Annotated in this window: 204 protein-coding genes (2 of these 204 only partly in view); 127 read left to right on the top strand and 77 right to left on the bottom strand. The window is 36.6% G+C overall.

Features of this window, described 5'->3' with window-relative positions; genetic code table 11:
• Both ACQ76T_RS15625 and ACQ76T_RS15620 read left to right on the top strand, forming a co-directional pair.
• On the top strand, window positions 1–393 hold the 3' portion of the coding sequence (locus tag ACQ76T_RS15625) for a serine O-acetyltransferase (protein WP_431344222.1). The gene continues 162 nt to the left of window position 1, outside the view; the window shows 393 of its 555 coding nt (coding positions 163–555); its start codon lies beyond the left edge, outside the window; its stop codon occupies window positions 391–393.
• A gap of 520 nt (window positions 394–913) precedes the next feature.
• Window positions 914–2,407, top strand: coding sequence for a sulfatase-like hydrolase/transferase (locus ACQ76T_RS15620; RefSeq protein WP_431344221.1), 1,494 nt, complete (start codon window positions 914–916; stop codon window positions 2,405–2,407).
• A gap of 19 nt (window positions 2,408–2,426) precedes the next feature.
• On the opposite strand, the gene ACQ76T_RS15615 is transcribed toward ACQ76T_RS15620, so the two are convergent.
• Window positions 2,427–3,035: a DUF2306 domain-containing protein gene (locus tag ACQ76T_RS15615; protein WP_431344220.1), complete on the bottom strand. Its 609-nt coding sequence runs from the start codon at window positions 3,033–3,035 to the stop codon at window positions 2,427–2,429.
• A 105-nt stretch (window positions 3,036–3,140) separates the two neighbouring features.
• The gene (locus ACQ76T_RS15610) at window positions 3,141–4,274 is read right to left on the bottom strand and encodes a helix-turn-helix domain-containing protein (protein WP_431344219.1); all 1,134 of its coding nucleotides are present in this window, start codon (window positions 4,272–4,274) and stop codon (window positions 3,141–3,143) included.
• Between the two features lie 374 nt (window positions 4,275–4,648).
• Between ACQ76T_RS15610 and ACQ76T_RS15605 the strand changes: the two genes are divergently transcribed.
• From ACQ76T_RS15605 to ACQ76T_RS15590, 4 genes are all read left to right on the top strand, one after another.
• The gene (locus ACQ76T_RS15605; RefSeq protein ID WP_431344218.1) at window positions 4,649–5,317 is read left to right on the top strand and encodes a carbonic anhydrase; all 669 of its coding nucleotides are present in this window, start codon (window positions 4,649–4,651) and stop codon (window positions 5,315–5,317) included.
• A gap of 22 nt (window positions 5,318–5,339) precedes the next feature.
• The gene (locus tag ACQ76T_RS15600) at window positions 5,340–5,639 is read left to right on the top strand and encodes a hypothetical protein (RefSeq protein ID WP_431344217.1); all 300 of its coding nucleotides are present in this window, start codon (window positions 5,340–5,342) and stop codon (window positions 5,637–5,639) included.
• A gap of 148 nt (window positions 5,640–5,787) precedes the next feature.
• Window positions 5,788–7,380, top strand: a complete 1,593-nt coding sequence (locus ACQ76T_RS15595) for a SulP family inorganic anion transporter (RefSeq protein ID WP_431344216.1) — start codon at window positions 5,788–5,790, stop codon at window positions 7,378–7,380.
• 60 nt (window positions 7,381–7,440) lie between these two features.
• Window positions 7,441–8,076 carry a carbonic anhydrase family protein gene (locus ACQ76T_RS15590; protein ID WP_431344215.1) on the top strand — a complete coding sequence of 212 codons (636 nt, stop codon included), beginning with the start codon at window positions 7,441–7,443 and terminating at the stop codon, window positions 8,074–8,076.
• A 94-nt stretch (window positions 8,077–8,170) separates the two neighbouring features.
• On the opposite strand, the gene pth is transcribed toward ACQ76T_RS15590, so the two are convergent.
• From pth to mfd, 7 genes are all read right to left on the bottom strand, one after another.
• The gene (pth, locus tag ACQ76T_RS15585) at window positions 8,171–8,734 is read right to left on the bottom strand and encodes an aminoacyl-tRNA hydrolase (protein WP_431344214.1); all 564 of its coding nucleotides are present in this window, start codon (window positions 8,732–8,734) and stop codon (window positions 8,171–8,173) included.
• Between the two features lie 84 nt (window positions 8,735–8,818).
• Window positions 8,819–9,760 (bottom strand): hypothetical protein, encoded by a 942-nt coding sequence (locus tag ACQ76T_RS15580; protein WP_431344213.1) that lies wholly within the window; start codon window positions 9,758–9,760, stop codon window positions 8,819–8,821.
• Between the two features lie 105 nt (window positions 9,761–9,865).
• Window positions 9,866–10,738, bottom strand: coding sequence for a hypothetical protein (locus ACQ76T_RS15575; RefSeq protein WP_431344212.1), 873 nt, complete (start codon window positions 10,736–10,738; stop codon window positions 9,866–9,868).
• Between the two features lie 150 nt (window positions 10,739–10,888).
• Complete coding sequence (locus ACQ76T_RS15570; RefSeq protein ID WP_431344211.1) at window positions 10,889–11,650, bottom strand: hypothetical protein; 762 nt, start codon at window positions 11,648–11,650, stop codon at window positions 10,889–10,891.
• 7 nt (window positions 11,651–11,657) lie between these two features.
• Window positions 11,658–12,494 carry a hypothetical protein gene (locus ACQ76T_RS15565; RefSeq protein WP_431344210.1) on the bottom strand — a complete coding sequence of 279 codons (837 nt, stop codon included), beginning with the start codon at window positions 12,492–12,494 and terminating at the stop codon, window positions 11,658–11,660.
• Between the two features lie 7 nt (window positions 12,495–12,501).
• Window positions 12,502–13,320, bottom strand: coding sequence for a hypothetical protein (locus tag ACQ76T_RS15560; RefSeq protein ID WP_431344209.1), 819 nt, complete (start codon window positions 13,318–13,320; stop codon window positions 12,502–12,504).
• Between the two features lie 373 nt (window positions 13,321–13,693).
• The gene (mfd, locus tag ACQ76T_RS15555; protein WP_431344208.1) at window positions 13,694–17,059 is read right to left on the bottom strand and encodes a transcription-repair coupling factor; all 3,366 of its coding nucleotides are present in this window, start codon (window positions 17,057–17,059) and stop codon (window positions 13,694–13,696) included.
• Between the two features lie 250 nt (window positions 17,060–17,309).
• Between mfd and ACQ76T_RS15550 the strand changes: the two genes are divergently transcribed.
• The 27 genes from ACQ76T_RS15550 (at window position 17,310) to ACQ76T_RS15420 (ending at window position 50,052) form a co-directional block, all read left to right on the top strand.
• The gene (locus ACQ76T_RS15550) at window positions 17,310–17,705 is read left to right on the top strand and encodes a hypothetical protein (RefSeq protein WP_431344207.1); all 396 of its coding nucleotides are present in this window, start codon (window positions 17,310–17,312) and stop codon (window positions 17,703–17,705) included.
• Between the two features lie 182 nt (window positions 17,706–17,887).
• Window positions 17,888–18,190 (top strand): hypothetical protein, encoded by a 303-nt coding sequence (locus ACQ76T_RS15545; RefSeq protein WP_431344206.1) that lies wholly within the window; start codon window positions 17,888–17,890, stop codon window positions 18,188–18,190.
• 134 nt (window positions 18,191–18,324) lie between these two features.
• The gene (locus ACQ76T_RS15540) at window positions 18,325–19,824 is read left to right on the top strand and encodes a GH3 auxin-responsive promoter family protein (protein WP_431344205.1); all 1,500 of its coding nucleotides are present in this window, start codon (window positions 18,325–18,327) and stop codon (window positions 19,822–19,824) included.
• Between the two features lie 69 nt (window positions 19,825–19,893).
• Window positions 19,894–20,256, top strand: a complete 363-nt coding sequence (locus ACQ76T_RS15535; RefSeq protein ID WP_431344204.1) for a hypothetical protein — start codon at window positions 19,894–19,896, stop codon at window positions 20,254–20,256.
• A 92-nt stretch (window positions 20,257–20,348) separates the two neighbouring features.
• The gene (locus ACQ76T_RS15530) at window positions 20,349–21,584 is read left to right on the top strand and encodes an MFS transporter (RefSeq protein ID WP_431344203.1); all 1,236 of its coding nucleotides are present in this window, start codon (window positions 20,349–20,351) and stop codon (window positions 21,582–21,584) included.
• Between the two features lie 397 nt (window positions 21,585–21,981).
• A complete protein-coding gene (locus ACQ76T_RS15525) occupies window positions 21,982–22,590 on the top strand; it encodes a hypothetical protein (protein WP_431344202.1) in 609 nt (202 codons plus the stop codon).
• A gap of 31 nt (window positions 22,591–22,621) precedes the next feature.
• Window positions 22,622–24,727, top strand: coding sequence for a T9SS type B sorting domain-containing protein (locus ACQ76T_RS15520; protein ID WP_431344201.1), 2,106 nt, complete (start codon window positions 22,622–22,624; stop codon window positions 24,725–24,727).
• 107 nt (window positions 24,728–24,834) lie between these two features.
• Complete coding sequence (locus ACQ76T_RS15515; RefSeq protein ID WP_431344200.1) at window positions 24,835–26,970, top strand: T9SS type B sorting domain-containing protein; 2,136 nt, start codon at window positions 24,835–24,837, stop codon at window positions 26,968–26,970.
• Between the two features lie 152 nt (window positions 26,971–27,122).
• On the top strand, window positions 27,123–28,712 hold the full coding sequence (dnaB, locus tag ACQ76T_RS15510) for a replicative DNA helicase (protein WP_431344199.1): 1,590 nt from the start codon (window positions 27,123–27,125) through the stop codon (window positions 28,710–28,712).
• A 38-nt stretch (window positions 28,713–28,750) separates the two neighbouring features.
• Window positions 28,751–29,227, top strand: a complete 477-nt coding sequence (rnhA, locus tag ACQ76T_RS15505; RefSeq protein ID WP_431344198.1) for a ribonuclease HI — start codon at window positions 28,751–28,753, stop codon at window positions 29,225–29,227.
• Window positions 29,228–29,393: 166 nt separating this feature from the next.
• Window positions 29,394–31,652: a lectin-like domain-containing protein gene (locus tag ACQ76T_RS15500; protein ID WP_431344197.1), complete on the top strand. Its 2,259-nt coding sequence runs from the start codon at window positions 29,394–29,396 to the stop codon at window positions 31,650–31,652.
• Between the two features lie 201 nt (window positions 31,653–31,853).
• The gene (locus ACQ76T_RS15495; RefSeq protein WP_431344196.1) at window positions 31,854–34,112 is read left to right on the top strand and encodes a T9SS type B sorting domain-containing protein; all 2,259 of its coding nucleotides are present in this window, start codon (window positions 31,854–31,856) and stop codon (window positions 34,110–34,112) included.
• 120 nt (window positions 34,113–34,232) lie between these two features.
• Window positions 34,233–34,859, top strand: a complete 627-nt coding sequence (locus ACQ76T_RS15490; protein ID WP_431344195.1) for an NAD(P)H-dependent oxidoreductase — start codon at window positions 34,233–34,235, stop codon at window positions 34,857–34,859.
• Between the two features lie 32 nt (window positions 34,860–34,891).
• Window positions 34,892–36,463: an L-aspartate oxidase gene (gene nadB, locus ACQ76T_RS15485; RefSeq protein WP_431344194.1), complete on the top strand. Its 1,572-nt coding sequence runs from the start codon at window positions 34,892–34,894 to the stop codon at window positions 36,461–36,463.
• Window positions 36,464–36,477: 14 nt separating this feature from the next.
• On the top strand, window positions 36,478–37,110 hold the full coding sequence (locus ACQ76T_RS15480) for a hypothetical protein (RefSeq protein ID WP_431344193.1): 633 nt from the start codon (window positions 36,478–36,480) through the stop codon (window positions 37,108–37,110).
• A 12-nt stretch (window positions 37,111–37,122) separates the two neighbouring features.
• Window positions 37,123–37,983: a carboxylating nicotinate-nucleotide diphosphorylase gene (gene nadC, locus ACQ76T_RS15475; RefSeq protein ID WP_431344192.1), complete on the top strand. Its 861-nt coding sequence runs from the start codon at window positions 37,123–37,125 to the stop codon at window positions 37,981–37,983.
• A gap of 208 nt (window positions 37,984–38,191) precedes the next feature.
• The gene (locus ACQ76T_RS15470) at window positions 38,192–40,789 is read left to right on the top strand and encodes a TonB-dependent receptor (RefSeq protein WP_431344191.1); all 2,598 of its coding nucleotides are present in this window, start codon (window positions 38,192–38,194) and stop codon (window positions 40,787–40,789) included.
• An 82-nt stretch (window positions 40,790–40,871) separates the two neighbouring features.
• Entirely contained in the window at window positions 40,872–41,624 is a 753-nt protein-coding gene (locus ACQ76T_RS15465; RefSeq protein WP_431344190.1) for a nucleotidyltransferase domain-containing protein, read from the top strand.
• Window positions 41,625–41,667: 43 nt separating this feature from the next.
• A complete protein-coding gene (locus tag ACQ76T_RS15460) occupies window positions 41,668–41,907 on the top strand; it encodes a hypothetical protein (RefSeq protein ID WP_431344189.1) in 240 nt (79 codons plus the stop codon).
• A gap of 50 nt (window positions 41,908–41,957) precedes the next feature.
• A complete protein-coding gene (locus ACQ76T_RS15455; RefSeq protein WP_431344188.1) occupies window positions 41,958–42,194 on the top strand; it encodes a hypothetical protein in 237 nt (78 codons plus the stop codon).
• Window positions 42,195–42,295: 101 nt separating this feature from the next.
• Window positions 42,296–43,429, top strand: a complete 1,134-nt coding sequence (locus ACQ76T_RS15450; protein WP_431344187.1) for a lanthionine synthetase LanC family protein — start codon at window positions 42,296–42,298, stop codon at window positions 43,427–43,429.
• 11 nt (window positions 43,430–43,440) lie between these two features.
• Entirely contained in the window at window positions 43,441–45,699 is a 2,259-nt protein-coding gene (locus ACQ76T_RS15445) for a lantibiotic dehydratase family protein (protein WP_431344186.1), read from the top strand.
• Window positions 45,689–46,576 carry a thiopeptide-type bacteriocin biosynthesis protein gene (locus ACQ76T_RS15440; protein WP_431344185.1) on the top strand — a complete coding sequence of 296 codons (888 nt, stop codon included), beginning with the start codon at window positions 45,689–45,691 and terminating at the stop codon, window positions 46,574–46,576. The genes ACQ76T_RS15445 and ACQ76T_RS15440 overlap by 11 nt, the downstream gene beginning before the upstream one ends.
• On the top strand, window positions 46,545–47,459 hold the full coding sequence (locus tag ACQ76T_RS15435) for a lanthionine synthetase LanC family protein (RefSeq protein WP_431344184.1): 915 nt from the start codon (window positions 46,545–46,547) through the stop codon (window positions 47,457–47,459). The genes ACQ76T_RS15440 and ACQ76T_RS15435 overlap by 32 nt, the downstream gene beginning before the upstream one ends.
• Before the next feature lie 45 nt (window positions 47,460–47,504).
• The gene (locus ACQ76T_RS15430; protein WP_431344183.1) at window positions 47,505–47,936 is read left to right on the top strand and encodes a hypothetical protein; all 432 of its coding nucleotides are present in this window, start codon (window positions 47,505–47,507) and stop codon (window positions 47,934–47,936) included.
• Between the two features lie 67 nt (window positions 47,937–48,003).
• A complete protein-coding gene (locus tag ACQ76T_RS15425) occupies window positions 48,004–48,996 on the top strand; it encodes an aspartate-semialdehyde dehydrogenase (protein ID WP_431344182.1) in 993 nt (330 codons plus the stop codon).
• A 57-nt stretch (window positions 48,997–49,053) separates the two neighbouring features.
• Window positions 49,054–50,052 (top strand): cation diffusion facilitator family transporter, encoded by a 999-nt coding sequence (locus ACQ76T_RS15420; RefSeq protein WP_431344391.1) that lies wholly within the window; start codon window positions 49,054–49,056, stop codon window positions 50,050–50,052.
• A gap of 62 nt (window positions 50,053–50,114) precedes the next feature.
• Here ACQ76T_RS15420 and ACQ76T_RS15415 read toward each other — a convergent pair whose 3' ends face one another.
• Together ACQ76T_RS15415 and xrtF are read right to left on the bottom strand one after the other, a co-directional pair.
• Window positions 50,115–50,546, bottom strand: a complete 432-nt coding sequence (locus ACQ76T_RS15415) for an exosortase F system-associated membrane protein (protein WP_431344181.1) — start codon at window positions 50,544–50,546, stop codon at window positions 50,115–50,117.
• Window positions 50,533–51,063, bottom strand: a complete 531-nt coding sequence (gene xrtF, locus ACQ76T_RS15410; protein ID WP_431344180.1) for an exosortase family protein XrtF — start codon at window positions 51,061–51,063, stop codon at window positions 50,533–50,535. The genes ACQ76T_RS15415 and xrtF overlap by 14 nt, the downstream gene beginning before the upstream one ends.
• Before the next feature lie 175 nt (window positions 51,064–51,238).
• Here xrtF and ACQ76T_RS15405 point away from each other — a divergent pair, with 175 nt between their 5' ends.
• The 6 genes from ACQ76T_RS15405 to ACQ76T_RS15380 all read left to right on the top strand — a co-directional run bounded on the left by ACQ76T_RS15405 (window position 51,239) and on the right by ACQ76T_RS15380 (window position 55,618).
• Entirely contained in the window at window positions 51,239–52,264 is a 1,026-nt protein-coding gene (locus tag ACQ76T_RS15405) for an aminoglycoside phosphotransferase family protein (protein ID WP_431344179.1), read from the top strand.
• Between the two features lie 42 nt (window positions 52,265–52,306).
• Complete coding sequence (locus tag ACQ76T_RS15400; RefSeq protein WP_431344178.1) at window positions 52,307–52,723, top strand: RapZ C-terminal domain-containing protein; 417 nt, start codon at window positions 52,307–52,309, stop codon at window positions 52,721–52,723.
• Between the two features lie 66 nt (window positions 52,724–52,789).
• Window positions 52,790–53,503, top strand: a complete 714-nt coding sequence (locus tag ACQ76T_RS15395) for a nucleotidyltransferase family protein (protein WP_431344177.1) — start codon at window positions 52,790–52,792, stop codon at window positions 53,501–53,503.
• A gap of 8 nt (window positions 53,504–53,511) precedes the next feature.
• Entirely contained in the window at window positions 53,512–54,264 is a 753-nt protein-coding gene (locus tag ACQ76T_RS15390) for a TIGR00730 family Rossman fold protein (RefSeq protein ID WP_431344176.1), read from the top strand.
• A 58-nt stretch (window positions 54,265–54,322) separates the two neighbouring features.
• Window positions 54,323–54,793 carry a DUF6702 family protein gene (locus tag ACQ76T_RS15385; protein WP_431344175.1) on the top strand — a complete coding sequence of 157 codons (471 nt, stop codon included), beginning with the start codon at window positions 54,323–54,325 and terminating at the stop codon, window positions 54,791–54,793.
• Between the two features lie 273 nt (window positions 54,794–55,066).
• Complete coding sequence (locus tag ACQ76T_RS15380) at window positions 55,067–55,618, top strand: inclusion body family protein (RefSeq protein ID WP_431344174.1); 552 nt, start codon at window positions 55,067–55,069, stop codon at window positions 55,616–55,618.
• A 43-nt stretch (window positions 55,619–55,661) separates the two neighbouring features.
• Here the strand turns inward: ACQ76T_RS15380 and ACQ76T_RS15375 are convergent, their stop codons facing one another.
• The 3 genes from ACQ76T_RS15375 to ACQ76T_RS15365 all read right to left on the bottom strand — a co-directional run bounded on the left by ACQ76T_RS15375 (window position 55,662) and on the right by ACQ76T_RS15365 (window position 60,654).
• Entirely contained in the window at window positions 55,662–56,156 is a 495-nt protein-coding gene (locus ACQ76T_RS15375; RefSeq protein ID WP_431344173.1) for a DUF7336 domain-containing protein, read from the bottom strand.
• A 179-nt stretch (window positions 56,157–56,335) separates the two neighbouring features.
• Window positions 56,336–57,748, bottom strand: coding sequence for a DUF5689 domain-containing protein (locus ACQ76T_RS15370; protein WP_431344172.1), 1,413 nt, complete (start codon window positions 57,746–57,748; stop codon window positions 56,336–56,338).
• Between the two features lie 26 nt (window positions 57,749–57,774).
• Window positions 57,775–60,654, bottom strand: coding sequence for a carboxypeptidase regulatory-like domain-containing protein (locus ACQ76T_RS15365; protein WP_431344171.1), 2,880 nt, complete (start codon window positions 60,652–60,654; stop codon window positions 57,775–57,777).
• Window positions 60,655–60,907: 253 nt separating this feature from the next.
• On the opposite strand from ACQ76T_RS15365, the gene ACQ76T_RS15360 reads away from it, so the two are divergent.
• From ACQ76T_RS15360 to ACQ76T_RS15335, 6 genes are all read left to right on the top strand, one after another.
• On the top strand, window positions 60,908–62,098 hold the full coding sequence (locus ACQ76T_RS15360) for an endonuclease (protein WP_431344170.1): 1,191 nt from the start codon (window positions 60,908–60,910) through the stop codon (window positions 62,096–62,098).
• A 138-nt stretch (window positions 62,099–62,236) separates the two neighbouring features.
• Window positions 62,237–63,001, top strand: coding sequence for a LytR/AlgR family response regulator transcription factor (locus ACQ76T_RS15355; protein WP_431344169.1), 765 nt, complete (start codon window positions 62,237–62,239; stop codon window positions 62,999–63,001).
• The gene (locus ACQ76T_RS15350) at window positions 62,998–63,990 is read left to right on the top strand and encodes a sensor histidine kinase (RefSeq protein WP_431344168.1); all 993 of its coding nucleotides are present in this window, start codon (window positions 62,998–63,000) and stop codon (window positions 63,988–63,990) included. Before ACQ76T_RS15355 ends, ACQ76T_RS15350 begins: the two co-directional genes overlap by 4 nt.
• Before the next feature lie 124 nt (window positions 63,991–64,114).
• Complete coding sequence (locus ACQ76T_RS15345) at window positions 64,115–65,011, top strand: DUF6268 family outer membrane beta-barrel protein (RefSeq protein WP_431344167.1); 897 nt, start codon at window positions 64,115–64,117, stop codon at window positions 65,009–65,011.
• A 9-nt stretch (window positions 65,012–65,020) separates the two neighbouring features.
• Window positions 65,021–65,323 (top strand): hypothetical protein, encoded by a 303-nt coding sequence (locus ACQ76T_RS15340; protein WP_431344166.1) that lies wholly within the window; start codon window positions 65,021–65,023, stop codon window positions 65,321–65,323.
• A 150-nt stretch (window positions 65,324–65,473) separates the two neighbouring features.
• Window positions 65,474–65,893, top strand: coding sequence for a DUF6146 family protein (locus ACQ76T_RS15335; RefSeq protein ID WP_431344165.1), 420 nt, complete (start codon window positions 65,474–65,476; stop codon window positions 65,891–65,893).
• Window positions 65,894–66,033: 140 nt separating this feature from the next.
• Here ACQ76T_RS15335 and ACQ76T_RS15330 read toward each other — a convergent pair whose 3' ends face one another.
• Both ACQ76T_RS15330 and rho read right to left on the bottom strand, forming a co-directional pair.
• Complete coding sequence (locus ACQ76T_RS15330; protein WP_149387627.1) at window positions 66,034–66,630, bottom strand: superoxide dismutase; 597 nt, start codon at window positions 66,628–66,630, stop codon at window positions 66,034–66,036.
• Between the two features lie 217 nt (window positions 66,631–66,847).
• Window positions 66,848–68,650: a transcription termination factor Rho gene (gene rho / locus ACQ76T_RS15325; protein WP_431344164.1), complete on the bottom strand. Its 1,803-nt coding sequence runs from the start codon at window positions 68,648–68,650 to the stop codon at window positions 66,848–66,850.
• A 144-nt stretch (window positions 68,651–68,794) separates the two neighbouring features.
• On the opposite strand from rho, the gene ACQ76T_RS15320 reads away from it, so the two are divergent.
• From ACQ76T_RS15320 to ACQ76T_RS15300, 5 genes are all read left to right on the top strand, one after another.
• Window positions 68,795–69,184, top strand: a complete 390-nt coding sequence (locus tag ACQ76T_RS15320) for a DUF4293 domain-containing protein (protein ID WP_431344163.1) — start codon at window positions 68,795–68,797, stop codon at window positions 69,182–69,184.
• Window positions 69,185–69,249: 65 nt separating this feature from the next.
• Window positions 69,250–69,669, top strand: coding sequence for a hypothetical protein (locus ACQ76T_RS15315; protein WP_431344162.1), 420 nt, complete (start codon window positions 69,250–69,252; stop codon window positions 69,667–69,669).
• Between the two features lie 5 nt (window positions 69,670–69,674).
• Window positions 69,675–70,595 carry a M28 family peptidase gene (locus tag ACQ76T_RS15310; RefSeq protein ID WP_431344161.1) on the top strand — a complete coding sequence of 307 codons (921 nt, stop codon included), beginning with the start codon at window positions 69,675–69,677 and terminating at the stop codon, window positions 70,593–70,595.
• A 224-nt stretch (window positions 70,596–70,819) separates the two neighbouring features.
• Window positions 70,820–72,658: an ABC transporter ATP-binding protein gene (locus tag ACQ76T_RS15305; RefSeq protein ID WP_431344160.1), complete on the top strand. Its 1,839-nt coding sequence runs from the start codon at window positions 70,820–70,822 to the stop codon at window positions 72,656–72,658.
• A gap of 23 nt (window positions 72,659–72,681) precedes the next feature.
• A complete protein-coding gene (locus tag ACQ76T_RS15300; RefSeq protein ID WP_431344159.1) occupies window positions 72,682–73,029 on the top strand; it encodes a DUF1801 domain-containing protein in 348 nt (115 codons plus the stop codon).
• Window positions 73,030–73,088: 59 nt separating this feature from the next.
• Here ACQ76T_RS15300 and ACQ76T_RS15295 read toward each other — a convergent pair whose 3' ends face one another.
• From ACQ76T_RS15295 to rsfS, 5 genes are all read right to left on the bottom strand, one after another.
• Window positions 73,089–73,745, bottom strand: coding sequence for a phosphatidylserine decarboxylase family protein (locus tag ACQ76T_RS15295; protein ID WP_431344158.1), 657 nt, complete (start codon window positions 73,743–73,745; stop codon window positions 73,089–73,091).
• A 4-nt stretch (window positions 73,746–73,749) separates the two neighbouring features.
• A complete protein-coding gene (locus tag ACQ76T_RS15290; RefSeq protein WP_431344157.1) occupies window positions 73,750–74,622 on the bottom strand; it encodes a phosphatidate cytidylyltransferase in 873 nt (290 codons plus the stop codon).
• A 24-nt stretch (window positions 74,623–74,646) separates the two neighbouring features.
• A complete protein-coding gene (locus ACQ76T_RS15285) occupies window positions 74,647–75,228 on the bottom strand; it encodes an LUD domain-containing protein (RefSeq protein WP_422694406.1) in 582 nt (193 codons plus the stop codon).
• Between the two features lie 135 nt (window positions 75,229–75,363).
• Window positions 75,364–77,385, bottom strand: coding sequence for an ATP-dependent zinc metalloprotease FtsH (gene ftsH, locus ACQ76T_RS15280; protein WP_431344156.1), 2,022 nt, complete (start codon window positions 77,383–77,385; stop codon window positions 75,364–75,366).
• 20 nt (window positions 77,386–77,405) lie between these two features.
• Entirely contained in the window at window positions 77,406–77,771 is a 366-nt protein-coding gene (gene rsfS / locus ACQ76T_RS15275) for a ribosome silencing factor (protein WP_422694404.1), read from the bottom strand.
• An 87-nt stretch (window positions 77,772–77,858) separates the two neighbouring features.
• Between rsfS and ACQ76T_RS15270 the strand changes: the two genes are divergently transcribed.
• Complete coding sequence (locus ACQ76T_RS15270) at window positions 77,859–78,575, top strand: biotin--[acetyl-CoA-carboxylase] ligase (protein ID WP_431344155.1); 717 nt, start codon at window positions 77,859–77,861, stop codon at window positions 78,573–78,575.
• Here ACQ76T_RS15270 and ACQ76T_RS15265 read toward each other — a convergent pair.
• The 4 genes from ACQ76T_RS15265 to ACQ76T_RS15250 form a co-directional block, all read right to left on the bottom strand.
• Window positions 78,569–79,681, bottom strand: coding sequence for an LptF/LptG family permease (locus tag ACQ76T_RS15265; RefSeq protein WP_431344154.1), 1,113 nt, complete (start codon window positions 79,679–79,681; stop codon window positions 78,569–78,571). The two genes, ACQ76T_RS15270 and ACQ76T_RS15265, sit on opposite strands and share 7 nt — an antisense overlap.
• Before the next feature lie 7 nt (window positions 79,682–79,688).
• A complete protein-coding gene (tgt, locus tag ACQ76T_RS15260; RefSeq protein ID WP_431344153.1) occupies window positions 79,689–80,819 on the bottom strand; it encodes a tRNA guanosine(34) transglycosylase Tgt in 1,131 nt (376 codons plus the stop codon).
• A gap of 64 nt (window positions 80,820–80,883) precedes the next feature.
• Window positions 80,884–81,252, bottom strand: a complete 369-nt coding sequence (locus ACQ76T_RS15255) for a DUF4296 domain-containing protein (RefSeq protein ID WP_431344152.1) — start codon at window positions 81,250–81,252, stop codon at window positions 80,884–80,886.
• Window positions 81,249–81,965: a polyprenol monophosphomannose synthase gene (locus tag ACQ76T_RS15250; RefSeq protein WP_422694399.1), complete on the bottom strand. Its 717-nt coding sequence runs from the start codon at window positions 81,963–81,965 to the stop codon at window positions 81,249–81,251. The genes ACQ76T_RS15255 and ACQ76T_RS15250 overlap by 4 nt, the downstream gene beginning before the upstream one ends.
• Before the next feature lie 242 nt (window positions 81,966–82,207).
• Between ACQ76T_RS15250 and ACQ76T_RS15245 the strand changes: the two genes are divergently transcribed.
• The 6 genes from ACQ76T_RS15245 (at window position 82,208) to ACQ76T_RS15220 (ending at window position 86,726) form a co-directional block, all read left to right on the top strand.
• Window positions 82,208–82,876 carry a DUF4271 domain-containing protein gene (locus ACQ76T_RS15245; protein WP_431344151.1) on the top strand — a complete coding sequence of 223 codons (669 nt, stop codon included), beginning with the start codon at window positions 82,208–82,210 and terminating at the stop codon, window positions 82,874–82,876.
• A 12-nt stretch (window positions 82,877–82,888) separates the two neighbouring features.
• A complete protein-coding gene (locus ACQ76T_RS15240) occupies window positions 82,889–83,629 on the top strand; it encodes a uroporphyrinogen-III synthase (protein WP_431344390.1) in 741 nt (246 codons plus the stop codon).
• A 312-nt stretch (window positions 83,630–83,941) separates the two neighbouring features.
• Complete coding sequence (locus ACQ76T_RS15235) at window positions 83,942–85,987, top strand: S9 family peptidase (RefSeq protein ID WP_431344150.1); 2,046 nt, start codon at window positions 83,942–83,944, stop codon at window positions 85,985–85,987.
• A gap of 7 nt (window positions 85,988–85,994) precedes the next feature.
• Window positions 85,995–86,204: a four helix bundle protein gene (locus ACQ76T_RS15230; RefSeq protein WP_431344149.1), complete on the top strand. Its 210-nt coding sequence runs from the start codon at window positions 85,995–85,997 to the stop codon at window positions 86,202–86,204.
• 31 nt (window positions 86,205–86,235) lie between these two features.
• The gene (locus ACQ76T_RS15225) at window positions 86,236–86,346 is read left to right on the top strand and encodes a hypothetical protein (RefSeq protein ID WP_431344148.1); all 111 of its coding nucleotides are present in this window, start codon (window positions 86,236–86,238) and stop codon (window positions 86,344–86,346) included.
• Between the two features lie 41 nt (window positions 86,347–86,387).
• Window positions 86,388–86,726 (top strand): hypothetical protein, encoded by a 339-nt coding sequence (locus tag ACQ76T_RS15220; RefSeq protein WP_431344147.1) that lies wholly within the window; start codon window positions 86,388–86,390, stop codon window positions 86,724–86,726.
• A 56-nt stretch (window positions 86,727–86,782) separates the two neighbouring features.
• Here ACQ76T_RS15220 and ACQ76T_RS15215 read toward each other — a convergent pair whose 3' ends face one another.
• The gene (locus ACQ76T_RS15215) at window positions 86,783–87,280 is read right to left on the bottom strand and encodes an SRPBCC family protein (protein ID WP_431344146.1); all 498 of its coding nucleotides are present in this window, start codon (window positions 87,278–87,280) and stop codon (window positions 86,783–86,785) included.
• A 201-nt stretch (window positions 87,281–87,481) separates the two neighbouring features.
• On the opposite strand from ACQ76T_RS15215, the gene ACQ76T_RS15210 reads away from it, so the two are divergent.
• The 5 genes from ACQ76T_RS15210 (at window position 87,482) to ACQ76T_RS15190 (ending at window position 93,710) form a co-directional block, all read left to right on the top strand.
• A complete protein-coding gene (locus tag ACQ76T_RS15210) occupies window positions 87,482–89,026 on the top strand; it encodes a sensor histidine kinase (protein ID WP_431344145.1) in 1,545 nt (514 codons plus the stop codon).
• A gap of 118 nt (window positions 89,027–89,144) precedes the next feature.
• Entirely contained in the window at window positions 89,145–89,831 is a 687-nt protein-coding gene (locus ACQ76T_RS15205) for a response regulator transcription factor (protein ID WP_002982671.1), read from the top strand.
• 72 nt (window positions 89,832–89,903) lie between these two features.
• On the top strand, window positions 89,904–90,554 hold the full coding sequence (locus tag ACQ76T_RS15200; RefSeq protein ID WP_431344144.1) for a hypothetical protein: 651 nt from the start codon (window positions 89,904–89,906) through the stop codon (window positions 90,552–90,554).
• 19 nt (window positions 90,555–90,573) lie between these two features.
• Window positions 90,574–90,936, top strand: a complete 363-nt coding sequence (locus ACQ76T_RS15195; protein ID WP_431344143.1) for a hypothetical protein — start codon at window positions 90,574–90,576, stop codon at window positions 90,934–90,936.
• Between the two features lie 68 nt (window positions 90,937–91,004).
• A complete protein-coding gene (locus ACQ76T_RS15190) occupies window positions 91,005–93,710 on the top strand; it encodes a TonB-dependent receptor domain-containing protein (protein ID WP_431344142.1) in 2,706 nt (901 codons plus the stop codon).
• Between the two features lie 262 nt (window positions 93,711–93,972).
• Here the strand turns inward: ACQ76T_RS15190 and ACQ76T_RS15185 are convergent, their stop codons facing one another.
• From ACQ76T_RS15185 to ACQ76T_RS15130, 12 genes are all read right to left on the bottom strand, one after another.
• Window positions 93,973–94,470 carry a phosphoheptose isomerase gene (locus tag ACQ76T_RS15185; RefSeq protein WP_431344141.1) on the bottom strand — a complete coding sequence of 166 codons (498 nt, stop codon included), beginning with the start codon at window positions 94,468–94,470 and terminating at the stop codon, window positions 93,973–93,975.
• Between the two features lie 30 nt (window positions 94,471–94,500).
• Window positions 94,501–96,783 (bottom strand): GH92 family glycosyl hydrolase, encoded by a 2,283-nt coding sequence (locus ACQ76T_RS15180; protein WP_431344140.1) that lies wholly within the window; start codon window positions 96,781–96,783, stop codon window positions 94,501–94,503.
• A gap of 16 nt (window positions 96,784–96,799) precedes the next feature.
• On the bottom strand, window positions 96,800–97,666 hold the full coding sequence (locus tag ACQ76T_RS15175; RefSeq protein WP_431344139.1) for an ROK family protein: 867 nt from the start codon (window positions 97,664–97,666) through the stop codon (window positions 96,800–96,802).
• Between the two features lie 124 nt (window positions 97,667–97,790).
• Window positions 97,791–100,199, bottom strand: a complete 2,409-nt coding sequence (locus ACQ76T_RS15170) for an endo-beta-N-acetylglucosaminidase H (protein WP_431344138.1) — start codon at window positions 100,197–100,199, stop codon at window positions 97,791–97,793.
• 58 nt (window positions 100,200–100,257) lie between these two features.
• A complete protein-coding gene (locus ACQ76T_RS15165; RefSeq protein WP_431344137.1) occupies window positions 100,258–102,411 on the bottom strand; it encodes an endo-beta-N-acetylglucosaminidase H in 2,154 nt (717 codons plus the stop codon).
• Between the two features lie 113 nt (window positions 102,412–102,524).
• Window positions 102,525–103,952, bottom strand: coding sequence for a glycoside hydrolase family 125 protein (locus ACQ76T_RS15160; protein WP_431344136.1), 1,428 nt, complete (start codon window positions 103,950–103,952; stop codon window positions 102,525–102,527).
• Between the two features lie 32 nt (window positions 103,953–103,984).
• Window positions 103,985–106,216 (bottom strand): GH92 family glycosyl hydrolase, encoded by a 2,232-nt coding sequence (locus ACQ76T_RS15155; RefSeq protein ID WP_431344135.1) that lies wholly within the window; start codon window positions 106,214–106,216, stop codon window positions 103,985–103,987.
• Window positions 106,217–106,333: 117 nt separating this feature from the next.
• Window positions 106,334–107,305 carry a glycoside hydrolase family 130 protein gene (locus ACQ76T_RS15150; RefSeq protein ID WP_431344134.1) on the bottom strand — a complete coding sequence of 324 codons (972 nt, stop codon included), beginning with the start codon at window positions 107,303–107,305 and terminating at the stop codon, window positions 106,334–106,336.
• 30 nt (window positions 107,306–107,335) lie between these two features.
• On the bottom strand, window positions 107,336–108,634 hold the full coding sequence (locus ACQ76T_RS15145; protein WP_431344133.1) for an MFS transporter: 1,299 nt from the start codon (window positions 108,632–108,634) through the stop codon (window positions 107,336–107,338).
• 148 nt (window positions 108,635–108,782) lie between these two features.
• Window positions 108,783–110,408, bottom strand: coding sequence for a SusD/RagB family nutrient-binding outer membrane lipoprotein (locus ACQ76T_RS15140; protein ID WP_431344132.1), 1,626 nt, complete (start codon window positions 110,406–110,408; stop codon window positions 108,783–108,785).
• Window positions 110,409–110,425: 17 nt separating this feature from the next.
• Window positions 110,426–113,386 (bottom strand): SusC/RagA family TonB-linked outer membrane protein, encoded by a 2,961-nt coding sequence (locus ACQ76T_RS15135; protein WP_431344131.1) that lies wholly within the window; start codon window positions 113,384–113,386, stop codon window positions 110,426–110,428.
• 377 nt (window positions 113,387–113,763) lie between these two features.
• Complete coding sequence (locus ACQ76T_RS15130) at window positions 113,764–114,642, bottom strand: AraC family transcriptional regulator (RefSeq protein ID WP_422694381.1); 879 nt, start codon at window positions 114,640–114,642, stop codon at window positions 113,764–113,766.
• Window positions 114,643–114,828: 186 nt separating this feature from the next.
• On the opposite strand from ACQ76T_RS15130, the gene ACQ76T_RS15125 reads away from it, so the two are divergent.
• The 7 genes from ACQ76T_RS15125 to ACQ76T_RS15095 all read left to right on the top strand — a co-directional run bounded on the left by ACQ76T_RS15125 (window position 114,829) and on the right by ACQ76T_RS15095 (window position 121,883).
• A complete protein-coding gene (locus tag ACQ76T_RS15125; protein ID WP_431344130.1) occupies window positions 114,829–115,695 on the top strand; it encodes a helix-turn-helix domain-containing protein in 867 nt (288 codons plus the stop codon).
• A gap of 89 nt (window positions 115,696–115,784) precedes the next feature.
• Window positions 115,785–116,204: an OsmC family protein gene (locus ACQ76T_RS15120; RefSeq protein WP_077413428.1), complete on the top strand. Its 420-nt coding sequence runs from the start codon at window positions 115,785–115,787 to the stop codon at window positions 116,202–116,204.
• 116 nt (window positions 116,205–116,320) lie between these two features.
• Window positions 116,321–116,926, top strand: a complete 606-nt coding sequence (locus ACQ76T_RS15115; RefSeq protein WP_431344129.1) for a TetR/AcrR family transcriptional regulator — start codon at window positions 116,321–116,323, stop codon at window positions 116,924–116,926.
• 10 nt (window positions 116,927–116,936) lie between these two features.
• The gene (locus ACQ76T_RS15110) at window positions 116,937–118,205 is read left to right on the top strand and encodes an acetyl-CoA C-acetyltransferase (protein WP_431344128.1); all 1,269 of its coding nucleotides are present in this window, start codon (window positions 116,937–116,939) and stop codon (window positions 118,203–118,205) included.
• 11 nt (window positions 118,206–118,216) lie between these two features.
• Entirely contained in the window at window positions 118,217–118,642 is a 426-nt protein-coding gene (locus ACQ76T_RS15105; RefSeq protein WP_255813463.1) for a PaaI family thioesterase, read from the top strand.
• Window positions 118,643–118,644: 2 nt separating this feature from the next.
• Window positions 118,645–119,886: a beta-ketoacyl-ACP synthase II gene (gene fabF, locus ACQ76T_RS15100; RefSeq protein WP_431344127.1), complete on the top strand. Its 1,242-nt coding sequence runs from the start codon at window positions 118,645–118,647 to the stop codon at window positions 119,884–119,886.
• Window positions 119,887–120,347: 461 nt separating this feature from the next.
• Entirely contained in the window at window positions 120,348–121,883 is a 1,536-nt protein-coding gene (locus tag ACQ76T_RS15095; RefSeq protein ID WP_431344126.1) for a hypothetical protein, read from the top strand.
• 249 nt (window positions 121,884–122,132) lie between these two features.
• Here the strand turns inward: ACQ76T_RS15095 and ACQ76T_RS15090 are convergent, their stop codons facing one another.
• From ACQ76T_RS15090 to ACQ76T_RS15080, 3 genes are read right to left on the bottom strand one after another with little or no spacing between them, the layout of a single operon-like run.
• Window positions 122,133–122,612: a hypothetical protein gene (locus tag ACQ76T_RS15090; RefSeq protein WP_431344125.1), complete on the bottom strand. Its 480-nt coding sequence runs from the start codon at window positions 122,610–122,612 to the stop codon at window positions 122,133–122,135.
• 21 nt (window positions 122,613–122,633) lie between these two features.
• On the bottom strand, window positions 122,634–123,053 hold the full coding sequence (locus tag ACQ76T_RS15085) for a Dabb family protein (protein ID WP_431344124.1): 420 nt from the start codon (window positions 123,051–123,053) through the stop codon (window positions 122,634–122,636).
• Between the two features lie 11 nt (window positions 123,054–123,064).
• Window positions 123,065–124,393 (bottom strand): hypothetical protein, encoded by a 1,329-nt coding sequence (locus ACQ76T_RS15080; protein ID WP_431344123.1) that lies wholly within the window; start codon window positions 124,391–124,393, stop codon window positions 123,065–123,067.
• Between the two features lie 242 nt (window positions 124,394–124,635).
• Here ACQ76T_RS15080 and ACQ76T_RS15075 point away from each other — a divergent pair, with 242 nt between their 5' ends.
• Together ACQ76T_RS15075 and ACQ76T_RS15070 are read left to right on the top strand one after the other, a co-directional pair.
• Window positions 124,636–125,322, top strand: coding sequence for a response regulator transcription factor (locus tag ACQ76T_RS15075; protein WP_431344122.1), 687 nt, complete (start codon window positions 124,636–124,638; stop codon window positions 125,320–125,322).
• Window positions 125,319–126,704 (top strand): HAMP domain-containing sensor histidine kinase, encoded by a 1,386-nt coding sequence (locus ACQ76T_RS15070; protein ID WP_431344121.1) that lies wholly within the window; start codon window positions 125,319–125,321, stop codon window positions 126,702–126,704. Before ACQ76T_RS15075 ends, ACQ76T_RS15070 begins: the two co-directional genes overlap by 4 nt.
• A gap of 17 nt (window positions 126,705–126,721) precedes the next feature.
• Here ACQ76T_RS15070 and ACQ76T_RS15065 read toward each other — a convergent pair whose 3' ends face one another.
• Window positions 126,722–127,483 (bottom strand): murein L,D-transpeptidase catalytic domain family protein, encoded by a 762-nt coding sequence (locus ACQ76T_RS15065; protein WP_431344120.1) that lies wholly within the window; start codon window positions 127,481–127,483, stop codon window positions 126,722–126,724.
• 127 nt (window positions 127,484–127,610) lie between these two features.
• Window positions 127,611–128,138 carry a peptide-methionine (R)-S-oxide reductase MsrB gene (msrB, locus tag ACQ76T_RS15060; protein ID WP_431344119.1) on the bottom strand — a complete coding sequence of 176 codons (528 nt, stop codon included), beginning with the start codon at window positions 128,136–128,138 and terminating at the stop codon, window positions 127,611–127,613.
• 114 nt (window positions 128,139–128,252) lie between these two features.
• On the opposite strand from msrB, the gene ACQ76T_RS15055 reads away from it, so the two are divergent.
• The 5 genes from ACQ76T_RS15055 (at window position 128,253) to ACQ76T_RS15035 (ending at window position 131,664) form a co-directional block, all read left to right on the top strand.
• Window positions 128,253–129,497: a DUF445 domain-containing protein gene (locus ACQ76T_RS15055; protein WP_431344118.1), complete on the top strand. Its 1,245-nt coding sequence runs from the start codon at window positions 128,253–128,255 to the stop codon at window positions 129,495–129,497.
• Window positions 129,498–129,515: 18 nt separating this feature from the next.
• Entirely contained in the window at window positions 129,516–130,406 is an 891-nt protein-coding gene (locus tag ACQ76T_RS15050; protein ID WP_431344117.1) for a hypothetical protein, read from the top strand.
• Window positions 130,407–130,491: 85 nt separating this feature from the next.
• Window positions 130,492–130,857 carry an ArsR/SmtB family transcription factor gene (locus ACQ76T_RS15045; RefSeq protein ID WP_431344116.1) on the top strand — a complete coding sequence of 122 codons (366 nt, stop codon included), beginning with the start codon at window positions 130,492–130,494 and terminating at the stop codon, window positions 130,855–130,857.
• Window positions 130,854–131,453 carry a mercuric transport protein MerTP gene (gene merTP, locus ACQ76T_RS15040; protein ID WP_431344115.1) on the top strand — a complete coding sequence of 200 codons (600 nt, stop codon included), beginning with the start codon at window positions 130,854–130,856 and terminating at the stop codon, window positions 131,451–131,453. Before ACQ76T_RS15045 ends, merTP begins: the two co-directional genes overlap by 4 nt.
• Window position 131,454: 1 nt before the next feature.
• Window positions 131,455–131,664, top strand: coding sequence for a GDCCVxC domain-containing (seleno)protein (locus ACQ76T_RS15035; RefSeq protein ID WP_431344114.1), 210 nt, complete (start codon window positions 131,455–131,457; stop codon window positions 131,662–131,664).
• 176 nt (window positions 131,665–131,840) lie between these two features.
• Here the strand turns inward: ACQ76T_RS15035 and ACQ76T_RS15030 are convergent, their stop codons facing one another.
• Together ACQ76T_RS15030 and ACQ76T_RS15025 are read right to left on the bottom strand one after the other, a co-directional pair.
• Window positions 131,841–132,878 carry a quinone-dependent dihydroorotate dehydrogenase gene (locus ACQ76T_RS15030; protein ID WP_431344113.1) on the bottom strand — a complete coding sequence of 346 codons (1,038 nt, stop codon included), beginning with the start codon at window positions 132,876–132,878 and terminating at the stop codon, window positions 131,841–131,843.
• A gap of 418 nt (window positions 132,879–133,296) precedes the next feature.
• Window positions 133,297–133,992, bottom strand: a complete 696-nt coding sequence (locus tag ACQ76T_RS15025; protein ID WP_431344112.1) for a pseudouridine synthase — start codon at window positions 133,990–133,992, stop codon at window positions 133,297–133,299.
• A 150-nt stretch (window positions 133,993–134,142) separates the two neighbouring features.
• On the opposite strand from ACQ76T_RS15025, the gene ACQ76T_RS15020 reads away from it, so the two are divergent.
• The 4 genes from ACQ76T_RS15020 to ACQ76T_RS15005 all read left to right on the top strand — a co-directional run bounded on the left by ACQ76T_RS15020 (window position 134,143) and on the right by ACQ76T_RS15005 (window position 138,885).
• A complete protein-coding gene (locus ACQ76T_RS15020; RefSeq protein WP_431344111.1) occupies window positions 134,143–134,655 on the top strand; it encodes a hypothetical protein in 513 nt (170 codons plus the stop codon).
• A gap of 100 nt (window positions 134,656–134,755) precedes the next feature.
• Window positions 134,756–136,297 carry a glycine--tRNA ligase gene (locus ACQ76T_RS15015; RefSeq protein WP_431344110.1) on the top strand — a complete coding sequence of 514 codons (1,542 nt, stop codon included), beginning with the start codon at window positions 134,756–134,758 and terminating at the stop codon, window positions 136,295–136,297.
• Window positions 136,298–136,405: 108 nt separating this feature from the next.
• Window positions 136,406–137,245, top strand: coding sequence for a hypothetical protein (locus ACQ76T_RS15010; RefSeq protein ID WP_431344109.1), 840 nt, complete (start codon window positions 136,406–136,408; stop codon window positions 137,243–137,245).
• Between the two features lie 107 nt (window positions 137,246–137,352).
• On the top strand, window positions 137,353–138,885 hold the full coding sequence (locus ACQ76T_RS15005; protein WP_431344108.1) for a hypothetical protein: 1,533 nt from the start codon (window positions 137,353–137,355) through the stop codon (window positions 138,883–138,885).
• A gap of 79 nt (window positions 138,886–138,964) precedes the next feature.
• Here ACQ76T_RS15005 and ACQ76T_RS15000 read toward each other — a convergent pair whose 3' ends face one another.
• The gene (locus tag ACQ76T_RS15000; protein WP_431344107.1) at window positions 138,965–140,293 is read right to left on the bottom strand and encodes a M48 family metalloprotease; all 1,329 of its coding nucleotides are present in this window, start codon (window positions 140,291–140,293) and stop codon (window positions 138,965–138,967) included.
• A 100-nt stretch (window positions 140,294–140,393) separates the two neighbouring features.
• Here ACQ76T_RS15000 and ACQ76T_RS14995 point away from each other — a divergent pair, with 100 nt between their 5' ends.
• Together ACQ76T_RS14995 and ACQ76T_RS14990 are read left to right on the top strand one after the other, a co-directional pair.
• Entirely contained in the window at window positions 140,394–141,527 is a 1,134-nt protein-coding gene (locus ACQ76T_RS14995; RefSeq protein WP_431344106.1) for a serine hydrolase domain-containing protein, read from the top strand.
• 7 nt (window positions 141,528–141,534) lie between these two features.
• A complete protein-coding gene (locus ACQ76T_RS14990; RefSeq protein ID WP_431344105.1) occupies window positions 141,535–142,146 on the top strand; it encodes a YdeI/OmpD-associated family protein in 612 nt (203 codons plus the stop codon).
• Between the two features lie 32 nt (window positions 142,147–142,178).
• On the opposite strand, the gene ACQ76T_RS14985 is transcribed toward ACQ76T_RS14990, so the two are convergent.
• Genes ACQ76T_RS14985 through dinB form a run of 3 tightly spaced genes read right to left on the bottom strand, consistent with a single transcriptional unit; the run spans window position 142,179 to window position 147,040 of the window.
• The gene (locus ACQ76T_RS14985; RefSeq protein ID WP_431344104.1) at window positions 142,179–142,790 is read right to left on the bottom strand and encodes an alpha-ketoglutarate-dependent dioxygenase AlkB family protein; all 612 of its coding nucleotides are present in this window, start codon (window positions 142,788–142,790) and stop codon (window positions 142,179–142,181) included.
• Between the two features lie 30 nt (window positions 142,791–142,820).
• Window positions 142,821–145,874, bottom strand: coding sequence for a DNA polymerase III subunit alpha (locus ACQ76T_RS14980; RefSeq protein ID WP_431344103.1), 3,054 nt, complete (start codon window positions 145,872–145,874; stop codon window positions 142,821–142,823).
• A 17-nt stretch (window positions 145,875–145,891) separates the two neighbouring features.
• Entirely contained in the window at window positions 145,892–147,040 is a 1,149-nt protein-coding gene (gene dinB, locus ACQ76T_RS14975) for a DNA polymerase IV (RefSeq protein WP_431344102.1), read from the bottom strand.
• 61 nt (window positions 147,041–147,101) lie between these two features.
• Here dinB and ACQ76T_RS14970 point away from each other — a divergent pair, with 61 nt between their 5' ends.
• Complete coding sequence (locus ACQ76T_RS14970; protein ID WP_431344101.1) at window positions 147,102–147,881, top strand: XRE family transcriptional regulator; 780 nt, start codon at window positions 147,102–147,104, stop codon at window positions 147,879–147,881.
• A 57-nt stretch (window positions 147,882–147,938) separates the two neighbouring features.
• On the opposite strand, the gene ACQ76T_RS14965 is transcribed toward ACQ76T_RS14970, so the two are convergent.
• The 5 genes from ACQ76T_RS14965 to ACQ76T_RS14945 form a co-directional block, all read right to left on the bottom strand.
• A complete protein-coding gene (locus ACQ76T_RS14965; RefSeq protein WP_431344100.1) occupies window positions 147,939–148,313 on the bottom strand; it encodes a hypothetical protein in 375 nt (124 codons plus the stop codon).
• 261 nt (window positions 148,314–148,574) lie between these two features.
• Window positions 148,575–149,207 carry a hypothetical protein gene (locus ACQ76T_RS14960; protein WP_431344099.1) on the bottom strand — a complete coding sequence of 211 codons (633 nt, stop codon included), beginning with the start codon at window positions 149,205–149,207 and terminating at the stop codon, window positions 148,575–148,577.
• 185 nt (window positions 149,208–149,392) lie between these two features.
• Entirely contained in the window at window positions 149,393–149,662 is a 270-nt protein-coding gene (locus tag ACQ76T_RS14955) for a hypothetical protein (RefSeq protein ID WP_431344098.1), read from the bottom strand.
• Window positions 149,663–149,730: 68 nt separating this feature from the next.
• The gene (locus tag ACQ76T_RS14950; protein ID WP_431344097.1) at window positions 149,731–150,102 is read right to left on the bottom strand and encodes a hypothetical protein; all 372 of its coding nucleotides are present in this window, start codon (window positions 150,100–150,102) and stop codon (window positions 149,731–149,733) included.
• A gap of 141 nt (window positions 150,103–150,243) precedes the next feature.
• The gene (locus tag ACQ76T_RS14945) at window positions 150,244–151,827 is read right to left on the bottom strand and encodes a Na+/H+ antiporter (RefSeq protein ID WP_431344096.1); all 1,584 of its coding nucleotides are present in this window, start codon (window positions 151,825–151,827) and stop codon (window positions 150,244–150,246) included.
• A 180-nt stretch (window positions 151,828–152,007) separates the two neighbouring features.
• Here ACQ76T_RS14945 and ACQ76T_RS14940 point away from each other — a divergent pair, with 180 nt between their 5' ends.
• From ACQ76T_RS14940 to ACQ76T_RS14870, 15 genes are all read left to right on the top strand, one after another.
• Entirely contained in the window at window positions 152,008–152,508 is a 501-nt protein-coding gene (locus tag ACQ76T_RS14940) for a M15 family metallopeptidase (protein WP_431344095.1), read from the top strand.
• Between the two features lie 401 nt (window positions 152,509–152,909).
• Complete coding sequence (locus tag ACQ76T_RS14935; protein ID WP_431344094.1) at window positions 152,910–153,947, top strand: patatin-like phospholipase family protein; 1,038 nt, start codon at window positions 152,910–152,912, stop codon at window positions 153,945–153,947.
• Between the two features lie 156 nt (window positions 153,948–154,103).
• Complete coding sequence (locus ACQ76T_RS14930; RefSeq protein WP_431344093.1) at window positions 154,104–154,349, top strand: hypothetical protein; 246 nt, start codon at window positions 154,104–154,106, stop codon at window positions 154,347–154,349.
• 303 nt (window positions 154,350–154,652) lie between these two features.
• Window positions 154,653–158,741, top strand: coding sequence for a hypothetical protein (locus ACQ76T_RS14925; RefSeq protein ID WP_431344092.1), 4,089 nt, complete (start codon window positions 154,653–154,655; stop codon window positions 158,739–158,741).
• 21 nt (window positions 158,742–158,762) lie between these two features.
• Entirely contained in the window at window positions 158,763–159,125 is a 363-nt protein-coding gene (locus tag ACQ76T_RS14920) for a hypothetical protein (RefSeq protein ID WP_431344091.1), read from the top strand.
• On the top strand, window positions 159,118–160,473 hold the full coding sequence (locus tag ACQ76T_RS14915) for a hypothetical protein (protein ID WP_431344090.1): 1,356 nt from the start codon (window positions 159,118–159,120) through the stop codon (window positions 160,471–160,473). The genes ACQ76T_RS14920 and ACQ76T_RS14915 overlap by 8 nt, the downstream gene beginning before the upstream one ends.
• Window positions 160,474–160,475: 2 nt before the next feature.
• Window positions 160,476–161,630, top strand: coding sequence for a toxin glutamine deamidase domain-containing protein (locus ACQ76T_RS14910; RefSeq protein ID WP_431344089.1), 1,155 nt, complete (start codon window positions 160,476–160,478; stop codon window positions 161,628–161,630).
• 6 nt (window positions 161,631–161,636) lie between these two features.
• The gene (locus ACQ76T_RS14905) at window positions 161,637–161,990 is read left to right on the top strand and encodes a hypothetical protein (RefSeq protein ID WP_431344088.1); all 354 of its coding nucleotides are present in this window, start codon (window positions 161,637–161,639) and stop codon (window positions 161,988–161,990) included.
• A 118-nt stretch (window positions 161,991–162,108) separates the two neighbouring features.
• Window positions 162,109–162,447 (top strand): hypothetical protein, encoded by a 339-nt coding sequence (locus tag ACQ76T_RS14900; protein WP_431344087.1) that lies wholly within the window; start codon window positions 162,109–162,111, stop codon window positions 162,445–162,447.
• Between the two features lie 15 nt (window positions 162,448–162,462).
• Window positions 162,463–162,816 carry a hypothetical protein gene (locus ACQ76T_RS14895; RefSeq protein ID WP_431344086.1) on the top strand — a complete coding sequence of 118 codons (354 nt, stop codon included), beginning with the start codon at window positions 162,463–162,465 and terminating at the stop codon, window positions 162,814–162,816.
• Window positions 162,817–162,903: 87 nt separating this feature from the next.
• Window positions 162,904–163,242 (top strand): YrhB domain-containing protein, encoded by a 339-nt coding sequence (locus tag ACQ76T_RS14890; RefSeq protein WP_431344085.1) that lies wholly within the window; start codon window positions 162,904–162,906, stop codon window positions 163,240–163,242.
• Between the two features lie 159 nt (window positions 163,243–163,401).
• On the top strand, window positions 163,402–163,710 hold the full coding sequence (locus ACQ76T_RS14885; protein ID WP_431344084.1) for a hypothetical protein: 309 nt from the start codon (window positions 163,402–163,404) through the stop codon (window positions 163,708–163,710).
• Between the two features lie 55 nt (window positions 163,711–163,765).
• Window positions 163,766–164,686, top strand: coding sequence for a helix-turn-helix transcriptional regulator (locus tag ACQ76T_RS14880; RefSeq protein WP_422694344.1), 921 nt, complete (start codon window positions 163,766–163,768; stop codon window positions 164,684–164,686).
• Window positions 164,687–164,739: 53 nt separating this feature from the next.
• Entirely contained in the window at window positions 164,740–165,357 is a 618-nt protein-coding gene (locus tag ACQ76T_RS14875; protein ID WP_431344083.1) for an energy transducer TonB, read from the top strand.
• An 86-nt stretch (window positions 165,358–165,443) separates the two neighbouring features.
• A complete protein-coding gene (locus tag ACQ76T_RS14870) occupies window positions 165,444–165,875 on the top strand; it encodes a nucleoside deaminase (RefSeq protein WP_431344082.1) in 432 nt (143 codons plus the stop codon).
• A gap of 2 nt (window positions 165,876–165,877) precedes the next feature.
• Here ACQ76T_RS14870 and ACQ76T_RS14865 read toward each other — a convergent pair whose 3' ends face one another.
• Window positions 165,878–167,020, bottom strand: coding sequence for a hypothetical protein (locus tag ACQ76T_RS14865; RefSeq protein ID WP_431344081.1), 1,143 nt, complete (start codon window positions 167,018–167,020; stop codon window positions 165,878–165,880).
• Window positions 167,013–167,576: a hypothetical protein gene (locus ACQ76T_RS14860; protein WP_431344080.1), complete on the bottom strand. Its 564-nt coding sequence runs from the start codon at window positions 167,574–167,576 to the stop codon at window positions 167,013–167,015. The genes ACQ76T_RS14865 and ACQ76T_RS14860 overlap by 8 nt, the downstream gene beginning before the upstream one ends.
• Before the next feature lie 144 nt (window positions 167,577–167,720).
• Here ACQ76T_RS14860 and ACQ76T_RS14855 point away from each other — a divergent pair, with 144 nt between their 5' ends.
• Window positions 167,721–167,900: a hypothetical protein gene (locus ACQ76T_RS14855; RefSeq protein ID WP_431344079.1), complete on the top strand. Its 180-nt coding sequence runs from the start codon at window positions 167,721–167,723 to the stop codon at window positions 167,898–167,900.
• A 124-nt stretch (window positions 167,901–168,024) separates the two neighbouring features.
• Here ACQ76T_RS14855 and ACQ76T_RS14850 read toward each other — a convergent pair whose 3' ends face one another.
• Window positions 168,025–168,558 carry a GNAT family N-acetyltransferase gene (locus ACQ76T_RS14850; RefSeq protein ID WP_431344078.1) on the bottom strand — a complete coding sequence of 178 codons (534 nt, stop codon included), beginning with the start codon at window positions 168,556–168,558 and terminating at the stop codon, window positions 168,025–168,027.
• Window positions 168,559–168,630: 72 nt separating this feature from the next.
• A complete protein-coding gene (locus tag ACQ76T_RS14845) occupies window positions 168,631–169,389 on the bottom strand; it encodes a type III pantothenate kinase (protein ID WP_431344077.1) in 759 nt (252 codons plus the stop codon).
• A 198-nt stretch (window positions 169,390–169,587) separates the two neighbouring features.
• On the opposite strand from ACQ76T_RS14845, the gene ACQ76T_RS14840 reads away from it, so the two are divergent.
• The 3 genes from ACQ76T_RS14840 (at window position 169,588) to ACQ76T_RS14830 (ending at window position 173,232) form a co-directional block, all read left to right on the top strand.
• Window positions 169,588–170,190, top strand: a complete 603-nt coding sequence (locus tag ACQ76T_RS14840) for a hypothetical protein (protein WP_431344076.1) — start codon at window positions 169,588–169,590, stop codon at window positions 170,188–170,190.
• 601 nt (window positions 170,191–170,791) lie between these two features.
• The gene (locus ACQ76T_RS14835) at window positions 170,792–172,798 is read left to right on the top strand and encodes a hypothetical protein (RefSeq protein ID WP_431344075.1); all 2,007 of its coding nucleotides are present in this window, start codon (window positions 170,792–170,794) and stop codon (window positions 172,796–172,798) included.
• Window positions 172,799–172,815: 17 nt separating this feature from the next.
• Window positions 172,816–173,232 carry a hypothetical protein gene (locus ACQ76T_RS14830; RefSeq protein WP_431344074.1) on the top strand — a complete coding sequence of 139 codons (417 nt, stop codon included), beginning with the start codon at window positions 172,816–172,818 and terminating at the stop codon, window positions 173,230–173,232.
• A gap of 89 nt (window positions 173,233–173,321) precedes the next feature.
• On the opposite strand, the gene ACQ76T_RS14825 is transcribed toward ACQ76T_RS14830, so the two are convergent.
• The 3 genes from ACQ76T_RS14825 to ACQ76T_RS14815 all read right to left on the bottom strand — a co-directional run bounded on the left by ACQ76T_RS14825 (window position 173,322) and on the right by ACQ76T_RS14815 (window position 177,802).
• The gene (locus ACQ76T_RS14825) at window positions 173,322–175,160 is read right to left on the bottom strand and encodes a M1 family metallopeptidase (RefSeq protein WP_431344073.1); all 1,839 of its coding nucleotides are present in this window, start codon (window positions 175,158–175,160) and stop codon (window positions 173,322–173,324) included.
• A gap of 304 nt (window positions 175,161–175,464) precedes the next feature.
• Complete coding sequence (locus ACQ76T_RS14820; protein ID WP_431344072.1) at window positions 175,465–175,935, bottom strand: DUF1572 domain-containing protein; 471 nt, start codon at window positions 175,933–175,935, stop codon at window positions 175,465–175,467.
• Between the two features lie 175 nt (window positions 175,936–176,110).
• The gene (locus tag ACQ76T_RS14815; protein WP_431344071.1) at window positions 176,111–177,802 is read right to left on the bottom strand and encodes a DUF6909 family protein; all 1,692 of its coding nucleotides are present in this window, start codon (window positions 177,800–177,802) and stop codon (window positions 176,111–176,113) included.
• Between the two features lie 225 nt (window positions 177,803–178,027).
• Between ACQ76T_RS14815 and ACQ76T_RS14810 the strand changes: the two genes are divergently transcribed.
• The 8 genes from ACQ76T_RS14810 to ACQ76T_RS14775 all read left to right on the top strand — a co-directional run bounded on the left by ACQ76T_RS14810 (window position 178,028) and on the right by ACQ76T_RS14775 (window position 189,973).
• On the top strand, window positions 178,028–178,510 hold the full coding sequence (locus ACQ76T_RS14810) for a hypothetical protein (protein WP_431344070.1): 483 nt from the start codon (window positions 178,028–178,030) through the stop codon (window positions 178,508–178,510).
• A 138-nt stretch (window positions 178,511–178,648) separates the two neighbouring features.
• Window positions 178,649–180,844, top strand: a complete 2,196-nt coding sequence (locus ACQ76T_RS14805) for a glutamine synthetase III (protein ID WP_431344069.1) — start codon at window positions 178,649–178,651, stop codon at window positions 180,842–180,844.
• A gap of 166 nt (window positions 180,845–181,010) precedes the next feature.
• Window positions 181,011–181,703 (top strand): response regulator transcription factor, encoded by a 693-nt coding sequence (locus ACQ76T_RS14800; RefSeq protein ID WP_431344068.1) that lies wholly within the window; start codon window positions 181,011–181,013, stop codon window positions 181,701–181,703.
• Window positions 181,700–183,052, top strand: coding sequence for a sensor histidine kinase (locus ACQ76T_RS14795; RefSeq protein WP_431344067.1), 1,353 nt, complete (start codon window positions 181,700–181,702; stop codon window positions 183,050–183,052). Before ACQ76T_RS14800 ends, ACQ76T_RS14795 begins: the two co-directional genes overlap by 4 nt.
• Window positions 183,053–183,131: 79 nt before the next feature.
• The gene (locus ACQ76T_RS14790; RefSeq protein ID WP_431344066.1) at window positions 183,132–184,523 is read left to right on the top strand and encodes a TolC family protein; all 1,392 of its coding nucleotides are present in this window, start codon (window positions 183,132–183,134) and stop codon (window positions 184,521–184,523) included.
• 32 nt (window positions 184,524–184,555) lie between these two features.
• Window positions 184,556–187,825 carry an efflux RND transporter permease subunit gene (locus ACQ76T_RS14785; RefSeq protein ID WP_431344065.1) on the top strand — a complete coding sequence of 1,090 codons (3,270 nt, stop codon included), beginning with the start codon at window positions 184,556–184,558 and terminating at the stop codon, window positions 187,823–187,825.
• Between the two features lie 24 nt (window positions 187,826–187,849).
• A complete protein-coding gene (locus ACQ76T_RS14780) occupies window positions 187,850–188,956 on the top strand; it encodes an efflux RND transporter periplasmic adaptor subunit (RefSeq protein ID WP_431344064.1) in 1,107 nt (368 codons plus the stop codon).
• A gap of 306 nt (window positions 188,957–189,262) precedes the next feature.
• Window positions 189,263–189,973 (top strand): C40 family peptidase, encoded by a 711-nt coding sequence (locus ACQ76T_RS14775; protein WP_431344063.1) that lies wholly within the window; start codon window positions 189,263–189,265, stop codon window positions 189,971–189,973.
• 187 nt (window positions 189,974–190,160) lie between these two features.
• Here the strand turns inward: ACQ76T_RS14775 and ACQ76T_RS14770 are convergent, their stop codons facing one another.
• The 8 genes from ACQ76T_RS14770 to ACQ76T_RS14735 form a co-directional block, all read right to left on the bottom strand.
• Window positions 190,161–190,736, bottom strand: a complete 576-nt coding sequence (locus ACQ76T_RS14770; protein ID WP_431344062.1) for a pentapeptide repeat-containing protein — start codon at window positions 190,734–190,736, stop codon at window positions 190,161–190,163.
• Between the two features lie 24 nt (window positions 190,737–190,760).
• Window positions 190,761–192,323 (bottom strand): hypothetical protein, encoded by a 1,563-nt coding sequence (locus tag ACQ76T_RS14765; RefSeq protein ID WP_431344061.1) that lies wholly within the window; start codon window positions 192,321–192,323, stop codon window positions 190,761–190,763.
• 238 nt (window positions 192,324–192,561) lie between these two features.
• Window positions 192,562–193,896 carry a hypothetical protein gene (locus ACQ76T_RS14760; RefSeq protein ID WP_431344060.1) on the bottom strand — a complete coding sequence of 445 codons (1,335 nt, stop codon included), beginning with the start codon at window positions 193,894–193,896 and terminating at the stop codon, window positions 192,562–192,564.
• 449 nt (window positions 193,897–194,345) lie between these two features.
• On the bottom strand, window positions 194,346–195,575 hold the full coding sequence (gene rodA / locus ACQ76T_RS14755) for a rod shape-determining protein RodA (protein ID WP_431344059.1): 1,230 nt from the start codon (window positions 195,573–195,575) through the stop codon (window positions 194,346–194,348).
• Window positions 195,572–197,617, bottom strand: a complete 2,046-nt coding sequence (locus tag ACQ76T_RS14750) for a penicillin-binding transpeptidase domain-containing protein (RefSeq protein WP_431344058.1) — start codon at window positions 197,615–197,617, stop codon at window positions 195,572–195,574. The genes rodA and ACQ76T_RS14750 overlap by 4 nt, the downstream gene beginning before the upstream one ends.
• A complete protein-coding gene (locus ACQ76T_RS14745) occupies window positions 197,614–198,120 on the bottom strand; it encodes a rod shape-determining protein MreD (protein WP_431344057.1) in 507 nt (168 codons plus the stop codon). The genes ACQ76T_RS14750 and ACQ76T_RS14745 overlap by 4 nt, the downstream gene beginning before the upstream one ends.
• Window positions 198,113–198,967, bottom strand: a complete 855-nt coding sequence (gene mreC / locus ACQ76T_RS14740) for a rod shape-determining protein MreC (RefSeq protein WP_431344056.1) — start codon at window positions 198,965–198,967, stop codon at window positions 198,113–198,115. The genes ACQ76T_RS14745 and mreC overlap by 8 nt, the downstream gene beginning before the upstream one ends.
• Before the next feature lie 28 nt (window positions 198,968–198,995).
• Window positions 198,996–200,021 (bottom strand): rod shape-determining protein, encoded by a 1,026-nt coding sequence (locus ACQ76T_RS14735; protein WP_002982450.1) that lies wholly within the window; start codon window positions 200,019–200,021, stop codon window positions 198,996–198,998.
• Between the two features lie 504 nt (window positions 200,022–200,525).
• Here ACQ76T_RS14735 and hemA point away from each other — a divergent pair.
• From hemA to ACQ76T_RS14710, 5 genes are all read left to right on the top strand, one after another.
• The gene (gene hemA, locus ACQ76T_RS14730; RefSeq protein WP_431344055.1) at window positions 200,526–201,800 is read left to right on the top strand and encodes a glutamyl-tRNA reductase; all 1,275 of its coding nucleotides are present in this window, start codon (window positions 200,526–200,528) and stop codon (window positions 201,798–201,800) included.
• Complete coding sequence (gene hemC, locus ACQ76T_RS14725) at window positions 201,787–202,695, top strand: hydroxymethylbilane synthase (protein WP_431344054.1); 909 nt, start codon at window positions 201,787–201,789, stop codon at window positions 202,693–202,695. The genes hemA and hemC overlap by 14 nt, the downstream gene beginning before the upstream one ends.
• A 78-nt stretch (window positions 202,696–202,773) precedes the next feature.
• Window positions 202,774–203,457, top strand: a complete 684-nt coding sequence (locus ACQ76T_RS14720) for a uroporphyrinogen-III synthase (protein ID WP_431344053.1) — start codon at window positions 202,774–202,776, stop codon at window positions 203,455–203,457.
• 45 nt (window positions 203,458–203,502) lie between these two features.
• Complete coding sequence (hemE, locus tag ACQ76T_RS14715; RefSeq protein WP_431344052.1) at window positions 203,503–204,534, top strand: uroporphyrinogen decarboxylase; 1,032 nt, start codon at window positions 203,503–203,505, stop codon at window positions 204,532–204,534.
• Between the two features lie 122 nt (window positions 204,535–204,656).
• Entirely contained in the window at window positions 204,657–204,782 is a 126-nt protein-coding gene (locus ACQ76T_RS14710; protein ID WP_431344051.1) for a GNAT family acetyltransferase, read from the top strand.
• A gap of 56 nt (window positions 204,783–204,838) precedes the next feature.
• Here the strand turns inward: ACQ76T_RS14710 and ACQ76T_RS14705 are convergent, their stop codons facing one another.
• From ACQ76T_RS14705 to ACQ76T_RS14685, 5 genes are all read right to left on the bottom strand, one after another.
• Entirely contained in the window at window positions 204,839–206,059 is a 1,221-nt protein-coding gene (locus ACQ76T_RS14705; protein ID WP_431344050.1) for an aminotransferase class V-fold PLP-dependent enzyme, read from the bottom strand.
• 264 nt (window positions 206,060–206,323) lie between these two features.
• Window positions 206,324–206,968: a 50S ribosomal protein L25/general stress protein Ctc gene (locus tag ACQ76T_RS14700; RefSeq protein WP_431344049.1), complete on the bottom strand. Its 645-nt coding sequence runs from the start codon at window positions 206,966–206,968 to the stop codon at window positions 206,324–206,326.
• Between the two features lie 56 nt (window positions 206,969–207,024).
• On the bottom strand, window positions 207,025–207,963 hold the full coding sequence (locus ACQ76T_RS14695) for a ribose-phosphate pyrophosphokinase (RefSeq protein ID WP_431344048.1): 939 nt from the start codon (window positions 207,961–207,963) through the stop codon (window positions 207,025–207,027).
• Between the two features lie 85 nt (window positions 207,964–208,048).
• Window positions 208,049–209,611 carry a G-D-S-L family lipolytic protein gene (locus tag ACQ76T_RS14690; protein ID WP_431344047.1) on the bottom strand — a complete coding sequence of 521 codons (1,563 nt, stop codon included), beginning with the start codon at window positions 209,609–209,611 and terminating at the stop codon, window positions 208,049–208,051.
• A gap of 10 nt (window positions 209,612–209,621) precedes the next feature.
• Window positions 209,622–210,857, bottom strand: a complete 1,236-nt coding sequence (locus ACQ76T_RS14685; RefSeq protein ID WP_431344046.1) for an OmpP1/FadL family transporter — start codon at window positions 210,855–210,857, stop codon at window positions 209,622–209,624.
• Window positions 210,858–211,321: 464 nt separating this feature from the next.
• On the opposite strand from ACQ76T_RS14685, the gene ACQ76T_RS14680 reads away from it, so the two are divergent.
• The 6 genes from ACQ76T_RS14680 (at window position 211,322) to ACQ76T_RS14655 (ending at window position 219,559) form a co-directional block, all read left to right on the top strand.
• Window positions 211,322–212,713 carry a PSP1 domain-containing protein gene (locus tag ACQ76T_RS14680; protein WP_431344045.1) on the top strand — a complete coding sequence of 464 codons (1,392 nt, stop codon included), beginning with the start codon at window positions 211,322–211,324 and terminating at the stop codon, window positions 212,711–212,713.
• Window positions 212,706–213,203 (top strand): gliding motility lipoprotein GldH, encoded by a 498-nt coding sequence (locus tag ACQ76T_RS14675; protein ID WP_431344044.1) that lies wholly within the window; start codon window positions 212,706–212,708, stop codon window positions 213,201–213,203. Before ACQ76T_RS14680 ends, ACQ76T_RS14675 begins: the two co-directional genes overlap by 8 nt.
• Window positions 213,172–215,550, top strand: a complete 2,379-nt coding sequence (locus ACQ76T_RS14670; protein ID WP_431344043.1) for a transglycosylase domain-containing protein — start codon at window positions 213,172–213,174, stop codon at window positions 215,548–215,550. The genes ACQ76T_RS14675 and ACQ76T_RS14670 overlap by 32 nt, the downstream gene beginning before the upstream one ends.
• 75 nt (window positions 215,551–215,625) lie before the next feature.
• Window positions 215,626–217,167: a protein adenylyltransferase SelO gene (locus ACQ76T_RS14665; protein ID WP_431344042.1), complete on the top strand. Its 1,542-nt coding sequence runs from the start codon at window positions 215,626–215,628 to the stop codon at window positions 217,165–217,167.
• Between the two features lie 82 nt (window positions 217,168–217,249).
• On the top strand, window positions 217,250–218,206 hold the full coding sequence (locus tag ACQ76T_RS14660) for a choice-of-anchor J domain-containing protein (protein ID WP_431344041.1): 957 nt from the start codon (window positions 217,250–217,252) through the stop codon (window positions 218,204–218,206).
• Window positions 218,207–218,281: 75 nt separating this feature from the next.
• Complete coding sequence (locus tag ACQ76T_RS14655; RefSeq protein WP_431344040.1) at window positions 218,282–219,559, top strand: DUF6080 domain-containing protein; 1,278 nt, start codon at window positions 218,282–218,284, stop codon at window positions 219,557–219,559.
• Between the two features lie 53 nt (window positions 219,560–219,612).
• Here the strand turns inward: ACQ76T_RS14655 and ACQ76T_RS14650 are convergent, their stop codons facing one another.
• A complete protein-coding gene (locus tag ACQ76T_RS14650; protein WP_431344039.1) occupies window positions 219,613–220,170 on the bottom strand; it encodes an SPOR domain-containing protein in 558 nt (185 codons plus the stop codon).
• Between the two features lie 184 nt (window positions 220,171–220,354).
• Here ACQ76T_RS14650 and ACQ76T_RS14645 point away from each other — a divergent pair, with 184 nt between their 5' ends.
• The 6 genes from ACQ76T_RS14645 to ACQ76T_RS14620 are packed head-to-tail and all read left to right on the top strand — an operon-like array spanning window position 220,355 to window position 228,761.
• Window positions 220,355–221,713: a c-type cytochrome gene (locus ACQ76T_RS14645; protein WP_431344038.1), complete on the top strand. Its 1,359-nt coding sequence runs from the start codon at window positions 220,355–220,357 to the stop codon at window positions 221,711–221,713.
• Between the two features lie 23 nt (window positions 221,714–221,736).
• Window positions 221,737–224,802, top strand: coding sequence for a TAT-variant-translocated molybdopterin oxidoreductase (locus ACQ76T_RS14640; protein WP_431344037.1), 3,066 nt, complete (start codon window positions 221,737–221,739; stop codon window positions 224,800–224,802).
• Window positions 224,803–224,827: 25 nt separating this feature from the next.
• Window positions 224,828–226,225 (top strand): NrfD/PsrC family molybdoenzyme membrane anchor subunit, encoded by a 1,398-nt coding sequence (nrfD, locus tag ACQ76T_RS14635; protein ID WP_047380200.1) that lies wholly within the window; start codon window positions 224,828–224,830, stop codon window positions 226,223–226,225.
• A complete protein-coding gene (locus ACQ76T_RS14630; protein WP_047376185.1) occupies window positions 226,212–226,733 on the top strand; it encodes a DUF3341 domain-containing protein in 522 nt (173 codons plus the stop codon). Before nrfD ends, ACQ76T_RS14630 begins: the two co-directional genes overlap by 14 nt.
• A 1-nt stretch (window position 226,734) precedes the next feature.
• Window positions 226,735–227,421, top strand: coding sequence for a c-type cytochrome (locus tag ACQ76T_RS14625; RefSeq protein ID WP_431344036.1), 687 nt, complete (start codon window positions 226,735–226,737; stop codon window positions 227,419–227,421).
• 8 nt (window positions 227,422–227,429) lie between these two features.
• The gene (locus ACQ76T_RS14620) at window positions 227,430–228,761 is read left to right on the top strand and encodes a quinol:cytochrome C oxidoreductase (protein WP_103247875.1); all 1,332 of its coding nucleotides are present in this window, start codon (window positions 227,430–227,432) and stop codon (window positions 228,759–228,761) included.
• A gap of 140 nt (window positions 228,762–228,901) precedes the next feature.
• Here ACQ76T_RS14620 and ACQ76T_RS14615 read toward each other — a convergent pair whose 3' ends face one another.
• The gene (locus ACQ76T_RS14615; RefSeq protein ID WP_431344035.1) at window positions 228,902–229,978 is read right to left on the bottom strand and encodes a hypothetical protein; all 1,077 of its coding nucleotides are present in this window, start codon (window positions 229,976–229,978) and stop codon (window positions 228,902–228,904) included.
• 94 nt (window positions 229,979–230,072) lie between these two features.
• Window positions 230,073–230,686, bottom strand: the 3' portion of a protein-coding gene (locus tag ACQ76T_RS14610; RefSeq protein ID WP_431344034.1) for a GT-D fold domain-containing glycosyltransferase. 214 nt of this gene lie beyond the right edge of the window; only the last 614 of its 828 coding nucleotides appear in the window; its start codon lies beyond the right edge, outside the window; its stop codon occupies window positions 230,073–230,075.

Below are 230,686 nucleotides of genomic sequence, written 5' to 3'. Positions count from 1 at the left end.
TGGAGAATTATTTTAAGACATTATCAGATTAAATATGGTTTCCAAATTTATCCGGAAACACAAATTGGCGAAGGTTTTTACCTGGGACACTGGGGCAGCTTGGTGATTAATCCCAAAACCATCATTGGGAAGAACTGTAATATAGCACAAGGTGTTACTATTGGACAGCAAAACAGGGGTAAGAATGAAGGCTCCCCTATTATAGGTGATGAAGTCTGGATTGGCACCAATGCTGTTATTGTAGGAGCGATAACGATAGGGAATAATGTTTTAATTGTTCCCAACTCCTATGTCAACTTTGATGTTCCCTCACATTCCGTTGTCATAGGCAATCCTGCTAAAATTATCCCTACAAGTAACGCTACAGAGGATTATATTAACCGTAAAGTATAATCAATTCAACAGATACACTAAAATCGTCTTGTTTTTACCTGCAATTTATTGTACATTTGTCAAAGAAAACATGTCTTAATTATGAAATCACGAATATGCAATTCGATTTATCAGGAATTTCACTTCCCGGTATCGTTTTCATCAACCTAAACATGTTGCTTGTTCTGAAAAGAAATCACTAATAGTAAAAAACACACCCCAAAAACTATTATTAATTAAAAAATAATTTTGATGAAAAATATTCTTATTCCCAATTCAGTATATTAACCTGTATTTCAAGCCTTTCGAATCATTTTCTGAAGTATTAAAAATTCGGAGAAAATCTATGATTCGTAATGAAGCCAATATCCTTCAAAAGTTTTCTTAAGTCGGCACACAACTTGTGGCCACAAAGTGTGAATGTTAAATCATACCTTTCTGGTTCGCTGCCAGTTTGATTTTCCTAAGACACTTATATTGGATTTCTTTTCGAGTGGATCACCCTAATAATTTATCTTAACAGCCTTTGACAATCTTAACCATGCTCAAAAAAATAATTCCCATACTCACTATTATCATTTATCTCATCGCTTTTTTGCTTTCCTTTCCCTATATCTATGATAATTTTTTCGGGGCAGATAAACTGGACAGTATCAGGAATATTTTTGAATATGGAATCATGTTCTGTTCATTTCTTGTTTTTAATGCTCTACTGTTTAAAAATAAATATACAGCTCCTATTGCCGTTGTATTATGCTTTCTCTTAAGTATTAATGTTCTTATATCAATGTCCTGTTTCTTTATTTATCATTCAGGTTTTAATGTAGGAATGGCTATCAGTATACTAGAATCCAACATCCATGAGGCCATGAGTATGTCTTATATGTTTATTCTTCCGGGTGTTTTATTTTTCATTTTTTCAGCAATGTTGCTGTACACAGTCATTTATCTGAAAAAAAATGTCGTCACCTTTACTTTTAAATTTGGAGCCATTGCTCTGATATGGCTGATTCTTCCGTTTGCTTTTTTCCTTAAACATCGATATGTAAGCAATAAAGGAGGTGGTAAGATGATTAAAAGTGTTTATTATCATTACTCGGATTTCAATACAGCATTGAAAATTCAGGAAGATATCAACATGATCAAAAAAAATGTTCCGGTCTTCAACATCAAAAAAGTACAGCCAGGGATAGAAAACGTGATCTTGATCATCGGAGAATCTGAAAGAAAGCAGAATATGTCACTGTATGGTTACAGTAAGAAAACAACACCTTATACAGATCAGGAAGCAGGAAATATGATGGTTTATGATCATGCAGTTTCTCCCGCAGGAATCACGAATCTAAGTGTTCCTTTAATTCTTTCCACCATACATCCTGATGAGTTTAGGTACCGTTATGATAAGCTATCTTATAACATCATCAATCTCGCTAACCAAATAGGATACAACTCTTTCTGGATAAGCACTCAGGCAAGTGCAAAAGGAATTACTGCCATTGCTTCCATGTCTAGAAACAAAAAATGGGTCAATGGTTATGATGAAGTAATAACCCCTGAACTCAGAAAAGCTATTCAGACCAAAGAAAATAAATTTATTGTTTTACACATCATGGGAAGCCATCCTAACCCATGTAACCGACTGCCTGAAAATTGGAATTCCGAAGGTCTTGACTGCTATGACAGTTCTATAAAATATACCGATCATGTGATGAAAGATATTTTCAACACCCTGAAAAACACCAATTCTGTGGTGATCTACGCTTCCGATCATGGTCTTAAAATACAGGAAGACAAATTGCTTCATGTAGATTCAAAAGAGTCTACACAGGTTCCTTTTTTTGTATGGTTTGGTAATAAAGTTCCTTCCGAATACCGAATTACAGGGCATGAATCTAAACTTACCCAGACTACCTATATCTATCCACTCATCATGAAGTATATGGGACTGGAAACTCCTCAACACTATAAAAATGAAGAAAACAAATATCTCAATTTAAATATGAGAAGCATAGAATACGATAAGCTCCCCGAATAATTCTCTGAGGTAAAATTCTTTATGTTGTGGCAGCTTTTCTTTGGTTAATACAATAAGCTGCCAGCAGATTAGGAACCCAACATAACCAGGCCACAGCAGTATAAGAACCAGAAGGATCTTTTGTTAGACTTTGCAACAAAGGATACCATAATCTCAAGGTGACGGCTGCAAAAGTGCAGGCATAACTGTAGGTCATAAGCTGTTGGTGTTTGAGTATTTGTCCCTTTTGTATCTGTATAACTCCCAAAAACGTTGTGAAGAGCCAGATTATTCCTAAACAAATAAATCCTGCGGCAGAAATCATTCCCCCATTAGCATAAAATCCCATATAAATTGCTGAAACAGAACTTATCGTTACAGATCCTACGTAAATTTTGCCAATGAGTTGATGCAATTTCATATGCTTTTCCCGAAATGAATTCCCAAATTGCCGCCATCCTATAAAAAGAGAAATTCCCCCGAAAATGATATGCGCAAAAAATGCTGTTTTCCAGGTTATATCATATAATAATACGGGTGATTTTGAACTCAGGAATGTATATTTAAGTTCAACAAAAGCATACATAATAGGATAAATTCCAATGAGTAATGCCAATACGCTCATAAGCACAAAGAATATTTTTTTCATAGTCATACCTAAAATTTTGTGCAAAAATGGGCAATACTGAAGCTCCAATTGTTCCAAAATGAAAGTTGAAACCTATTTTATTAAACCTCTAAAAAAGCATTTATCTCACTCGATATGAACACTTTGATTTTTCATAAACTCACTTGGAGAGCAATTCACGTATTTTTTAAAATTCCGGTTAAATGATGTCTTGGAATTGAACCCACTTTCAAAAGCTAAGGAAAGAATGGTAAATTTCTGGTTTTCCTGAAGAATCACAATTCTTTTGAATTCTTCAATGCGCTGCCGATTGATATAGTCATAAAAATTCTTATTCTCTATGGAATTAATAACCTGTGATAATATATTGGGATGAACTTCTAAAAGTTTTGCCACGTAATTCAGATTCAGATCCGGGTCTTTATACAGTTTTTCATCTTCCATTTTAGAGATAAGCTTTTCATAAATACTGTGTATCACATCATCACCTGGCGAGTTTTTCTGATATTTTATAGTTTCCTCATCACGATCAGTTCTTTTTGAATCGGGAACCTCAGCAGTCACCGGCAAGTCCAGAATACCTACACGGCTTATCCCAAAATAAGCAGCCACGACAATAAACAGAACAACCAGAGAGAAAATAAGAACATCATTTCTTATGATAACGGCAATCCAGATCAAAGCAATTCCGATAATCAGATAGTAAGACCAATTGATATTAATCTTTTCCGTATTGGAATACTGATCGGAAATTTTCTTTTTATAATTTTTAATAGCCAGAAGACTTAGCCCCACATAGAAAATTCCGGAAAAAATCATAAGAAATTTGATCATCTGGCTCAACATTTCATATCCCTTACCTTTGTTTTGATAGACCATCACCCTCTCATGAGGTGACATGAGTAAAAATTGAAGCAGCATTATATAGATGATGAAAACAGGAACACAGTTGAGCAGCCAGATCTTTTTACCGGGACTTCGGCCAGTGATACACAAAATATACAAATACAACATTGGCCCATGCATAAAAGGAAAAGGAATTTCAAAACCTATGAGGTAAGAAAATTTCATATAGCCTTCAGAAAGGAATAATACAAAAAAGGTGAGGTGAGCGCCTATAATCAAAAACCAGACGGCCAAAACAAAATCGGCAGTTCTTTTTTTCACCTTTCCCAATATCAGAAAAGATGAAAAGAAGGCGATAAAAATTCCAGCCCAATAAAACAAAGGTGATAAAGCTTTAAGATCTAAATCTGCCATTCAAATAATAAAGTTATAATATGAAACTTAAGTTATTTATTTTCATTCGGTAATCAGTCACTTATTTTACCATTATCTGAAAGAATTTTGAATTTACAAATATTTTAATTCACAAATGATGATTTTTGGTTTATAGTTAGTAATTTTATATTAGCTTTTAAACGTTGGGATTATCCAAAGTATTCCTACCAGTGTAAAGCAAAGTATACCGTTATATACATATGATTTTAAGCATATTTTAATATTAAACTTTGTTAAAACTGATTAAATATTGGGCAAAAAGTATATTTTTGCATCATTATTGATTTAGTCTATTGATTTTGAAAATAATTTAAACGAAATAAATAATTATAAACTTTTAAAAATTTAAAATTATGTCACAATCGTACGAAGTTATTTTCGAGAATAACAGAAAATGGGTAGAATCAAAAGTAGCAGAAGATCCCGATTTTTTCCAGAAATTAGCCGAAACTCAGAATCCTGATTATCTGTACATCGGATGCTCAGACAGCAGAGCTACAGCTGAAGAATTAATGGGTGCAAAACCGGGAGAAGTATTTGTTCACAGAAACATTGCCAATGTCGTTAATACTTTAGATATGAGCTCCACAGCAGTGATACAATATGCTGTAGAACATCTGAAAGTAAAACACATTATTGTTTGCGGACATTACAACTGCGGCGGTGTAAAAGCAGCGATGACCCCTCAGGATTTAGGATTACTGAATCCTTGGTTGAGAAACATTCGTGATGTTTACAGATTGCATCAGGCTGAGCTTGATTCTATTCAGGACGAAAACAAGCGTTATGACAGACTTGTGGAACTTAATGTTCAGGAGCAGTGTATCAACGTTATCAAAATGGCCTGTGTACAGGAAAGATATATTCTAGAAGAATATCCTATTGTACATGGCTGGGTATTTGACCTTAGAACAGGAAAGATTATTGATCTGGAGATCGATTTTGAGAAAATCTTAAAAGACATCCAAAAGATCTACAACCTTACCAGCTCTGATTGGGTTATGAGCACAAAGACAAAATAGTTTGTCTAAAAAAGAATGTAAAATGAAATTCTGGAGTATTATTATATTAACATTTTTTCTGAATTTTACGGCGCTGCCAAGCATTGCTGCGGTGGCTGGCTGGGATATTCTGAGAACGAATATAATAGTGAATGAAGAAGAACCACATTCTCACTCGTCCTCACTTATTGTTTACGAAAAGACACTTCCGAAACCTCTAGACGTTTTCGATTATCTGAAGTTTTCTGAACCTGACGTTCAGAGAATGTCTTTTGTACTGATTGATGATTCTTTTCATCTTTCACCCCTACTTTCTATATTTTCTCCACCCCCCGAAGCTTAATTTTTAATAATTAGATTTTTTGATGCCTATTCCATATCATTTTTTGATATAGGATACACACGTACTTTAAAAATTAAAAATTTTTCAAACTCTCATAATTGACTTATTTAAAGAGAAATAAGCCAATTATACCTCACAGCTTCACATCATGAAAAAGACATCATTAATAGGAGGAATCAAGGAGAATTTCCCTTCGGGACTCGTTGTATTCTTAGTGGCACTTCCACTATGTTTAGGAATTGCTTTAGCATCAGGTGCACCCCCATTATCCGGAATTATTTCCGGGATTGTAGGCGGACTTGTTGTAGGATTTATCAGTAACTCAAATATTTCAGTTTCAGGACCTGCGGCAGGTTTAACAGCCATTATCCTTACCGCCATTACGGATCTTGGAGCATTTGAATTATTCCTTTGTGCAGGGATTATTGCAGGACTTATTCAACTTGTTTTAGGATTTGTAAGAGCAGGAAGTATTTCCAATTACTTTCCCAACAACGTTATTGAAGGAATGCTTGCCGCAATAGGAATCATCATTATTTTAAAACAAATTCCTCACGCTTTAGGATTCGATAAGGATTATGAAGGTCACGAGTCTATTTTTGATAACGGCTTAAACTTCGGATACTTCACAGAACTATTTGGAGCCATTCATATGGGAGCTATTATTATTACGTTGATTTCGGTAGCCATTCTTCTTGCTTGGGACAGAATTCATGTACTGAAAAGGATGAAAATGCTTCCAGGAGCTTTAGTGGCTGTTATTGTAAGTATCATTTTAAATCAGATATTTATTATGACAGGAAGTTCTTTGGCTATTCAAACCCAGCATTTGGTTTCTTTACCAGTTCCAAAGTCTTTGGATGATTTCAAAAATCTTGTAACGACACCGGATTTTAACGGTTTTACGAATCCAAAAGTATGGATTGTAGGCGCTACCATTGCTATTGTTGCATCTATTGAAACATTATTGTGTATTGAAGCTTCGGACAGACTGGACAGGCAGAGAAGAATTACTGATACCAACCTGGAGCTTAAGGCACAAGGAATAGGAAATCTTATCAGTTCATTTATCGGAGGGCTTCCTATGACGTCTGTTGTGGTAAGAAGTTCTGCCAATGCCAATGCAGGAGCGACATCCAAAATTTCTTCTATTATTCACGGAGTCTTTTTACTGATCTGTGTACTTTCCATTCCTGTTATTCTGAATATGATTCCCCTTGCTACTTTGGCAGCAGTGTTGATTCTTGTAGGATATAAACTGGCCAAGCCTGCTACGTTTAAGCACTTCTGGCATTTAGGAAAATTCCAGTTTATCCCGTTTGCGGCAACGGTAGCAGCAATTGTAGCAACAGATTTATTAAAAGGTGTGGGAATTGGCCTTGCCATCTCTGTATTCTATATCCTTCAGGGAAATATGAAAAGAGCCTATTATTTGAGCAGAGAAAAGCTGGATGATGCAGATGGAATTAAAATAAAATTAGCCGAGGAAGTTTCATTTTTAAATAAAGCTGCCATCAAAAAAACACTTAAAAATATCAAGCCTAGCTCCGTAGTAATTATTGATGCTACCAACACTTCATACATCGCAACAGATGTATTGGAAATGATTCAGGATTTTGCCAACATACGGGCCAAAGAACAGGACATCAATGTGGAACTTTTAGGCTTTAAAACGTCATACAGAGATTATGAAAGAAGTCAGGATTCTCATATTCTGGTTACGCACAAAAGAGCGATGTAATCTCATTTATCATCAATTATTTTTTTTAACTTTAAATTCGAAAACAATTAAACAAATTATATGAAAGCACATACATACGAAACTCAATCGACGATCACTCCTGAGAAAGCCTTAACCTTTTTAAAAGAAGGAAACCAAAGATTTGTTAACAACCTTAAAGCCAACAGAGACCTTTTGGAGCAGGTAAACGCTACCCGTGAAGGACAATGGCCGTTTGCAGTTGTTTTAAGCTGTATAGACAGCCGTACTTCTGCAGAGCTTATTTTTGATCAGGGATTGGGGGATGTTTTCAGTATCAGAATTGCCGGTAATTTTGTTAATCAGGATATTCTTGGATCTATGGAATTTGGCTGTAACGTGGCAGGTTCTAAACTGATTGTAGTTTTAGGACACACCAAGTGCGGAGCTTTGAAAGGAGGTCTGGACGCAGCGCAAATTGAAGGAATGGGAATGGATAACTTAAACCACCTGATCAATCATTTCGACCCAATCATCAACCAGGTGATTGAAGACAACGAAGAACGTTCATCTAAAAACAGTTCTCTTCTGGAAAGACTTAATCAGCAAAATGTAAAAAATGCGATTGAGGATATCCGTAAGCAAAGTTCAACACTTAGAAACCTTGAAAGCGAAGGTAAAATTAAGATCGTTGGAGCCAATTATGATGTTGAAACAGGAGCTGTAAGCTGGTTATAAACAACAAGTACAAGACCACATACATTTAACACTTACTATCAATTATAATTTTTTGAAGAAGGCCATCAACATTTGACGGCCTTCTTTTTATTTTCTATTTCCCGTTAAATGCAGACATTGTATTATTCAATCCAGCAAATACGAAAGAAAGACTCGCTTTTGAGAATGTTTCAATTCTTTCTGTAAGCTTCTCTGTTTCTTCTTCATTCCAGGTTCCCAGTACATAGTCTACCTGACGCCCCGCTGTAAAGTCTGCAGAAATACCAAAACGCAGTCTTGCATAGTTTTGAGTCTGCAATACTTCATTAATATTTTTCAGCCCGTTATGTCCGGCATCAGAACCTTTCCCTTTCATTCTCAAAGTTCCGAAAGGAAGCGCAAGATCATCCGTTACAATCAGTACATTTTCCAAAGGTATATTTTCTTTCTGCATCCAATATTTCACCGCGTTGCCGGAAAGATTCATATAGGTATCCGGCTTAAGAACGAAGACTTTTCTGCCTTTGTATTTTCCTTCTGCCAGCCAGCCAAAGTTGGAGGTATTGAATGATACTTCAAGTGTTTCAGCTATTTTTTCGGCGACTTTAAAGCCTATATTATGTCGTGTATTTTCATATTCTGAGCCTTTGTTACCAAGCCCAACGATTAAATATTTCATCAGAAATTTTTTGCAAAATTAAGAGATATAAAATAAAAAACTCAACCTTATGAAGGTTGAGTTTAAATATTGTTCAAAAAAGGTCTATTGTGGCTTATAGATATAATTAACGCCATACCCTTTTGTCATGTAAGTCTGAGGATCATAAGAGTAATTTGTACTCTTCACAATCGGGCTTGGAATAGGCGGCGTAAGATCTGTCACCGACCATCTCTTAGGATTGTTTGGAGATAAAATAAGACTTTCTTTATCATTGATCACTGTAGATAATAATCTTGAAATTTTATATACATGTGGCAATAATGTGAATGGACTCACCTGGTCATCATATGCATAATATTCATAGCTGTATTTACCTGTAACCGGTCCATATGAAGTACCGCTGGTACCATTCATTTTCCCGTAGTATCTGATTACTTTAGATACATTGTCTCCCAGGTAGCTATATCCTGTTTTTGAGTAGTCTGTAAATACAAAATTGGTTCCGGCAGTATCTGGTCCGTTTCTCATAACGATAGAATCCAATTTTCCTGTGGAAGTGCTGTAAACTATTCTGTAAGAAGATTTCTCTTTTCTCAATAACGTTTGAGGATTTGGCGTTGTTGCCGGCGGAACAATTGGAGGTCTCCTGAAAATAGAACGGTTTTCAGAAATAGTCTGCAGCTTGTTGTTGTTTGCGTAAGTAAACAATTGAGTATAAGAAACACTGTCTTTATCCAGTTTTCCGTTACCATCAAGATCAAGGAAACCATTAAAATTAATCTGGCTGATCTTATCGCCACTGTACATGATATCTGTAACAGAAGCACTGTCTTGAAGTACTTTAGTCACAAGAAGACCACTGTAGTGATATTCTGCCAGGGTATCTTTATTTGTAACTTCTCTATATAAAGCTCTTGGGCCGCTTAATCCTTCTGTAGTATTCAGGTCTAGTAGAGGATTTCCATCCTCATCCAATAAACTTTTACAAGAATGTATTGTGGATAAACCTGCTATTAATATAATAAAATAGAAAATTCGCTTCATTTCCTGGTAATTGATTATTTTTTTGACAAATATAATTTTTTTTTGCTTAAAAAATTATATGATTATTGATATTCTGGTTATTATTATTAATGGTAAACTGCTTTCTTATAAATTTTTATAGAAATAAGTTACATTCTGGTTTTTCTCTAGAGTCGGGTAGCCCTGATTATCGTAAGAATAGCTTTGTGACGTATTCGTTGCAGAAGTAGGCGTCTGTATATATATTGATGTAGGGTTACTTGGTGACATTTTATAGAAATTGGCAGGATTCATCAAACCTTGCGTAAGGAAATACAGGGAAGGAAGTGTAGAGAACGGGCTCTTTCTTCCGTCATAATTCTGGAAATTATATTTTGTAACTTTTGCCGTAGTCATATCCGGAGCTCCGTTGTTATCCAGTATTCCTTTAGAGCAGGTAACCTGAAAAATTTCATTCCCCGTGTAGGTAAACACATACTCTATAAACTGATTATAAGCACTGATACCACCTGCTTTTCTTTTTTCAAGAATTTTAGTAAGCTTATCTGTAGTAGCATCGTAAGTGAAAGCATAGTCGCTTATGTGAGATACTGCAGCAGTAGCTCCCGTTGCTGTACAGCTGGCATTGTAAATTTTCTTTCCTGTTCCATCAGGAACGATATTAAACTCATAAGCAAGACTGGCTGTTGCAGAACTTACGAATTTTATTTTAGTGATATTTTTTTGTGTATACGTTACATTTCCTGTGTAATATGCTGTAACGCCAGTAGCACTCTCATCTCTGAAGATACCTTGTTGCAAAGTTCCTGTACCTGCAGTGGTAACATACTCTTCACTGGAAACATTATTGATATTGACCTTCGTAAGAATTCTTTGTGGCGGGATACCCGGATCAGGATCAGGGATAGATTCTGTAGGATCAGATGTAGTATTACATGCTGCCAGCAATCCTAGAAAAGCAATACCGGCAAACATTTTAAGAAAATAGTTTTTTACCATAGAGAGTTTTTTAGATTGTCCAAATATAATTCAATTTTCGATAATACACTCTACTTTATTCAAACAAATTCACAAGGAATAGAGTTAATAAACAAAAAAATCTAAAAACATAACGTTTTTAGATTTCTATTTATTGTATTATGATGAAAATTAATATGGTTGCAGTACAGATACACTCAAAACAGACTGTGACATATCGCTGTTAAGAAAAGTTGTATTCACTGCTCTTCCTATTCCCAATGTAGTTCCTGTGATAGCCCTTTTTGAACAAGCTACTTTAACGCTATACTTGGTATTCGTGTTGACATTCAGGTTGGAAAGCGTTGCATTCAGGTTAAAAATCTTATATGTTCCGCTATCTCCAAGCAAAACATCGGTTCTTACAGCTCGCAACTGATTATCTATAAATATCCCACACGCAAAGCTGGCAGAACTTGTTCCGGTTTTCTGAACCGTGGTTTGAAAAGAAAAAGTGGCTTTATTATTCGCACTGGTTACAATAAACGAATAATCAATTTCCGGAAGTGCAACCCATTTAGGCTCGTTGGAAACTTGAGTAGATATAGATTCTCCATCTGTATAAGCACTTGTTGATCCGTTATTACCGGTAAAACTAATCCCTGTTTTGTCTGACATTGTATTGACTGAGAACAATGACATACTCCCTTGTCCATCAGCAATTTTAATAGTTTTCCAATCGTTCGCTCCCAGATCTGTATTATTATGTAAAATAGATCCTGCTGATCCTGCTGACCCTGTCAAAAGATCGGTCCCTCCGGTTCTTAATTCTTTTCGAACATTTAAGTCTCCGTTTACATCCAATGTATTGGTTGGAGTTGGAGTATTAATACCCACCTGTGCGTTTACAGTAATCGCTAAGAGAATAGTCGTTACAATTCCTATTTTTTTCATAATCTGCTTAGTTTATTACTGAGTTAAACGTTTGTGGAACTTCGTATACATCTACTTTAAGAGATGATTGTGCAATAAAATTGTTGATATTGGTTGCTCCGGAAGCATTGGTTCCTATCGCAAGAGAAATATTTGAAGCATCATATGAGCCCAATCTTGTACAGGCAACGCTTACACTGTGATCTCCTTTAGAAAGGTTTTCTACAATTCCAATCTGAGTATGGGTGATGAAAGGATAAGAAGCATTGTTGGCTTTAATGTTTCTTTGTCTCAAATTCACGAGTTTATTATCCACAAAAATACCACATGCATAATCTATTGAACTATCCTGAGGGTTAGTACCGCTACCCACTGCAGCAAAACTGGCATGTACTACGGTTTCAAAAAGGAAATATGCCTTACTTTCAGTACTGAAAACACTAATCGTTTGCGAAAGCCCGTCAATTTTTTTAAATTTTGTAAGCGTACTATAATCTTTTCCTTTAGTAAATGTAGCTCCTCTGGAACCATAGGCTACTGAAGAATCATCACTATTGGCAAATGTTGTTCCTACTTTATCAGAAAAAGAGTTGTTATAGATCAGGTAAAATTTATTAGCTTCATATTCCGGAATACGGAGAGATCTCCAAACCGGAGGAAGTCCCTCTCCTCTGGAAACCAGTAATTGATCATTATTTCCTTGCGAAACAGAATTATCAGTAGCATCGAAAATAGCGATTTTATTTCTGAAATTAACATCTCCATTCACATCCAGCTTTGCTTGTGGAGCTTCAGTTTTGATTCCTACTTGAGCCGACAATAAGAGTCCTGTTGCAAGAAACAAAGTTGATAGTATTTTTTTCATCGTTTGATTAATTTTTATAAGTCACAAATTCAATAACGTCTACCTTCATGTCAGATTCCAGAGTAAATGCACTGGAAGCACCATTAGAACCATCTACATTACGTCCTATTGCGAATTGTGCGTTGGTATTGGAAGCATCAATTTTTCTGCAGGCAATCTCCACTTTTTGAGGGCCTACCGGAACATTCTGCTCTGTATAATTAAGGGTGAAAATATAATCCAAAAGACCTAGTTTCCCAGAGTTATTATTAGAAGCAATTCTATCAGGACGTACTGCTACCAGCAAACCGTTTCTGAAAACCCCACACGTAAATCTTACACTTTCCGGTGTGGCTGTTGTAGGAGCTTTTATTTCAACTCCCGTCTGAAACTGATAAGTAAGTCTGTTTTTTCCGTTTTTGATAGTGAAATTGGTTTCAAGATTAGTAATCTTTACCCATTTACCTTTTGAAACATCTGTGATATTGTCTCCAACACTGTTTTTGTAAACAATGTCTGTTGACGTGGCATCAGGAAGATTGGTGATACCAACTTGATCTGAAGACAAATATGAATTAATTAATTTATACTGTCCCTCTTCTATAAAGGAAACATTCAAAGTTTTCCAGACAGGTGGCAGTCCTTCTCCTTGAGAAACCAAAACCTGACCGTTCAATCCGGCGCTTCCAACTTGAGTTGAAGTTCCGCCCACTCTAAGCTCTTTTCGTAAGGTAGTTTTACCATTTACGTCGAGACTAGACTTTGGTTTGGGAGTCCCGATTCCCACCTGAGCGTTAAGATTGAAAGACAAAAGTCCAATAACGCTGCAATATATAGTTTTTTTCATAATGAGGACTGCAAAGGTACAAATTGAAGTCCACAAAATTCCAGTTATACATTCATAATACTATAGAAATAAACGCATTAGAGGATAGAATTAATCACACACAAAAGTAGAATTATTTCGACATAACTCTACTTTTTTAGTCTAAAAAAAATCACACAACGTCCCAAACCCTTACTGTGTCGTATATTACGGATTAATTTTACTCAATAAAAAGTGAATTTGACCCCTTTTAAAAGGCATTAATTCCCATAAAAATGAATATTACAACCAAAAAACATGATAATAATCATAAAAAATCGTATAAAAATCTGCATTTTTATACGATTTTTTAATAATTCTGTGATAATTTTATTGCTACCTAAAATATGGAGTACTAATGTTCAATAATGGCTTTTAGAAGTACGTTCACCTCATCCACATTTTTCACCCTTTCTTTTCTCATCATGAGCTGGTTACCTTCTTTTCCGGACTTTTCTTTAAGTTGAGCTTCTGCAGGATTTCTGGTAAGATAATTAATGATATGTCTGAATCTGTCTGTCTGATAGAATTTGTCCTGAGGATTGCCTGGGAAATACCCTAAAAATACACCATTCTTCATTACAATCTTTTCGAAACCAATATCTGCCGCAAGCCATTTCAGGGAAACACTCTTTAAAAGATTCACGGCTTCTTTTGGTAAAGCTCCAAAACGGTCGATCAGTTCAAGCTCAAACTGATGAAGGTTTGCTTCATTATTTATTTCTGCAATTTTTTGGTACAGCAATAGTCTTTCTTCTGTATTGGAAATATATGAATCTGGCAACATCAGTTCTAAGTCTGTATCAATATTTACATCTTTCACAGATTTAAAAAGCTTCTGTCTGTCTTCTTCATTTTCGAACAGATTTTCAAACTCAACGTCATCTTTTAATTCTTCAAGCGCTTCCTGCATCAATTTCTGATAGGTTTCAAATCCCATCTCATTAATAAATCCGCTTTGCTCTGCTCCCAACAAATCACCTGCTCCACGAATCTCCAAATCTTTCATTGCAATCTGGAATCCGCTTCCCAGATCGGAAAACTGTTCAATCGCTTCCAGACGTTTTCTTGCATCGGAAGTCATCATGTCGTAAGGCGGCGTAATCAGGTAACAAAAAGCCTTTCTATTGCTTCGCCCTACCCTTCCACGCATCTGGTGAAGATCTGCCATTCCGAATCTTTGAGCATCGTTAATAAAAATTGTATTCGCATTAGGAACATCCACACCACTTTCTACAATGGTAGTGGAAACCAGAACGTCATACTTACCATCCATAAAGTCCAGAACATTTTTCTCCAGCTGCTTCCCTTCCATCTGACCGTGCCCCGTAATTACTCTTGCATCCGGAACAAGTCTCTGAATAAGCCCTGCAATATCTTTAAGATTTTCTATTCTATTATTAATAAAGTATACCTGCCCGTCTCTTTGAAGTTCGTAAGAGACAGCATCACGAAGTATTTCTTCGTTAAATCCTATAAGTTGAGTATCTACCGGCTGTCTGTTGGGTGGCGGAGTTTTAATGACAGATAAATCTCTAGCCGCCATCAAGGAGAACTGTAATGTTCTTGGAATAGGGGTAGCCGTTAATGTGAGCGTATCAACATTATTTTTTAGAGTCTTCAATTTATCTTTTACAGAAACTCCAAATTTGTGTTCTTCATCAATAATCAACAAACCAAGATCTTTAAACTTAACAGAACTGCTTACCAACTGATGGGTTCCTATTATAATATCTACTTTTCCGTTCTTCAGGTCTTCTAAAGTTTCGGATTTCTGTTTGGCTGTTCTGAAGCGATTAACATAGGAAACGTTCACAGGGAAATCTTTAAGTCTTTCTTTAAAACTTCTGTAATGCTGAAACGCCAGAATAGTTGTCGGTACCAATACCGCAACCTGCTTCCCGTCTGTTGCCGCTTTAAAAGCAGCACGAATAGCTACTTCCGTCTTACCAAAACCTACATCTCCGCAAACTAACCTATCCATCACCGTATCGGCTTCCATATCTTTTTTCACATCAAAAGTCGCCTTTTCCTGGTCTGGAGTATCTTCATAAATAAAGCTTGCTTCAAGCTCGTTCTGCAAATAAGAATCCGGTGTAAAAGCAAACCCTTTTGCCGTTTTTCTCTGCGCATACAATTTAATAAGGTCGAAAGCTATTTGTTTTACCTTGGCCTTTGTTTTCTGTTTTAATGATTTCCAGGTTGGAGATCCCAGCTTACTCAAAACAATCTCTCTGCCATCCGGCCCGTTATATTTCGAGATCTTATGAAGTGAATGGATGCTCACATACAATAGATCTCCATTTTTATAGGTAAGCTTAAAACATTCCTGAATTTTACCGTCATTGTTTACCTTCACAAGTCCCATAAATTTTCCGATCCCATGGTCTATGTGGGCAATGTAATCCCCTATTTTCAAGGACATCAGATCTTTCAGGGTAAGCTGCTCGGATTTTGCGAATGTATTTTTTGCTTTATATCTTTGATAACGATCGAAAATCTGGTGATCAGTGTACATCAGCAATTTGTGGCCATTGTCTACAAATCCTTCATGAAGTTCAGATTTAAAACTTTTAAAAGGAAGCTCATGTTCCAGTTCTTCAAAGATGGATTCCAGCCTTTCTTTTTGTTTCTCTGTTGAAAAAGAAATCCAGGTTTCAAATCCGTCTTTTTGTTTTTCTTCAATATCTTCAATCAGCAGCTCAAAATTTTTATGGAAGGAAGGCTGCGGAAGCTGTTCAATTTTTATTTCGGTAATTTCTTTCAATCCTTCGATTACCACTCCGCCAAAGTCAACCGTTTTGAATTTCTTATAATCAAACAGAAATTCCTGATCGGAGATAAAAAGTTCCTGAGGTCTTTTATGAGCAATATCTTTACTTAAAGTATCATATTTTTCCAACGACTTCTCATAAAATGTTCTGATCTTCTGCATTCCTACCATTCCATTCCTGGAAACTACGTAGCTTTCTTTCGGTAATAACTGTAATAGTGAAACCCTTGTTCCCGTCACCGAAAAATTCATATTGGAAACCAACTGAAATTCTTTTACCTTTTCTACAGAAAGCTGTGTTTCTATGTCGAAGGTTTTAATACTCTCCACTTCATTACCAAAGAAAGTAATTCTGTAAGGTTTTTCATAGGAATAAGAAAATACATCTACAATTCCTCCTCTCACAGAGAATTCTCCTGGCTCTGAAACAAAATCTGCCTGCTGAAAATGATAATGAGTAAGCAATTCATCCACAAAGTCAAAGTCAAGCTGGTCTCCCACTTTTATATGGTGAGAAATTGCTTTGAAATCTTCTTTCTTCAATACTTTTTCGGATAAAGCGCCTGCATAGGCTACAATAACTTTGGGAGAACGTCCGGAGTTGATCTTATTCAATACTTCTGTTCGCAATACCAGATTAGCATTCTGCGTTTTTTCAATCTGGTAAGGCTCCATATGAGTCGCGGGAAAATAGAGCACCTTTTCTTTTCCAAGCAGATCTTCCATTTCGGTATTGGCATATAAAGCATCTTCCTTATCATCTACTAAATAAAGAATATTCTTCTTCTGAACCAAAAAAAGTTCAGCCACAAAAATAGAAACCGCCGATCCGGCACTACCTTTTACAGCAATATGCTGATTGTTTTCTAACTGTGTGAAAATTTCTTTTCCAAATTCTTTCTGCAACAGATCTGGAAGAAACTTTTCCTTGATGGATTTTAACTGCATAAATAGTGATGGTATAAACGACGAAATCGATTTCGGGAGTTTTCCGAAACCGTTCATGCTTTACAAAGGTACGGATATTTTTTTCTTAGACTAAAAAAGCAAAGCACGTTAATCTTTAGAATGAAGTACTTAGTATAATATTTCTTAATATTTTCCTAATTTATCTAATTACCTGTTAAAAAAAATCAATTATCTCCTGGCGGCATAATGTTTGGCAATTCAAAAACACCAAACATCAAAATATAATATTATGAAAAAGACAATGAAAATCTCAGCAGTTCTGATATTCCTGTTTATTACGGCCATTTTTGCTTCGTCGTGCAGCAGAGATGATGATCCCACTAATAACGATTTCTTTGCAGGAACCTACAAAGGAAGTATCTCTTATAAAGATGGAGGATCCACTACCATAAGCACCGATAACGGAAGTGTATTCGTGACTAAGATTGCAAGTGGCACCAAATATAATTTCGGTTTTTCAAATGGAATTCCCGATTTAAACGGAGTCGAATTTGAACAGAAAGGAGATCACACCCTTGTTATGGTTGGCTCCAACGGTACTTCTTATATAAGAATTGATAATAACGAATTGAAAATTCTATATATAAAGGACGGCAAAATCTGGACCGCCAACTGTACACGCTAAACATTCTAATTCGTATCATAAAGAAGCCTGTTTCGATTTTCTGAGACAGGCTTTTTCATTGCTTTCCAGGAGCTTTAATTTTTTTTTAATCTGTAATAAACTTTCGTAAAGTTTACATTCACTTATTTTCTAGCCTGCTTTTTGCATATCTTTATTCAACAAAAACAAACAATATAATCCCTATGAAAAAATTATTATCTGCAATGTCATTAGTCTTAGGATTAGGCCTTGCCACTGCTCAGCAGACTGCTCCCGCTACCACTTCTACAGCACACCCAACAGCAAAAACAGTAAAAGCAACTAAGCCGACAGAAGTAAAAGCAGCAAAACCAGCCGCTACTAAAGCAGCGAAACCAGCTGAAGTAAAACCAGCCCAACCTGCTGCCAAAATGAAAAAAGACGGCACTCCGGATAAAAGATACAAAGACAATAAGCATCTGAAAAAAGATGGTACTCCGGACAAAAGGTATAAAGAAAACAAATAAGCACAACATTAACATATAGTTGTTATTTTCATAATCAAATTTCGATAAGCCGATGAACTTGTTTCATCGGTTTTTTTATGTGAAGCTTTGTAAAAAATGGCTCCAGATTCTATACTTATTTATAAATTTGAGCCATGTTAAACTTCTTCAAGAAAAATGCGGCACTTATTTGGGCAAAGAAACATGTCCAAAAAGCAGAGGAATTCAAAAAAAATGCAGAGAAAAACCAGGAAGACCTGTTATTGTCCCTTGTTGGAACAGCCCAGAAAACACTTTTTGGGCGGGAGCATGATTTTGAAAACATCCATTCTGTAAAAGAATTTCAAGAGAGAGTTCCTATTGCTGATTATGAAGATCTTAAACCTTATATTGAAAGAGTAAAAAAAGGACAGGCCAATATTCTCTGGACAGAAACTCCCGAATATTTTGCAAAAACTTCAGGAACAACCTCCGGTTCTAAATACATTCCTATTTCTAAGGAAGGAATGCCGTTTCAAATTGCAGGTGCCCAGAGTGCCCTGTTTCATTATATCAGCAAGAAAGGAAATGCTGATTTTGTAAACGGAAAAATGATCTTTCTCCAGGGAAGCCCCGAACTGAAAGAAGTTTTTGGGATAAAAACAGGAAGATTATCTGGCATTGTAGCCCATCATATACCAAATTATCTTCAAAAAAACCGCCTTCCAAGCTGGGAAACCAACATTATGGAAGACTGGGAAGCTAAAGTAGATAAAATCATTGAGGAAACGGAAAAGGAAAACATGACCCTTATTTCCGGAATTCCACCATGGCTTATCATGTATTTTGAAAAACTGACGGAAAAACACGGTAAAAAGATCAAACAGCTTTTCCCCAATCTTCAGCTCATTGTAACAGGAGGTGTCAATTATGAACCTTACCGGGACAAAATGGAAGATTTGTTGGGAGGCACCGTAGATATTATACAAACGTTTCCAGCTTCTGAAGGCTTTTTTGCCTTTCAGGACGATTACACCAAAGAAGGGCTTCTACTGTTGACCAATCATGGTATTTTCTACGAATTCATTGCCTTGGAAGAGTATGGAAAACCTGATGCGAAAAGGCTAACTTTAAAAGACATTGAACTCAACAAGGACTATGCGCTTATCCTGACCACCAATTCAGGTTTATGGGCTTATTCTATTGGTGATGTTGTGAGATTCATCAATAAAAATCCTTACAGGGTTCTCGTAAGTGGAAGAACGAAACATTTCACTTCTGCTTTTGGAGAGCATGTAATTGCTTTTGAGGTGGAAGAAGCTATGAAAGCCACTCTTGAAAAATATCCGGCACAGATTACAGAGTTCCATCTTGCTCCGCAGGTAAATCCGGGTGAAGGACTTCCTTATCATGAGTGGCTGATTGAGTTTGAAAAAGAACCGGAAAGTCTGGAACTTTTCACGAACGAACTGGATGATCAGCTTAGAGCCAGAAATACGTATTATGATGATCTTATCTCTGGGAACATTCTTCAAAAACTCCATATTACAGGATTGAAAAAGAATGCCTTCCAAGAATATGCAAAATCTCAGGGGAAATTGGGAGGTCAAAACAAGACTCCAAGATTGGCAAATGACAGAAATGTTGCCGATCTCTTAGAAATTTACAAACTTTAATCATATTTTTTCAATTCCAAAAACGTATATTCGAAAAAAATTATAAATTTGAAAAACTAAACGAAAATAATGAAAGCATCTGTACTGTTGAAATCGTCTTTATTAACATCTTTATTTGTCATTACATCTTGTGCTACTACAAAATACAGCGAGGATATTTCAAAAAATAACTATTCTAACCTGGAAGCAGGAAAAGTATATAAGGTTACCATGAGAGATGGTTCTCCGAAACAGAAAATACTTTTCAGAAACATTGTTGGAGATAATCTTGTAGGTACAGCAGGCAAAAAAGACAGTACAGAAGTAATTATCCCTAAATCGAAAGTAGCTGCAGTAAAAGACAGAAGAAAAGCAAGAATTGCTACAGGAGCTACCATTATTGGAGCAGCAGGTGTAGCGGCTATTGTTTTGAGTTCTACAAGAGCGGACTAAAATAGATTTTATCTTTCGGAACATATTTAATATATCTTTTAAAAATCAACATATGAATAGCCTTAAATAAATTTTTAGGGCTATTTTTGCTCATGATTTCCTTTACCCCGTTACAGACATTACAAAATGTTGAGTTTAGAAATCTTCTCACCGGGAGATTTTTTATTGTTTTAGCTTTCAGAATGCTGGCCACACTACTAGGATGGTGGGTATATCAACTAACAAAAGATCCTTTTTCAATAGGTCTTATAGGCCTTTCGGAGGTTATACCTGCTGTAAGTTGTGCCTTGTACGCAGGCCATGTTATTGACATGAATGAAAAAAAGAGGTTACTTCTTATTTGTAACTATGCTTATATATTCCTTATCGGACTTCTTCTTATTCCGGCTTTCCTGAATGTAGAAATACACTTTACAGGACATGAGATCACCTACTTTATTTATGGAGTGATATTTTTCACAGGAATTGCAAGAGCCTTTATCGGGCCTATCGTCCCTTCTATGATTCCTAGAATTGTAAAGAAAGAGAATCTTCCGAATGCGGTCACTCTCAACCAGGCAACTTTTCTGATATCTTCAGTGTGCGGACATGCTATTGGTGGTCTTCTTATAGGTTTCTTCAGTGTAAAATGGACCCTTGTTGTGATTCTTTGCCTGATATTTGTCGCTTCTTTATTTTTCTGGCAACTGAACAAACAGCATTCTGAATACAAAAAAGAAACGGTGAATGTTGTGGATAGTATGCGTGAAGGAATTTCCTATATTTTTAAAACCAAAGAAATTCTAGGAGCTTTATGCCTGGATATGTTTGCTGTACTTTTTGGAGGTGCGGTAGCGATGATTCCTGTCTTTGCAACAGACATTTTAAAATCCGGAGCTGAAGGTTTTGGTTTACTGAATGCAGCGTCTGATATAGGCTCCATGTGTATTATCACTATTCTTTCTATTGTTCCCCTTAGAAAAAATCAGGGCAAAGTACTTCTTGTCGTTGTTACAGGATTTGGACTTTGTATCATTGGGTTTGGATTATCCAAGCTATACTGGCTCTCTTTCATGTTCCTTGTAATGAGTGGAATGCTGGATGGTATTTCTGTGGTGATCAGAGGAACTATTGTACAGTTGAAAACGCCGGACCATATCAGAGGACGGGTATTGAGCGTAAATTCAATCTTCATCATGTCCAGCAATGAAATGGGACAGTTTGAAAGTGGACTTATGGCTAAAGCGCTGGGTGTAGTACGCTCTGTAATATTTGGAGGCTGTATGACGGTTTTGGTTGCTTTAACGGTAGCCGCTACTAACCCGAAACTAAGAAAAATGCAATATTAGCAGCTAAAATAATTCTTATAAGTCTGTTATTGACTTAAAAAAAGACCTCTTAATTGTATTAAGAGGTCTTTTTTTTATTGAATAAATCATCTATTCTTCTTTCTAAAAAAGGAAGCCCGAAAACATTTCTGTTTACAAAACTACTTATAAGTCAATGTCTTCAATTTTACATTTTATTTTCATTCTGAGCAAAAACAGCCTTTTTTTTCAATTTACTTCAAAATCCGCATCAAAAATCATATTATAAGTTGCAATTTGAAAATTTAACAGATACAAACTTCTGGTTGACAAGTTCATAAATTTAAGCAATAATGTCTTTATTTTATTAAATATATCACAAAACCTTCAATTTAACTTTAATAATTTTTTATATTTGCTTTATAAAAAATCCCCTTCTATGAATAAACTTTTATTAATTCTAAGCTTTTGCATAGTAAGCTGTTGGACCAACGCCCAGAGCTTTACTGACAAAGCTCTTACACAGGCTGTTTCACAGCTCAACAGTTCAAAAACGGTGAACGATTACGATGATCTTTTCACTAAATTTTCAAAGGCCAAAACTTCTGAAAAACTACAAGCGGATTATTATGCCGCAGTGAGCCTCTATCTTAAAAATGAATTACTCCTAAAGAGTGGTTCATCACAAAACACTGGCGACGATAATGCTATGGCTAGAAAAATAGCCATCGGAGTATGGACAGCAAAAAGAGATAATGCCGAATTCAATATACTAATAGGATTACTTTACTTTCAGAAAATGCAGATTGACCAGTCTCAAAATGCTGATAAGGATTTAAATACTATTTCTGAGATGATTACTAAAGCTGGAAACAGCTCATCAAGTAATCCGAGACTGGCTATACTTAAAGCTAAAATGAAAGAAAAAGCAGGTGATAAAGCAGGCGCCGACGTATTGTTTCAGCAGGCAATCTCCGAATTTGGAAACCAAAACTCTTCAGATGGTACACCATCATGGGGTAAGCAGTTACTGCAATCGAATAAATAATCTGAAGATTTAAAAAATTAAAATGCTAAAAATGAAAAAATATATACTCGTTTTTCTATTTTTCGTAGCTCAAATGCTATCTGCACAGCAAGACTGTGCTACAGCTATACCTATATGCAGTGATGCCGACATTTCTTACACTCCTAACGGATGGGGAAGTGTTAAAGAAGGGACGGTAGGCTGTCTGGGACCTGGAGGAGAAAGTAATTCCATCTGGCTTACGTTCAGTATAGAAACTGCCGGAACTTTAACGTTTGTGATTACTCCTACAGGACCTAACGCTACAAATATTGATTATGACTTTGCTTTGTATGGTCCTAACCATAATTGCTCCAATCTGACTGCATCTCCTTTAAGATGCTCATATGCTGGTATCGTCAATTTCGGAGCTGTTAACCCTACAGGATTAAATATGACAGCAACGATCACTTCAGAACCAGCAGGTTTTGGAGCTACAGGCTTTGTAAAATATATTGATGTACTTCCAGGGCAGGTATATCACTTATTGTTAAACAACTTCTCCACGGATATTGCTCCATTTACATTAACTTTTGGAGGAACGGCTAAACTCCTTACTCCATTCGATCATAATTCTACACATACTTATCAGCCTAATCCATTTGTACAGCCTGGACCTACTTTAAATGGAGAAATTCCTGTTTGTGGAAAAATTGTAAATTATGATTTCTCTACTTTTTCTTCACAAATCTTAAATGCGAATCCAAATTTCATCGTAAAATATTATGCTTCGGCAACGGATGCACTAGATGATATCAACCCTATTACTGCGCCTACAAATATCAATGTAGCCACTACATATACCTATGCGATCAGCTACATTGATCCGACCAGCCCAACAAGCTTCCTGAACCAGTGTAGGGAGTATGGACAGATCAAATTCCTTGATAAATCGTTTACTCTTACCCCAGCTTCGCTTACTTCATGTAGTAACAATGGATCAGCAACAGCTTTATATGATTTATCAACAGCCACCATTGGAGCACTTCCAACTCATATCCTGAAGTATTATCCAACCATGTATGACCTTACTCACGGAACCAATGAAATTACAAATCCTTACATGTATGTTTCGGCAGAAGGATCTGTTTTTGTAAAGGCAACTAATGAATTTGGATGTACAGCTACAGCAGAAATCACACTGAAGTTTTATCCAGTGGTTACGGCTACAGATGCCTCTATAAGATCATGCTTTATAGAATCTAATCCTTCCACTGCTTTATTCAACCTTGGAAATGCTTCTGTAACAAGCCCAACTGCCACTACTACCAAAAGATACTTCCCTTCTTTAACAGATGCTATTGATGCAACGAATGAAATTTTAAATTTCAATGCATACATTGCTCCCAATGGATTTGTATATGTAAGAGTATCTGATACACGCGGATGTTATACGATTGCAAAAATTACATTAACTGTAATTGCTCCTGTAACTTCAAGCGTACTGAAAGACAAAATAATCTGTATGGAAGATACTACTACTTTGGATGCAGGACCAGGCTTCAAAAGCTACGAATGGAGCACCGGAGCAACAACTCAATCTATTTCCAATGTAGGCGTAGGAACCTATTGGGTAAAACTTAAGACAGGAGATTGTGTTGCTACTCAAGCAGTAACTGTATACCCTTCTGAGCAACCCGTGGTAAATGGTATTGATGTTTCCAATACGACTCTTACGGTAAGTGTTATTGGAGGAACGCCGGACTATCAGTATTCTATGGATAAAATATTATGGCAAAATTCCAATACATTTACTAATATTGCAAGAGGTACTTATACAGTATACGTAAAGGATGCTTATGATTGTGACCCTATCGAAGTAACAGTAGTGGTTCCTAATCTTGTAAATCTTATCACACCAAACGGTGATGGTGTAAATGATGTAGTAGATTATTCTGCATTAGCTGGTAAAGAAAACCTTGTTTTAAGTATCTTTGACAGATATGGAACAAAGATCCATCAGGGTGACAAAACAAATGGATACAAATGGGACGGTACTATCGTAGGTAAAAAAATACCTACAGGCACTTACTGGTATTCAGTATCATGGAATGAAAACAACAAAAAGAACACTCCATTTAAATTCTCAGGATGGATTGTTGTAAAGAATAGAGAATAACCTATTGATACTCATAAAAAGCCGCCTCGGTGGCTTTTTATGTAACATCAAATAATGATAAAAATTTATTTTTCTTCAAAATTTGTTTCACAAAAATCGTTTAAACAATGAAAAAAATACTACTTCTTTTTATTTTATTGATAACACAAGTGGTCTATTCGCAGTCAGATTGTATCTCAGCAATTCCCATCTGTGGTAACTCTGACATTTCTTATACCCCTTCAGGCCCAGGAAATATCATAGAAATCCTTAACCAAAATGGAGGATGCTTGAGCACCAATGAGAGATATACCGTTTGGTACACTTTTACGGTATCCACACCAGGTACACTTGCATTTACCATAAAACCTAATAACCAGGGAGACGATTATGATTTCGCAGTCTACGGCCCAACAACAGACGGATGTAATTCTTTACAGAACGCAGCCCATGTCTTCGTACAGCCAATAAGATGTAACTATAGCGGTACTGCTGGAGATACAGGTCTTGACCTTACTCTGGCTCCACCTGCAGTATTTCCTCCCAACACAGCTAATATGAATAATGGTAAATGGAGTCCTTACATGAACGTGTTAGCAGGTCAAACGTACTACTTGGTTATTGACAACTACAGTAGATCCGTAAATGGTTTCTCTATGGAGTGGACAGGTACTGCGAGTTTAAGTTCTGCATTCAACAACCCTGTGCTTGCTCCTAATCCATTTATACCTCCAGGAATTCAGTCTACTGATACCAATGAGCCTAGTAAAGTAATGGTTTGTGCTCTTCCTACTCAGTTTGATTTCAGCACTTTGAGTGCTGCAATTGTCAATGGAAACAGCCCCGACTTCAGCGTAAGCTACCACAAAACAGTAAACGACGCTCTTACAGGTGAAAACGCACTTACTACAACTCTCGTAGATGGTACGACAATTTATTTCTACAGGGTTGTATACCGAGACCCCACCAATCCGAATAATCCTATTAACGGATGTTTCATTACCGGTAAGTTTAAATTTGTCAACGCAAGTATTACAGCTAATTCCGCTACTTTATATTCCTGTAATAATAACGGAGCCGGAACGGCACAATATGACTTGACTTCCGCAAATGTTTTCGGAGGTACAGGAGCAACAATTAAATATTATGCTTCAGCTGCAGATATGAACGCAGGCATTAATGAAATTGTTAACCCTACAAACTATGTTTCACCAGAAACAACGATATATGTAAAAGTAATTTCTGCTTTTGGATGTACTGCAACACCAACAATCAAGCTTTTATTCAACCCTGTTGTTGTTATCAAAGACGCGACACTTGAAAACTGTTATATTGAAGATGATGTTACCCGTTCAACTTTTGACCTTTCAAAAGCAACAATCGGATTGCCGGTACCATTACCGACAGGTATGGTTGTACAATATTACAAAACAGTAGCAGATGCATTAGCTCAGACTAATCCAATTGCTACACCATTAAATTATCTTTCAGAAACCACTACAGTATATGTGAGAGTAAACAATGACAAACAATGTTATGCGATCTCTAAAATTGTATTGAAGGTATTACCTCCTGTACAATCTGCAGTACTAAAAGATAAAATAATTTGCCCAGAGGGTAAAACAACATTAGATGCAGGTCCTGGATTTGTCAGCTACGAATGGAGCACTGGAGAAACAACACAATCTATCAACAACGTGAGCGTTGGTGTATACTGGGTAAAACTTCAGACAGGAAAATGTTTCACTCTTCAGGAAGTACGTGTAAAACCTACAGTACAACCTGTTGTGTCAGGAATTGAAATTACGAACAATAATATCGCTGTTACAGTTACAGGTGGAGTTCCTCCATACAAATATTCAATTGACGGTATCACTTGGCAAGATTCTAATACCTTCACAGGACTTCCAAGAGGAGAAAATGTAGTATATGTAAAAGATACTTACAACTGTACACCGGTTCAGGTTTCAATTACGGTTCCTAACCTTATCAACGCGATTACTCCAAACGGAGACAACATCAATGATGTGATCGACTATTCTGCATTGGCTTACAAGAAAAACCTTGTCTTCATTGTGTATGACAGATACGGTAACAAGCTTCACGAAGCAAATCAAATGAGAAACTTCACATGGGACGGAACGGCATTCGGTAAGAAAATTCCAACAGGAACTTACTGGTACACCATTTCATGGAACGAAAACAATAAAAACAATACCGAAACAAAATACTCAGGATGGGTATTGGTAAAAAATAAAAACTAAGTTTTAACTTACTATTTTAAAAATCACCTCAGACCGGGGTGATTTTTTTATCAACATATACAACCTTCTGTTGAAAGCATTTTTCGAAAGACTGCTAATAATTTGTTGAATACTATTTTTTTATTATTTTTTAAATAAACTATCTTTGCACCATGGCTCAAAAAGAAACATTATCATCCCTAACACACGGAAACTTTGCAAAAGAACTGTCTATTGCGGATGGAAAAATGCCTCCCAATGCAGTAGATTTTGAAAGACTTGTAATCGGAACTTTTTTGATTGATAAGAAAGGTCTTGACCATTCCATTGACCTATTGACCTCTGAAGTATTTTATGATCCCAGACATCAGGTCATATTTTCCAGCATCTTAAAACTTTATGAAGGGAACCATCCGGTCGACTTAATGACCATTATTCAGGACCTGAAAAAAGAAGACAAACTGAGTCAGGCAGGTGGAGACCATTACATTATTGACCTTACCATGGGGGTAAGCTCATCTGCCCATATTGAATATCACGTACGTGTTATCCTTGAAAAATATATATTAAGAAGCCTTATCAACGTTTCTGCCAACGTTATTGACTCTTCCTATAAAGAGTCAACTGATGTTTTTGAACTGTTGGACAAAGCTGAACAATCTTTCTTTGAAATCACCAACGGGACCATCAAGAAGGGGTTTGATACAGCTAATTCATTAGTAAAACAGGCTATTGACACCATTAAATCATTAAAAGATAAACAGGGACTTTCGGGAGTTCCTTCGGGATTCCGGGATATAGACAAAGAAACTGGTGGATGGCAGAATTCTGACCTTATCATTATTGCGGCCCGTCCGGCAATGGGTAAAACAGCATTCCTTCTTTCGATGGCGAGAAATATTGCAGTAGGACATAAAATTCCTATGGCGCTATTCTCTCTCGAGATGGCTTCTGTACAGCTTATCACCAGAATGATTGCTTCGGAAACAAAAATTTCTTCCGAAAAACTGAGAAAAGGAACTTTGGATGACGAAGAATGGCAAAGACTATTCTCCAACGTATCTGAACTGGAAAATGCTCCATTATATATAGATGAAACTCCTTCCCTTTCCATCTTTGACTTCCGTGCAAAATGCCGAAGACTGGTAATGCAACACGGGGTAAGACTTATCATGGTTGATTATCTTCAGCTGATGACAGCAGGAAGCAGCAGCGGAAAAGGGGTTGGAAACCGTGAACAGGAAATCTCCATGATATCCCGTTCACTGAAGGCTATCGCCAAAGAACTTAACGTTCCGGTGATTGCACTTTCCCAGCTTTCGAGAAGTGTGGAGGCCCGCCCTGGAAAAAGACCTCAACTTTCAGACCTAAGGGAATCCGGAGCAATTGAGCAGGATGCGGATATCGTATCTTTCATCTTCAGACCAGAATATTATAAAATTACCGTTTGGGATAATGATGATGAAGGCCAGGAAACTTCTACTGAAAATCAGGCCGAGCTGATCATCGCAAAACATAGAAACGGTGCTACAGCCGATGTACGATTATCTTTCCTAAAACATTTCGCAAAATTCGGAGATATTGAAGCGGCCTTTGATGGCGGTGCAGGAGGAGGATATCCTTCCAACTTCGGAGAACCAAGCGGATTTGATAAAATAAAGACAACCATTCAACCTGGAGCAGCGTTTGATCTCCCGGACAGTTCAAAACTTTCCGGCTCATCTATGAATGACTTTGACGATGACGACGATTTTCCTTTCTAAATCATAGAATATAACCTCATCTAATTTTACAAACAGGTTTGAGAATCGAAATTTATACTGACGGAGCTTGCAGCGGAAACCCCGGAAAAGGAGGATATGGAATTCTCATGCGTGTACCGGAAAAGAATTATCAGAAAACATTTTCCAAAGGTTTCCGAAAAACAACCAACAACAGAATGGAACTTCTGGCCGTCATTACGGCATTGGAAAAACTAAAATCAACAGAAAACGATATTCATATCTATACAGACAGTAAGTACGTATCTGATGCTATCAATCAAAACTGGATTTCAGGATGGATCAAAAGAGGATGGAAAAACGTAAAGAACCCCGATCTCTGGAAAAGATTCATAGAACTATACAACAAACACACTCCCAAAATGCACTGGATAAAAGGGCACGCGGGGCATTTTGAAAACGAGCTATGCGACAAACTAGCGGTGGCAGCCGCAGGTTCTTCTGATCTTGACATTGATACTTATTTCGAAGGATTGGATGAAAACACCCTTTTTTAATTTAATTTAAATAAAGACAACCTTTCCTACATAAGTTTCATGATTCCATCATAAGAAATGACGTTTATTAAAAAATAATTAAATTTTTTGACAAATTTAACAGTACTCATATATTTTTTACTCGGGATTTAATATCTTTACCTATATAAATCTAAGTCCCAGTTAAATGAATAAAAAACTACTGTTTTATTTTTCCGTTCTTTTATTGTGTATCGCGGGAAAGTCTTTTGCCCAGACATATCAGCTTGCGGGCAACCCTGTTAATACCACGGGATGGACAATGGTCTCTCCTACTCAGGTAAACACCGATTTTATACAGCTTACACCGGATACCAACAACCAATCCGGTTCGATAAGGCTGAATGACCCTATTAATTTAAAATATTGCGACAAATGGCGGGTAGAATTCGACTTCAGAATGGATTCTAACCAAACGTCCAATGGTGATGGAATTGCTTTCTGGTATCTTGCCAACCCACCTGTTGCCAGCGTGCTGGGTTCAGGTCTTGGAGTTTCTCAGAATGCCGTGGGTTTTATTGTAGGATTTGATACTTACAACAATACCACTACTGCCACGATGAGCAAGGTTCATGTTGCTTATGGACAGGTACAGAACACGACAGATACCAACAATGTTGAATTCTTCAATGTTCCGGGAAGTTCTTTTCACTCACCGGATCTGAACACGACTCAACCTTTTCAGGGAGCAACTTTTAAGCACGTAGAAGTAACTGCTCAGGTAGATCCCGCGGTTCCCACCAACTGGATTGTGAAAATAACAATTGATGGCAATGTAATTTGCAATCAGTCTTTTGCTCCATCGGGCACTGCTGCTGCAATGACTGTAGGATATTTCGGTTTTTCTGCATCTACAGGAGGTGCAAGATCAAGACACTCTATAAAAAATGTAAAAATCTATACTGATAAAGTTCCGATCATTAAGGACACAGCAACCCAGTCTTTCTGTCCTAATCCGACAACAGGATACGGAAGTGTGAATTTAACTACTTTCAATTCTCAGTTTGTAAGCAATCCTTCAAACTACACTTTCACGTATTATCCTCTGGGAAGTTCTACCCCTATTAGCAGCCCTACAAATTATCAGTTCAATGCCAACACAACGGTAACTGTCGTCATCAAGGATAATGCAGGAATTCTTTGCGATAATCCTGACGCCAAGATTCAGCTTGTACTGGCTCCTTTTGTAGCACAGGACAAAACATTGATTCAGTGTAATAATAATAAAATAGGAACGGCAGTATTCAATTTGAATTCAGCGGATGTAACAACTGTTCCGGGGGTTGTAAAAAAATACTACAAAACCCTTTCAGATCTGAATACAGATACGAATGAAATCCTAAATCCCAACACTTATTTATCTGCGCCTGGAACAGTGTATGTAAAAGTGACAACTCCTCAGGGGTGTACCGGAACGGCTAAAATTACGCTTACCTTTTACACCGACACTTCAGTAAAAGAAGACACACTCAGATCATGTTTTATTGAAGATAATATTACGAATGCCATCTTCAATTTAACAACTGCGGATGTGACTAATTTAACAACCGGTGTCAGCAAAAAATATTATAAAACTGTAATAGACGCTGTGGATGGAACCAATGAAATCATGAATCCTTTACAGTACATGTCTACCACTACAGCTGTGTATGCAAAAGTAACAGATGCCAATGGATGTTTCGCTGTGGCTAAGATCAACCTTATTGTACTTCCTCCTGTTAAATCTTCTGTTCTGAAAGATAAAATCATTTGTATAGGTGAAAAAACAGATCTGGATGCCGGCCCTGGTTTTGACGGTTATGAATGGAGCACCGGAGCCACTACCTCATCTATTAAAGACATTGTTGTAGGAGCTTATTGGGTAAAACTTAAAACAGGAAACTGTATTACTTTGCAGCCCGTGAATGTAAAAGCATCTCCAAATCCTGTGATCTCCAGCATTGATATTGATAATAATACGATTACTGTAAATGTTGCAGGAGGAACTCCGCCTTACCAATATTCTTTAGATGGATACCACTGGCAGACATCCAATATCTTCACAGGTCTTCCAAGAGGAGAAGCCAGAATTTATGTAAAAGATTTCTACAATTGTACGCCTGTAGAAGTTCAGGTTACTGTTCCTAATCTCATCAATGCCATCACTCCAAACGGGGATAACGTTAATGATTTTATAGACTATTCGGCTCTGGCTTACAAGAAAAACCTTCTTTTCACAGTCTATGACCGATATGGAAACAAGCTTTACGAAGCTGGTAAAATGAGAAACTACACATGGGATGGTACCGCTTCTGGCAAGAAAGTAATCACTGGCACTTACTGGTACACCATTTCATGGAATGAAGACAATAAGAACAATACTGAAACCAGGTATTCAGGCTGGGTACTTGTAAAAAACAGAAATTAAAACTTACATCAGAACTACCTCTTATATGAAGTAGTTCTGATTTTGAAAATACCCCATTTTATCTTACAAAATCTATGAAAAACATTCTGCTCAAAATGTGAAGTCGCAGAAAAATGATTTACAATCATTTAACAACTAATAAAAAATATATAATATACCTTAAAATCCTACTTACACTAACATTACCATAATCCAACCACTATGAAAAAAAATATACTCTTTTTATTGCTGGCAACACTGCTATGCTTACCAGGAAGTTTATTTTCTCAAACTTATCAGCTCGCCGGAAACCCGGTAAACATAACGGGCTGGGATCTTGTGTCTGATGCTGTCGTTAACGGAGACTTCATACAGCTAACAACCGACCAGACCAGTAAATACGGAGCCATAAAATTATCCACTCCCATCACACTAAGCTATTGTGATAAATGGAAGGTGGAATTCGACTTTAGAATAGACGGAAACGGAACCACTCAATTTGGAAGAGGAGATGGTTTCACATTCTGGTATCTGGCTAACCCTCCAACAGGTTTTGTATCCGGAGGAGGATTGGGAATTCCCGCCAATGCATCCGGACTGATGGTAGGTTTTGACATTTTCAACAATACAACCGAAGGTCAGATGAGTAAGGTTCATATTTTGTATGGAACTAACAATACTGCGGGTAACAATATTGAATTCAACAACACTCCCAACAGTACATTTCACTCTCCCGACCTTAACCCTACACAACCATTTGTAGGAAGTAATTACAGACACGTAGAAGTAAACGGTGAAACCGATCTCAGTAATCCTACCAACTGGATCATCAAAGTAAAAATAGACGGTATCCTTATTGTTGACCAATCTTTCGCCCCTTCAGGAGGTGCAGTAGGTATGTCTCAGGGATATTTTGGTTTTTCTGCAGCAACAGGAGGAGCAAGTGCAAGACACTCCATCAAAAATGCAAAGGTATTTGTGGATAAAGTTCCCATCCTAAGCAATACTCTTACTCCATTTGTATGTACTAATCCTACTACGGGAACCGGCGTTGTAGATTTAACTTCTTATAATTCTCAGTTTGTCAATAACCCTTCAAATTATATTTTCACCTATTATGTATTAGGAAGCTCTACACCTATTGCCAACCCGGCAAGTTTTCAATACTCAGGAAATACAACCATCAAGGTGATTGTGAAAGACCCGACTTCCACATTATGTGATAACGGAGATGGTATTATTCAACTGAATCCAACTCCATTCGCTGCAACAGATGCAACACTGACAGGGTGTAATAACAACAATGCAGGAACTGCCACCTTCAATCTCGATACGGCAGCAGTAACAACCCTCACAGGTGTTACCAAAGAATTTTATTCTAGTTTATATGACATGAATAATGGGATCAACCCAATCACCAATCCTTATACATATGCATCTCCAGCCGCTACAATATATGTAAAAGTAACCACAGCACAGGGATGTGTAAGCACAGCTAAAATCACTCTTAAACTATATCCTGTTGTTACAGTAAACGAAACCGAATTAAGATCCTGCTTTATTGAAAACACTCCGGCGTTTGCTTCTTTCAACCTTATTGGAGCAGTCGTTTCTCAGGGTGGACTTACCAAAAAATATTTCCCTTCTTTAACGGATGCCATCAATGAGACGAATGAAATTTCGACTCCGGCAGCTTATATTGCCCCTAGTGGAGTTGCTTACATCAAAGTATTCAGTTCTGATGGATGTTACTCCATTGCAAAAGTTACATTAACCGTCATTGCGCCAGTTTTATCAACGGTTTTAAAGGACAAAACCATTTGTATGGAGAGCAAAACAACGTTAGACGCAGGACCAGGATTCAAAAGTTATGAATGGAGCACCGGAGCTACCACACAATCTATCTCTAATGTAGGAGTAGGAACTTACTGGGTAAAACTTAAAACAGGGGATTGCGTCGCGACGCAGGTAGTAACAATATATCCGTCAGAAAATCCGGTTGTTACAAGTATTGATATATCAGGAAATACCGTTACTGTGTATGCCAACGGAGGAACAGTACCTTATAAATATTCGATGGATAATATCAACTGGCAGGATTCCAACGTATTTACCAATATTCCAAGAGGTGAAGCGAAGGTATATGTGAAAGACGCATATAACTGTACACCTGTTGAGATCAACATTACCGTCCCTAATCTAATCAACATCATTACACCGAATGATGACGGAATCAATGATTTTGTAGATTATTCTGCACTTTCGGGTAAACAGAATCTGGAAATAGGAATCTTTGATAGATATGGTTATAAAATTTTCCAGGCAGATAAAACTAATGGTTACAAATGGGCAGGGACAACCCAGGGAAGCAAAAAAGTGCCTACCGGAAACTACTGGTATTCTGTTTCATGGAAAGAAAACAACAAAAACAGTACGCCAATCAATTTCTCTGGTTGGATTGTTGTAAAAAACAGAAATTAAATTTATTTCATACTCCTAAAAAAATCACTCCGGCAGCCGGGGTGATTTTTTGTATTTAAACGAAGGAGATATTTCATTTTAAAGAGCCTTTTATTCATATTCAATGCTTAAATTTGTGCTATGAATTATTTGGAAGCTTTAAGCAGAAGATATTCTGTAAAGAAATTTAATAATCAAATTATTCCTCAGGAAACTCTTCATAATATTCTTGAGTCAGGAAAACTGTCTGCCAGCTCATTGGGACTTCAACCGTATAAAATTATTATTGTTGAAAGTGAAGACATGAAGCAAAAGCTGATTCCGGCATTTTACAACCCATCTCAGATTTCCACATGCTCCCACCTTGTTGTCATCATTTCGAAAAAAATAATTGAGGAGAATTATATCCGCGGATATTTTAATCACATTTCTGAAGTAAGGGAAACACCTATTGAGAAATTAGACCCTTTCAAAAATAGTATTAATCAGCATATTACTCAAAAAACACAGGATGAAATTTTCAATTGGGCAGAAAAACAGTCTTATATCGTATTAGCCAATCTGATGTATGCCGCTGCTATTGAAAATATAGACTCTTGCCCTATGGAAGGCTTCCGTCAGGATCTTATCGAGGAGATTTTAGAGATTGACCCCGAAAAAGAAAAAGTAACCGTTACCCTCGCTTTAGGTTACCGTTCAGAAGAAGACCCCTTCCAACACATGAAAAAAGTAAGAAAACCAAACGAAAAATTGTTTAAATTTATTTAATCTTTTTAAACGATTGTACCTAAAGCAAGCATATGATAAAAGCGGATGTATTAGTTATTGGTTCCGGCATTTCCGGACTTTCCTATGCCATTAAAGTTTCTGAACAGCTCCCTGATGCCAAAATCATCATCGTAACCAAATCTGATGAGGATGAAAGCAACACCAAATATGCCCAGGGTGGACTTGCTGTAGTAACAGACTTCCAAAATGATAACTTCCAAAAACATATTGACGACACCATGCGTGCCGGAGATGGCGAAAACAAACGCGATGTAGTGGAAATGGTGGTAAAAGAAGCTCCTGCGAGGTTCAACGAAATTGTTGAATGGGGTGCCCAGTTCGATATGAAAAACGGAAAGTTTGCCTTAGGAAGAGAAGGTGGCCATACGGAAAACAGAATCGTCCATCATAAAGATATCACCGGATTCGAAATCGAAAGAGCCTTATTGCAGACAGCTAACAACAGTCCAAATATTGAGATTCTGGATCATCATTATGTAATTGATATCATCACCCAACACCACGTTCCCGGCAAAGAGCTTAATGAAGGAGACATTCACTGCTACGGTGCTTATATTCTGGATGAAAAATCCAAGACAATCAAAAAAATCACTTCTAAAATAACACTGGCAGCCACAGGAGGTGCCGGGCATGTTTATAAAAATACGACCAACCCAACTATTGCCACAGGAGACGGAATTGCTTTTGTAGCCCGTGCCAAAGGAAAGGTTTCCAATATGCAGTATTATCAGTTTCACCCAACAGCTTTGTATAGCAAAATGGATGGAATGTTATTTTTAATTTCAGAAGCGGTACGTGGAGACGGAGCGAAATTAAGAACAAAAAGAGGCGAAAAATTCATGCATAAGTATGATGAGCGCGAAGAATTGGCATCAAGAGATATTGTAGCAAGAGCGATCGACGCCGAAATGAAAATTACCGGTGATGAATTTGTAGGTTTAGATTGTAAGGAAATGAATCATGAAAAATTCCTGGAGCACTTCCCGAATATCTATAAAAAATGTAAAGACGAAGGAATAGATCCTTTTACCCAATTGATCCCTGTTGTTCCAGCATGCCATTACTTAATGGGAGGAATTGAAGTAGACAGAGACGGACAATCTTCTATTAAAAATCTTTTTGCTGTTGGCGAATGTACCAATTCAGGACTTCACGGAGCCAACAGACTTGCTTCAAACTCTTTGCTTGAAGGACTTGTCTTCGGCCACAATGCTGCGATGAAAGCAGTAGAACTTCTGAACGAAAATAATTTCAACTTTGATGACCTGAAAGCCGTTCCGGAATGGAATGAAGAAGGAATGAAAATTATGGACGAAATGGTCATTGTCAGCTACCTGAGAAAACAGCTTCAGGAAATGATGAGCGACCTTGTAGGAATTGTAAGAAGCGACAGACGTCTGAATATGGCTTTACAGAAACACCAGGAAATTGCAGCGGCCGTGGATGAAATCTACCACTACTCTATTCTTTCACCACAGCTTTCAGAATTAAGAAATTTAACAACTGTTGCCCACCTCATCATTACCCAGTCTATGGAAATGACAGAGAACAAAGGAGCATTTTACAATAAAGACCTTGTTTAATTTTAACAGATTCAATGAAAACCCTGAATGTAAATATTCTTAAAATAGTTGATATTTTATTCTATTCAAGAATAATACTTTCGTTGATTTGTGGGTTTACATTATTAAAGTTTTTCACAAAACAGGAAAGAGCGGATAGTTTTTCAGATATAGCTATTTTGCTAGGCGCCATAATTTTGGCCGCTCTTTTCGGATTATACGGAATAACATTATTAAAAAAGATAATTGTTCCCAGATCTAAATATCCTTTAGTTTTAAATCTTCTATGCAACATGAAAGGATTAGGAAAACAGGAGTATTATGGGAGCTTACAATTTGACTTAGATAATATAATTAAGGATAATAAGTTACGCTTAACTCTTTATTATGTCAATAATTCTCAGTATCCGATTTTAACCTTCAATAAAGAAAAAATTATTTATTACACTCAGGAATATCATTGGGATAGCCTTACATGGAGTTACAAAATTGTACCGGACGGGCGAAACGAAAAACAAGTATTAGAGTTTCAGGGAATTAATCAAAACAATATAAAAATAAAAGACAATATAGATTTTGAAAAAATAGACGCTAAGGAAAATGAAGTCCTTTTACTATTTATAATTCATGACATATTGTTCGGAAAGAGATCTTCCTTTTATTATTAAAATCAAAAAAATATGAAAAGACCAGCATACGTTACAGAGAAAGCATTAAAGACATTTATAAAAAATGCTCTTGAAGAAGATATTCAGGATGGCGACCACTCTACCCTTTCTACCATTCCGCAGGATCTTGAGCAAAGCGCCAAACTTCTGGTAAAGCAAGACTGTATTCTTGCAGGAGTTGAACTCGCAGAAATCATCTTCAAAACTTTTGATAAAAATCTTAACGTTGAAGTTTTCATTAAAGACGGAACCCCTTGTAAGTTCGGAGATGTTGTCCTTATCGTAACAGGAAGTGCAAGATCTATCCTTTCTACAGAGAGATTTGTTCTTAACTGTATGCAAAGAATGAGTGGAATTGCCACTCTTACCCATGAATGGGATTCAAGATTGGTAGGTACAAAAACTAAACTTTTAGATACACGGAAAACCACTCCAAATTTCAGAATGTGTGAAAAATGGGCTGTTGCCATTGGAGGAGGAACCAATCACAGATATGGTCTTTATGACATGATCATGCTGAAAGATAATCATATTGATTACAACGGAAGTATTACCAATGCTGTAGCAATGGCAAAAGATTACGTTAAGAAGAACAAAAAAAAGCTAAAAATAGAGGTTGAAACCAGAAATCTTGAAGAAGTACAGGAAGCCATCAATGCCAAAGTAGACAGAATCATGCTGGATAATATGGATGTGGAAACAATGGCACAGGCTGTAAAGATGATTAATAATTCTTGCGAATGTGAAGCTTCTGGTGGAATTACCCGTGATATGCTAAAAGAAATTGCCTCAACAGGAGTCACATATATCTCTGTAGGAGCCCTTACACACTCGGCTGAGAATATTGATTTGAGTCTCAAAGCAGTGAAATAGCGTTGAATTTTTAACAAAAACAGCCCCGCTTTGTTAAAAATTCATCAACATGACTTTTTTCATGTAAAAATTGATTTTTTATTTACATTACTGAAAATCAACGAATTAACATTATTAAGATTGAGTAAAAATTAACATTGAGTTAATAATAGTTAAATTTTATTTTGCGAATTTTGCAGAAAATTAAATCTAATTATTACTAACGATTATGAAATTAATCAACAAATCGATTCTAACTGCGGTAATTACATTATCAACGGCTAGCGTCTATTACGCTCAAGAAGTTCAAGATTCAGCAAAGACTAAATCTAAAGACATTGAGGAGGTAATCTTAAGAGGTGTTACAGATATCGCGAAAGATAGAAAAACACCTGTTGCAGTATCTACTATTAAAGCTGCACAGATTTTAGAAAGACAGGGAAACCAAGAACTTGTCGAAATACTGAACACAACACCTTCCGTGTATGCTACAAAAGGTGGTGGTGGTTTCGGAGATTCTCAAATTGTAATGCGTGGATTTGAGTCTAGAAACATTGCAGTAATGGTAAACGGTATGCCTGTAAACGATATGGAAGGAGGCTCTGTTTATTTCTCAAACTGGACTGGGTTATCTGATGTAACAAGTACATTACAGGTACAAAGAGGTTTAGGTTCTTCTAAATTAGCAATTGCTTCTGTTGGGGGTACAATGAACTTCATCACCAAGTCGGCAGACATGAAAAAAGGAGGGATTATTAGATTAGGAGTTGGTAACAATGACTATTTGAAAACATCCTTTGCTTATAATACTGGAAAATCTAAAGATGGTGTTTCTGCCTCATTCTTAATGAGCAGACAAGCTGGAGGTACTTATATTGAAAATACTGATTACGAATCTTATGCATATTTCTTTGCATTAGGTTATGAGATCAACAAAAAGCATAACTTACAGTTCACAATCACTTCTGCACCTCAGTGGCATGATCAAAGAACTTTTGCTCCAACAATCCAAAACTATATCAACTACAATCCTGATCATGACGGAAATCCTTACAGAAGATATAACTCAGATTACGGATATTATACTGATGCAAACGGAAATAAAGTTGCTTTAGCTAACAGATCAAACTATTATTCTAAGCCGGTAATGATGTTAAACTGGGATTGGACAATGAACGAAAAGTCTAAGCTAAGTACAGTTTTATACATGTCTAACGGTAGAGGTGGTGGAACAGGTGACTTAGGTAAAGTAGGAGGAAAAGGAATGACTGATTTCTATGATGCTGCAGGTCACTACAATTATGATGCTATTTTTGCAGCTAATGCCGCTGTTAACTTAAATACAGCAGGAGCAGGAAGCACTTTAGTTCGTAGATCTAATATTAATTCTCACAACTGGTATGGTATCTTAGCTAACTTCCAGCACAAACTTAATGATAACTGGAATTTCTCAATCGGTACTGATGACAGATACTATTATGGTTACCACTATCAAGTTCTTACTGATCTATATGGAGCAGCAGGATACAAAGACGCTGCTAACAAAAATATAGCTACCCCAAGAATTGTAAATACCCTTTATGATTACAAAAAATTAGCTTGGAATCCTTTCGGAGGAAAATTAGCACCAGCTCAAGACCAAATAGGATACAGCAATGATGGAGAAGTTCTTTGGTACAGTGGATTTGCTCAGGTAGAGTATACTAAAAATAACTTATCTGCATTCTTACAAGGTTCCGTATCTAACCAAGGTTTCCAAAGAATTGACAACTATGTGGTAGACGGAAGTACAATTAAAGGTCAGACTGTAAACACGAAGACAGGATTTAAAAACATTTTCGGATATAATATTAAAGGGGGAGCTAACTATAACATTAACGAGCAACATAACGTTTTTGCAAACTTAGGTTACTATAGCAAGCAGCCGTTCCTTAACTCAGTTTACCCAAGTAACCAACAGTTTGTTAATCCTTATCTAACTAACGAAAAGATTGCTTCTGCTGAAGTTGGTTATGGATTCAGATCTGCAAAATTCACTGCAAATGTTAACGTATATAGAACACAGTGGAAAGACAGATGGTTGAGAAAAACAGGTCAGACATTTACATTGGCTGATAATACAACTACTACAGGTTATTCTGAAATCAATGGTATCACTGAAATTCACCAGGGAGTAGAATTTGATGGTGTATACAAACCAAACCGTTTCCTAGAAGTTCAAGGGATGTTCTCTTGGGGAGATTACTATTACAAAGGAAATGCTAGTGTAGCTTCATTTGATGACAATAACAACCCGGTTACTTTAGCTAATGCTTCAGGAAATACACTATACTTAGATAAAGTAAAAGTAGGAGGATCAGGTAGCAACAGTATTCCTCAGATGACCGCATCATTAGGTCTTACTGTAAAACCGGTAAAAGATCTTAATATCTTTGGAACATGGAGATATGTAGGAAAAGTTTACTCTACGATTGATGCAGGAACGTTCACTAATGTTTCAGCTCAGGAAAGAGGAGTATTACAGTTACCGGATTTCAACTTGTTTGATGTAGGTTTCTCTTACAAAATCAGATTAAAGAACGAAGCTCAGTACTTCACTATTGGAGCTAACGTTTATAACTTATTTGATAAAGTTTATATTTCTGATTCTGCAACAAGTCTATTTGGTGATGATAAACCAAAATATTTAGCTGACGGAAAAACGCTTAATACTAAAAATCAGACTTACGAGCAACTAGGAATGATGTACAATGGTATCGCAACAGGTAACCGTGCTTATTTCGGTTTCGGAACTACATGGGCTGCAACCTTATCATTCAACTTCTAATAATATAAAAACTTTAGATTTTATAATAAAAAAATCCCGGCTTTGAGCCGGGATTTTTTTATTTTTATGAAAAGCAAAGTTCATGGAAAAAGCACTGAGTCAATTTTTAGACCAATGGAAAAATAAAAAACATGTAATAGGTATTTTATTAACCGGAAGTTATGCTGTAGGCCTTCAAACAGAAAATTCAGATATAGATATCCGAATTATATTTGATTCATCAAAAACAAAAACATTAAAGGGATTAGAAACTATTGACAATTATAAATTTTCTTATTTGGGCAGGAGCTTAGAATCTATCAAGAAAAAGTTCAATGACGAGTTTCTCAATAGACAAAAGTTTGAAGCATATATTTTTAATATTGGGACCATATTATATGATAGGAAAAATGTGATTAGAGAATTAAAAGAACTAGCCAACGTTTATGTTTCTACTCCCCTCTTAAAAAAAATAAATATAAAAAGCGAGACAAAAGCCGGTTTATATGGCTTATATAATCATAAAAACCACTTGCTTTCTCTGGACGAAGAATCTCCTTTTTTTCACTATCATTACTATGTGTTTTTAAAAAAAATACTCTTCTATTATTCATCATACCTGGGCTACGAGACATTTTTAGATACAAAAACGGAAAAGGTTTTATGTGATTCTTTATATAGAGAACACTATCATTGGGAAAATTTTCCCGATAAAGACTTTACAAAACAATGGATTTCAAGCATTAGCCCCAAAAACATTAATAAAAATTCAGCAATAAACATTTATCACTACATAGAGAACAAAATAGAAAAAATCAATGATGAAAAATTTAGTATAGAATGGAATGAGGTCTAATTTTCATTATTTTAGACTTACTTAAACCTGAAATACTCAATTTATGGAAAAGAAAAAATTAGCATTGAAAAAAACAAAAATTTCAAAGCTTAATATCACCATTCTTAACAAAGGCATGAAAGCAAACATCAAAGGAGGTGACGTGGTTCAACCTAACACACACCCTTCACCTGTATATGGAGGTGATGGTGGTTCTGCTCACGGAGCATGGTATCATGAAAGTTATGATGCACAAACCAACTCTATCCATGGCCCTACATGCTACTATGATTGTGGATCTTAAAGATTCACCACCTTATTATCTTTATCAACAACTTTCTAAAAAAATTAACCATGAAGAAAAAGTTAACACTAAAAAAGACTAAAATTTCAAAGCTTAACGCAGGTATTTTAAGCAGAAACTTACAGGGAAACATCAAAGGAGGTGATGTTCTTCAACCTAATACACATCCTACTTCTGTAATAGGTACAGAAAATGCTTCAGGCCAGGGATACTGGCAGCATGCAAGTTATGATGCACAAGGTAACCCAATTCATAATGAAGAATGTTACTATGTATGCGTTTCGTAAAAAAATAATACTATAAAAAACCGCCATAGTAAATTAATTTTTACTATGGTTTTTTATTAATATCGATTACTATGTTATCACCTGATTTTCAAAAAGATATTTTGGAGAAGCTAGAGAATATTTATATACACCTTAAAAATAATTATCAGGAATATAGCCGCGTAGGCACTTTAAATGGACTTAGCGGCATCGCTTTATTTCAATCGTATTACGAAAGAAAATATAACATTCAGCAAGATCAAAGTTTAGAAACAATCGATTATTGTATAAAAAAAATCAACGAAGAAAATCTTCCTTCTTCTTACTGTAATGGTATTGCCGGATTTGCATGGCTCCTTCAACATTTAGAAGAAAACCAATTTGTTTCTGAAGGTGAGTTTTCTGAAACATTATCCATACTTGACACCTATCTGGAAGGCGAATTATCAAAATATATTCTTGAGAATAACTATGATTTCCTTCATGGAGCGCTAGGTTACATTTTTTATTTTCTAAAAAGATCAAAAAAAGCAGACTGTTATAAAAACCAAATTTCTATTTTATTTTCAAATCTTCCTGAAATCTACAGTACCATCACCCACCATCATCTGAGTAAAATTTCCATGCACGAAATGGTGGAAGGAAAGCAGAAAAACAGACTTCATTTTGGGCTCGCTCACGGAATAGCAAGCATTATTGCTATACTTTGCCTTTGCCATGACAAAGGTTATTTTCGGGAACAATCAAAAGAATGGATCGAAAAATTTATCTTTTTATTATCACAACATGAAATGCAACCTGAGTCTGAATCTAAATTTCCTCTATGGATGGATCTGGAAACAGGTGAAAAATCATTCAGTAGTCTTAGCTGGTGCTCTGGAGACATTGGAATTGCCATGGCATTTATGAAGGCATCCCGTATATCAGAAGATAGTGCAATCTCACATACATTATCAGCTTTATTGAAAAAATCTGCTCAAAGGAAAGAACATAAGAACGCAATGATCAAAAACTATGGTATCTGCCATGGGTATTTTGGTGCATCAAGAATTTTTTCAAGAGTCTATAATGATACGCTGTCGGAAGAATACAGAGAGACCTCTATTTTTTGGTTAAATAAAGGTATCAATGCTCTCACTTTTGCAAAAGATTCCCCTATGAGTATTCTCAATGGGTTATCAGGTGCAGGGTTAGTATTGATGGATTTTCACCACAATGAACTAAACAGCTGGGATGAGTGCCTATTAATTTCATAAAACCAATTCACATGAGTAAATTTCCTTATAAAATTTTAAATCAATATGTTTTGAGAACTCCCTCAAAACCCATTAATATGATAACAGATCTTTTAAAAGAAAAAAGTATCTCTGATGAGTCACTTAAAATTCTTTCTAAAGATGCTCTTTTTAAGGAAGCACTATTTTTAGCTTCTCCATTATTACACGGCATGTTGGTGAGCTGGCTTGAGGGTACACTCAACAAAGAAAAAGAAGAAAAATTCAAAAGATCTCTTCTGAAATACATAAGCAGAATGTCATCACGCTGTACTCCTTTTGGCTTGTTTGCAGGTTATTCACTAGGACAACTCTGTGAAAAAAATGAGGTAGAAATATCCAAAGAAGATCAATATCAAAGGTATACCAGACTTGACATGCAGTACCTTTTATCTCTTTCGCAATCGATATCCTATGACAAAAAAATGAGAAATCATTTAACGTACCATTGGAATACAAGTATTTATAAAGCAGGAGAACAGTATCGGTATGTTGAATATACTTATCCAGGTGGACTAAGAAGAGTTCATCATATTGAAGCCGTTGAAATCACTCCTCATTTAGAATATCTTTTCAATACTATTCCTCAGGATTCTACAATTCAAAATATAGCAGATGCTTTAATTCAGTATGATCCGGAAATTACCACGAAGGAGGCTAAAAACTTCATACATGAGCTTATAGACAATCAACTTCTTATAAGCAATATAAGCGGTTCTTCTATTGGAAGTGATTATTTCAGTTCTATTAATAAAACTTTTTCAACAATCAAAAACAATCCATACTCCCATATATTTAACGATATTACCCGCGATATTGCTCAGCTGGACGGGTCTATCCCGAATGACACAGGCTTTTATTATACTATTCACGATAAGGTCAACCAACTGGGAGTGCAGTCCGACCTTAAGTTCTTATTTCAAACCGATCTTTCCGTAACAACTAAAAGTAATACTCTTGACAAGAAAATTATAAAAGATCTTCAGGAAGGACTTACTATACTCAATAAGATTTCATCTGCAACAGAAAAAAACAATAATTCCTTGCTAGATAAATTTATTATAAAGTTTAAAAAAAGATATGAAGACCGTGAAATTCCTTTAAGTATTGCCATGGATAACGAAATTGGAATAGGCTATGCGTCTAATCACAATATTATTCCAGGTAATCATTTTCTTGAAAAAATTCATATTCCTTTTCCACAGAAAAAGAAAGAAGAAATAAAGTGGGATGCAATAAGCAACCTTTTCCAAAATAAGATAATGGAAGCTTATAGAAATCATTCAAAAGTTATTTGCTTAACCTCCATGGACATTCCCAACTCAAATAACGATTTATGGAGTGATTTTGCTGACACCTTTTCGTTAATGGTAGAAATTATTCATACTGACAATCAACAAAAAATTCTTTTTCACGGGTTCAGCGGTGCCAGTGGTGCCAATTTACTGGGAAGATTCTGCTCATCCGATCTTCTTCTCAAAGAACATACTGAAACGATCGTGGATATAGAAAAAGAAATTAACCAAAATTCTATCATAGCCGAAATATCTCATATTCCAGAAGCCAGAATAGGAAATGTTATCTCCAGACCGAGTTTTACGGAATATGAAATACCTTATCTATCAAGATCTGAAAAAAGTGAAAATTTTCAAATCAACACACGAGATCTGATGATTTCTATAAGAAATAATAAAGTTGTACTACGTTCAAAAAAATTAAATAAGTATATCATACCTAGACTCAATACAGCCCATAATTTTAGTAGCAATTCTTTACCGGTATATCATTTTTTATGCGATCTACAAAATCAGGGCAATAAATATGGGCTTGGACTACATCTTGGACAGATGGAAAAAAAATACAAGTATATACCCCGAATAGAATACAAAAATTTAATTTTAAAATCAGCAGTCTGGAATTTTAATATCCTGGATCTACCTGCTTTATCACAAAAAAAATTATCAGATAAAGAACTCCTTGAAATGATAAAGAGTTCGAAAAAAGAATGGCATCTCCCACAATATATATTACTAACAGAGCATGATAATGATTTGTTAATCAACTTAGAGAATATCAACAGTATTAGAATGATGATTGATGCCATAGGAACAAAAGAAAATTTCACCTTAAAGGAATTTTTATATACAGATAAACATCAACTGGTAAAAAGGGATCATCATTCTTTTACCAACCAATTTGTTTTTACCTTTTACAATAATCAAAAATTATCGACAATAAGAGATGCAAAATAAAATACAACGTATTTTTACACCAGGAGATCAATGGCTTTATTACAATATATATTGTGGATATAGTGCATCGGATGATATTTTAATTCATTATCTCAATCCGTTAACTCAATCTTTTCTTTCAAAAAACCTAATTGATCAGTGGTTTTTCATAAGATATAATGACCCGTCCTACCACATCAGATATAGAGTACGGGTAAAAGACGTAGCTCATATAGGAGAAATTATGTATTCCATCAATAATTCTCTTAAGGAAATGCTGAAAGATGAATACATTTCAAAACTTCAAATTGATTCTTACATAAGAGAAATTGAAAGATATGGGCCCAATACGATGGAATATGCAGAAGCCATTTTTTTCCATGACAGTAATAGTATTGTGACAATCTTAGCATCGCTGGATGAAAACAGGCCTAATGTCCGAAGTTTATGGGGTCTAAAATTAGTTGACTTTTATCTTTCCTCTTTTCATTTCTCCATTTCTGAAAAGGTCCTTTTTTCGGAAAAACTTCGTAATCACTTTTATAGTGAATTCGGAGTGGATAAAAACACAAAAAAAAATCTAGACAGATTATATACCGAATATCAAACAAGCATCCATTCATTTCTTGCAAAGAACAGTAAAAAAATCAATAAGACTGAAATTGTAAAAAATGCCTCCAAAATTGTAAGCTTAAAAAACAAAAATCTTCTTACAGTAGATTTTACCAGTCTTATATCAAGTTTAATTCATATGTCCCTCAACAGACTTTTTGTAGGAGATAACAGACTTCATGAACTGGTCACATATGATTTCATCTGGAGATATTATAAAAAAGAGCTTTATTTCACCCATCATAAAACCACCTATGAAACAGAATCAGGAGGAATACTATCTTAATATTGTAAAGCTATTAAAAATACAGTCTTTTTCTTATCCCTCTCTGGGCTTAAATGGAAGATGCGCTGCTGCCATTTTCTTATTTGAACTATCTGGAAAAGAAAATAATACAGAAATTTATGACCAGGCAATTGATTTCATAGAAAGAGAATTAAATGAAATTGATAAAATTGAGAATTTAAGTTTATACAATGGACTTTGTGGGATCGCATGGACTATACAATATTTAGCAAATGAAGATTTTATTGACCTCAATGTCGATTCCTATCTTTCACAATATTTAGAGAAACATTTCATTCAATTTAAGGACAATAACTACAATATTAGCACAGTATATCAATTTCAGACTTATACAGATTTGCTTTTCTATTTCTCCAGCAGATATATCAGTGTTAAAAAAGAACGTCAAAAGATTAAATATGCTCAGCTGATCAGTCAGATTCTTATTATACTGAACCAGCAATCGTATACAGATCAAACATTTGAAAGACAAAATAGTTTTCCTTTTCAAAATATATTCTTCCTCTTGCGAGCGCTTATCTATCTTCTTGATATAGATTTTCAATCACCTTTAATCAAGCCATTATTACAAAAAATCAAGGAAAAGATTGAAAAGAAAAAAGATTTTGAAAGTGGAGATTCATATCAAATGTATATTCTACGAAAAGTGACTATTTACACCTCTAAATCCCAATCTTTTACCGATAGAAAGCCTGTAATAAAGGATTATACACAGAATAACCATATTACCACGAAGGACAACAGTATTGGAATATGGAATAATAGTATTGTTCATGATGCTATCAGAAAGATACTCACAACGAAACCGGAAAAAGATTTAGGATTAAACTATATATTGGAATGTCAGTATAATTCATACTGAGCCAGCCGGGATTTTTGTTATCTTTGTGTACAAAAAATAGAAAGTATGGATTTTTACAACATTTTGCTTAATGCCCACAAAGGATTTGGGTATCTTGAGCTTCTTCTGGTTGCTTTATTTATCATTGCTCTTTTGGCCACCATGTTCGGTTTCAGTGGAAAAGTGAACAAATTCTTAAAGAAAACAACCCTTTTCACAATGATTTTCTTCCACGTTCAGTTTTTATTGGGGATTATCATGCTGATTACAACTTTCAGCAGAGGATTGAATATGGGAGAAGTAATGAAAAATGCAGCATTAAGATTCCAATATGTTGAACATCCATTCTCTATGCTTATTGCAGCAGTTTTGATGACTATCGTCAACAGAAAAGTAAAATCTAATGATACTATTTCTTTAGGAGTAGTTATTATGGGACTTATTGCAGTAGGATTATTTGCATTCGCGTTCCCTTGGACAAGAGTCTTCGGGGCTTAAAAAATAAAGAAAAATTATATGCGTTATAATTTATAAATAGTTTAATCTTAAATTTTTAATTAAATCAATGAAAGTAGCTGTAGTAGGTTCAACAGGAATGGTTGGACAAGTTATGCTGAAAGTTTTGGAAGAAAGGAACTTCCCTGTAACAGAATTAATCCCGGTAGCATCCGAAAAATCTGTAGGCAAGAAGGTGAAGTATAAACAGAAGGAATTTACCATCGTAAGCATGAAGGACGCTATAGCTGCCAAACCGGATATTGCCATCTTCTCTGCAGGTGGTTCTACTTCTCTTGAATTTGCCCCTCTATTTGCAGAAGCAGGAATCACAGTAATTGATAATTCTTCCGCATGGAGAATGGACCCTGATAAAAAATTGGTAGTTCCTGAAATCAATGCTGATGTTTTGACTAAAGAAGATAAAATCATTGCAAATCCGAATTGTTCTACCATTCAATTGGTAATGGTTCTAGGACCTTTGAACAAAAAATATGATTTAAAAAGAGTAATTGTTTCTACCTACCAGTCTGTAACAGGAACTGGAAAAGCTGCAGTAGACCAGTTAAATGGTGAAATCAATGGTGATGATTCTACTGCAAAAGTATATCCTTATCAGATCTTCAAAAATGCATTGCCACACTGTGATGTATTTGCTGATGATGATTACACCAAAGAAGAGATCAAACTGATGAAGGAGCCTAAGAAAATTCTTGGAGACGATACCTTCAACTTAACAGCAACAGCTGTAAGAGTTCCGGTTCAGGGAGGTCACTCTGAAAGTGTAAACATTGAATTTGAAAACGAATATGAACTGGATGAAGTAAGAAAAATCTTATCTGAAACTCCTGGTGTAATTGTAATGGATGATGTAAAAAACAACCACTACCCTATGCCTCTTTATTCCGAAGGAAAAGACGAAGTTTTCGTTGGAAGAATCAGACGAGATTTGTCACAGCCCAAAACGCTCAACCTCTGGATCGTTGCAGACAACCTGAGGAAAGGAGCAGCAACAAACGCTGTACAAATCGCAGAATACCTTGTAGCAAACAACTTAGTATAAACTAACAAAATAAAAAAGAGTCTCAAAATTGAGATTCTTTTTTTTATCAAACTCATGATGAACACCCAGAAAAACACCCACAAAGACAAAATAGGATTCCAGAAGCTTATTGCAGCCTTTGGAGTGATTCTTTTTATAGGAAAGATTATCGCCTGGAAACTCACCAATTCCGACGCTGTATTCTCTGATGCCATGGAAAGCATCGTGAATGTGATCAGTGCATTTATGGGATTGTATTCACTACATCTGGCAGCTAAGCCCAAAGACGAAGACCATCCTTACGGCCACGGAAAGGTAGAATTTGTAACTTCTGGAATCGAAGGAGCCCTTATTGCCATTGCAGGGATTATGATCATTTATGAAGGGATTAACAGCCTTATCGTAGGAAAAACTTTGAGTAAGATAGATCTTGGCATCTGGATCATTGCTGCTACGGCAGTCATCAATTATCTTCTTGGATATATTTCAATAAAAAAAGGAGAAAAAGAGAACTCTCTGGTCCTTATTTCTTCAGGAAAGCACCTGCAGTCGGATACCATTACAACCCTTGGGGTTGTAGGAAGCTTAGTGGTTGTTTACTTCACAAAAATCTATTGGCTGGATTCTGTAGTGGCTTTGATCTTTGGACTTTATATTATTTTCGTAGGGTACAAAATAGTTCGTAAATCTCTAAGCGGAATTATGGATGAACAGGACCCCGAAATACTAAATCAGGTTATCAGAATTCTGGAAAACAACAGAAAAAAAGAATGGATAGATGTCCACAACATGAAAATCCAGCAATTCGGAGCCTCTCTACATATTGATGCCCACATCACTCTTCCCTGGTATTATGACCTTCGTGATGCTCACAGTGAGATGGAGAAAGTGATTATTCTTCTCGCTAAAAACATAAAACGTCCCATAGAGTTTAATTTCCATATGGATGACTGTAAACCTATCTCATGTTCTGTCTGTCAGATTGAAAAATGCCCCGTAAGAGAGAAAAGCTTCATTAAACGGGTAGAATGGACACCGGAAAATGTAACAAGTGTTGATAAACATACCGCAGAGTAATCTGTACTATTTGTAAAATCATTTATAATAGTTTTTACCTTTACTTGTTAGATTTATTTCTCTTACTTTTCCATCATCTGTTTTCTGTAATAAAACATCGGAACAAGAAGTAGGATAATCAAAGGCTGTATCACGAATCTCCTCATGTAGAATGAAAAAAGATACCCGATTTCAAACCTGTCATACACACAGTATAAATAAATTGGCAGCGAAATCAAAAATACAATTCCGATCATTACCGCTCCCTGGAAAGTCCATGCCTTGTTTTTAAACAAACCGTAAATAATAAGACAGGAAAAGAAAAGATTTAAAATAAATCTGAACACATGGCTTACAATCAATTTTTCCCAATCAAAAGAAGGGAATTCCATATTTTTGGTAGCTTCATGGAAATATCCCAGAAAAGGATCATAAAAAATCGTGTTTTCAAGAACCCGGACGCTTATCAGTCCACAGATTCCAATGATGACAAGAAGCCAGTTAAGAATTTTCATGTTTTAAAGCAAAAAATTTAATCCAGATCAGCCAAAGCACGATTACACTTCCATAAATAATGGCGGGAAAAATAAAATCATGGAACATTTTACCATATTCCTTATGATCTACCATAACAATATTCAATCCTGTAATTCTCAGCAAATTCATCATATATAATGCAATGAGCCCAGCTGCTACAAAAAGAAACGTCTTAGCTCCTTTGTAAAAAGCAAAGATAAAAGATACAAATAAAATCATTACAGAGACTGCATTACATCCCTCAACCATCCTTGTCGCATACTGAGATTTCACATAAAACCAAACCTGCTCGTTCTCTATATCATTATAAAGGCTGGTAGGATATCCTATTGAATTTTGTAGAGCACTTACTCTATTCGCAATCATGGTCGAAAAAGAATCCAGTCCGGAAAACTTACTGCCATTCAGATAAAACTGGTAAGCAAAAAGCAGCACCAGATAAATGATGATAAAACGAAGCAGAATTCCCAAAACCGGCTTAAAATCCTTAAACATAATACAAATATAAAAAATAGCACGAGAATAAACTGATTTTGAGACAAGAAAGCTACATTTTAAATCACACAGAAGAGAAGTTAAACTTACAAAAACTGTCAAAATAACTCTTTAAATAATTATAAAACACCTCATATTTCCAACTCACCTTAAATTACTATATTTGTTTTCTATTATGACTTCTGAAAACGCAAAACGATTTTTCGAAAACCAATTGGGGAAAAAATCGACCGAATTCATCACACTGGCTCAAAGCGGTTCTGCGCGGGTTAACTTCCTCGCCTCCACTGATTCTGAAAAATACATTATCACTTACAATGAAAATATCCCGGAAAATGAAAGTTTTCTTTATTATTCCGAAGTATTTTCTGTGCTCAATTTAAACACGCCACACATTCTTGCCGTTTCGGATGACAGTAAAATGTATGTACAGGAATTTTTGGGAGCACAAACTCTTTCTGAAGTGATTGCAAAGGAAAATATCTCATCCCATGTAAAACAATTGGTACAGCAAACTTTAGAAAAACTGTTCCAGCTTCAAATACAGACCCAGGGGAAAATAGATTACTCTAAAACATTTGAGTACGAAAGCTATGACGAACTTCCTGTAACTCATGATCTCTATTACTTTAAAAACTTTGTAGCAGATGTTCTGGAACTGGAATATAATAAATCCACATTACTGAAAGAATTCAAACAGATTGTCAAACTTATTGAAAATCTCGAACCTAAAGGAATTATGATTCGTGATTTTCAGGCAAGAAACATTATGGTGAATGAAGAAAATAACGTTTCGTTCATCGATTATCAGTCTGCCATGAAAGGACCTTTGATGTATGATGTGATTTCCTTCCTGTATCAGGCAAAAGCCAATTTCCGGGAGGATTTTAAAAATGAAATGCTTGAATTTTATATCAGTCAATTTGAAAATCCTGAAGTAAAAGATCAATTAAAAAATAGCATACAGCCGATTCAGATGATGAGATTTCTACAGGTATTGGGTGCTTATGGCTTCAGAGGATTAATCCAAAGAAAGCAGCACTTCATCACCAGTCTCGATAAAGGGATCCAAAATATCACAGAATTTGCAGTTTCCTGGGACGGAATGAAAAACTATCCGGAACTGAATAAGGTCATTCAACAATTGACGTCTGAAAAAACGCAATTAAGGATTGAACAAATACTTAACCCAAATCATTAAACTTAAAACACTTTAATGATTCAAAAATAAAAAAGAAGAAAAATGCTACACATAGACATACACAGTTTTTCCTATAAGAAAGGAGGAATTCCAAAGGATAATTCAGGAAACGGCGGAGGTTTCGCTTTCGATTGCAGAGGAATTTTAAATCCCGGAAGAATTGAAGAATATAAAAGCCAGACAGGAAATGACATTGGAGTTCAGGAATACCTTGAAACCAAAACGGAAATGCCAAAATTCCTGGAGCTTATAAAATCTCTTGTTTCGATCAATATTGAAGATTATCTGGAAAGAGGTTTTGAGCATCTGCAAATCAATTTCGGATGTACAGGCGGTCAGCACAGATCGGTTTACTCTGCTATAAAAATAGCTGAATTTATTAAAGAACAATATCCTGAAGGAACAGAAGTAAGCCTTCACCACGATGAACAACCACAACTTAACATGAGTAACCTATAATGAGCAGTCAGTAATTTTCTGATCATTTATATTATTCATTACCTATTATTCGTTACTTATACTATTATGAAAGCTCTAATTTTCGCCGCAGGGAAAGGAACCAGGCTTAAGCCATTTACAGATCACCATCCAAAAGCACTGGCAAAGGTAAATGATGTTCCACTTTTGGAAAGAAATATTAACTATTTAAAAAGTTTCGGAATAAAAGACTTTGTGATAAACATCCATCATTTTGGAGATCAGATTGTTAATTTTTTAAACAAAAATGATAATTTCGGATGCAGAATTGAAATCTCTGATGAGAGCAATGAACTCCTTGAAACAGGGGGCGGCTTGATTTTTGCAAGAAAGTATCTGGATCATGGAGAAGACTTTCTAATCATGAATGCTGATATTTTAACAGATATGAATATCAATGCATTAGTAGAATACCACAAAAAGATAAAAGATTTTGCTACTTTAGCGGTTTCGGACAGAGAAAGCTCGAGAAAACTTCTTTTCAATGATGAAATGGTTTTGAGGGGATGGCTGAATGTGCAGACGGGAGAACAACGTCTTGCTGAGTTCAACAAAGGTTTTAAAGCACTTGCTTTCAGTGGAATTCACTGCATCAACCCTCTGATCTTTAAGAAAATAAAAAGAACCGGCAAATTTTCTGTTATGGAAGAATATCTGGATCTGATGCAAACCGAACATATACACGGTTTTGTTCACAACAGTATTCTTGTAGATGTAGGCAGACCTTCATCTGTAATAGAGGCCGAAAAATATTTTAAATAAATTTTGCAATGGAACTTGATGGGACTAGGGATGAAAGTTTAGTAAATCCAGAACTTGACATTAACGAAACAAAACTGCACAACAGTTTCAGACAGAAAACATGGGATGAAACCATCACCAAAGACAGCTGGATGGTATTTAAAGTCATGGCTGAATTTGTAGACGGCTACGAAAAGCTGGCTAAGATTGGCCCATGTGTATCCATATTTGGTTCTGCCCGTCTGAAGCCTGAGAATAAATACTATCAAATGGCAGTGGAAATTGCCGAAAAAATAACAAAACTAGGCTTCGGAATTATTACCGGCGGTGGCCCGGGAATTATGGAAGCTGGAAATAAAGGCGCTTTCAATGCAAAAGGAAAATCTATCGGTTTGAATATTGATCTTCCTTTTGAGCAACATTTTAATCCTTACATCAACAAATCCTACTCTATGAACTTCGATTACTTCTTCGTAAGAAAAGTAATGTTCGTAAAATATTCTCAAGGCTTCGTTGTAATGCCGGGAGGTTTTGGTACGTTGGATGAATTAACAGAAGCAATGACTCTTATTCAGACTAATAAAATCGGTAAATTTCCGATCGTCTTGGTAGGAACTGAATTCTGGGGTGGATTACTGGATTGGTTTAAAGCAACGCTTTTAAAAGACGGGATGATTGCTGAAGATGATCTTGACCTATATCGTGTGGTAGATACTGCTGACGAGGCAGTAGCACATATTAAAGCTTTTTATGATAAATATTCTGTGAATGTGAATTTTTAATTGGCATATTATTTGTGACTTATAACTAGCAAGAATGATTGTAAATCTATTAATTAAGATGAAAAAACTTTTATATATATCAGGAATTTTAACATTTTTTGTGTTAATGAGTTTTATGTATGCAGACTTTTTCTCTTCAATGACCAAAGTGGACTATATTGATGGAAGCAAGACATTGAAGTTTACCACAAAAATGAATACAAGCCATATCTCTGATGCTATTAAAATCAATCCGAACACAGCAGGATTTGAAGCAGAGGTAAAAAAATATGTAAACAATAATTTTGATGTATTTGTCAATGGAGCTCCCAAAACGATAACCTTTACGGGAAGTCAGGTCAGTGGAGAAACTGTATGGGTGTATTTTGAAACCGGAGGCGTTTCGGATATAAACACCTTAAAGATTAAAAATACGATCCTTTTAAGTTCCTTTCCTAAACAGATCAACTTAGTAAGTATAGCTTACAAGGGAAGTCAGAAAATGATGAACTTCCAAAGAGGAAAAGAAGTGAACGAGGTTTCTTTTTAAAGAAAATTAAACAAAACCATTATAAATGGGTGCCCTAAGGAATACAATTCTTTAGGGTATTTTTTTGGACTGATAAAAAATCACATCAGGGAGATTAATTAAGTACAAATACCTAATCTTAAATTTCAGCATTTACACTCTAATATTTTCATTTTCAACAATGTACATTTGTATTGTAATTACAACCCAACAGGTGAAGCCGGATCACTTTAATCACGGGGCGGAATCTGAAAAGCCCAATGAGTAAGAAAACACCAAACAAAACTAAATATCATGGAAGATATAGAACTTAAATCGTCCAGCCAGGCAATAGATGTCCTGATTGTAATTGACACGGATTATGTACGAGAACATTATAAAAGTCCCAGTACAGATCCCAATAAGCCTGTAGGAATAGACCACAACAGCCAGCATATGATTGTTTCAAATGCTAATGCTATATCAGGACAAGGTTCTGCTGATCTCAACTTCAGTGCAAGAGCTGGAGATACAGTTTCTTTCAGAGGAACTTCAATCTATCAGAATTCGGATGACGCAGTTATTATTTATAATATTAAGTACTGGTCGGGAGATCAGGTTTTTAATAATTTCGTATACAATTCTGTCAGAAGAAAGCAAGCTGTTGTACCGGATGTAAATTCTTTAAACGGCCTTCCTGCAACCACTGCAGATATCAGCTTTGCCAGTATCGATTCAAAAGTAAGATCTACTGGAAAAGAGAACTTCTATGTACAGTTTGGACTTTATATTTTAGATCCTAAAGACAGTAACAAACAGATCCTTTACGGGTACTTTTACTGGGATCCAACAATTACGGTTAAGTAAAAGAAAATAATGAGACCACTGCCTTGGCGGTGGTTTTTTTATGTCAAAATCCTGACCATAAAAGGACTTTCAGGTCTAGTTCACTTATATTAAAATCATTTGGATAATCTCTGAATCCGGGTTTCTTTTTAAGCTGATCAATAGCTATTTCAGCTTTATCCAAAGATGAAAATACACCGATATATCTCTCATCGTCCAAAAAAGTATGAATAGTATAGGAATGACTAAGACTAAAAACCGTATTAATGCCTAGTTCTTTAATGGAAATACAATGATCATCAATGATATCTCCCTTTTCAATATAATCCCGCCCTATTTCTCCAATCACATTCTGAAAACCATCCTTCCAATGTATCTTATCCAGGATATAATAATCCGTAACAAAACAATCAGGATAATCTCTGAATCCAGATAAAAGAACCGCTTTCTGTTTTATTTCTTCCAAATCCTCAAGACTATTGAAAAATCCAAGAAACTTAGTATCAGTATGTGTTTCATCGGTGTAAGTATGATTCAAGGCGTAAATAAAATATTCCATTCTTTCTTTTATAAAGTTTTTCAAATTAATAGTTTCTCCAAGGGTATTTCATCCTTAAAAATATATAAAATTCAAGTGCTGAGACCCAAAATGATTAAACAAAAATAAGCCGGCTCTTATGAACCGGCTTATTTTATTGATAATGAAATAGTATTCTATTTCAAATTTATAGCAAAGGATTACTCAATCTTGATGTTATCAATCTGAATATCATAATTTCCATTTGACCCTGTTTTTAAAGCAAACATAGTTTTTCCAGCGGTTACGTTAAGATCAGCAAGACCTGTAAGCGTAAGTTCTACTAATCTCCACTGCCCGTTTGTATTAATAGATCCTGTATAAGAGTTCGCACTTTCTACCCCTAAAGTAGCCCCTGTAGAGAATGTTCCTAAGTTGAATGTATAGAAAGTACCATTAGTTTTATATACGTTGAAAGAAAGCGATTTTCCTGTCGCTACACCTTTAATGTACATTGTAATTCTCTTTGGAACAGCAGGTATTCCGGTAGCAGCGACTGATGTAAATACGTAATCATTATTGGCAGGTGTACCTTTAATCTGAAGGGAACTTGTACCATTATACCCTAAACCAATACCTTGAGATGCATAAGGCATAAGCCCAAAGCTATTTAATGTGGATAGGAAAGATGCCCAGTTTTCAAAGTCTGATCCTGCAAAAAGATTAACAGCACTTGCAGATGGGGCTTCTGGCTCACCTGGATTGAATCTGTCATTCGGGAAGTTCAGGTCATAAAGATCTCTGATATAAGCCTGTTCTGTATATGTAGTAGATGTTGGGTTACTTGGGCTTGTATAACGGCTCAATAGAAGAACGATATCACCACTTTTCGCATACTTAGGAGAAATCGGAGATTTTGCAAACGTTGCAAAGTTACTGAAACGAAGATCTAATCTTGCCGCTTTTTTATCAACAATATAACGGTCTCCTGTTGCAGTATCGTCAGAGAAGTTTTTCGTTAATTCCGGATCTTCAAACTGAACGTTTTTGATTTTTACCAACTGGTTAATGTGAGCTCCGTTTTTAAGAGCGTCAGCAACAGAGTTAAACTCAAGTGGCTTGATTGTGGCAACTACAGGTCTCTGACCATCGCAAACTCTTGCCATATAATTTGAAACTTTATTCGGATTGATTCTTCCTACTGAATAGTTAGGATCATAAGAACCTACTTTGATATTTCCGTTAGACGCCTGAACGATTAAACCTTTCAGATTAATTCTAACCAAAGCACCTGTAGGGAAATCAAGATACTGGTTTCCACCGTCGATATCAATCTCAATACCTTGTGTAGGGTTTTCAGGCTTATCTTGAAGGAACATCATTTTGTAGATATTTCCAGACTCATCACTTGAATTAACATAAGCTTCTACGATATAATCTTCTGCAATGATATCTGCAGCTGTAGGTTTTGGCTTTGCAATGGTTGCTAATTCTGATAATTTGTGATTCGCTGCTGCAAATTTGTTTGTACACTGAATTTCCGGCACATCATAATCATCGGATTTTACACATGACGAAATCGTCAGCATGGAAATGGCGCTAAAAATGGCCGCTTTAAAATATATATTTTTCATTGTTTTCAATTTTTAAGTTTAATTTTTTAGAATCTGAATTGAAGGTTCACAAAATAAGATCTTCCTTGATTATACCAATATTTAGGAGCAAATACCATGTTTCCGCTGTCATAATCACTAGTATAATCATTATAGTTAACGTTTCTTGTCTGCTCAAATCCTCCAGTAATATAGTTTCTATTGTTTAGAAGGTTATTTACAGATGCAGATACCAATACATAATATTTACCGATCATCCAGGATTTACCTGCATTTACGTTAAAGAAAAACGCTGAAGGTAGTTTGGTAGGAGTAAGAACTCTTGCTAATTCTTCCTCGCTTACGTTATCATAAGGAACTCCCGGTGTATTAGGGTTGGTGTAGAATCTTGCAGTTCTGGTTACTGGAGACGGATCTAAGTAAGAATGTCCAAAGTAGTTCCATGTTGCTCCTACCCACCAGTATTTAGGGCTGCTATATCTAAGACCTAAAGTATAAGCCTCTTGAGGCGTTCCTCCCTGTCTGTAGTTTTTAAGAGTAGCCTGACCCATATTTGTGTAAGATCTTGATACGATATTTCCGTTTCCATCAAGTTCTCTGAATGTTCCAACGGCATCAGATGCGAAATAAACTGTAGGGTTATTCGTATAAGTATATTGTCCTAAACTTACCAATCCACTAGCCGTTAATGTAGGTGTAAGTTTTACCTGAGCACCCAATTCAACTCCCATATTTCTCTTGTTGGCACCTGCAAGAACCTGCGTGATGAAAGCACCATCCTGTACCGGAGCCTGATCTCCTGTTTCAGTAAGGTTCGTTAACTTCACCCCTTGTGCAAAATATCTCTGTACGCTGGTTTCATTCTGAGTATTAACAAGGTATCCTGTTAATCTCACTTTAACAATTGGCGTGGAAATTACATAGCTTAAATCATTCGCATCAATTACAACATTCTTGATACCAGGAGTGGAAACACCACTTACTCTTGTATTGAAATAAATATCGTTTAAGAATGGCGACTGTGAGAAGTAAGCTCCGTTGTAAACAAAGAAGTTTCTACCGTTAAGTCTGTAAGTAACCTGACCTTTAACACCCACGTTCCAGAAGTTTTTATCCTCTCCTTTTCCGTAAGAAGACTCATACAGATAATGTTGGAATAAACCTTCTCTGCTGTTATTGCTATATCCGAATAATCCGGAAATGAAAACATCAAATTTACCCGTTGAGAATTTGAATGCAGGGTTTACTTTTACTTCCTGTCTTCTGAAAATATAGTCATACCCTATTTTGTCTCCTTTTCTCTTGGCTACATCTGCATCGCTTTCTCTGGTATTATATTTACCCCAAGTGCTTCCTGCAGTTGTATTATTGGCAAATGGATCCATGTTCAGGGCAAAATCAGCACCTAAAAGGTCATTTACTTCTCTATATTGTTCAGATCTGTAGTTCTGGTAAGACACGTTTAAAATGAAACGGGAAGTATCATTAAAGTTATACGTGTAGTGAGTGGATACATTGAATACTTTGTCATCCTTCACATCATCAACTAAATAATAAGCAGCTCTTCTACCACCGAATTCCGGTCTGTAAAGGTTATCACTTCTGTTGGCGTTATAAAGATTATCCCAGTTGATCTGTGTATGAGACTGATCGTCATTAGTCCACCAGTCTCTGGTAAGTCCAATGTTTGCAGCCTGTTCAGGAGCTGGGTTTTTGTAGTTTAACCAATAGCTTGGTAAATTACGATAATAAGTTGGAGATGGGTTATTGGCTCTATACCAATCTAATCTTGAACTGTATTCTTTTCCGAACTGGTAAGAAACGGTAGTCCATAATTGAGAATTTTTATTGATTTTCCAAAAATCCTGTAACTGAAGGATTGGCTGGAATCCTCTTCTTACTCTTTCATTTCTTTTTTCTCCACCTTGCCATCCCCAGTACGAGTTGTAATGAATTCCTCTGAAATCATAAACCTCCTGAGTGCTTGGGCTTGAAGAACTTCTTGCATATTTAGATCCAATAGCATTGAAAGTCATCGTATGACTGTCGCTGAATTTTTTCTCAACACCAATATATCCACTGTATGCATCATAGAAAGTACCGTCCTGAATCCCTTCTTGTGCCCATCTTCTTGCGATCATCCCTGTGAACGCCCATCCGTTCTTATTCATTCCGGAAGAGTATCTGTAAGATAATCTGTTTCTGTAGTTTCTGTTCGTCAACGAGTAAGTCAACTGACTTCCTTTTCTGTACTCGCTGGCTTTTGTATTCTTATAAAATACTCCGGTAGCACCACCGAAAGCATACTCGGAAGGAGCATGATTAGCAGAAATTTCCGGGTAACGGGTAATTTCATTTAATCCTCCCCATGTACTGAAGTCAACGTCTCCGTTGTCTGCACCCGCCATGGAGATACCGTTTATCATATTCTCTCCGGTTCTGCTGTCAATTCCTCTTGGACGGAACCAGTATTGTCCTAAATCAAAACTGGCAATTCTGTTAAATACATCCTGAGAAGACTGAAGCAATCCTACGGTTGCAGTCTGCTGTCCGCCACCGCTGTCACTCTCTGCAGAGTCATCTACGATCGCTAAACCCTGATCTGCACTAGTTAATGCAGAATAAAGAGTAATTACTCCAAGATCTTTCTTTTTCTCATTATTAGTTACGTCAAATTCTAAAATTTTAGTTTCAAAATTTGATTTTGTAACCATAATCTGATAATGTCCGGGCATCAAATCAGCAAACTGAAAGTAACCGATTTTGTCCGCCTTTACATCATTTCCTACTCCTTTTAAATCCACGCTTGCCTGTTCAACAGGTTTACCATCTGCATCCTTAAGATACGCAAACACTGTTGTCTGCGCAAAATAATAAGACGCAGGCAGCAAAGTGAATAAAGAGATTAATGATAGTTTTTTAATCATGAGTATATTTATTTTTTTAAATACTTTTCTTGTTAATTCTCAACAGTTTAAAAGTTGGGGGCACAAATTTAGTCAAATTTTGCAATTCAGCACTTTTTTAACATTATTTTTTCTTAACATTGCAAACTTTTAAGAATCATTATATAAGAGAGTGATGGATTACCGCATTTAAATTTACAATTATTTAAAATGCAGTGAATTAAAAAAAAGTAAATTTGCAAATTAAATAGTATTAATAATAACTCTAAAGAGGATGAAGAGATTTTCGTGTCTGTTTGCTATTATCATTTCGATGATGGCATTCTCACAACAACAAGGAAAACTGAGAAAAGTTGCCACCGTAGGTTTTTTAAACGTAGAAAACCTTTGGGACACCATTCGCTCAGCAGATTATATTGACGGAACTAAAGATATAAAGAATCCGGCTTTCCACAGAAGTATTCCCATGGATTCCATTAAATTTCTGGATGCAGAAAAGTATGACGGACCATGGAGCGATGGAGCCCTGATCGGTAAAAAAGCAGTAAGAGAACAAAGTGGATCTGATGAGTTTACCCCAAAGAGCGCAAAAAACTACGGAACAAAGATTTACAAAGCAAAATTAGCAAATGAAGCAAAAGTAATTTCCGAGATGGGAGCTCAATACACCAAAACAGCACCTGCTATTGTAGGTTTGATTGAGGTGGAGAACAGACAGGTTATTCAGGATCTTATCAATGAGCCTGCTTTAAAAAAATATGATTACGGAATTATCCACTACAATTCTTATGACTACAGAGGAATTGATGTTGCTTTGATCTATCAAAAAAGAAGATTTACCCCAACTAACTCTTTAAAGAAAGAACTGAAGATTTTCGGTGATAACGGAAGAAGAGAATACACCAGAGACATTCTTGTAGTAACAGGATTTTTGGATAACGAAAAGGTTGCATTTTTCATGAACCACTGGCCTTCAAGAAGAGGAGGTGAAGCGATCTCTTTACCTAAAAGAAATGCCGCAGCTCAATTATTGAAACAGCAGATGGATAGCGTAAGAGCCGCAGATCCTACAACTAAACTTTTTGCAATGGGGGACTTCAATGATGATCCTATCAGCCCAAGTTTAAAAAATCACCTGAAAGCTCAGGCTAATCCTAAAGATTTAAGTGAAGAGACTCCTTATCTGAATCTCATGTATCCTCTATACAAAAAAGGAGTAGCTTCTTTAGCTTACCAGGATGCACCCAACCTTTTTGACCAGATTATCGTTTCTAAAAACTTAGTTTCTGATCAGGCAACAAAAGAATACTCAGTATATAAAGCCGAAATTTTTGCTCCGGCTTATTTGGTAAATAAAGAAGGAAATTACAAAGGTTATCCTTTCAGGTCCTGGAATGGCGACCAATTTACGGGCGGATATAGTGATCACTTCCCCGCGTTTGTAGTTCTGCAGAAAGAACCTTAAAAAATATAAAAGCTGCCTCATTTGAAGCAGCTTTTTTTATGAAGCAACCAAAGATATCATCAAAACCTACTGGTTTTATAAATTTGTTTACTTTTACCCGAGTAAAATCCAATAGCTGGATTCATTACTTATCAGCTTATGTACAGATATATCATTATTGAAGATGAACGATTGGTATCGGAAGAACTTAAAAGAATGCTTTCCGCCATCAGACCCCAATATATTCACACAGCAACTCTGACACGGGTAAAAGAAGCTGCTTCTTATATCAAAAGTACGAATACCGCTGATCTTATTTTTCTGGACATTCAACTTTCAGACGGAATTTCCTTTGATGTTTTTGAACAGGTGCAAACGGATATACCCATCATTTTCACAACTGCTTATGATGAATTTGCTTTAAAAGCATTTGAGCTCAACAGTATAGATTACCTTCTCAAACCCATAGAAACAGAAGATCTTGAAAAAGCTTTACAAAAATTTGAGAAGCACAACAAAAAACAAGAACCAGAAATCTTCAGTAAAATCAGAGAGGTATATCAGCCCAATTTTGTAAAAAAAAGATTTCTAATCCAGCAGGGAGCTCTTTACGACTATATTGAAAGCAGTGATATTGCTTTTTTCTACAGCGAAGATAAACTGGCATTTCTCCATACCTTTTCAGGCAAGAGATACATTATTAATTATACCATAGAACAAATTGAAAACTTCTGCGACAGGCAAATGTTCTTTAAGGTTTCCAGAAGTTGTGTGGCCAATATACAATCCATCAGCAAAATCGTAAAATACGACAACAGCAGGCTGAAAGTCAGCTGTACCCCAGAGCATCCCCATGAAATAATAGTAAGTCGTAAAAGAGTCCCTGATTTTCTTAAATGGATTGACGGAATTACCATTTCATGAAAAAACAGACCCAATACAGTATTGCCTTTACAGGCCTTATCATTGCTTTATCCATCATTTTTCAGTATATTATATTGAAAATTCAGCTGGGTGACGATGGACACATTACCTCTTTATCTGCTGCCACAAGTACTTTAGCCTGTATTTTTTTTGGCTTTTTCGATGTATGGATTGTTAGAAATATCATTAAAAAATATTCTTCATACCTTTTTTTAAAAGTGATGGTAATTTCCCTAGCCATTACTTCTTTAACCGTTCTTTGCGTAAGTATTTCTGCGCATTTTTTAATCCTGGATACTGAAGATTTTAAGAGCCGCCTTTTTGATATTACAGTTCCTGCGTGGCTTCTGAACTGCATTCTTGTATTTCTTATTGCAGCGTATTATTATGCGGAACAAAAAATCAGACTGGAACTTCAGCTAATGGCAAGAGAAAAAGAAAAAGCTCAATATCAATATGAAATTTTGAAGTCCCAGCTGAATCCTCATTTCTTATTCAACAGTCTTAATGCATTATCTTATCTGGTATATGAAGATCCTACCCAGTCTAATCTTTTCATTAAGAAACTGGCAGGTCTTTACCGGTACGTATTACACGCCCACACAAAAGAGCTGATCACCCTGAAAGAAGAACTTAAATTTGTAGAATCTTATTTCTTTCTGGAAAAGATACGTTTTGACAGTATTTTTTTAACAATCTCCGGCAGTGATCACTTCGGCCAACGGAAAATAATCCCTCTTTCTCTTCAAATTTTAGTAGAAAATGCAATCAAACACAATGTAAGTGACAGCGATGCCCCTTTAAAAATCACGATCACTATAGATCAGCAGGGAATATCCGTTTATAATCCTATCAACAGCCGCACTCAGGTGAAAAAGAATGGCATAGGCCTGGAAAACCTGGAAAAGCAGCATTCAGCTTATGATAAACATCTTTCAGTGAATCATCTGCCCGATTCCTTTTCTGTTCATATTCCTTTTATAGAATAAACGTTCCTTTATTTCATCCTCTGAATTTTTATTTTCATCCTAAAAAAAATAAACCCTATCCGGATTTACTTTCACCCCGTTTTTGAATTCTTTTATTTTGAATAAAATTTACGGTTTCAAAAACATGAAAAAAGTATTACTAATAGCTGTATTCAGCTGCTTATTGGCATCTGTTTCTGCACAAATTCAGATCAGAACAGAATATCTTTCCAGCTCATCATTGCAGAATAAAGAAGATGAAAAGTTCGGGAAGGGAGATATGCTGAAAATATCAGGAAGATATACCCTTCCTCTTTCCATAATCCCTACAGAAAGAGCACAACCAAGAATATGGAATGCTACAATAAGCGGATCTTACGGAAGTTTTAGAAATGAATTGGAACAGGCAGATTTGGATCAGAGTCAGATTATCAATGCTAATTTCACAGTCAATCATATTCGTCCTATATCAGAAAAATGGTCATTCATCGGCAGTTTGGGAGCGGGTATTTACTCTTCTCCCAAAGCCATAACGGCGGAAAGCATCCTTTTCAATGGAGCTGCAATTTTTATGTACAGAATTAAAGATAATCTCAGTATTGGAGCCGGAGCCGGCCTTACCAACAGCTTTGGGGTTCCATTACTGATTCCGATGGCACTCGTCAACTGGAAGGTATCAGGCGATTATGAGGTTTCTGCAAATATTGCCTCGGGAATTGATATTTCTGCGGCTGCAAAGCTTTCGGAACACTGGAAGTTAAGAATAACGGGAATAGAAATAGATGGAATATCTTCCGTCGTCAAAATTGATGATACTTCAAAGATCTATGGACTGTCTAATATACGGTCTTACATTTCTCCGGAATACAAAAGAGGCAATACATCTTTATTCATCGGATTGGGTGGGAACTGGATGAGATCTGTAACTCTTGCAGACCGTTCTTTCAAAGGATTTACAGAAAGTCTTTTTAAGAATAAGAACAAATTCAATTTCGGTTCTTCTTTCTATATTACAGTAGGATTCAGGTACAGTATGTTTTAATAAATGCTTATGAAAAAATTACTCAATATATTATTATTCTACTACTTTTCCGGAACTGTGCTGGCCTGTGCCGGCAGAACAGGAACAGAGTACACTTATGAAAATATCAAAAGAATTGTCCCGGGTATGAGTTTTAAAAAAGTAATTACCCTGATGGGAAAGGAATATGAAGTACTAGACAGGAAAGTAGAAAAGCTGGAAATTGGTTACAGAACGGCAGACCGTGCAGTCTACAGAATATCTTTTAAAGAAAATATAGTCATCAAAATCCATAAAGAAAATCCGGAGATTATTATCGACCTAAAAAAATAACTATTACCCCCTCTTATCAAGTGCCTGTCTTATACAGGCATTTTTCATTTCCAATTGTAGAGCATTCCGTTTCAAATAGGCGTATATTTGTTTCATCCTACACCACTGAATATAAAACTTTTATATTGTATTTCTTTAATAAAAATTCATATGAAAAATATAATCTTAGCTCTGTTATTTGCACTTATTCCTTTGGATTACTTTTCACAGACAAAGCCTGAGACCTCCAAAGAAAAATCCGAAATGAAACCTTCTAAAAACGAAGACGGAGAATGGGACCTTACGGTAATTGATACCCAGTTCGATTACTTTCTAAGTGCTATTGCCAAACCTATCAGCCAATACTCTGAATCTTATCTGAAAACAAAGAATACATTTTTGGTGAATGAGTGGAACAGTTATTACAATTCCGGGAAATACAGAAATATCATAGAATCCGGAATAGACTATGACCCAAAAGAAAACTATGGGATCAAATTTGAATACAAGCTGTATCAGGTTTTTGCCTATGTAAACTGGAAATATGGCTTAAAAATGAATGCCCTTTCCGGTAGTGATGCAGTAAGATAAATTAACAAAAACACTTTTAAAGTACTATTCAAACCCTACATTTGTAAAGAATAAAAAAACCTTAAGCAAATAGTATTGAGGTAAATATGAAAAAAGGTTCAGAAATTTCTGAACCTTTTTTATTTTATAATAGCTGAAAATTATTTGTTGAATAATTCTTCTACTTTATCCCAGTTTACTACATCAAAGAATGCAGAAACATAGTCAGGTCTTCTATTTTGGTAGTTTAAGTAGTATGCATGCTCCCAAACGTCTAATCCTAAAACCGGAGTTCCTTTAACGTCTGCTACAGGCATTAATGGGTTGTCCTGGTTTGGTGTAGAAGATACAGATACAGAACCGTCAGCATTTTTTACCAACCAAGCCCATCCTGAACCAAATCTTGTTTTTGCAGCATCAGAGAAGTCAGTTTTGAACTTTTCAAGACCACCATAGTTTTCGATTGCCGCTTTTACATTTCCTACAGGTTCTTTGCTTCCTCCAGGAGTTAAAATTTCCCAGAATAAAGAGTGGTTGAAGTGACCTCCACCGTTGTTTCTTACTGCTGGTTTATCAGTTCCTGTCTGGCAGATCTCTTCAATCGTTTTTCCTGCTAGTTCAGTTCCTTCAATTGCTTTATTTAAATTGTCAATGTATGCCTGGTGATGCTTTGTATGGTGGATTTCCATAGTTTTTGCATCAATAGTTGGCTCTAATGCATCATATGCATATCCTAGTTTTGGTAATTCAAATGACATAATCTTTATTTTTAATGTTATAATCCAAAATTAGCCAATATTTAAGGGAATATCAAAGATTGGGTATTACTTTAATAAATCTTTAACATTGATATATTGATTTAGAATGAATTAAATTTTTAAATATTTATTTTTATCCTCTATTTTCCTTGTCAAAAAAATAAAAAGCACGAATCATATAATACGATGCGTGCTTTTTATTTAACAATAATTAAATTTATTTATTCATAGACATCAGGAATTCTTCATTGTTAAGAGTTCCTTTGATGTTTTTATTAACAAATTCCATGGCTTCTACCGGATTCATTTCAGAAAGATATTTTCTAAAGATCCACATTCTCTGAGAAGTCACTTCATCAAGAAGAAGATCATCTCTACGAGTGCTGGAAGAAACAAGATCAATAGCAGGATAAATTCTTCTGTTAGCAATTTTTCTGTCCAGCTGAAGTTCCATGTTACCTGTACCTTTGAATTCTTCAAAGATTACTTCATCCATTTTAGACCCTGTATCGATAAGTGCTGTTGCAATGATCGTTAAAGAACCTCCTCCTTCAATCTTTCTTGCTGCCCCAAAAAATCTTTTGGGTTTGTGAAGTGCATTAGCATCTACTCCACCGGAAAGAACCTTACCGGATGCAGGAGTAACAGTGTTATATGCTCTTGCTAATCTTGTAATAGAGTCCAGCAAAATAACTACATCATGACCGCATTCTACCATTCTCTGTGCTTTTGCTAGAACAAGATTGGCTACTTTCACGTGTTTTTCTGCTGCTTCGTCAAATGTAGAGGCAATAACTTCTGCATTTACGCTTCTTTCCATATCAGTTACCTCTTCCGGACGTTCATCAATAAGAAGAACCATCATATACACTTCCGGGTGGTTGGCTGCAATAGAATTGGCAATATCTTTAAGCAACATTGTTTTACCTGTTTTAGGCTGTGCAACAATCATTGCTCTTTGTCCTTTACCAATTGGCGCGAACAGGTCTACGATTCTTGTAGAAATAGTAGAATTGTTTCCTGCCAGATTGAATTTTTCTTCCGGGAAAAGTGGGGTAAGATATTCAAAAGCAACACGGTCTTTAATGAATGCTAAATCACGTCCGTTAACTTCCGTAGGTCTCAGCAGTGAAAAATATTTTTCACCTTCCTTTGGAAGTCTTACAATCCCTTTAACAGTATCTCCGGTTTTCAAACCAAAATTTCTGATCTGTGCCGTAGAAACGTACACATCATCAGGAGAAGAGATATAGCTGAAATCTGAAGAACGTAAAAATCCGTAGTTATCTGGTAAGATTTCCAAAACACCTTCAATACTTACCATTCCATCGAAATGGAATTCTTTTTTATGGTCTTGCGGTTCCTCTGCCTTTTCAGAATGTCTGTTCTGATTTTGGTTTTGGTTTTGATGCTGATGTTGATTTTTATGTTGGGTTCCACTGTTCTGTGGATGGTTGTGTCCTTTTTGAGGTCTGTTAGCCTGTTGCTGTTGAGGAGGGGTGTTAGGCTTTTCTTCGGCCTGAGCTGGCTCTTGAGATTCTGTGTTTTTTGGAGCTTCTATTTTCTCCTGGGTAGCTTCTGCATTCCCTGTATTGGTAGGAACCCTTTTCCTTTTCTTTTTAGCTGGAGTGGCTGCTTGGCCTTCTTCTGCAGCGACAACTTCTTCAGTTTTGGGTTCTTCAGGTTTTACTTCTTCAGGAACCGGTATCTTTTCTTCTACTTTTTCTTCTGCCGGAGCTTTTGCAATGGCTTTTGGCTTGGCTGGTGCTTTTTTTGGAGCAGCCTTTCTTGCCGGGGCTTTAACAGGTTTTTCTGCTGGAGCCTCTTCAGTATTTACACTGGTGGTTTCTGTGGCGTTGAAATAATCTTTTGAGACTTTAGGGTTAGAAGCCTGAAAGTCAAGAATAGCAAAGATCTTGTCATTTTCATTGCTGTTTCTTGCAACTTTAACGCCCAAATCTTTTAAGATTTTAGTCAGTTCCGTTACGGATTTTGACCTTAACGTTTCTATGTTAAACATATTTAATGTAAAAATGTAATTAATTGTGAGTAAGAAAAGTAAGTCCGGTGACTTTGGTTTTCAAGTACATTGTATAATGCAAATCTACACTTATTTTTGAATTGTGCAAAATTTATGTTATTTTTGCCAAGAATTTAATATTCAATGCTACAGAGAATACAAACTATATGGACCTTGTTAGCAGTTTTAGCTGCTGTTTTTCTTTTTATAACAGGACAGGATGTTGCCGTTTTCGGCAGTATTCCAGTAATTAATATTGGATCTATAGTGCTTGTTGTTATTGGAGCATTAAGTATCTTCAGTTTCAAAAACAGAAAAAGACAAATTTTGCTGAATACTATCAGCATCATTATAAACGCTTTGTTGATTGGTGTATTGGCGTACTGGTTACTAAACTTATCCGGAGGAATTAATTTTCCTGAGAAGGGTATTGAGCCGGTTTTCCCATTGGTTGCGGTAATATGTCTGCTTATTGCAAATATATACATCCGTAAAGATGAGAGGCTCGTGAAATCTGTAGACAGACTTCGATAGCCTTACAACGATTTTTTGAGTGAGAACAGTTCCCCAGGGAGCTGTTTTTTTTTATTTTTACAGAAATGAAAAGTACCGCCAATAAAATAAGTATTATTGCAGCCTTCTTACTGGCAGGTTTCTTTATTGCCTACCAACTTCAACACCAAGAAGATCAGGAAGCTGAAAAAAAACCAAGTTTCTACCTTTCCGACATTGATGAGAATATTGATAATGATTTAAAAACAGGCTATTTATTTAGCATCAATACGATAACCTACAAACCTGGCACTTATCATTATGAACTCCATACCAATGCCAATGATGAAAGAATACTCTTTCTTTCCGGAAATAATCTATTTGACAGCAATAATACTATTGATTTCAGCTGGCGCCAAACCATCCCTCCCTACAGAATTATTAAAAAGCCTAAAGCAGATACCCTGTATATCATCAAAGAAGGAAGAACAATTGCTTTTCCCAAATATCTTGTAAACAACAAATAAAAAATATGAAAAAACTAACTTATCTTACGCTATCACTTTTCTCTGTATTGTCTTTCGCACAGGAAGTCTCAAAAACAAGAATTCAAACAGTACTTTCTACTCTTGCTTCTGATGAAATGAAAGGCCGTGAGATCGGCACCGCTGAAAATGATAATGCGGCCAACTATATTGCAAAGCTTTTCAAGGAAAACGATCTGGAATACTGTACAGGAAATTCTTATCTGATTCCTTTCGATTATAAAGGGAAAACAGTATACAATGTTTGTGGAATCAAAAAAGGAAAAACAAATCAATATCTTGGCTTCTCTGGACATTTTGATCATATCGGAACCAGTAATAAAAGTGGCGACAATATATACAACGGTGCAGATGATGATGCCAGCGGAATTACCACTTTAGTAGGTATTGCTGATTATTTTAAAAAGAAAAAGCCTGAATTCTCAATGGTCTTTATGGCATTCAATGGAGAAGAAAAAGGAATGCTGGGCTCAAAAGCAATTTCCGTAGATAAAAATCTGGATCACATTTATAATAACATGACGGCTCTTTTCAATTTCGAAATGGTTGCTACCGAGTCTCAATGGGGAAAAAATGCTATGTATATGACCGGAGACGAATTTTCTGACCTTGATGAGCTTTTCAACACTCATGCTGCAAACGGATTAAAAATACATGCAGACCCATATGCTCAACAACAGTTATTTTACCGTTCAGATAATGTGAGCTTTGTAAAAAAGAAAATCATAGCCCACTCATTCTCTACTGTGGATATGACGAAAGCCACTCATTATCACCATGAAAATGATGATGTCAACATCGTAGATTTTGATAATATGACCCAGATCATCAATAACTTCGGAAAAACTTTGGACCAGCTTAATCCTAAGAATTTTGCACCGAAGTACAATGACCAGGTAAGATTTTAATACATTATTCATCATAAAAAACCGCTACTCCAGCGGTTTTTTTAGAATCGTGCTTATCCAGATTCCGCTTTTCGGTTCTTCTTAATTTATGGCAAAAGAAAATTCATGAGTTATGAATTGTAACAAAAAGACATTTTTTGAAACTTATCCTTTAAAGTAAAATAGGATTAAGAACGTCTTATCTTTTAATTTTACGTAATTTTGCTATCCAATTTTTTCATTGAATGAACCAATATATTAAAATACTAAAGTTCGCAAGACCGCACCAAAAATACATCTACGGAAGTTTGTTTTTCAACCTTATGTACTCTGTATTTCAGATTGCTTCCTTAGGGACTATTCTACCGGTTTTAGGGATGCTTTTCGGAACCATTGAGGCCAAAAAATACAGCCATCCTCCAGTTTATTCGGGAGAGATTTTAGACTTTTTCTCATATGCAAAAGAATATGCCAATTATTATGTTCAGACTTTAGTCACTGAGCATGGAGCACTTAACGTTCTGGCGTGGCTTTGCGTGGTAACAGCTTTTATGTTTTTACTGAGAAACCTTTTCAGATATTTAGGTTCATTTTTGTTGATCAATTACCGTGTAGGTGTTACTAAAGACCTTCGTGGAGCTATGTACAGAAAGATTCTTGCTTTACCTGTTTCCTTTTTTACGGAAAGCAAAAAGGGAGATCTGATGTCCCGTATGTCCAATGACGTAGGCGAAGTTGAAGGAAATATTTTAGGAAGCTTAGTTGAATTGATCAATGCTCCTTTTATGTTGATCAGCACATTGGTAACGCTTTTCTTTTTAAGTACAGAAATGACACTTTTCTCACTTCTAGTATTACCTATAATGGGAACGATGATTGCTTTAATAGGAAAAAGTCTGAAAAAGGATTCTCACGAAGCGCAGCATGAAATGGGAAATATTTTCTCTATTGTAGATGAAACATTGAAGTCTACCAAAGTGATCAAAATTTTCAGTGCAGAAAAAATAATGGACAACCGTTTTATGCTGTCTATGCAGAAATGGATCAACAGTTCTATAAGCTTAGGCAGAAAAAAGGAATTAGCCTCTCCTATGAGCGAATTTTTAGGTTCGGTTACGTTCTTAATTATTGCCTGGTACGGAGGAAAACAAATTATTGTAGAACAAAGTATTTCACCAGCGGATTTCCTTGTTTTCCTGGGTATTTTCTTCCAGATTTTACCGCCTGTGAAAAGTTTATCTCAGTCTATCTCGAATGTTCAGAAGGGAGAAGCTTCTCTTGAAAGAGTTTTAGCGATTCTTGATGCGGATGTGAAAATAGACGAAATCCCAAATCCTGTTTCTATCTCAACATTAAATAGTTCAATCGAATTTAATAATATTGGTTTCTACTACGATAAAGACCATACGATTCTTAAAAACTTCTCTCTTTCTATTCCTAAAGGGAAAACCGTAGCTCTTGTTGGGCAAAGTGGAAGTGGAAAAACAACCATTGCCAACCTTCTCGCAAGATTCTACGATGTTTCTGAAGGAGAAATTCTGATTGACGGAACAGATATCAAACATTTAAAGTTAGAGGAATATCGTAAGCTATTGGGAATGGTAACCCAGGAATCTGTACTTTTCAATGATACCGTTTACAATAATATTCTGATGGGTAAACCTGATGCTACGAGAGAAGAAGTAATTGCTGCCGCCAAAATTGCCAATGCAGATGCATTTATCACAAGACTTCCTGAAGGATATGATTCAAATATCGGAGATGATGGAGGGAAGCTTTCCGGAGGTCAGAAACAAAGGGTATCTATTGCAAGAGCAGTACTGAAAAACCCACCGATTATGATCCTGGATGAAGCAACTTCCGCATTGGATACAGAATCTGAAAGATTTGTACAGGATGCCTTAGAAAAAATGATGGAAAACAGAACGTCTCTTGTTATTGCCCACCGTCTTTCTACCATCCAGAAAGCAGACTGGATTGTAGTCATGGAAAAAGGTGACATCGTTGAACAGGGAACTCACCATGATCTTATTGCCAAAAAAGGAATGTATAATAAGCTCGTTGAGCTACAGAATTTCGACTAAAAACAATTTTAATCATTTTTATAATGAACCCCATACAAGAGTATTTCTACAGAATTAAAGAACCTGAAAGAAGTACTCTTCTTTTTTTGCGTGAAAAAATCCTCGCATCTGATACGGAAAACATTACAGAAACGTTCAGCTTTGGACTTCCGTTTATCAAGTATAAAAAGAAAATGCTGTGTTATTTCTACTACAGCAAAAAGTATAAAAAGCACTACATCAGTTTTTACCACGGAGACCGTCTGGATCATCCGGAATTGATACAGGATGGCAGAAAGAAGTTTAAAATCCTCCTGATTGATGTGGAACAGGATTTACCATTAGAATTGATCCTACAGCTTACAGAAGAGGTTAAAAAATATATTAAATAAAGATCTTTAAACAAAAAAAGAGAGCCACATGGACTCTCTTTTTTTATATACAATACATTTTAATTTTCCTTCAATTTAGCAATCACATCAAGACCACCTTTTGTAATATCACCAATCTTACAGATGATTTCGGTATCTAAAGGAAGAAATACGTCCATTCTCGACCCGAATTTAATAAATCCGAACTCATGCCCGGCTTTTGCTTTATCTCCTTCATTACAGTAGAAAACAATCCTTCTTGCCACATATCCGGCAATCTGCCTGAATACCACTTTATGGTTGGTTAAAGTCTGTACCGCTACCGTTGTTCTTTCATTTTCCGTAGAAGACTTTTCATGCCATGCTACCAGATATTTTCCAGGGTGATACTTTTTGTAAATCACTTCTCCTGAAACCGGATATCTACAAATGTGCACATTCAGCGGAGACATGAAGATGGAAACCTGAATAGCTTTTCCTTTGATGAATTCATCCTCCTCTACTTCTTTTATCATTACTACTTTCCCGTCTACCGGAGCAATAACGTTTTCTTTGTGATCAAGGATCGTACGGTTTGGCACTCTGAAAAACCAGAATACAAGACAGTAAATAACCAACAAAGGCATAATGATCAGCAGTGACCATATTTCAAGGAAATAGATTGCCAACACTCCCACTACCAAAAAAAGTAGGGTTGCTACGGTAATCGTTCCTTTTGATTCTCTATGTAATTTCATGAGACTAAATAAATTTTTCTAAAATAAAGTACAAATATACGACAGGAACGCAGATAATAAAACTATCAAGCCTGTCTAAAACTCCTCCGTGCCCCGGAATGATGTTTCCACTGTCTTTCACGCCGAAATTTCTTTTCAGCTGGCTTTCCACCAAATCTCCCAATGGAGCAAAAGCAGCTACCAGAAATCCTACAACCATCCAGTTTCCTCTTAGTTCAGGTTGGTAATGCTCTATAAAGTAAGAAAGGACAAGAGTTAAAACAACGCCTCCAATATATCCTTCCCATGTTTTTTTAGGAGAAATCTTAGGAGCCATTTTATGTTTTCCGAAGAACTTTCCTACCAGATAAGCAAAAGTATCACTACTCCAAATCAAGATAAACAGAAAAAGAACTTCCAGAGAGAAGGTATCATTATAGCTTGAGAACTTAGGCAGTCCCAATGCAAAACTGAACGGCAGAGCCACGTAAATGACCGTAAAGATCAGTTTCCCGCTGTCGAAGTATAATTCGTTAGGATATTTAAATAAAGTGACTACAGCGATTCCTATGAGGGCAAGAGCCAGAATTTCACTCAATCTGAAATCAAAAAAGAAGTCATGACTAAAGTATCTTTTGGAAAACATATAAAATATAAAAATGACTAATGGATACACGACCCATTTTTCGTATCCTTTTCCGAATTTCATGATCTTAACACACTCCCATGTGCCCACGATAAGTAAGAGACTTATCAGCGCATGATAAAGATATTGCTGTTTGATAAGGCCCGGGGCAATATTGTTGATCAGCTGTGCTCCCAGCGGAGTTGAACAAAGAATGATGACAGCTACATAAACTATCCCTGAAATGGTTCTTTGAATGAGATTTTTGTCCAAAATTTAAAGTTTAGAAGTGGGTGCTTAATCTTCAAGCAGCAGTAAAAACAGTTTCACGTTGGAATTGGCAGAACTGTCCATTTTAGATTGGCTTCCACTGATGGAAGTAAGGTTCTTGATATTTCCGTTTCTTTTTATTTTTCCCATGGCATCATTCAGATTGTTCACAATCTGTGAAACGTTGGCAATGATAATAATTTTATCAGGGAGTCTTGAAGAATGGTAATGGAGAATATTGTTATGTGAAAGCATGATTCGGCCATCATAGGCGATCAGGTATTCACAGGTGATGAATGCGGCATCATTGGACGGCTGCAGTTCTGAGGTATAGGTAGATTTCACAACATTTAAAAAGTTCTGAAGTTCCTTATCCCAACAGAAAAGATTACCGATACCTTCTATTTTGATAATTTGATTTAAAGTTTGTAGAGCTTCCGCTTCATCTGCACAATAATTAAAAAATCCCCCCGAATGCGTAAATAATTGGGCAAACTTATAGTCGAGATCCGCATTTTTCAGCGAATCCCCAAGCTTCTCCAGGCTCTGTTTCTCGTCTTCCTCAGGCTGGTTGGTAAGTTTGCTTACAATCCTCTTGAATAAATTCAACTTAATCTATTTTTAGTCAACTTTATACAAAAATAGAAAATAAATTACAATAGAGTTCAAAATATCTCCTTAAATATGAAAAAACCTGACAATTTTGAGGTTGTCAGGTTTTATAAATTCTATTTTTTAAGAGTATTAAAGCTGTGTCGGGCTTTCTGGAGCCTGTATTTCTCTTTCCTCTTCTTTCTCTTTGATCTGAGGGGTTTCCAATGCAATCTGCTGATCTTTTTCAGGGATTGTATTGGTAACAGGTTTCTCTGTCAATTCAGGATCCCATGCTCTTTTTCCGAAAATCTCTTCCAAATCTTCGCGGAAGATTACCTCTTTTTCTAAAAGTTTATTAGCTAAAGCATCAAGCTTATCTTTATTCTCAGTAAGAATTCTGATCGCTCTGTCGTATTGCTCGCTTACAAATCTCTTAATTTCATCATCAATGACCTCTGCTGTTTTCTCAGAATAAGGTTTTGAGAATGAATAATCCGACTGGCCTGAACTGTCATAGTAAGAAACGTGTCCTACCTTTTCGCTCAATCCATAAATCGTAACCATTGAATTCGCTTGCTTGTAAGCTCTTTCCAGGTCATTCTGTGCTCCTGTTGAGTAATCACCCAAAGCAACCTGTTCTGCTGCTCTTCCTCCTAAAAGTGAACACATTTCATCAAGCAACTGTTCAGTGGTTGTGATCTGTCTTTCTTCCGGAAGATACCAAGCTGCTCCTAAAGAGCGTCCTCTTGGTACAATGGTTACTTTCAATAATGGAGAAGCATGCTCTGTAAGCCATGAAACGGTAGCGTGACCAGCTTCGTGGAAGGCGATTCTTCTCTTTTCAGAAGGTTTGATGGCTTTATTTTTCTTTTCAAGGCCACCGATAATTCTGTCTACAGCATCAAGGAAGTCTTGCTTCACTACAAATTCGTGGCTGTTTCTTGCTGCAATAAGTGCTGCTTCGTTACATAAGTTAGCGATATCTGCACCACTGAAACCTGGGGTTTGTTTTGCTAAGAAGTCTCTGTCTACACTGTCATCAAGCTTGATTTTCTTTAAGTGAACATCAAGAATCTGTCTTCTTTCGTGTAATTCCGGAAGATCTACATAGATAGAACGGTCAAAACGTCCTGCTCTCATTAACGCTTTATCAAGGATATCTGCTCTGTTGGTAGCAGCCATTACGATCACGTTTGTATCTGTTCCGAAACCATCCATTTCAGTAAGAAGCTGGTTCAGAGTATTTTCTCTTTCGTCGTTTCCGCCTGAGAAATTATTTTTTCCTCTTGCACGTCCGATGGCGTCAATCTCGTCTATAAAGATAATGGCCGGAGATTTAGCTTTTGCCTGAGCAAAAAGGTCTCTTACTCTGGAAGCTCCTACCCCAACAAACATTTCTACGAAATCCGAACCTGAAAGTGAGAAGAACGGTACTTTAGCTTCGCCAGCAACCGCTTTTGCCAATAAGGTTTTACCGGTTCCCGGAGGACCTACTAAAAGTACTCCTTTAGGGATTTTACCTCCCAGTTTGGTATACTTTTCTGAATTTTTCAGGAAATCAACTACTTCCTGTACTTCTTCTTTAGCACCTTCTAATCCTGCAACATCTTTAAATGTTACCTGAATTCTTTCTTTTTCATCGAAAAGCTTCGCTTTAGATTTTCCGATAGAGAAGATTTGTCCGCCAGGACCTCCGCCACCACCCATCTTTCTGAAAAGAAGGAAATAGAACAGTCCCAGAATGGCAATCCAGATCAACGCAGATACTAAAATATCTGTGAACGGACTCTTGCCTGTTCCGTAATCTTTTGTTGTTTTAATAGCCGGATTGGAAGCTTTTGTCTGATCAAATTTTTGAAGGAAAAGCTGAAGATCTCCATATTTTACAGTAAAATCTGCTTTAGGAGCCATATCCAAGGCTGAAAGAGGGTTGTTTTCTTTGGAAGTTTTAGCAACAGTAGCCGCTTTTGCTTCTTTGGTAAGGAAAACATCTGCTTTCTCTATGTCTTTGTATATAATTATATTCTGGACTTTCCCCGCCTGCATTTCTCTAAAGAAACCATCTTCATCAATAGATTTTGCTGCTTCACCTCCAAGGAAATTGGAAGCGAAAAATAGCAAAAGAGCTACGATTACAATAGGAAAGAACCAGTTGAATCCTTTATTATTCATTTATACTTTTTAAAATTTTATTATTCATTTTCAATTCTGGTGATGACAGCGTCACCCCAAAGCTCTTCTATATCGTAGTACTCACGTACATCTTTTTGGAATATATGAACCACCACGGAAACGTAATCTACCAATACCCACATTGCGTTTTCGGTACCTTCTACGTGCCAAGGTCTGTCTTTCAAATCGTTTCTCACTTTCTTCTCTACACTTCCTGCTAATGCAGCTACCTGTGTATTGGAGTTTCCACTGCATATTACGAACGTTTCCGCTACGGAATTTTCGATGTTGGAAAGATCAAAGATCATGATATCTTCTCCTTTTACATCTTGAAGTGCTTCAACGATTTTATCTGTTAGTGCTTGTTTTTCTGCTGTTTTATTCATTAAAAAAATACTATAATCTGCAAATTTATTGTTTTTTCTTTACTTTAACCTTACTTTTACTCCCTTAATGTCTTAAAGTTTTCTTAAATGAGCCAACTCTTCTACTTGAAAGAATGTTCTTCTACTAATGACGAAATATCAAAGTTTTTACTTTACGAAAATTCAAATTTTATTGGATTGCATACTTTTAATCAAACTAAAGGGCGTGGTCAGTATGGAAATGTATGGACTCAGACTGCCGAAAAAAATCTGGCGTATACGCTGGCAGTGAATACTCAAAACATTCTGTGCTCTGACTTTATATTCAATTATTATACCGCAATTATTGTCAGGGATTTCCTTGCCATATTGGCTGATTCTGAGGTAAAAATTAAATGGCCGAATGATATCATCCTTAAAGGTAAAAAAATAGTGGGAATATTAATAGAAAAGAAAAAAATTAATCTCAATAATTATTTCATAATAGGCACCGGAATCAACATTCTTCAGGAAAAATTTGATGAAATATCCAATGCAGGATCACTCCTGACCCAAACAGGTCGAGTTTTTGATCTGGAAGACTTCGCGTTTAACTTTCATACGTATATGTCCGAAAAATTGAAAAACATCCCTTCCGATAAGGAAATTCTGGCCATGTTCAATCAAAACCTTTTCCGCAAAGATGAGATTTCAGTTTTTGAAATTGGAAAAGAGCGACAAAATGGCATCATTCGAAATGCAGACGAAAAAGGACAAGTCTGGATAGAACTGGAAAACGACGGATTGCGCTCTTTTTATCACAAGGAAATAAAGCTCCTTTACTGATTGGCTCTTTTGATATAAAGATAAAGGGTAAGCGGTAAAAACACAAGGTTTGGAAGCCACATTGCCAGAGCCGGAGACAAACTTTTATTTTCGGACACAACTTTTAATGCTTCAAAAGAAAACACGAAAATGAAGGCCAGAGAGATTCCTATCGCAAGGTTGATCCCAAGTCCTCCCCTTTTCTTTTGGGAAGATAATGAAAGTGCCAAGAATGTCAGAATGATAATAGAAACAGGCATTGAAGTTCTCTGATGAAGCTCGTTAAGATAAGAATTCAAATTACTGTTTCCTCTTGCTTTTTCTCTCTCAATAAATTTTAAAAGTTCCGGTGTAGTTTTATTCTGTCCCAGAAGCTCATTAGGGAAAAGTTCTTCCGGCGAGTGACCGTAGTTTTTTCTAAGTTCCATTCCGTTATTAATCTTCTCGGAATTGTCTTTATTGATTGTTTTTTCGAAAAAGTTATTTAAAACGAACTGTTTTTTTTCTTTATCCCAATATACATCACCTGCTTTAAGCTCGTATACCATTCTTCTGTCTTTATCAAACTTCTGATAAACAAAGCTGGAACCTCTTTTTTCTCTTTTATTCCAGGAATCCACAAAAATGTATTCCGTCTTACTAAGCTGCGAAGAGGCAGGAGCTGTTCCTAAAATCTTTTCTTTATTGGCTGCATTATAGGTATAAGCTTCGAGTTCGTTCTTCTTGATATTAGCCCATGGAAGCACCATATGATAGACCAAAAGGGACATTACTGCTATTAAAATAGAAGTATACAAATAAGGTTTTGAAAATCTGTGAAAGCTTGCTCCACTACTGATGATGGCTACAATTTCGGTATTGTTTGCCATTCGGGATGTAAAATAAATCACCGAGATAAAGACCAGAATAGAAAGGAAAGTCACCACAAGGTTGACAATCCAGAAAGGATAAAAATGAATCAGGAAATACACCAAGTCAAGCTTTGGGTCAATAGCCTTTGCATTTTCTATCCTTGGAATTTTCTGCTGAACATCAATAACGAGCACGACTATAGACAAGAGTACAAGCATGAAACTGAAAGTTCCAAGGTACTTTTTAATGATATATTTGTCTACAATTTTAAGCATAATTTTCTTACAGTCTTTGTCTAAGAACCGGTACTACAGAATTCTTCCACTCATAGAAATCTCCTGCAAGGATGTGCTCTCTTGCTACTTTTACCAAATCAAGATAAAAGGCAAGGTTATGGATTGAAGCAATCTGTTTTGCCAGATATTCTTTAGATACAAACAGGTGACGAAGATACGCTTTTGAATATTCACGATCTACGAAACTGGTTCCAAATTCATCCAAAGGCGAAAAGTCGCGCTTCCATTTTTCATTTTTAAGGTTCATTACCCCCTGCCATGTGAAAAGCATTGCGTTTCTTGCATTTCGGGTAGGCATTACACAATCCATCATATCAATTCCCAGACCGATAGATTCCAGGATATTCCATGGAGTACCAACCCCCATCAGGTATCTTGGTTTTTCTTTTGGCAGAATATCTGTTACTTCATCTGTAATTCTGTACATTTCTTCTTCCGGTTCTCCTACCGAAAGTCCTCCGATAGCATTTCCTTCAGCACCTGCTTCAGAGATCACTTCTGCAGAAATTTTTCTTAAATCTGAATAGGTTGATCCCTGAACAATAGGGAAAAGCCTTTGTTTATGACCGTATAATTCTGGGTTTTCGTTTGTCCAGTCGATACATCTTTTTAGCCAACGGTGAGTAAGTTCCATTGATGACTTTGCCTGGTTATAATCACACGGATATGGGGTACATTCGTCGAAAGCCATAAAAATATCGGCACCGATCTGTCTTTGAATTTCCATTGATCTCTCCGGGGAGAACATGTGATAGCTTCCGTCGATGTGAGATTTGAATCTTGCTCCTTCCTCGGTCATTTTTCTGTTGCTAGCCAAAGAAAAAACCTGAAAGCCTCCTGAATCTGTAAGAATAGGAAGGTCCCAGTTCATGAATTTGTGCAACCCACCTGCATCCTGCATTGTTTCCATTCCGGGACGAAGGTAAAGATGATAGGTATTTCCCAGAATAATCTGAGCTTTAATGTCTTCTTTTAATTCTCTCTGATGAACTGTTTTTACGCTTGCTACAGTTCCTACAGGCATAAAGATGGGCGTTTGAATTTTCCCGTGATCTGTAGTTAACTCCCCTGCTCTTGCTTTTCCTTCAGAGGTTTTTTCTATATTAAAAAATTTCATTTGTCAACATTTTTTAAGTCACCGTTTCACTGGTGATTTGTGTAAAATAAAGTCTACAGCCCGTTTACCTAACTACTGGAGCCATATTTCCGTTCTGTTTCAGTTTTTCTTTTACATATTTATCCGCTTTGGGATCTTTCTTTAACAATATTTCCTCGGCATCATTGGCTATGCCATCCATTTTTTCTTTAATCACATAATATTTAAAACTTTCAACAAAGTCATCCGGTTTTACATTATGGGATTTAAGGACGAATCTTGTACCCGCTTCCAAATTTTTATTCGGATACATAAAAATCGCCTGATCATTGATGGCCAAATCGGCTATGATGGCAGCCATTTTATCTTCATCTACAAGATTTTTAGGCTTATCTATAAAATCACTGCATGAAAACAGCCCCAGCAAAACGAAAATGAAGATCAGTTTTTTCATAATCTATTGATGATGGATTTCCATTTTAAATTTAAAACACCAAATACCGCTTCATGAATGATGCCACCATTCATTTTGCTTTCTCCTAAAATTCTGTTGGTAAAGATGATGGGAACTTCTACAATTTTGAAATTCTTTTTATACGCTCTGAATTTCATTTCAATCTGAAATCCGTAGCCTTTCAGTCTTACATTATCCAGACCAATTTCTTCCAGCACTTTTCGTGAAAAACAGACAAATCCTGCTGTAGTGTCATGAATAGGCAGTCCTAAAACAGATCTTACATATTTGGAAGCAAAATAGGATAAGAGAACTCTTCCCATTGGCCAGTTGACAACATTCACTCCCTTTGAATAGCGAGATCCAATAGCCATGTCGGCATTCAGGCAGGCTTCGTAGAGCTTGGGAAGATCATTAGGATTGTGGGAGAAATCGGCATCCATTTCAAAAATATAATCATAATTGTTTTCGATGGCCCATTTGAAACCATGAATGTATGCTTTTCCCAGCCCGTCCTTTGTATGTCTTACCGACAGATGCAGGTAATGAGGGTGTCTTCTCTGTAAATCTTTTACCAATTCTGCAGTTCCGTCCGGAGAAGAATCATCCACTACTAATACATGAAAGTCATCCTCCAATGCAAAAACCGCGGAAATAATATTTTCAATATTTTCCTTTTCGTTATACGTTGGGATAATGACGAGTTTTTTCATTTCAGTTTGCAAAGATAGTTTATTTAACCTTTTTATTTTATACAAAATAATCTATAATTTTGCAAAAAATATTTCTCACGGATTAAGCGAATGAAACAGAAACTTTTATTCCACGAATCTGAATCGTAAGCGAAATTAACGGGAGCATATATTTAAAGCAATAATTTTCATAGATGAGGCGTTAAGAAAATGTATGCCAAGCTGTGAATTTTGGAATTAAATAAAAATTAAAAAAATAAATTTTGCCGTCATCACAAAACTTCATCAATCATGTAAGAATACCTGAGAATAATGACTGGGTAATCTTTATACTCGTAGGCTGTATATTTTTATATGTTTTTATGATGAACATTATAGAAAGGGATGCCAGTCTTAAGGATTTTCTGCTTCAGAAATATTTTGATGCGAGCAACAATCTTCCGAGCTGGATTATAACATCCTGCGTGATAACCCTTACGCTCTCGGTGTTAATTTCACAGTATATTCCTATTGTTCCTAAATATATTGCCGACCTGCAGGTTTTGGGATATCAGCTGAATAAGTTTGGTTATACTTTTATTACAGTACTGCTTTTTTATATGACAAGGTCTACTTTAGGCTTTTTATTTTATCAAAGTATAGGGGACGGAAAAAGATGGACCATTTTTTATTTTACCTCTACCAAATTTTATTTTATTCTTTCTTTTTTGATGATAATTCTGTGTGTAGCCCATTATTATTTTCCAATCGATAAGAATAGAATGTTTCTATATTATTTCCTGTTCTTTGCTTTTGTGTTTATTTTCAAAGTTTTTTTCTATTTATTTCACAAGAACAAGATTCTTCCTGAGAAATGGTATTATAAATTTTTGTATATTTGCACCCTCCAAATCGCACCATTGTTATTGCTTTGGAAGTTGTTATTTTATTAATAAATGTCAATGATGAGAATAAAGTCTATATTGGTTTCTCAACCAGCGCCTAGTGAATCTTCTCCATATTTGGATATAGCGAAGAAGGAAAAAATAAAGATTGATTTCCGCCCATTTATCCACGTCGAGGGGGTTGACAACAAAGAACTCAGAACACAAAAAATAGATCTGACACAGTATACCGGTATTATATTTACCAGTAAGAATGCGATCGACCATTACTTCAGACTTGCAGAAGAGCTGCGTTTTGCGGTTCCTGATACAATGAGATACATCTGCCAGTCGGAAGCAATTGCCAATTATCTTCAAAAACACATTGTGTACAGAAAAAGAAAGATCAGCTTTGGAGAGAAAAACTTTGCAGACCTGCTTCCTCTTTTCAAAAAATTCCCTTCTGAAAAGTATCTGTTGCCATCTTCAGATGTATTAAGCCCGGATATTGTAAAAACCCTTGATACTTCTAATGTAGAGTGGACAAGAGCGATCATGTACCGCACAGTATGCAGTGATCTTACAGATATCAATGTAAAAGATTATGATATGCTAATCTTCTTTAGCCCACAAGGAATCAAATCTTTACAACAGAACTTCCCGGACTTCAAGCAGGATGAAACAAAGATCGGTGTTTTTGGAAATACCACTTTAGCAGCCGCAGAAGAAGCTGGATTAAAAGTAGATCTAATGGCCCCAACAAAGGAAACTCCTTCTATGACAATGGCCCTTGAAAAATATATTAAGGCTCTTCACAAGTAATCCTTACTACCAACATTTGAAAACCACCTCTCCAATAAAGAAGGTGGTTTTTTTATGTATAAAAATTGATAGAATCGAGCTTGAATTCATCGATCAAAGATATACAGATTAAACTCATTATAACTCGATTCCCCTCCAATTCCATCATGAGTAAAAACAGTAAAACAGTAAAAAATAATTCTTTCATTCAATATTACGTACAAAGGCTACCAAAAATTTAACAGCCTTTCTTATATTTGAACAAGAATTAACAATGAATACAACGACACTGTAGAATATCAATATACAGTACGTAAAAAATTAAAATATAGGATGAAAGCTCCACAGGCAAAAAAAATAGAAAAAATATTAGAAACTCACGGTGACAGAAGAATTGACAACTACTTTTGGCTCAACGAAAGAGAAAATCCCGAAGTCATCAAGTATCTTGAAGAAGAAAATGCTTATGAGGAATTCATCATGAAAGACACTGAAGCTCTTCAGGAAGACCTTTTTGAAGAGATGAAAGCCCGTTACAAAAAAGATGACGAATCTCTTCCTTATATATTCAACGAATACTGGTACATCGTACGATATGAAGAAGGTAAAGAATATCCTATCTTCTGCAGAAAATACAAAAGCCTGGATAACGAGGAAGAAATTGTTCTTGATGTAAATATTTTAGCTGAAGGTGAAAACTTTTTTGAAGTAGGAAGTGTTGCCGTAAGCCCTAGTAACGAATTGGCTTCTTTTTCTTCCGATAACATAGGAAGAAGAATCTACACGTTGAACTTTAAAAATTTAAAGACTGGAGAAATTCTTTCAGACAGCATTCCCAATACAACAGGAAAAGCAGTTTGGGCCAATGACAACCAACACGTATTCTATATCAGAAAAGATAAAAGTCTGCGTGCTTTTCAGGTATACAGGCACCAGCTAGGGACAGATTCTTCTGAAGATGTTCTGATCTTTCATGAAGAAGACGAAACCTTCGATGTGAATGTTTTTAAAACAAAATCTCTACAGTATATTTTCATTGCCAGCTCCAGTACTATTTCTGATGAACACCGTTTCATCCCATCCGACAATGTATTTGCAGACTGGACCATTATACAGCCAAGAATTGATGATCTTGAATATTCAGTAGAACATTATAAAGATGAATTCTATATTATCACCAATGCCGATGACGCCACAAACTTTAAAATCGTAAAAACAAAGATCAGCAATTGCGGAATGGAAAACTGGACAGACGTTATTCCTCACCGTTCTGAAGTTTTGTTGGAAGGTTTTGAAATTTTCAAAGATTATCTGGTACTTGAAGAAAGAGAAAGAGGATTGCTTCAAATTAAAATTATTGATGAAAAAACTCAGGAGTCTCACTATCTGCCGTTTTCAGATCCTACGTATACCAGCTATATTGGAATCAACCTTGAATTTGACACCGAAGTGTTGCGCTACGGCTATACTTCTTTAACACAGCCAAGTTCGACTTACGAATATAATATGAAAGAAAAAACGACCCAACTTCTGAAACAACAGGAAGTACTGGGCGGAAAATTCTTTGCTGAAAATTATATTTCTGAAAGAATATGGGCAGATTCCAGAGATGGAGAAACTAAAATTCCAATTTCTCTGGTTTATCATAAAGACACCAAAAAATCAGCAGATACTCCCCTTCTCTTATATGGATATGGAAGCTATGGCCATACCGTAGATGCCAGTTTCTCTAACGTAAGATTATCAATTCTGGACAGAGGATTCATCTATGCTATTGCTCACATCCGCGGAGGAGAATACCTGGGTAGAGAATGGTATGAAGAGGGAAAAATGCTGTTTAAGAAAAATACCTTCTTCGACTTTATTGATGCCGGAAAATACTTGATAAAAGAAAACTATACTTCATCTGCTCATATGTACGCCATGGGAGGCAGTGCAGGAGGTCTTCTTGTAGGGGCAGTAGTGAACTATGAACCTCAGTTATTCAATGGAATTGTTGCACAGGTACCTTTCGTAGACGTTGTTACCACCATGCTGGATGATACTATTCCTTTAACTACCGGAGAATATGATGAATGGGGAAATCCTAATGATGAAGAATATTATCATTATATGAAAGACTATTCTCCTTATGATAATGTAGAAGCTAAAGAGTATCCACATATGCTGATCACTACAGGGTTCCACGACTCTCAGGTGCAGTATTGGGAACCTGCAAAATGGACAGCCAGACTAAGAGAGTTGAAAACAGACAACAATATTTTGGTATTCAAAACAGATATGAGCTCCGGGCATGGAGGGGCCAGCGGAAGATTTGAATCCTTAAAAGAAGATGCATTGGAATATGCCTTCCTGTTAAAGATCAACGGTAATTCATAAATGATAAATGATGGATAGCCCGGATTATAATACAATTTTTGCTTTTAAAACAAAGCAGCTAGCCATCATGATCATTAAAGAATTTTCTAAAATTCCACATAATGAAGCCTTTTCTGTGATCAGAAAACAAATATTCCGGTCTTCTACTTCTATGGCTGCTAATTATAGAGCTATATGCAGAGCAAGATCAAAAGCTGAACGGTTTTCTAAAGATTGAAGAAACTGATGAAACGTTGTTTTGGCTTGAAATGTTAGAGGAACTGGAATATGTTCAAAAAGAAATTATTGCAGATATAAAAACAAAAACTGAAGAAATACTGAAAGTAACTTCTTCCTATAGAAAAATGCTAAAGAACTAACTTTATCATTGATCAACTATCATTTATCATTTAAATATATTATGAACGAGTCCGAATATTGGAAAAAAATAGAACAGTTTTTTGAAGACAACTTCCAGACGGAAAAAAATCCACCTGTTGAAACCTTATTATTTCTCATAGGGCTGCGGGAACTGGGAAGTGGTCAACAGAAATACACAAAAGACGATAAAGTGAATCTTATTCACATTGCTGTTTGCAGGCTGATGGAGCCTTTTGGATATTATAAATTCTCTCACTATGAAGACGGATGGCCTCAGTTTGAAAAGCTGGAAGACCTTCCGGAATTAAAGCCTAATGAACAGGCTTTGCTCATGAAGAAGGCTATTATTCAATACTTTCAGGAAGAAGAATTACTATAAAAACAAAGCTTGGATATTTTCCAAGCTTTTTATATTTCAATCCTACAGGTCTGATTTTACTTTTTATACACCTTCAAAACATCTTCCAGCTGAGTAAGCCCTATGGTAAAACCACCTTCAAAACCCATATCAAACATTTTCTTCATAATTTCCTGGGACTGATAATGAATATTAACCGTTACTTTTGTTCCTTCTTCCACTCCCGTAAAGCCAATCAGCCATTTTGATTGCGGTGCATCTTCGTCGATATTTCCGTTCTCATCGCAGAAGGCACTCATCCAGTCGATACTTCTATGCTGAATGATTTCACCATATTTCGAACGGGAGTAGGCTTTTTCACCATTTGGGCCTACCATAGCATACAGCCAGACTCCATTTTCTTTAAAATCCTGGTTTATGGTTTCGCATCGCCACGGTTTGGGCCCCCACCATTGGTCCAGTAGTTCGGATCGGGTAAAACTATCCCATACTTTTGAAACATCGGCATCATAAATTTTCATGACATACGTACTCTTCGAGTCAAAATCTTTGTTGAAAATGATATTAGATTCCATAAGTAATTATTTTCAATAAAGTTACCTTTTTTATTTATAGAAAGGACTTTTCGTATGACAAGTAAAATATAATTCATAAATAATTGTTAAAAAACACTCTTTTAAGAGAAAAAAAACAATTTTTTGGCTCGTTTTTTGTTTATGTAGTCTTAAAACAATTAATTTTAACATTCATCTTTCCAAAACATATACAATTAAATAATGAATAACAAATTCATCCCAATAATTTCAGTGTTTATGACGATCTCACTGATTGTCTTTGTGACGCTCCAATTTTATTGGTTGAAAGGCTATTACGGTGTACTGGAACAGGATTTTTCAAATAAAGTATATGCTGTTTTGGAAAGTACTTCAAAAAGTATTGAAGAAATTGAAGCCGACAAATATCTGAATAAAGACATTAAAGACTTCAGAAAGAATATTATTGCCAATAGTAAGCAACCTTCTTTAACCACGATTCAGCAGGTAGAAGATTCCGGAACTCAAAGACAGATCATCTATTCTAAAAATATTATTTCAAATACACAGCTTCCTATCTCTAAAAAAGGAGACTCTGTAAAGCTGACAACGCTTTATACGGATGAAGCAGCCTATAAAATAAAAAGAGACACCACCAATCGTGAACTGCTGACTACGGATCTCAATCAGGATATTGAAACAGGAGATTATTCTATGAAGGAATTTGTAAAAGTATATGGCAAAAACCTTCCTATCACCAAAAGAGTTGATCCTAAAGCTCTTGACTCTGTGATTACCAAAGAATTGAAAATAAGAGGAATCACGGCAACATTTGGTTACGGAGTTTTAGATAATAACAGTAAGCTGACCAGCATTGCTAATAAAGCCTATAAAGAGAAAAAAGACAGCAATACCTATAGTTATCCTCTTTTTACAGATAAAAAAAATACGCTTTACAGCCTTGCTTTAGTCTTCCCGAAAAAAGAATATGCACTGGCAATGAACAACTGGCCAATGCTTTTAGGTACCTTCCTTTCTCTTCTTACCATACTGGGAATTTACATTATCTCCATCAATTATATGATGAGGCAGAAAAAACTTGCTGAAGTAAAAACCGACTTCATCAACAATATGTCTCATGAATTCAAAACACCTTTAGCGACAATTTCTGTAGCAACAGATTCTTTGGCTAATGATAAGATTGCAACCAACCCGGATAAAGTAAAATATTATTCAGAACTGATTAAACAGGAGAATCTGAGGATGAAAAAGCAGGTGGAAAATGTTCTCAACATGTCTAAGCTTGAACGAAATGAAGTAGAACTTTTCTTAAAAGAGACCAATGTAAGAGAGCTCATTAAAAGAACAACAGAATCTTTCAATCTGATTGTGGAACAGAGAAAAGGATCTCTTACCCAGCAGTTCAATGCGACTCATTATAACTTTAAAATAGATGAGTTCCATATCTCGAATATGCTGGTAAACCTTCTGGACAATGCTAATAAATATTCACCGGAAGCACCTGAAATTCATGTAGAAACAAGAAATGAAGGTTCTTTGTACGTCATTGAAATTTCAGATAAAGGAATGGGAATGGAAACTCAGAATAAAACCAAGATTTTCGAAAAATTCTTCAGAGAAGAAACCGGAAATATACATAACGTAAAAGGACAAGGGCTGGGACTTTCTTACGTTAAAAAAATTGTGGAACTCCACAAAGGAGAGATTATTGTAGACTCTCACAAAGGAAAAGGAAGCAAGTTTACAATCAAACTGCCAATGGCATAATTAATAATGGAATATCTATTCCTAAGGACAATATCATAAAGGGGAAACCAAATATCAAAATATAGAAGATAGAGTGAAAACGTTCATTCTTAACAGTAATCATTAATTAGTAAAAGTTATGAGCAACAGAATATTATTAGTAGAGGACGATCAGAGTTTTGGGGCGGTGCTTAAAGATTATTTGACAATCAATAATTTTGAAGTAACTCTTGCCACTGATGGAGAGCAGGGACTTAAAGAATTTACAGAAAATGAATTCGACATCTGCATTTTTGATGTAATGATGCCTAAAAAAGATGGGTTTTCATTAGCTGAAGACGTAAAAAAGATTGATAAAAATACACCTATCATTTTCCTTACGGCAAGAAACATGAGAGAAGATATTTTGAAAGGATACCAACTGGGAGCGGATGACTATATCACAAAACCTTTTGATACCGAACTTCTTTTATATAAAATAAAAGCTATTCTTCAGAGAAGTTCTACACTGGAAAATGAAGAGCAGGAGCAGTTCAAGATTAGCAATATCTTCTTTGATTCTATGCTTAGACAGCTGAAAGTAGGTGACAAAGAATACAAGCTTTCTCCTAAAGAAAACGAATTGCTTAAACTTCTTTGCATCCACAGAAACGACTTCATGCCAAGAGATCTTGCTTTAAGAAAAATCTGGAAAAAAGAAAATTACTTCACCGCAAGAAGTATGGACGTATATATTGCCAAGCTTCGTAAATTGTTGAAAGACGACGAAGGATTGGAAATTATCAACGTTCACGGGGAAGGATTTAGACTTTTAGTAAAAAATTAGTCTGAAAATCAAATTATAAATATAAAATTAGCAAAACAATTGAAAATGTTTTGCTAATTTTGTTTCATACCCATGGATATGAAGAATACATTTATTGGTTTGATCACCGTATCACTATTAGCAACATCTTGTAAAAAAGATGAAAGAGCAACTTATTTAAAAGAAGAAGCAGGCGTTACCCAGCCCAATGTAGCTTTAAACAGCACTTCTAAAACAGCATTAATGGAGCAGGCTGGAATTCAGTCTAATCCCAACCCTACTCCTATGGCTACCGCGCCAGGCATGAATCCTCCTCACGGACAGCCCGGTCACCGATGCGATATTCCTGTAGGACAACCTCTAAACAGCCAGCCAGCCAATAATACGGCTCCTGCCCCTCAGAGCATTAATGTGGGAGGAGGAACCAATACCATTCAGATTGATCCTAATTCAGTATCACCTGGTAAAATTGCAATCGACAACAATGGCAAACAGGTAAAAACAGCTCCGGGGATGAATCCTCCTCACGGGCAACCGGGACACCGATGTGATATTCCTGTAGGACAACCGCTCAACAGCAAACCAGCACCGGCACCACAACCCGCTCAAAATGCAGTTCAGGTAACCCCACCTCCGGCTCCAGCATCACAAAACATTGCAATGGGTGAAAAACCCAAAGCAAATCCGGCACATGGAGAGCCTTGGCATAACTGCTCGGTAAAAGTTGGTGATCCATTGCCATAAATTTCTTATTTTTGCAGATATGAAGCTGTTTCACATACTTGCAATAGTGTTTTGCTTAGGAGTCTTTCTGATTCCTAAGGATAACTTCTATGCGCAGGCTATGCAGGAAACATGTTGTAAAGCAGAATCTTCCAAGAAGAGTGACTGTTGTAAAAACCACTCTTCTCAAAAAAACAAAACCCAGGACAAGACCAAATCATGCAAAGATGATTGCTGCTCGTCATGTGTTGCCTGCTACACATTCATAGAAACTCCTTTTTCAAAAAATCTCCATTTGGAACTGTCTTATTACAAAGCGAATAAGAATCCTCAGTTTCATTATTCAGATCCTTATCTTTCAGACCGTTTAAAGGAAATCTGGCAACCGCCCAAGATAGGTTAATTAAATATTATGTGTTCATTACACTCTGTAATGGACTGTTTTTTAATTAATTTAAACTTTTAAGCAAAATGAAATTATATATTTCCAGGTTATTACTTGGTACCCTATTCTTATTTACACAATTCGTATCGGCTCAAACTCTTTCAAAAAATCAGTTCAAAGTAAAAGGGAACTGTGAAATGTGCAAAACCAGAATTGAGAGCGCAGCCAAAAAAGCAGGTGCAAAAACAGCCGTTTATTCTATAGATCTTCAAACATTGACGATAGAAACTGATAAAGTATCTCCAGACGATGTTTTGAAAAAAGTGGCTGAAGCAGGTCACGATAACGAAAAATTCAAAACTTCCGATGCAACTTATGAAGGACTTCCGGGATGTTGCCATTACGACAGAGATCAACAGCCTTCTCAGGCAGATGCACATCATGAACATCATATAAGCGCTAATACTTCTGTTAAAAAAGACAATGAATTTTATGTAAGAGGTAACTGCGCTTCATGCAAAGCCAGAATTGAAAGCACAGCCAAAAAAGCAGGAGCAGATCTTGCAGAATGGGATGCAGAAAAGCAAACCGTTACTCTAAACTTTGATCCATCCAAAACCTCATCAGATAAGATTCTAAAGGCGATTGCTGATGCAGGTCATGATAATGAAAAGTACAAAGCTTCAGATGCGGTTTACAATGGTTTGCCAAGCTGTTGTTTGTATGACAGAGATTTTACTTTTGGAGAACCTAATCCAAAGGTACATTATGAAGAAGGGGCAAAGCATGATGACCATACAAACCACGAGGCGGCAGCGGCAAAAGAAGATCATTCTCAACACGAAAAAAGCATTGATGGTGTTGTGGTAACAGGTTCTAAGGCCGCTACAGCGTTAAGCAAGAAAGAAACAGGACTTGTCTTTAATATTGATAAAAAAGAACTGTTAAAAGCTGCTTGCTGTAATCTGTCTGAAAGTTTTGAGACCAATGCCACTGTAGATGTGTCCTTCAGCAATGCTGTTACTGGGACAAAGCAGCTTAAAATGCTGGGTCTGGATCAGAAATATACCAGTTTAACGAAAGAACAATTGCCTGAAATCAGAGGATTGGCTTCTGCCTACGGATTAAATTTTATTCCGGGAAGATGGATTGAGAGTATTCAGCTTACAAAAGGAGGAAGTACTGTGACAAACGGTTATGAAAGTATCACAGGACAAATCAATACTGAGTTATTGAAAAACGCAAAAACTCCAGAAACGTCTTTGAATCTTTTTTCAGATTTTAATGGAAGAGCAGAAATAAATATTACCAATGTTTCTCCTATCAACGATAAATGGTCGCAGACTTTTCTTCTTCACGGAAACGGAACTTTCGGAAATACGGATATGAACAAAGACGGTTTCTTAGACAGACCGAAAGGGAGCCAAATCAATGCTGCTTATTTGCTTAATTATAATGACCTTGAAAAATCAGGGTTCGGTTCTCACTTTGGAATCAATTTTATCCGTGATGAAAGAACTGCAGGGCAGATTGGATTTGATAAAAAACTTCCTCAGGATAAGCAGCCTCTTTACGGTGTTGGAATTGATATTTCAAGATTTCAGGTATGGAATAAGACAGGATATGTTTTTAAAGGAAAACCTTACCAAAGTATCGGTTGGATGAACCAATATGTGTATCATCAGCAGGACAGCTTTTTTGGGCTTAGAAATTATAACGGACAGCAGCAAACGTATTATTCCAATTTGATCTTCGAAAGCATCATCGGGAATACCAACAACAAGTACAAGGCTGGTGCGAGCTTCTTATATGACGGTTATAAAGAAACCTATTTAACGGACGATATGAGAAGAAACGAAATTGTACCTGGAATTTTCGCTGAATATACTTTAACAGGTTTAAAATATACTTTAGTAGCAGGAACCAGAGTGGATTTTCATAATCTGGCAGGAACTCAGTTTACACCGAGGCTTAATTTCAAGTATGATTTCACGCCTCAGACCATCTTAAGACTTTCTGCGGGAAGAGGTTTCAGAACAGCGAATGTGTTTGCAGAAAGCCAGCAGTATTTTGCTTCCAACAGAGCGATCAATATTTTACCTAATGGAGGAAATATTTATGGTTTAAGACCGGAAATTGCATGGAACTACGGAGCGAGTTTACAACAGGAGTTCAAATTATTCGGAAGAAAATCCAGCGTTATTGCCGACTTCTTCAGAACAGATTTCCAGGATCAGGTATTGGTAGATTTAGATAAGTCTCCACATCAGATCACATTCTATAATCTGGACGGAAAATCCTTCGCGAATTCATTCCAGACCCAATGGGATTTCATGCCTGTTAAAAACCTTGAAGTAAGACTGGCCTACAAATATTACGATGTACAGGCGGATTATATCGGTGGAAGAAGAGAGGTTCCTTTCATGGCAAAACACAGAGGATTTGTGAATCTGGCTTATTCAACCAATAAGAGTGACAAAGGAGCATTCTGGAGCTTTGATACTACTTTGAACTGGGTAGGCAAGCAGAGGCTTCCAGATACTTCAAGCAACCCTGCAGAATTTCAGCTTCCGACCTATTCTGAGTCTTACGCGGTGCTTAATGCTCAAATCTCAAGAAATTTCAATAAAAAGATCAGAGCGTATGTTGGAGGTGAAAACCTGACTTCGTACTATCAGAAAAACGCGATCGTAGATTTTAAGAATCCTTTCGGAAATTATTTTGATGGCGGAATGGTATATGCCCCTATTATGAAGGCTAATTTCTATGTGGGACTGGATGTAACCTTTTAAAAGCGGGAAGCTGAAGGAATGAATCTGGAAGCACCCACAACCAAGTAAAGTTTTTATCTTCTTGAAGATAAAATCTGAATACACAAAACCTTATAGGTCTCGGAGACCTATAAGGTTTATTTTTGGGCATCAGCCTGTAAGTTCAGCATGAGTTATAGAAGAAAACGATGAATTTTTAACAACCTCCATTAAGTCCCATCTTCCAGACTCAGGCTTCATTACCCAATAAGAAATCCGCTTCAAATGAAGCGGATTTTGTTATTTATCTTCCAAAGTCATCCTGTACTCTTACGATATCATCTTCGTCTGAAGGGTTGGATGCATCTGTATGTTGCCAAATCTCAGCTACAATTCCCCAGCCTGTAAGACCAATTAATCTGTGTCTTTCTCCCTGCTGAAGTTTCACCTGATCTTTAGGGCCATACTCTCCTAATTCACCTTCTTCATCTGTATTGCTTCTTTTGATTCCTACTGTACCTTCCACAACTTGCCAAATCTCAGCTCTTCTGTGGTGATACTGCCAGCTTAATCTTGCTTCCGGAGCAACGATAAGAATTTTGGGGCTTAGTTTCCCTCCTATTCTCAAATTATCTACATCAATACCATCGAAATATTGGTTGGCAAAATCCTGTGCCTGGTTTTCATCTATTACAAAAAAACCTCCCCATGGTCTTGTATCATCTTTTGCTGCGATGTTAAAACCTTGTGTCTGCAGCATTTTCTCTACTCTCTCGAATATTTCTTTTTTTTCTGTACTCATACAGCTTGATATTTATTTTTAATTAAAAAATTATTTGCTTGATTCTTCTTTTGACATTGAATAGGGAAAATCTTTTTCCTGTGTCCCTCTTTCTTTGTTGGGTTTATTATCCATTTTAAAATCTAAAACAGCTCCGTTCATCAATTCTTTATGGCTCAACCAATTTTTGGAATAAGGCTGTTGATTTACATTTAATGATTTTACATATAAATTATCAGCTGTGTTTTCAGGTGCTTTTATTTCAATTTTCTTACCATTTTCGAGATGAATGGTAGCTTCTTTAAACAATGGCGCTCCTAAAACATACTGATCTGTTGCCGGCGTCACCGGATAAAACCCAAGAGCTGAGAAAATATACCATGCAGAAGTCTGTCCGTTATCTTCATCACCACAATATCCATCAGGAGTAGCATGATACAATTTGTTCATGACCTGTCTTGCCCAGTATTGCGTTTTGTAAGGTGCTCCTGCATAGTTGTACAGGTAAATCATGTGTTGGATAGGCTGGTTTCCGTGAGCATACTGTCCCATATTCATGATCTGCATTTCTCTGATCTCGTGGATCACTCCTCCGTAATAGCTGTCATCAAATACCGGAGGTAAAGAGAATACCTCATCCAATTTGGCTTCAAATTTCTTTTTTCCACCCATCAGTTCTGCAAGACCGTCAATATCCTGAAAAACCGACCATGTGTAATGCCAGCTGTTTCCTTCAGTGAAAGCATCTCCCCATTTGAAAGGATTGAAAGGTTTCTGGAAATTACCGTCTTTATTTTTACCACGCATTAACCCCGTTTCTTTATCAAACAGATTTTTATAATTGTAGGCTCTCTTTTTATAGATATCAATCTCTGAAGCTGGCTTTCCTAATGCTTTTCCTAATTGGTAAATTGAGAAATCATCATAAGCATATTCTAATGTCCTTGCTGCATTTTCATTGATCTTTACATCGTAAGGAACGTAGCCTAATGTATTGTAATATTCTACTCCTGCACGGCCTACCGCTTCTATAGGACCAGCATTGTTTGCGCCATGTTTTACTGCCTGCCAAAGCGCTTCCGTATCATATCCGCGAAGCCCTTTTATATAAGCATCCGCTACTACTGATGCGGAATTGTTTCCAATCATAATATTAGAATATCCCGGGCTGCTCCATTCTGGTAAGAATCCTCCTTCTTTATAAGCATTGGCCAAACCTTCCTGCATTTCGACATTGATACTTGGATAAACAAGATTCAGGAAAGGATACAAAGCGCGGAACGTATCCCAAAAACCTGTTCCCGCAAACATTCTTCCGTCAACAATTTTTCCGTTGTAAGGGCTCCAGTGTTTTATTTTGTTCTGAGCATCTACTTCATATAATTTTTGTGGGAAGAACAACGTTCTGTATAAAGAAGAATAAAAGGTTCTCATCTGTTGATCTGTTCCTCCTTTTACTTCTATTTTTCCTAAAGTTTTATTCCAGATATTTTTAGCATCAGTTTTTACCTGTTCAAAGTTTTTGGTTCCGATTTCTCTCTTAAGATTTAGTTCCGCCTGTTCAAAGCTGATGAAAGAAGAGGCTACTTTGGCGTAAACCGTTTCTTTATTTTTAAGTTTAAATCCTACGACAGCCCCTGTATGATCACTGGTAATTTCTAACTGATCGTTTACCAATTTATCATCTTTCCAGGTTTTTGTCAGTTCAAAATCTTTATCAAACTGAATGACAAAGTAGTTTTTAAAGTTCTCATATTTCCCGGTAGAATATCTTGTTGTATAGCCCAGAATTTTTCTTTCTTTTGGTAAAATCTTAATGTAAGAACCTTTGTTCAAGGCATCAATAACTACGTACGCACTGTCTGTTTTTGGAAAATCGAATTTGAAAAAAGAGGCTCTTTCTGTTGGAGTAAATTCTGTAGTGACGTTGATGTCTGCCAGATATACGCTATAGAAATAAGGGGTCGTCACCTCAGCTTTATGACTGAACCAGCTTGCCCTGTCTTCTTCTTTAAATTTCAATTTTCCCACTCCCGGCATGATGGAAAATGCACCATAGTCATTCATCCACGGAGAAGGCTGGTGCGTTTGTTTAAATCCTTTTATTTTATCGGCATCGTAGGTATATGCCCATCCGTCTCCCATTTTTCCGGTTTGAGGAGTCCAGATATTCATTCCCCATGGAAGTCCGACTGCCGGGTAGGTATTTCCGTTGGACAATGAGGGTTTGGATTGCGTCCCCATCAAAGGATTCACATAATCTACGGGAGATACATTCTGACCAAAGGCCCAGGCCTGTAATAAAAGTAAGCAGGTAGAAAATATAAACTTCATTGTATCGTTTCGTTTGTTAATTTATATAAGCTTTTTTTAGTGCATAGCTGGCCGCTCCCAGAATGGCGGCATCTTCAAATATGGCAGAAATTTTAACCTGCAAGTTAATATTATTCTTTGTTAAATTCTGAATAAATCTCGACTCAAAATAAGGATAAGCTTTTGCAATATTTCCTCCTATCACCAGTGCTTCGGGGGTATAATGATCAACATATTTCACAATAAATTCAGAGAAATAATCTGCATATTCGTCGAATATCTGTTTCTGAATAGCTTCCGGTTTATCCAGTAAATCTTTGGTTCCTGAAATGTCTTCTCCTGTAAGCTCTTTATAACGGTTCACAAACCATCGGGTTGCCAAATAATCTTCAGCGATAGAGTTTTTAAAAGGAGAATCCCATAAATCTTCATCAGTAGCCAGTTCTCCGTTGAAGAACGTGGTTCCCAATCCTGTTCCCAGCGTCACCCCAAAAACCTTTTTAAAATCCTGTGCGCACCCACCAAACACTTCTCCTTCCATAAAGGCAGCAGCATCATTTACAAAGTGGATCTGATCCTGAGAAACAGCCAATCTTTTTGCTAATTCTTCTTTAATGTTTATTTCATAAATATCAATAAATTTTCCCTGCTGCATCAGCGATATTCCGTTTTCGTAATCAAACGGCCCCGGCATTGCAATTCCTATTAAAAGATCTTCTTTTACAAGATCATGGGCAACTTTTTCTATGGCTGAAACCCATGCAGCGAAAATAACCTCTCTGTTATCAAAAGAATTTACATGCTCCCTTACATACGTTGAAGAAATGATCTCACGTTTCTCAGGATCTACCTGCGCCAGTGTGATATGAGAACCTCCAATATCGATTCCTACTATATTCTGCATTATTTTATATTTTAAATTCAAGCTATTCTGTGTGACTGAAAAAACAGACCAACAGGAACTGATAGCCTGCCTGTCTGTTTTGTATCTCAGTCTTTATTATTTTCAGATCAATTGTATCTGAGTTTTATTTCACAATGATTTTACCGGATGATACCACCTTATTGCCAGAAGCTGTGATTCTGTAAATATAAGTACCACTGATTAAATCCTGTGTATTCATCACATTATTATTTTGATTAATATCCTGTTTCTTCAATAGTTTTCCTGAAACATCGAAAATCGCCACCTCCGCTGTAGAGCTACCAGTAATCGTAAAGTGAATATCACTTCCTCTTTTTACAGGGTTTGGATAAGCGGCATTGCTTTCTTTAGAAGTTTCAATGTCTTTTACAGATAAAGAAGCTGTACAAGGAACATCTGTTTTCCAGTTGGCATCCGTCATACTTACCAGCGTTGCGAAGTGAGTGTTTGCAGTAGCATCTAAAGCACCATTTCCACTTCCTTCATCCATTTTCCAGTTGGCTTCAAGACCTGTGGAGTTAGCAGGAACATTACAGCTGTTGCTTAGGATTTCCTGTGGCGTTAACGCTTTTTTCCATACTCTGAATTCATCCAGGAAACCGTTGATTGTACGGGAATTGTCGTAGTTTCTTCCCAGATAAAGGATCCCATTGGCTGTAAAGTTACCTGTAACCGGAGCACTGGCATCAAGGGTACCATTCACGTACAGTTTCATGGCAGCTCCATCATAAGTTGCTGCAATATGATACCATGTATTGGTATTAAATGTGGCATTGGTATTAAGTTTCACCTGTGAAGATCCAAAACTCAGAATAAACTGAAGTTTATTATTCGCCAGATTTCCGTCTCCAAATCTAAGCATGGCAGAATTATTATCTCCTACTTCGATACCCATCACTGATGAAATGTAAGGGAATCCTGTTTTAAAAGCATTTACTTTCACCCAACCTTCAAAGGTCATCGCATTTCCACTCAGATTAAATTGCCCTGCATTAAGATAATTGGTGCTTCCGTTAAAAGAAAGTGATCTTGGGCCAGGACTGGCCACCGGTGCAAAACCACTGTTGAATGTTCCTTCTCCGGAATAGGTACTTGTAGTACCTCCATTACAGGCTGCCTGTACTTTCCATACATAATTGGTATTGGGAGTCAGGTTTTGTAATGCGTATGTATTCGTGGTGATGTTCTGAATTTCAGACCATACTGTAGCTGCCGTCGTTTTGTACTGCAATGTATATGAAGATGCAGCACCGGCATCCCATGATACCTGGGCTGTACTACCAAGATAACTTCCGGAAGTGAGTCCTGAAGGCGTGGCACATCCGTTTCCGGAGTTGAATCTTGGAGCAAAAATATATGTACTTGTTAATGTCGGTGAGCAATTGGATTGTATTCTCCAGTCATAATCTGTATTCAGGGTTAGGTTATTCACCATAATATTGTTTCCTGAATAATTGTTGGCTACGTTGGTCCAGACTGTTGAATTGGCAGGTTTATAATCGATATTATAAGATTGAGAAGCATTAGAAGTCCAGTTCAGTGTAGCGGAAGTTCCTGTTACGTTTGAAACATCAAGACCTAAAGGCGGATCACAGGTTTGCCCCTGAGACCAGGAATAAAGCTGCCCGCTTAAAGTCGTATTTTCGTTGTAGAGAATATTGGAACCTGTACTCAGATAGTTGGCTACGTTGGTTCCTCCTAAATCATACCACATAAATACTCCATAGCCGTCATTTTTTGAACTCGTTGCTAGATTGGCCAATGTTGCAGCAGATGTAGAGCTGGAATTCGAATTTTGAATCCATGTTGCAGCCGCTGAAATTTTGGTTTTATCCAATGGGGGAACAACAGGTGCATTGTAAGTACTGTACATAGCGTTCCAGGTATAGTTGATATAATTTCCTGCCAGATCTCCGTTGTAAGTCTGTCTGGTGGTAGCTGGTCCATAGTAATAGAATGTGATCAGTTTATCCGGCATCGCCGCTTTCAATTCCTGTAAAAGCATTACGAAAGAGCTGTTATTAGGCTGTCCTGTTCCATTATTTCCATATCCTGCGTATTCATCATCAAGATCTACACCATCCAAACCGTAGGTGTAGACGGTGTTTGCAACCTGTAAAGCAAAATCTTTAGCCGCTTCACGATTGGGAAAATTCGAAATTCCCGCTCCCTGGTGATTTCCCAAAAGATCCAGCAATACTTTAATCCCTTTCTGCTGTAAAGGTTTTACATAGGTATTGACATCATTCAGTACTTTGGTAACGTTATTGTTATTCGAAATATATGCTCTGCTTTTCGAAACATCGTAATTAATATTAGCTGCGAAAATAATCGCCACATCAAAAAGCTGTCTGTTGGTATTTTGTAAAGTGTAAGAACCTGCATTCAGCGGATTGTTGTTGTTTACTTCCACATAACATATTCCTAAAGGATTAAGCTGTTGTGCTTTGAGCAATGGAGCTGTCTGAAGCATCAGAGCCATCAAAGGAATAAAAAAGGATTTTTTTCTCATAGTATATCAATTTTATAGTTGGAAAAGCCATTGGGACAGAGCTCAATGACTTGTTTCATTATTTTACCATTAGTTTTTCTGTCTGTTTCAAGCTTCCATCCTGAGATTCGAACTGAAGAATATAGTTTCCACCAGAAAATCGGGTCAGCTCATAGGAGTTATTGCCAGCATTGAGTAATCTTGTGTCTATTATTCTTCCATTAAGATCATAAACCTTCAATTTTCCTTTGCTGTATTCGTCTGGGACGGATATCGTAAGGATGGATGATGTATTTGCCGGATTAGGATATAGTTGTATTGAGGTTTTACTGTTTATCAGTCCACCATCAAGCGCCTTTTGATTTCCTGTATTTCTTGCCAGTTTTGAAGTTCCGGTTGCACAAGGCAGATCTGTTCCCCAGTTGGAAGCATCAACACCCGTTAATGTTAGGCTAACTCCATTTCCTGAGCTGTCCTGAACTGTAGAACCACTTCCTTCATTAAACTTCCAGTATGCTGCCAATGAAGAGGCCGGAACTGATACATTACACATATTCTGACTGATCTCTGTCTGAGTTAATGCCCGTTTCCAAACTCTCATTTCATCTATTTTTCCATTGAAATTTCTAGATGTACTGTACAAATATCCTACATTGAATGCTCCATTTGAGGTAACGCTTCCGGTTTGTGCTTTAGTGGTGTCCAGTGTTCCGTTGATATAAATTTTCATATTGGCTCCATCATAAGTTGCCGCAACATGATACCATGTATTCGCATTCAAAGCTGTTGCAGAAGCCAGTTTTTGCTGCACATTATTGATACTTACCACAAACTGAAGCTTATTATTGGCAAGACTGGCATCTCCCAATCGTAAGAATGCAGAATTGCTGTCACTTACCTCGGTTCCCATGATAGAAGAAATGTATGGAGAAGCCGATTTGAATGATGAAGGTTTGATCCAGCCTTCAAAAGATAACGCAGAACCACTCAGATTAAGATTTCCGGCTGCTCCCGATTCAGTGCTACCATCCAGAGATAAAGCGTAAGATCCTGTAGGTGTTGTTCCTGAGCTGCTTTTAAATCTTGGAGCGAACATATAGGTGCTTTTCACACTGCAGTTGGTTCTGATTCTCCAGTCGTATTCAGTATTGGCTGCTAATCCGGAAATCGTTACAGAAGTAGATCCGGTTGCAGATACCGCATTCGTCCAGGTAGTTGAAGAAGCTGGCTTATAATCAATATCATAAGTATTGGTTCCTACTGCAGACCAGTTCAGTTTTGCACTGGCTCCTGTCACATTACTGGTGTACAGCCCAATTGGAGCATCACAATTTGTACCTTGCGTCCACGATTGTAAAGTTCCGCTCAGTACTGTTGGCTGTCCATATAGCGTTTGAGTTCCTGCTGAAAGTTGTGCTGTCTCATTGGTTCCGTGAAGATCATACCACATAAATACTCCGTATCCGCCATTTTTTGTCTGCGTTGCCAAACTGGTGGTTGTAGAATTGGAAGTATTTCCCATCCATACTGCTGCCGGAGAAATTTGTGCTTTGGTAAGCGGAGGTACATTGGGAACAGAGAATGTACCGTACATCGCATTCCAGCTATAGTTCACATAATCTCCTACCCTGATTCCGTTCCAGGAAAGTCTTGAAGATGCGGGACCATAATAATAGAAAGATATTATTTTATCCGGCAAAAGAGCTTTCAGTTCCTGTACAAGCATTACAAATGAGCTGTCATTAGGCTGTCCTGTTCCATTTTGCCCATAATCGGAGTATTCATCATCAAAATCAATTCCATCTAAACCGTAAGTATTCACTGTATTGGCTAGCTGCTGTGCAAAATCTTTAGCCGATTCACGGGTTGGGAAATTGCATATTCCTGCGCCCTGATGGTTTCCCAAAACAGTTAACACCACTTTAATACCTTTCTGCTGAAGGGGCTTTATGTAGGTATCTGCATTGGTAAGTACCTTGGTTACATTATTATTAGAATAAAGATAGGCTCTTCCACGGCTGGTATCGTAATTGATGTTGGCCGCAAAAATATTCACCACATTAAACAGATAACTGTTTGATGTCTGCAGTTTGTACGCTCCTGCATTCAGGAGGTTGTTGTTGTTCACTTCCACATAGCATATTCCTGTAGGATTAAGCTGTTGTGCATTAAGCAGGGAACCGGATTGAAGCATCATGGCTGTCAGTACGGTAAAGATGGATTTTTTTTTCATTGTATAATCTTTTGGTGATGTTTTTCAGTGTTAAAATTTTATACAGCAATCCCCTGATATTCTTCTTTTTCAAGAAAAATACCTCAACATAAAAGGCGATATAAAAGGATGGATTATGTCAGCAAATCCGGATTTTCATTAAAGGTTTTCCATAACAATTCTCCAAATAAGGTATTGGACCAAGCAAACCATTCTCTGGTGAATTTCTTATCGTTGTCTTTATGGAAGGACTCGTGCATGAAGCCTGTCCCGCCGTGCGTTTTCTGTAAGGTATCTATACACCATCTGATTTCACCTTTATCTTTGGTGGTGAGCGCTTTCATAATGATACTCATTGGCCAGATCATATCCAGTCCGATATGTGGTCCTCCTATTCCTTCTGCCAGCTTCCCTTTGAAGAAGAATGGGTTGTTTTCCGACCACACAAACTTTCTTGTGTTCAGATAAACAGGGTCATCAGCTTTTACCGCATCCAGATAAGGAAGTCCCAGTAAGCTTGGGCAGTTCGCATCATCCATCAGATTATAGCTTCCAAAACCATTGACTTCAAAAGCATAGATTTTTCCAAATTCAGGATGATTGTAAATTCCGTATTTTTTGATGGCTGCATCTACCTCATCAGCAAGACTGTTCAACTGCTGAGCCAACGTTTTTTCATTTTTAATCTGAGCAACCATTTCTGCTGCCTGGCGTAAGCTAACTACTGCAAATAAGTTTGAAGGGATCAGGAATCCGTAAATAGTAGCATCATCACTTGGACGGAACATAGAGCTGATCAATCCAACTGGTTTTGTTGGGTATCCGTATCCTCCCATAGGGATTCCATCGGTTGCCCACGCTGTTGTACGTTCAAATTGATAAGGTCCAAGATTATGCTTTCTCTGCTGCTCTGTAAAGGTTTGTAAGGTCAGTTTAATTCCCTGTAACCATTTATCATCAAAAGGTTTTGTATCTCCGGTTGTTTTCCAGAAGTGGTAAGCCAGACGGATAGGATAGCAAAGTGAATCAATTTCCCATTTTCTTTCATGGGTTCCCGGTTTCATATCGGTATGGTCATATTCCTTCCACTTACTGATCTTCTGATCGTCATTGTAGAAAGCATTTGCATAAGGATCTTTCAGGATGAAAGTCGTTTGTTTGCGAATAACTCCTGAGATCAACTTGTGAAGTTTTTCATCTTTTTTAGAGAACTGCAGGTATGGAAAAACCTGTGCAGAACTGTCACGAAGCCACATGGCATCAATATCCCCGGTAATTACATAGGTATCGGGCGTTCCATTATTTTCACTATAGAAAACAGTAGTATCTAATGTATTGGGGAAGCAGTTTTCAAAAAGCCAGCTTAGCTCTTTGTTTTTAACCTTCTTTTTAAATGTTGCAATGGCATTTTCTACGGACTCGCTGGTAAAATGTCTTTTGTCTTTAGGAACACGGACAACCGGAAAATCGTCCAATACTAAATTTTTAGCAAAAACATTCTGAGTAAACAGCAATCCGGCTCCTGCCAATGCACTTGTTTTAATAAAATTTCTCCTTTCCATTGATACTTTTGTTTCGTTTATTTTTATTAGTTTTATTTTACCGGTTTACTTCCCATTACAAATCTCAGTTCGCCACCGTTCATGATATCACTGTGATTCAGTTCCCAGCTTTTGTATTCTTTTCCGTTCAGGAACATCTTCTGTACATAGATGTTCTTGTCAGATATCTTGTCTGCAATGACAGTAAAAGTTTTTCCGTTTTCCAACTGCAATGAAGCTTTGGGGAATTGTGGTGCTCCGATAGCATAAACTGGTTTCCCCGGTGTCACAGGATAGAATCCTAATGATGAGAAGATATACCATGCCGACATCTGGCCGCAGTCTTCGTTATTAACGATTCCGTCAGGTTTAGCGGCGTACATATTGTCTCGGATAAATTTTACCATTTTCTGGGTTTTGTAAGGACTTCCTGCGTAATTGTACAGGTATGGAACGTGATGTCCAGGTTCGTCTCCGAATCCTAAGGACCCAATAAATCCTGAAATATCTACGTGCTGCTCTCCTTCCATATGCAACGCTTCTGTAAAGGTTTTATCCAGTTTTTCTTCAAATCCTTTTTTCCCTCCGTACAGATTCATCATTTCATCAATTTGATGAGGAACAAAGAAATCATATGCCCAGATGTTTCCGGAAACCCAGTGTGGCTGTAGTTTTTTCCAGTCGTTCAGTGTGAAATCTGCTAAGAATTTACCATCTTTCTGTCTTGGCCAGAAGTGGTTATTTTCTTTATTGAAGGTATTCAGGAAGTTCATAGAACGTTTTCTGTATACTTCCGCTTCGTCTTTTTTACCTAATTTTTCAGCAAGTTGTTGAATGCACCAGTCATCATACGAATATTCAAGTGTTGCTGAAACTGAAGCCCCGTTTTCTGATGGGGTATAACCTAATTTGATATAATCATTAAGACCTCCGCCACCATCGCTGCTGCTCATTTTGTCTGTTAAAGAAGCGTCTTTCATGGCTGCAAATGCTTTCTCGGCATCAATACCCGGAACTCCTTTAGAAATGGCATCCCAGATTACTGAAACACTGTGATATCCTAGCATACAGAAGTTATCATATCCGCAAAGCTCCCAGATAGGCATGTGATCTTTACGATCTGTGTATCTGCTGATCAGAGAATTGGCAAATTCTTTTGTATGTTTCTGATCCATAATGGTCAATAATGGATGTGTTGCTCGGAATCCGTCCCAGTAAGAATAGGTACTGTAGTTGGTAAACCATTTGGTATTCATGTTTTCCTGAGCGGCAACATAGTCTCCATTGGTATCCATGTAAAGGTTTGGAGCAATGAATGTATGGTAAACTCCGGTATAGAAAATTTTTCTCTGGCTGTCTGTACCTCCTGTTACCTGAAATCTGCCGATTAAATCTCTCCAGGTTTTTTGTGCTGTTTCTTTTGCCTGTGCAAAATTGATATTTTTAGCTTCCGTATCGAAGTTTTCCTGTGCGTTTTCTGTACTTACCGGAGACAGAGACACTTTTACTTCAATGCTTTCCTGATCTTCTGTTGAGAATCTTACAAATGCTTTAGCATCTTTGGCAAGGGCAATTTTTTCATCATTTTTGATTTTTCCGTCAGCATAAACGCCGTAAGACTTAAACGGTTTGGAAAACTCCATCACGAAGTAAGCAAATCGTTTACCTCCCCAGCCATTGCTGTAACAGTAACCTTTGATTTTATTATTGCCTTCTACACTTACTAAAGTATGGTAGATATTTCCGAAGATCTTATTGGTAGGATCGATAATGATATTGGCTTCATTACTCTTCGGGAAAGTATATTTATGAAACCCTACTCTTGGTGAAGCAGTAAGCTCTGCTTTAATTCCGTAGCTATCTAACATTACGGAATAATATCCCGGAGACGCTATTTCTTTATCATGGGTAAATTTTGACCGGTAACCTGTCTCAGGGTTTTCTTCAGATCCGGGAACCATTTTTACCTGTCCTACTGTAGGCATTACCAGAATATCGCCAAGGTCTGCCCATCCTGTTCCGCTAAGGTGGTTATGACTGAATCCCATGATCGTTTTACTGCTGTAGTGATATCCGGAACACCAGTCCCAATCGCCACTTTTTGTATTCTGATCCGGGCTTAGCTGAATCATTCCAAATGGCGTGGTTGCCCCTGGAAATGTATGTCCATGTCCGCCTGTTCCTATAAAAGGATCTACCCAGGATAAAACATCGTTTTTATTTTGCTGGGCACTGGCTACAGAAATCAGGGTGGTAAAAAAGCAAATTAGCAGTTCTTTTTTCATGATAAGAGAGGTATCGGAATTTTTTTTGTTTAAAAATAGGAAAACCATTATAAAATTCCCAGTAAATGGGAAAAATTAAGATGATTAACCTATTTTCCTAAACTTATTATTACTAGATTAAATTGAATTTTTTTTCATGAAATCAATAATTTCTGAGATATATCCAAACGCGATAGCAACTACGGTATCAGCAGCACCATAATATACTGTCACTTTATCTCCTTCCGTTAATGCTGCACAAGGGAAAACCACATTGGGTACATCTCCTGTCAGTTCATACAATTCAGCCGGAGCCAATAGATAAGGCTTCGTTCTGTATAATACTTTTGTAGGATCTTCAAGGTCTAGCAAAGCTGCTCCCATTGAATATCTGAATCCTCTGCAAGTATTAATTACTCCATGATAGAAAAGTAACCATCCTTCTTCTGTTTTGATAGGAACCGGTCCGCCACCAATCTTTGTACACTGCCATGCACTGTCTTCAAAAGGTGTCACTTTCATCACGCAACGGTGTTCTCCCCAGTACTTCATATCAGGACTGTAGCTGATATAAATATCACCGAAAGGCGTATGTCCGTTATCACTCGGACGGCTCAACATGGCATATTTACCATTGATTTTTTCAGGGAACAAAACTCCGTTTCTGTTGAAGGGAAGGAATGCATTTTCGCACTGGAAAAATTCTTTAAAATCAAAAGTATAGCCAATTCCAATGGTTGGCCCATTGTAACCGTTACACCATGTGATCCAGTAACGGTCTTCTATAAAGGTTACACGGGGATCGTATTTGTAATCGGATTCAATCATGTCGGTATTTCCTGCCTGCATTTCAATAGGATCGTGATTGATGTCCCAATTGATTCCATCTTTACTGAAACCTGCAAAAATATTCATCTGCACCGCTTTGTTATCACAACGGAACACACCGGCAAATCCATCTTCAAAAGGAATTACCGCACTGTTGAATACACTGTTGGATGTTGGTATCGCATATCTGTTAATGATCGGGTTTTCGGAAAACCTCCACATGATATCATTACAACCTTCCGGGCGATCCTGCCAAGGGATCATTACTGATTGAGCTGTCATAAAGTATTTTTTACTTTTATTTTTTTATTATTAATTGATTTGTTGTTCTTTCTGATTTTCAGGATATGGGAAGGGAACAAATAGAGTGACTAAAAACGCAGGAATGGTAGCTATCAATACCCATATAAAGAACATTTTGTACCCGATCCCGTCGCTGATCATTCCACTGAACATTCCGGGAATCATGACCCCAAGATTCATAATTCCTGTTGCAAATGCGTAATGGGCTGTCTTATGTTTTCCGGGTGCGATCTGCTGCATCATGTAGAGCATTAATCCTACAAACCCAAATCCATAGCCAAAGTATTCTACGACTACTGCAATTGCTACTGGTAACAAATCAATAGGCTGATAATGCGCTAGTAATGCATATACCACAAAAGGAATATTGAATGCGCAACATAGCCATATCAAAGATCTTTTCAGTCCTCTGGCCGAGATAAAATATCCTGCCAATACGGAACCCAGAATGAATGCTGCAGAACCGTATGTTCCATAAATAAGTCCGATATCGGAGGTAGATAATCCTAATCCTCCTGAAGTTCTTGGAGCTTTAAAAAATAAAGGGGCAATTTTAATCGCAAATCCTTCTGCAAAACGGTACAGAATAATAAAGAGGATGGACCACAGAATATTCTTTTTGGTAAAGAAAGAGGTAATAACTTCCAATAGTTCTTTACGGACATTTCCTGCATTTTTCTCTTCTTTCTGCTCTTCTTTATTTTCTTTAGGCAAAATCAGATAATGATAAATTGCCAGTACAAAAAACAGCAATGCATAAATAATCATAATGATCATCCAGGCATGCGTAACTCCTTTTGTTTTTTCTAAAAAGCCTGCAAAATAAACCAATGCTCCGCTACTGATGATCTTTGCCAAATTGTAAAAAGCTCCCTGCCAACCAATATATTTGGCCTGTTCTTTATTGGTAAGAAATCCAATATAAGTTCCATCTGCAACCACATCATGAGTGGCTCCACAAAATGCCACTACGGCAAAAAGGGCAATACTGTATTTGAAAAAATCCTGCAAAGGCAGACTTAACGCGATCAGAGCAAAGAGAATACCTATGGCAAACTGGGTAACAACAACAAAGAACTTTTTGGTTTTATAGATTTCCAGGAAAGGGCTCCAAAGAGGCTTCAATGTCCAGGAAAACAAAATAAGGGCAGTCCAGAATGTGATCTGCGAATCCGAAACACCCATATCTTTATACATGATCCCTGAAACCGCATTAATGGTTACAAAAGGAACTCCCATTGCAAAATACAATGTGGATATCCAAAGGATCGGCTGAATACGACGGGTTCCGGAGTTGTTTTTTCCCATATTAAAAGAAAGATTCTAAATAAAAGAGAACATCTCAAAAGTTCATTCCGGCTAAAAACGAAACTATAAATTTTGGAGATTTTATTCCCCTGCCTCAATGAATGAATGTAATTTTGAGATGTCTCTGTGTTTGAATAATTTTGATTTATTATTTCTTATCCCACCATAATCTGGTTCCGCCAGTATCAGGGCCACTAAGGGTTTGTACCGCTTGCTGATAATTATATAATGACGTTTTGGTATCGATAGTGAATGGGATTCTTCGAATCATTGCATCAGTACTAATCAATCCTCCACTATCATTTTTTCTTACCTTGAAAAGAATTGGATATCCTGTTCTTCTCTGCTCTGCCCATGCTTCAGGTCCGTTTGGATAAAGAGACAACCATTTTTGGGTAATGATTCTTTCCAATTTTCTTTCGTTGGTATCACCATTATTCCATGCGATAGTGATGGTACTTAGTTGAGAGTTTCCTAAAGCTACATTATTAGCAGCATTTTTCGGATCAACATACGGTGCTTCCGTAGAAGTTGTATCCGTAAGATAACTAGCAACGCTTGCACTTTTCCCCCACTCTCCGAAAGACTGCTGAACTCCTGTAGTATAGTTGGTCTGAATATCACCTGCACCTGCATATCCTCTTAAAGCGGCCTCCGCTTTCAAGAACCATGTTTCTGCAGCAGTGAATAGTTTCATTTTACCGTCAGTCCCGGAAAAATAATCTCCGTTAGCTGATTTTGCCTGTGGCTGAGAGAACCCTCCATAAGTAGACTTACCGTTTAACAGATCTATTCCCTGACGTACTCCAATATATTTTCCTTGTACAGCAGCATCATTTGCAGGAATGGCATAAGCCGATAGCCTTGGATCATTATATCCGTTCATATAGGCCATTAAAGGTGCTCCTATTAGGCAATCTCCCCATGAATAAATGATAAAGCTTAGTTCTGATTGTCCTACACTAAGCAAAGCATTATCTGCATTATCTGTAATCAATCCTGCTGATGAAGCCAATGCCTCTTCTGCATATTGTTTTGATTTCACAGGGTCAGCATAACTCATTCTCATCGCTAACCTCAATTTCAATGAATTGGCCAGTTTTGCCCATTGAGCCATATTTCCACCATATACTAAGTCAGCACTTTTTAGTGACGTTTTGTCTTCCACATTTTGTGTTGCAGAAGTGGCAAGCACCTTTTGTAGGTCAGTAATGGCAGAGGTAAGATCAGCAACAAAGTAGTTATAGGCATCCTGCTGGGAATCAAAATCGGTAACTCCATTAGGATTTGGTTTTTCATATTTGCTATATACAACAGGGCCGTGACTATCTGAAACTCTTGCCGCCGTAATGACTTTCAGAATTTTTTTCACAGCAAGTGTCCCTGTAAAATCGATCCCTGGATAATTTCCTTTAGCAGCATTATCAATAATGATAGAGTAATTAAAAATATCCTGCTGTCTTGCAATAATCCTGTTATTCCATCCATCCATCATAGAGTACGTAAGATTATTCACACCACCATTAAATGGTGTTGCTGTACTAAACATACCACTATACATATCTGCACTAAGGTTAGGATATAGCTGATAATCTGCTTGTAATCCTCTCTGTATAGATTTCATAGGATTAACAATAGCGATAAAATCTGCGTAAAAATTTTCAGGCCCTCCTAATTTTTCCTGATTATATTGGTCAAAGTCGTTGGTACATGCTGAAGAAGCAAGTAGTACTACAGCTCCAAATACCAATGTTTTAATATGATTGATTTTCATTTTCTTAATTGTAAAAGTTAGAAGTTCGCTTTAAATGATAATCCGATAGATCTGGTAACCGGCAACCCAAATGAGTCTACCCCTACCCCTCCAGGTGTATTTCCTGATACCTGCTCCGGATCAAATGGTGCTTTTTTGTAGAAGAAAAATAAATTCGTTCCCACTAAGCTTACCGTTGCATTCTTCATATATTTTGAATTAATATCAAATGTATATGAAATAGAAGCCTGACGTAAACGTATTGTGGTTGCACTGTACAAATAAGCTTCATCAATTCCTTTTGCATATCCTTCAGTAGTTCCCACCGTTTTATAATAGTCTTGAGGATTAGTTAATCCAGTATACGCTTGTCCTGCATTTGGGGTTCCGGGCGCATATACAGCATTTGGAATAGACACTCCTCCTCTGTCCCTTGCGTCAGCACTAGCCTGGCTTACACCATACAAATCATTGGCTTTTTCTGTAAGAGACAATACTTTTCCTCCAAATTTTCCATCAATTAGGAAAGATATTCCTAATTTACCAATATTAAAAGAGTTATTGAAACCCATGATAAACTTAGGGTTAGGATTTCCCAGATAAGAAGGAGTACCTTCTGCCAATGGAACCCCCTTTTCATCTACCAAAATATGCCCTTGATCATCTCTTCTGAATTTGATTCCATAAAGATCTCCGAAAGAACCTCCTAATATAAGTTTTGTATACTCACCTCCTCCGGCAAGTGAGAAAAATGCTCCTTCCGGAATAGAAAGACTTGAAGGGAATAGCTCAACAATCTTATTTTTGTTGGCAGAGGCATTTACTGTAGCTGTCCATCCAAATTTCTCTGAATTGAAAATTTTATAAGATAATGAAGATTCAAAACCTGTATTGCGGATTTTTCCAGCGTTAATGTAGTATGATCCTGGAGCCAATCCTCCTAAATAGGAAGAAATTGTTGTTTCCAACAACTGGTTACTGGTATTGGAGTTGTAATAAGTAATGTCAAAATTCAATCTGTTATTTAACAATCTCAACTCAGTTCCGGCTTCAAAGGTTTTGTTAAGTTCCGGCCTTGGAAGTAATGCTTCAAAACCAGGACCTGTAGCAAAAGAACTCTTAGGATATATAATTGTTCCAGCATCTACCCCATAAACATATCCTTTATTATATTCCACCATCGCATTGGTAATGTTGGTAGGTAATCCTAGTCCAACCGTTGCATAAGACCCTCTTACTTTCCAGAAATTAATAACTTCCGGAAGTTTGAAAATAGAAGACAATATAGCATTGGCTCCTACAGATTCATAATCAAACCCCGTTCTTCCTGTTAATGCCAAAGTAGAATCCCAGTCGTTTCTAAATGTCATATCCACATAGAACATATTTTTGTATCCTACTGAAGCACTTGCAAAAACAGACTGTACCTGTTTTTTCATATTTGTATAGGTATTATGATATCCATCTCCCGGCGCTCTGTTAATATTCCACTGAAGGTTATTTAATGTGAATAGGTTAGGATTCGCTAAATAAGCATTATCAATTTGTCCTATTTTATTTCTTGTGGTATTAATACTTCCTCCTACGGTAAAATCTAAAGAAATAGACTCACTTATCTTAGGACTACCAATCAACAAAACATCTCCATAAGTAGAAGAGTTCTCATATGTATTTTTAAGCATTCTACCATTAAGCCCATTAGCCAGTAAGCTCGGCGCTGAGAATGCTGCAATATCACGCTGACTGTCTGAAATATTCCAACTATAATTCCCTCTTACTCTTGCTGATAACCATGGATTAATCTGATAAGAAAGCGCAAGTGCCCCATATGCGTTTTTATTACTCACCGTAACTGGATTCCTATTTAAGATCCAATAAGGATTCTGTGTTACCGGATTTCCTTTGAAACTTCCGTCCGGGTTTACTTCCCACCAATTCTGAGCTGGTAAAAATCTGGTTTTATCCAAATAAGAATAATTATCCGGACCATATTGGTCAAAATTCACTCCTCGTGGTAGCCAGTACAAACTTGTTAAAGGAGAAAAAGAAGCTCCAGGAGTTTGTCTGTTTTTACTCTCTTGTAATGAACCAATAAAGTTAGCATCCAATGTCAATTTATCATCTAAAAATTTGCTCGAATTTCTGAAAGAGATATTATATTGATCAAAGTAAGACATTGGAACCACTCCTTTGTTGGTAGTATTTCCTACAGAGAAATAATTCGTAGACTTTTCATTTCCTGACTGGAATGAGAGACTGTTTACCCAAGTCGTTCCTGTTTGCAGAAAATCTTTAAGATAGTCTTTAGACTCTCCTTTTGCTCCCCAACTTTCCACAGATTGACCAGGAGTTTGCCCTGGCACAGAAGGATCATAAGACAAATAACTGTGCTGTAGCTTTGGAAGACTATATGCTCTGTCAACAGTAAGACTAGAGCTGTAGGTAATAGTACTTTTACCAGCACGTCCTTTTTTAGTTGTAATCAAGATTGCCCCATTTCCTCCGGCAGATCCATACAATGCAGAAGCAGAGGCCCCTTTCAGAAAATTCATGCTTTCAATATCATCAGGATTGATGGAACTTAAAACATCTCCCGGATCCGGCATATTAGAATACTGTCCAATATCTGCTGATTTACCAGTTCCATTGATAATAGGAATTCCATCGATTACATACAACGGCTGTGTATTATTTACAGACTTATTTCCTCTCATTATAACCCTTACGGAGCTTCCTACACCATTAGTTCTGTTGATCTGTACATTGGAAACTTTTCCGTTAATTGAATTTAAAAGGTTGGGAGTTTTTACTTCAGTAAGCTCATCCCCACCAATCTGCTGACTGGAATACGTCAAAGAGCGCGCTTGCCTCTTGATCCCCAAAGAGGTGACCACGACCTCCTGAATAGTGTTTGTTTTCGCTGTGTCAGCCACTTTTTTCTCTTGTGCAGTAGCAGAAAGTGAAAAAACGAACAGAATGGGTATAACTGCTTTTCTCATAAGGTTTAGATATAGTTAGATTTAATTGAGAATCAATTACATTGCTTCATATTATAATGCAGAAATTATATTGTTTTTTTAGCAATATTTTATCATTTATGCATTAAAATATTTAAAGTTTTCTTAAGATTTAATTCACATTGACAAATCTAAATTTTGTAGTCAGTCTGATATAATACTATTTTATCATAAAACGATATTATTTTTTCATAACCTTTGCAAAAAGGCAAATAAAACCCTAAATATCAATAAAATACCACACTGAAAAAGCAATCAAAAAAAAGAGGATTTATCTTACTATTTTGCCTTATTTTGACAAAATAGTATCGGGAAAATCTTGAGAAAGTACAGAAAACTGAGATTTTTTTTAACAGAAATTATTCAATTTTTTTAACTCCCTTAAACTGTTCTTTAAATTCTGTTGGAGTTGTCTTTTTTATAGACTTAAAAACTTTGTTGAAATTCGCAATATTATTAAAACCAGCTTCAAAAGCAATTTCAAAAACGGTAAGATTTTTCTCCATCAGCCATCGCGCCGCATAGCTGATCCGTATTTCATTAAGGTAATTAACGAAGGTTTTCCCCGTTCGCTTTTTTATAAAACGGTTGAAAGTTACATTACTCATATTCACCAAAGAAGCAACATCGTCCAGCGTTATTTTATTCTCAAAATTTTTGTGAACAAAATCATGTACAATTTTCATTTTGTCATTATCCCCAAAAGTCTCAAGCTCAATACTATATGATGAAAGCAAAGTTCTGTCTTCAGCAACAGCCAGTTCGTTCAAAATCTTCATAATTTCTATGAAAGACTCAAAACTGTTCATTTTAGAGAGATTAAGAAATGAATCTTTCAGTTTTTCAGCCGTTTCAGTAGAAAAAAGAATACCCCGGATGGAGTCTTTCATCAGATTATTGATGGGTTTCAGGATATTTTTCTGCATCATAGACTGATTAAAGAAATCCTGATTGAACTGAATGGTAATCTCGTGAGTTTTCCTGTTTTTACATCTGTAATTCGCCCAGCAATGAGGTAAATTGGGACCAATAAGTACCAGTTCTATATTTCCGATTTCTCCCGTATGATCACCAATCATTCTGCGATATCCTTTTCCTTTGTACACAAAATTGATCTCAATTTCCGGATGATAATGATAAGGAAAATCAAATGATGCTTTTATCCTGTCAAACACGAGAAAACTATCCTCAGGAGATAGTGGAGTTATTTCTCTCAGAATATTTTCTAATTCGCTCATGCAGGCAGTTTTGAAAAAAGATTAAAATATAAGGTATGGTACAAATATTTGTAAAAATGATAAAATAAAATCAATGTAAAAACATATTTTCATTTTTTTTATACTATTTTGACAGAAGAATAGAACATCAATAATTTAATAGGTTTGAAATCATGCTTTTTTGTATCTTTAAACTAAAGTTAAAATATGCCACAACCGCTTATTTTTGAAGATCATTATAAAAGACTGGGACTTGAAAAATTCTCGGAAAGCCATCTGGAAAACATCAATGGCGATCAGTTCAGGATGTATATTAAGGTGTTATTTATTCCCGCAAACTATGAACTAACGGTAGATTTTAATCATTATCTCACAAAAAAACCTTCACTTTTCTTTGTAACCAACCAACATCTGACCATAGAAAAAGGAAAAGAAGAAGCAACACTTCTTTATTACAACCGGGATTTTTACTGTATTCAGATTCATGACAAAGAAGTTGCTTGTGATGGACTTCTCTTCCACAATATTTTTGAAATCCCTTTTGTGGAACTTGATGATTCAGAAACAAAACAGATCAGAGAATTATTCCAAAACATCGAACACGAGATTGAGCAGAAAGAATCTTCCGCAGAAGAAATGATCCGAACGTATGTGAAACAGATCATTATCCGGGCCACAAGAAAATGGAAAGCACAAAATCTCCACCATGAGTTTACCAAAAATACGGGTAACGAACTGGATATTTTCAGGGATTTCAGCAGATATCTGGAAATTCATTTCAGAGTAAAGCACAATGTCTCCGACTATGCAGATCTGCTTCATATGGCCCCTAAAACATTAACACACAAATTTAAAAGTTTACAACTGGAATCTCCCAATCAGCTTATTATCAATAGAATTTTACTGGAAGCCAAAAGATTATTGTTGTATACTGATAAACCCGTAAAAGAAATTGCTTATGATCTTGGCTATGAAGACCCTGCTTATTTCAACAGACTTTTTACCAATAAAACAGGCAACACTCCTGCTAATTTTAAAAAAAATTATTCTTCGGGAAAAAAGTACAATATTTAAGCCTTTTTATCTATTGAATTAGATGTACTACTACTCTACCTTTGTATCATCAAAATCAAACAATATTAAAAAACAAAAAAACAAACATTATGAGACGTAACGCAACAGCCGTTTGGAACGGAACCATTAAAGAAGGAAAAGGACATTTAACTACTCAAAGTACTACGTTAAACCAAACTCAATATTCTTTCAACAGCCGTTTTGCTGACGGTGTAGGAACAAATCCTGAAGAACTATTGGCAGCAGCACACGCAGGATGCTTTACTATGAAACTGGATGCAGAACTTTCTCAGGCTGGTTACAATCCTGAAGAGCTGAAAACAACTTCTGTGATCACTCTTGATCCTAACATTGGAAAAATAACCAAGTCTGAATTGACCTTAACAGCAAAAGTACCGGGAATTTCAGAAGAAGAATTCCAAAAGTTTGCGAAAATAGCAGAAGAAGGATGCCCGGTAAGTGCAGCTTTCAATTTTGAAATTACGCTGAACGCTACTTTAGAGCAATAAGCAGCTTAGATAACATACATTAAATCTGGGTACTTACATCACTCAGATTTAATTTTCAAATAAAATATACCGCTTGGTATATTTTTGTATATTTGCATTATATTTTAATACAAACAATGTCAAAGGCAGAAAAAACAAAACAATTTATTATTGAGAAAACAGCAACTTTGTTCAACACAAAGGGCTACATATCTACCTCACTGTCAGACATCACCCAAGCAACAGGTCTGACAAAAGGAAGTATTTACGGAAATTTTGAAAATAAAGATCAGGTTGCCATTGAAGTATATAAATACAATGCAGCCCAACTGAGCAAAATTATGAGCCGATCATTTGGAGATCAGTATCCAACTTCTATCGATAAGCTCCGTGCTTTTGTAGATTTTTACAGAAAAAACTGGCGTTCGGTATTTTCCAGTGGAGGATGTCCTCTAATGAATGCTGCAACAGAAGCTGATGATTCTTTTCCTGTGCTTAAAAAACAGGTTCAAAAATCTTTTGAAGCCTGGACAGCGAGAATAACAGCCATCATTCAGCAAGGTCAGGAGAATGAAGAATTGAATAAGACAATAAATGCTGAAGAATACGCATCCTTATTTGTGATGCTGATTGAAGGAGGAATTTTACTTTCAAAAACTATGGATGATGAAAAGTTTCTGAATCAGGCCCTGGATAAGATTAGGGAGATGATTGATCATGAACTTAATATTCTTCCATCATAAATTTCACCTTATGGAAACAAAAAAAGTGGCAATAGTAGGATACAACAGAATTCCGTTTGCCAGAATGAATACTGCTTATACTGAGCAAGGAAACCAGGATTTACTACTGGCTTCACTGAATGGTTTGATTGACCGTTATTATCTGAAAGGCAAACTGCTTGGAGAAGTTGCCGGCGGAGCCGTAATCAAACATATTACTGAAAGCAACCTCATCAGAGAAACAGTCATGAACACGTCTTTAGATCCTGCTACTCCTGCTTGTGATCTTCAACAGGCTTGTGACACAGGAATAGAAGCAGCTATTTATATCGGAAATAAAATTGCTTTAGGACAAATCGAAAGTGGAATTGCCTGCGGAGTAGAAGCGATGAGCAATATTCCTTTTGAATCTTCACCAAGGCTGAGAAAAGCTTTACTGAAAGCTAATAAAGAAAAATCAGGATGGGGGAAAATAAAACAACTGTTAACTCCCAAATTGAAAGACTGGATGCCGATCCCTTATAAAGGACAGGAGCCTAAAACTGGTTTGGTGATGGGTGAACATACAGAAATTACAGCCCAATATTATAAAATATCCAGGGAAGAACAGGATGAACTTGCTTTTAAAAGTCATCAAAATATGGCAAAAGCTTATGATGAAGGTTTCTTCGATGATATGATATCACCAGCTTTTGGTCTGGAGAAAGACAATAATCTTCGCCATGATACCAGTCTGGAAAAGTTATCACAGTTAAAACCTGCTTTTGATAAACAAAACGGGACTTTAACAGCAGGAAATTCCACGCCTTTTACTGATGGGGCTTCAGCGGTTTTATTAGCCAGTGAAGAATGGGCAAGAGCCAATAATCTTCCAGTTTTAGCCTACATCACTTTTTCTGAAATTGCAGGAATTGAATATGTTGAAAATAAACAAAACCTTTTACTGGCACCTGTTTTCGCTGCAGAAAGGATGCTGAAAAAAGCAGGAATGACTTTGGAAGATTTTGATTATTATGAAATTCACGAAGCTTTTGCTGCACAGGTTTTAGCTACTATTAAAATTTGGGAAAACGACGACCTTGCCAAGCGTTTCGGACTGGAAAAATCATTAGGAAAAATAGATAGAAGTAAACTGAATGTAAAAGGAGGAAGCCTGGCCGCTGCCCATCCATTTGCTGCAACAGGAGGTAGAGTAATAGCAACTCTTGCAAAACTACTTCATGAAAAAGGCAGTGGAAAGGGATTCATTTCTATTTGTGCAGCACGAGGACAAGGGGTAACGATGATTTTAGAAAAATAAAAATTGAAAGTATGGATAGATTAGCACAGTTAAAACAATTCATCGGTAAAGAATTTGATCAGTCACCATCTCCTTTTATGAAATGGCTCAACCCTATTGTTCTTTCTGTAGAGGAAGGGCAATTGGAGTTTCAGTACACCATAAGACCCGAATGGCTGAATCCTATCGGAAATCTTCATGGCGGAGTGACGGCAGCTATTATAGATGATGTGATAGGGGCCACCATGTTTTCTTTAAACGAAAATTCTTTCATAACTACTATAAATAATGTCATTGATTATTTTTCAACTGCAAAAGAAAATGATAATATTGTAGCTGAAACTAAAATCATTAAAAGAGGAAAGCAGTTCGTCAACGCGCAATGCGAAATATGGAACGCAGACAAAACCCGGCTAATAGCGAGAGGAACCTCCAATTTATTCAAAATCAATAACTAAGTATGAAAAGAGTTGTCATTACAGGTCTTGGCGCAGTGACGCCTTTGGGAAATAATGTCGAAGAATTTTGGCAAAACAGCATCAATGGAGTAAGCGGAGCCAATAGCATCACGCACTTCGATACAGAAAAATTTAAAGTAAAATTCGCTTGTGAGGTTAAAAATTTTGACCCAAAACTTCATTTAACACACAACGAAATCAAAAGAAGTGATCTATTTTCACAATATGCAATGTATTCTACTGCGGAAGCATTGAAAGATTCAGGACTTGAACTGGAAAACATGGATCCCTTTGATATTGGAGTTATCTGGGGGACAGGACAGGGAGGAATGTGGACTTTCGAAAGCGAAGTAATGAATTTCGCCAACGGAGACGGAACACCAAGGTTCAACCCGTTCTTTGTACCTAAGTTTATTGCTAACATGGCTTCAGGGATGATTTCTATGAAATTCGGACTTCAAGGAATCAATTATACTACCATTTCAGCTTGTGCCACAGGAAATACAGCACTGATGGATGCTTTCAACTACATCCGTCTTGGAAAAGCTAAAGTGATTGTAAGCGGTGGTTCTGAAGCGGCTATTTCGCCAGCCTCTATTGGGGGGTTTTCCATCATGAAAGCGATGTCTACAAGAAATGACGATTTTGCTACAGCAAGCCGCCCTTACGATGCAAACAGAGATGGTTTTGTAATGGGTGAAGGTTCAGGAACATTAATTTTGGAGGAATATGAGCACGCAAAAGCAAGAGGAGCAAAAATCTATGCAGAATTGGCAGGAGCAGCTATGACAGCAGATGCTTATCATATGACCGCACCACATCCTGATGGCGTTGGAGCAATTAAAGCAATGCAATTGGCACTTAATGAAGCTGAAATCAATATAGATGATATTGATTATATTAATCCGCATGCTACTTCTACTCCACTTGGAGATCTTGTTGAACTGAATGGTATCAACAAATTATTTAAAGGAAGTAAAAATCTTGACATCAGTGCTACGAAATCTATGACGGGCCATCTGTTGGGAGCTGCGGGAGCTGTTGAAGCGATCATTTCCATTAAAGCAATTCAGAATGGTATTGTTCCACCAACCATTAATCTTCATTCTATTGATGAGAATATTCCGCAGGATATTAATATTGTATTTGGAGAAGCAAAAGAGAAGAATATTAATTATGCTTTGAGTAATGCTTTTGGTTTTGGAGGTCACAACGCAACGTTGATTTTCAAAAAGTTCAGCTAATTCTCGTATTAAAATAAATTGAAATCCCTGTGTTTTTGCACAGGGATTTTTTGTTTATTCTATAAATAAGAAGTAATAGTTTACTGATTAAAAAAATCTTTAAAAATCAATTATAATACGACTTCTTTTGTCGCTAACCGTCAATATTTTTGTTTCAGTAAAAATCTTGCAAGAGTTTACAAAATAATTATTTAAAAAGAAAAAATGATGTATAGCTTCAACATAATGACACAGAAGACTCTTTTTACTCCCCTTACTCCGGCTTGTATTTAACAGAGTGGAAATCTCAAAAATCGGATCCGAAGTGGAGGGCTAAATCTATAAAAACACCACTACGCAAAGGGTGAAAACGAAAAGAGTGTAATGTTATTCAAGAAACATTAACATCCTAATTATGTGAGCAATTTAGCATTAATACTTCAAAAAAAATCATATTTAAAATAACAAAAAACAAAATTAATATGTCAATACAACTTGTAAATCCCGCTACCAATGAAATGTTGAATTATTACCCTACGACAACATTTCTTCATAACAATAACTTACCTATTCCATCAAATATTAATAATGACGATGGAGTTATTTATCTTGAACATTCCGGAAGCACCTATGTCCTTGAAGAATTTATGGGAGGCCATCCTATTAATGTAAGAAGATTCGGAATTGACAGCAATGATAAAGGCTATACTTCAGCTGCCATCAATAAAGGAATAGAGTTGGCGAGAAAATACGATTACAAATCTATATATATTCCCAGCGGAGATTATAATATATCTGAAACGATCAAAATAGATGTTCAAAATTATACAACGATCAGAATTGATGGGAATTTAAAAGTAAGTGAATCACTGAAAGACAATGCTATATTTATAGGACCTACGCTCCATACTAAAGAAAATCCAGTTCCTCCCGTAGTAAATTCTTTAGTAGGCCTGAATATTCAAGGGCTTAATTGTGAAAAAGGTAAATATAACGCATCAGACAATACTATTGGAGTAAAAATCAATAATATCATTGCTTCTTCCATTGAAATCAAAAGAGTATACGGATTTGATATAGGAGTACTTTTGTATTCTGATAAAGGCAGCGGAGGTGGTATATCTTATAATACCTTCCAGCTTAATCATCTTCATGATAATAAAATCAGTATAAAATTTGAAAAAGCGCCTGGTGATGGATATATTAATGAAAATATTTTTTACGGCGGAACCTTCAATCATAGTACAGATTTTCCAAAGGTTGAAACGTACCACATCTTGATGGAAAATAATAAAGAGAACAAGAATCCCTATAATAACAACAGATTCTTTTATCCTTCTTTTGAAGACAATGATCCCGAGAATGCTAAAGCAGCAAAAATATCCGGAGAGAGCAATACCATTGTAGGACCTAGAATGGAAAACCCGGCTAATCCTGAATATGAAATTATTTTCGATACAGATTCTAAAAGATGTCAGGTTATTTCCAAAGGTTTTGGTCTTTATAAAGGTTGTGTAAAAAATCTTGGCCAGGAAAATTCTTACGAAACCAATAGTGGCAATCTCCTAACAACAAACTCGGAAAACCCTGTATTAACGTTACAAAACAAGGCTTCTTCAGCATTTATACTTTATAGTGGTTTAGATATAAACGATAAGACAGTTTTCTCTGTGAACGGTGAAGGAAAAGGATTTTACAGCAATTCTGTATATGCGGAACAGGGATTCAGATGGACAACTTCTGACGGAAGCAAAAATGACAGAGGTCTTTTCTCAGGAAGTGGAGATCCTTCCATTTCCGCTAATCCGGGAAGTATCTATATTAATAACAACGGAGGAGATAAAATGCTTTGGGTGAAAACAACAGGAAGCAGCTCCACAGGCTGGAAACTGATAGGAACACAGGCTGCACCTCTTACCGCAACTATTCCTACTACTCCGGTTACAGCACAGGATGTATGGAATAGATTACATGATCTGGAGGAGAAACTTAAAGAAGCAGGCTTACTATCTTCTTAAATTAAAAATAAATAATCTTTTAATTGTAAAGAGTTCGATATTCTATCGGACTCTTTTTTTACATTTTGGATCATTACTTTGAAAAGAGAATTGACCACAGATTTACGCAGATTTTCACGGATGTTTATGGTTACACTGACTGTAAAAATCTGATAAGAATGATGTTAACAGAAAAGGAAAAGCAGCCAAAAATGACTGCTTCAAACATAACGAATCTATATATTCTCTGTAAAGAGAGTGTATTACAACCTATTTAGCATCCGGTACAAAAAAATCATCTGCATTTTCAGCGATAGGAATATACAGTCTTTCCCATTCTTTGCTTTTTACCATATCCCAACTGTGCCCGGTTCCTTTAAGGTCTTCAGCAAGAAGAACAACCCCTGGTTTTATCATAAAAGTAGAGCCATCCGTTACTTTAAATCTGATATTCCCTTTAATGGTAATCACATATTGTCTTCTTGGTGCAGGGTGAGCATTCTTTTCCCATTCTTCCGTTTTGTTGCTCATCCAGAAAGTGGTAGTGTTCATATGTTTAAGAGTGGGTATTTTCCCTTTTTCAAAAGAACATGAACCATCGGGGTTATTGATCAGTCTGACAGCAGGGATAAATTCGGTGGAAGTTTCCGAAGTTACGCTTACATTTTTATGGTTTTTATGTTGTGCATTCATAAATCCTACAGTACTTACTACTAAAACAAGGCTAAGACCTTTGATGAAATTTGTCATTATAAATTTAATTTTTTATTTTTAATTATATACCGTGTCGTGAACCATCATTTTTTCAAAAAACGGTTTGTATTTCTGGACTAATGCCAGATGTTCCGGGAGTTTTCCATAGGCTTCCAATTCCTCAAGGCTGTCAAATTCCATAGAAGCGTTGTAGGTAAATGTATTGTCCAAAACACTTCTTGGACTCGAAGCAGCGGGTTTTCCGTAACGAAGATTTTTCTGGTAAGGCAGTTTTTTAAGACCTTCAAAAAAATTCTCAAACTCTTTCACTTCTGACGCTGAAAGATCTTTTCTCAGCCAGAACAACAAATAATGGAAGTACACTTTTTTCTTTTTTATGGGGTTAAACATGGGTAAAGCAGAGGCAAACATATTTCCGGAAACCAGAAGTAAGGCAGAAGCCTGTACGGATCGGAATAAAAATTTTCTTCTTTCCATAATTCTATATTTTAATTAAAATCTATTCTGTATTTCAGTACAAACTGCCATTTTCTATCAGAAACCACCGCATTATTGGAAGGATCGTTGGTATAAACGGGTCTGTTTTGAGCATCAAAAGTTAACCTTGAAGACATTCCGTTCAGTAATAAAGAAATTCCGGCATCGTATACCACGGCATTGTCATGAAGCCCTTTGAGATCAGAAAGCTGTATTCCCACTGCAGGCTGAAGCTGAAGGTTTTTCTTTTCTTTATTTAAATAAGGAAGTGTTCCTCCAAGCTGTACGTAGTAGGTATTTCCGGTCCCTATAACAGGCATTGCATTTCCGGCTCCGTTAAGACTTGCCTGTGTAACATCTACAGAAGTTGCAGGGTTATTGGTTCCTACATACCGAACATAGTTGGGTCCATAATCATTATGCATTGCCATTCCGTAGGCGCTTATCGAGGTTCCTTTTTCTTTGTTGAGAGGAGCATCGTAAAATAAATCTACAGCAAAGCTTTTCATATCGTCATTCACTGTATTTTTCCCGGCGTCCATGTGCCATAAGGCATTGTGGATGTAATCAAATCCAGCTCCCAAGCTCAATACATTCTTTTTCCCAACATAGGTTCCCGAGTTAAAAGGAGTTGAAATATTTTCTGTATCAAAGAAAGCATATCTGAAATATCCTGAAAAGTCTTTCCCTGGAGAATTTTTGCTGAAAGTCGCCAAGTTCATTTTCGGATCTCCTGTGGCCATAGTGTAAGGATCTGCTACTACCAAACGATAGTCAAACTTCCCTAGCTGACCTTTGATATAGGCACTTAGTTCCCTCACGGTATAATCTGTAGCTCCGGCATTGGATGTTGCATAGGCGGGAAGATCATATAACAGAGTATTCAACGGTCCAGTTGTAAATCTTGAAAGTCCTCGCCATGTAGAACGTCCTGCTCCAAAGGCAATTTTATCATTAAAAGAATATTCAGCATAAGCATCCAACAGGTCGAAATAGTTACTTGCTTTAGCATTCACGTTCACATTGGTGGTTCCTCCCTGTAATACAAACATTAACTTTTCAGTCGGTTTATAGGTCATTTTCACACGAACTCTACGAAGGGAAAGGTCAGACAGATCTGATTTTGCTTCATTATTCACAAGGCTTCCCGGGTTAAGCTGCGCATACCTGGCCCATAGTTCAGCATATCCGCTAAGGGAAATGTATCTTGAATGATCATCATTGAAATAATGTGTCAATCCGGGATTATTAAAATCATTTTTCTTCTGAGCTTCCAATTTTCCCATGATTCCCATTAGGGAAAGTAAAGCAAGTCCGGTTCTGAAAGAGTTAGTCTTCATAATTTTCTATTCTTATCTTTTTGTTGATTTCAACGGGACAAAATTAGATCGGGAAAGCGCCGGCAGGTATTAGAAATCTATTAGAAACCTTATAGAAAACTATTAAAAAGGTTAATCTTTTCTGATAAAAGGAAAATATGAAATACCTTTGTACAGGGCTTTGAGGTCAGCTGAAAATCAACCTTTTGAAAATAAAATCACTGCTAAAAAACAAGATCTTTACTCCCCCTAATTGTTTCCTTATGAGAATTTTAATTGTAGAAGATAATTCACGGGTTTCAAGTCTTTTGAAAAGAGGACTGGAAAGTCAGGAATATCAGGTTTATATCTCCGAAGATGCTGAAGATGCCATTGTTCTGTTGAATAAAATAACATTCGACCTGGCCATCACAGACATCATGCTTCCTAAAATGAACGGGATAGATCTTTGCAAGCAGATCAAGCAGCAACATCCTGATCTTCCTATTATTATGCTAACGGCTTTAGGAACGATTGATGAAAAAATTGAAGGATTTGATGCCGGAGCAGATGATTATATGGTAAAACCTTTTGAAATCAGGGAACTTTATGTAAGAATAAAAGCCATCCTGCAGAGAAGATCAACGAAAAATAAGGAAGCCTATTTAACAGATTTAGAGTATTATGATTTAAAGATTGATAAAAAATTTAACCGGGTTTTCAGAAATGGAAAAGAAATTGAACTGACGCCTAAGGAGTTTAAACTTCTGGTTTTTCTTGTCAGCAATGCAGAGAGAATCCTTACCCGTGAAGAAATTGCTGAAAATGTATGGGGAAATCATTTTGATACCGGAACCAATTACATTGATGTGTATATTGCCTATTTACGCAAAAAGATTGACAAAGATTTTGACTCTAAACTCATCCACACCAAACCTGGAGTAGGATTTATTTTTGCTTCACAATTATGAAAATAGCAACCAGAACAGCCTTAATCTACGCTATACTTACAGCAGGTATTCTCTTTCTGTTTGCCTACGTTCTTTATTTTGTTTCTGAAAAGAACAGAGAAGATGAGTTTAATGACCGCCTTGGGTATAAAGTAATATGGAGATCAGAATTTATTTTTGATGTCAGAATCAGTGATGAAAAGATCCGTGAGCTTCACCGTCGAAATCAAACCTTGCTGAACGAAGCAGACATCAGTGTATACAACAGTAAAAAACAACTGACATTTACAGATATTCCTCCTCTACAAAGCAATGATAAATATCTGGATAAGATCATCAAATCTAATAAAAACCGAATTTTCTGGCAACAGAATGGCCGGCAGTATATTGCCGTTCAATTTGAATCCAACGGGGAAAAATTCTACATCATAGGAAGCGCAGAGGACGTCACGGGAAAGGCTCATATTGCAGAGTTTAAAAAAGATATCATCATTATTTACATCAGTTCCATTGTGGTAATTTTCATTATCGGATTCTTTTTTTCCTATTATACTTTAAAACCACTGAAAGACATTATCCTTCAGATCCGAGATATCTCTGAACATAACCTGAACCAAAGGTTGGACATTCCCAAGGCAAAGGATGAAATCTATGAACTCACTGAAACCTTCAATTCTACCTTTAACAGGCTTGAAAAATCATTTAACAATCATAAACAGTTTGTCACAACCATCTCCCACGAGTTTCGTACTCCTCTTTCCACATTAATTGCCGAGCTTGAACTTGCAAAGGAGCTGAATGTGACGCTGGACGATTATAAACTCTCCATAGATAATGCTCTTCAGGATGCCAATCATGCTTCAGAATTATCATCTGCCCTTCTGGATTTTGCAAGAGCAAGTTATGATGTCTCACAAATCAGCTTAGTGAATCTTCGTCTGGATGAAATTTTAGCGGAGGCAAAACTTGCTTTGATTCAGAAAAATATCCATTACAAAATCGGTATCAACTATATGGATACTACGGATGATGAGGATGAAAACAATTATGACTTCTTTGGCAATCCTTATCTGCTTCAGGTAGCCTTCTCCAATCTTATGGAAAATGCCTGCAAATATTCTCAGGATAAAAGCTGCCATGTAGCAATAGAAACCAATTCAAAGTATATTAAAATACATTTTATTGATCGGGGTATAGGAATTTCGGATCAGGATCTTTTAAAAATTTTCGATCTTTTTTACCGGGGTTCCAATAAAAGTTATGAAAAAGGTAATGGTATTGGTCTTTCTATTGTAAAAAGGATTGTCGAAATTCATGAAGGTAAGCTTTATGTAGATTCCCAGGTTTCCCAAGGCACTACCTTTACGATTGAATTTCCTTCAAAAAACAAAAAAGCAGTCTGATCAGACTGCTTTTTTTATTATGCTTTTAACCACTCTGAGGAAGAGAGATAATTTTGGTCTGGATAGTAAATAAACAGACAGTTTCTTCCTTTTATTGTATTAATGATGGGCTGTGTAAGCTCTCTTGGTACTGCAGGACATCCCCAGCTTCTTCCGATTCTTTTGTGCATCGCAGCAAATTCATCACTTACATAATTGGCTCCGTGCAGAACAATTGCTCTTCTGTATGCAGCATCATTATATCCTTTATCCATTCCCAGCAGTTTCAGAGAATATCCGTTATCCCCCTGATACGTTGCATCTGTAATATAAAAACCTAAGCTGCTCTGTAACGAACTTTCCCTGTTAGAAAAATTCGTTGCAAATTCTTCGCCGGTATTTTTACCATGGGCAACCAATGAGTTAAACAAAACTTTTTTGTCTTCAAGGTCAATCACCCATAATCTTTTTGTATTAGAAGACATAGAGAAATCACAAATTGTCAATAAATGCGAATCCTGGTTCAGCAATCCTGCTTTTTTTAGATTTTCAAAACCGGTCAATGCTTTTGAGAACACTTCATAATTCATTTCATGTTCAGGGTCAAATGCAATTGATTGGTACAATGCTTCTGATGAAGATACAGTTCCGGCATTCTTCTCAGATTTCGTGTCGTCCGCTACAGCTACTTTTTCAATTTTTGTTTTGAAATTTTCATTCTTTACCACCGTTCTTGGAGAAAGATAGAATGAAGTCGTAACCATGTAAACAAGGCCTACTACGCTATAAAATCCTTTCATTCAATAATATATAAATCCAAATTAGTGGGGCAAAATTATAAAAACATCATTACCCGGCAGGTAAAAACGGAAAAAGTTTAACGCTATTTAAGAAACTTTAACGTCCTGATTCTGTGAATTAAACGGTTCATTTTTGAGAATCTGAGACAAATTCCAGACTTATGGAATTCATACAATAACGCAGTCCCGTGGGCTTTGGACCATCATCAAAAACGTGTCCCAGATGGGAGTCGCATCGTTTACAAAGCACCTCTACTCTTTCCATTCCGTAGGTTTGGTCTCTCTTATAATAAACTCCTTCTTTATCAGCCTCAAAGAAACTTGGCCATCCGCAGCTGCTCGCAAATTTTGACGTGGAACGGAAAAGGTGATTTCCGCACACAGCGCAATAATAGTCTCCTATCTCATCAAAATCATTGTATTTTCCGGTAAAAGCTCTTTCTGTAGCAGCTTCTCTGGCAATGGCATAGAGGTCTGGAGCAAGGATCTTTTTCCATTCCTCATTGGGAATATCCAGTTTTGTAGTATCTGTCCTTGAATAGTATGGATTGTTTTTTGCTTCTGTATTTTCCATAGGAGTGGTTTTAATGGGTTGATAATTCTGTGTACAAGACTGCAGAACAGTTAATATGATGCTTGAAACTAAAAATTTCATTGTTTATATTGGCTCTTACCACTTTACCCCGAAAAGGCTCAAAAGTTTTTGTATCTTTTATGGGTGAAATGCTCCTGCTAAGACGAACCGGTTTCGTAACCAAATTTAGTAAATATGAATGACAAAGCAAAAAGAAAACAGCTCAGAAAATATAAAGCATTTGCCACAGGATTATTTGTTCTGATGGCTGTTATTTTTATTACGACCACCATTTTACAGAAATCTAATCCCTCTCATTGGATCGGTTATGTACAGGCTTTTGCCGAAGCGGCTATGGTAGGTGCTCTGGCAGACTGGTTTGCCGTTACAGCACTCTTCCGCCATCCGCTTGGTCTTCCTATTCCTCATACTAATCTTATTGAAAACAGCAAGCAAAGACTTGGTGATAACCTGGGAAGTTTTGTAGTAGGTAATTTCCTTTCTCCTCAAAACATACGTCCTTATATTCAAAAGCTTAAAGTATCCAACTTTGTTGGGGAATGGCTGGGAAAAGAAAAAAGCCAGGAAATCCTTATTAAAAACCTTTCGGATATTGTTCTTGATATTCTTAATAAACTTGATGATTCTACGGTAAGCCAGTTTATCAGCAAAAAAGTTTCCGAGATGACGGACGATATTAAACTTAATAAAGTAGTAGGTAGCGGAATAGGGTATATTTTGGAAAAGAATGATCATCAGAGAATTATTACCAATCTTGCCAAACAGATTAAAGAGTATATCCTTGCCAATGATGAAATGATCAAAGACCGGGTAAAAAAAGGCAGTTATTCCTTCATCCCTTCTTTTGTAGATAATAAAATTGCGGATAAAATTGCTGACGGCCTGTCTGATTTTTTCAAAGAAATAGAAGAAGATCCCCAACATGGAGTACGGGATCTGATCACTGAAAAAATTTATGAATTCTCTGTAGACCTGAAGGAAGATCCTAAATGGGAAGATGAATTTAAAATCATTAAAAACGGTCTTTTGAAAGGCGACAAATTAGAAGAATACTCTAATGACATCTGGGTTTCCATTAAAAAAACCTTGATGAAAGAATTACTGGAAGATCATTCAGCCCTTAAGAATTACCTTACCAAAAATCTGAATGAATTTGCACAGAATTTAAAAACAGACGAAAATCTTCAGAACAAAATTGACCATTGGGTTCGCGTAACGGCGTATAAATATATCCTTAAAAACACCCATCAATTCGGCAACCTCATCAGCAATACTGTAGGAAACTGGCAAGGGAAAGAGCTGAGCGAAAAGCTGGAGCTGGAAGTAGGAAAAGACCTTCAGTTCATCCGGGTAAACGGTACTCTTGTGGGTGGATTGGTAGGATTGATTATCTATACCATTGCTCATTTTTTCCTTTAAAAAACTATAAAACCAACCATGAAAAAAATTTTTACTGTACTGCTTTGTGTAAGCTTTACATTTTTGTTCAGCCAGAAAGTTGAACTTAAAGAAGTGACCGATTCTGCTCAAACTTTTACCGGAAAGATCGCCGGAATTCCTATCACCATACATCTCAATTATACAGGAGTTGTAGATTGCAACCAGTATCAGCACTATGTGGACGGATGGTATTATTATGATAAGTATAAAAAGAAAATTCCGCTCACAGGAATTTACGACTATTATGGTAACCTGTCCTTATATAATTTCGGATCTCAGCAAAAACAAAAATCTAAGATTTTTAAAAGCCAGATTACTTCTCTTCAGAAAGTGGAAAAGACCGATACGATTGCCCAGAAATTAATTCCTAAAGAAAGCATTATACTGCAAGACGTTTCCTCTACGAAGGGACCGGTTGCCGGTCATTTTTATCTGGATAAAAAAGTTCAGCCCATAGCTCTGTCTACCAGCAATGTAATGATCTACCGTTTCAACAACTATCTGTTTTTACCTCATAACAAAAAGATCAATACTTATGACTTTATAAACAAAGCAGGAGGAAATAAACTGATTTCTTATTCCTCAGGAGAAAATGGAAACCGGGTACTGCTCTATTTCGAACAGACTTCAAATTTCAATGCCTGCGGGCAATGCGGGGCAAGTGAAGGAGAAAAGGGGTACAGAGTCCTTTACTTTACCAAAGACTGGAATTATAAAAGTTATGAAGAATTCACCATCGAAAGCTGTTTGGATTCTATGTACGACACTACAAAAACAACTTCGAAGGATGGAAAAACGATAGAATATAAAATTGGACAATCTGATTCTTTACCGGCCCATACGCTTACTGTGAATATTCAAAACGCTTCTGTTGTGAAATCTAAATAATCTTAGAAAATTTCACTTAACCACTTAGTATTATTTTTTATTTTAGCACTTGCTTAAATAAGCAAATAACTATATATTTGCCATTATGGAAAACAATATCTGTATTCGGCAACAGGCAGACCATAGCCAGATTGACCGTTGTAAATCAACTATTTCTGAGCTTAGCTATTCATTTGATCACCTGTCAAATGGTATTGAACTGGTTGGTAATAATGTAAGACTAAAAATATTATTTCTCATTGATCAGGAAAAACAACTCTGCGTGTGTGATCTGAGTGATATTCTTGGAATGTCTGTTTCAGCCATTTCCCAACATTTAAGAAAACTTAAAGACCGAAAACTCATTCAATCCGAAAGACAGGCTCAAACAATATTCTACTCTTTAACAGAAGATTACAAAGAAATGCTTCAGTCTATTTTCAAAATGCTTGCTGTAAAAGAAACTCTATGAAAACCGAAGGAAAAATTATAGGAACAAGCATAATAACTGCAATTGCAGCTTCGTTGTGTTGTATCACCCCTGTTCTCAGCCTTATTATAGGAGCTGGTGGACTGGCCTCCACTTTTTCATGGCTTGAACCTGCAAGACCTTATTTGATTGGATTAACTGTTGTGATTCTTTGTTTCGCGTGGTATCAGAAATTGAGACCACAAAAACAGGAAGATTGTCTATGTGAAACAAAATCAAAAACAAAATTTCTCCAGAGTTCTTTTTTTCTGGGACTTATTACAGTTTTCTCGGCACTTATGCTTGCCTTTCCTTCCTATTCTTCTATTTTTTATCCAAAATCAGAAAATGAAGTCGTGACAGCATCTAAATCCGACATTAAAACTGTTGAGTTTACTATTAACGGAATGACTTGTGAAGCCTGTGGTGAACACATTAATCACGAGGTAAATAAATTGAAAGGCATTATCCGATCCAATGCTTCTTATCAAAATAAAAATGCAGTGGTAACATTTGATGATACTAAAACCAGCATTCACCAGATTAAAGAAGCGATCAACTCAACTGGTTATACGGTAGTTAATAATAAGAAAAAATAAAATGAAAGTTATCTTACAATCCACGATCACCTGCCCAAGCTGCCAACACAGAAAACAGGAAACAATGCCTACCAATGCCTGTCAGTATTTTTATGAATGTGAAGTCTGCAAAACTCTTTTGAAGCCTCAAAAAGGAGATTGCTGTGTATTCTGCAGCTATGGAGATACAAAATGTCCCCCTGTGCAGGAGGACAAAAAATGTTGTAGCTAAAAAGAGCATCATTCAACTCTCTCTTTTTATTTTTTTCTAAATATCGTTTTGAAAAGGTTGGGATAAAAATCCTCTGTTCCGATTTTCATTTCTTTGGTTACTGGAAATAAAAATTTCAGCAGTGGAATAAGAAACAGCGTTAAAAGTACCGAGATTATAATATTCATATTCCTTGTTTATCTTGGTAATCTGCTTGCTCTTTTCAGAATTTCTTTATTGATCTCGTTGATAAGCTCCGGTCCTTCGTAAATAAAACCTGTATACAGCTGCACAAGGCTCGCTCCGGCATCCAGCTTTTCCATGGCATCTTTGGCAGAGTGTATTCCTCCTACTCCAATGATTGGGAAAGCTCTGTTACTTTTATCAGACAGATATTTGATCATCTTTGTACTTCTCTCACGGATTGGTTTTCCGCTTAATCCTCCATTTCCTATCTGCTCTAAAACCTCTGGTGATGTCTTCAGCCCTTCTCTGTTAACAGAAGTATTGGAAACTACGATACCATCAATTTTCGTTTCTGCGATCAGTTCAATGATTTCGTCTAACTGGTTGTTATTAAGATCCGGAGCAATTTTCAGTAGAATAGGTTTCTGTACAGATTTAGACTGGTTGATTTTCTTAACCTCAGTAATCAGTTCTCTAAGATATTCCACATCTTCAAGTTTCGCATGGCTTCCTACATTCGGGCAGCTCACATTCAATACAAAATAATCTACATGAGGATGAAGACCTTCAAAACAGTCCAGGTAATCCTGAGTATAATTTTCCGGTGCTGTATGGGTATTTTTTCCTATGTTTCCGCCGATGATTATTTTCCCTTTGTTTCCCTTCAGCTTTTCAATGGCAGCTTCAAGACCGTCATTATTGAAACCCATTCTATTGATAATCCCGCCATCTTCAATGAGACGGAATAATCTTTTCTTAGGATTTCCGGCCTGAGCTTTCGGGGTCACCGTTCCAATTTCTACAAATCCGAATCCCAGATCTCCCAATTCGTTAAACAAAGTGGCATTTTTATCGAAACCGGCAGCCAGTCCTACAGGATTTTTAAATTTTAATCCGAAAACTTCTCTTTCCAGACGTTTGTCTTCAATAGGTTTTGGGAAAAATAATTGGGTAAGAAATCCAAAATTCTTTAGCATTGAAAAAGTAAAGTGATGCACTTCTTCAGGATCGAATTTGAAAAGAATCGGGCGAATGAGCGATTTGTACATTGAAAAAAAGTTTTACAAAAATACTCATTTTAAAATTAATGTTTGATTAACCTGTGATATTTTATCAAAATGTTTTATTTATAAAATCTAAAAAGAGAGAGAACAGCTGCAACTCTGTAAATCAGTGAGATTTTTAACGCTACAATCGCTAGGAAATATCACTATTCTGAAAATATTTTTATTCGCAAGGGCATTTCACTAAGCGAAGTACACGCTATCAGTATTTGCTGAACGAAGTGCCCTTGCGATCGGAAAGAAAGACCATTTTTCAATAAACTTTGCGAACATTGCGTTAAAAAACACGCAGATAAATATCTTCATTATTTCTGAATGAATGGGATAATTGGAAGCCTTCACCTTGTCAAGGTTTTGAACCTTGACAAGGTGAAGGTAAAAGGATATAATCGTTGGGTTAAGATTAGGAATACGAACTCAGATCAAATTTCAGAATATCCCCTACTCTTTTGAATTCTTCATCTATAATCGCATTGACTGTAATTCTTTCGTTAGAAATAGGATGATTAAAAATCAGCTGGTGCGCATGAAGTGTCATTTTGCTGATCTCAAATGTTTGAAGCCACAACTTATTCTGTTTATTACAGCCATGTTTTCTACAACCTAAGATAGGATGGAGAATATGTTTAAAATGTTTTCTCAACTGGTGAAATCTTCCAGTTTCAGGAATGGCTTCTACCAAAGAATATCTCGAGGTCTGATGTTTTAAAAAAGGTAAATCTATTTCCGAAGTCTGCAAACGGCGATAGTAGGTAACGGCATTTTGTTTGACTTCATTTTCGTTAACCAAATCATAATCAATTGTTTCTTCTTCCTTTGTCCAGCCACGAAGAATGGCCAGGTATTTCTTCTCTACTTCGCGTGACGCAAACTGCTCACTCATGATTCTGAGGGTATCTTTATCTAAAGTAAACAGAAGAACACCAGACGTTTTTCGGTCCAACCGGTGTACAGGATACACTTTTTGCCCAATCTGTTTCTTCAATTCCTGAATAGCGTAAGTATCTGCTTCTCCTGCATAGAAAGATTTATGAACCAGTAATCCGCTGGGTTTGTTGATGGCAATAATATGCTCGTCACGATAAAGAATTTCTAACATGGTGCAAAAGTAGAAATTTTCGACCGATATAGCCCTGATTGCAACGGCATCCTTTTGCAAAGCAAAAGATATAGTGAAAAGCAGGTTCCTGGCTAATGACAAACCTCATCTACACTCCTCATTAATTTTACTATTTTCGCGAAAAAATTAATGAGAAAACTATTATTTACTTTATTGACCAGTTTATTCTGTATTCCGGCTTCCGCCCAGGTTTCTGATTCTCTTACTCTGGGAAAAAACAATCGGGAATTTTTTATTAAAGGTGAACAGAAATATAAATTTTCGGAATATAAAAAAGTATTTACCAATCCTGAAGCGTTAGGTTACATGAAAAAAGCGAATACCAACAGTACTGTCTCGCAGATTTTTGCAGCGGTAGGCGGTGGTTTTATCGGTTTCGGACTTGCCAAAGAGCTGTTGAGAAATAAAACGGTATACCGTAACGGCATTGCCTATAAGGAGAAACAGGAAGGCGGATGGGGACTGGTAGGAATAGGCCTCGGATGCGTGGGTATTGGAATTCCTTTTGCAATAAGCTCCAATAAAAATCTTAAAAAAGCCATTAAAACTCAAAATCAGCCAACAGGTACTGAAGAAAATAAAGTAGCTTTCTATAAGCTTGATATCAGAGGAAATGGAATTGGTTTAAGCTATAATTTCTAATAATATAGGTAAAAGGCAGTTTTTTAACTGCTTTTTTTGTTGAATTTCATGGAATTGGAATTCAAATTCATATTTTTGCATTTCAGACGTTAAAAAAATTATGGCAAAGCAAGAAGATGTTTTCAAGAAAGTGATTTCTCACGCTAAAGAATATGGTTTTATTTTCCCATCGAGTGAGATCTATGATGGTTTATCCGCTGTTTATGATTATGGACAGAACGGAGCCGAACTTAAAAATAATATCAAACAATATTGGTGGAAAGCGATGGTACAGCTTAACGAAAATATTGTGGGTATTGATTCGGCGATTTTGATGCACCCAACAACATGGAAAGCATCGGGCCACGTAGACGCTTTCAACGATCCATTGATTGATAATAAAGATTCTAAGAAACGTTTCAGAGCAGACGTTTTGGTGGAAGATTACTGCCTGAAAATTGAAGAAAAAGAGAAGAAAGAAATTGAAAAAGCGGCGAAAAGATTCGGCGAATCTTTCGATAAAGCTCAATTTGAAGCGACAAATCCAAAAGTTTTGGAGTACAGAGCAAAAAGAGAAGCTATTCTTTCAAGATTGGCAAAATCTTTAGAGAATGAAGATTTGGCGGATGTAAAAGCTTTGATTGAAGAGCTGGAGATTGCTGATCCGGATACAGGTTCTAAAAACTGGACAGAAGTAAGACAATTTAACCTGATGTTCGGAACAAAACTGGGAGCTTCTGCGGACAGCGCAATGGATCTTTACCTTAGACCTGAAACAGCTCAGGGTATCTTCGTTAACTTCCTGAACGTACAGAAAACGTCACGTCACAGACTTCCTTTTGGTATTGCACAAATCGGTAAGGCGTTCAGAAACGAGATTGTTGCAAGACAGTTTATCTTCAGAATGCGTGAATTCGAGCAAATGGAAATGCAGTTTTTCGTTGCTCCGGGAACAGAGCTTGAGTTCTACGAGCAATGGAAACAAAAACGTCTGAACTGGCACTTAGCCTTAGGGTTGGGAGATGATAACTACAGATTCCATGACCACGAAAAATTGGCTCACTACGCAAATGCTGCTGCTGATATTGAATTTAACTTCCCGTTCGGATTTAAAGAGTTGGAAGGTATTCACTCAAGAACAGATTTCGATTTAAAGGCTCATGAAGAACATTCAGGAAGAAAGCTTCAGTTCTTTGATCCTGAAAGAAACGAAAACTATGTTCCTTATGTAGTGGAAACTTCTGTAGGTTTAGACAGATTATTCCTTTCTATATTCTCCCATTGTTTGAGAGACGAGGTATTGGAAGACGGCTCGGAAAGAACTGTTTTATCTTTACCTCCTGCATTAGCGCCAATTAAAGCTGCGATCCTTCCGTTGATGAAGAAAGACGGCTTAGCAGAGTATGCTGAAAAGATTTTCAACGATCTGAAATATGATTTCAACTTATTCTACGAAGAGAAAGACGCGATTGGAAAACGTTACAGAAGACAGGATGCCATTGGTACTCCATACTGTATTACGGTAGATCACGACTCTTTAGTGGATCATACCGTAACCATCAGAGACAGAGACACTATGAAACAGGAAAGAGTTCCGGTTTCAGAGTTGAGAAGGATCATTGATGAGAAAACAAACTTCAGAAATTTACTTTCAAAAATATAGTGTAAAAGCCCTGGTTTCAGGGCTTTTTTTATTTTTAGGTTATTAGAGAAAAACATACCACAAAAATTATTATTTTTAGCAGATTAAAAACTAAAACTAATAACAATCATGAAAAAACTGATTATTTCCTCACTGGCTGTGGCAGTGCTCTCAAGCTGCGTATCTAATGACAACCCTGCCGATCACAGAGAAAACACCAAGAACAATAATAACGGTAGCAATGGCAACAGTACTTTCCGCTTACTGAAAAAAGGAACCGAAGTGATACCAGGAAAGCCATCCTATGTGGTAGAATTTAAATATGATGGAAATAAAATATTGGAATCCTACAGTACTTCCGACGATAATAAAATTATTTATACTTACAACGGTGATTATATTTCTAAAACGGAAGAATTTGTGGGTGGAGTGCTGGTTCTTATGAAAGAATTCACTTACGCTAATGGAAAACTAGTGGCTGAAAAAGTAACTGACAAAGAACAGGGAACCCTTATTTACACTAAAAACTATCAGTATATCACTGATACTCACATAAAATTCAATGAATATAAAAGCGGGACTTACAATTCAGCAACAGGAACCTACTCAAATCTTGTTTTTGCTCAGGCTGACGCTTATCTAACCAACAGCGGCAATATAGCTTCAGTCTCTTACACCCATAATGGAACGACATACAATATTGTCAACACCTATGATACATCTCATAATGCGATGAAAAATGTAAAAGGTTTTATTGAACTCGCCATAACAGATGTACACGATGGGCAACTATCATATAATAATTTACTAACTCAGACCGAGACTTATTCCGGAGCACTTAATGGAGCCAACAAAATAACGGCTGTTCACACGATTAACAGTGATAATTATCCAACCAAAACAGTTAGCACATATGACATTACGGGCTATGGAACAGCCCTTCGCACTTCACTTTATGAATACTACTAGTTATTATTGTAAATTTTAGATACTAAGCCCAAGGATTATTTCCTGGGCTTTTTATTTTTTATCAACATATGCTCTAATTCATTATTTTTATCCCTCAAATTTTAACCATGAAAAAAATAACTTTAGTGGTGTTTGGACTCTTCCAGACCTTGGCATTTGCCCAAACTCAGGACCTTACTTCTTTGGCTTCCGGAGATCATGTGGGAATGAATGCTTTATTCGATGACAAAGACAATCTTTACGGCTACGTATCATTATATTCTTATGGAAAATCAGGAGATAAAACTAAAAAGTTTGAATACGTTATTCTTGATAAAAACCTCAACCCAGTTGCCAATAAAGAATTTGAAGGAGACATCACCGCTGCTTCCTATAAAGGCTATGTAGATTTTAAAGGGCAGATCATTCTGAAACCTTCTTATATAGATTATTCTCTGATAAAAAGTAAAGAGGTATTCACACCTGTTTCAATGGTTATAGATCCGAAAACAAATACCATTACGAGAAAAATATATTATGATTATCTTGAAGACGGTACTTTCAAAGAAATCAACGAGCCGAAAAGCTGGAAAGAAATGCGTAAGGAAAACCGCGATGAGAAAAAGGAAAAAGGATATAACTACGTTTCTGCAGTAGGAGAACTGAAAGAAGGCGGTTATTTTGCCGTTGAATATAAAGATTACGGAAAATACGAAAACAATAACAGCCTGATCAGGTTCGACGACAAGAAAAAAGAACTTTGGAGATATAAATATAACACGGACGGAAGCAAGAAGGTTTTCACCACATTATCCGTTCTCGAAAGGGATGAAAACTACATGTACTGCATCATGAAAAAAGTGAATGATAAGCAGAAAACATTCAGTCTTCTTGCCATTGATATGAAAACCGGAAAAGAAGCATCCAATAAAAAAATTGAAGGAACGCTATCCGACGATACCCTTGATAATATTAAGTCTTTTTATTCTGACTACAGAAAACTGGATAACGACAAAACCTTTGATGATAAATTCGTGGTATTAGGCAGAAATTATGATCGTTTGGAATCAGTAGGCTTCGCCAGAATGATGGTTAACAAATCGGATTTTAGCGTAGACACCAAGGTCATCAATTTTGAACCGAACGTTTCAGCCTTTCTTCCAAAAGTGAATAAAAATGGGTATGTAGAAAACGGCTATTTCCTACAGACTAAAGACATGTACTTTATGAACGACGGAAGTGTAGGTATTTTATCTGAAAAGTATAAGCCTGCAGGTCAATATAACGCTCCTAAAACAACAGACCTTGTTTACATCTATACAGACAAAGATTTCAAGGTGAAGAATGTTCAGGTTTTTGAAAAAGAAAAATCAAAGTGGGTAAACAGCGACTATCTTTTTTCACAGTACCTCAACGGCGGTAAAGATGTTGTTTTTTTCTATCGTGACTATCAGAAAGATGAAGTGACCAGACAGAAAAGATGGAATCTCTTTATCAATACCATCATCGACGGGAAGTTCAAGCAGGAAATTATCCCTATCTCTGAAAAAGACAATTATACCGTTATTCCTTATGTAGGAAAAGAAGGTTATATTCTTCTTAGAGAGTATAACGAAAAGGAAAAATTCAATAAGATCCGCCTGGAGAAGTTGAATTACTAATATAAAAAGGAAAAGCTGTCTCAAAAGTCAAGTAATTGATCTTTTGAGACAGCTTCTTTTATTAGAGATAATCTTACAATCAGTTCGTCTTTGCTATAGCCTCATTCGGTTTATAATAATCTGCAATATTTTTAATTTCATCCAGACTCAAATTCCACATAAAGTTCAGAAACTGCTGATAACTTTCACTTTGGTGTTTAGGTTCTATCCTATCCAAATATCGGTTGAGATTATAATTTTTCCTTGCTTCATATATTTTAGAAAAACATTTTCCAAGCCAGCTTTTATAATATTTTTCTTCCTCTTCATCCTGTAGAAACTGCATTGCGGCATAAATTCCCAGTCCATAGTCTTCCGAGTGAAAGTAGTTGGGTAAGGCTTCCATTCTTGCAATCTTTTTTAATTTCATAAATAGGTCGGACGGTTTTCCAGGAACTCCGGGAGTTTGAAGCTCCGCGAAAGTTTTCTTTAACAGATCTATTCTTATGGACATTTCCGGGTGTGAAGACAGAGAATCTTTATTCAGTTTTTCTTTGTAAAAATTATAATTGTAAAGTGAAAAATCTTCTTTTTTCATCCATTTATCATTAAAAGCCTGCTTCGGAAGATCAAAAAGTTTTTTATACGTTTCTATCTTCAATGCTCTGGGTGATATGGTATCGAAATCTTCCAGCTTTTGAAGAGCATTTACATATTCACCTTTCTTAAAATCGCTGTTTCTAAAAATAACATATCCCAAAGAATCGGCCTGCATTTCATTCTGCCTTCTCTCTACTCCTTTTTTGTAAATGGTATTCTTAAAAATATCAAAAGCCTTCTGATTCTGGTTCTGGCTACTTTTTTCTGTAGTAGATTTTATATTCTGAACCGTAATTTTATCCAGATTATCCTGTTCTATAATTTTCAAAAATGTTTTAAAAGAATGATCTTCTATCTTATGTCCCAACTCGTGGGAAATAACAGCTGCAATCTCCTCTTCATTATTCAGCCAGCCGTAGAGCCCCATGTTGATCACAAAGGTTCCGTCAGCAAGACAGTAAGCATTGGGGGTATTATCTCTGGCAATTAAAATTTTGAGATCCTGTGGAACCTGTGCATTATTTTTTTTAAGACCTTGAATCAAAGATTGTATACTGTTTTCAAAATCAGATTTAAAGATAAAATCTTTATTTTTCACCTGCTTTTCGAAATCGGTTCCAAATTCTTTATAAATTTTGGCGAGCTCAGACGACGTTTTCCCGGAATACTGCGACTTTATTTTTTTGATGGTGGCTTCATTATTCCCGTTAAATTTTGTCAAAAATGCTTTTCTCTGTGTATAATCTGCAGTATCTATAGGTTTATAAATCTGTGCAATTCCCATCACAGAAAGAAAAAGGCACCACAGTGCAATGAGTTTTCTGGTCATATTTTTCATCAATAAAAGCAAAAATAACTTATTTGTGGATTCATTGTAATTTTTATATTCAAATTATTCTAAATTTGTTAAGAACCGATTCATGAAAAAAATGAGAATACTAAAATATATGATAGGCGGAGCTGTAGTTGGCGCTACAGCAGCTTACTTTTTAGGATACGATTATTTGTTTAGAGGGATATCCAAAACCTATCTCAAAGGCAAATCCAGCGCCTATATTGATGACGGAAATCTTTTCCCCAGCAACCCCATTGCTACAGAGGAACCCATCCTTTGGGAAGAAGATCCCGGATATAACAAAACCACACTACCTAAACATTTAGTTGAAAACTTAAATCATTCCAAAACGGCTGCTTTTGTGGTCATTAAGAATGGTAAAATTCTTCATGAACAATATTGGGAAGGCTACAGCCAGCTTTCACAAACCAATTCCTTTTCTATGGCTAAAGCTGTAACGGTGATGCTTTTGGGAAAAGCCCTGGAAGAAAAGATTATCACCAGTATAGATAATCAATTAACAGATTTCTATCCTGAATTTAAAGAGAAACATTTTGGCAATCAGGTTACCCTTAAAAACCTTGCTCAAATGGAAGCTGGATTAGATTGGGATGAAAACTACAACAATCCATTTCTGCCCAACGCTAAAGCGTATTATGGAAAGAGTCTGGTAAAAGCCGTATTTACAAGAAAGTTTAAAGAAGAACCTGGAACCAAATTTGAGTACCAAAGCGGGGCGACCCAACTTCTTGGCTTTGCGATAAAAAAAGCACTCAACAAACCCTTAGCCACTTATTTATCTGAAAAGTTCTGGATTCCTCTTGGGATGGAACAAAACGCTAAATGGACAACAGATGATTATGGAATGGAGAAAACCTACTGCTGCATTCACTCCAATGCGAGAGATTTCTCCAAACTTGGTCAGCTGTTTTTAGACAATGGGAAAGTGGGAGATCAGCAAATTCTTAATTCTGACTTCATAGAAAAGATGAGAACTCCAACCGAAAAGTCTGAAAATATCTATGGAATGGGACTCTGGATCAATCACGATAATCCTATTAAACATTATTATTTTCTGGGACTACAAGGGCAGTATATTATTATGGTTCCTGAGCATAATATGGTGATTGTAAAAACAGGAAGCTACGCCAACAATCCTAAAAATGACCGGGGAAGGCCAGATCAGGTAAAGTTCCTTGTCAACGAAACGGTAACATTATTTCAATAGAAAAACGATGGAAAAATATTCCTCCAAAATAGATTCATATATCGAAAAATCGCAGGATTTCGCTAAACCTATACTCAATTATATCCGTGAAACCGTTCATGAATGCTGCCCTGAGGCAGAGGAAACCATGAAGTGGAGTTTTCCTCATTTTATCTACAAAGGGAAAAATCTCTGTGCCATGGCTTCATTTAAGCAGCATTGTACATTTGGATTCTGGCTGGAAAAAGAAATGAAAACCATGCAGGAAATCACTCAGGATATTGAAAAAAATTCTATGTTCAGCTTAGGAAAGCTCACCCGGGTTGAAGACCTTCCTTCCAAACCTCAGCTTAAAAAAGCAATTCAGGAAGCCATAGAACTTACAGATATGGGGGTTACTATGAAAAAAGCAGCCCCATCCAAAACGGACATGGAAGTTCCTGATGATTTTCGAACGGCGTTACAGGAGAATCAACAGGCCTTAACGGTGTTTGAGAAAGCTTCCCCCTCATTCAGAAAAGAATATATTTCCTGGATTATAGATGCTAAAACAGAGACAACCAGAAATAAAAGAATGGAACAGGCTCTGGAATGGATAGCGGAAGGTAAAGGGAGAAACTGGAAGTATGAGAGGAAGTAGATACAAATGAAGAATCTTCAATAGGCTATTATCTATACATAATCATTCAATAATCTAAACGTAAGATTTATACGCTCTCTCATCGGTATTGCTGATTTAGCAATCCTATGCTCCCAATGCTCCTGCAGATCACCTTTCATAATGAGCAGTGAACCGTGAGGAAGCGGTAAGCTATACTTACTTGAATGATAATCTTTTTTCCGGAAATCAAAATTTCTCGTTTGCCCCAAACTAATGGATGCAATTACAGGACGTTTTCCGTAACGGCTTTCTTTATCCCGATGCCAGGCAACAGAATCATTATTATTCCTGTACAAATTGAGCAGAACTCCATTAAACCGGCAGCCAAACTCCCTCTCAATTCGCTCTTTTAAAGCCAACAATTCAGGTGTCCATGCATTGGTAGGTTTTTTATTTTTTTCAAGGTCATACGTTTTTGCATCTCCATACCAGGCTGTTAATCTGGGAGTCAATACCATTTTATCATACATTTTCTGAGTACGCTGTTCCCATGGAGCGGTAGTAAGCAACTGATCTTTTAAGAGATCGGCTTCTTCTTTACTTAGAAAATGTTCTTTATATTCCAATAAATCTTTTGGGAATTCATACAACTCTTCTACATCAAATAAACTCAACTGATTCATAATTACTATAATTAAAAATTTGATAAATCATTACTGTATTTTGTGTCTCGGCAAACCTATCTCGTGGGCCTGCGGGTAAGGTCTTCTATGAGTCATACTCACATCTTCTTTAATCTGTCTGTGAATATCATATTGCTTTTCCTTATCATAAGCATATCTAGGATCAGGGATCATAGGCATTTTAGCCATCTTATGAATGGTTATGGTTGGAAAATGAAAATCAACTTCTACTGTTCCTAATAATAAATAGCATCCTCCACCCTGAAAGTCATATTTTTTCAAGCTATCAGGAAAATGGGCTGTATCAAAATAATCTCCGTTGGCATCGATCCAGGTTCCGAAATACATTTCTCCTTTCTTCGTTGGGACATGTTTTCTGGCAATAAGGTAAGCCAGCATTTTTACTTGTTTTTTGTGAAATTTCAATACATCTTTTACGAAAACAGAACCTCTGTATTGAGTCTGTAGCAAATCAAAAGGACTGCATGAAACCGGAAAACCAAGCAACTCAATTTCGTCAAAAGCATCTTCAAAACTTTCTCTTCTGAGTTCAGGAAGCTTAAACTCTTGAGCAGGCTCTTCAATCAGCATTAGCCCTCTGTTTTCAGGTTTAAAATTCACTAATAACACTCTTGCTTCCACAAGCAACTCATTTTTAGGTTTTCCTGTAAATCGGAATGCTCCAATGAAAATTAAGGTCTGGATTGTCTCAATACCGATTGAAATACGTTTAATAAAATCTTCCAATGATTTATAATCTCCATTTCTTTCACGCTCTTCAACCATTTCATGAGCAACTGTTTCTCCAAGCCCTTCCAAAAGCATCAGTCCTAAAAAGATATCCTTTCCCTTTAATGTCGTTTGAAATTCACTTGCATTAACACAAGGAACCTGAATATTACCTCCGGACATTTTTGCTTCATGGATATACACTTCTGTACGATAAAATCCTCCTTGGTTGTTGATCACGGAAACCATGAATTCAAGAGGATAATATACCTTCAGATATAAACTCTGATAGCTTTCCACTGCATATGAAGCCGAATGTGCTTTACAGAAAGAATACCCGGCAAAGGATTCAATCTGTCGATATGCTTCAGCAGTAAGCTCTAATGAATGCCCTTTATCCTTACAGGATTTAAAAAAATTAGCCTTTACTTCCTGAAGTTTTTTAATAGAGCGTTCCTTTCCACTCATTGCTCTGCGTAAAATATCTCCATTAGCCAGAGATAATCCTCCGAAATATTGGGCGATCTTGATCACATCTTCCTGATACACCATTATTCCATATGTTTCTTTCAGGTGCTCTTCAAATACTGAATGAAAGTATTGAAACTGATCCGGGTGATTATGTCTGAAGATATATTCCCGCATCATTCCACTTTGTGCTACTCCCGGTCTGATAATAGAAGAAGCCGCAACCAGTATCCTGTAATTATCACATTTTAATCTTCTTAAAAGCCCGCGCATTGCCGGAGACTCTATATAAAAACATCCGATAGTTCTTCCAACAGCCAAATACTCATTACATTTTTCTTCATCTTTAGATAATCGTGTATCCCGGATATCGACATCAATTCCTCTTGTTTTTTTGATAAGATTTACTGTATCATTAATTGTCCCGAGACCTCTTTGAGACAGAATATCAAATTTCTCCAGCTTAATATCTTCCGCTACATTCATATCGAACTGAACAATGGGAAACCCCTTTGGTGGCATTTCGAGTGCAGAGTAATGAGTGATGGGTTCTTCGGAAATCAAAATCCCGCAAGCATGCATGCTCCTTTGATTCGGAAATTTTTCCATCAGCCTTACATACTTATGAATTGTTTGAACAACAGAATTGGTTTCGTGAGCTTCCATTGGTTTTTTTGTAAGTTCATCCAGCTCATCTTTAGGCAGTCCAAAAGCTTTCCCGACTTCTCTGAATCTCGATTTGTACTTGAATTCCACATTGGTTCCGCAGAAAGCAACATGGTCTTTTCCGTAACGATTGAAAATATATTCCAGAATTGTATCCCTGTTTTGCCAGCTCCAGTCAATATCAAAATCCGGAGGACTTTTCCTGTTAAGATTTAGGAATCTTTCAAAATACAGATCAAGTTCTAAAGGGCATATATCTGTAATTCCTATACAGTAACTGACAATAGAATTGGCTCCGCTTCCACGTCCTACATGCATGAATCCCATTCTATTGCTGTACCGCACAATATCCCAAGTGATCAGAAAATAAGAACAAAAGTTGAGTTCGTCAATTACTTTCAGTTCTTTCTCTACTCTTATTTTTGCGATTTCATGATCTTTCCCATACCGTTTTTCCAATCCTAAATAGGCTAACCTTTTCAGAAGTTTTACATCAGATTCCTTTGACTTTGTATAGTATTGTTTATTCTTTACTTTTTCAATATCAAATTCAAAGCTGCAGGCTTGCAGTATTTTTTTTGTATTCTCTATGATCTCCGGATATCTTTGAAAGGTACTGATTATTATATCTTCGGATTTAAAATATTCTGATTCCCTGCAAATATCTTGTTCAGCCAGTTTTGACAACAAGGTATTGTTATCAATAGCCCTTAAGATTCGATGAAGATTATATTCTTTCTTCATATTAAAAGTAACAGGATGAAGAACTACCATTTTGGGAATTAGATTTGCAAATTCAGTGCGAATCAATACATTCAATTCTTCTTCCCGGACTCCAATAAATTCATTCTCTTTTAGCTTTGAAGGAATGTTATCGATCGGATAAACAATGAAAACATTTTCAAACACAGGCGCTATTTCAGAAAGTTCAGCGCCATCACAATTGTGATCCGTCAATACCTTATTGACTTCACCAATGCCGGAAAACTCTTTTGCCACAGCAATATAAAGCAGCCTGTTTTCTTTTCTGACCTCCATTCCGGCAATAGGTTTAATTTCGACTTTTTCACATTCTTTCTTGAAATCATAAATAGCAGTAATTGTATTAATATCTGTCAATACCAATTCTTTGATACCCAAAGAATGCGCCTGTTGTACCAATTGTTCTACCGATAAAGTACCGTAACGAAGACTGTGAAAAGAATGACAATTTAGAAACATGATAGAAATTTTATACGTTATTTTCCAAAATCAAAACCGGATGCTCTACCGACTGCATCAGTGCCAAACCGATTCTTCAAATAATCCATCGTTTGGTATAAGCTCATCTGCTCTTCCGTATCTTCAAACAGATTCATCTGATGGTTACCATGAACAAGTCCGGTAAACCGCAATCCAACCAATCTTAACCTCATCCTTCTTGTATATACCTGATTGAAAAGTTCCAATGCCACTCTCGAAAGCGTATGATCCGCTGAAGTGTAAGCTATCTTATGCTGCTTTGTTTCCGTATCGAAATTGGCATACCGAATCTTTACGACCACTGTTGAAGTCAGCCATTTCTCCTGTCTTAATTGATAAGCCAACTGCTCCGCCATTCCTGATATCAGTCTTTTCAGTTCCATGATATCCATCGTATCATTTGTAAATGTTCTTTCCGTTGAAATCGACTTTCTTTCTGAATAAGGAATTACAGGATTTTCATCAATCCCATTCGCCTTTTTCCAAAGTTCTTTCCCGTTGACTCCTATCATTTGCTGAAGCACCAGCACCGGCATTTCAGATAAGGTATGAATGGTCCGGATCCCGATTCTTGATAACAACTGAAAGGTCTTGTCACCTACCATTGGAATTTTTTTGATGGATAAAGGATTTAAAAATGGCTGTACTTCCAATTCTTTAATCTCTAACCTTCCTAAAGGCTTCGATTCTCCTGTTCCAATTTTCGAGACGGTTTTATTGGTAGATAAGGCAAAACTTATAGGAAGTCCGGCTTCTTTTTTTACTGCTGCTGCAATTTCCTGAGTCCATTGATAGCATCCAAAAAATTTATCCATTCCTGATAAATCCAGATAAAATTCATCAATGCTCGCTTTTTCCATTACAGGTACTTTTTCCTGAATAATTTCAGTGACTGTATGGGATAAATTGGAATACAATTCATGATCGCCACGGATGACTTTTGCATCCGGGCAAAGCCTCAATGCCATACGGATTGGCATTGCAGAACGGACTCCAAACCTTCTGGCTTCATAGGAGCACGAGGCTACTACTCCACGGTCTCCACCTCCTATAATCAAGGGAATTCCATCAAGCTGAGCGTTATTACGTCTCTCACAGGATACAAAAAATGTATCCAGATCCATATGTACAATTGCACGGTTCACGATACAAAATTAGAGACTATTTGTCCCAAATAAACTATCTTTGTTGGTACAAATTGTCCCAATGTCAACTTTTGCAGATAATATCAGGTTTTTGAGAGGTAAGCGAGGTCTATCCCAACATGCTTTTGCCAATGATATTCTTATCATCAGCAGAGATCGGTACTCCAAATACGAAAGTGGCCGATCAGAAGCACCCTACGAAGTTTTAATAAAGATTTCGAAGTACTTCAATATAAGTATTGATTTGCTTCTTACCGTTGATATCAGAAAGTACCCATTGGAAGATATTCTGAAACTTCCTGATAACCGAATTGTCTTACCTGTTGTGGTAGATCAATTAGGAAACAACAGCATCGAGATCGTTCCTCAAAAAGCATCAATGGGTTATCTATCCGGCTATGGTGACCCGGAATATATTGAAGGACTGCAAAGAATCACACTTCCTTTTTTAACGAATGGAAAGTACCGCGCTTTTCCGGCCCTGGGAGATTCTATGCCTCCTTTTAAAGACGGTTCTTACATTATCGGAAAATATGTTGAAAATTTCGATGATCTGAAACCGGGTAAAAGTTATGTTTTTGTGACTTTGAATGATGGTATTTCTTACAAAAGATTTACCTCCAGAAATACAAAATCAATAACTGTTGCTGCTGACAACTCATTTTACAAACCTTATGATATTCCTTTAGAAGAAATTGTGGAAATCTGGCAATATGCTTCCGGTATATTTCCTGAAGATTTTGAACCAGAGAATTTTGACAATTATAATTTGAAGGATATGTTTTTGGAATTGAGAGGTGATATTCGAAAACTCGATGATAAAGTTTCCACTATAAAATAAAAAGCTTTTTTATATCAAGTCGAAGTAAATTAAATCATAATATTCAGATCCCCACATTTATTCATCATCATTGTCCATAAAAATGCTTAGCATGCCACTTTCGATAAAAACTAAAACATCAGATTTCTGTCCCTTTCTCAAAAATAAAAAATCCCTTTTCAGATCTTTTCTCTGACAATAGCTAAAAAACAGTTCAAGTTCATTAGACGAAAAATCACAGTAACGAAGCAGTACATTCTTTAAACTTTTCATACGTGTTAAACTATTCTGTTGTTTTAAGGGAATTACCATATTCCATGTACGGTCAAAACTATACGAACCATTCCCACTACCCGTAGCAACAACAAGGTGGGTAAGTTTTCCATCTTTAAATAATAAAAACGGGCTCTCGAAATTAGCCTGAAGCGTTTCAGTATCGTCACTCCATTTCATTTTTTTGAGTATGCTTTAAAGCTCCCAGTTGATCCCGTCACAGGAAAACGCATATATTCCCCCTCCTTCTTCACCACAAATATGTCCGAACCTATCTTACATGATCAATTCAAAAGATTTCCCATTCCACCAAACAAAGGGACTCTCTACATCGTCCATTTTTAATAGCTTCTTTTGATTTCAAATAAACCGATTTTATGCATTACCTGTAGGAAAAGACATTTTATTTTTGATTTTCAATTTTAACCTGAAGAAAACTGCTTACTTACTGAACCACCAGTTTTTCAGGAACGCAAATCTTATCCCAACTGAAAAAGAAGTTAAGTTATTAGTGTCTTCAAAGTCTGTAACTACATAAGCATTTCCAAATCCTCTGGAATAGAGAACAAAAACCTCTGTACGGTCTGAAATTGTAAACCCTCCACCGCCATTCAAAACATAATCCAGCTTTGTGGAATGATATTGTCGGCCATTGTTATAATCTAATGTCCATACCACATATTCAAACTTACCTCCCAGAAGCAGATAAAATTTTCCTTTTTTGAAATTTTGGCTCAGATATTTTTTAAAATGGGCACCTCCGGCATAAGTTACAAACTTCAGATCTTCTGTATACGAGTTTTTAACCGGTAAGGAAACTTCAAAGTAAGGCTGCAGATAAAGTTCGCCATCATCAAAATAAAATATCTTAGAAAGCGCGACATCTACTGATATATTAGCTGTATATTTATTTATCCATTTATTTTCTCCATTCTTTTTATCAGTAAGATTGCCAACTGTATAACCTGCCCCCAGATTCCATTTTACAAACTGGGACCTCCAGTCATCATATTGCTGGGAATAAAGAATCCCTGAAAACATGGCAGATAAGCCAATTAATAATTTATTTTTCATTCTATTGTGTGTGTTTTTTAATTAAATATGTAAACAATCGGGAATATATTGTTGGTGTACAAAATCTAATTTATCTGGGATCTGATTATAATTAGAAACTTACACCATATACATATAGTTTTTCAAAAAAGCCAAATTACACTTTTTAAACTTAACAACTATTTATATAGAGAAAATATTTTGAATTAGTTCTGAAACTCTGCATATTGGGAGATACAGCTAGATATAGTATGGAAATCCAGAGTCCCGAACCTCTTCTTTTTGAGCACGTTTCTGTCCTCCGCAATTGATTTTTTGGGAGGTGGTTTATTAAGTTCCGGCTGACGAACTCTCTTCAGTTCATCGATCACTCTTACCCCATGAATTCTCATCATTTTTCTTACCCATAGAATATCCCGGGCTCTGTACACTCCATTGGCTTTCATTTTGGCAGCAAGCTTTCTACCAATCCTCATACATCTTCTATATTAAGCCATTTCAAGGCTTTTCCAATTTTCCAGGGCTACCCAGAATATGTACACCATTAAACTTTTCCGGAAACTTTACATAAAGTTTTAGTGGGTACAATACCTATACTTACAGGAATATTTTCTTTTTGCGGAATATCTTCTTTGATGGTAAGGCAGTATCGATACATATCTATGTATTTATATCCTGTCAGATCAAGAAATAGTTCATCAATACTATAAATTTCATATTCTAAAACATAGGATTCAGCAATACTAATGACCTGCTGGCTTTTATAATTGTACAACTCAAATTTGGCAGAAAAAGCTTTTGACATTATTTTCTTCTGAAAGAGATCTTTGTATTTGAATACCGGTGCTGCCATCGGAATCTCAAGATCTTTTCCTTCTTTACTTCGGGGACACGATGCGACTGTCGTCGTTAGCAAGAACCACAACGGGTTTGGCTTCTAGTGTACAGGAAACAAAAAAATTATTTAATGCGACAAGTTTTGTCGCATTAGTATTCTAATTTAGCATTCAAAAACCTGTTAATAGGCTCGCTTGAAGGATGATAGTTCAGCGAAAAATTAAATCATTTTTAAACGTTCTTCCTCCAGATCAATTTGATATAACTGATGGCGTATGATCTCTTCATTCACCGTAATGTCTTTATTGAGCTCTAGCAAAAACTGTCTTTGGCTTTCCAACATTTCAAAAAGAGTATTGCGGACATTGTCATCCATCCAATCTGTATTGTTGGCCTGATTTTTTTCTTCCCAGTGTTTCAATATCCGCTCCATACCGGCGTGACTGTTTAGTTCGCTTTCATGCTTATTTTTAAGGAAATGATAAACGTGCTGTTTCAGCTTTTGTTTTACTTCCTGCTTGGCCTTCTTTTCTTTTTCATCATCTATAAAATCATCAAATGCATGGCCATACTTTATAAAATAAGGCAAGGTAAGTCCCTGAACCAAAAGCGTAAGCAGAATAACTACAAAAGTAATGAAGAGAATAAGGTTTCGATTGGGAAAAGGAGTTCCATCTTCCAGAGTAATAGGAATAGCAAGAGCTGCGGCTAAAGAAACAACTCCTCTCATCCCCGTCCATCCCAATAAAAGCGGCATCATTAATCTTCTTCTGAACGAGGATGCTCTGGGAGCCACACTTCGCCGAAAGATCAACGTAGCAACCATTGCAGCATATGAGCTTATAATACGGGCAGCAATAAGAATTCCGGTAACCCACACTCCATACTTGATGGCAATTCCTAACGGAATTCCTTCTGAACGGAGACCTCCGACAATTTCAGGAAGCTCCAGCCCAATGATTAAAAATACAATACCGTTCAAAATAAAAACAAAACTTTCCCAGACACTATACCCTCTTATGCGGCTGGTGCTGTTTAAAAATATCATCCGCTTATTCGACATATACAATCCTCCACATACTACAGCAAGCACTCCGGAGCAGTGAACCTGCTCTGCAACCCAGTACATCAGATAAGGTTCAATGAGCGTTAATGCAATATCAGAAGAAGCATCTGTAGGAAGGCGTTTGTGTATTTGTACAAAAATCCAGCCCAGTAGAAGGCCTATTCCGGCTCCTCCTATCACCATCCAAACAAAATCCAGGGAAGCTTCCTGCCAAACAAATTGTCCGGTTCCTACGGCAATGAGGGCAAAGCGAAAAATAATAAGAGAAGAAGCATCATTCAGTAAACTTTCTCCTTCAAGAATGGCTGCAGTTGTGGTAGGAATTTTCACGAATTTCATAATGGCTCCTGTGCTTACCGCATCCGGAGGAGAAACAATTCCACCCAGCAAAAAACCTAATGCAATAGAAAATCCGGGAATAAAATGATTAGCTGCTATCGCCACAGCCAGGGCTGTGAAAAAAACAACCAGAAAAGCAAAGCTTCCAATGATACGCCACCAACGCCTCATTTCTTTAAAAGATATAGACCAGGCCGCTTCAAATAACAAGGGTGGTAAGAATATGAAAAAGATAAGATCCGGATTGATCTTCACAACCGGCAAGCCGGGGACAAAACTAACGAGTAATCCAAATACGACCAGTAGAATCGGATAGGCTATTTTCAGTTTTGTAGCCCACATATTCAATAAAACAATAGCCGCAATCATGGCCAGAAAGAATGGTAAAATCGTATGCATGTAATATTGTGTTTTTTATCAATCATATTTACTACTTCTATTTGATTTTTAAAAGTTAAAAATCATTTTTTTTGATTTTTTTTGATTTTAGACTCTCTTAATAATGTTTAAAATTTCAATTAAAACACGTCAAGTTTCGTCGCTTTTGTGATGTATTTTTGCTTTATAACAGTAAAAATTATGGATAAAGTAACATTAGAGCGAATTCAGAAACTTCACCCAATAATAAGAGAGGAAGTTAAACAGATTATAAAAGAGTGTGATGAAGCTCTTACCGGGCGGGCAAAGATTAGGATTACCCAGGGATTAAGGTCTTTTGAGGAGCAGGAAAAGTTATACGCAATCGGAAGAATTACCTCTGGAAAAAAAGTAACCAACGCAAAGGCAGGACAAAGCATTCACAACTATGGATTGGCTGTAGATATCTGTCTTATGATCGATGGAAAGACCCCAAGTTGGGATACGGCAAAAGACTGGGACAATGATAAGGTTGCCGATTGGTATGAATGTGTGAAAATTTTTGCCAGACATGGCTGGGACTGGGGTGGAAACTGGAAAACCTTCAAAGATCTTCCTCATTTTGAAAAAAAGACAATTCCTTCTAAAAAAGGGCTGGTAAAAACAAGCTGGAGAACACTTTTGAAGATGCCAAGAGACAAAGAAGGCTATGTGATATTTTAAAATTTCACTAGTGTGGCGTTTATTTCCTGTAAAGAATTGTAAGAGTGATTCCTCATTATTTATCAAAAGGAAAAATTGCTTAAAGAAATAATCTTTCGAATTATGGCAAGTAAAAGAGCTATCCAAATTCAAGGTAGTTGGGGATATATATTCTCAAAAATAAAAAATCAACCAAAAATATAAAACACTGATTAAAAGCAACTTATTTTTAACAAAATTCTTTAAAATTCTTTATAACACGACAACTTCTGTCGCTTCCCAGTCCTATCTTTGCTTTAGAAGAAAACAACAAAAAAACGATAAAATCTCAGCACAAAATCAGAATACTTTCCTCATCAATTCTTTGATTTTAAAGATTTTAACATCGCATGTACCCTTTTAAAAAACTATAAAAATATCACATGAAAAAGACAACCATTCTTTCTTTGGACGGGGGTGGAATAAGGGGAATTATTACCTGCATTATTCTGCGCTACATAGAAGAGCAGCTACAGTATCATGATAAACCCACAGCTAAACTGGGGGATTATTTTGATCTTGTGGCAGGTAGCAGTACAGGAGGTCTGATTGCTTCTATTATTCTATGTCCCGATGAAACCCGAAAAGCAAAATATTCTATCCAGAAAGGGTTAGAGCTGTATGCGGAAAAGGGCGGCGACATCTTCCAGGTTTCTTTTTGGGAAAAACTGGTGAATCCATTCGGATTACTGAATGAAAGAATTTCTCAGGAAGCTCTTGAGAAAAATTTAAATGATTTTTTTGGAAATTTAGAGTTAAAGGAATTAATAAAACCATGTCTAATAACAAGTTATGATATAGAAAACAGAAGAGCAAAACTTTTCAACTCATGGGAAGCGAACCTCAGCACTGATAATTTCTATGTAAAAGATGTCTGCAGAGCTACTTCTGCGGCACCTACTTATTTCAGTCCGGTTCAGATCAAATCCATGTACGGGCAGATATTCAGTTTGATTGATGGGGGAATGTTTGCTAATAATCCTGCATTATGTGCCTATGCAGAAGCAAGAAAGATCCCTTTCGCAGAAGTATTGAAAAATCATCAGAAAGCGAATCATCCCGGTGTAAATGACATGATCATTGTTTCCATAGGAACAGGAATTGAAGCACGTCCCTATCCTTTTAAAAGATTGGAAAAAGCTGGGAAAATAGGTTGGGTAAGTCCAATAATTGATATCTTAATGTCTGCCAATGCCGAAACAGTAGATTATCAATTGGGACAAATGTTTCAGACCCTGGGACTTAGAAATCAGAAGAACTATATCCGACTGAATCCTTCTCTTAAAAATGCCTCTCCGGCAATGGATAACGTAAGAAGATCCAATATTGAAAACCTAATCCAGGCAGGCCTGAGCTATATTGATGACAACAGAGAGACATTGAATCAAATTGTCCAGAAACTCATCAAAAATAAAATATAAGCTTTTAACCTTATAAAGCCATCATATAAGCTTTAAAGATTATATTAAAAAAATGAAAAACATTTTTTAACACGTCAAGTTTTGACGCTTCGCTCCACTATCTTTGGAGTATCAAAAAAGACACAAAATAACAATCTAAAAACTTTTAAAACGCCTTTGAATTCACCATTCACCCATGTTGAACAGCATGAAATATGTTCAAACTATAACCAAAATCTCACAACACATACTATGGAAACTCCCCATCAAAAAACAGATCCCCTCTTCGATGAAGATCTCTATACTATAGAATGGAGCGACATTGAAAATGCAGAGATAGACTATGAAAACTATCTGAACGACATTGAAAACTTCTTTCGAGAAGATTTTGATAATGATATCCTGGAAGAAGACTCATTATAAAATAAAAAATTTAAAACACGACAAGTTCTGGCGCTGTCCGACTTTACCTTTATAGTCTCTATAATATACACAGTCTCATTATACTTTCTCAGCACCTTTGAATTCACCATTCACAAAATGTTGGACAGCCAGAACTATGTCTGAAAATATATACAGAATATAAACATATGAAGTTGGAAATTGAAACCAAAGGTGGATATCTCTTGCCAGAAACCACCGAAAAAAATAAGGCAAAATCAAGAAAAAACTCTATTGAAAAGAAATTTCAAATCAATCTTAATTAACACACAACAAAATTACAAAATGGACAATACTGAAAACAAAGCAGCTGGCTCATCTGCTGATAACACTCCATCACAAACACTTTTTAGATTTGTAAACCTGAGAAGCCCGCAATTACCTGATGAAAAGAAAGAATATAAAAAATTCATCAGAATTCCAGATAGCTTAAAAAATGACGATTCTTTCTATAAACCTGTAGTAGCCAATTCTGGTTCTAAACAAAGAGTGCTGAAGGAAAGAGCCGAGCTTTATAAGCAAAACAGCAATTTTATTCCAAATGCTCAAACTTTGAAACAAGTACATGCGGTAGTGTATGACTATGCTTTATGGCTTACTAAAAACAAAGATACCTGTACTCAGAACCAACTTAATGAAAAAATAAGACAAGTAACAATCTCTTCCTCTTACGCTTTTCCTAACCTTGTCAATTTATGGAATAATTTAATTTATCAGATTGTCACTCAAAAGGATTTCTATGTAAAAGAAGGGTTGATGCAGATTCTACTTGCAGCACACACTCTTCAACCTAATCAAGTAACCTACAATGAAGAAGATGTTAGAGATCTTTTGTCAGCAAGAGTAGTAATTCCAAGAGAACTGATGCTGGACACTCCCAATACGAATCCAATTGGTCTTGCTTCAAAAATGGCAGAAAAAGAGTCTGGAGAAGAAACTGCGCCTTCGGCTTATATGGAAAAGCAACAAAAAATCCAGGAAGCCCAAGCCTTATTGAGCAGATACAACGTCTTAACTAAAGAACTTTCTCTTATTGAAACACAATACAAGAAAGAATATGAGAAACAATATAAATCTGAAGAAAAAGAGTACAATAACGCCAATCAAAATATTATTGATGATTATTATGCTCGTGTAGAAGAAGCAAGAAGAAAATTCTGCGAAATCAGAAAACCTGATCAGCCTTATAATCCACTAGACCCTTGCCAGAGACCAGAAGAAATTCCTTATCCAAAACTTGATAAATTCGATTTCTCATTCCGTTCTGAAATTGATGGAAAAACACTTGCAAACACTTTAAAACCAGATAGTGTTGATACCGTGCTATCTCTTTTAGACTATGATTTTTCAGGGAGAGACAAAGGAAGAATTGATAATAGCGGAATGATCGACAGCTTATTGGCAGGCAGAAATACCTTCAATGAAGTGAAAGATCTTATCTCAAATGCCTCTGAAAAGGCCAATAGAATCATTCTGGATAATATGATGGATAATTCTGAAGCCTACACCAGCATTGGTGGAGTTATTCTTCCTGTTTCAAGAGTAGAAACAATTCCTTTTACCTATCAGCTATGTCCAAAATTTATCATGAGATTTACATCTCTGGATTTATCTCTTGATGTACCTGATGCTTCCTGGAATGTAGCCAGCATGAGCTATACTTTTTATACCAACGCAGGCCCTATTTCCGGAACTTATTTTGAAAAAAGCCGTGTCGGAAATAAAATCTTTTTAAGTAAATTATTAGCAAGTCCTACAACAGATGGTGTATACATCACTCAAACGGAAAACTTTACAATGGATGTTAAAATTACATTCACCAATGGTAAAGTAACAACTTTCCAGCCAAGGATTATCACGATGAAATCTTGCTACACTTCATCTTTTGAATTGGTAAATGAAGTTAAAGATCCTGTTGAGGAGCAGCCAGATGATTCTTACATCCCTTCAGGATTCGGATTCAAGCAGATCGGTATTGCAGATTATCTTAAAGTAGAGCAAACGACCCATGCCTACGTAGAAGGAGAAGTTGCCCACATCGAAAATGTAATGGCACGTGAATATCGTGAAAAAGCGACCAGAAGATTAAGAAGAAGCGAAAACACAAGCACTACTTCCTCAGACACTGAAAGAGAAAAGCTTACGGATACAACGACTGCAACAAGATTTGAAATGCAGAGTGAAATCGCCAAAATGCTTCAGGAATCCAAAGATACCAATGTACAGGCACACTTTGATGCCAAATGGGAAATGACTGGCGGAGCTTCATTTAGTACTGGAGTTGCGGGAGGATATGCCAATCATTCTTCTAAAGAGGAAAGTACAAGACAGGCTGTAACTCAGGCACAGGATATTACCGCAAGAGCATTAGACAGAGTGGTGACTAAAGTTCATGAAGAAAGAATTGAAAAAATCATTGAAGAGTTTGAAGAAAACAACAAACACGGATTTGATAACACGAAAGGAGACAAACACGTTGTAGGAGTTTTCCGTTGGGTAGATAAACTCATGAAAAACCAGATCTACAACTATGGAAAACGTCTGATGTTTGAATTTATGGTTCCTCAACCAGCCAAACTTCATACATTAGGAATGACATTGGATAGCTCTCCAACAAAAAGTGATCTTGTAAAACCTGAAGATCCAAGAAAAGCAAGCACTCTTACCATGGAGAATTACGCTTCTTTAAATAACGATGCAACCTTAAAACACTGGGTGAGTAAATATAACGCCGAAATTGATGAAAGACCTGCAGAAACTTTTGCGATCAGTAAATCATTCAGTGGGCGTGACGGAAACTTCGGAGGAAAAGATGATGACAAAGTTCAGATCGTCAATGGAAACGGAGACGTAGAAGTTCCAGAAGGATATTTATTGAAAACTGTTGACTATACTTTCCAGACTTATCCACACGGTTTCAAAGGAGCTCACCAGGCTTTCATGACTATTGGAGGACAGGGAACAAACTGGATTAGTTCACCAAACAGCACTCAGATAAGCGGAACAACTACAACGCTAAATATCAAAAATAAATTGGAATTTAGTTTTGCTACCGGAGAAAGTCCAATTATGCAGGGAACTTTAAAACTAAACCTTGAATTGACTCCTGAAGCAAGAAACGCGTGGTTACAGAAGACATTCAAAGCGATTATTGACAGCTATGAAAAAGCATTAGCGATTTATGAACAAAAAATAGCAGAAGAAAAAGCAAACGGTATTCAGATCAAAGGAACCAACCCTGGATTCTACCGTCAAATCGAAAATACGGTCCTTCGTAAAAACTGTATCTCCTATATGATCAACAGAGCTGCCAATTCTACCCACGGATATGGTATGGCAGGATTAACTACAGGAAGTACATTTACAGACTATGAGACAGATCTTTCTTCAACATTGGATAAATATACAGCCTTCCTGAAATTCATGGAACAGGCCTTCGAATGGGAGAACCTTTCTTATTATCTGTATCCTTATTATTGGGCTAACAAAACAGAATGGGCAAACCTTTACCAGGCTGAAGATGTAGATCCTCTGTTCAGAGCATTCTTACAAAGTGGTATGGCAAGAGTTGTTGCCACAGTTCGTCCAGGATTTGAAGATGCGGTACAGTTCTATATGGCAACTGGAAAAATCTGGAATGGCGGTGAAGTACCAGTAATTGGAGATTCACTTTATATGTCTATTGTCGATGAAATGAAACAGCCTAAAGGAGTAAAACAAGGAAAAGCTTGGATTACAAGGCTTCCAACTCCATTAAACATTCTACAGGCAGAAAGCATCGGCTTAAAAGTAGGTCACGCTTTACCTTTCACGGCTGAAGATCCTAACGAATTTGAAGTTCCGGGAGATGTGGTCACTGAAAGTAATTTCGTAAAAGATAATTCTTTAATGGGAACTAAATCAAGTACTAAGCAGATCCAATTCTCACTAAAACAGTTAGATAGTACGGCTTCTTATAGAACCGTTGGTGATCTTGATAATGCAGGTGAATTTCCCAGAAAATATGAATGTATGGGACAAACCATTGAAGTCGTAAGAGATGCAAAATGGGCTAAAACAGATTCTTTGGTGAAGCTTTATGGCGATTTGGCTGCTGGCCTTTCCAAAATAGAGGGTATTGAAGCATTTGCCAACCCAGAAAATGGAGTTACCATTCGAGTAGATATAGACAAAATCAAGAACTTCAAATTTGTAAAACCTCCTTATTCAGAAATGTCGGATACATTAGCTTTTACAACGGATGGAATTAATTTCCTAAAATTTGCTGATGATTTCTTCACAGGTTCATCAAACCGACTTTTCGACAAAGATGATAGGCTCGTTGAATCTCAAGAATATACTGAAAAGCTGTCTCTATCAAGATTCTTAATTTAATTCTCTAAAAACATACAAACCATGAGTCGAGTAAAACTCGAGGCTATTTGGCAGCACGATCAAGTGCTGCCTTATATCCTCACAACCTTAAAGGAAAAGATTGATGATATTACTGCTGTTGAGAAAATATTTCTTTTCGGAAGCAGAGGCCGAGTTCCTTTTGATGAATGGGATACTCTGGAAGGAAAAGACTGGGATGTTTTAGTACAGGCTAAATGTAAACTTAAAAACGCTTATGTTCTAATTGATCAAGATTACTATGTGGATCTTCTCGTATTGGATGAAAAAACGATAAAAGAACATTATTCCAACAATAAACTTACGATGATCTTTCCCGAGAATGAATTATCGTTCATAAACTCTAAAACCAACGATAATGGCTGATTTCGAACAAATAATTGAATTTCTCAGACTCTATCGAAGATCTGAAGAAGCCGCGCAAAACGCGCTCCCTCCCACCGAAGTTCTTTTAACAACTTTAGATGATGGTGAAGCTTATAATGTCAATAAAAATACTTTCGAAACAGATTTTAGTAAATACAAACGAATTTTCGGTATCCTTGATAACCATCATGCTGAAGCAATTTATCTGTTGAAAGACAATGGAAACAATAAATATTATGTAAAAAAATTCACAGGAGAATATGTCAACCTTTTAGATGAAACGACAGAAACGATACCTGATGAATGGCTTATAGAATTTCCTATAGAATTTGGAACAAGCTCATATATTTATGATACTGTTAAAAACTTAGTCGTCATTTATGCTGAAAGTTTAAAAGCAGTAACCATTTTCCCAGACAATATATATTATGATCCTAACGGAAAATATCTGAAAGATATAGAAAGTGACACCTACACTTATGATTACACTGATCATGTGACAGCTTTTGGGAAAATTATAAAAATCTTATTTGACGACGCACAATATATATGGAACAATCCGGAGAAGAAAGTTCAGGTTCTTAAATCCGAGAAAGAAGGCAGAATGACTTTGATTCCCTTTCTTCAGATAGAATACGGACTGAAAAACTTCATCCTCAAATACAGATATTATGAAAAAGGATATAGACCAAAATTCCTTCTGCCCGACGATGAATGCTCCATTATATTAAAATTCACAAGTATTGGCGGAATACTGACTTTCTTAGATCAGACTTTGTTTAGCGAAGGATTTTCTTTACAAAAAGGAGAAAACAGCAATCCCCAGAGAGATTCTTTCAGAGATCAGTTTATGAATCAGGTTATTCATAAAATAGAAGACAGCATCAAAAGTAAAAGCACCCTTGCTTACTATGATGCCATGAAAACCCTGTTCTACTTGCCTGAGTCTGTAGCAGCAATGTTTAACGAGAACTTCCTATGGACCCTTATGGAAATGGCGATGAGTAGAGACAGCCTTACCAATACAAGAAATCTTGCCGAAGAAAATATTTTTATAAAACTCATAAAAATTATTCTGCAAAAAGAAGGACAGGAAGTGAAACTCATGAATTGGTTCCTTGAAAGAATAAAAGACGGCGACAAAAATATTTCCAAGTTTGAATTTATTTATGACAGGATCAATGGAGATAATTTCATTGAATTTGCAAAACTTATCAGCAGGTATGGAAAAAATCAAGATTCATTTATCCTGATACAGAAAAAAATCCTGAATTTGCAACTACGGACGGACTTTTATTCCTTCCTTATTCTTCTGAAAAAGCTCTTGGGTTTTATTTCAGCAATGTAAGTATGACTTTTGATACCCATCAGCAAAAAGGAAGGTTATTAAAAACATTATACGATACGGGGAAAACCACCACTGAAATGAGGCCAGGCTTGAAAACAGATAATTTGGTACCTACACAGGTCCCAATTATAGATCAATTCTGGTATCATCCTTTCTACCCTATTTATCTCAAAGATATTGAAAACCAGGAAACAGAACTGAAACTGGATTCTGTTGTCCCTGCCTTTATGCTAAAAGCTAATCATGAGAAGCAATTCTGGAGTAACGTCATAACAACTGCAGAGTATGCCGCAGATATTCTAACCACCGTCTCCGGAGTTGGGAACATTGGAAAATTCAGATATCTGGTAAAATTTGCAGCAAAAGCAGAAAAGCTTAGCTTTGTAAGTAAAGCAGGAAGAGCTGTAGCCAATGTAAGAAAGGCTGTAGCAGCAACGGCAGCTGTAGTAGAAATTACGAGTGGTACAGTAAACACCTTACTGAAACTTTCCGGAGCACGAGATGCTGCTTGGAGTAAGTCATTATCTGAATATTTATTTTGGCTGGAATTATTATCTTTATCCGGAGAACTGAGCGTCGCTATCCATAATGGATTGAGGAAAAGCGCCAAAGAAATTCTGGAACATGAAGATGATATCAGAAATTCTGCCAAGAATGTGGATGAAGCAAAACAGATTGATGAATTAATAGAAGACTTATTTAATGTATCAGAAAAAGCAGGAGGAGCAAATAAGAAATTATTTGCTATTTGGAAAATTAATCTTAAGGAAGGAAGATTCAATTGTGCCAATACAGCTATAGCTACAGATGCAATGCTTGCGGGAAGACCAGCATCTGCACTTCCTTATACTATACAAAGGAGATGGAAAAATGGAAGAATGCAAAATTATGCTTCTTTTGATAAAGGTACATTTCCAGACGTGTTAGAAAAAGAATTTAATGCTAAGTTTACAGGTTGGAACAAAAACTTAAATAAACTTGTTGAAGATTTAGAACCGGGTAAAAGAGGAATTATCTTTGGTATTAAAGATGGAAAAAATTTGGGGCACTTTTTTAATGTAATTAATGACAAAGGAGTAATTAAGTTCCTCGATGGACAAACAGGAAAACGAGCAAAACTGGTTTATGATAATTATCAATTCTTACCAACAAATTAAAATATTATGTATACAAAAGAACAGGCTCAGGCCAAAATGCAACGTTTTGTTGACTATCAAAACAATTTAATAATATGGAATAATGAAGGAATACCAGATATTATTATATATGATAATTTAACAGAAGATCATTCTTTTGGATGGGTATTTTATTGGCAAGTAAAAAATATAAAAAAAGATTATTCAAATTTTCTGTCAGGAAATGGACCTATTATTATCGAGAAAGCTACATTAAATATGTATAAAATGATGACCGCTATTTCTGTAGAAGAAAATATTGAACTTTATGAAAGTGATAAAAATAAATTATTGCAATTAGAAGAAGACGATGAAGGTCTTTTTGATCCCGTAAATCTCTAACAAGCAAAATCAGCCTTCCAGAAATCTTATTGTAAGCTATGTGTTACTTAAAATAGTCAATCCAAAAGAGAATGCTTTATTCTATCTTCTCTTAATAAAGGATAAAAACATAATTTCTATGCTAGCAGACAAAGAAATGCTACAAATAGCAGAACGTTTCATAAGAAGAATAGTTGCAAAGAATATTGAGACGATGATTATTCCTAATGCCACTTTAAACAAGCCATATGGCAATATTTATTTTTTCAATTCTAAAAAACATATATTAAAAGGAGATCCTACTGCAGCTCTTGTAGGTTCAGGGCCTTTTATCGTAGAAAAAGAAACGGGAAGAGTCGTAAGCTTTGGTTCTTTAGGAACTTTAGAGGACAATATAAAATCTTATGAAAATGGAACAATGACACCAAGTTTAGACCTTTACTGGTACCCAGATGAAGACCGTTTTGATTATAAATAAAGAAGGAAATAAATCATGTATACAAAAGAACAAGCAAAGGCAAAAATGCAACGATTTGTAAATTATGAAAATAACCTTCGAATTTGGAACGACTTGGGAAAGCCCAATATAATTATATTTGATGATCTTACACAAGAGCATCCTTTTGGTTGGGTATTTTATTGGCAAGTAGAAAATGTAAAAGATGATATTTCAAATGCTTTGGCTGGAAATGGACCTATTATTATTGAGAAAGAAACACTAAATGTATATTGTATGATGACCGCTATTTCTGTAGAAGAAAATATCGAACTTTATAAAAGTGATAAAAATAAATTATTGCAAATAGAAGAAGATGAAGATGGCTTTTTTGACCCAGTGAATCTGTAAACAAAAATACTTTTTACAGTTATCATTTTTACATGATTAGCAAGTGGTAATACAAAAAATCAGAAAAAGAAAACAACAATCTTATCTATGCTAACAGACAAAGAAATGCTAACAATAGCACAACGTTTTTTAAAAAAACTAGGCGAAGGAGGTGAAGATATTGAGGTAATTATAGATAAAATTATTAAAAAGCCGTATGGTAATATCTACTCTTATGATGCTAAAGAATATCTTTTAACAGGTAACTTTAATAAGTCATTAGTAGGTAATGGTCCTTTTTTAGTAGAAAAAAAAGCAGGAAGGGTTGTTACTTTCAGTACTTCAAGTAATCTGAAAGATCAATTAATAGCTTATGAAAATAACTCTTTACCATTATGTTTAAAAGGGTATTGGTACCCAGACGAAGACCGTTTTGATTATAAATAATCAAAGTACTTTACAAATATAAAACACAGGAAGTAAAACTCTTGAATAAAGAGGCCGTCCAAAAAGACGGCTTCTTTTTATTATTTTGCTCATTAGAAAGCATATCTTATTATTGGTTATATAGTATCAACTCATTTTAATATATACAACTCGATAATCATGAAACATACGGAAGATCAGATTAAAAAAACCATAGCTAAGGTTTATAAAGATTTAAAATTAGATCATAATGAACAGTATCCCATAAAATTAAACTTTTGGAAAAAAGAAGATCCAGACAATAGATTTAATATAGATTATTGGTCTGGATGGTATGATTATTCAAAAGGGTTTCCTCCTAATGAAATGTATGAAAATTACATAATAATGATAAATGATAAAGATGGAAAACCTTTATCCATATTAATCTTTCCAGAGGAATCTAAGATTGAAATTGATAAAAATGGAAATTATGCCTGGGAAAAATAAAACACGACACCTTTTGTCGCATTAAGCACATATATTTGTCTTACAAAACTTTACTATGAAGAAAGACTTTTATCTGACGAGATATGCCTTAATTATTAAAAGATTAGAAAGTTCTCCCGCTACCTATTCTCAGCTGGAAGACTATCTTTTAAACTCTTTTGAATTCCAGGATGCGGATATCAAGAGCTACTCTATTCGTACCCTGCAAAGAGATATCCGTGAGATTTCCGACCTTTTCAATCTTTCCATTCACAACAAAAAAAAGGGGGACAACCGTTATTATATTGAAAGTCGCCCCATTATGGAAGTGGATGAATATAACCAAAAACTATTAGAATCTTTCCAGGTAAGCAACGCCATGAATACCCATCCGGATTTTGCCAATTTCATCTTCTTTGAAAGCAGAAAACCAACCGGAGTGGAGAATTTTTATGACTTATTTTTTGCCATCCGTAATAAAAGAATTGTTTCCTTCGAACATTACAACTACAAAAACAAGTTGATGACCTCCCGCAAAGTTCATCCTCTTGCCCTGAAAGAATCCAAAGACAGATGGTACCTCATCGCTATTGACACCAAAGATAAAGCGCTGAAATCTTTCGGACTGGACAGGATCAACTACCTCGATGTAGGTAAAAACCAATACCGCGAAAAATACAAATACAACTTCAGAGAACATTTTAAAAATGCTTTTGGCGTCATGAATCTGACAGAACAGAAACCCGAAAAAATTGTTTTAAAGTGCAGCCGACATCAGGGAGAATACATCAAAAGCTTTCCTCTTCATCAGTCACAGAAAGAGACCAAGGAAACTCCGGAAGAGATCTATTTTGAGTTTTTCCTCCACCCTACTTACGACTTTATGCAGGAAATTCTTTCTTACGGAAAAGAGGTTACCGTATTGGAACCTAAATGTTTAGTTGATGACATCCGCAATCATCTGCAGGAATCTCTGAACCGCTATCTGGAGAATTGATAGATAATCACTCTGTCTGATATTTTTTGTTATATTTACATAAATATACCTTATTGAAAACTTTATTCATCATCCTCTCCTGCTTTATTTCTTCCTTTTGCCTGTCACAGCAGAAAGAAGAATTCAGGCTTGTGAAAAACTATTACAACCAGCACAGAAGTATGCTGAGTAAAGAATTTAAGAAAAAATTTGATGCAGAATCCAATACAACAAAGAAGACTGAAATAAAAGGAGATTTTCTTTTTTTCATGAAAAAAATGGACAGCATTGAAAACACTGCCCTTATTGGAGCTTTACTGCGAGTAAGAAATATAGAAGACCTTCAAACCCTCAAAAAGACAAAAGAAAATACCTCCGAAAAATCTCTCGATCCGCAAAAAGCAGCCGATTATCCCGGCGGGCTCAATTCTCTGAGACAGGAAGTGGTAGATCTTCTCTACGTAGACGGAGTATATTCTCAAGAAAAAACCATAAAGACTGATGTGGCATTCGTTGTAGAAAAAGATGGTAGCATCAGCAACGTACATGCCCAAGGGGATAATTTTACGTTCAACAGACAGGCGGAAATTGCGTTATACTCGCTGGGAGAGAAATTCTCACCCGCCACATTTAACGGAGATCCAACCTCCTATCGGTTTAAGCTTCCTTTAACTTTAACGATGGCTGAATAACAACGAAGAGCATCCCAGTGCTTACCCTTTTATTAAACTGATAAAAAAGATATTAACGACGATTTTTTATACTAGCTTTTAATTCAATGTTTACTGACGAATATTATATGAAAATGGCCCTGCAGGAAGCAGAAGCCGCCCTGGAAAAAGATGAGGTTCCTATCGGATGCGTAGTCGTATCCAACAACAGGATTATTGCAAGAGCCCACAACCTTACTGAGACCTTAAATGACGTAACAGCTCATGCAGAAATGCAGGCCATCACCGCAGCCGCTAATTTTCTGGGCGGGAAATATTTAAAAGACTGTACTCTATATGTAACCATGGAGCCTTGCGTCATGTGCTCAGGAGCGTTATCCTGGTCGCAGATCTCCAAAGTAGTAATAGGCGCAAGAGATGAACAGAGAGGGTTCATCAACAAACACCTTAGCCTGCATCCAAAAACAGAAATCATCACAGGCGTTATGGAAAGCGAATGCTCTTCTATTGTCAAAGATTTTTTTAAAAGTAAAAGATAACTTTATTCAGCGTCTTCTATTGTCATATGAAAAAGCGGTTTTAAAGCATTCATCTTTTTCCAGTTTTCTTCTTTAGTCTCCCAACTCTTTTGTCCCAACGTAAGGGTAAGAAGACTGTCTTTTTTCTGATAATGAAGTTCAGCATGGATCTTCCTGCCCTTATAATCTTCCAGCAGCAAATCATGATCTGAAACAACGGTGTAACGGAAATCCTGCATTTTCTCTTCTTTATCCATAAAAATCAGATATCCCTGTCTGTGAAAAAAGATGTATTGCATCTCTGAGTCTCTGTTTATATTTCTGAAAACGCCATGAACAGATGGTCTTTTCATCGTATCATCGTTATAATTTCCCGAACTTATATAAGGATAAAGGATGATTACAGTGGCAATTCCCAAAAATAAAGTTTTAAACCCTATCAGAAAAGCCACAGGAACTTCCGATATAACATTAATTATTTTGGCTTCTTTCCCTGTAATAAAAAAATGATACAGAATTACCCAGTTTTCTTTTAGAGCAAACATTACCATACCAATCAGAATCATAGAAAACAGCTTAACAGAAATATCGAACCCCAGATTAATTGCCAGAATAGGTATCAAAACTCCTAGAGAAACAATAAGTCCTAAAACCCTTGTTCTGTTGAAAATGATCAGTATTGCTGCACAAAGCTCCATCAGTCCTGTAAAAACAGAATAAAAACGGGAAGTACCTATCGTACTCCAAAACAGGATGTCTTTATCCAGGTTTCCAAAGCGGGAGTAAAGAATGTTAGGTTCCGGAAGATAGAACTGTCCTTTAAACACTTTATCAAATCCGTATTTCATGAATATGACAATCAGGTACAGAATGATAGCCTCTTTAGATAAGAACAGAAGAGTCTGGCTATGCTTTCCTTTAATAAACGATGAAAGAATAACTGAAATACAGATTAGAACTCCAACAAGAATAAACATTGAAATACTGTCCGATGAAAAATCAATCCGGAATTGATGATGCCCCGGCACAAATCCTATAAGCAACTTTGTAAGATCTTCAAACAAAAATAACGATATCGTTTTCTGAAAACTACCCAGAAAATCTAGCGGAAAAAACAGAATAAAGAGAACAAAAAACAGCCCTATTCCCGACAGTACTTTATTCATTATTTCTTTTTACTCTTTTCCAGCCATAAAAACCAGATGCTCCCGAAATCAGCAATATTCCCAGCAAAATACTTCCTGTTCCTTTTTCTCTCTTTTCTTTCTTCTCTTCTACTTTTACAGGTTTTATCTCTTTATAGGATTTACTTTCTTTATCATATTTTATGAATACAACGCTGTCCATATTATTGACGAAATCATAGTCTTTTTTTAGTTTTTTTTTAGCGCTGTCAATATTCTTCTTAGAAAAAAATGAGCGACTGCCTACAGGTATTCTTTCAGACATCCATTTTCCTTCAGGGTCCTTAAAACTCTTTTCACTGGTTACCAACACACTTTTTTCATCGTCAAAAATAATCACAGAATCCAGTTTGGATTCTATTATATATTTTTTAGGTGGTAATCCAAGATTAGAAAAGTTAGCATCAAAGAGATCATTGGCAACAGCCCTTCCAAAATTTTCTGTGGAACCGCTATGACTTTTAAAAGCAATAAGTTTGGTTTGAGCGGTAAGAGATATGCTCATCACCAATAGGAAAAACAGGTACTTTTCTTTCATAAATAAATTTAAACCTTTGATAATCGATTTGATAAAAAGTTAAAAATATCACAAATTATTTAAAATTAATCAATATTCACATCAAACAAAAACACATTGTATTGAATAATTACTTATATTTAACTTACAACTAAACTAAATACCATGAGAAAATTATCAAGAAAAGAAACCGCAAAAATTAATGGAGGAATTCGCCCTGACCAATGTTTTTACATAGACAGTAATGGGGTAAGAAAAATCGGATGCAGAAATATGCCTTTCCAGGATGCGGGTGGTGTATGGGTTTATCCATTAGTAGAATGTGATGCCTGTGGAGGTCTGTAAATATCTTCCTTAAGTCTTATAATTGAGTTATAAGCATCATTAGTAAATTGTTTTGAAAATAAAAAAGTCAGAGAATAGGAGTATTCTCTGACTTTTATTTTATAATACTAAAGTGGTAGTAAACTTATTTGCTCCTTTTAAAAATAGAATACATAGCAAGATCATGATACGTTCCGTCTTTTTTGGCATGTTGTTTCAGAATAGCTTCTTGCTTCATTCCAATTTTTTCCATAATTCTTCCGGAAGCAGGATTGTGCAGAAAATGAGTAGCATAGATTTTATTACATCCAAGATCTTTAAATCCAAAATCAACAATTGCTTTCGCAGCCTCAGTCACAAAGCCTTTATTCCAATAAGGAATACCCATCCAGTAGCCCAATTCCGCCTTATCATCTTCTCTGTCGTGAAGTCCTATTGCTCCCATAAGATGTCCTTCTTTATTACGGATCGCAAAAATAAAACCTGTACGGTCTTCAAATACTTCTTTAGACATCTGAAGCCAGAATCTCGCATCATCTTCAGTATAAGGGTACGGGATATTAGAAGTAAGATCAGAATAAATTCTATGCTGAAGGTATTCAACAATAAAAGGAATATCCTTCTCTTGCAGTTGGGAAAGAATAAGTCTTTCTGTTTCTATCGTAGGGAACTTTTTCATGACAGTAAAGGTTAAAATTGAGAATATGATGCAGTCTCATTGTATAGAGAACCTCATCTTCATCTGATAAATTTATAAATCTTTTCCCAGAAAATAAAGCCCTTTCAAGGTATGAAGCCTGTCCATCAGGTGAATTTTATTCGTCAATGGTTTATAAACATGAGAAACTCCTCCGGTAGCAATCACAAAGCAGTCGTCATTCACTTCCTCGTTGATCCTGTCGATAAAGCCTTCTACCATTCCTAAGAAACCATATACCATACCGCTTTGCATGCAACTTACAGTATCCAGTCCAAGAACCGTTTTAGGTTTTTTCAGTTCTATTTCCGGAAGCTGGGCAGTCTGGCTGATCAGAGAATTCAGCGAAGTAATAATTCCCGGAGCGATAATTACCCCTAGAGATTCCCCCGTTTCAGAAATACAGCTTGCAGTAAGTGCTGTTCCAAAGTCCAGTACTATTTTCTTCTTCCCCGGGTAAAGCATATGTGCTGCTACAAGGTTTGCAAAAATATCGGTTCCTCTGGATTTGGATTTTGCCTGAACAATGGAGGGTGTGTTGCTGTCTACAATCACAGGGTTTTTCCCATGGATCTTTTTTATGGCCACACTCATCACTTTGGTAAGCTGAGGTACTACGGAACCTATAATTACTTTTTGAATTTCGCTGGGTTCAATTTTGTAGGTTTGATAAAGCATCAGCATCTGAACATATAACTCGTCTGCAGTTCTGTATGGCTTTGTATTGATTACCCACGATATATCACAATTGTCATCATCAAAAAGACCAAATCGGATATTGCTGTTTCCTACGTTGATTACGATTGAATTCATTCACCTATTTTTCAATTCAATTTCCGTTCGTTCTCTAATAGAAAGAATAGAAATTCTATGTTATTTTGCAGCCCTAAAATTAATCATTTTAGGAAAAACATTCTTTGATTATAAACTAAATTACCATGTTCCGCTCATTTCTTTTTTCTTTCTTGGAACAAATACCTATATTTAAACAGAAAACTTTAGCACCCCATTATGAAAAATCTGATTCTGGCAATTTTTTTATGCTTCAGCTTCTTTGCTTTTGCACAGTCAGGTCCACAAATAAAAGAAACTTTTCAGAAGATAAAAAGCCAGACGGCCATTGATGCTAGCGATAAAACGGTCTACGATCTGATGGATGAGTTTTACCAGAAAAGCCTGCAGGCTGATGATGATGAAATGACCCCGGAAACGGTGCATAAAATTGAGAGGGCAGCATCCGACCCCAATACAAAAAACCTTCATCTTCTTTTTCTTTTTCTGATGTATCAGCAGCATATCAGCCAGACTGTAATGGCAGGGAAAGCAGCCAACCCGGAATTTCAGATAGAAACCATGGCTCTGCTGGAAAACGAGGCTAAAAGTGTATACGGAAAGATCCCTGCAATTATTTATATCTATAAAACAGAAGCCCTGGACGCCGGTCAGAAGAAGGTGGAAGCCCAGGCTACTGTTACCAGTGGATTAAAGGAATACCCGGATTCCATTCCCTTAAAAGTATACGGCTATCTGCATACCAAGGATGAGGTGTTGAAAAAAGACCTTATCAAAAACCATCCTCATCACTGGATGGTACAGCAATTCGGTATCCAGTAATTTTTAAAGAAAACTATCGCAAAGAATTCTCTATTTTTTCCTTATTTAAAACAAGACTGTTTGTAACCTACACAACTACTCCGGAAGTTACAAACAGGGTTGATTTTCTCTTCCAGAGATGTCCGGAGGTTTAAAACAGACTTGTTTATGAGTTCCGGAGGACTCCGGAAGTCTTCTGCAACTTGCGGGAAACCAAACAAGGTCTCCGTTGGTTTCAAACAACATTGGGTGTAACCAAACGACTGTTATTTTTCATTGAAACAGTCTTAATTCGAAAAAAAAACAATAAAAAAGCTATCCTATTAACAACTATCTTTCACTTTATTCCATTGAGAGATTTTGAAAAAAAATTCTTAATTCCCAAGGTAACGGATAGCAAAAGTTTACAACAAAATAATGCCGTCTTACGAATAAGAACAGCTTTTTGAGCATTGAAATGATCTCTTATTTCAAATTTTCAAAAACATCACATTCACAACAAAACCATTTATTAATTGAATATTTACAACACATTAAGGATATTTAAAAACATTTTTATTAAAAATTAATAAAATATCCGCAGAAAAACTCTATACTTGCGGAAAAATAACCCTTAAAAACCATGAAAAAACTCAAACTTCTAATGTTATTCACATTAGCCTTTCTCACATTGGGCTGTCGTGAAGAATTAGACTACGTCAATTCAAACAATCCCAGCCAAAATCAGAATGTCTTCACGAAGGACAATATCGTAACGAAGCGACTCTTTAAGCACGATTATGAAACCAAATTCGGACTCAAAACAAATGTTGAGGCGGTAAATGATTTCTTAAAGCAAACTAATCTTTCTTCGTCGGCAAAAAATACTTCAAAAAGTACCATCATCAATGGAATTGAAGTATATACAGATGTTTTTGAAGAGGTAGATTATTTGAATGCCAAGTATTATTCTTTTTATATTCTGGGAACAGCTCCTACCGACTATGAACAGAAACTTGTATTAAAATATGTAGATAATCAAATTGTAGAAAAGCATATTATCAAGTACAAGCGACTTCCGAATATGCAGGTTGACCCTAAGTCTTATCAACTTGAAAAGCTGGTTGAAAATACTACAGGAGGAGGTCTGAACTCTAAACTAATGTATATAGATACATTTTCTGTAGGATGTACCACCTACATGATCACGACATTCAACTGTGGGCATTCCGGCAACCATACCAACGGACAGTATTGCGATGTAGAAAACGCTTATATGCCTGAGGATATTGTAGTTTCTTACAATAACCCAAACTGTAACGCTGGCGGTGGCGGTGGCGGCGGAAATTCAGGAAGCCCTGGTGGCGGAGACGGGTCTCCTGGAGGAAGCCCTGGCGGTGGTGGTGGCATCGGCGGTGGCGTAATAGATGATCCTTCTACTCCTACCACGCCTGTTGTTATTACGATTCCTACGGTTGCACCGATATATAGTATTAAAGGTATCAAGACCGGTACTGTAAAGAATCCACCTGATTTTAATCCACTAGGTCTTAGTACAGAAGAGATCACTCAAATAAACAGTAATGATCAGTTCAGATTAAAGATCTACCAGTTTTTAGCCGTGAAGCAGCTTTATCCTCTTGATTTCTTTTTAAGTGATGAGCAACAAACTTTTGTGAAAGCAACGTTAAAATATATTAAAGACAACCCAAGTATTCAGGTGAATGATTTAAACCATGAATTCTTAAATATGGTATATGAGTTTCTGCAATCAGATTATATTGATATTGATTCTCCGTTAGAAATATTCCAGCGTTTTAAAACTCTTGATAATGCGGTTACACAAAACCCGAATCTGCTATTGGACATCCCTTGCAGCCAATTACCATTCTGGCAGGATGTAGCCACTCACCAGGTTCCTCAAAGTGTAAAGTCAAAACTTGAAAACATTAAAAACCAGACCAGCTGGTGGAGCAACTGGAAAATCACAGATCTGGATGATGCTGCAAGTGCCAGAGTCAATATGGATTTGTTCCCTATTAAAATAAGCAGCCTACCTAACAAGCCTAATAGTAATGAGAAATATACTCCTGCAGAGTTTTTCAATTTTTTCAGACTTAACATCAACTTATTTGCAGAGAAGTTCACTCCCATTGTGGACAGTAACTATGGTATAGATGATACTGCTTTGTGGAATTCTTCCAATCCTTTAGGAGCTCTTATCCATATTGAAATTCCTATAGATGACGGAACCGTAGTGTGCTCAGGGGTAAGCAGCAATGCATGGATATTTTCGACAATAAAAGCACCGATGGGCATGGATTATGATGGCATACATCCGGTAGCAGGAAACAGGGTTTTCAGTTATTATATGGAAGGAAATACCATGTATATTTATACCAGAGGAGTTGACAGGGTATCTAAGAAAGTTACAGATACACCAAATCTTGCCAACTACATTATGGAAGCGAGTGCTTTTCTGGGAGCAGACCAGCTTTGGACAGGAATGCAGGATAAGTTATCGGCCTATGTAAATCAGAAAGGAGGTTCTGCCACAAAAGTACCAGAAATTACCTATAGACCTAAATATTCGAAGATAAGAGACTATCTTAGAAATAAAGCACCGTTAAGTTCTTTAGGATGTAATTAATTTTATTTGTAATGATTATGAAATTCAGTAAAGCCATTCCAAAATTAATAGGAGCAATGTACATTTTTATATTCTTAAAGAATATATTACAGTTGTTGTTCGGGTATGTATTCAGTGAGAATACGGATATTAAGTTTTATAAAATTTATGCTATTTCAAAAACTCCTTATGGTTTAGATTTTATTCTTCTGTTGGTTCTCACTTATGAATGTCTTCTCTTTGCTCTGGTCTATTTCTGTGTTTTCAGTATTCTGTATTTTATTACAGTAAAGTATGGTAATGCCTTATGGATACACATTGTTTATTTCATGAGCATCTATTCTGTAATCGTTTTGGCCACCCATACTGAATTTGATATTTATTTTTCTCTCATCATGATCATTTCGGGAATATTAAACTGGTGGCTATTTAAGAAATGGATTAAAGTGCCTTAGAAAGGATAGTAATCTCCAAAGAATATTAAAGAATTTGATAACAAAAAAACCGCAACGTTGTTGCGGTTTTCTTTATTATTTATGGGAAATTATTTCACTTCTACGAAGTTGTCTTCCATATTTACATCAGCAAGTCTCTGGCTGAAATCTATTCCTAATACAGATAACTGAGATTTTGTATAAGGAACTGTAATGGTATACTCTTTCTGAGTCCAAGGCCAGTAAGGCATTGTTTTAAATTCTCCATAAGAATCTTTTTCTTTCCAGGTGTGTGTCATATTAAGAGGAATCTGGTAAGTAACCACTTTCTTATCTTTTGTCAGCACACTGAAATCAATCGGCATTGGAACCTGACCTTTATTGATCAAAGTAATGGTGGTAGAATTAGCTTCATATTTCACATCTTTGATCCCGTAATCGATCGTTTTGGTAGTATTGATCCAATAGTTCTGGAACCACTTCAAGTCCATCCCTGAAACTTTCTGAGCAATATGCAGGAAGTCTCTGTCTGAAGGGTGCTTCATACTCCACTGATCATAATATTGTTTTAAGGTTTCTGCGAGCTTCTCCTCTCCCATAATATATCCTAACTGAACAAGGAACAATTCTCCTTTCACATAGGAAGCATAGGTATAAGCGGTACCGTTATCGTGGTGATCTCCCAGCCATACTGCAGGTTCTTCAATTCCTTTTTTAACAAATTTTCTGTAGGCATCCAATCTTTCCATAAAAGGATTCGGTAATTGCTCCGGAAACAGCTGATACATGGTATATCCTTCTGCATAGCTTGTAAAGCCTTCGTCCATCCACGGGCGCACCGACTCGTTGGTGGCAAGCATCTGCTGATACCATGAGTGAGATCCTTCGTGAGCCATTAATCCTAAAAGATCTTTAACGCTCTTCGCTTCTCCAAGGATCATGGTGCACATCCCGTACTCCATTCCGCCATCACCACCCTGGATGAAAGCATAAGTTGGATATACATATTTCCCAAAGTGGGAGTTCATGATCTGGAAGTATTTCGTAACGTAAGGCTGTGCTTCTCCCCACACTTTTGTTTTATCATTCTTCTGGTAAACGAAATAAACTTTCGGCCCATCCGGAACATTGAAGCTTTCTACAGAATAGTCTCTGTCTGCACTCCAGGCAAAATCCAGAATGTTTTTAGCGGTCCATTTCCAGCTTACTTTTTTATCTTTTTCTGCCTTTATCTTCGCATTGGCATCGTATCCTTTTACCTCAGTAGGGTTTTCAAGGATTCCTCCTGCTCCTACCACATAGTCTTTGTTGATTTTAATGGTAACATCAAAGTCTGAGAAAGGGGCATGGAATTCTCTTCCCAGATAATCAAAAGTTGCCCAGCCATCATAATCGTACTCTGCAATTTTCGGATACCACTGCGTCATGGTCATATCTACTCCTTCTCTGTTATTTCTTCCACTTCTTCTGATCTGCTGAGGGATCACAGCATCCCAGTCCATCGTAAAGGTTGTTGTTGAATTGGGTTTGATAGGTTCAGCTAAATAGACTTTCATTATGGTCTCCTGAACTTCAAATTTCAGGTCTTTGCCATTCTGTTTAATCCAGTGGATATTTTGTGCTCCTTCCTGATCTTTTGGAATGGAGGCCAATCTTGAAATTCCGTCTTTCTGTAATCTGGAGTCACCATTTTTTCCCTGGGAAGCCACTCTCTGGTCCATCATGGAATTGGGTTTAAAAGCGTTCCAGTATAAGTGGAAATACACGACATTCAGCTCATCGGGTGAGTTGTTCGTATATTCTAGAGTCTGTTTTCCCTGGTAGGTAAATTTTTCAGCATTAACATCAATATCCATCTTGTACTTCGCAGCCTGCTGATAGTAAGCTCCTTGCTGAGCCTGAAATTGTGAAATGATAAACGCAAAAATGATTGCAGCCGATTTTCTCATTTAAAATTTTATTTTTTCTAAAGGTAGGTAATTTAAACAAAACCCTCAAATGTGGAGTTATAAGAGGGTTTTTATTCTTTTTTATATGGTTTTAGATGAATTAAAATCTTAATTGTTAAATTTTTTAATTGTGGGAATTTTTATTTTTTTAACCACAGATGACGCGGATTTTCACGGATGATTGGGGAGAGTTTTTTTTGGGAGGGTTAATGGGTGTGAGAGTTTATTTTTTAACCGCAGAGGACGCGGATTTTCGCAGATGATTGAGGATATTTTTTTGGAGAGCAGGGAAAAGCAATAAAAGTTATGGGGTTTTGAGGAGTTTTTTGATTAAGGTAATCTGCCCCAGATGATAGTAACAATGCTCAATCATTCCGTCAATATTTCTTTGGTAGGTTCCGTATTTTTCATCAACGAAGACCTCATCCATTTTAGAATCGGGCATCTGTTCCAGTAAAGTGGCAAAATTTTCGGAATCTTTCCAGAGCTTATTCAAAAGAGCTTCCCACTGTTGTTGGGATTCTATAGCAGGGAGATCAAAACTGAATTTGTCTTTTATTTCAAAGGCTCCTCCTTCAAAGACATTTATGAGTCCCGCTATATAATAATCAATATGAAAAGAAAGCATGGCAATGGTATTCAAAGAATCTATCTTTGTTACCGCCTGCTCCCAGGTAACATCTGAAAGCTGATCTTTAAAATTGGTATTGGCAATCCAGAGACCATCGAGAAGGACTTCTGTGAATCTTTTTGATAATTCTAATACTGAGCTCATAAGTCATTGTTTTTATTTTTCAAGAGTCACAATATAAGATTTTTTCAGCAAGATCTCTTCACCCTTGTCAAGGTTTAAAACCTTGACAAGGGTGAAGGAATGAGGTATTTTCTCCAGCACAAAAAACCTCAGATGTCAATACATCTGAGGTTGATATTATAATTTTATATTACAATTATTTTTTAGCAGAAGCTTCTTTTTTTCCGCTTCTTAAAATCTTTTCAAGAATTCTTAAAGTAATCAGATAAGTTGGTTTTACTCCTGTAAGCCCTAATCCTCCCGAGGATAATGTACTTCCCGTTTCCAATGGGTTATCCGATGCATAGTACGCGTAGCATACAAACAGATCCGGTGAAATGTGGTGTCTGATCTTAGAAGCCACCTGAATCGCTTTTTGATAGTGTGCTCCTTCCATTTCAAGACCGATGGCCTTCCATGAAGTGTTCATAAAATAGGAAAGAATGTCTTTATTCTGAAGGGAAGTTCCTAAAACGGTAATCATTGGTCCTTCAAAAGCTTTCAATTCATCATCTTTGAAATCGTCCAACTTCAATGCGTTTTCAAAAGGATAGTTATCTGCCGTTCCTTCAAAAATATGAGAGGTAGGAATCATAATATCTCCTTTTTCTCCTGTAAGAATACCTGCTTTCCCCATAATGGAAACAGATTTTACATGCATCATATATACTTCTCCTTTATGCTCAAAAGGCCTTAGCAATTCATCCATTACTTCGAAAGCCTGCTCTCCGAATGCATAGTCAAAAACCATCACCACATCATCTCCTCCAAACTTGCAGTCTGCGAATGGTGTATTCTTAAGATCTGTTTTGCTGAGGTCTATAATCTGTACATCAATATTACTTCCGCTCTTATCGGCAATGTGGATCATCCCTTCGTCCAATGCATATTTCAGCACTTTATCACGAAGCTCTTTTTTATTCGAAATCTCTTCGTACAATTTGTAATCTACCTCATTATGCTGTTTCTTTTTAAGGGCGTTATTAGAATACAGCATATTTTTCACCGAGTGCATATTGGCAGAAATAATGTGCAACGGGCGCATATGAAGATTGTTTTCAAATAAAACTTCCTTCACTTTGTTGGCCCATTTTTCTCCAAAATAATGGTGACCTACTCTTTCTTTTAATATAGAACTGAAATGAATTTCTCTTTCTCTGCTCCCTTTAGCATCATCGAGACTTACTTTTCCTAAGTTGTAGATAATTTTGAATAAACGGTCAGGGTTTTCATCATCCCCAAAAGTATTGTAAGCTCTTAACGTTTCATCAAAAGATCTTCCTATAAGGGAGGAAAGGTGAATAAGTGCCACCTCTTTTTCTTTTCTGCTGAATTTTTTCTCTCCTTTTACTACTTCTTCGATAATCTTGAAAGCACGTGTTGGCTTCCAGTTTTCATCCTGAATGAATGCCAGATTACGGATTTTATCAGCTTCTATAAATAGGAAGGTAAGGTGGGTAAGAATGTCATAAATTTCGGAACGGCCCAAAAGAACCTCAATATTCATCTGGTGTTCGTCTATTCTATAACAGTTTCTTCTTCTTTTCTTCGGAACAATAGGTTCGAAACTTCCTTTATCAAACCCTTCATCTGATGTAAGATGAATAAAAGCACACTCCTCAATCCCTTCCGGAAGTCTGTCTAAAACATACATCAACCCGTCAAGTTCCAACTTACTTGGAATATTCATGGTTCCGTAAATTTCCGGATTGATGATCTTCAACAAACTTCTGATACTTTCTCCTGAAACCCCTCCCGGCTTGAAAAATCCTCTATAAAATAAATGTCTCATAGAGATGTATAATCTTTCAATAGCCTCTGTGGTTTCTCTTGCTCTAGAATTTGTCATAAAATAAATTTCACACAAATATACAAAATCTCCGTTCAACTTATTTTAACTATCTTTTAATAAGTTGTTTAAAAGCCATGGATAAAGCAGACTGAACAATAAGACAGAGCATTAGTTTTTCTTCTGTTTTGAATAATAACTATTTCTTTTTTTAATCTTATATTTATACAACCTTAGGTATAGGATTTGAGATAAAAAGGAAGTTCAATACAAAGAACCATAGCCATGACATTATCAAGAATATTGAACCAGATAAAATACAGAGTACATAAAGTTTCTCTTTTTTGGAAGGTATGGATCTGTCATATTCTGCTTTATTTCTTAGCGCTTATGCTTTTTTTAATGATAAAAGAAGGGAATTCGGACGATACTATTCTTCGTGACAATATCTTTCTATTACTTCTAAAAAGTTCTGTTATAGGATTATTTGGTTTTCTGGACGGAATAGGTCCTTTGATCTTCGTCTCTGTCGCAGTTATGTATCTTATCAATTTATATTTCCAAAAGCTATATATAAGTTATATATTATCCTTAGCTTTAACATATCCTGTTTTCATGCAGTTTTGTAATGAGGGATATGGCTCCAATACTATTACGGTAATCAGTTTAGCCATTACAGTCATCATTACTATGATTATTTTTAGAAAAAGCATTCATACAAACCCAGTTCAAGAGAATGAGAGAACCATAGATTCTGATTCAGTATAAATAGAGAATGCCCCCTCTCAAAAATAAAACCATTGTTTAAATTTTAGTTAAAATTCACAACACCCCTAAAAAAAATAGGGGTAAAATATTTTCAATCCATTTTTTTTGTAAATTTGCCCTGTAAAAAATCACCCAAATATGTCAACCTTAAGATTCAAAGCATTAGAAACCCTACCATTTAAGGATTTCAGAAAAGACAACTCTGTTGAAATCCCTGCAAAATTATCTGAACTGTTCTGCAAAAATGTTTTCTCTGAAGAAACGATGAGAGAATATTTAACAAAAGAAGCATTCGGTTCTATAATGGATGCGATAAAAAAAGGAACTAAAATCCAAAGACACATCGCAGACCAGGTAGCGGTAGCAATGAAAGACTGGGCAATGAGCAAAGGTGTAACACACTACACTCACTGGTTTCAGCCTTTGACAGGAACCACTGCAGAAAAGCACGATTCTTTTTTTACTCCCATTGAAGGAGGAAGAGCGATTGAAAGATTCAGCGGAAACATGCTGATCCAACAGGAACCTGATGCATCATCTTTCCCGAACGGAGGAATCAGAAACACATTTGAAGCAAGAGGATATACAGCTTGGGACCCTACTTCTCCGGCATTTATCATGGGAACTACACTTTGTATTCCTTCTATCTTTATTTCTTATACCGGAGAAACGTTAGATTATAAAGCACCTCTTTTAAGAGCTTTGAACGCGGTGGATGAAGCTGCAACCAATGTAATGCAGTATTTTGACAAAAACGTAACGAAAGTAACGCCTACTTTGGGTTGGGAGCAGGAATATTTCCTTGTAGATTCAGCATTATACCAATCTCGTCCGGACCTTGTATTAACAGGTAAGACCTTATTAGGACACTCTCCGGCAAAAGGACAACAGTTGGATGATCATTATTTCGGTTCTATTCCTACAAGAGTAATGAACTTCATGAAAGAGTTGGAAATTGAGTGTATGAAATTGGGTATCCCTGCAACAACAAGACACAACGAGGTTGCTCCTAACCAGTTTGAGCTTGCTCCAATGTTTGAAGAGGTAAACGTCGCTGTAGACCATAACTCTTTATTGATGGATATCATGGCAAGAGTAGCTCACAAGCACCACTTCCATATCCTTTTCCACGAAAAACCTTTTGCAGGGGTAAACGGAAGTGGAAAACATAACAACTGGTCTTTAGCAACTGATACCGGTGAAAACCTTTTAAGCCCTGGAAAAAATCCAAAGAAAAACTTACAGTTCCTTACCTTCTTTGTGAACACCATTAAAGCGGTTCATGAGTATGCAGATCTATTAAGAGCAAGTATTGCTTCTGCAAGCAATGACCACAGATTGGGAGCGAATGAAGCACCACCGGCAATTATCTCCGTATTCATCGGAAGCCAGTTGTTCAGCGTTTTGGAAGAGCTTGAAAAAGTAACCAACGGAAAATTATCTCCGGAAGAAAAAACAGAATTAAAATTAAATGTAGTTGGAAAAATTCCTGAAATCCTGTTAGACAACACAGACAGAAACAGAACTTCTCCATTTGCATTCACAGGAAATAAATTTGAGATCAGAGCCGTAGGTTCTTCTGCAAACTGTGCAGAATCTATGACGGTTATGAACACCATTGCTGCAAAACAGCTTAATGACTTCAAAAAAGAAGTAGATGCTCTTATCGAAGGAGGATTGAAGAAAGATGAAGCGATCTTTAATGTATTGAGAGAATACATCAAACAATCGAAGAGTATTATGTTTGAAGGGGACGGATATTCTGACGACTGGGCTAAAGAAGCCGAGAAAAGAGGATTGAACAACCTTAAAACAACGCCGGAAGCATTAAAGCAGGAAATGGATAAAAAATTCTTAGATCTTTATGAAGAGATGGGAATTTTCAACCACAGAGAAGTAGAAGCAAGAAACGAAATAAAGTTAGAAAAATATTCTACGGTTATTGATATTGAGGCAAGAGTGTTAAGCGATATTGCAAGAAACCACATTATTCCTTCTGCTTTAAACTATCAGAACAGATTAATTGAAAACGTAAAGGGTCTTAAAGACATCTTCGGAGATAAAGAATTCAAACCATTGGCAAAAGAGCAAATGAGTTTAATTACAAATATTTCTGAAAACGTTTCTAAAATCAAACTTGGTGTAGAAGATCTTCTGAAAGCAAGAGAAGAGGCAAAAGGTGTATCGGATAGCCAAAAACAGGCAGAAGAGTACTGCAACAAGGTAAAACCACTATTCGACAATATCAGAGAGGCATCAGATGCTTTGGAAATGATGGTAGATGATGAGCTTTGGCCAATGACAAAATACAGAGAAATGTTGTTTACTAAATAACATCTGTAAAGTTCCATATTAGTTTAAATTCCCCGGAAAACTGGGGAATTTTTTCGTTTCGATGGTTTTTAGAAGACTTAAAAGATTTTAGCTTAAAACACTTATAGACAAAGACTTCAACAACTTCAAAATTGGTACAGAATTTAATTATAATTTTGCGTCAATTATGAAAATCCTGATCATAGAAGACAACAAGGAACTTGCTCAAAGTATGGAATTTTACCTTGAAGGCGAGAACTATATCTGCGAATGTGCTTACAATTATAATGAAGCGCTGGAACGCCTTACCTTCAATTCTTATGATTGTATTTTACTTGATATCATGTTGCCGGACGGAAACGGATTGAATATTCTGAATTACATCAAAACCGAAAAAATCAGCAGCGGGATTCTCATTATTTCTGCAAAAAATGCGCTAGACGATAAAATTAACGGGCTGGAAAAAGGAGCTGACGACTATATCACGAAACCTTTCCACCTTCCTGAGCTACATGCCAGACTAAGGGCCGTTTACCGCCGAAAGAAAATGGAGGGTTACAACGAAGTTAAATTCAACGAAATAGTATTAAATACAGACACTTACGAAGTAGTTATCAGCAACAGCCGACTAGAAGTGACTCAAAAAGAGTTTGAATTACTGCTGTACTTCCTCGTAAATAAAAACCGTGTATTATCCAAGCAATCGATCGCCAATCATCTTTGGGGTGATTATACGGACAATTTAGCTAATTTTGATTTCGTGTATCAGCACGTCAAAAATCTGAGAAAAAAAATCGGTGCTGCCCAGGGAAACGATTATATCGAAACCATCTACGGATTGGGATATAAGTTTAATGCTTTAAAATATAATGGTTCATGAATTTATTGAATAAAATATCAGTCTGGTTTATTGCCATCGTATTGCTTGTGACCCCTATAAGTATGTACATTTCGTACAGCAGTATAAAAAAACGTATTGACAGTTTTGAGACTGAACGACTTAAAAACGTTAACAACTACGTTATCAATCAAATAGAAAAAGGAGAAGTCCCTACAAAAACATCTCAGGGTTTACCTATTTCCATAAGTTTATTTACTGGCAAAAAGATCCCCTCACAACCGGAGATTTTCCATACCTGCCTACAAGACAAAGGAGTATCCAAGAATGAATGTAAAATTCTGGTCAATTCCTACGCAAAGGTTAACAATAAAACCTATAAGATATCATCATACGGCTATATTACGGCCAGCCATCAGATTATTGACGGAATGCTGGTGGCTTTTGTCTGGAAAGTACTTCTAATTACAAGTATTGTTTTATTTACCGCAAGAATTTTATCAAAATTCATCTTAAAACCTTTTCATCACGCCATCAATGAACTTCAGCAATTCAGTATTCAGAAAAAGGAACGTTTGCAGCTTTTACAAACCAGCACCAAGGAATTCAAAAAATTAAACGAATTTCTGAAAACAATGACAGACAAAGCGTTAGAAGACTACGCTTCTGTTAAAGAATTCTCAGAGAATGCTTCCCATGAAGTTCAAACTCCTTTAGCCATTATTCAAAGCAAAATAGAACTATTAGCTGAAACAGAGATCAACGAAAATCAGGCAATTTTGTTAACCGATATTCAAAATTCCATTGATAAGCTAAGCAGGATCAACCGTTCCTTAATTCTTCTTACCAAACTGAACAATAATGAATTTCCCACTAACGATGAGCTAAAATTCTGCCGCGTAGAGAGAGAAGCATTGTGTATGTATGCCGACCACCTCGCCCTGAAGAATATTACCTTAAACAGAACTTGTGAAAAGAGTGTATATGTAAAAATACATCCCACATTAGCCGAAATTCTTTTGAGCAATCTTCTGTCCAATGCCATTCGACACAATTTGGAAGGCGGGAAAATTGAAATCAATTTAACCCACAGTTACTTTCAGATCAACAATACGGGATTACCCCCTCATGTTCCAACTCAGGAACTTTTCAAAAGATTTAAGAAAAACAATCAGTCGCAGGAAAGTATCGGGCTCGGCCTTTCTATTGTAAAACAGATCTGTGAAGTCAATGATTTCTCTGTACATTATGATTTTACAGACGGATGGCACAGCATTACCATCTATTTCGACAATACCAAAATGCATGAACCTACCCTCTGCGACAAGATATCTGCCGAAAACGCAACCCTATTTGAACCCGTAGAACAGATGGTAAATTTTGCTAAATAATTGATTTTTAAATTATTTTTATAACTTCAAATTTGCTTCAAAATGTATTTTTTACTTTGAAAAAAGAAAAATACGTTAGATGCTTTCAAGAGTTTTTATCCTCGCATTATTATCCGTTTTTTTTGTCAACACTACGAAAGCACAGCAAGTTCTCACACTTCAGTCTGCGCTGGAAACAGCCGTTCAAAACTACGGATCTATCAAAGCCAAGGAGTCTTATCGTTTATCATCGAAAGAATCCATAGAACTGGCAAAACGGCAATACCTGCCTAATCTTAACATCAGCCTCCAACAGGATTACGGAACCGTCAACGGACAAAATGGTCCTCTGTATGGTTTCGGAGGATATGGAGTAGCCTCATCCGGGCTTCCTCTTCCTGATCAGAATTGGAATGCTTCTTTCGGAGCACTGTATCTGGCGAATGTCAACTGGGAATTTTTCTCTTTTGGAAAAGCCAAACAAAGAGTAAAAGTGGCAGAATCTAAAAATCAGAGAGATACTAAAGATTTATCTGATGAAATCTTCCAGCACAAGGTGAAAGTTGCAGCCGCTTATCTGAATGTCTTAGCTGCCAACAAATTAAAGCTTTCCTACGCCCGAAACCTGGGGAGAACCGATACCATCAGACGAATTGTTGAGGTAAAAGAACGAAACGGAATTGTTCCCGGTGTGGATTTATCCCTTGCAAAAGCAGACTATGCTAATGCCATGATTACTTACACCAAAGCAAAAGACAATGAGCAGGAACAGGAAAACAAACTTGCCCAATTACTAGGGATTCCCGCTCAGGAATTTGTATTGGACAGCACTTTATTAAAAAGGATTCCTGATGAATTTCCTTCCGAGAAAAGTTCTTCTTTGGACAGCCACCCTTTATTAGCTTTATATAAAAGCAGGATCAATGTAAGTGAACAGGAAAAACAGTTTCTGAAAACCCAATATTACCCGTCATTTTCAATGGTAGGAATTTTCCAGACGAGAGGTTCGGGATTCGGGAACAGCTATGCCCAGAATCAAAATGATTACTCTACCTCTTATTGGGACGGAGTTCATCCTACAAGAAGCAATTACCTGGTAGGACTTGGTGTTTCATGGAATTTTACTCAAACATACAGATTATCAAAGGAAATAAGCGCTCAGGATTATGTAAGCCAAGGTTTGCAACATGAGTATGATCTGGCAGAACAACAGCTAAAAGCTCAATTGAATCTATCCGATAACAAATGGAAAAATGCCATTACCGTTTATGATCAGGTTCCTATTCAGCTGAAATCGGCTACTGATGCTTACATTCAAAGATCTGTTCTCTATAAAAATGGCTTAACTGATCTCATTGATTTATCTCAAGCCATTTATGCGTTAGTAAGGGCCGAAACCGACAGAGATATCGCTGTAAGCAATGTATGGAATGCTTTATTGTTAAAAGCGGCCGCATTGGGTGATTTTTCTGTATTTGAAAACGAGCTCTAAGATTAGTATCAATTATCATCAACATTATCTCAATGAACCTAATAAGATTTGCATTAAGAAAACCTATTACGATTTTAGTGATTGTTGCCGGTCTGTTTTTCTTCGGATTACGGTCTGTAAACTCCATTAAGGTCGATATTTTTCCTAAACTGGATTTACCCGTGATCTATGTTTCTCACCCTTTCAGCGGATATACTCCGCAACAGATGGAAGCATTTTTCGCTAAACAATACATCAATATTTTCCTCTTTGTGAACGGGATTAAAAGTATTGAAACCAAAAACATTCAGGGACTGACTTTAATGAAAATTAATTTCTATCCCGGAACCGACATGGCTCAGGCCGCAGCAGAATTGAACTCGTTTTCTACCAGAATTCAGGCCGCCTTCCCGCCCGGCTCCAATCCACCGTTTATTATCCGTTTCGACGCTTCTACCCTTCCAGTTGGGCAGCTCGTTCTAAGCAGTGATAAAAGATCAAACAACGAATTACTTGATCTCGCCAACGTATACGTACGTTCAACCTTCACCTCTATTCCGGGGATTGTTTCTTCTCCACCTTTTGGAGGAAATATCCGTACCGTGGTTATTAATGCTAATCCAGATCTTCTGCGACAACATAATATGACCCCGGATCAGCTTGTGGAAGCATTACGTCTGAACAACCAAACAGCTCCTTCCGGAAACGTAAGAATCGGAGATAAATACTACATTACTCCGACGAATACGATGATTAAAAATGTAAAAGATTTTGGGAACATTCCTTTATACAAAGGTAGTGTTCAGAATCTTTATCTGAGAGATGTCGCCACGGTTACAGACGGTGCAGATATGACGTCAGGATATGCTTTGGTCAATGGGCGACGCTCCGTTTATCTGAGTATTGCCAAAAGTGCCGATGCTTCTACCTGGGACGTTGTTCAGAATTTGAAAAAACAGTTGCCACAGATTCAGTCTAACCTTCCGGATGATGTAAAAGTCAGTTTTGAGTTTGATCAATCTACCTATGTTATCAATTCTGTTAAGAGTTTATTAAGTGAGGGAACTATTGGAGCCATACTCACCGGGTTGATGGTAATTTTATTCCTCGGAGATATCAGGGGAGCCTTAATTGTTATTCTCACCATCCCGACCTCTATTATTTCTGCCGTTCTCTTTTTAAATTTATTTGGACAGACGATCAATATTATGACCTTAAGCGGACTTGCTCTCGCCATCGGAATTCTGGTGGATGAAAGTACCGTTACCATAGAAAATATACATCAGCATCTGGACATGGGAAAACCAAAATCTCTTGCCGTCTGGGATGCCTGTAAGGAAATTGCGTTTCCTAAACTCTTAATTTTATTCTGTATTTTGGCCGTTTTTGCTCCCGCATTTACAATGGGAGGAATTCCAGGATCACTGTTCCTTCCTCTTGCTTTGGCTATTGGATTCAGTATGATCGTTTCTTATTTCCTTGCCCAAACCTTCGTTCCGGTAATGGCCAACTGGATCATGAAAGTAAAGCATCATAAAGCAAAAGACGGTCATACTCTTACAGACTCTGAAGAATTGCAGGCAGCAGGATTAAGTGACGAAAATGACACCTGGAGCCAAAAAGAGATTCTTCTTCAAAATGAAGACAGCAACCGTGACGGAAAAGTAAGCCTGTTTGAAAAGATAAGATTCCGATATCTTAAATTTTTGGATAGAATTATGCCGTATCGAAAAATATTAGTGACTGGTTATATCTTACTGATGATGGGAATGGTTGCATTATTTTTAAACAGTATCGGACGAGACGTTCTGCCACAAGTAAACGGAAGCCAGTTCCAGGTAAGAATGCGTATTCCGGATGGTACCAGAATTGAAAAAACAGAACTTCAGACTCTGAAATTATTAGATGGGATAAAAGAAATCGTTGGAAAAGATAATGTTTCAATCACCTCCGCATATGTTGGAACCCACCCTACTCTTTTCTCCGTAAGCCCTATCTATCTTTGGATGGCAGGATCTCATGAAACTGTTTTACAGGTGGGATTAAATGAAGAATATCACACCAATATGGATGACCTGAAGGATAAAATCAGAGAAAAGGCAAAAAGCATTAATCCTGATATGAAGTTATCCTTCGAACCTATTGAACTGACAGAAAAAATTCTTAGCCAGGGCTCTCCGACTCCTATCGAAGTAAGATTATCAGGAAGAGATAAAAGCCTCAATGAGGCGTATGCTAAAAAAATTGAAGAGCAACTTAAGAAAATTCCATATCTGAGAGATGTTCAGATTGGGCAATCTATAAAATATCCTGCGCTGGACATCAATGTTGACCGTGTTCGCGCTGCTCAATTGGGTATTGACATGTCTGATGTCTCCCGTTCATTAGTTGCTTCCACGTCATCTTCCCGATTCACTGAAAAGAATATCTGGACCGATGAAAAAGCAGGATACAGCTACAACGTACAGGTTCAGATTCCTGAAAATAAAATGAACAGCAAAGAAGAAATTGCCGGAATTCCGTTACAGAAAAATTCTAACAGACCCAATCTTGGTGATGTGGCCACAATTAAAAACAGCTTTACCTATGGTGAAACGGATAACCTTGGAGCTATGCCAACGCTTACGGTTACAGCCAACCTTAATCATACCGACTTAGGAACCGCTTCGAAAGATGTACAGAAAGTAATTGATAATATTGGTGAGCTTCCGAGAGGTCTTAATATCCAAATGATCGGTTTAAGCCAGACCTTAAATGAAACGTTAAGCAGTTTGCAGAGCAGCCTGATTATTGCTATTGTTGTAATCTTCCTGATGCTTGCGGCCAACTTCCAGTCTTTTACAGTTTCTGGTGTTGTATTGGTGACTGCACCCGCCGTTTTAGTAGGATCTTTAGCGTTACTGATCATCAGTGGATCAACACTTAACCTTCAATCTTATATGGGAATCATCATGTCTGTAGGGGTTTCTATTTCCAATGCGGTATTATTAATTACCAATGCAGAGCAGTTAAGAAAACATAATGGGAACGCACTTTTATCTGCAAGAGAAGCCGCAGCGCTGAGGTTAAGACCTATTGTAATGACTGCATTGGCCATGGTTGTGGGAATGGTTCCAATGGCACTTGGGCTGGGAGAAGCAGGAGATCAGGTTTCCCCATTAGGAAGAGCCGTTATTGGTGGTCTTGTAGCGTCTACATTTGCCGCTCTCTTCATTCTTCCTTTAGCCTTTGCATGGGGACAAGGAAAAGCAACTACCCAAAGTGTATCTCTTGATCCTGAAGATGAAGAAAGCATTCATTTCATGCCTGAAATTGTTAAATAAATAACCTACTATTAATAATAAAATATGAATCGATTATATAAATATCTAATTCCGGCAGTCCTGATTTTCAGTTTACAAAGCTGCGGACACGAGGAGAAAAAGGAAGCAAAAAAATCTCCCGAGCCTTCATCTCCGGAAATTGAAACGGTAAATCCAAAACAGGAAGATTTTTCTTCATCAACAGCTATTCCCGGGGAATTGCAACCTTATCAGAAAGTGGATGTATATGCTAAAGTCAGCAGCTTTGTTAAAAAACTGTATGTGGATGTTGGAAATGAGGTAAAAGCGGGCCAATTATTGGCTACTCTGGAAGCTCCTGAGATCAATTCTCAGCAAAGCGCTGCTTCATCCGCCTTAAAAGCAAAAGAAGCATTATACATTGCCAGTAAAGCAAAATACGACCGTTTAAAAGAAACCAGCAAAACTCCGGGAACCATTTCCGCTCTTGATCTGGAACAGGCTTTGGCAGCACAGAAATCTGATATGGCGCAACTGGAAGCTGCAAGAGCATCTTTTCATGAAGTGGCGGACGTTAAAAATTATCTTCAGATCAAAGCTCCGTTTAGTGGTAATATTGCAACCAGAAATGTAAGTGCGGGAGCTTATGTAGGACCTTCAGGCAAAGGCTCGGATCTGCCAATGTTCAGCCTTGTACAGCAGGACAGATTACGTTTGGTAGTGAACGTACCTGAATCTTACACCGGATTACTCAATAAAAACGGAGATATTAAGTTCTCCATTCAATCTATTCCCGGAGAAACTTTTAATGCTAAAATAGCGAGATTCGCCGGAGCTTTAGACAACAAACTTCGCTCTCAGTGGGTAGAAATGGATGTTTACAATAAAGACAAAAGACTTCTGCCGGGAATGGTGGCGAATGTGATTCTTCCTTTAAGCGAAAACAACAAATCACTGTCCGTTCCAAGCACTGCTGTATTGAATTCTACTTTGGGAATTTTTGTCATTAAAGTGGAAAAAAATAAAGCTCACTGGGTTCCTGTAACCGCAGGAATTGGCAATGGAGAAACGACAACTATCATCGGACAAGTGTCTCCAAAAGATATAATCGTTAAGAATGCAACGGAGGAAATTCGTGACGGACAGAATATCGCTGTGAAGACCCCTAAATAAGCTCACAATCAAATAATTATTAACAAAAATTATAATTCCATTTCCTGATGAGGAAATTTTAAAAACATCCAGAATCAGGATAAATGGAAATAATTTTGTTAAAGACTCTTAATAAAAAAAACCGCACACATGCCAAAAATAGGCTGTTGCGGTTTATTTTTCTTTAACATATGTAAACAATATGTTAAAATGTGTTAAAATAAGATCCTGATAATTATCATAACAAGGGTCTTTTAATGGGAATCTCTACTTTTGTAATGCTTTTGAAAATAAATATCCCTTTTTAACACGGTTAATCAAATATATATGAAGAAAAGAGTTTTGTTTTATTTAGTTGCTATAGTTACTACAGTGTCAATGCAATCGTGTGCTACAAATTATGTAGTTTCAAAACCAGCAACTTACACAAAAGAATACAAAACAGATGCCAAACTAGCTTCTATAGATAACAAAAAGATGGAGCAGGATAAGCAGAAGCTTATTGACTCTTTCTTAGCTGAAAAAGCGGCGTCTATAGCAAATGCTAAAAAAGCTATTAAGAATTCTGAGATTGCTAAAGCAATCAAACATAATAAAACCATCGACGGTATCCTTACAGAAGCTGAAACATACCTAGGAACTCCTTACAGATATGGAGGAACGACAAGAAACGGTATAGATTGTTCAGCTTTCGTTCTTTCTGTATTTGGAGCAGCAGCAGGTCTTAGCTTACCAAGAGTAGCAGCTTCTCAGGCTCAGGAAGGAGAAAGTGTTGAAAGAGGAGATTTACAGAAAGGAGATGTAATTTTCTTTTCACATGGAAGAAGAATTTCTCACGTAGGTATTGTAGAAAGTGTTAGTGAAGAGGGTGAGATCAGATTTATCCACGCAGCAACATCAAAAGGAGTAATGATTTCTTCGCTGAATGATTCTTATTGGGGACCTAAGTTCAGATTTGCAAAAAGAATGATTAACGCAGAAGGAGAAGCTTATAATAACTTAGCAGCGATCACTCCAGCTACACCAGCAAATTTTTAATTTTATAAATAATTGATTTAAATAATGAAGCCATCAGACATCTGATGGCTTTTTTATATGTGTTATTTGGATTAAGTTTCGGCTGAAACCAATGGGAATATATCTTTAAAGAAAAAGCGGGTTAAAACCCGCTCCTATTGATTCAATATCAGTATTTTTACACATGATCATTATATTGCCAGAGAGATCAGCTGTTTTTATCAATTTCTATATCGAACTTATACAACAGGCCATAGATTTCGGACAAGGAAAATTTGGCCTTTTTCAGCCTGTTTATGGCAGGATCTATTGAATAGTGGAAAGATGTCCTGAAGTCTGCCTTTTCAAGGTTTGAATTATCGAAAACAGCTCCTGACAGATCACAGTTACTAAAAACAGCATTGGACAAGTCGCATTCCGTAAAATCCACTTCTATCAGTTTAGAATTTTTGAAAATGGTTTTCTTAACAGAAGTCTCATAGAATAAGGAGTTATTCAGAATACTATCTTCAAATCTGAATGAAAGACCAAAGGCATTACAGTCATTAAACTGAAGCCCCAAAAGTTTACATTCTTTAAAAACCACATCATGAAAGGCTGTTTTCACAAGTTTTGCCATGCTGAGGTTACACCCCATAAATTCGCAGTCTGAAAAACTAAACCCTGATAAGTCACCATATTCAAAATTACAGTTTCTGAAGGTACAGTTTTCATATTCGCCTTTTTCCAATTGAGATAAGTCCGTGTTTTCAAAATTCTGATCTGGGATATATGATTGTTTCATTATTAAATCTACTATCAGCCTATTTTAATTTCTAATTTTTTGTGTGAAAACTTTACCATCATTTAAAACAGCCTTAAAGATGAAAACGCCTTTTGCTTCGATCTCGAAATAATATTTTTCATTACCAACTTTTGTATCATAAATCAATCTTCCGGAAGCATCAACAATTTCAATTTTATTAATTTTTTTGCTTTTTGAAACTACTGAAAAGCCTTTGTTATCTTTATATATGGAAATATTTTCATTTTTGCTGTTCTCCACGGTACTCAAAACTGTACTCCCATACTTAGCAAGTACAACCGTTCCTGCTTCATTTTTATATGGGAAATAAAGATCATTTCCATAAACCACAAAGTTTTCTTGTACCCCTTCACCATTGTCTGGGTTTGGTAAAACTGTAAGATTTGTTCCATCATATTTTACTAATTTATTACTCCCTCCAATTCTATAAGTACAAAAAAGAGCATTATTAAATTCTATGAAAGCGTCATTTACTCCAGAATTAGAACTTATTACATTAGATATTAAAGAAATACTTGTTCCAGAATATTTTGCTAATTGATAATTTCCACTACTAATGGCGTATTTAAAATAAATATCATTTGCAAAATTTATTACAGGGCCTGATGGTCCATTATCAACAGCATTAATATTATTCACAATTTGAAAATTTGTACCATCAAAAATGACCAATTTATTCTTAAACTCCGTTCCTACATAAATACTAGTAGTAAAATAAATTTTAGAATTAAAAACCAAGGGTTTAATTGTACTAGGAAATCTAGCTTGAGCAATCGGAAGAGATGAAAAAGTATTCCCTCCATATAGACCAAGCCCATATCCTACTCCATGTAAATAGCAATACATTTTTGTATCTAGATTTACAAGACCTCCTAAATATTCTTGTGAGCTATTTGTTACAGTCTGTATTGTTGTTCCATCAAATTTACCTATTCCATCAAAAAACATGTTATTGTCTTTATATCCGAAATAAAGTTCATTATTATATATAGTTGCCTGATTTCCTAATTTTAAAACAGCTCCAGGCATATTATTATTATTTATATTATTAATTTTTAAAATATTTTGCCCATCAAAAGTATATAAATGAGAAGTCAAGCCATTATAATATGTTCCTCGAAACACCAGTTTATTATTATATAAAACAGGTTCACTTTCGCTTCCTGTTCCACCTATGTAAATTCCTCCGAATTCATAAACTGATTCTGGATTTAAAAACGCTTTTTGTTCTGATCCATCGTAAGTAACTATATAATCTTTATTTAAGTACTCATTCATAGATCCACTTGCTTTATAATCATAATTATAACAAAGCTTATTATTATAAATAACCATACTTCCTCTCAACAGTCCATTAATTGGTTGATTACTATAAGATGGTTCTGGTAATCCAATTACAGAAACGCCATCAAATTTTGCAAGTTTACTGTTTTTAGAAAAAAATAAAGAGTTATTATAAACAATTCCATTTTGTCCATAATTTTCAGTATTTGGAACGATTACAACTGATTGTCCGAACAGGCTTAAAGACAATATTAAGTTAAAGGATAAGAGTGTTTTTTTCATAGTTAAATAATTTTGTTTAAATATACATATTACAACCTTTTTATCAAAACTATTATATAAACATGTTATCCAATTCATCTTCATTGAACATTATAAATTCTTTGTATTAGCGCCTTAATGTACTTCGAGAAACATAGACAATTACTTTCTAAAGAAAACAAATGTATGTAAGCTTTAGTTTATTAAATAATGATCGAATAATAATGATTTGGTCACCCAAAACGGAGGTCTATATATCTTAATTTCTAATCTTTTGTGTGAAAATCCTGCCACCTTTTAAAGTCACTTTAATGATAAAAACACCTGCAGTGTTCATTTCAAAATAATATTTAGTGGCATTCACATCAATATTATTTATTTGTCTTCCAGAAATATCAAGAATTTCTATTTTACTGATTTCTTTTATTTTTGATAACGCTGAAAATCCATTACCTTCTTTAAATATTGAGATCGTTGTATTTTTCTTATTAACTTCTTTTGTGTTCAGAAATGTAGTGCCATATTTTGCCAGATTAATTTTTCCTGCGGCATCTTTATAAGGAAAATAAAGATCATTTCCATAGACAACAAATTTCTTATCAATCACACCTTCTCCATTATCAGGATTAGGAAGGACCGTCAAATTCTGACCGTCATACATTGCTAAATAATTGATGGTATTGATTGTATAGGTAAAAAACAATTTTCCACCAAATTCAATTAGTTTTCGTCCAATTCCCTTATCAGATACTGATGGATTGGGAACTAAAGAAATATTAGTCCCAGCATATTTACCAAGTTGAATTTTATTATTTGTGCTCTCATAGCCAAAATATAAATCCCCATTAAAGGGAGTAACATTTGTAATTGGTCCCCGATCGCTGCTTGTCAAGTTATTTATTTTTTGAAAACCAGCACCTTCAAAAATAGTTAATTGCCTATATAACAAATCATTATCGTAGGCAATACCGTAAGTTTTTGAATTAAGAATAATAAGCCTTTTTCTATTTAAAACTTTGGATTGCGTAACAGGAAGTAAAGATAGCGCACTTGTTGAAGGAGTATAGATTCCTAAACCATATCCTACCCCTATGCTATTATAATAAAAATTTAAATCAGACCCTGAGCTGATTACTCCACCTAAATATTCCTTGGAACTATTTGTTAAAGAAGTATAATCGGTACCATTAAATTTAATTAATTGATTTAAAAAACCATCAAGATATCCAAGATAAAGTTGATTATTATTAGAGACAGCCCAATTTCCCAATTTCACTTCACCTGAAACATTACTTCCGAAGTTTTTTATCATTGTCAGATTTTGTCCATCAAAAACATATAAAAAAGCTAACAATTTAATACCCGGAAAATAGGATCCGCGTAAAAATAATTTTCCTTCATTTATTACCGGCTCATCAGCATCTCCATTATCTCCAATCCTAATCGATGGCTGAGATATCGGCTTTAAAAATGCATTCTGCGAATTACCGTCATAAGTAACTATATAATCATTATCTATAGCACTTCCATTTTTATAATTATAACAAAGCTTATTATCATAAATCACCATATTTCCAGCTAATGTTCCATTCATTAAAACACTGTTGTATGAAGGATTCGGGATGTCCGTGATTATTTGCCCATCAAACTTTTTTAATTTATAATTTTTCCCTAAAAATAAAGAGTTGCTATAAACAATACCATTTTGATTATAGTCCTCAGTATTAGGTACAATTACAACTGATCCCAAATAGACTCAAAGACAAGATTACGTTAAAGGATAAGAGTATTTTTTTCATGGTTAAATAATTTTACACAAATATACGTATTACAGCCCTCTATGAATACTAATAATTTTATACTGATCGATAAGGTTTAAAATTAGTATACAAACAGGAAATTCAATTCATATTCATTGAACATGATAAAAATTCTTTATCTCAGACTATGATTATACTTTGAAAAAATAGGAAATTATTTCCTGTAGATAACAGGTTAGGTTCGTTTTGGTTTATGAAATCAAGATCGAATAACGCGATAAGCTTACACCAAGCTATTCTTATCGGAATAATTAAGCTTAAAGAATATAAACGTCATCATGGAAAAGGCAAGTAGTGAACTTCCTCCGTAACTGAAGTATGGCAAAGGAATCCCTACTGTAGGGAAAAGCCCCATAACCATCCCTAAATTGATTGAAAAGTGCATTAACAGAATAGATGCAAAACAGTATCCGAATACTCGGTTAAAGGTAGATTTCTGCTTCTCTGCCAGATAGTAAATTCTACCGATGTATACCATATAGCATAAGATCAGAATTGCACTTCCTAAAAAGCCCCATTCCTCTCCTACTGTACAGAAAATATAATCGGTTTCCTGCTCCGGTACAAATTTCCCTTGGGTAACAGATCCTTCGCGGTATCCTTTCCCCAAAAGACCACCTGAGCCAATGGCTGTTTTAGAATATAATAAGTTGTATCCCGAAGTATCTCTAAATGCCTTTTCACCTTTATAAAGAACCTCAATTCTTTCTCTCTGGTGTTTTGGCAGTTTTTCTAAAATGTAAGGAGAACCGAAAGCAAGTCCACACAGCAAAAGCACAGATCCAGCAATTCCCGAAATAGAAATAACATCCCAGGACATTCTATGATAGTTCATGGCAATAAATACTCCTGCAATCAATAAAACGGCAACAGCAACGTAGACTGGCGGAACGGCTAATGCAATCAGGAATACTCCGGCAAAAATAAATCCTATCCCAAACAGAAGACCACTCAACCCTTCTCTATATAGCGCAATGAAAAATGCAATAAATACAAGCATTGATCCCACATCAGGAATAGCCAAAACTACTGCTGCGGGAATACCTACGATGGCTAAGGTAGTCCAGAGAGATTTTCTGTTTTTCAGATTAAAGTCCGGCCCGGAAACATAATTGGAGAGCATAAGAGCGGTTCCTATTTTTGCAAATTCTACCGGCTGCATGGTAAAGCTTCCAAACTTGTACCAGTTTTTCTGTCCGAGGATCTCTTTCCCGAATGGGAAAAGTCCTATCAATAGAAGTACACCACCAATGTAAATGATCCCGGCCATGTTTTCAAAGAACTTACTTCGGCTAAAGAAGATGATAAGTCCTACGAATAGAGAGATCCCAAAAAACATGAATTGTTTTTCACCCAGTTTCTGGTCTACACTGTAGATATTTGCAATCGCAAAAATGCAAAGCAGGAAATACAGCCCTAGGCCCAGTTTGTCTATTCCTTCAGTCCATTTCATTGCTTCACAGGTTTTTTAGCAGTGTTATTATTTTTGGATTCTTCCTCTATTTTCTTTTGTAGCCTGGCCTTTTGTTGTTTTATCAACTCCAGACTGTCTTTTATTCTTTTTTGTTTGATAGAATCAGGTTTAGGATCTTTATATAAACCTTTACGTTTAAGATCTGCAATCCACTGTCTTTTATATTCAGGCATAAAGCTTGCCCCTATCATTTTTTTATAGAGATTTTCTCTTTTTAAATCACCAGTGATATATTTTTCAGCAATCACCGTACAAGCAGGACCTGCCCATGTTGCTCCAAATCCTGCATGTTCCATTACTGCAACGACAACAATCTTTGGTTTATCTGCCGGCGCAATGAGTACAAAAATAGAGTTATCTTTTCCTTGTGGAACCTGTGCGGTACCCGTTTTGGCTAACTGAGTAAAATCATTAGATTTCAACCCTCTTGCAGTTCCTCTTAGAACTACAGCTTCCATCCCTTTTAAAACAGGTTCAAAATGTTTGGGATCTACTAAAGTCTGATGTTTAATTTTAAACCTTGGATCTGGATTTGGTTTTCCATCAATAGCTTTTACGATATGAGGGGTATAGTACCATCCTTTATTGGCAATAGCTCCCACATAATTGGCCAGCTGAATTGGGGTTACCAAAACATCTCCTTGCCCCATTCCGTTATAAATGGCTCCTGTTGACATTTCATCCCAGTTCTTGAAATCAGTTCTTTGCGAACCACTGGCTTTCATGATGGCTTTAAACCTTTTTTCATAAAAATCTCCAGAAGGAATTCTTCCTCTTGCTCCTACAGCAAAGTCATTGTTCAAAAATTCTCCTACTCCAAAGCTACTCATGATTTTTTTCCACTCATCAACACCTTTCGAAGGATTTCCCGGATATTTCTTGATAATAGCAATGAAAGCATAGGTAAAAAAACAGTTACTGGAAACTTGGATAGAAGGAATAAGCGGATCTGCTCCACCGTGCCCTTTTATTCTTTTCCCTTTATAGAAAAATCCGCCACCACAAGGGAAAATTGTTTTTTCATCCATTACCCCCATCTGCATAGCAGCTAAAGCTGTTAACAGTTTGAAAGTAGATCCAGGAGGATAACCAGCCTGTAGAGAACGGTCGAAAGTAGGCTTATTTTCGTAAAGCGTATCTTTTGACAACGCATATAGGTTTCTCGATTTATTTGCTCCCGTGAAAAGGTTCGGATCAATATCCGGTCCTGTTGCTGCCACTAACACTTCACCATTATTAGGATCTAAAGCGACAATTGCACCGTGCTTGTTGACCAACATCTCTTCAGCAGTTCTTTGGAGGTCATAATCGATCGTTAATGTAATGTCTTTCCCTGTAACGACATCTCTATCTAGGGATCCATTTTTATAAGAGCCAATATTTCGAAGTCTGATGTCTTTTTGAATATATTTTATTCCTTTTATTCCACGAAGTTCTTTTTCATAGGATTTTTCAACGCCCGTTTTTCCGATAAAGTCTCCCGGTAAGTAATACACAGAATCTTTTTTAATATCTTTTTCATTTACCTCACTTGTATACCCTAAAAGGTTTCCGGATGTTGAAACTTCATACTGACGCTGAGGACGCTGTACAATATTAAAGGCAGGATACTTAAAGATAATTTCCTGAACTCTTGCAATATCTTCCCTGCTCAGATCCTTTAAGAAAGTCATCGGAGTCAGTTTGGAATAGTATTTTTCTTTTTTAATAAAATTGATTCGGTTGATAAAGTCGTTCTTACTGATCTTCATCAAGCTGCAAAATCCAAGAGTATCGAAATCCTGCTTCATCAAAGCCTGGGTAAAAGAAACCTCATAAGCAGGTTGGTTTCCTACCATAATCTTTCCGTTCCTGTCAAAAATAACTCCACGCTGTGGAATGACATACTCCGTTTTAATGGAAGTATTGGCAGCATTTAAAGCGTAGCGGTCTGTAAATAATTGTAAATAAGCAAGCCTCACCACAAAAATAAGGGCGATAGTGACAAGGATGGAAAAGATTTTTAAATAACGTGTGTTCAAACTTTTTGTTTGATTTTAAATATTAATGCGTAGATGACTATAAATATAAAGGAAATTACACTTGTTACCAACACATTAAATAATATTTCAAAAAATCTGCTGAACTTAAAGAACTCAATATACTGTACTAAAAGCTGATGCAGAAAAATACTTGAAAATAAAAACAGCAAAAACTGCGCCCATTGAAGGGACTGAAAAGAGAAAAAGTCTGTAGAAGTATCAGTAGAAGTCCTGAAAATCAACGTTCTGAAATAAGCAATCAACGTTGTTGCAAATGCATTAATACCCCATGAATTAAGGAAGCCGTCAATAGATAACCCAATAAGAAAGCTTAATGCCAGGAACTGAAATTTATTTCTGAAGAATGGGTAGAACATAACAAATACGGGATATAACACCGGGGTATATTTCCCAAAAAGCGTAATCCTGTTCAAAACAAATATCTGTAATGCCACAAGAAAAATCATGATCAATATGTCGGTAAATAAAGTCCTGCTAATCATTTTCTTTTTTTATTACAGCCTGCATAGTATCCTGAATCTTCTGCACTTCGGCTTTCTTAAGATTCTTCACTACAAACACTTTATTCAACGCTCCCATTTTTTCACTCAGCTCTACGGAGATATCCCAGAAGCCGGTTTTATTATCTACAGAATATCCGGCAATGGTACCAATTGTTACTCCTTTCGGGAAAATAGCGGATTTACCGTCTGTTACAACAGTATCTCCAACTTTTAACGCAACATATTTAGGAATATCGGCAAGGTGCATCACTCGGGAGTTATCACCATTCCATGTTAAAGTACCAAAGTATCCTGAATTTTTAAGTGCAGCATTAATTCTGATCTTATTAACACTTAAGACCGACTGAACCAATGCGTAACTATCTGTAGAGTTGATAACAATCCCCGCAATACCTCTTGGTGCCATTACCCCCATCTGAGGAAAGACACCGTCTCTTCGGCCGCGGTTGATTGTAAAATAGTTATTTCTTCTGTTGATACTGTTGAAAACAATTTCTCCGTCAACAAAAGTATAAATCTGCCCGCCACCAATAGTATCATGAACTTTTCTGAAAACAGGATTCTTAGCTCCGTCTTTTCCGTAAAGTTCAGTCATAAGGGCTTTATTCTGAACAACAAGATCTTCGTTGATCTGTTTTAGCTTCAGATAAGAAACTCCTTCATCTATATACCCGGAAACCCAGGAATTAAACGCAGCTGTTTGGCCCGCAATCCAGGATTGTTGCATGGCATTTCTGGAGAATATCAAAACCAGAGCAATAATTTGCAGGAATATAAAGAAGACGAAAAGAGTGTTCTTCGAAAATAATCTCAGCAAAAATCCCATTCAGATATATAGTCGTAAAAAGTTAAAATTATTTTATTAAGAAATTGAATTTATCCATATTCTTAAGAGCAATACCTGTTCCACGAACAACTGCTCTCAACGGATCTTCAGCTACAAATACAGGAAGACCAGTCTTTTTGTGGATTCTGTCTGCAAGACCTCTCAATAATGCACCACCTCCGGCAAGATAGATACCTGTTTTGTAAATATCAGCTGCCAATTCCGGCGGAGTAAGAGAAAGAGTTTCCATTACAGCATCTTCAATTCTGATGATCGATTTATCTAATGCACGTGCAATCTCTTTATACCCAACCATAATTTCTTTAGGCTTCCCTGTGATAAGGTCTCTACCTTGTACCGGAATGTCTTCGATGTCTACATCAAGATCTTCTACTGCAGAACCTACTTCAATTTTGATTCTTTCAGCCGTTCTTTCTCCGATGTAAAGGTTATGGTGAGTTCTTAAGTAATAAGCAATATCGTTTGTAAATACATCTCCGGCAATCTTCACAGATTTATCACATACGATACCTCCAAGAGCCACCACAGCAATTTCTGTAGTACCACCACCTATATCGATGATCATGTTACCTTCAGGCTTCTGTACGTCGATCCCTACTCCAATTGCAGCAGCCATTGGTTCATAGATTAATCGTACTTCTTTTGCGTTTACTTTCTGAGCAGAGTCTCTTACTGCTCTTTTTTCAACTTCAGTGATACCAGAAGGAATACAGATTACGATACGTAATGCCGGTTGAATGAATTTACCTTTGATCCCAGGAATTTTTTTGATAAATTCTTTGATCATGTGTTCAGAAGCGTGGAAATCAGCAATAACACCATCTTTCAATGGACGAATTGTTTTGATATCCTCGTGAGTTTTACCTTGCATATGTTTAGCCTGCTCGCCCACTGCAATGGGTTTACCCGAAGAACGTTCAATCGCAACAATTGACGGTTGATCTATAACAATTTTATTATTATGGATGATAAGGGTGTTAGCAGTTCCAAGGTCTATCGCAATTTCTTGCGTAAACATATCAAATAAACTCATATTTTTCTTCTGATTTTAAGTTTACAAAGATATAAATTTAACCCTACTAAAGAAATTTCCCAACAACTTAATTTGGTTAAAGTTTTATTAAAATTTACAATTCTTTATTAACTTTCAGTTTAGATGTTTACAGAGTTTGAGTTCAACTAAAATTAATGAAGCTCCGAAAAGATAAAAAAGTAAAATTATAAAAGGGTAAAACGGCCAATAAATCAGAGGTAACGGTGAAGGCAAATAAGTAGACATGAGGCTGTTTTTTTTTAGATAATCACAATCGTTTTATCAATGTCAAAAAAACTGACAATCAACCATTAAACAATATTTCGTTTCAGAAAAAGTAAAGATTCAATTCATTAGTCCTCCTGTTTTTTCAATCTTTTACACATTATCTTCTGTTGCTTAATAGTCTAAACCTTTCCTTTTCTCTTATAGTTTTTTACGATAATTATCATATACACTATCAGAGGGGAATTAATTAAAAAAATCGTAAATTTGCGACTGCTTATGTTACAGTATTCCAACATTCATCAGACATCTAATTTTGCCGTGCTTTCCATAAGCTACGAGAAAGCTGATGTAGAAACGAGAGGAAAATTTGCATTCTTTGATGAAAACATCAAAAACTTTGTTTCAAGAGTCCATCAGGAAGATCTTGGAGATGCATTTGTGGTTTCCACTTGTAACAGGACCGAAATTTATACCACTTCTCCCAATTATCTTTTAGTGGCAGAAGAATATTGCAAAACCATCGGAGTTAATATTACAGATTTCCTTCAGTTTGCGAATATTCTGACAAAAGAAGAAGCTTTAATTCATCTTTTCAGAGTAGCTGCCGGCCTGGAGAGCCAGATTATTGGAGATTTTGAAATCATCGGTCAGATCAAAAAAGCATACAGCCGCTTTAAAAAAGAGAGACAAAATTCTAATCCTTATCTGGAAAGAGCGATCAACGCAGCTATTCAGATTTCAAAAAGGATTAAAAATGAAACAGGTATTTCCAATGGAGCTGCTTCTGTTTCTTATGCTGCGGTTCATTATATCCTCAACAGCCAGAAGAGAATTGCCGAAAAGAACATTCTTCTTTTGGGAGTGGGTGAAATTGGACAGAATACGGTAGAAAACCTGGTAAAACATGTTTATCAGCCGAAAATCAAAATTGCCAATAGAACTCAGGATAAAGCTGAAAAAATTTCCCAGAAATATAATATTCCCCACGTTGATTATTCTGATTTTGACAAGGAATTAAAAAATACTGATATTCTTATCGTAGCAACAGGAGCCAAACATCCTATTGTAAACCAGTCTCATTTCCCTAACGGAAAAGAAACCTTAATCATCGATCTTTCTATTCCTCATAATGTTGAAAAGAATGTTACCGAAAATGAAAATGTAACGCTGATTGATGTGGATGAACTTTCTAAACAGATCCAGGAAACAATACAACAGCGGGAAAAAGAAATCCCAAAAGCTGAAAAAATCATTAAGGAACTGATGAAAGACTTCATTGAATGGGAGAAAAAAAGAAAGCTGGCCCCTAATATTCATCATTTCAAAGCGGTTTTAAAGAATATGGAACGCAATGAAATGCATAATTTTTATAAAAAGAATAAATACATAAACATCACGGACATGGAACTTTCTGAGAAAATGATCCAGAAGATCACCAACCGTTTTGCAAAATATATCATCGATAATCCCTTGAAAGCCGAAGAAATTAGTAAATTAATGCACGAAATATTAGTTGAACAACCAAACAACGAATTCAATGAAAAGCATTAGAATCGGAACGAGAAATTCCGCACTTGCACTTTGGCAGGCTAGAGAGGTTGCGAGGCACCTTCAGAACAACAATTATTTAACGGAAATTGTTCCTATCGTTTCTTCTGGCGATAAGAACCTTAATCAGCCCTTATATTCTTTGGGTATTACCGGAGTTTTCACAAGAGACCTTGATATCGCTCTATTAAATGATGAGATTGATATTGCCGTGCATTCTTTAAAAGATGTTCCTACACAGTTGCCTCATCATATTGAGATGATTGCTTACCTGGAAAGAGATTATCCACAGGATATTCTCATAAGAAAAGAATCCGCTCGTAATAAAGATTTTCATGAACTGAAACTGGCAACCAGCAGTTTGAGAAGAAGAGCCTTTTGGTTAAGAAATTATCCTCATACAGAGTTTTCTGACATCCGTGGAAACATCCAAACCAGACTTCAAAAATTGGAAGACGGGAACTTTGATGCAACAATTCTCTCTTTAGCAGGAATCAAAAGAATGAAAATGGAAATCGATTATGAGATGCTTCCATTAATGATCCCCGCTCCTTCTCAAGGAGTCATTGCAGTAGCAGGACATTCTGACAAACCGGAGATCAATGAAATTGTACGCGAGATCAACCATCAGCCTACACAGATCTGCGTGGAAATTGAAAGAAACTTCCTAAGCACTCTGGAAGGAGGCTGTACAGCACCTATTGGAGCTTTTGCAGAAATCATGGGCGACCAGATCCGTTTTAAAGCTGCACTTTGCTCTTTAGATGGTAAAAACTGCATTGCCATAGATGAAAACTTCGAGTACAGTTCTCCTGAGAATTTCGGCGAAAAGTTTGCAAACGTTGTTCTTGAAAATGGTGGAAAAGAATTGATGGCGGAAATCAAAAGCCAGATTTAAACTACTCTTTTATATTGTAGTTGCAAATTCTAATTTTCTTTTACCCCTTACTTTTTCATTTTCTCACCTTATACAGACATGAAAATCTTATTTACCAAAAATATAGACCAAAACATTATATCCAAAGAATTAGGAGAGGATATTCTGGTTGACTGTGTTGAGGTAATTAAGACCAAACCTATTCTGATCAGCCCTTTTGAGCTGAAAAATTATTCCCTGATTTTTACCAGCGTAAATGGTGTGGCGGCTTTTTTCAAAAATAGATTTAAGCCCAATGAAAATTTTACGGCTAAAAATTATAATAAGATTTACTGTGTAGGAGAAAAAACGAAAAGAGCGTTGAGAAAATTTGGTTTCGGAACTTTTAAGGTTTTGAAAAATGCAGAAACGCTTTCCAGGTTTATTATCGGAAACTGCCAGCACGAGCAATTTCTTCATTTCTGCGGCAACCTGGCCATCAATGTTCTGGACAAGGATTTACCTTTACAAAACATAAAGTATAAAAAGATTACCATATATAATACAGAGGAAATCAACCCTTTAATACCTGAAAAATATCATGCTGCAGTATTTTTTAGTCCGAGCGGAGTTCGTAGTTTTGCAAGGCGAAATTCTTTGGATAATATGAAGCTTTTTTCGATTGGGGAAACCACTTCTTCCGAGTTGAGAAATTATACTCAGGAAAAAATTTTTACATCCGAAGGAAATACGCTGACTTCCATATTTGAGTTATTAAAAAAAGAAATCGGAAGTCCAATGTAGAATATCTTTTACCGATAGAAACGGTAATATTAGTTTAAATAGATTATGATTAAAAACGACCTATATTTAAAAGCACTTCGCGGAGAAACCGTTGAAAGACCTCCTGTCTGGATGATGAGGCAGGCTGGAAGATATCTGCCGGAATTCATTGCTTTAAGAGACCAGTATGATTTCTTCACAAGATGTCAGACTCCTGAACTTGCTGCTGAAATTACCTTACAGCCAATCCGTAGATTTCCGTTGGATGCTGCGATTCTGTTTTCTGATATCTTGGTAGTTCCACAGGCAATGGGGATCGATTTCAAAATGAAAGAATCTGTAGGCCCTTGGCTGGATACTCCTATCAGAACAATGGAACAGGTTCAAAACATTGAAACTCCGGATGTGAATGATACTTTAGGCTACGTTTTTGATGCTATTGAACTGACTCTTCAGAAACTGGACAATGATATTCCATTGATTGGTTTTGCAGGTTCACCATGGACGATCTTATGCTATTGCGTAGAAGGAAAAGGAAGTAAGGCATTTGATATAGCAAAATCTTTCTGTTTCCAACAGCCTGAAGCAGCTCATTTATTATTACAGAAAATCACTGATACTACGATTTCTTATTTAAAGAGAAAAGTAGAAAAAGGAGTTTCTGCCGTGCAGGTATTTGATTCTTGGGGAGGAATGCTTTCTCCAACAGATTATCAGGAATTCTCATGGCAGTACATCAACCAGATTGTTGAAGCATTGAGCCCTCTTACTCACGTAGTGGTATTTGGAAAAGGATGCTGGTTTGCATTGGAAGATATGACAATGTCTAAAGCCTCTGCTCTAGGAGTTGACTGGACCATTAAACCAGAATTCGCAAGAGCATTAACCAATCACACCATGACGCTACAGGGGAACTTCGATCCTGCAAGATTGCACTCAACTCCTGAAACAATAAAGAAAATGGTGAATGAGATGATCAACCGCTTTGGAAAAGACAGATATATTGCCAATCTAGGACATGGAATTTTACCGAATGTCCCTGTAGAGAATGCAGAAGCTTTCATCAGAGCAGTAGTTGACTGGAAACCAAATTTATAAGATCTTTTCTTTTAAAAATAGACAAGCCTTGTTATCAATTAACAAGGCTTTTTCCGTTAACTTTTCCAGCAATCTTATATTTATTTCTTTATCTTTGATTATTAACACCTTAAATCATTATTATGAAAAAACTAAGCAAAGAAAAATTGAAAACCATTGTAGCAGGAGGAGAAATCTGCCTGGAATGTGCTCTTGGATACTACCAGGTTATCATCAACGGCCGATGCTATTGTATTCCAATGGATTAATAAAAAAAGCAGCGATAAAGCTGCTTTTCAATTTATATAATAAGTATCGTTATTGATTAACTTAACATTCTCTGAGCTTTCTTAACTCCTTCTACCAATGCATCAATCTCTTCGAAAGTATTATACACCGCAAAGCTGGCTCTCACCGTTCCTGCAATATTAAAGAAATTCATGATAGGCTGGGTACAATGGTGCCCCGTTCTTACAGCAATCCCTAATTTATCCAGGATCATCCCTACATCCGAAGCAATACCTACTCCTTCAAGATTGAAAGAAACCACTCCGGTTCTATTGGCTTTCTCACCATAAATTTTAATCCCTTCAATTTCCAGCAATTGTCTTTGTGCATATTCCAAAAGAGCATTTTCATGATTCTGAATATTTTGATGTCCCACTGCATTCATGAAATCTATGGCAGCTCCTAAAGCAATATTCCCTCCTACATTGGGTGTTCCTGCTTCATATTTAAAAGGAAGCCCTGCATAAGTTGTCCCTTCAAAAGAACAGGTTGCGATCATCTCTCCTCCACCATGGAAAGGAGGCAACGCTTCAAGTATTTCACGTTTTCCATATAGAATACCTGTTCCCATTGGTGCATACATTTTATGGCCTGAAAAAACAAAGAAATCACAATCCATTTTCTGTACATCTATATTGAAATGAGGTGCAGACTGAGCTCCGTCTATCACAACATAAGCATCAGTATTTTTTCTTGTTTTTGCAATAATCTCATCAATAGGATTAACAATCCCCAATGCATTGGAAACCTGATTTACAGAAACGACTTTTGTTTTTTCGCTTAAAAACTGATCAAACTGATCCAGTTGAAGGATCCCGTTCTCATCAATAGGGATAACGCGAAGTTTGGCTCCGGTTCTTTCACAAAGCATCTGCCATGGAACGATATTGGAATGGTGTTCCAGATAAGAGATAATGATCTCATCATCTTTTTGCAGTTTCTGTGTTAAAATATAAGCAATAAGGTTCAACCCTTCTGTTGTTCCTTTTGTAAAAATAACTTCAAAATCATGTTCAGCATTGATGAATTTCTGGATCTTTTTTCTTGAAAGCTCCATTTCTTCTGTTGCTAACTGGCTTAATGTATGAATTCCTCTGTGAACATTGGCATTAAGCTCTGTATAATATGCGTGACAGACTTCTAAAACCGAATTTGGCTTTTGCGACGTGGCTGCATTATCCAGGTAAACCAAAGGCTTACCATTCACTTCTCTGTCCAATATAGAAAACTGGCTTCTTATTTCCTGAATGTCAAACATTTATTTATTTTTTAAATTAAAACGTTCTTATTTAGAACACTTCAAATTTACGGCTTTTTTTCTGAAAGGAAGCATTAGGAAGGAAGGTGATCCCTCTCTGTTGATAGAAATATTCGATTGTAAAGGGTAAAGAAAGTTGATGATCAATAAAATACTGGGAAAAGCACAGTCGGGATCTGCAATTCAACAGATTAAGTCCTGTTTTTTTCCATAAAAAAACCCGCCAAAAAATGACGGGTTTTGATATTTTTAAATAAGTAATTCTTATTCTGCTGCAGATTCTGCTGCTTCTGGAGCTGCACCTTCTTCAGTTGCAACTTCTTCTTCATCTTCATCATCTTCCATTGCTGCACCACCTTTCATTGCATTTCTAGACATCTTAACAGCTACAACAACTGCATTGTCAGGGTGTACGAAAGAATATCCTTCTGTCTTGATTCCTCCTACATAAAGTTTGTTTCCGATTCTCAATGGAGTAACGTCAACAACGATTTCGTCAGGTAAGTTAGCAGGAATAGCTTTTACTTTTAACTTTCTGAAAGACTGACGTAAAACACCACCAGCTACAACACCTTTTGAACGTCCTGTAATTCTTACTGGAACTTCCATCACAACTGGCTTGTCATCAGATAACTGATAGAAGTCAATGTGAAGAATTTTGTCAGTAATTGGGTGAAACTGAATATCCTGAAGAACAGCTGGAATTGTTTTTCCGTCAACCTCAATAGATACCGTGTGTGCTTCAGGAGTGTAAACTAATCCTTTGAAAGCTTTCTCTTCAGCAGAGAAGTTTAAAGGTGTTTCACCTCCATAAACAACACAAGGAACTAATTCAGCATCACGTAAAGCTTTTGTAGACTTTTTGCCCACGCTTTCTCTTTTTGTACCTTGAATTGTAATAGATTTCATTTATAAAAATTTAAAAAATTGTTCTTAATATTAATTCGCAAACGACTAAAAATCAATTAAATAACAAACTTGCTGCTAATTGATTTGTGCTCATGAACCATTGTCATAACATCCGCAAATAACGGGGCGCAAGATAGCACTTTTATTTTAGATGACAAATTATTTTTAACAGGAATTGAGTCAGTTACAATAACTTCCAAAAGTTTTGAGTTCTCAATATTCTCATAAGCCTTTCCTGAAAGTACTCCATGAGTTGCCATCGCTCTTACGGTTTTTGCTCCTTTTTCAATAAGGATATCTGCAGCTTTACAAAGTGTACCTGCAGTATCAATCATATCATCAATAAGGATTACATTTTTACCAGTTACATCTCCGATAAGGAACATTTCTTCTACAACATTTGCTTTTTTTCTCTCCTTGTAAGCAATTACAACTTCAGCACCAATGTGACCGGCGTAATTTTTTGCTCTTTTTGCACCTCCCATATCCGGAGAAGCAATAGTAAGGTTATCAAGATTTAAAGATCTGATATAATCTACAAAAATAGAAGAAGCATAAAGGTGATCAACCGGAATTTCAAAGAATCCTTGAATTTGATCTGCATGAAGATCCATTGTCATGATTCTTGTTGCTCCTGCTGCTGTAAGAAGGTTAGCAACAAGTTTAGCACCGATCGGCGCTCTTGGTTTGTCTTTTCTGTCCTGTCTGGCAAGTCCGAAGTAAGGAATTACAACGGTAATGCTCTTTGCAGAAGCTCTTTTTGCTGCATCAATCATTAGAAGAAGTTCTAAAAGATTGTCTGCAGGAGGGAACGTAGATCCGATTAGGAAAACTCTTCCTCCTCTTACAGATTCATCCAAAACAGGTTCAAATTCCCCGTCGCTGAACTCCTGAAAGTTGATTTTTCCTAATTCTTTCCCATAATTCTGGGCAATTTTCTCTGCCAAGTCCCTGCTGGTTCTTGTACAAAATAAATAACTTAACTGATCGGCCATTTTTACTTTTTAAAAGATTTTGCAAATTTAAAAAAAAACCACAAGATTTACTCCTGTGGTTTCTAAGTTTTTATTTTATCAATTATTAAGGGAATTTAACTCCTGAATATTTGTTAGGATCTACCTGCGGAAGTGTAGATTTGTATTTAGCATTGATTGATTTAATAAATTCATTAGCAACAATACCATATCCACGTCCTGTAAGGTGAACTCCATCAAGAGAGAAAGCTCCTCCTGTAACGAACTTGGCTGTGTATTTTACGCCATCAAACAAAATTCCTGACTGTCCGTTCAGCTCAACCATTTTGGCATTAGCATCTACGAATGCCAATCCATACGCGTCTGCAAGTGATTTTATAGAACCATTATAAGCATCTATTGCCGTTTTCACATATCCTGCTTCTGTTTTTGTAAGCACATGTTGGTTCTGCAACGGATAAGAAATTCCGTAAACATTTACCGGTGCAGGAATATTTGGGGCATTAGTCCCAATTAAAGAACTTGAGGTCAAAAGGATGTAATCATCTTTCGTAGCCTGTCTTGCCTGCCCGAAGATTTGTCCAAAAGCAGTAGCAGTTGCTAAGCCCAAAGACGGAGTCAAGGCAGCAGTAAGCTGAGCGGAAAGATCTGTTAGAGCAACATCTTTTATTAATACAGGATTTGAAGCAGTAGAAGAAAGTAAATTAATTCTATCTCCTGCGCCAAAAGCAGTAAGTGCCTGCTTCAATGGCCCATATAAACTTGTATTAAGAGTTGTCAGATTAGCCCCTAATAAAGCTGGTGTCAAAGGATTGTATGGCACTGTTGTAAAGTAAGGAACAGAAGTCACATAAGGAATATTGGCAATAACTCCTTTTGTTGTTCCTACACTTTTAAGATTATCAAGAATTCCTTTAATAGAACCCGCTACTACTGTCGGATCCGAAATATCATTCATCTTATAGGTAGCAGGATTCATATTTCCTGTCTGTACTGTAGCTGTAGTATAAGTTGTTGTTGTTCCTACGGTCTGAGAGTTTGTGCCACCATTGGTTGCATATAACAATACGTCGTTATTTCCAATCCAAAGGGAGAAGAATGTTGGTTTCTGAATTTTAACATCATCTATAACACTCGCTGTTGCTGAAGATGCAAATCTCGCAAAGTAAGGATTAGCTGTTCCTAATGAAATACCTGCCTTGTCACCATAGTTTGGGGCAAGCAAATGATATGATTTAGCTCCCGGCACTCCCATATTCTGATAAGGTCTGCCTGCAGAAACATCATCTAAAGCCGCAGCAGGACTGCTTGGAACCGGAGTTAAAGATCCATTAACCAGCTGAAGCGTCAGTTTTCCTGAGAAACCAGGAATACCCGTAAATCCTCCTATATCATTAGGCATTAAAGGCTGCTTAAAAGCTCCTCCTCCGGCTAATTTCATTTGTCCAGCAATCATGCTTGGATAAGATTCATTTTGTCCACTGCTATATAATGCTCCGTCACGATATCCTGAAGTAAGGGAATTTCCCAGTGCAACATATGTTGTAAAGTCTGCTTCCCCTTTGGTTACCGGAATATCTTTTACGTCAGTATCGAAATCTGTTTTACAGCTTGTTACAGTAAAAAGAAGTGCAGAAACAGCAATTGTTGATATTATAATTTTTTTCATAGTCTTTCAATTAAAAAGGGTTATAAGATACACCTAGGCCAAAGTAGAATGCTCTCGCTTTCGCCTGTCCGTAAAATCCTAGGGCAGCATTATTTACATCTCTGTATTTAGGCATTGCATAACCTCCCGCAATATCAACTCCAAACTTTTTCAGTTTAAATCCTACCCCACCCGTAACGACAAAAGTATCAAATGAAGGCGTTTCAGGAATAAAGTTTTCATTACTGTAAGGAGACTCATCATAATAGGCTCCTAAACGTCCATAGATCATATTGGTAAATGCATATTGAGTTCCCAATCTGAATGTTTTACTATTTCTGAAGTTTTTAGGACTTACAAGAACTGTTGGATCTGCCTGATTTCCGATAGGAGCATTCTGGAAATCCAATACAAGCTTGCTGTATCTTTCCCATCCGTGATAGTTGAAGTCAGCAGAAACCTGCCATTTCGGAGTGAATTTATATGTCAAACCGATGGTATATTCTTCAACAAGCGGAAGTGTTGCAGAGAAGCCATCCTGACCTGCTGCATTTAATTTTAGCTGAGAGTAAATTGCCTGTGAAGGAAACTGGAATGAAGCCGTTCCATTTTTAGCTTTCATATCTACCGGTGAGCGGTAAGCAATACTCACATCTAATTTTGGATCAGGTCTGAAATAGAAACCGAACCCATATCCATGACCACTTGCTTTTGTATCTTTAATATTAACCTGTCCTCCGAATTGAGTTACTCCTTTATCCCAGTCTACAATACCTCTTGCATAGATGTAGCTTGCTCCAAAAGCTAACCATGGAGCCAACTTTACGGAAACCATAGGCTGGAAATAGAAACTTTTCAGTTCTAATTTCTGAACCATTTCTTTGCCTTCCCAGTTTTCTGGCCATTGGATTGTGCTTCCAAAAGGTGTTGTTACACTAAGACCTACAGTTAATTTTTCTATTGGTCTATAAGTAACCGCAGCATAGAAAGGAGTTCCCAGTGGGTTATCCGTTGATGTACTGTTTAAAGTATTCAGATTTTGAAAAGTAATTTTATTACTTGCACCAAACCCTCCAGCCGCTATACTCAGCTTAGAAGGGATAAATGACATACCCGCAGGGTTAAAGAATGTCACACTCGCATCTTCGGCATGAGCACTAGTATGCGCCATTGCCAATTGTTTTACCCCTTGCAGAGAAACCCTGAAGCCTCCTGCGTAAGATAGAACACCAGCTAATAAAGCAGTTGATACTAATATTTTTTTCATAGACTATTATTATATAACCCAAATATAAAATTATTTTGAATACCTCTGTTAACATTTGCCAATATTTTAAACAATATACCTAAAGAAAACTATGTTTAAAATAATACCTAAGGGAAAATATACCATAAAATAAACAATATTAAATATTTAAATAAACAGAAAAAATCAATTAATACAAGTGTTTAATATTAAACACTTGTTTAACAAAATCAATTCGGATTAAAAAAGGGATTACAAAGAGTGAGAATTAGTAAAGTGTTAAATTTTATCAATTGTTTAATAAAATTAATAAATATTATCCTCCTCTTAAAGGCTACAAAACCCAACAACACAATTAACAACTGATTAACAGTCTATTATACGAAATACAGAAATGTTTTATCCTGAATTCAGGTTATTTAAGTATTTTAGAATTGCATAAAGATAAAAATACATAAATTTGCAAGATTATAAATAATAGTAATATGAGTTGTGGATGTAAAACATCCGGCGATTCTGCACATTCTTGTGGTCCTAAAAAAACCGCAAATGGCTGTGAAAATGTAAATACCTGCGGGAATAGTTATAAATTAAGTGTTTTTGACTGGCTTTCTAACATCAACAATCCGGCACCAAACAGGTGTGATTTTGTAGAAGTTAGGTTTAAAAATGACAGGAAATCGTTTTATAAGAATGTTAACAACATTCCTTTACATATAGGTAGTGTAATTACAGTAGAATCTAGTCCGGGACACGATGTAGGCGTAGTAAGCCTTACGGGAGAATTAGTAAAGATTCAGATGAAAAAGAAGAAATTTTCTGAAGAATCTGCCCTTAAAATATATAGACAGGCCAATCCAAAAGACCTTGAGGTATGGCAGGAAGTAAGAAAAAAAGAGGACGGAGTAAAGCTTGAAGCAAGAAAAATCGCTCAAAGAATTGGTCTTGAAATGAAGGTTACTGATGTGGAATATCAGGGAGATGCATCAAAGATCACCTTCTACTACACAGCAGAAAACAGAGTGGATTTCAGACAGTTAATTAAAGATTACGCTGGTGCTTTCAGAACGAAAATCGATATGAAGCAGATCGGTTTCAGACAGGAAGCTGCCAAAGTAGGAGGAATTGGATCTTGTGGACGTGAGCTTTGCTGTTCAACATGGCTTACAGACTTCAGATCGGTAAATACCAACGTAGCAAGATACCAGCAGCTGAGTATCAACCCACAAAAACTGGCAGGACAGTGCGGTAAACTAAAATGTTGCCTCAACTATGAACTGGACAGTTATCTGGATGCGCTAAGCGACTTCCCTTCTTCTTCAACTACTTTAGAAACAGAAAAAGGAAAGGCATTCTGTATTAAGATTGACGTTTTCAAAAAGAAAATGTGGTTTGCTTACGTTGACAGTTCTATTGCTTGGTACGATTTTGATATCGATCTTGTTAAAAAACTGATTGCCAAGAACAAGAGAGGAGAAAGAACACTTCCTCTTGAAGATCTGAAGCAACCTGATTCCCCACAGCAAAGCATTGACCTGATCCAGGAAAATAATGTGGACCGTTTCGAAAAGAAAAACAGAGGGAACAGAAACAGAAACAATCAGAATAAGCCCAACCCGAACAACCAACAACAAGGACAAGGACAGGGACAGGGACCAAAGAAAAGCAGACCGGAAAGACAAGAAAGGCCTGAAAAATCTGATAATCCTAATGCCCATTCCGGAAATCAGCCTAAACAGCAAAAACAACATCCGCAGCAGAAAGTTGCTGCAGAAAAAACGAATGCTGGTTCTGATGCTGAAAAAAACCCTCAGAGTAACCCGAACAAGAAAAAATTTAAAAAGAAATATCCTCCAAAAAAAGATAAAAATGCGTAATATTTTAGGATTATTTTCCCTTATCCTTTTCTTTAGCTGCAACTCTTCCTCGGGAGGAGAAGTCATCATGAATTCCGTTAACAACAAGTGGAATAAGAAAAGTGAACAAAAATTTAATCTTGAAATAGCAGACCCGCAAAATCCTAAAAATATTATATTTGTCGTAAGAAACAACAACAATTATCCTTACAGCAATATAAGGTTTATTGTCAATTTCACCAATCTTCAGAACAAGAAAAAGGAAACCGATACATTGAATTATGTATTGGCAAAACCTAACGGAGAGTGGCTTGGTACAGGTTTTGGTGACACGAAGGAAACATTGTTTCAGTATAAATTAAATTACACATTCCCAGAGAAAGGTAAGTATGAAATAAGCCTTCTACAGGCCATGAGAAATGACAACCTTCCTGGAATTGAAGATATTGGAGTAAAAATAGAAACCGTAACCATCAATAATGGAACAGAACAAAAAAAACGCGGAAAATAGGGGAAAAACATTTCCTTTACCTCCCAAAAAAAAGAAAAACACCTCCTGGAGAAAATGGGTTTCATTTATCTGGATTGGATTCATTGCGGTCGTTTTGGGGATTTCAGGACTTTTCTTTGCCGTTTCTCAAGGTTTTCTTGGGGAAATGCCAGATGTAAAAGAACTTGAAAACCCGGATATTTATGTGGCATCAGAAATCTATTCTTCAGATGGCAAGCTTTTGGGTAAGTTCGAAAAAGAGAAAACCCAACCTATTGCTTATAAAGACCTGCCTCCTTTTTTAGTTTATGCATTACAAGCTAAAGAAGATGAACGCTTTAAGGAACATTCAGGAATCGACCTACAATCTGTCGCCAGAGCTGTAGTATTTGGTGGTGGCCGTGGTGGTGGATCTACTATTACCCAACAGTTGGCAAAATTACTCTTTACGGGAAAAAGAGCTGACAATAAAATTAAAGCTGTTTTTCAAAAGCTTAAAGAATGGGTTGTGGCTGTAAGTCTTGAAAAGAGATATACAAAAGAAGAAATTGTAACACTGTATTTCAATAAGTTTGACTTCCTATACAACGCAAACGGTATTGAAATGGCTTCCAAGATATACTTTAATAAAAAAACATCTGAGCTTACTCTACCTGAAGCAACAATGTTTGTTGCCATGCTTGAAAATCCGGTTAAAAATAACCCGATGAGAAATCCGGAAAGAGCAAAAACAAGAAGAGACGTTGTTTTGGATCAAATGCTAAAAACAGGTTATATAGATCAGGCTACGTTTGATAAAGCAGCTGCTACACCTATTACATTAGATTATCATCCAATCAAAAATATCAATGATGATTACTCTGCTTATTACAAGTTTTATTTAAGAAAAGAGATCGATAAATATCTTGAGGCCAATGAAAAAGAAACCGGCAAGAAACTTAACTTATACAAAGACGGTTTAAAAATATATGTTACTCTTGATTCCAAAATGCAGAAATATGCTGAGGATGCAATCAAAGAACACTTAACGGATCTTCAAAAAAGATTTGACGCAGAACAGAGAGGAAGAAGCAACAGACCTTTCTACTATCTTACCAATAAGCAAATCAATGATGTAATGACACAGGCAATGAAAAGAACCGGCCGTTACAAACAATTGAAAGCTGCAGGAGTTTCTGAAGACTCTATCTTAATGGAATTCCATAAACCGATCAAAACTTCAAGATTTACTTGGAACGGTGAGGAAGAAGTTGAAATGTCTCCATGGGATTCTATCAGATACCACAAGCAAATTGCACAGGCAGGTTTAATGTCTATGGTTCCGGGAACCGGAGAGATCAAAGCTTGGGTAGGAGGTATAGACTGGCAGCACTTCCAGTACGACCACATCAAGCAAGGTAAGAGACAGGTAGGATCTACCTTCAAACCTTTCGTATATGCAACTGCTATTATGAAACTGGGAATGACGCCTTGTTCTACTGTTTCTAACGGAACATACGACCATAACGGATGGCATGTACCAGGAAGAGGAGGAATGCTTACTTTAAAAGATGCATTGGCAAACTCTCAAAACCCCGTTGCGGCAAGACTTATTGAAATGACAGGCGTAGATGCCGTTATTCAAACAGCAAGAGATCTGGGAGTAACAGAAGACATTCCTAGAAACAACACCATCGCATTAGGTTCATCAGATATTACAATTTATGAAATGCTTGGTGCCTACAGTACTTTTGCCAACTATGGTAACCACAACAAACCGGAAATGATCTGGAGAATTGAAGATGCCAACGGAAGAGTAATCAAGGAAGTAAATGTAGAGCCTAAGGAAGTAATGAACCCAATGTATGCTTACACCATGATTGAACTGATGAAAGGTGTAGCACAATACGGAACCGCTTCCGGTGAACTTGGAAGAAGAGGAATCTCTAAAGCGGTAGAAATAGCAGCTAAAACAGGTACTACACAGAACAACTCTGACGGATGGTTTATGGGAATCACACCAAAACTGGCAACCGGAGCATGGGTTGGATGGGAAGACAGAGCGACCCACTTCTTCGGTACAGGAGAAGGACAGGGTGCGAGAATGGCACTCCCAATCTGGGCTATCTTTATGAAGAAGGTATGGGCAGACAAGAGTTTAGGAATAACCCCTGATGATAAGTTTGTAAAACCTTCAGACTGGAAAGATGGCTGTTCAAACCTTAAAGGATTAAGTGGCGGATACGGAGATGACGGAAGTCTTCAAACAATTGATGAGATCAAGAATCCAAGACCTTCAGATCCTACCCCTAAGAAACCTACAGAAAAGAAAGAGGACAACATCAACGAAAATCTCCACTCCAATGATGAAGTAGATTTTAATAAATAAATTCTCTTTTAGAAATACACAAGACCTTTCAATAATTTGGAAGGTCTTTTCTTTTATAATGTCTACCTTTGATCTATGAATATCGAACGTATCAGACAACCTTTTATTAAGGAATTTCCCGGAGATTTTTCTAACAACACTATGCAGAGAAATACTCCGAAGGTTTTATTTGCCACCGTTAAACCTGCCGGCTTTGATCATCCTAAACTGATCGCTTTTAATGAAGCTCTTTCCGAAGAAATAGGACTGGGAAAATACGAAGATAAAGACCTTGATTTTCTCGTGGGAAATCACCTTCCTGAAAATGTTCAGACCTATGCAACAGCCTACGCAGGACATCAGTTCGGAAACTGGGCAGGGCAGCTTGGAGACGGCAGAGCAATTCTCGCCGGGGAAATCATCAATGATGCAGGGAAGAAAACCGAAATACAATGGAAGGGAGCCGGAGCAACTCCTTATTCCAGACACGCAGATGGAAGGGCCGTACTCAGATCTTCAGTAAGAGAATACCTCATGAGTGAAGCGATGCATCATTTAGGAGTTCCTACAACAAGAGCTCTTAGCTTAGCTTTTACAGGAGAAAATGTTATTCGTGACATTATGTATAGCGGAAATCCTCAGTTTGAAAAAGGAGCCGTTGTGATAAGAACAGCTGAAAGCTTTCTCCGTTTTGGTCATTTTGAACTGATGTCTTCCCAAAGAGAATATAACAGCCTACAAGAACTTGCTGATTTTACGATTGAAAATTACTATCCGGAAATAACATCATCCGATACTCAGAAGTATAAAGACTTTTTCGAGAACATATGTACCCGCACGGCAAATCTTATGGTGGAATGGTTCAGAGTTGGTTTTGTACACGGCGTAATGAATACGGATAACATGTCCGTCCTTGGTCTTACCATTGATTATGGGCCGTATTCTATGATGGATGAGTATGATCTGAACTTCACTCCCAATACAACAGACCTTCCAGGCAGAAGATATGCCTTTGGAAAGCAGGGACAGATTTCACAATGGAACCTTTGGCAACTCGCCAATGCTCTTCATCCGCTGATTAAAGATGAAAAATTTTTAGAAGAGACCCTGAATAAATATGGTACCTATTTCTGGGAGGCCCATGACACAATGCTTGGCAGAAAATTTGGATTTGACAGTTTATTAAAAGCCGACGAAGACTTCTTTACCAACTGGCAAGGCCTAATGCAGGAATTACAGCTGGACTATACTTTATTTTTTAATCAATTGGAAAAGATAACATCAGACACTGATATTCAGGAACATTTTAAAGACACTTCTTACACTATTCTGAATGAAGAAAAAGCAGGAAAACTAAAAGACTTTATCAAAAAGTACGAATCCAGACTAAGTTTAAATACAATTTCAAGAAAAGAATCATTAAACATAATGAAAAAAAACAATCCAAAATTTACACTCAGAAATTATCTTCTTTACGAATGCATTGAAGAGATTAATCAGGGTAAGATAGAAATGCTGGATAAACTCACAGAAGCACTAAAGTCTCCTTACCATGAGCTTTTCCCAGAGTTCTCAACCAAAAGACCTCCTAATTATGATGACACTGCAGGATGTTCTACTCTTTCCTGCAGTTCGTGAATAAATATCACAATTAAAGACATTTCATTGAACAATTTGTATCATATTAGATATTTTCACTAATTTTAGAAAAATCTTTAACATGAAAAAAATTATACTGTCTTTAGGATTATTATTGGGAACAATTGCGCACTCCCAAACAGTATTGCTCGATGAGGGCTTTGAAACGTATTCCAATTTCATTAAAACAGGAATCGGAAGCTGGCAGACACTTGATTTAGATGGCTTGAACACCTACACAGGTGGAGGCCCAACAGTTGGCGGAGTAACATCCAACTCTTGGACCGCTAACTGGCTTAATGCAGGTACTCCAATGGCATTCCAAATCTTCACTCCTTCTGCTTCTAATGTTGTTAACAATCTAACGGTAATTGCTACAGATGATGAGATAAGAAACTTTACGCCTCACGGAGGACAAAAATTTGCAGCTTCATGGGCAGGTGTTCCCAGTGCATTAGTAACAGCAAATAACGACTGGCTGATTAGCCCTGCGGTAACACTTGGTGCCTCTTCCAACACCTTAACATTTTGGGTAAAAGCCCTATCTCCAGGCTTTACAGAAAGTTATAAAGTAGGAGTTTATACAGGAAGCGGTACCCCGACATCTGCTGCCAACTTCACCATCATTTCGGGAGCTACTGCAAGAATTGCCCCTTATGAAGCATGGCAACAGGTAACCCTGAATCTTGATGCATATGCAGGACAAACTGTAAAAATTGGTTTCCAGTATATGTCGTCTGATCAATATCTGTTTATGTTGGATGATGTAAAAATTACTACAGCTGCAACTCTTTCTACGAACGAGGTTGCAAAAACAAAATCAGCCGTAAGTCTTTATCCTAATCCAACTAAAGGTGAGATTAATATCAAAACAGATAAGAAAGTAAAATCAACCTCTATTGTTGACATGTCTGGGAAAACGATCAATACCAGTAACTCTGAAAAGGCAGACATTTCGTCTTTACCAAAAGGAACATATCTTCTGAAAGTAGACTTCGCTGACGGAACATCTACAACGGAAAAAGTAATCAAGCAATAACACCTGTTATATAATCTTCATAAAAACCACCAGCTTTGGTGGTTTTTTATTTTACTTTTGCAAAAAATTCCAAACGTGTCTTTTATCAAAACTAAATTCATTCATTTTTTAAGGTTGATTTTTCCTTCATCTTATACTGAATTGGCAGTCTTTATGTGCTTCATCATCTGCTATGGGATATTGGGATCGTATATAGCCATCCATTACAGGATTATATTCGACAGCAGAATTCCCTGGGATGCTTACTTCAGTTTTGACAACAAATCGATCCTGATGACCGGAGGAAGTTTTGAAAGACATCCCCTATCCTATTATTTTTTCAACTGGATCAGGGAGTTTTCATTGTTGGTTTCAGGTGGAAAAATGGATGCTAATTTTAGGCTTACTCTTGCATGGCTAAGCAATATTGTCATTACCCTCAATATCCTGCAGGTTTTTAAATATCTGAAAAATATTATCCGGCTGCCGTTGAAACTAAGCCTTCTGATTATTTTGTTTTTCGGCCTCTTTTCAACCAACATCATTCTGTCTTTTACCCCGGAAAATTTCACTTACACTCTTTTCCTTCTCAGTCTTTATAATCATTATGCCGCTATAAAACTTAGAGAAGAGAAGAAAACACCAGCACTTGCATTGTCTTTCGCTGCGGTAAGTATCGGGGGGCTCACCATTACCAATTTTATTAAAGTTTTTATTCCCATACTCTTTGAAAAAGGTCTTTTTACAAGCTGGAAGAAACTAGGAAACGCAGCATTAAGAGTAACTTTGGCCGCAGCCTGTTTTGTTCTTCTTTACTTGAACAGAATTGATTTCAAATACCAAAATATATTCTCCAAAACCAACCAACAGTATGAAAAATTTTCCAATGTAGAATCGATGCCTACTTGGGACATGATCACTTCTTTCTTTTTTGGAGGAAATATTCTCTTTCCCGGATTTGTGATATCCGACAAACACAATATGAAAGGTTTTGATTTCAAAGGCCTGTATATGGTTGTTTATTCATCACCCCTTTCTTACATTTTTGTAGCAGGACTACTCTTCCTCATAAGTTGGAGTTATCTTAAAAATTTTAAAAACAAATGGGTACAGGTCATCATGATTTCATTTTTCATTGACGTTATCATTCATTGCATAATGAGATTTGGACTCCACACTTCTTACATATACGGCGGACACTTTGTTTTCATTTATCCCATTATAATCGGATGGCTTTTTTATGCTTACAGATCATCCCCAAAAATTCTATTTGTTTTAACATTATCTTTCACATTATTAACATTTTATCTACTTTGCAACAATATATTCCGGATGTCAGAATTCTTCTGGTTTTTGGAAACTTATTACCAATAAAAAAGCGGAGAAATTTCTCCGCTTTTCTTTTTATTTTATGTAAAAAACTTCTATTACTTAGCTTCTGCACAGAAAATTCTATACTGTACAGTAGTTGCAGATTTAAAGTATTCTCTGATCTTTGCAATATCGCTTGCCGCACTTTGCTTAGTGAAATAACTTCCTGCCAAAATCTTATAATTAGGTCGCAAAGAAGCATCTGTTTCTACCTTCAGATTAGGAAATCTTTTTCTGAAATACGACTTCACCTCGTTCGCTTCTTCGTTACTTTTTACCGTTGTAATTTGAATTTTAAATCCTAAAATTCTTGGATTTTTTTTACAAATTTCAGCGTTCGTAAGCTCTCTGTTGGGAACAAAGATTTTGTTCGGTTTTGTAATTGTTCCAGTAGAAATTCCACTATCAATACTATTGATATCTTTAGAGGAATTATTAGTAACAACTTTAGAACACTTTCCTTCAATTCCTTCCAAAGCAGCATTTATTTTGGAATCCATGGTCATGACAAGCTCTGTCCCTGAAAGAGTATCTTTTTTAACAACCTGCTGTGCATCAATACTATAAAAAGTAAATAATGATAATATCGAAAATATTTTAATCAAATTTCTCATTTAAACTTGTTTGCGCAAATTTATACAAATTAAAAAACTATACCAAACTAGTTATTTAGAATCAATACAAATTAAACGTAAATGATATTTTCCCTTTTCGATATACCGTTAAATTCCTGTTAAAAATATTATTTTTGCGGAATTGATTGAATGTTCAATAATTTACTAACATAAGATAATTTAAATGATTAGTTGGAGAAAGCATTATAAAAAAACGTTGATCGCAATAGGTTTATTGCTATCAACCAGTGCTTCATTTTACGGGCAAGACGGCGATCCTAAAAACGGAGAGAAACTTTTCAAAGCGAATTGTACTGCATGTCACGCGCTGGACAAACAAGTTGTTGGACCTCCATTAAAAGGGGTTGTAGAACGAGTAAAGACAGAAGGTGGTGTAGACAAAGATTGGCTTCACAAGTGGATCAAAGACAATAAAGCTCTTAGGGCTTCTGGGGACAAATACGCCAATGAGATTTTTGAAAAGTTTAACAAGACTGAAATGCAGGTCTTTCCAAATCTTACAGATAAGGATATTGACGACATTTTAGCTTTCACTACTAATCCTCCGGCTCCGGAAGAGAAAAAACCGGAAGCTACTCCTGCAACTGACGCAGCTGCGGCAGCTCCTGCAGACAAAACTACTACAAACGTTGTAATCATTTCACTTTTAGCGATTGCAGGTTTATTAGTTTGGATCTTAATTAAACTAAGACAATTAGTGACATTAGGCCAATCTGAAGAACTGGCAGGTCTTAACGAGACCAGAGTTCGTTCGTTCAGGGAAATGTATGAGAAGTTCCACTATGTAGGTAAAGCTTTACTGGCTATCTTAGCTATTCTGGCAGCATATGGAGTATGGAACTGGTTAATGTGGATCGGTGTTTACAAAGGTTATAAGCCTGAGCAGCCTATCTACTTCTCTCACAAAATCCACGCTGGAGAACAGAAAATTGACTGTCAGTTATGTCACTCTAGTGCTAAATACGGAAAAGTATCTGAAATTCCTTCTATGAACGTTTGTATGAACTGTCACAGAACAATTTCTGAATACAACAAAGATCACTACATGGAGCCAGGAAAAGACAAGGCATTCTATGACGGAGAAATCCAGAAGATCTACGCAGCAACAGGTTGGGATCCTGCTAAACAACAGTACACAGGAAAAACACAACCGGTTGAATGGACAAGAATCCACAACATGCCAGACTTCGTTTACTTCAATCACTCTCAGCACGTAATTGCTGGTGAACAAGCGATCATCAATTCTTTCAACAAAAAGAATCCTAACAACAAAATTGATGTTGTATGTAAAGCTTGCCACGGAAAAATTGATACAATGAACGTTGTTCAAATGGCTAATGACTTTACGATGGGATGGTGTATCGAGTGTCACAGAACGACTGAGATCGATATGAACAACGGTTATAATAAAGAGTACTTCAAAAATCTACACGACAAGTTGAAAAAACAATATCCACAAGATGGAGGTAAGATCACTGTAGATGCAATTGGAGGTCTTGAGTGTGGTAAATGTCATTATTAATAACTAAAAAATTAGAAGTATAAATGGCTTCAAACAAAATACAATTCAGAAGTATTCATGAACTTAAAGACCCAGCTTTAAATGGAAAGCTGGCTCTTAAAGAGTTCCAGGAAGAAATTCCGGTAGAAGATTTCCTTGGAGATGCTGAACAGAATGGTTCCAGTACTTCAAGAAGAGATTTCTTAAAATTACTAGGATTCTCTACAGCAGCGGTAACTCTTGCTGCTTGTGAAGCTCCGGTAATTAAAACGATTCCTTATGTGGTAAAGCCACACGATATTATTCCAGGAGTTCCTAATTATTACGCTTCAACATATTTTGACGGTTTCGATTTCGCTAGCGTTTTAGTAAAAACCCGTGAAGGTAGACCAATCAAAATTGATCCAAACCCAGCAGCAGGTGATTTAGGAAAAACAAATGCAAGAGCTCAGGCAAGTGTACTTTCTCTTTATGATAATGATAAAGTAAAACAACCGAAATTAGACGGAAAAGATGAAACTTTCGACAAAGTAGACAGTTTTGTTCTTAAAGGTCTTGAGGAAGCTAAAGCGTCAGGCAAAAAGATTGTTCTTTTATCACACTCTTTTGCTTCACCAACTTTCAAAAAGCTATTTGCAGAATTCAAAGCTAAATATCCTACAGCAGAATTAGTAACTTATGATGCTTTCCCTTACTCTGCGTCTCTAGATGCAGCTCAGGAAGTATTCGGACAAAGAGCATTACCGGTATACGACCTTAAAGGTTCTGAATTGGTAGTTGCTTTCCAGGCTGATTTCTTAGGAGACTATAATGCATCAAGTTTAGAAACTTCTTACGCAGCAGCGAGAAAGCCAGGTCCAAACATGTTGAGACACATCCAAGTGGAATCTAACATGTCATTAACCGGTGCGAATGCTGACTCAAGATACAGATTAAAGCCAAGTGCAGTAAACAAAACTTTAGTTGAAGTTTACAATGCAATCGTAGGTGGTGGTACTACTGATAAAACTGCTACTGAAATTGCTAACGAACTTAGAGCGAAAGGAAGCAAAGCTGTTGTTTTAGCTGACGGTTCCAAAGGAGCACAGGTTTTAGCACACTTAATCAACCAAAAATTAAATTCAGTTGCTTTCACAGGTAAAGCGAACTTCTTAAAAGAATTTGATAAAGCAAGATACCAGGAATTCTTAGGATGGGTAAACGCAGGTCAGGTTGGCGTATTAATCACCAACAATGTAGACCCTATCTACTCTCATCCAAAAGGAGAAGATTTCAAAAAGTCTTTAACTAAAGTTCCTTACGTAGTTGCTGTAGCAGATAAGAAAAACGAAATGTACAAAGCAGCGAAAGCTGTAATTCCGGTAGCTAACTGGCTAGAGTCTTGGGGAGATATCGAACCACAGACTGGAGTATATTCATTAATGCAGCCTACGATCCAGAAGATCTACAAATCAAGACAGATTGAAGAGTCTTTATTGGTTTGGAAAAATGGTAAAAATAATGCGGCTAACAATTACTACGATTATTTAAAATCTAGTGCAGGTTCTATCTTAGGAGCGACTTCTTTCAACAAAGCGTTATATAATGGTATCAATACCTCCAATAATGCAACAGCTTTATCTTATGCAGGAGGAAATGCTGCACAGGCAATTGCTGAATTAGGAAACTTCAAAGCTTCAGAATTAGAATTGGTATTATATACTAAGACTTCTATGGGAGACGGTACTCAGGCAAACAACCCTTGGTTGCAGGAATTACCAGATCCATTAACAAGAATGTCTTGGGATAACTACTTAACAATTTCTCCTAAAGATGCAGAGAAATTTGCAATCGACAACGATCTTAACGCGAGAATGCAGTTGGATGGTTCTATTGTAAACCTTACTGTAAACGGAGTAACAATAAAAGATGTTCCGGTATTTATTCAACCTGGTCAGGCAGAAGGATCTGTAGGTCTTGCGCTTGGTTATGGTAAGAAAAATTCTGGGGCAACTGCTGATACGGGAGTAAATGCTTATCCTCTATTTGACGGTTCTAACCTTGTTGTTTCAGGTGTTAAAATTGAAAAAACAGGAGAAGATCACGAATTCGCAGGTATCCAGCTTCAAAATACATTGATGGGTCGTTACGAAATCGCTAAGGAAGTTCCTTTGGCAGATTTCATTGGAGTAGCTTTTGATGATGAGCACAAAGGATGGAACAAGCCTTTGGAATACCACACAATCAGTGGAGCTCTTCCAGCAAGAAAAATTGACCTTTGGGATGCATTTGATGATACAGATGGACCTCACTTCAACTTATCTATCGACTTGAACTCTTGTACAGGTTGTGGTGCTTGTGTAATCGCTTGCCAGGCAGAAAACAACGTACCTGTAGTAGGTAAAGAAGAGGTAAGAATGTCTAGAGATATGTATTGGTTAAGAATTGACCGTTACTACTCTTCAACTCAAAAAGTAGAAGTTTACGAAGGATTAAAAGAAGGAATGGCTGTTCCTGAATTGTACGGAACTGCATTCGGTGGTGAAGGAGCATTAAACAATCCTGCTGAGAATCCAGACGTAATCTTCCAGCCAGTAATGTGTCAGCACTGTAACCACGCTCCTTGTGAAACTGTATGTCCGGTAGCGGCTACTTCACACGGTAAGCAAGGTCAAAACCATATGGCTTACAACAGATGTATCGGTACTAGATATTGTGCAAACAACTGTCCGTACAAAGTAAGACGTTTCAACTGGTTTACTTATAACCTAAATGACAAGTTCGATTTCAACATGAACAACGATTTAGGAAGAATGGTACTTAACCCAGATGTAGTTGTAAGAACTAGAGGGGTAATGGAGAAATGTTCAATGTGTATCCAAGAAACTCAAGCTACTATTTTAGCAGCTAAGAGAGACAACAGAAAAGTAACAGATGCAGAGTTCAAAAACTCTTGTGCTTGTGCGGCTGCTTGTTCTACGGGAGCAATGACATTCGGAGACATGAATGATAAAGAGTCTGAAGTTAGAGATTTATATTCTAGCAACAGAAGATATTATTTACTAGAGGAGATCGGAACAAAACCAAACGTGTTCTATCATACTAAAGTAAGAAACAGAGTAGAAAAATAAAGTTTAAATAATAAATAGGTAAAAAATGTCAGGACATTACGAAGCTCCGATAAGGGAACCTCTAATTATTGGTCACAAAACTTATCACGATATCACAGAAGATATTGCACGACCTATCGAAGAAAGAGCAGGTAAATTATGGTGGATCTCATTATATGCTGCACTAGTTCTATTCCTCTATGGATTCGGCTGTATCGCTTACACAATCGGGACAGGTATTGGAGCATGGGGGCTTAACAGAACTATTAACTGGGGTTGGGATATTACCAACTTCGTATGGTGGGTAGGTATCGGTCACGCCGGGACCCTAATCTCAGCAGTATTATTATTATTTAGACAGAGATGGAGAATGTCTGTAAACAGATCTGCAGAGGCGATGACGATCTTTGCGGTTGTACAGGCAGCAATCTTCCCTGTAATTCACATGGGTAGAGTTTGGGTTGGATACTGGGTATTCCCTTTACCAAACCAATTCGGTTCTCTTTGGGGGAACTTCAACTCTCCCCTACTTTGGGACGTATTTGCGATCTCTACGTATTTCTCAGTATCAACTGTATTCTGGTTCATGGGATTGATCCCTGACTTTGCAATGATCAGAGATAGAGCTAAAACTCCTTGGACTAAGAAAATTTATACATTCCTAGCATTCGGTTGGGGTGGTAAAGCAAAACACTGGCAAAGATTCGAAGAACTTTCTTTGGTTCTTGCAGGGTTAGCAACTCCACTTGTATTCTCAGTACACACAACCGTATCTTTTGACTTCGCGACTTCAGTAATTAAAGGATGGCACTCTACGATCTATCCTCCTTACTTCGTTGCAGGAGCAATCTTCTCAGGATTTGCGATGGTACAAACACTATTGCTAATCGCTAGAAAAGTTTGTCACTTAGAAGAATACATTACAATGTATCATATCGAAATTATGAACATCGTAATCGTTCTTACAGGTGGTATGGTAACAGTAGCTTATGCAACTGAATATTTCATCGGATGGTACTCTGGATCTAGATTTGAAGATTTTACATATCTTTCTCCAGGTGCTGCTGTAGGACCTTACTGGTGGGCATTCTGGTCATTGATCATCTGTAACCTTGTGGTTCCTGCTTCTTTCTGGTTCAAAAGACTTAGAACGAACATTATCTGGACATTCATTGTTGCATTAATCATCAACATCGGTATGTGGTTTGAGCGTTTTGATATCATCGTTATCAACCTTTCTAGAGACTACTTACCAGGATCTTGGACAATGTTTAAGCCAACGATCATTGATGTGGGTGTATACTTAGGAACTATCGGATTCTTCTCTGTATTATTCTTATTATACGCAAGAACGTTCCCTGTAATTGCACAGGCTGAATTAAAATCGATTTTGAAAATCTCAGGTGAAACTTATAAAGCAAAAGAAGGAGATGAGCACCACTAAAATTGTATACGGACTTTATGCTGACGACGACGATTTAATGAACGGCGTTAAAGCATTCAACGATAAAGGAATCGCAATAAACGAGGTTTACACTCCGTTTCCGGTTCACGGACTAGACAAAGCTTTAGGGTTAAAGAAAACTAGAATTTCTGATGCCGCATTCTTATATGCTCTTTATGGTGTTACTATTGGTGCTACTGTAACTTGGTATGTAATGAATCATGACTGGCCTCAAAATATTGGTGGTAAACCAGCTTTCGACTGGGCACACAATATGCCGGCATTCGTAGTTCCTATGTTCGAATTAATGGTATTCTGCGCTGCTCACATGATGTCTTTAACCTTCTTGGTTAGAAACAAAATGTATCCAGGAGCTCCAGCTCAGAACCCAGATCCAAGAACTACTGATGATAAATTCATGATGGAATTTGTAACTGAAGATGTAGAATCTGTAAAACAGTTGCTTATTGAAACTGGAGTTGAAGAAATAACTGTTAAAGACGCTTAAAATGAAAAAGAATGTATTAAAAATTACAGCAGTTTTAGGTTTAACAACAGTTTTACTTAACTCTTGCGGACCAAAGGAGAACACTCCTTTGGTATATTTCCCGGACATGTATTTTCCGGTAGCTTATGATCCATTGATGAAAGCTCAGGACGCTTATTCAGATCATGAAAATGAAATTCCTGCTTTTGTTAAAAATAATGGTGCAACAGGTCTTTCTCCAGTAGAAGGATCCGTTCCTCAAAATAAAGACGGTGTTTTTGAAGAAAGCTTATTACCTAAGAATGTTGACCAGTACAACGCAGGGTATGATGCTTCTAAAAAACTTACAGTATCTCCTCTGAACCCTGCTAATGCAGCTAAGGATCTTGAAAGAGGAAAAATATTGTTCGATCATACTTGTGCGGCATGCCACGGAACAGGAGGTGATGGACAAGGACCTATTGTACAGAGTGGAGCATTCTCCGGAGTGCCAAACTATGCTGACAGAGAAATTACTGTAGGATCTGTTCATTATGTATTAACAAACGGTAGAAACGCGATGGGATCTTATGCAGGACAACTAAACGCTGGTGACAGATGGAGAGTTGCAATGTATGTGATGAGCGCTTTCAAAAAAGGAGCAGCAGCACCAGCGGCAGCAGCTACTACTGAAGCAAAACCTGAAACTACTACTGAAACTAAAAAATAAGAAAAGAAATGTATAGTTTTTCACCAAAATTAAAATCAACTTCTTTAATACTTCTTGTTGCAGGTTTAGTGCTATTTGGTATTGGTTTCTTTATGAACAAAGGAATCTCTACTGAGAAGATTGAACAAATGATGGAAGCTGTTCATGCTTCCGGTCATAATGCACCTACTCACTCAAGTGAAATGATAGGACCTCAAGATCATGCTGCTCACCTGGAGCACGCTACTCTACAGATCCACAATCAGCCTCTAGCGGCAATACATTTTGTAGCTGTATTTTTCTTCGGAGTAAGTTGTGCTGTATTATTCTTCTATTGTATTCAGCACGCTGCACATGCAGGTTGGCCAATTATTATTACAAGAGTAATGGAAGCTATCGCTTCTTATATTCCATACGGAGGAGCTATTTTGATCATCTTAATGCTTTTAAATATCTTCCACCAAGGACACCTTTTCCACTGGATGGATCCGGATTTGACAGATCCTAACTCTGCTCATTTCGATGTGATCTTATTCGAAAAGAAAAGATTCCTGAATATTCCTTTCTATGCAATCAGAACGTTCATCTATGTACTAGGTGCTTCTTTCTTCGCTTGGAAACTTAAGGCTCAGTCTAAAAAAGTAGACGAAACAAAATCTAAAGTAGAATACCAATTCCTTTACAGATGGGCAGTAGGATATATTGCTTTCTTCGGATTTGCTTCTGCAGCTTGGGCTTGGGACTGGTTGATGTCTATTGACCCTCACTGGTACTCTACAATGTATATCTGGTATTCAATGGTGAGCTGCCTTTCAAGTGGTATTGCTGTAATCATCTTACTAAGTGTATACCTTAAGAAAAACGGATTCCTTCCTCAGTTCAATGACAACCACTTGCATGATTTAGGAGTTTTCCTTTTCGCTACAAGTATGCTTTGGACATATACATGGTTCGCTCAGTTCATGCTTTATTGGTATGCGAACGTTCCGGAAGAGGTTAACTACTTCTTTGGAAGATTCCAACACTATGGTACAACATTCTTACCTATGTTGATCGTAAACTTCTTATTACCTTTATTGGTATTAGTAAGTAGCAGCATCAAGAGAAACTACAAAGTTGTTACAACAATGGCTGTAGTAGTTATCTTAGGACACATTTTGGATTATTTCAATATGGTAATGCCGGGAACGGTAGGACCTTACTGGAACACTCCGGAAGTATTCATCCTAATCTTGGGAGCTTTATTATTCGTTATCGGATTATTTATGTTCACTGTACTTTCAGCTCTGTCTAAACTGAAGTTGATCCCTACAGGAAACCCATTCTTACACGAATCTGAAATTTATGAGTATCCTTTCTAAGGACTTATAACAGAAATAAACAAAAAGACCAATCATAGGATTGGTCTTTTTTTATGAATGTATTTGGAAAAGAAATATCCCCTGAAAAGAAGAACTCTTCAGGGGATAATTTATATTGTTAATGAAGTTCTAAAATCATCTTATCGAACAAACCTTACCGTTCGGTGCTCAGCCTGCAAATAAACCATATCTCTCTTTCTAAGGCTTTCATTTAAATGTTCTATTATACTATCCGGAGTAAGATAATTCTGGAAGTATTGCAGTACATTGTCTCTCATTCTGCTGACTTCAGATTCAGGAATTTCAAAAAGACTGTTTAATATAGAATCCAAGTGTGTCAAATCATCAAAAATAATGGCATTCTCCCCATCAGTAAGATTGGGGTACATTACTTCTGCATATTCTTTTTGAATCAGTGGAATTGTACCAACCGACATCGCTTCAATTACATTATGACACAAAGGCATCACAACGCCGGGACAGCAAAAATAAAAATTGAAATGAGATAAGCTTTCTCTCACATCTTCCATGGGAAGTTCAAAGTTCTCTTTAATGGCAAAAGCATATTTCCCTTCCAGGCTCCTCTCTTCTATTGCTTTCAACATCTCAGACTTTCCGGGGAGAGCAACAAAATCCGGCTTACTTTTAAAATAACTGAGAAGTTCGGTTCTGGGAACTACAGAAAATTCGGTTCTCTTGATTTCAAGATATGCTTGAGAATCAAAATTACCATAGCAGAAAAGTGAATTTATTCTTTTTTTATGGATGTCAACCGGGCGGTCCCATATTCCATAATGATACATCAGGGGATGGAAGCTCATGGGGATATGAAAAGTATTTCGCGTTTGGTTGCCATTCTCAAAATAAGCAGAAAAGTAATCCGGGCTGAACATTTCATCTTTTAACTCGATATAGTTTTCGGGCTTATATTTTTTATTAACGATTAAAAAATTGTCTTCCCGAACGATCATTCCGAGGTATCTCTCTTTATTTCGAATATTTCTGAAAGTGGCAAAATCCATCGGGTAGTAAACGTTATACCCGGCAAGCTTATAGAATTTAAGCAATAGATAAAAAAAGCGATGGTAAAGAGTATGATTTCTTATACTAACCAACACTGCTTTGGGAGTTTCTTCAGGTTTGTTTTTCTTGATTGCTTCAAAAGCCAGAATGTCTTTGACAAGTCGGTCTGCCTGCTTCAGTCTTTTCTTAATCATAGTGTCTATTTGAAACAAAAATAATATTTTATTTCCTAAACAATTCAATTAATCTTACAATTGGGTCTTTGAATATACGTCAGGATAAGAAACTTTACATTTTCTTAATGATAGATTTTTCATATTTCTCTCTTTCACCCTCTGAAATTTCTACATTCTGCTGTTGGGTAGCTTCATTCACCAATCTTCCGGCAACGGGTGTTTTTTCCTGAGCATTCTGCAGATACCACATATATTCCAAATCGACATGTCCTATATCTACAGCCCAGATATTCTCTTTCGCCAAATCAAAAGACATGACTGTAGCTGTTGGCCCCAATGCAAGAAGAACCAATTTATCTTTACCATGAAACTTTATATCCGCAAGAATGTCATGATACATTGCAAAAGCATCTTTTGCCGGGCAAAGTATTCTCTGTAAAGATGTAACATCATCAAAAAGGTCATTCCCTACTCCTAATCTAGAATACTCTCCTTCTACAACTAGCACATCCTGGTTTTCCCAAATTCCTTTTAATTTTTTAAGAACATAGGGAATATGCTTTTTCGATTCATAGTCTAAATAAAAGCGGGTAATAAAAGCGTTAGAATATCTCTTCTGAGGATTGAGGTAATGAGAAATCTGCACTCCAATAGTGTTTATGAAATTGAGCCACCAAAATTTAACCCGCCAATTAAGATGATTGTTTAAAGAAAATGTTTCAGGGA

The organism is Chryseobacterium sp. JK1, assembly GCF_050632815.1.
In the GTDB taxonomy this organism is placed as follows: Bacteria; Bacteroidota; Bacteroidia; order Flavobacteriales; family Weeksellaceae; genus Chryseobacterium.
This window is presented reverse-complemented; position numbering and strand designations above follow the sequence as displayed.

What these genes read in the sequence shown, in the direction of transcription:
- ACQ76T_RS15620 (WP_431344221.1), top strand. Translation starts at nt 914, where the DNA reads ATGCTCAAAAAAATAATTCCCATACTCACTATTATCATTTATCTCATC.
- ACQ76T_RS15615 (WP_431344220.1), bottom strand. Translation starts at nt 3,035, where the DNA reads ATGAAAAAAATATTCTTTGTGCTTATGAGCGTATTGGCATTACTCATT.
- ACQ76T_RS15610 (WP_431344219.1), bottom strand. Translation starts at nt 4,274, where the DNA reads ATGGCAGATTTAGATCTTAAAGCTTTATCACCTTTGTTTTATTGGGCT.
- ACQ76T_RS15605 (WP_431344218.1), top strand. Translation starts at nt 4,649, where the DNA reads ATGTCACAATCGTACGAAGTTATTTTCGAGAATAACAGAAAATGGGTA.
- ACQ76T_RS15600 (WP_431344217.1), top strand. Translation starts at nt 5,340, where the DNA reads ATGAAATTCTGGAGTATTATTATATTAACATTTTTTCTGAATTTTACG.
- ACQ76T_RS15595 (WP_431344216.1), top strand. Translation starts at nt 5,788, where the DNA reads ATGAAAAAGACATCATTAATAGGAGGAATCAAGGAGAATTTCCCTTCG.
- ACQ76T_RS15590 (WP_431344215.1), top strand. Translation starts at nt 7,441, where the DNA reads ATGAAAGCACATACATACGAAACTCAATCGACGATCACTCCTGAGAAA.
- pth (WP_431344214.1), bottom strand. Translation starts at nt 8,734, where the DNA reads ATGAAATATTTAATCGTTGGGCTTGGTAACAAAGGCTCAGAATATGAA.
- ACQ76T_RS15580 (WP_431344213.1), bottom strand. Translation starts at nt 9,760, where the DNA reads ATGAAGCGAATTTTCTATTTTATTATATTAATAGCAGGTTTATCCACA.
- ACQ76T_RS15575 (WP_431344212.1), bottom strand. Translation starts at nt 10,738, where the DNA reads ATGGTAAAAAACTATTTTCTTAAAATGTTTGCCGGTATTGCTTTTCTA.
- ACQ76T_RS15570 (WP_431344211.1), bottom strand. Translation starts at nt 11,650, where the DNA reads ATGAAAAAAATAGGAATTGTAACGACTATTCTCTTAGCGATTACTGTA.
- ACQ76T_RS15565 (WP_431344210.1), bottom strand. Translation starts at nt 12,494, where the DNA reads ATGAAAAAAATACTATCAACTTTGTTTCTTGCAACAGGACTCTTATTG.
- ACQ76T_RS15560 (WP_431344209.1), bottom strand. Translation starts at nt 13,320, where the DNA reads ATGAAAAAAACTATATATTGCAGCGTTATTGGACTTTTGTCTTTCAAT.
- mfd (WP_431344208.1), bottom strand. Translation starts at nt 17,059, where the DNA reads ATGCAGTTAAAATCCATCAAGGAAAAGTTTCTTCCAGATCTGTTGCAG.
- ACQ76T_RS15550 (WP_431344207.1), top strand. Translation starts at nt 17,310, where the DNA reads ATGAAAAAGACAATGAAAATCTCAGCAGTTCTGATATTCCTGTTTATT.
- ACQ76T_RS15545 (WP_431344206.1), top strand. Translation starts at nt 17,888, where the DNA reads ATGAAAAAATTATTATCTGCAATGTCATTAGTCTTAGGATTAGGCCTT.
- ACQ76T_RS15540 (WP_431344205.1), top strand. Translation starts at nt 18,325, where the DNA reads ATGTTAAACTTCTTCAAGAAAAATGCGGCACTTATTTGGGCAAAGAAA.
- ACQ76T_RS15535 (WP_431344204.1), top strand. Translation starts at nt 19,894, where the DNA reads ATGAAAGCATCTGTACTGTTGAAATCGTCTTTATTAACATCTTTATTT.
- ACQ76T_RS15530 (WP_431344203.1), top strand. Translation starts at nt 20,349, where the DNA reads ATGATTTCCTTTACCCCGTTACAGACATTACAAAATGTTGAGTTTAGA.
- ACQ76T_RS15525 (WP_431344202.1), top strand. Translation starts at nt 21,982, where the DNA reads ATGAATAAACTTTTATTAATTCTAAGCTTTTGCATAGTAAGCTGTTGG.
- ACQ76T_RS15520 (WP_431344201.1), top strand. Translation starts at nt 22,622, where the DNA reads ATGAAAAAATATATACTCGTTTTTCTATTTTTCGTAGCTCAAATGCTA.
- ACQ76T_RS15515 (WP_431344200.1), top strand. Translation starts at nt 24,835, where the DNA reads ATGAAAAAAATACTACTTCTTTTTATTTTATTGATAACACAAGTGGTC.
- dnaB (WP_431344199.1), top strand. Translation starts at nt 27,123, where the DNA reads ATGGCTCAAAAAGAAACATTATCATCCCTAACACACGGAAACTTTGCA.
- ACQ76T_RS15500 (WP_431344197.1), top strand. Translation starts at nt 29,394, where the DNA reads ATGAATAAAAAACTACTGTTTTATTTTTCCGTTCTTTTATTGTGTATC.
- ACQ76T_RS15495 (WP_431344196.1), top strand. Translation starts at nt 31,854, where the DNA reads ATGAAAAAAAATATACTCTTTTTATTGCTGGCAACACTGCTATGCTTA.
- ACQ76T_RS15490 (WP_431344195.1), top strand. Translation starts at nt 34,233, where the DNA reads ATGAATTATTTGGAAGCTTTAAGCAGAAGATATTCTGTAAAGAAATTT.
- nadB (WP_431344194.1), top strand. Translation starts at nt 34,892, where the DNA reads ATGATAAAAGCGGATGTATTAGTTATTGGTTCCGGCATTTCCGGACTT.
- ACQ76T_RS15480 (WP_431344193.1), top strand. Translation starts at nt 36,478, where the DNA reads ATGAAAACCCTGAATGTAAATATTCTTAAAATAGTTGATATTTTATTC.
- nadC (WP_431344192.1), top strand. Translation starts at nt 37,123, where the DNA reads ATGAAAAGACCAGCATACGTTACAGAGAAAGCATTAAAGACATTTATA.
- ACQ76T_RS15470 (WP_431344191.1), top strand. Translation starts at nt 38,192, where the DNA reads ATGAAATTAATCAACAAATCGATTCTAACTGCGGTAATTACATTATCA.
- ACQ76T_RS15465 (WP_431344190.1), top strand. Translation starts at nt 40,872, where the DNA reads ATGGAAAAAGCACTGAGTCAATTTTTAGACCAATGGAAAAATAAAAAA.
- ACQ76T_RS15460 (WP_431344189.1), top strand. Translation starts at nt 41,668, where the DNA reads ATGGAAAAGAAAAAATTAGCATTGAAAAAAACAAAAATTTCAAAGCTT.
- ACQ76T_RS15455 (WP_431344188.1), top strand. Translation starts at nt 41,958, where the DNA reads ATGAAGAAAAAGTTAACACTAAAAAAGACTAAAATTTCAAAGCTTAAC.
- ACQ76T_RS15445 (WP_431344186.1), top strand. Translation starts at nt 43,441, where the DNA reads ATGAGTAAATTTCCTTATAAAATTTTAAATCAATATGTTTTGAGAACT.
- ACQ76T_RS15440 (WP_431344185.1), top strand. Translation starts at nt 45,689, where the DNA reads ATGCAAAATAAAATACAACGTATTTTTACACCAGGAGATCAATGGCTT.
- ACQ76T_RS15435 (WP_431344184.1), top strand. Translation starts at nt 46,545, where the DNA reads ATGAAACAGAATCAGGAGGAATACTATCTTAATATTGTAAAGCTATTA.
- ACQ76T_RS15430 (WP_431344183.1), top strand. Translation starts at nt 47,505, where the DNA reads ATGGATTTTTACAACATTTTGCTTAATGCCCACAAAGGATTTGGGTAT.
- ACQ76T_RS15425 (WP_431344182.1), top strand. Translation starts at nt 48,004, where the DNA reads ATGAAAGTAGCTGTAGTAGGTTCAACAGGAATGGTTGGACAAGTTATG.
- ACQ76T_RS15420 (WP_431344391.1), top strand. Translation starts at nt 49,054, where the DNA reads ATGAACACCCAGAAAAACACCCACAAAGACAAAATAGGATTCCAGAAG.
- ACQ76T_RS15415 (WP_431344181.1), bottom strand. Translation starts at nt 50,546, where the DNA reads ATGAAAATTCTTAACTGGCTTCTTGTCATCATTGGAATCTGTGGACTG.
- xrtF (WP_431344180.1), bottom strand. Translation starts at nt 51,063, where the DNA reads ATGTTTAAGGATTTTAAGCCGGTTTTGGGAATTCTGCTTCGTTTTATC.
- ACQ76T_RS15405 (WP_431344179.1), top strand. Translation starts at nt 51,239, where the DNA reads ATGACTTCTGAAAACGCAAAACGATTTTTCGAAAACCAATTGGGGAAA.
- ACQ76T_RS15400 (WP_431344178.1), top strand. Translation starts at nt 52,307, where the DNA reads ATGCTACACATAGACATACACAGTTTTTCCTATAAGAAAGGAGGAATT.
- ACQ76T_RS15395 (WP_431344177.1), top strand. Translation starts at nt 52,790, where the DNA reads ATGAAAGCTCTAATTTTCGCCGCAGGGAAAGGAACCAGGCTTAAGCCA.
- ACQ76T_RS15390 (WP_431344176.1), top strand. Translation starts at nt 53,512, where the DNA reads ATGGAACTTGATGGGACTAGGGATGAAAGTTTAGTAAATCCAGAACTT.
- ACQ76T_RS15385 (WP_431344175.1), top strand. Translation starts at nt 54,323, where the DNA reads ATGAAAAAACTTTTATATATATCAGGAATTTTAACATTTTTTGTGTTA.
- ACQ76T_RS15380 (WP_431344174.1), top strand. Translation starts at nt 55,067, where the DNA reads ATGGAAGATATAGAACTTAAATCGTCCAGCCAGGCAATAGATGTCCTG.
- ACQ76T_RS15375 (WP_431344173.1), bottom strand. Translation starts at nt 56,156, where the DNA reads ATGGAATATTTTATTTACGCCTTGAATCATACTTACACCGATGAAACA.
- ACQ76T_RS15370 (WP_431344172.1), bottom strand. Translation starts at nt 57,748, where the DNA reads ATGAAAAATATATATTTTAAAGCGGCCATTTTTAGCGCCATTTCCATG.
- ACQ76T_RS15365 (WP_431344171.1), bottom strand. Translation starts at nt 60,654, where the DNA reads ATGATTAAAAAACTATCATTAATCTCTTTATTCACTTTGCTGCCTGCG.
- ACQ76T_RS15360 (WP_431344170.1), top strand. Translation starts at nt 60,908, where the DNA reads ATGAAGAGATTTTCGTGTCTGTTTGCTATTATCATTTCGATGATGGCA.
- ACQ76T_RS15355 (WP_431344169.1), top strand. Translation starts at nt 62,237, where the DNA reads ATGTACAGATATATCATTATTGAAGATGAACGATTGGTATCGGAAGAA.
- ACQ76T_RS15350 (WP_431344168.1), top strand. Translation starts at nt 62,998, where the DNA reads ATGAAAAAACAGACCCAATACAGTATTGCCTTTACAGGCCTTATCATT.
- ACQ76T_RS15345 (WP_431344167.1), top strand. Translation starts at nt 64,115, where the DNA reads ATGAAAAAAGTATTACTAATAGCTGTATTCAGCTGCTTATTGGCATCT.
- ACQ76T_RS15340 (WP_431344166.1), top strand. Translation starts at nt 65,021, where the DNA reads ATGAAAAAATTACTCAATATATTATTATTCTACTACTTTTCCGGAACT.
- ACQ76T_RS15335 (WP_431344165.1), top strand. Translation starts at nt 65,474, where the DNA reads ATGAAAAATATAATCTTAGCTCTGTTATTTGCACTTATTCCTTTGGAT.
- ACQ76T_RS15330 (WP_149387627.1), bottom strand. Translation starts at nt 66,630, where the DNA reads ATGTCATTTGAATTACCAAAACTAGGATATGCATATGATGCATTAGAG.
- rho (WP_431344164.1), bottom strand. Translation starts at nt 68,650, where the DNA reads ATGTTTAACATAGAAACGTTAAGGTCAAAATCCGTAACGGAACTGACT.
- ACQ76T_RS15320 (WP_431344163.1), top strand. Translation starts at nt 68,795, where the DNA reads ATGCTACAGAGAATACAAACTATATGGACCTTGTTAGCAGTTTTAGCT.
- ACQ76T_RS15315 (WP_431344162.1), top strand. Translation starts at nt 69,250, where the DNA reads ATGAAAAGTACCGCCAATAAAATAAGTATTATTGCAGCCTTCTTACTG.
- ACQ76T_RS15310 (WP_431344161.1), top strand. Translation starts at nt 69,675, where the DNA reads ATGAAAAAACTAACTTATCTTACGCTATCACTTTTCTCTGTATTGTCT.
- ACQ76T_RS15305 (WP_431344160.1), top strand. Translation starts at nt 70,820, where the DNA reads ATGAACCAATATATTAAAATACTAAAGTTCGCAAGACCGCACCAAAAA.
- ACQ76T_RS15300 (WP_431344159.1), top strand. Translation starts at nt 72,682, where the DNA reads ATGAACCCCATACAAGAGTATTTCTACAGAATTAAAGAACCTGAAAGA.
- ACQ76T_RS15295 (WP_431344158.1), bottom strand. Translation starts at nt 73,745, where the DNA reads ATGAAATTACATAGAGAATCAAAAGGAACGATTACCGTAGCAACCCTA.
- ftsH (WP_431344156.1), bottom strand. Translation starts at nt 77,385, where the DNA reads ATGAATAATAAAGGATTCAACTGGTTCTTTCCTATTGTAATCGTAGCT.
- rsfS (WP_422694404.1), bottom strand. Translation starts at nt 77,771, where the DNA reads ATGAATAAAACAGCAGAAAAACAAGCACTAACAGATAAAATCGTTGAA.
- ACQ76T_RS15270 (WP_431344155.1), top strand. Translation starts at nt 77,859, where the DNA reads ATGAGCCAACTCTTCTACTTGAAAGAATGTTCTTCTACTAATGACGAA.
- ACQ76T_RS15265 (WP_431344154.1), bottom strand. Translation starts at nt 79,681, where the DNA reads ATGCTTAAAATTGTAGACAAATATATCATTAAAAAGTACCTTGGAACT.
- tgt (WP_431344153.1), bottom strand. Translation starts at nt 80,819, where the DNA reads ATGAAATTTTTTAATATAGAAAAAACCTCTGAAGGAAAAGCAAGAGCA.
- ACQ76T_RS15255 (WP_431344152.1), bottom strand. Translation starts at nt 81,252, where the DNA reads ATGAAAAAACTGATCTTCATTTTCGTTTTGCTGGGGCTGTTTTCATGC.
- ACQ76T_RS15250 (WP_422694399.1), bottom strand. Translation starts at nt 81,965, where the DNA reads ATGAAAAAACTCGTCATTATCCCAACGTATAACGAAAAGGAAAATATT.
- ACQ76T_RS15240 (WP_431344390.1), top strand. Translation starts at nt 82,889, where the DNA reads ATGAGAATAAAGTCTATATTGGTTTCTCAACCAGCGCCTAGTGAATCT.
- ACQ76T_RS15235 (WP_431344150.1), top strand. Translation starts at nt 83,942, where the DNA reads ATGAAAGCTCCACAGGCAAAAAAAATAGAAAAAATATTAGAAACTCAC.
- ACQ76T_RS15230 (WP_431344149.1), top strand. Translation starts at nt 85,995, where the DNA reads ATGATGGATAGCCCGGATTATAATACAATTTTTGCTTTTAAAACAAAG.
- ACQ76T_RS15225 (WP_431344148.1), top strand. Translation starts at nt 86,236, where the DNA reads ATGTTAGAGGAACTGGAATATGTTCAAAAAGAAATTATTGCAGATATA.
- ACQ76T_RS15220 (WP_431344147.1), top strand. Translation starts at nt 86,388, where the DNA reads ATGAACGAGTCCGAATATTGGAAAAAAATAGAACAGTTTTTTGAAGAC.
- ACQ76T_RS15215 (WP_431344146.1), bottom strand. Translation starts at nt 87,280, where the DNA reads ATGGAATCTAATATCATTTTCAACAAAGATTTTGACTCGAAGAGTACG.
- ACQ76T_RS15210 (WP_431344145.1), top strand. Translation starts at nt 87,482, where the DNA reads ATGAATAACAAATTCATCCCAATAATTTCAGTGTTTATGACGATCTCA.
- ACQ76T_RS15205 (WP_002982671.1), top strand. Translation starts at nt 89,145, where the DNA reads ATGAGCAACAGAATATTATTAGTAGAGGACGATCAGAGTTTTGGGGCG.
- ACQ76T_RS15200 (WP_431344144.1), top strand. Translation starts at nt 89,904, where the DNA reads ATGGATATGAAGAATACATTTATTGGTTTGATCACCGTATCACTATTA.
- ACQ76T_RS15195 (WP_431344143.1), top strand. Translation starts at nt 90,574, where the DNA reads ATGAAGCTGTTTCACATACTTGCAATAGTGTTTTGCTTAGGAGTCTTT.
- ACQ76T_RS15190 (WP_431344142.1), top strand. Translation starts at nt 91,005, where the DNA reads ATGAAATTATATATTTCCAGGTTATTACTTGGTACCCTATTCTTATTT.
- ACQ76T_RS15185 (WP_431344141.1), bottom strand. Translation starts at nt 94,470, where the DNA reads ATGAGTACAGAAAAAAAAGAAATATTCGAGAGAGTAGAGAAAATGCTG.
- ACQ76T_RS15180 (WP_431344140.1), bottom strand. Translation starts at nt 96,783, where the DNA reads ATGAAGTTTATATTTTCTACCTGCTTACTTTTATTACAGGCCTGGGCC.
- ACQ76T_RS15175 (WP_431344139.1), bottom strand. Translation starts at nt 97,666, where the DNA reads ATGCAGAATATAGTAGGAATCGATATTGGAGGTTCTCATATCACACTG.
- ACQ76T_RS15170 (WP_431344138.1), bottom strand. Translation starts at nt 100,199, where the DNA reads ATGAGAAAAAAATCCTTTTTTATTCCTTTGATGGCTCTGATGCTTCAG.
- ACQ76T_RS15165 (WP_431344137.1), bottom strand. Translation starts at nt 102,411, where the DNA reads ATGAAAAAAAAATCCATCTTTACCGTACTGACAGCCATGATGCTTCAA.
- ACQ76T_RS15160 (WP_431344136.1), bottom strand. Translation starts at nt 103,952, where the DNA reads ATGGAAAGGAGAAATTTTATTAAAACAAGTGCATTGGCAGGAGCCGGA.
- ACQ76T_RS15155 (WP_431344135.1), bottom strand. Translation starts at nt 106,216, where the DNA reads ATGAAAAAAGAACTGCTAATTTGCTTTTTTACCACCCTGATTTCTGTA.
- ACQ76T_RS15150 (WP_431344134.1), bottom strand. Translation starts at nt 107,305, where the DNA reads ATGACAGCTCAATCAGTAATGATCCCTTGGCAGGATCGCCCGGAAGGT.
- ACQ76T_RS15145 (WP_431344133.1), bottom strand. Translation starts at nt 108,634, where the DNA reads ATGGGAAAAAACAACTCCGGAACCCGTCGTATTCAGCCGATCCTTTGG.
- ACQ76T_RS15140 (WP_431344132.1), bottom strand. Translation starts at nt 110,408, where the DNA reads ATGAAAATCAATCATATTAAAACATTGGTATTTGGAGCTGTAGTACTA.
- ACQ76T_RS15135 (WP_431344131.1), bottom strand. Translation starts at nt 113,386, where the DNA reads ATGAGAAAAGCAGTTATACCCATTCTGTTCGTTTTTTCACTTTCTGCT.
- ACQ76T_RS15130 (WP_422694381.1), bottom strand. Translation starts at nt 114,642, where the DNA reads ATGAGCGAATTAGAAAATATTCTGAGAGAAATAACTCCACTATCTCCT.
- ACQ76T_RS15125 (WP_431344130.1), top strand. Translation starts at nt 114,829, where the DNA reads ATGCCACAACCGCTTATTTTTGAAGATCATTATAAAAGACTGGGACTT.
- ACQ76T_RS15120 (WP_077413428.1), top strand. Translation starts at nt 115,785, where the DNA reads ATGAGACGTAACGCAACAGCCGTTTGGAACGGAACCATTAAAGAAGGA.
- ACQ76T_RS15115 (WP_431344129.1), top strand. Translation starts at nt 116,321, where the DNA reads ATGTCAAAGGCAGAAAAAACAAAACAATTTATTATTGAGAAAACAGCA.
- ACQ76T_RS15110 (WP_431344128.1), top strand. Translation starts at nt 116,937, where the DNA reads ATGGAAACAAAAAAAGTGGCAATAGTAGGATACAACAGAATTCCGTTT.
- ACQ76T_RS15105 (WP_255813463.1), top strand. Translation starts at nt 118,217, where the DNA reads ATGGATAGATTAGCACAGTTAAAACAATTCATCGGTAAAGAATTTGAT.
- fabF (WP_431344127.1), top strand. Translation starts at nt 118,645, where the DNA reads ATGAAAAGAGTTGTCATTACAGGTCTTGGCGCAGTGACGCCTTTGGGA.
- ACQ76T_RS15095 (WP_431344126.1), top strand. Translation starts at nt 120,348, where the DNA reads ATGTCAATACAACTTGTAAATCCCGCTACCAATGAAATGTTGAATTAT.
- ACQ76T_RS15090 (WP_431344125.1), bottom strand. Translation starts at nt 122,612, where the DNA reads ATGACAAATTTCATCAAAGGTCTTAGCCTTGTTTTAGTAGTAAGTACT.
- ACQ76T_RS15085 (WP_431344124.1), bottom strand. Translation starts at nt 123,053, where the DNA reads ATGGAAAGAAGAAAATTTTTATTCCGATCCGTACAGGCTTCTGCCTTA.
- ACQ76T_RS15080 (WP_431344123.1), bottom strand. Translation starts at nt 124,393, where the DNA reads ATGAAGACTAACTCTTTCAGAACCGGACTTGCTTTACTTTCCCTAATG.
- ACQ76T_RS15075 (WP_431344122.1), top strand. Translation starts at nt 124,636, where the DNA reads ATGAGAATTTTAATTGTAGAAGATAATTCACGGGTTTCAAGTCTTTTG.
- ACQ76T_RS15070 (WP_431344121.1), top strand. Translation starts at nt 125,319, where the DNA reads ATGAAAATAGCAACCAGAACAGCCTTAATCTACGCTATACTTACAGCA.
- ACQ76T_RS15065 (WP_431344120.1), bottom strand. Translation starts at nt 127,483, where the DNA reads ATGAAAGGATTTTATAGCGTAGTAGGCCTTGTTTACATGGTTACGACT.
- msrB (WP_431344119.1), bottom strand. Translation starts at nt 128,138, where the DNA reads ATGAAATTTTTAGTTTCAAGCATCATATTAACTGTTCTGCAGTCTTGT.
- ACQ76T_RS15055 (WP_431344118.1), top strand. Translation starts at nt 128,253, where the DNA reads ATGAATGACAAAGCAAAAAGAAAACAGCTCAGAAAATATAAAGCATTT.
- ACQ76T_RS15050 (WP_431344117.1), top strand. Translation starts at nt 129,516, where the DNA reads ATGAAAAAAATTTTTACTGTACTGCTTTGTGTAAGCTTTACATTTTTG.
- ACQ76T_RS15045 (WP_431344116.1), top strand. Translation starts at nt 130,492, where the DNA reads ATGGAAAACAATATCTGTATTCGGCAACAGGCAGACCATAGCCAGATT.
- merTP (WP_431344115.1), top strand. Translation starts at nt 130,854, where the DNA reads ATGAAAACCGAAGGAAAAATTATAGGAACAAGCATAATAACTGCAATT.
- ACQ76T_RS15035 (WP_431344114.1), top strand. Translation starts at nt 131,455, where the DNA reads ATGAAAGTTATCTTACAATCCACGATCACCTGCCCAAGCTGCCAACAC.
- ACQ76T_RS15030 (WP_431344113.1), bottom strand. Translation starts at nt 132,878, where the DNA reads ATGTACAAATCGCTCATTCGCCCGATTCTTTTCAAATTCGATCCTGAA.
- ACQ76T_RS15025 (WP_431344112.1), bottom strand. Translation starts at nt 133,992, where the DNA reads ATGTTAGAAATTCTTTATCGTGACGAGCATATTATTGCCATCAACAAA.
- ACQ76T_RS15020 (WP_431344111.1), top strand. Translation starts at nt 134,143, where the DNA reads ATGAGAAAACTATTATTTACTTTATTGACCAGTTTATTCTGTATTCCG.
- ACQ76T_RS15015 (WP_431344110.1), top strand. Translation starts at nt 134,756, where the DNA reads ATGGCAAAGCAAGAAGATGTTTTCAAGAAAGTGATTTCTCACGCTAAA.
- ACQ76T_RS15010 (WP_431344109.1), top strand. Translation starts at nt 136,406, where the DNA reads ATGAAAAAACTGATTATTTCCTCACTGGCTGTGGCAGTGCTCTCAAGC.
- ACQ76T_RS15005 (WP_431344108.1), top strand. Translation starts at nt 137,353, where the DNA reads ATGAAAAAAATAACTTTAGTGGTGTTTGGACTCTTCCAGACCTTGGCA.
- ACQ76T_RS15000 (WP_431344107.1), bottom strand. Translation starts at nt 140,293, where the DNA reads ATGACCAGAAAACTCATTGCACTGTGGTGCCTTTTTCTTTCTGTGATG.
- ACQ76T_RS14995 (WP_431344106.1), top strand. Translation starts at nt 140,394, where the DNA reads ATGAGAATACTAAAATATATGATAGGCGGAGCTGTAGTTGGCGCTACA.
- ACQ76T_RS14990 (WP_431344105.1), top strand. Translation starts at nt 141,535, where the DNA reads ATGGAAAAATATTCCTCCAAAATAGATTCATATATCGAAAAATCGCAG.
- ACQ76T_RS14985 (WP_431344104.1), bottom strand. Translation starts at nt 142,790, where the DNA reads ATGAATCAGTTGAGTTTATTTGATGTAGAAGAGTTGTATGAATTCCCA.
- ACQ76T_RS14980 (WP_431344103.1), bottom strand. Translation starts at nt 145,874, where the DNA reads ATGTTTCTAAATTGTCATTCTTTTCACAGTCTTCGTTACGGTACTTTA.
- ACQ76T_RS14970 (WP_431344101.1), top strand. Translation starts at nt 147,102, where the DNA reads ATGTCAACTTTTGCAGATAATATCAGGTTTTTGAGAGGTAAGCGAGGT.
- ACQ76T_RS14965 (WP_431344100.1), bottom strand. Translation starts at nt 148,313, where the DNA reads ATGAAATGGAGTGACGATACTGAAACGCTTCAGGCTAATTTCGAGAGC.
- ACQ76T_RS14960 (WP_431344099.1), bottom strand. Translation starts at nt 149,207, where the DNA reads ATGAAAAATAAATTATTAATTGGCTTATCTGCCATGTTTTCAGGGATT.
- ACQ76T_RS14955 (WP_431344098.1), bottom strand. Translation starts at nt 149,662, where the DNA reads ATGAGGATTGGTAGAAAGCTTGCTGCCAAAATGAAAGCCAATGGAGTG.
- ACQ76T_RS14945 (WP_431344096.1), bottom strand. Translation starts at nt 151,827, where the DNA reads ATGCATACGATTTTACCATTCTTTCTGGCCATGATTGCGGCTATTGTT.
- ACQ76T_RS14940 (WP_431344095.1), top strand. Translation starts at nt 152,008, where the DNA reads ATGGATAAAGTAACATTAGAGCGAATTCAGAAACTTCACCCAATAATA.
- ACQ76T_RS14935 (WP_431344094.1), top strand. Translation starts at nt 152,910, where the DNA reads ATGAAAAAGACAACCATTCTTTCTTTGGACGGGGGTGGAATAAGGGGA.
- ACQ76T_RS14925 (WP_431344092.1), top strand. Translation starts at nt 154,653, where the DNA reads ATGGACAATACTGAAAACAAAGCAGCTGGCTCATCTGCTGATAACACT.
- ACQ76T_RS14920 (WP_431344091.1), top strand. Translation starts at nt 158,763, where the DNA reads ATGAGTCGAGTAAAACTCGAGGCTATTTGGCAGCACGATCAAGTGCTG.
- ACQ76T_RS14915 (WP_431344090.1), top strand. Translation starts at nt 159,118, where the DNA reads ATGGCTGATTTCGAACAAATAATTGAATTTCTCAGACTCTATCGAAGA.
- ACQ76T_RS14910 (WP_431344089.1), top strand. Translation starts at nt 160,476, where the DNA reads ATGACTTTTGATACCCATCAGCAAAAAGGAAGGTTATTAAAAACATTA.
- ACQ76T_RS14905 (WP_431344088.1), top strand. Translation starts at nt 161,637, where the DNA reads ATGTATACAAAAGAACAGGCTCAGGCCAAAATGCAACGTTTTGTTGAC.
- ACQ76T_RS14900 (WP_431344087.1), top strand. Translation starts at nt 162,109, where the DNA reads ATGCTAGCAGACAAAGAAATGCTACAAATAGCAGAACGTTTCATAAGA.
- ACQ76T_RS14895 (WP_431344086.1), top strand. Translation starts at nt 162,463, where the DNA reads ATGTATACAAAAGAACAAGCAAAGGCAAAAATGCAACGATTTGTAAAT.
- ACQ76T_RS14890 (WP_431344085.1), top strand. Translation starts at nt 162,904, where the DNA reads ATGCTAACAGACAAAGAAATGCTAACAATAGCACAACGTTTTTTAAAA.
- ACQ76T_RS14885 (WP_431344084.1), top strand. Translation starts at nt 163,402, where the DNA reads ATGAAACATACGGAAGATCAGATTAAAAAAACCATAGCTAAGGTTTAT.
- ACQ76T_RS14880 (WP_422694344.1), top strand. Translation starts at nt 163,766, where the DNA reads ATGAAGAAAGACTTTTATCTGACGAGATATGCCTTAATTATTAAAAGA.
- ACQ76T_RS14870 (WP_431344082.1), top strand. Translation starts at nt 165,444, where the DNA reads ATGTTTACTGACGAATATTATATGAAAATGGCCCTGCAGGAAGCAGAA.
- ACQ76T_RS14865 (WP_431344081.1), bottom strand. Translation starts at nt 167,020, where the DNA reads ATGAATAAAGTACTGTCGGGAATAGGGCTGTTTTTTGTTCTCTTTATT.
- ACQ76T_RS14860 (WP_431344080.1), bottom strand. Translation starts at nt 167,576, where the DNA reads ATGAAAGAAAAGTACCTGTTTTTCCTATTGGTGATGAGCATATCTCTT.
- ACQ76T_RS14855 (WP_431344079.1), top strand. Translation starts at nt 167,721, where the DNA reads ATGAGAAAATTATCAAGAAAAGAAACCGCAAAAATTAATGGAGGAATT.
- ACQ76T_RS14850 (WP_431344078.1), bottom strand. Translation starts at nt 168,558, where the DNA reads ATGAAAAAGTTCCCTACGATAGAAACAGAAAGACTTATTCTTTCCCAA.
- ACQ76T_RS14845 (WP_431344077.1), bottom strand. Translation starts at nt 169,389, where the DNA reads ATGAATTCAATCGTAATCAACGTAGGAAACAGCAATATCCGATTTGGT.
- ACQ76T_RS14840 (WP_431344076.1), top strand. Translation starts at nt 169,588, where the DNA reads ATGAAAAATCTGATTCTGGCAATTTTTTTATGCTTCAGCTTCTTTGCT.
- ACQ76T_RS14835 (WP_431344075.1), top strand. Translation starts at nt 170,792, where the DNA reads ATGAAAAAACTCAAACTTCTAATGTTATTCACATTAGCCTTTCTCACA.
- ACQ76T_RS14830 (WP_431344074.1), top strand. Translation starts at nt 172,816, where the DNA reads ATGAAATTCAGTAAAGCCATTCCAAAATTAATAGGAGCAATGTACATT.
- ACQ76T_RS14825 (WP_431344073.1), bottom strand. Translation starts at nt 175,160, where the DNA reads ATGAGAAAATCGGCTGCAATCATTTTTGCGTTTATCATTTCACAATTT.
- ACQ76T_RS14820 (WP_431344072.1), bottom strand. Translation starts at nt 175,935, where the DNA reads ATGAGCTCAGTATTAGAATTATCAAAAAGATTCACAGAAGTCCTTCTC.
- ACQ76T_RS14815 (WP_431344071.1), bottom strand. Translation starts at nt 177,802, where the DNA reads ATGACAAATTCTAGAGCAAGAGAAACCACAGAGGCTATTGAAAGATTA.
- ACQ76T_RS14810 (WP_431344070.1), top strand. Translation starts at nt 178,028, where the DNA reads ATGACATTATCAAGAATATTGAACCAGATAAAATACAGAGTACATAAA.
- ACQ76T_RS14805 (WP_431344069.1), top strand. Translation starts at nt 178,649, where the DNA reads ATGTCAACCTTAAGATTCAAAGCATTAGAAACCCTACCATTTAAGGAT.
- ACQ76T_RS14800 (WP_431344068.1), top strand. Translation starts at nt 181,011, where the DNA reads ATGAAAATCCTGATCATAGAAGACAACAAGGAACTTGCTCAAAGTATG.
- ACQ76T_RS14795 (WP_431344067.1), top strand. Translation starts at nt 181,700, where the DNA reads ATGAATTTATTGAATAAAATATCAGTCTGGTTTATTGCCATCGTATTG.
- ACQ76T_RS14790 (WP_431344066.1), top strand. Translation starts at nt 183,132, where the DNA reads ATGCTTTCAAGAGTTTTTATCCTCGCATTATTATCCGTTTTTTTTGTC.
- ACQ76T_RS14785 (WP_431344065.1), top strand. Translation starts at nt 184,556, where the DNA reads ATGAACCTAATAAGATTTGCATTAAGAAAACCTATTACGATTTTAGTG.
- ACQ76T_RS14780 (WP_431344064.1), top strand. Translation starts at nt 187,850, where the DNA reads ATGAATCGATTATATAAATATCTAATTCCGGCAGTCCTGATTTTCAGT.
- ACQ76T_RS14775 (WP_431344063.1), top strand. Translation starts at nt 189,263, where the DNA reads ATGAAGAAAAGAGTTTTGTTTTATTTAGTTGCTATAGTTACTACAGTG.
- ACQ76T_RS14770 (WP_431344062.1), bottom strand. Translation starts at nt 190,736, where the DNA reads ATGAAACAATCATATATCCCAGATCAGAATTTTGAAAACACGGACTTA.
- ACQ76T_RS14765 (WP_431344061.1), bottom strand. Translation starts at nt 192,323, where the DNA reads ATGAAAAAAACACTCTTATCCTTTAACTTAATATTGTCTTTAAGCCTG.
- ACQ76T_RS14760 (WP_431344060.1), bottom strand. Translation starts at nt 193,896, where the DNA reads ATGAATGGAACATTAGCTGGAAATATGGTGATTTATGATAATAAGCTT.
- rodA (WP_431344059.1), bottom strand. Translation starts at nt 195,575, where the DNA reads ATGAAATGGACTGAAGGAATAGACAAACTGGGCCTAGGGCTGTATTTC.
- ACQ76T_RS14745 (WP_431344057.1), bottom strand. Translation starts at nt 198,120, where the DNA reads ATGATTAGCAGGACTTTATTTACCGACATATTGATCATGATTTTTCTT.
- mreC (WP_431344056.1), bottom strand. Translation starts at nt 198,967, where the DNA reads ATGGGATTTTTGCTGAGATTATTTTCGAAGAACACTCTTTTCGTCTTC.
- ACQ76T_RS14735 (WP_002982450.1), bottom strand. Translation starts at nt 200,021, where the DNA reads ATGAGTTTATTTGATATGTTTACGCAAGAAATTGCGATAGACCTTGGA.
- hemA (WP_431344055.1), top strand. Translation starts at nt 200,526, where the DNA reads ATGTTACAGTATTCCAACATTCATCAGACATCTAATTTTGCCGTGCTT.
- hemC (WP_431344054.1), top strand. Translation starts at nt 201,787, where the DNA reads ATGAAAAGCATTAGAATCGGAACGAGAAATTCCGCACTTGCACTTTGG.
- ACQ76T_RS14720 (WP_431344053.1), top strand. Translation starts at nt 202,774, where the DNA reads ATGAAAATCTTATTTACCAAAAATATAGACCAAAACATTATATCCAAA.
- hemE (WP_431344052.1), top strand. Translation starts at nt 203,503, where the DNA reads ATGATTAAAAACGACCTATATTTAAAAGCACTTCGCGGAGAAACCGTT.
- ACQ76T_RS14710 (WP_431344051.1), top strand. Translation starts at nt 204,657, where the DNA reads ATGAAAAAACTAAGCAAAGAAAAATTGAAAACCATTGTAGCAGGAGGA.
- ACQ76T_RS14705 (WP_431344050.1), bottom strand. Translation starts at nt 206,059, where the DNA reads ATGTTTGACATTCAGGAAATAAGAAGCCAGTTTTCTATATTGGACAGA.
- ACQ76T_RS14700 (WP_431344049.1), bottom strand. Translation starts at nt 206,968, where the DNA reads ATGAAATCTATTACAATTCAAGGTACAAAAAGAGAAAGCGTGGGCAAA.
- ACQ76T_RS14695 (WP_431344048.1), bottom strand. Translation starts at nt 207,963, where the DNA reads ATGGCCGATCAGTTAAGTTATTTATTTTGTACAAGAACCAGCAGGGAC.
- ACQ76T_RS14690 (WP_431344047.1), bottom strand. Translation starts at nt 209,611, where the DNA reads ATGAAAAAAATTATAATATCAACAATTGCTGTTTCTGCACTTCTTTTT.
- ACQ76T_RS14685 (WP_431344046.1), bottom strand. Translation starts at nt 210,857, where the DNA reads ATGAAAAAAATATTAGTATCAACTGCTTTATTAGCTGGTGTTCTATCT.
- ACQ76T_RS14680 (WP_431344045.1), top strand. Translation starts at nt 211,322, where the DNA reads ATGAGTTGTGGATGTAAAACATCCGGCGATTCTGCACATTCTTGTGGT.
- ACQ76T_RS14675 (WP_431344044.1), top strand. Translation starts at nt 212,706, where the DNA reads ATGCGTAATATTTTAGGATTATTTTCCCTTATCCTTTTCTTTAGCTGC.
- ACQ76T_RS14670 (WP_431344043.1), top strand. Translation starts at nt 213,172, where the DNA reads ATGGAACAGAACAAAAAAAACGCGGAAAATAGGGGAAAAACATTTCCT.
- ACQ76T_RS14665 (WP_431344042.1), top strand. Translation starts at nt 215,626, where the DNA reads ATGAATATCGAACGTATCAGACAACCTTTTATTAAGGAATTTCCCGGA.
- ACQ76T_RS14660 (WP_431344041.1), top strand. Translation starts at nt 217,250, where the DNA reads ATGAAAAAAATTATACTGTCTTTAGGATTATTATTGGGAACAATTGCG.
- ACQ76T_RS14650 (WP_431344039.1), bottom strand. Translation starts at nt 220,170, where the DNA reads ATGAGAAATTTGATTAAAATATTTTCGATATTATCATTATTTACTTTT.
- ACQ76T_RS14645 (WP_431344038.1), top strand. Translation starts at nt 220,355, where the DNA reads ATGATTAGTTGGAGAAAGCATTATAAAAAAACGTTGATCGCAATAGGT.
- ACQ76T_RS14640 (WP_431344037.1), top strand. Translation starts at nt 221,737, where the DNA reads ATGGCTTCAAACAAAATACAATTCAGAAGTATTCATGAACTTAAAGAC.
- nrfD (WP_047380200.1), top strand. Translation starts at nt 224,828, where the DNA reads ATGTCAGGACATTACGAAGCTCCGATAAGGGAACCTCTAATTATTGGT.
- ACQ76T_RS14630 (WP_047376185.1), top strand. Translation starts at nt 226,212, where the DNA reads ATGAGCACCACTAAAATTGTATACGGACTTTATGCTGACGACGACGAT.
- ACQ76T_RS14625 (WP_431344036.1), top strand. Translation starts at nt 226,735, where the DNA reads ATGAAAAAGAATGTATTAAAAATTACAGCAGTTTTAGGTTTAACAACA.
- ACQ76T_RS14620 (WP_103247875.1), top strand. Translation starts at nt 227,430, where the DNA reads ATGTATAGTTTTTCACCAAAATTAAAATCAACTTCTTTAATACTTCTT.
- ACQ76T_RS14615 (WP_431344035.1), bottom strand. Translation starts at nt 229,978, where the DNA reads ATGATTAAGAAAAGACTGAAGCAGGCAGACCGACTTGTCAAAGACATT.